At 57.4% G+C, this 229,244-nt stretch carries 207 protein-coding genes, 2 tRNA genes, 2 other RNA genes and 31 pseudogenes (2 of these 242 only partly in view); 162 read left to right on the top strand and 80 right to left on the bottom strand.

Going from position 1 to position 229,244, the window contains the following annotated elements; all coding sequences use genetic code 11:
- The 5 genes and pseudogenes from dnaG to PSQ19_RS08185 form a co-directional block, all read left to right on the top strand.
- Window positions 1-396: the final stretch of a DNA primase gene (dnaG, locus tag PSQ19_RS08215; protein WP_282220376.1), read on the top strand. Its footprint begins 1,563 nt before the window's first position; only the last 396 of its 1,959 coding nucleotides appear in the window; its start codon lies off the left edge, out of view; the stop codon is at window positions 394-396.
- Between the two features lie 181 nt (window positions 397-577).
- Window positions 578-1,090: an RNA polymerase sigma factor region1.1 domain-containing protein gene (locus PSQ19_RS19795; RefSeq protein ID WP_407649117.1), complete on the top strand. Its 513-nt coding sequence runs from the start codon at window positions 578-580 to the stop codon at window positions 1,088-1,090.
- A complete protein-coding gene (gene rpoD, locus PSQ19_RS08210; protein WP_407649115.1) occupies window positions 1,014-2,987 on the top strand; it encodes an RNA polymerase sigma factor RpoD in 1,974 nt (657 codons plus the stop codon). Before PSQ19_RS19795 ends, rpoD begins: the two co-directional genes overlap by 77 nt.
- A gap of 11 nt (window positions 2,988-2,998) precedes the next feature.
- Window positions 2,999-3,294: pseudogene (locus PSQ19_RS19355) on the top strand (HlyU family transcriptional regulator).
- A gap of 86 nt (window positions 3,295-3,380) precedes the next feature.
- Window positions 3,381-3,602: a hypothetical protein gene (locus PSQ19_RS08185; RefSeq protein WP_282220372.1), complete on the top strand. Its 222-nt coding sequence runs from the start codon at window positions 3,381-3,383 to the stop codon at window positions 3,600-3,602.
- Between the two features lie 209 nt (window positions 3,603-3,811).
- Here PSQ19_RS08185 and PSQ19_RS08180 read toward each other — a convergent pair whose 3' ends face one another.
- The 3 genes from PSQ19_RS08180 to PSQ19_RS08170 form a co-directional block, all read right to left on the bottom strand.
- Complete coding sequence (locus PSQ19_RS08180; RefSeq protein ID WP_282220371.1) at window positions 3,812-4,189, bottom strand: hypothetical protein; 378 nt, start codon at window positions 4,187-4,189, stop codon at window positions 3,812-3,814.
- A 251-nt stretch (window positions 4,190-4,440) separates the two neighbouring features.
- Window positions 4,441-5,964, bottom strand: a complete 1,524-nt coding sequence (locus tag PSQ19_RS08175) for an OmpA family protein (protein ID WP_282220370.1) — start codon at window positions 5,962-5,964, stop codon at window positions 4,441-4,443.
- Between the two features lie 178 nt (window positions 5,965-6,142).
- Entirely contained in the window at window positions 6,143-6,655 is a 513-nt protein-coding gene (locus tag PSQ19_RS08170) for a hypothetical protein (RefSeq protein ID WP_282220369.1), read from the bottom strand.
- Between the two features lie 261 nt (window positions 6,656-6,916).
- On the opposite strand from PSQ19_RS08170, the gene PSQ19_RS08165 reads away from it, so the two are divergent.
- On the top strand, window positions 6,917-7,747 hold the full coding sequence (locus tag PSQ19_RS08165; RefSeq protein WP_282220368.1) for a sulfite exporter TauE/SafE family protein: 831 nt from the start codon (window positions 6,917-6,919) through the stop codon (window positions 7,745-7,747).
- Between the two features lie 71 nt (window positions 7,748-7,818).
- Here PSQ19_RS08165 and PSQ19_RS08160 read toward each other — a convergent pair whose 3' ends face one another.
- Window positions 7,819-8,538 carry an SIMPL domain-containing protein gene (locus PSQ19_RS08160; RefSeq protein WP_282220367.1) on the bottom strand — a complete coding sequence of 240 codons (720 nt, stop codon included), beginning with the start codon at window positions 8,536-8,538 and terminating at the stop codon, window positions 7,819-7,821.
- 193 nt (window positions 8,539-8,731) lie between these two features.
- Here PSQ19_RS08160 and PSQ19_RS08155 point away from each other — a divergent pair.
- Window positions 8,732-9,887: pseudogene (locus PSQ19_RS08155) on the top strand (fumarylacetoacetate hydrolase family protein).
- Window positions 9,888-9,917: 30 nt separating this feature from the next.
- Window positions 9,918-11,358: pseudogene (locus PSQ19_RS08150) on the top strand (aldehyde dehydrogenase family protein).
- 63 nt (window positions 11,359-11,421) lie between these two features.
- Here the strand turns inward: PSQ19_RS08150 and PSQ19_RS08145 are convergent.
- Window positions 11,422-11,820 (bottom strand): VOC family protein, encoded by a 399-nt coding sequence (locus PSQ19_RS08145; RefSeq protein WP_282220366.1) that lies wholly within the window; start codon window positions 11,818-11,820, stop codon window positions 11,422-11,424.
- Between the two features lie 217 nt (window positions 11,821-12,037).
- On the opposite strand from PSQ19_RS08145, the gene PSQ19_RS08140 reads away from it, so the two are divergent.
- Window positions 12,038-12,790: a sulfatase-like hydrolase/transferase gene (locus tag PSQ19_RS08140; protein WP_282220365.1), complete on the top strand. Its 753-nt coding sequence runs from the start codon at window positions 12,038-12,040 to the stop codon at window positions 12,788-12,790.
- Window positions 12,741-13,577 carry a sulfatase/phosphatase domain-containing protein gene (locus tag PSQ19_RS08135; protein ID WP_282220364.1) on the top strand — a complete coding sequence of 279 codons (837 nt, stop codon included), beginning with the start codon at window positions 12,741-12,743 and terminating at the stop codon, window positions 13,575-13,577. Before PSQ19_RS08140 ends, PSQ19_RS08135 begins: the two co-directional genes overlap by 50 nt.
- Before the next feature lie 3 nt (window positions 13,578-13,580).
- On the opposite strand, the gene PSQ19_RS08130 is transcribed toward PSQ19_RS08135, so the two are convergent.
- The 5 genes from PSQ19_RS08130 to PSQ19_RS08110 all read right to left on the bottom strand — a co-directional run bounded on the left by PSQ19_RS08130 (window position 13,581) and on the right by PSQ19_RS08110 (window position 16,741).
- Window positions 13,581-14,420, bottom strand: a complete 840-nt coding sequence (locus PSQ19_RS08130; RefSeq protein WP_282220363.1) for a sulfatase family protein — start codon at window positions 14,418-14,420, stop codon at window positions 13,581-13,583.
- On the bottom strand, window positions 14,392-15,021 hold the full coding sequence (locus tag PSQ19_RS08125; RefSeq protein WP_282220362.1) for a sulfatase-like hydrolase/transferase: 630 nt from the start codon (window positions 15,019-15,021) through the stop codon (window positions 14,392-14,394). The genes PSQ19_RS08130 and PSQ19_RS08125 overlap by 29 nt, the downstream gene beginning before the upstream one ends.
- Entirely contained in the window at window positions 15,021-15,740 is a 720-nt protein-coding gene (locus PSQ19_RS08120; RefSeq protein WP_282220361.1) for a FadR/GntR family transcriptional regulator, read from the bottom strand. Before PSQ19_RS08120 ends, PSQ19_RS08125 begins: the two co-directional genes overlap by 1 nt.
- A 103-nt stretch (window positions 15,741-15,843) precedes the next feature.
- Window positions 15,844-16,236, bottom strand: a complete 393-nt coding sequence (locus PSQ19_RS08115; RefSeq protein ID WP_282220360.1) for a LysR substrate-binding domain-containing protein — start codon at window positions 16,234-16,236, stop codon at window positions 15,844-15,846.
- A 7-nt stretch (window positions 16,237-16,243) separates the two neighbouring features.
- Complete coding sequence (locus PSQ19_RS08110; RefSeq protein ID WP_282220359.1) at window positions 16,244-16,741, bottom strand: LysR family transcriptional regulator; 498 nt, start codon at window positions 16,739-16,741, stop codon at window positions 16,244-16,246.
- Between the two features lie 143 nt (window positions 16,742-16,884).
- On the opposite strand from PSQ19_RS08110, the gene PSQ19_RS08105 reads away from it, so the two are divergent.
- The 9 genes from PSQ19_RS08105 (at window position 16,885) to PSQ19_RS08065 (ending at window position 27,590) form a co-directional block, all read left to right on the top strand.
- Window positions 16,885-18,411, top strand: a complete 1,527-nt coding sequence (locus PSQ19_RS08105; protein WP_282220358.1) for an ABC transporter substrate-binding protein — start codon at window positions 16,885-16,887, stop codon at window positions 18,409-18,411.
- A gap of 61 nt (window positions 18,412-18,472) precedes the next feature.
- Window positions 18,473-19,429: a carbohydrate ABC transporter permease gene (locus PSQ19_RS08100; protein ID WP_282210702.1), complete on the top strand. Its 957-nt coding sequence runs from the start codon at window positions 18,473-18,475 to the stop codon at window positions 19,427-19,429.
- Complete coding sequence (locus PSQ19_RS08095; RefSeq protein ID WP_282220357.1) at window positions 19,419-20,300, top strand: carbohydrate ABC transporter permease; 882 nt, start codon at window positions 19,419-19,421, stop codon at window positions 20,298-20,300. The genes PSQ19_RS08100 and PSQ19_RS08095 overlap by 11 nt, the downstream gene beginning before the upstream one ends.
- Before the next feature lie 41 nt (window positions 20,301-20,341).
- Window positions 20,342-21,418 (top strand): ABC transporter ATP-binding protein, encoded by a 1,077-nt coding sequence (locus PSQ19_RS08090; protein ID WP_282220356.1) that lies wholly within the window; start codon window positions 20,342-20,344, stop codon window positions 21,416-21,418.
- Between the two features lie 49 nt (window positions 21,419-21,467).
- Window positions 21,468-22,205: a sulfatase-like hydrolase/transferase gene (locus PSQ19_RS08085; protein ID WP_282220355.1), complete on the top strand. Its 738-nt coding sequence runs from the start codon at window positions 21,468-21,470 to the stop codon at window positions 22,203-22,205.
- Complete coding sequence (locus PSQ19_RS08080; RefSeq protein ID WP_282220354.1) at window positions 22,174-23,001, top strand: sulfatase/phosphatase domain-containing protein; 828 nt, start codon at window positions 22,174-22,176, stop codon at window positions 22,999-23,001. The genes PSQ19_RS08085 and PSQ19_RS08080 overlap by 32 nt, the downstream gene beginning before the upstream one ends.
- A gap of 46 nt (window positions 23,002-23,047) precedes the next feature.
- Window positions 23,048-23,980, top strand: coding sequence for a formylglycine-generating enzyme family protein (locus PSQ19_RS08075; protein ID WP_282220353.1), 933 nt, complete (start codon window positions 23,048-23,050; stop codon window positions 23,978-23,980).
- A 131-nt stretch (window positions 23,981-24,111) separates the two neighbouring features.
- The gene (locus PSQ19_RS08070) at window positions 24,112-25,959 is read left to right on the top strand and encodes a chloride channel protein (RefSeq protein WP_282220352.1); all 1,848 of its coding nucleotides are present in this window, start codon (window positions 24,112-24,114) and stop codon (window positions 25,957-25,959) included.
- 122 nt (window positions 25,960-26,081) lie between these two features.
- Window positions 26,082-27,590 (top strand): sulfatase, encoded by a 1,509-nt coding sequence (locus PSQ19_RS08065; RefSeq protein WP_282220351.1) that lies wholly within the window; start codon window positions 26,082-26,084, stop codon window positions 27,588-27,590.
- Window positions 27,591-27,735: 145 nt separating this feature from the next.
- Here PSQ19_RS08065 and PSQ19_RS08060 read toward each other — a convergent pair whose 3' ends face one another.
- From PSQ19_RS08060 to PSQ19_RS19790, 3 genes are read right to left on the bottom strand one after another with little or no spacing between them, the layout of a single operon-like run.
- A complete protein-coding gene (locus PSQ19_RS08060; protein WP_282220350.1) occupies window positions 27,736-28,791 on the bottom strand; it encodes an ABC transporter ATP-binding protein in 1,056 nt (351 codons plus the stop codon).
- Between the two features lie 4 nt (window positions 28,792-28,795).
- On the bottom strand, window positions 28,796-29,266 hold the full coding sequence (locus tag PSQ19_RS08055; protein WP_282220645.1) for a GntR family transcriptional regulator: 471 nt from the start codon (window positions 29,264-29,266) through the stop codon (window positions 28,796-28,798).
- A complete protein-coding gene (locus tag PSQ19_RS19790) occupies window positions 29,211-29,432 on the bottom strand; it encodes a GntR family transcriptional regulator (RefSeq protein ID WP_407649109.1) in 222 nt (73 codons plus the stop codon). Before PSQ19_RS19790 ends, PSQ19_RS08055 begins: the two co-directional genes overlap by 56 nt.
- Before the next feature lie 152 nt (window positions 29,433-29,584).
- On the opposite strand from PSQ19_RS19790, the gene PSQ19_RS08050 reads away from it, so the two are divergent.
- The 8 genes and pseudogenes from PSQ19_RS08050 to PSQ19_RS08020 all read left to right on the top strand — a co-directional run bounded on the left by PSQ19_RS08050 (window position 29,585) and on the right by PSQ19_RS08020 (window position 36,172).
- A complete protein-coding gene (locus tag PSQ19_RS08050) occupies window positions 29,585-30,118 on the top strand; it encodes an enolase-like domain-containing protein (RefSeq protein ID WP_282220349.1) in 534 nt (177 codons plus the stop codon).
- Window positions 30,051-30,347, top strand: a pseudogene (locus PSQ19_RS19785) (enolase C-terminal domain-like protein); the annotation flags it as partial. The gene PSQ19_RS08050 and the pseudogene PSQ19_RS19785, both read left to right, overlap by 68 nt.
- Before the next feature lie 22 nt (window positions 30,348-30,369).
- The gene (locus tag PSQ19_RS08045) at window positions 30,370-30,765 is read left to right on the top strand and encodes an enolase C-terminal domain-like protein (protein WP_282220644.1); all 396 of its coding nucleotides are present in this window, start codon (window positions 30,370-30,372) and stop codon (window positions 30,763-30,765) included.
- 21 nt (window positions 30,766-30,786) lie between these two features.
- Window positions 30,787-31,926 (top strand): ABC transporter substrate-binding protein, encoded by a 1,140-nt coding sequence (locus PSQ19_RS08040; RefSeq protein ID WP_282220348.1) that lies wholly within the window; start codon window positions 30,787-30,789, stop codon window positions 31,924-31,926.
- 192 nt (window positions 31,927-32,118) lie between these two features.
- Window positions 32,119-33,039: a carbohydrate ABC transporter permease gene (locus PSQ19_RS08035; RefSeq protein WP_282220347.1), complete on the top strand. Its 921-nt coding sequence runs from the start codon at window positions 32,119-32,121 to the stop codon at window positions 33,037-33,039.
- Window position 33,040: 1 nt separating this feature from the next.
- On the top strand, window positions 33,041-33,877 hold the full coding sequence (locus tag PSQ19_RS08030; protein WP_282220346.1) for a carbohydrate ABC transporter permease: 837 nt from the start codon (window positions 33,041-33,043) through the stop codon (window positions 33,875-33,877).
- A gap of 308 nt (window positions 33,878-34,185) precedes the next feature.
- Window positions 34,186-35,196 (top strand): zinc-binding alcohol dehydrogenase family protein, encoded by a 1,011-nt coding sequence (locus tag PSQ19_RS08025; RefSeq protein ID WP_282220643.1) that lies wholly within the window; start codon window positions 34,186-34,188, stop codon window positions 35,194-35,196.
- A gap of 80 nt (window positions 35,197-35,276) precedes the next feature.
- Window positions 35,277-36,172: pseudogene (locus PSQ19_RS08020) on the top strand (SMP-30/gluconolactonase/LRE family protein).
- Window positions 36,173-36,187: 15 nt separating this feature from the next.
- On the opposite strand, the gene PSQ19_RS08015 reads toward PSQ19_RS08020, so the two are convergent.
- Genes PSQ19_RS08015 through PSQ19_RS08005 form a run of 3 tightly spaced genes read right to left on the bottom strand, consistent with a single transcriptional unit; the run spans window position 36,188 to window position 38,530 of the window.
- Complete coding sequence (locus tag PSQ19_RS08015) at window positions 36,188-36,715, bottom strand: GMC oxidoreductase (protein WP_282220345.1); 528 nt, start codon at window positions 36,713-36,715, stop codon at window positions 36,188-36,190.
- Window positions 36,716-36,758: 43 nt separating this feature from the next.
- On the bottom strand, window positions 36,759-37,811 hold the full coding sequence (locus PSQ19_RS08010; protein ID WP_282220344.1) for a GMC family oxidoreductase: 1,053 nt from the start codon (window positions 37,809-37,811) through the stop codon (window positions 36,759-36,761).
- Entirely contained in the window at window positions 37,808-38,530 is a 723-nt protein-coding gene (locus tag PSQ19_RS08005) for an FCD domain-containing protein (protein ID WP_282220343.1), read from the bottom strand. Before PSQ19_RS08005 ends, PSQ19_RS08010 begins: the two co-directional genes overlap by 4 nt.
- A 224-nt stretch (window positions 38,531-38,754) precedes the next feature.
- Between PSQ19_RS08005 and PSQ19_RS08000 the strand changes: the two genes are divergently transcribed.
- The 7 genes from PSQ19_RS08000 to PSQ19_RS07970 all read left to right on the top strand — a co-directional run bounded on the left by PSQ19_RS08000 (window position 38,755) and on the right by PSQ19_RS07970 (window position 45,967).
- Window positions 38,755-40,224 carry an aldehyde dehydrogenase family protein gene (locus tag PSQ19_RS08000; RefSeq protein WP_282220342.1) on the top strand — a complete coding sequence of 490 codons (1,470 nt, stop codon included), beginning with the start codon at window positions 38,755-38,757 and terminating at the stop codon, window positions 40,222-40,224.
- A 92-nt stretch (window positions 40,225-40,316) separates the two neighbouring features.
- Complete coding sequence (locus PSQ19_RS07995) at window positions 40,317-41,420, top strand: mandelate racemase/muconate lactonizing enzyme family protein (protein WP_282220341.1); 1,104 nt, start codon at window positions 40,317-40,319, stop codon at window positions 41,418-41,420.
- Window positions 41,421-41,519: 99 nt separating this feature from the next.
- Window positions 41,520-42,290 carry an SDR family NAD(P)-dependent oxidoreductase gene (locus PSQ19_RS07990; RefSeq protein WP_282220340.1) on the top strand — a complete coding sequence of 257 codons (771 nt, stop codon included), beginning with the start codon at window positions 41,520-41,522 and terminating at the stop codon, window positions 42,288-42,290.
- A 125-nt stretch (window positions 42,291-42,415) separates the two neighbouring features.
- On the top strand, window positions 42,416-43,150 hold the full coding sequence (locus PSQ19_RS07985) for a FadR/GntR family transcriptional regulator (protein ID WP_282220339.1): 735 nt from the start codon (window positions 42,416-42,418) through the stop codon (window positions 43,148-43,150).
- 204 nt (window positions 43,151-43,354) lie between these two features.
- Window positions 43,355-44,536, top strand: coding sequence for an aldehyde dehydrogenase family protein (locus tag PSQ19_RS07980; protein ID WP_282220338.1), 1,182 nt, complete (start codon window positions 43,355-43,357; stop codon window positions 44,534-44,536).
- Window positions 44,511-44,789: an aldehyde dehydrogenase family protein gene (locus PSQ19_RS07975; RefSeq protein WP_282220337.1), complete on the top strand. Its 279-nt coding sequence runs from the start codon at window positions 44,511-44,513 to the stop codon at window positions 44,787-44,789. The genes PSQ19_RS07980 and PSQ19_RS07975 overlap by 26 nt, the downstream gene beginning before the upstream one ends.
- A gap of 8 nt (window positions 44,790-44,797) precedes the next feature.
- Window positions 44,798-45,967, top strand: a complete 1,170-nt coding sequence (locus PSQ19_RS07970) for a mandelate racemase/muconate lactonizing enzyme family protein (protein ID WP_282220336.1) — start codon at window positions 44,798-44,800, stop codon at window positions 45,965-45,967.
- Between the two features lie 62 nt (window positions 45,968-46,029).
- On the opposite strand, the gene PSQ19_RS07965 is transcribed toward PSQ19_RS07970, so the two are convergent.
- From PSQ19_RS07965 to PSQ19_RS07955, 3 genes are read right to left on the bottom strand one after another with little or no spacing between them, the layout of a single operon-like run.
- Complete coding sequence (locus tag PSQ19_RS07965; protein ID WP_282220335.1) at window positions 46,030-46,872, bottom strand: aldose epimerase family protein; 843 nt, start codon at window positions 46,870-46,872, stop codon at window positions 46,030-46,032.
- Between the two features lie 59 nt (window positions 46,873-46,931).
- Window positions 46,932-47,642, bottom strand: coding sequence for a substrate-binding domain-containing protein (locus PSQ19_RS07960; protein ID WP_282220334.1), 711 nt, complete (start codon window positions 47,640-47,642; stop codon window positions 46,932-46,934).
- Window positions 47,623-48,021 carry a LacI family DNA-binding transcriptional regulator gene (locus PSQ19_RS07955; RefSeq protein WP_282220333.1) on the bottom strand — a complete coding sequence of 133 codons (399 nt, stop codon included), beginning with the start codon at window positions 48,019-48,021 and terminating at the stop codon, window positions 47,623-47,625. Before PSQ19_RS07955 ends, PSQ19_RS07960 begins: the two co-directional genes overlap by 20 nt.
- A 345-nt stretch (window positions 48,022-48,366) precedes the next feature.
- Here PSQ19_RS07955 and PSQ19_RS07950 point away from each other — a divergent pair, with 345 nt between their 5' ends.
- From PSQ19_RS07950 to PSQ19_RS07935, 4 genes are read left to right on the top strand one after another with little or no spacing between them, the layout of a single operon-like run.
- Window positions 48,367-49,200, top strand: a complete 834-nt coding sequence (locus tag PSQ19_RS07950; protein WP_282220332.1) for a mandelate racemase/muconate lactonizing enzyme family protein — start codon at window positions 48,367-48,369, stop codon at window positions 49,198-49,200.
- Between the two features lie 22 nt (window positions 49,201-49,222).
- A complete protein-coding gene (locus PSQ19_RS07945) occupies window positions 49,223-49,531 on the top strand; it encodes an enolase C-terminal domain-like protein (RefSeq protein ID WP_282220331.1) in 309 nt (102 codons plus the stop codon).
- Window positions 49,532-49,575: 44 nt separating this feature from the next.
- Window positions 49,576-50,232, top strand: coding sequence for an RraA family protein (locus tag PSQ19_RS07940; RefSeq protein WP_282220330.1), 657 nt, complete (start codon window positions 49,576-49,578; stop codon window positions 50,230-50,232).
- A gap of 29 nt (window positions 50,233-50,261) precedes the next feature.
- Window positions 50,262-51,677 (top strand): hypothetical protein, encoded by a 1,416-nt coding sequence (locus PSQ19_RS07935; protein WP_282220329.1) that lies wholly within the window; start codon window positions 50,262-50,264, stop codon window positions 51,675-51,677.
- On the opposite strand, the gene PSQ19_RS07930 is transcribed toward PSQ19_RS07935, so the two are convergent.
- Window positions 51,620-52,549, bottom strand: coding sequence for a LysR family transcriptional regulator (locus tag PSQ19_RS07930; RefSeq protein ID WP_282220328.1), 930 nt, complete (start codon window positions 52,547-52,549; stop codon window positions 51,620-51,622). The two genes, PSQ19_RS07935 and PSQ19_RS07930, sit on opposite strands and share 58 nt — an antisense overlap.
- 137 nt (window positions 52,550-52,686) lie before the next feature.
- Between PSQ19_RS07930 and PSQ19_RS07925 the strand changes: the two genes are divergently transcribed.
- The 5 genes from PSQ19_RS07925 (at window position 52,687) to PSQ19_RS07905 (ending at window position 57,535) form a co-directional block, all read left to right on the top strand.
- Window positions 52,687-54,120, top strand: coding sequence for a sulfatase-like hydrolase/transferase (locus PSQ19_RS07925; protein ID WP_282220327.1), 1,434 nt, complete (start codon window positions 52,687-52,689; stop codon window positions 54,118-54,120).
- 33 nt (window positions 54,121-54,153) lie between these two features.
- Entirely contained in the window at window positions 54,154-55,098 is a 945-nt protein-coding gene (locus PSQ19_RS07920) for an amidohydrolase family protein (RefSeq protein WP_282220326.1), read from the top strand.
- Between the two features lie 2 nt (window positions 55,099-55,100).
- A complete protein-coding gene (locus PSQ19_RS07915) occupies window positions 55,101-56,138 on the top strand; it encodes an aldo/keto reductase (protein WP_282220325.1) in 1,038 nt (345 codons plus the stop codon).
- Window positions 56,139-56,295: 157 nt separating this feature from the next.
- The gene (locus PSQ19_RS07910) at window positions 56,296-56,988 is read left to right on the top strand and encodes a sulfatase-like hydrolase/transferase (protein WP_282220324.1); all 693 of its coding nucleotides are present in this window, start codon (window positions 56,296-56,298) and stop codon (window positions 56,986-56,988) included.
- Window positions 56,989-56,992: 4 nt separating this feature from the next.
- Window positions 56,993-57,535 carry a sulfatase-like hydrolase/transferase gene (locus tag PSQ19_RS07905; RefSeq protein WP_282220323.1) on the top strand — a complete coding sequence of 181 codons (543 nt, stop codon included), beginning with the start codon at window positions 56,993-56,995 and terminating at the stop codon, window positions 57,533-57,535.
- Window positions 57,536-57,598: 63 nt separating this feature from the next.
- Here PSQ19_RS07905 and PSQ19_RS07900 read toward each other — a convergent pair whose 3' ends face one another.
- Window positions 57,599-58,558, bottom strand: a complete 960-nt coding sequence (locus PSQ19_RS07900) for an HpcH/HpaI aldolase family protein (protein WP_282220322.1) — start codon at window positions 58,556-58,558, stop codon at window positions 57,599-57,601.
- Between the two features lie 404 nt (window positions 58,559-58,962).
- Between PSQ19_RS07900 and PSQ19_RS07895 the strand changes: the two genes are divergently transcribed.
- From PSQ19_RS07895 to PSQ19_RS07850, 9 genes and pseudogenes are all read left to right on the top strand, one after another.
- Entirely contained in the window at window positions 58,963-59,637 is a 675-nt protein-coding gene (locus PSQ19_RS07895) for a GntR family transcriptional regulator (RefSeq protein WP_282220321.1), read from the top strand.
- Window positions 59,638-59,727: 90 nt separating this feature from the next.
- A complete protein-coding gene (locus PSQ19_RS07890; protein WP_282220320.1) occupies window positions 59,728-61,251 on the top strand; it encodes a sulfatase family protein in 1,524 nt (507 codons plus the stop codon).
- 14 nt (window positions 61,252-61,265) lie between these two features.
- A pseudogene (locus PSQ19_RS07885) lies at window positions 61,266-62,421 on the top strand (mandelate racemase/muconate lactonizing enzyme family protein).
- A gap of 34 nt (window positions 62,422-62,455) precedes the next feature.
- Window positions 62,456-63,160, top strand: coding sequence for an ABC transporter substrate-binding protein (locus PSQ19_RS07880; protein WP_282220319.1), 705 nt, complete (start codon window positions 62,456-62,458; stop codon window positions 63,158-63,160).
- Complete coding sequence (locus PSQ19_RS07875; protein WP_282220318.1) at window positions 63,120-64,295, top strand: ABC transporter substrate-binding protein; 1,176 nt, start codon at window positions 63,120-63,122, stop codon at window positions 64,293-64,295. Before PSQ19_RS07880 ends, PSQ19_RS07875 begins: the two co-directional genes overlap by 41 nt.
- Before the next feature lie 278 nt (window positions 64,296-64,573).
- Window positions 64,574-65,557: an ABC transporter permease gene (locus tag PSQ19_RS07870; RefSeq protein ID WP_282220317.1), complete on the top strand. Its 984-nt coding sequence runs from the start codon at window positions 64,574-64,576 to the stop codon at window positions 65,555-65,557.
- Window positions 65,554-66,696, top strand: a complete 1,143-nt coding sequence (locus tag PSQ19_RS07865) for an ABC transporter permease (RefSeq protein WP_282220316.1) — start codon at window positions 65,554-65,556, stop codon at window positions 66,694-66,696. Before PSQ19_RS07870 ends, PSQ19_RS07865 begins: the two co-directional genes overlap by 4 nt.
- Window positions 66,671-67,710 (top strand): annotated as a pseudogene (locus PSQ19_RS19780) (ABC transporter ATP-binding protein). Before PSQ19_RS07865 ends, PSQ19_RS19780 begins: the two are co-directional and overlap by 26 nt.
- Window positions 67,700-68,692, top strand: coding sequence for an ABC transporter ATP-binding protein (locus PSQ19_RS07850; protein WP_282220313.1), 993 nt, complete (start codon window positions 67,700-67,702; stop codon window positions 68,690-68,692). Before PSQ19_RS19780 ends, PSQ19_RS07850 begins: the two are co-directional and overlap by 11 nt.
- Before the next feature lie 28 nt (window positions 68,693-68,720).
- On the opposite strand, the gene PSQ19_RS07845 is transcribed toward PSQ19_RS07850, so the two are convergent.
- The 8 genes and pseudogenes from PSQ19_RS07845 to PSQ19_RS19345 form a co-directional block, all read right to left on the bottom strand.
- On the bottom strand, window positions 68,721-69,170 hold the full coding sequence (locus PSQ19_RS07845; RefSeq protein ID WP_282220312.1) for a MaoC/PaaZ C-terminal domain-containing protein: 450 nt from the start codon (window positions 69,168-69,170) through the stop codon (window positions 68,721-68,723).
- Window positions 69,170-70,298, bottom strand: a pseudogene (locus tag PSQ19_RS07840) (extracellular solute-binding protein). The gene PSQ19_RS07845 and the pseudogene PSQ19_RS07840 overlap by 1 nt, the downstream one beginning before the upstream one ends.
- Window positions 70,295-71,452: a CaiB/BaiF CoA transferase family protein gene (locus PSQ19_RS07835; protein ID WP_282220311.1), complete on the bottom strand. Its 1,158-nt coding sequence runs from the start codon at window positions 71,450-71,452 to the stop codon at window positions 70,295-70,297. The pseudogene PSQ19_RS07840 and the gene PSQ19_RS07835 overlap by 4 nt, the downstream one beginning before the upstream one ends.
- Window positions 71,449-72,000 carry a MaoC family dehydratase gene (locus PSQ19_RS07830; RefSeq protein ID WP_282220310.1) on the bottom strand — a complete coding sequence of 184 codons (552 nt, stop codon included), beginning with the start codon at window positions 71,998-72,000 and terminating at the stop codon, window positions 71,449-71,451. Before PSQ19_RS07830 ends, PSQ19_RS07835 begins: the two co-directional genes overlap by 4 nt.
- A pseudogene (locus PSQ19_RS07825) lies at window positions 71,997-73,057 on the bottom strand (Gfo/Idh/MocA family protein). Before PSQ19_RS07825 ends, PSQ19_RS07830 begins: the two are co-directional and overlap by 4 nt.
- An 85-nt stretch (window positions 73,058-73,142) precedes the next feature.
- Window positions 73,143-73,472: an L-rhamnose mutarotase gene (locus tag PSQ19_RS07820; protein ID WP_282220309.1), complete on the bottom strand. Its 330-nt coding sequence runs from the start codon at window positions 73,470-73,472 to the stop codon at window positions 73,143-73,145.
- 14 nt (window positions 73,473-73,486) lie between these two features.
- A complete protein-coding gene (locus PSQ19_RS19350) occupies window positions 73,487-73,963 on the bottom strand; it encodes an IclR family transcriptional regulator domain-containing protein (protein ID WP_328517747.1) in 477 nt (158 codons plus the stop codon).
- Complete coding sequence (locus PSQ19_RS19345) at window positions 73,926-74,264, bottom strand: helix-turn-helix domain-containing protein (RefSeq protein WP_328517746.1); 339 nt, start codon at window positions 74,262-74,264, stop codon at window positions 73,926-73,928. Before PSQ19_RS19345 ends, PSQ19_RS19350 begins: the two co-directional genes overlap by 38 nt.
- A 228-nt stretch (window positions 74,265-74,492) precedes the next feature.
- Here PSQ19_RS19345 and PSQ19_RS07810 point away from each other — a divergent pair.
- The 6 genes and pseudogenes from PSQ19_RS07810 (at window position 74,493) to PSQ19_RS07785 (ending at window position 81,248) form a co-directional block, all read left to right on the top strand.
- Window positions 74,493-75,822: pseudogene (locus tag PSQ19_RS07810) on the top strand (ABC transporter substrate-binding protein).
- A gap of 184 nt (window positions 75,823-76,006) precedes the next feature.
- Entirely contained in the window at window positions 76,007-76,900 is an 894-nt protein-coding gene (locus tag PSQ19_RS07805) for a carbohydrate ABC transporter permease (protein WP_282220307.1), read from the top strand.
- Complete coding sequence (locus PSQ19_RS07800) at window positions 76,897-77,754, top strand: carbohydrate ABC transporter permease (protein WP_282220306.1); 858 nt, start codon at window positions 76,897-76,899, stop codon at window positions 77,752-77,754. Before PSQ19_RS07805 ends, PSQ19_RS07800 begins: the two co-directional genes overlap by 4 nt.
- Window positions 77,755-77,763: 9 nt before the next feature.
- Window positions 77,764-78,850, top strand: a pseudogene (locus tag PSQ19_RS07795) (ABC transporter ATP-binding protein).
- Window positions 78,850-79,966, top strand: a pseudogene (locus PSQ19_RS07790) (mandelate racemase/muconate lactonizing enzyme family protein). The pseudogenes PSQ19_RS07795 and PSQ19_RS07790 overlap by 1 nt, the downstream one beginning before the upstream one ends.
- A 7-nt stretch (window positions 79,967-79,973) precedes the next feature.
- Window positions 79,974-81,248, top strand: coding sequence for an L-fuconate dehydratase (locus tag PSQ19_RS07785; protein ID WP_282220305.1), 1,275 nt, complete (start codon window positions 79,974-79,976; stop codon window positions 81,246-81,248).
- Window positions 81,249-81,250: 2 nt separating this feature from the next.
- Here the strand turns inward: PSQ19_RS07785 and PSQ19_RS07780 are convergent, their stop codons facing one another.
- Window positions 81,251-81,922, bottom strand: a complete 672-nt coding sequence (locus PSQ19_RS07780) for a GntR family transcriptional regulator (protein WP_282220304.1) — start codon at window positions 81,920-81,922, stop codon at window positions 81,251-81,253.
- Between the two features lie 238 nt (window positions 81,923-82,160).
- On the opposite strand from PSQ19_RS07780, the pseudogene PSQ19_RS19340 reads away from it, so the two are divergent.
- The 12 genes and pseudogenes from PSQ19_RS19340 to PSQ19_RS07720 all read left to right on the top strand — a co-directional run.
- Window positions 82,161-82,901 (top strand): annotated as a pseudogene (locus PSQ19_RS19340) (enolase C-terminal domain-like protein); the annotation flags it as partial.
- Window positions 82,902-82,956: 55 nt separating this feature from the next.
- Complete coding sequence (locus PSQ19_RS07770) at window positions 82,957-83,286, top strand: enolase C-terminal domain-like protein (protein WP_282220303.1); 330 nt, start codon at window positions 82,957-82,959, stop codon at window positions 83,284-83,286.
- A 9-nt stretch (window positions 83,287-83,295) separates the two neighbouring features.
- A complete protein-coding gene (locus PSQ19_RS07765; RefSeq protein WP_282220302.1) occupies window positions 83,296-84,411 on the top strand; it encodes an ABC transporter ATP-binding protein in 1,116 nt (371 codons plus the stop codon).
- A gap of 36 nt (window positions 84,412-84,447) precedes the next feature.
- Entirely contained in the window at window positions 84,448-86,715 is a 2,268-nt protein-coding gene (locus tag PSQ19_RS07760; RefSeq protein WP_282220301.1) for an extracellular solute-binding protein, read from the top strand.
- A 12-nt stretch (window positions 86,716-86,727) separates the two neighbouring features.
- On the top strand, window positions 86,728-87,474 hold the full coding sequence (locus PSQ19_RS07755; RefSeq protein ID WP_282220300.1) for a carbohydrate ABC transporter permease: 747 nt from the start codon (window positions 86,728-86,730) through the stop codon (window positions 87,472-87,474).
- Window positions 87,449-87,616: a hypothetical protein gene (locus PSQ19_RS07750; protein ID WP_282220299.1), complete on the top strand. Its 168-nt coding sequence runs from the start codon at window positions 87,449-87,451 to the stop codon at window positions 87,614-87,616. Before PSQ19_RS07755 ends, PSQ19_RS07750 begins: the two co-directional genes overlap by 26 nt.
- A gap of 33 nt (window positions 87,617-87,649) precedes the next feature.
- Window positions 87,650-88,960, top strand: a complete 1,311-nt coding sequence (locus PSQ19_RS07745; RefSeq protein WP_282220298.1) for an ABC transporter substrate-binding protein — start codon at window positions 87,650-87,652, stop codon at window positions 88,958-88,960.
- 58 nt (window positions 88,961-89,018) lie between these two features.
- Window positions 89,019-89,981 carry a carbohydrate ABC transporter permease gene (locus PSQ19_RS07740; RefSeq protein WP_282220297.1) on the top strand — a complete coding sequence of 321 codons (963 nt, stop codon included), beginning with the start codon at window positions 89,019-89,021 and terminating at the stop codon, window positions 89,979-89,981.
- 3 nt (window positions 89,982-89,984) lie between these two features.
- A complete protein-coding gene (locus PSQ19_RS07735) occupies window positions 89,985-90,830 on the top strand; it encodes a carbohydrate ABC transporter permease (RefSeq protein WP_282220296.1) in 846 nt (281 codons plus the stop codon).
- A 9-nt stretch (window positions 90,831-90,839) separates the two neighbouring features.
- Window positions 90,840-91,916, top strand: a complete 1,077-nt coding sequence (locus PSQ19_RS07730; RefSeq protein WP_282220295.1) for an ABC transporter ATP-binding protein — start codon at window positions 90,840-90,842, stop codon at window positions 91,914-91,916.
- A gap of 19 nt (window positions 91,917-91,935) precedes the next feature.
- On the top strand, window positions 91,936-93,105 hold the full coding sequence (locus PSQ19_RS07725) for an enolase C-terminal domain-like protein (protein WP_282220294.1): 1,170 nt from the start codon (window positions 91,936-91,938) through the stop codon (window positions 93,103-93,105).
- 4 nt (window positions 93,106-93,109) lie between these two features.
- Complete coding sequence (locus PSQ19_RS07720; RefSeq protein WP_282220293.1) at window positions 93,110-95,029, top strand: hypothetical protein; 1,920 nt, start codon at window positions 93,110-93,112, stop codon at window positions 95,027-95,029.
- Window positions 95,030-95,040: 11 nt separating this feature from the next.
- Here the strand turns inward: PSQ19_RS07720 and PSQ19_RS07715 are convergent, their stop codons facing one another.
- The 5 genes and pseudogenes from PSQ19_RS07715 to PSQ19_RS07695 all read right to left on the bottom strand — a co-directional run bounded on the left by PSQ19_RS07715 (window position 95,041) and on the right by PSQ19_RS07695 (window position 98,232).
- A complete protein-coding gene (locus PSQ19_RS07715) occupies window positions 95,041-95,427 on the bottom strand; it encodes a DUF302 domain-containing protein (RefSeq protein WP_282220292.1) in 387 nt (128 codons plus the stop codon).
- Window positions 95,428-95,444: 17 nt separating this feature from the next.
- Window positions 95,445-96,230: a sulfite exporter TauE/SafE family protein gene (locus PSQ19_RS07710; protein ID WP_282220642.1), complete on the bottom strand. Its 786-nt coding sequence runs from the start codon at window positions 96,228-96,230 to the stop codon at window positions 95,445-95,447.
- 139 nt (window positions 96,231-96,369) lie between these two features.
- Window positions 96,370-97,272 (bottom strand): MBL fold metallo-hydrolase, encoded by a 903-nt coding sequence (locus PSQ19_RS07705; RefSeq protein WP_282220291.1) that lies wholly within the window; start codon window positions 97,270-97,272, stop codon window positions 96,370-96,372.
- A gap of 11 nt (window positions 97,273-97,283) precedes the next feature.
- A pseudogene (locus tag PSQ19_RS07700) lies at window positions 97,284-97,738 on the bottom strand (DUF6691 family protein).
- Complete coding sequence (locus PSQ19_RS07695) at window positions 97,738-98,232, bottom strand: YeeE/YedE family protein (RefSeq protein WP_328517745.1); 495 nt, start codon at window positions 98,230-98,232, stop codon at window positions 97,738-97,740. The pseudogene PSQ19_RS07700 and the gene PSQ19_RS07695 overlap by 1 nt, the downstream one beginning before the upstream one ends.
- Before the next feature lie 22 nt (window positions 98,233-98,254).
- Between PSQ19_RS07695 and PSQ19_RS07690 the strand changes: the two genes are divergently transcribed.
- From PSQ19_RS07690 to PSQ19_RS07665, 6 genes are all read left to right on the top strand, one after another.
- On the top strand, window positions 98,255-98,560 hold the full coding sequence (locus PSQ19_RS07690; protein ID WP_282220290.1) for an ArsR/SmtB family transcription factor: 306 nt from the start codon (window positions 98,255-98,257) through the stop codon (window positions 98,558-98,560).
- A 61-nt stretch (window positions 98,561-98,621) separates the two neighbouring features.
- Window positions 98,622-98,825, top strand: a complete 204-nt coding sequence (locus tag PSQ19_RS07685; protein WP_282220289.1) for a nuclear transport factor 2 family protein — start codon at window positions 98,622-98,624, stop codon at window positions 98,823-98,825.
- Between the two features lie 306 nt (window positions 98,826-99,131).
- Entirely contained in the window at window positions 99,132-99,479 is a 348-nt protein-coding gene (locus PSQ19_RS07680) for a GntR family transcriptional regulator (RefSeq protein WP_282220288.1), read from the top strand.
- A gap of 13 nt (window positions 99,480-99,492) precedes the next feature.
- On the top strand, window positions 99,493-99,882 hold the full coding sequence (locus PSQ19_RS07675) for a UTRA domain-containing protein (RefSeq protein ID WP_282220287.1): 390 nt from the start codon (window positions 99,493-99,495) through the stop codon (window positions 99,880-99,882).
- On the top strand, window positions 99,875-101,011 hold the full coding sequence (locus PSQ19_RS07670) for a mandelate racemase/muconate lactonizing enzyme family protein (RefSeq protein WP_282220286.1): 1,137 nt from the start codon (window positions 99,875-99,877) through the stop codon (window positions 101,009-101,011). The genes PSQ19_RS07675 and PSQ19_RS07670 overlap by 8 nt, the downstream gene beginning before the upstream one ends.
- Window positions 101,012-101,278: 267 nt before the next feature.
- The gene (locus PSQ19_RS07665) at window positions 101,279-102,478 is read left to right on the top strand and encodes a mandelate racemase/muconate lactonizing enzyme family protein (RefSeq protein WP_282220285.1); all 1,200 of its coding nucleotides are present in this window, start codon (window positions 101,279-101,281) and stop codon (window positions 102,476-102,478) included.
- Between the two features lie 78 nt (window positions 102,479-102,556).
- Here the strand turns inward: PSQ19_RS07665 and PSQ19_RS07660 are convergent, their stop codons facing one another.
- Window positions 102,557-103,063 (bottom strand): hypothetical protein, encoded by a 507-nt coding sequence (locus PSQ19_RS07660; protein WP_282220284.1) that lies wholly within the window; start codon window positions 103,061-103,063, stop codon window positions 102,557-102,559.
- Between the two features lie 290 nt (window positions 103,064-103,353).
- Between PSQ19_RS07660 and PSQ19_RS07655 the strand changes: the two genes are divergently transcribed.
- The 6 genes and pseudogenes from PSQ19_RS07655 (at window position 103,354) to PSQ19_RS07630 (ending at window position 111,003) form a co-directional block, all read left to right on the top strand.
- Window positions 103,354-104,580, top strand: coding sequence for an efflux RND transporter periplasmic adaptor subunit (locus tag PSQ19_RS07655; RefSeq protein ID WP_282220283.1), 1,227 nt, complete (start codon window positions 103,354-103,356; stop codon window positions 104,578-104,580).
- Complete coding sequence (locus PSQ19_RS07650; RefSeq protein ID WP_282220282.1) at window positions 104,535-107,618, top strand: efflux RND transporter permease subunit; 3,084 nt, start codon at window positions 104,535-104,537, stop codon at window positions 107,616-107,618. Before PSQ19_RS07655 ends, PSQ19_RS07650 begins: the two co-directional genes overlap by 46 nt.
- Before the next feature lie 151 nt (window positions 107,619-107,769).
- Window positions 107,770-108,919: pseudogene (gene dgoD / locus PSQ19_RS07645) on the top strand (galactonate dehydratase).
- Between the two features lie 103 nt (window positions 108,920-109,022).
- Window positions 109,023-109,637 (top strand): TetR/AcrR family transcriptional regulator, encoded by a 615-nt coding sequence (locus tag PSQ19_RS07640; protein WP_282220281.1) that lies wholly within the window; start codon window positions 109,023-109,025, stop codon window positions 109,635-109,637.
- Between the two features lie 28 nt (window positions 109,638-109,665).
- Window positions 109,666-110,142 (top strand): VOC family protein, encoded by a 477-nt coding sequence (locus tag PSQ19_RS07635; RefSeq protein ID WP_282220280.1) that lies wholly within the window; start codon window positions 109,666-109,668, stop codon window positions 110,140-110,142.
- A gap of 78 nt (window positions 110,143-110,220) precedes the next feature.
- The gene (locus tag PSQ19_RS07630) at window positions 110,221-111,003 is read left to right on the top strand and encodes a VOC family protein (RefSeq protein ID WP_282220279.1); all 783 of its coding nucleotides are present in this window, start codon (window positions 110,221-110,223) and stop codon (window positions 111,001-111,003) included.
- A 19-nt stretch (window positions 111,004-111,022) separates the two neighbouring features.
- Here the strand turns inward: PSQ19_RS07630 and PSQ19_RS07625 are convergent, their stop codons facing one another.
- The 4 genes from PSQ19_RS07625 to PSQ19_RS07610 form a co-directional block, all read right to left on the bottom strand.
- Entirely contained in the window at window positions 111,023-111,721 is a 699-nt protein-coding gene (locus tag PSQ19_RS07625) for an alpha/beta fold hydrolase (RefSeq protein ID WP_282220278.1), read from the bottom strand.
- A 31-nt stretch (window positions 111,722-111,752) separates the two neighbouring features.
- A complete protein-coding gene (locus PSQ19_RS07620) occupies window positions 111,753-112,523 on the bottom strand; it encodes an SDR family NAD(P)-dependent oxidoreductase (protein WP_282220277.1) in 771 nt (256 codons plus the stop codon).
- A 33-nt stretch (window positions 112,524-112,556) separates the two neighbouring features.
- Window positions 112,557-113,867 carry a histidinol dehydrogenase gene (gene hisD, locus PSQ19_RS07615; RefSeq protein ID WP_282220276.1) on the bottom strand — a complete coding sequence of 437 codons (1,311 nt, stop codon included), beginning with the start codon at window positions 113,865-113,867 and terminating at the stop codon, window positions 112,557-112,559.
- 73 nt (window positions 113,868-113,940) lie between these two features.
- On the bottom strand, window positions 113,941-114,744 hold the full coding sequence (locus PSQ19_RS07610; protein WP_282220275.1) for an HpcH/HpaI aldolase family protein: 804 nt from the start codon (window positions 114,742-114,744) through the stop codon (window positions 113,941-113,943).
- A gap of 164 nt (window positions 114,745-114,908) precedes the next feature.
- On the opposite strand from PSQ19_RS07610, the gene PSQ19_RS07605 reads away from it, so the two are divergent.
- Complete coding sequence (locus PSQ19_RS07605; RefSeq protein WP_282220274.1) at window positions 114,909-115,604, top strand: GntR family transcriptional regulator; 696 nt, start codon at window positions 114,909-114,911, stop codon at window positions 115,602-115,604.
- A 35-nt stretch (window positions 115,605-115,639) separates the two neighbouring features.
- On the opposite strand, the gene PSQ19_RS07600 is transcribed toward PSQ19_RS07605, so the two are convergent.
- The 8 genes and pseudogenes from PSQ19_RS07600 to PSQ19_RS07575 form a co-directional block, all read right to left on the bottom strand.
- Entirely contained in the window at window positions 115,640-115,936 is a 297-nt protein-coding gene (locus PSQ19_RS07600; RefSeq protein WP_282220273.1) for a GYD domain-containing protein, read from the bottom strand.
- Window positions 115,937-116,924, bottom strand: a pseudogene (locus PSQ19_RS07595) (ABC transporter permease).
- Window positions 116,921-117,421, bottom strand: a complete 501-nt coding sequence (locus PSQ19_RS07590; RefSeq protein ID WP_282220272.1) for an ABC transporter permease — start codon at window positions 117,419-117,421, stop codon at window positions 116,921-116,923. The pseudogene PSQ19_RS07595 and the gene PSQ19_RS07590 overlap by 4 nt, the downstream one beginning before the upstream one ends.
- Before the next feature lie 157 nt (window positions 117,422-117,578).
- A pseudogene (locus PSQ19_RS19775) lies at window positions 117,579-117,881 on the bottom strand (ABC transporter permease); the annotation flags it as partial.
- A 95-nt stretch (window positions 117,882-117,976) separates the two neighbouring features.
- Entirely contained in the window at window positions 117,977-119,494 is a 1,518-nt protein-coding gene (locus PSQ19_RS07585) for a sugar ABC transporter ATP-binding protein (protein ID WP_282220271.1), read from the bottom strand.
- A gap of 109 nt (window positions 119,495-119,603) precedes the next feature.
- Window positions 119,604-119,954 (bottom strand): annotated as a pseudogene (locus PSQ19_RS07580) (substrate-binding domain-containing protein); the annotation flags it as partial.
- Window positions 119,955-120,027: 73 nt separating this feature from the next.
- Window positions 120,028-120,453: pseudogene (locus PSQ19_RS19770) on the bottom strand (substrate-binding domain-containing protein); the annotation flags it as partial.
- On the bottom strand, window positions 120,341-120,649 hold the full coding sequence (locus tag PSQ19_RS07575) for a hypothetical protein (protein WP_282220269.1): 309 nt from the start codon (window positions 120,647-120,649) through the stop codon (window positions 120,341-120,343). The pseudogene PSQ19_RS19770 and the gene PSQ19_RS07575, both read right to left, overlap by 113 nt.
- A gap of 252 nt (window positions 120,650-120,901) precedes the next feature.
- On the opposite strand from PSQ19_RS07575, the gene PSQ19_RS07570 reads away from it, so the two are divergent.
- On the top strand, window positions 120,902-121,357 hold the full coding sequence (locus PSQ19_RS07570; RefSeq protein ID WP_282220268.1) for a cupin domain-containing protein: 456 nt from the start codon (window positions 120,902-120,904) through the stop codon (window positions 121,355-121,357).
- Between the two features lie 4 nt (window positions 121,358-121,361).
- On the top strand, window positions 121,362-122,447 hold the full coding sequence (locus PSQ19_RS07565) for an Ldh family oxidoreductase (protein WP_282220267.1): 1,086 nt from the start codon (window positions 121,362-121,364) through the stop codon (window positions 122,445-122,447).
- A gap of 86 nt (window positions 122,448-122,533) precedes the next feature.
- On the opposite strand, the gene PSQ19_RS07560 is transcribed toward PSQ19_RS07565, so the two are convergent.
- The 3 genes from PSQ19_RS07560 to PSQ19_RS07550 all read right to left on the bottom strand — a co-directional run bounded on the left by PSQ19_RS07560 (window position 122,534) and on the right by PSQ19_RS07550 (window position 124,310).
- Window positions 122,534-122,610: transfer RNA gene (locus PSQ19_RS07560), tRNA-Ile, on the bottom strand.
- 78 nt (window positions 122,611-122,688) lie between these two features.
- Window positions 122,689-123,300 carry a LysE family translocator gene (locus PSQ19_RS07555; protein WP_282220266.1) on the bottom strand — a complete coding sequence of 204 codons (612 nt, stop codon included), beginning with the start codon at window positions 123,298-123,300 and terminating at the stop codon, window positions 122,689-122,691.
- Between the two features lie 71 nt (window positions 123,301-123,371).
- On the bottom strand, window positions 123,372-124,310 hold the full coding sequence (locus tag PSQ19_RS07550; protein ID WP_282220265.1) for a nucleoside hydrolase: 939 nt from the start codon (window positions 124,308-124,310) through the stop codon (window positions 123,372-123,374).
- Window positions 124,311-124,438: 128 nt separating this feature from the next.
- Here PSQ19_RS07550 and PSQ19_RS07545 point away from each other — a divergent pair, with 128 nt between their 5' ends.
- The 10 genes and pseudogenes from PSQ19_RS07545 (at window position 124,439) to PSQ19_RS07500 (ending at window position 139,024) form a co-directional block, all read left to right on the top strand.
- Window positions 124,439-125,755 carry an AI-2E family transporter gene (locus tag PSQ19_RS07545; RefSeq protein ID WP_282220264.1) on the top strand — a complete coding sequence of 439 codons (1,317 nt, stop codon included), beginning with the start codon at window positions 124,439-124,441 and terminating at the stop codon, window positions 125,753-125,755.
- Window positions 125,756-125,852: 97 nt separating this feature from the next.
- Window positions 125,853-127,724, top strand: a complete 1,872-nt coding sequence (locus tag PSQ19_RS07540; protein WP_282220263.1) for a monovalent cation:proton antiporter-2 (CPA2) family protein — start codon at window positions 125,853-125,855, stop codon at window positions 127,722-127,724.
- A gap of 94 nt (window positions 127,725-127,818) precedes the next feature.
- Window positions 127,819-130,295: pseudogene (locus PSQ19_RS07535) on the top strand (glycogen/starch/alpha-glucan phosphorylase).
- 102 nt (window positions 130,296-130,397) lie between these two features.
- Window positions 130,398-132,593 carry a 1,4-alpha-glucan branching protein GlgB gene (glgB, locus tag PSQ19_RS07530; protein ID WP_282220262.1) on the top strand — a complete coding sequence of 732 codons (2,196 nt, stop codon included), beginning with the start codon at window positions 130,398-130,400 and terminating at the stop codon, window positions 132,591-132,593.
- Window positions 132,594-132,647: 54 nt separating this feature from the next.
- Window positions 132,648-133,920: pseudogene (glgC, locus tag PSQ19_RS07525) on the top strand (glucose-1-phosphate adenylyltransferase).
- Window positions 133,920-135,378 (top strand): annotated as a pseudogene (gene glgA, locus PSQ19_RS07520) (glycogen synthase GlgA). The pseudogenes glgC and glgA overlap by 1 nt, the downstream one beginning before the upstream one ends.
- Window positions 135,362-136,993 carry an alpha-D-glucose phosphate-specific phosphoglucomutase gene (locus PSQ19_RS07515; protein WP_282220261.1) on the top strand — a complete coding sequence of 544 codons (1,632 nt, stop codon included), beginning with the start codon at window positions 135,362-135,364 and terminating at the stop codon, window positions 136,991-136,993. Before glgA ends, PSQ19_RS07515 begins: the two are co-directional and overlap by 17 nt.
- Before the next feature lie 13 nt (window positions 136,994-137,006).
- The gene (locus tag PSQ19_RS07510; protein WP_282220260.1) at window positions 137,007-137,750 is read left to right on the top strand and encodes a GlgX family protein; all 744 of its coding nucleotides are present in this window, start codon (window positions 137,007-137,009) and stop codon (window positions 137,748-137,750) included.
- Window positions 137,731-138,666 carry an alpha-amylase family protein gene (locus PSQ19_RS07505; RefSeq protein ID WP_282220259.1) on the top strand — a complete coding sequence of 312 codons (936 nt, stop codon included), beginning with the start codon at window positions 137,731-137,733 and terminating at the stop codon, window positions 138,664-138,666. Before PSQ19_RS07510 ends, PSQ19_RS07505 begins: the two co-directional genes overlap by 20 nt.
- Window positions 138,635-139,024 carry a hypothetical protein gene (locus tag PSQ19_RS07500; protein WP_282220258.1) on the top strand — a complete coding sequence of 130 codons (390 nt, stop codon included), beginning with the start codon at window positions 138,635-138,637 and terminating at the stop codon, window positions 139,022-139,024. The genes PSQ19_RS07505 and PSQ19_RS07500 overlap by 32 nt, the downstream gene beginning before the upstream one ends.
- A 7-nt stretch (window positions 139,025-139,031) precedes the next feature.
- Here PSQ19_RS07500 and ureG read toward each other — a convergent pair whose 3' ends face one another.
- The 12 genes from ureG to PSQ19_RS07440 form a co-directional block, all read right to left on the bottom strand.
- On the bottom strand, window positions 139,032-139,664 hold the full coding sequence (gene ureG, locus PSQ19_RS07495; protein ID WP_282220257.1) for an urease accessory protein UreG: 633 nt from the start codon (window positions 139,662-139,664) through the stop codon (window positions 139,032-139,034).
- Entirely contained in the window at window positions 139,661-140,092 is a 432-nt protein-coding gene (locus tag PSQ19_RS07490) for a DUF3995 domain-containing protein (RefSeq protein ID WP_282220256.1), read from the bottom strand. The genes ureG and PSQ19_RS07490 overlap by 4 nt, the downstream gene beginning before the upstream one ends.
- Window positions 140,089-140,514 (bottom strand): urease accessory protein UreF, encoded by a 426-nt coding sequence (locus PSQ19_RS07485; RefSeq protein WP_282220255.1) that lies wholly within the window; start codon window positions 140,512-140,514, stop codon window positions 140,089-140,091. The genes PSQ19_RS07490 and PSQ19_RS07485 overlap by 4 nt, the downstream gene beginning before the upstream one ends.
- Window positions 140,507-140,752, bottom strand: a complete 246-nt coding sequence (locus PSQ19_RS07480; protein WP_282220254.1) for an urease accessory protein UreF — start codon at window positions 140,750-140,752, stop codon at window positions 140,507-140,509. Before PSQ19_RS07480 ends, PSQ19_RS07485 begins: the two co-directional genes overlap by 8 nt.
- Window positions 140,749-141,210, bottom strand: a complete 462-nt coding sequence (locus PSQ19_RS07475) for an urease accessory protein UreE (RefSeq protein ID WP_282220253.1) — start codon at window positions 141,208-141,210, stop codon at window positions 140,749-140,751. Before PSQ19_RS07475 ends, PSQ19_RS07480 begins: the two co-directional genes overlap by 4 nt.
- Window positions 141,211-141,304: 94 nt before the next feature.
- Entirely contained in the window at window positions 141,305-141,688 is a 384-nt protein-coding gene (locus PSQ19_RS07470) for an MliC family protein (RefSeq protein WP_282220252.1), read from the bottom strand.
- A gap of 31 nt (window positions 141,689-141,719) precedes the next feature.
- Window positions 141,720-142,016 (bottom strand): putative quinol monooxygenase, encoded by a 297-nt coding sequence (locus tag PSQ19_RS07465; protein WP_282220251.1) that lies wholly within the window; start codon window positions 142,014-142,016, stop codon window positions 141,720-141,722.
- Window positions 142,017-142,090: 74 nt separating this feature from the next.
- Window positions 142,091-143,800, bottom strand: a complete 1,710-nt coding sequence (ureC, locus tag PSQ19_RS07460) for an urease subunit alpha (RefSeq protein ID WP_282220250.1) — start codon at window positions 143,798-143,800, stop codon at window positions 142,091-142,093.
- Between the two features lie 36 nt (window positions 143,801-143,836).
- A complete protein-coding gene (locus PSQ19_RS07455) occupies window positions 143,837-144,232 on the bottom strand; it encodes a hypothetical protein (RefSeq protein WP_282220249.1) in 396 nt (131 codons plus the stop codon).
- 106 nt (window positions 144,233-144,338) lie between these two features.
- Window positions 144,339-144,653, bottom strand: coding sequence for an urease subunit beta (locus PSQ19_RS07450; RefSeq protein WP_282220248.1), 315 nt, complete (start codon window positions 144,651-144,653; stop codon window positions 144,339-144,341).
- A gap of 9 nt (window positions 144,654-144,662) precedes the next feature.
- Window positions 144,663-144,965, bottom strand: a complete 303-nt coding sequence (locus PSQ19_RS07445) for an urease subunit gamma (RefSeq protein ID WP_282220247.1) — start codon at window positions 144,963-144,965, stop codon at window positions 144,663-144,665.
- A gap of 9 nt (window positions 144,966-144,974) precedes the next feature.
- Window positions 144,975-145,817 carry an urease accessory protein UreD gene (locus tag PSQ19_RS07440; protein ID WP_282220246.1) on the bottom strand — a complete coding sequence of 281 codons (843 nt, stop codon included), beginning with the start codon at window positions 145,815-145,817 and terminating at the stop codon, window positions 144,975-144,977.
- 86 nt (window positions 145,818-145,903) lie between these two features.
- Between PSQ19_RS07440 and PSQ19_RS07435 the strand changes: the two genes are divergently transcribed.
- Window positions 145,904-146,233 carry a hypothetical protein gene (locus tag PSQ19_RS07435; RefSeq protein WP_282220245.1) on the top strand — a complete coding sequence of 110 codons (330 nt, stop codon included), beginning with the start codon at window positions 145,904-145,906 and terminating at the stop codon, window positions 146,231-146,233.
- 21 nt (window positions 146,234-146,254) lie between these two features.
- Here PSQ19_RS07435 and PSQ19_RS07430 read toward each other — a convergent pair.
- Together PSQ19_RS07430 and ald are read right to left on the bottom strand one after the other, a co-directional pair.
- Window positions 146,255-146,461: pseudogene (locus PSQ19_RS07430) on the bottom strand (hypothetical protein); the annotation flags it as partial.
- A gap of 279 nt (window positions 146,462-146,740) precedes the next feature.
- Entirely contained in the window at window positions 146,741-147,859 is a 1,119-nt protein-coding gene (gene ald / locus PSQ19_RS07425) for an alanine dehydrogenase (RefSeq protein ID WP_282220244.1), read from the bottom strand.
- A 123-nt stretch (window positions 147,860-147,982) separates the two neighbouring features.
- On the opposite strand from ald, the gene PSQ19_RS07420 reads away from it, so the two are divergent.
- The 7 genes from PSQ19_RS07420 to PSQ19_RS07390 all read left to right on the top strand — a co-directional run bounded on the left by PSQ19_RS07420 (window position 147,983) and on the right by PSQ19_RS07390 (window position 153,334).
- A complete protein-coding gene (locus PSQ19_RS07420; RefSeq protein ID WP_282220243.1) occupies window positions 147,983-148,447 on the top strand; it encodes an Lrp/AsnC family transcriptional regulator in 465 nt (154 codons plus the stop codon).
- 83 nt (window positions 148,448-148,530) lie between these two features.
- Window positions 148,531-148,704 carry a hypothetical protein gene (locus PSQ19_RS07415; RefSeq protein WP_282220242.1) on the top strand — a complete coding sequence of 58 codons (174 nt, stop codon included), beginning with the start codon at window positions 148,531-148,533 and terminating at the stop codon, window positions 148,702-148,704.
- Entirely contained in the window at window positions 148,691-149,128 is a 438-nt protein-coding gene (locus tag PSQ19_RS07410; protein ID WP_282220241.1) for a molybdopterin-dependent oxidoreductase, read from the top strand. Before PSQ19_RS07415 ends, PSQ19_RS07410 begins: the two co-directional genes overlap by 14 nt.
- Window positions 149,034-150,575, top strand: a complete 1,542-nt coding sequence (locus tag PSQ19_RS07405) for a molybdopterin-dependent oxidoreductase (protein ID WP_282220240.1) — start codon at window positions 149,034-149,036, stop codon at window positions 150,573-150,575. Before PSQ19_RS07410 ends, PSQ19_RS07405 begins: the two co-directional genes overlap by 95 nt.
- Window positions 150,550-150,696 carry a hypothetical protein gene (locus tag PSQ19_RS07400; RefSeq protein WP_282220239.1) on the top strand — a complete coding sequence of 49 codons (147 nt, stop codon included), beginning with the start codon at window positions 150,550-150,552 and terminating at the stop codon, window positions 150,694-150,696. Before PSQ19_RS07405 ends, PSQ19_RS07400 begins: the two co-directional genes overlap by 26 nt.
- A 123-nt stretch (window positions 150,697-150,819) precedes the next feature.
- Complete coding sequence (gene ettA / locus PSQ19_RS07395) at window positions 150,820-152,475, top strand: energy-dependent translational throttle protein EttA (protein WP_282220238.1); 1,656 nt, start codon at window positions 150,820-150,822, stop codon at window positions 152,473-152,475.
- 10 nt (window positions 152,476-152,485) lie between these two features.
- Window positions 152,486-153,334 (top strand): alpha/beta fold hydrolase, encoded by an 849-nt coding sequence (locus tag PSQ19_RS07390; protein ID WP_282220237.1) that lies wholly within the window; start codon window positions 152,486-152,488, stop codon window positions 153,332-153,334.
- Between the two features lie 80 nt (window positions 153,335-153,414).
- Here the strand turns inward: PSQ19_RS07390 and PSQ19_RS07385 are convergent, their stop codons facing one another.
- Entirely contained in the window at window positions 153,415-153,864 is a 450-nt protein-coding gene (locus PSQ19_RS07385; protein WP_282220236.1) for a host attachment protein, read from the bottom strand.
- A gap of 148 nt (window positions 153,865-154,012) precedes the next feature.
- Window positions 154,013-154,912, bottom strand: coding sequence for a hydrogen peroxide-inducible genes activator (locus PSQ19_RS07380; RefSeq protein WP_282220235.1), 900 nt, complete (start codon window positions 154,910-154,912; stop codon window positions 154,013-154,015).
- 99 nt (window positions 154,913-155,011) lie between these two features.
- Here PSQ19_RS07380 and PSQ19_RS07375 point away from each other — a divergent pair, with 99 nt between their 5' ends.
- The 27 genes and pseudogenes from PSQ19_RS07375 to PSQ19_RS07245 all read left to right on the top strand — a co-directional run bounded on the left by PSQ19_RS07375 (window position 155,012) and on the right by PSQ19_RS07245 (window position 185,442).
- Window positions 155,012-156,508, top strand: a complete 1,497-nt coding sequence (locus PSQ19_RS07375; protein ID WP_282220234.1) for a catalase — start codon at window positions 155,012-155,014, stop codon at window positions 156,506-156,508.
- Between the two features lie 165 nt (window positions 156,509-156,673).
- Window positions 156,674-157,804 (top strand): DUF2336 domain-containing protein, encoded by a 1,131-nt coding sequence (locus tag PSQ19_RS07370; protein WP_282220233.1) that lies wholly within the window; start codon window positions 156,674-156,676, stop codon window positions 157,802-157,804.
- Window positions 157,805-157,947: 143 nt separating this feature from the next.
- On the top strand, window positions 157,948-158,916 hold the full coding sequence (locus tag PSQ19_RS07365; RefSeq protein WP_282220232.1) for an ArsR/SmtB family transcription factor: 969 nt from the start codon (window positions 157,948-157,950) through the stop codon (window positions 158,914-158,916).
- A 2-nt stretch (window positions 158,917-158,918) separates the two neighbouring features.
- Window positions 158,919-159,816: pseudogene (metF, locus tag PSQ19_RS07360) on the top strand (methylenetetrahydrofolate reductase [NAD(P)H]).
- A gap of 130 nt (window positions 159,817-159,946) precedes the next feature.
- Complete coding sequence (locus PSQ19_RS07355) at window positions 159,947-160,777, top strand: hypothetical protein (protein ID WP_282220231.1); 831 nt, start codon at window positions 159,947-159,949, stop codon at window positions 160,775-160,777.
- 254 nt (window positions 160,778-161,031) lie between these two features.
- Window positions 161,032-161,382 (top strand): TerB family tellurite resistance protein, encoded by a 351-nt coding sequence (locus tag PSQ19_RS07350; protein WP_282220230.1) that lies wholly within the window; start codon window positions 161,032-161,034, stop codon window positions 161,380-161,382.
- Window positions 161,366-161,650, top strand: a complete 285-nt coding sequence (locus PSQ19_RS07345; RefSeq protein WP_282220229.1) for a J domain-containing protein — start codon at window positions 161,366-161,368, stop codon at window positions 161,648-161,650. The genes PSQ19_RS07350 and PSQ19_RS07345 overlap by 17 nt, the downstream gene beginning before the upstream one ends.
- 39 nt (window positions 161,651-161,689) lie before the next feature.
- Window positions 161,690-162,079: RNase P RNA component class A (rnpB, locus tag PSQ19_RS07340), an RNA gene on the top strand.
- Between the two features lie 150 nt (window positions 162,080-162,229).
- Window positions 162,230-163,228 (top strand): 16S rRNA (cytosine(1402)-N(4))-methyltransferase RsmH, encoded by a 999-nt coding sequence (rsmH, locus tag PSQ19_RS07335; RefSeq protein WP_282220228.1) that lies wholly within the window; start codon window positions 162,230-162,232, stop codon window positions 163,226-163,228.
- Window positions 163,225-163,605 carry a cell division protein FtsL gene (gene ftsL / locus PSQ19_RS07330; protein ID WP_282220227.1) on the top strand — a complete coding sequence of 127 codons (381 nt, stop codon included), beginning with the start codon at window positions 163,225-163,227 and terminating at the stop codon, window positions 163,603-163,605. The genes rsmH and ftsL overlap by 4 nt, the downstream gene beginning before the upstream one ends.
- Window positions 163,605-165,332, top strand: a complete 1,728-nt coding sequence (locus PSQ19_RS07325; RefSeq protein ID WP_282220226.1) for a peptidoglycan D,D-transpeptidase FtsI family protein — start codon at window positions 163,605-163,607, stop codon at window positions 165,330-165,332. Before ftsL ends, PSQ19_RS07325 begins: the two co-directional genes overlap by 1 nt.
- Before the next feature lie 6 nt (window positions 165,333-165,338).
- A complete protein-coding gene (locus PSQ19_RS07320) occupies window positions 165,339-166,784 on the top strand; it encodes a UDP-N-acetylmuramoyl-L-alanyl-D-glutamate--2,6-diaminopimelate ligase (protein ID WP_282220225.1) in 1,446 nt (481 codons plus the stop codon).
- Complete coding sequence (locus PSQ19_RS07315; RefSeq protein WP_282220224.1) at window positions 166,784-168,172, top strand: UDP-N-acetylmuramoyl-tripeptide--D-alanyl-D-alanine ligase; 1,389 nt, start codon at window positions 166,784-166,786, stop codon at window positions 168,170-168,172. Before PSQ19_RS07320 ends, PSQ19_RS07315 begins: the two co-directional genes overlap by 1 nt.
- A 32-nt stretch (window positions 168,173-168,204) precedes the next feature.
- Window positions 168,205-169,290, top strand: coding sequence for a phospho-N-acetylmuramoyl-pentapeptide-transferase (gene mraY / locus PSQ19_RS07310; protein ID WP_282220223.1), 1,086 nt, complete (start codon window positions 168,205-168,207; stop codon window positions 169,288-169,290).
- A 107-nt stretch (window positions 169,291-169,397) separates the two neighbouring features.
- Window positions 169,398-170,556 (top strand): annotated as a pseudogene (locus tag PSQ19_RS07305) (FtsW/RodA/SpoVE family cell cycle protein).
- Window positions 170,553-171,668, top strand: coding sequence for an undecaprenyldiphospho-muramoylpentapeptide beta-N-acetylglucosaminyltransferase (gene murG, locus PSQ19_RS07300; RefSeq protein ID WP_282220222.1), 1,116 nt, complete (start codon window positions 170,553-170,555; stop codon window positions 171,666-171,668). The pseudogene PSQ19_RS07305 and the gene murG overlap by 4 nt, the downstream one beginning before the upstream one ends.
- Complete coding sequence (gene murC, locus PSQ19_RS07295; RefSeq protein ID WP_282220221.1) at window positions 171,665-173,083, top strand: UDP-N-acetylmuramate--L-alanine ligase; 1,419 nt, start codon at window positions 171,665-171,667, stop codon at window positions 173,081-173,083. Before murG ends, murC begins: the two co-directional genes overlap by 4 nt.
- Window positions 173,080-174,057: a UDP-N-acetylmuramate dehydrogenase gene (gene murB / locus PSQ19_RS07290; RefSeq protein WP_282220220.1), complete on the top strand. Its 978-nt coding sequence runs from the start codon at window positions 173,080-173,082 to the stop codon at window positions 174,055-174,057. Before murC ends, murB begins: the two co-directional genes overlap by 4 nt.
- A 2-nt stretch (window positions 174,058-174,059) precedes the next feature.
- Complete coding sequence (locus PSQ19_RS07285; RefSeq protein ID WP_282220219.1) at window positions 174,060-174,980, top strand: D-alanine--D-alanine ligase; 921 nt, start codon at window positions 174,060-174,062, stop codon at window positions 174,978-174,980.
- Between the two features lie 11 nt (window positions 174,981-174,991).
- A complete protein-coding gene (locus PSQ19_RS07280; RefSeq protein ID WP_282220218.1) occupies window positions 174,992-175,849 on the top strand; it encodes a cell division protein FtsQ/DivIB in 858 nt (285 codons plus the stop codon).
- Entirely contained in the window at window positions 175,846-177,159 is a 1,314-nt protein-coding gene (gene ftsA, locus PSQ19_RS07275; RefSeq protein WP_282220217.1) for a cell division protein FtsA, read from the top strand. Before PSQ19_RS07280 ends, ftsA begins: the two co-directional genes overlap by 4 nt.
- A gap of 174 nt (window positions 177,160-177,333) precedes the next feature.
- A pseudogene (gene ftsZ / locus PSQ19_RS07270) lies at window positions 177,334-178,999 on the top strand (cell division protein FtsZ).
- A 110-nt stretch (window positions 179,000-179,109) separates the two neighbouring features.
- Window positions 179,110-180,069: a UDP-3-O-acyl-N-acetylglucosamine deacetylase gene (lpxC, locus tag PSQ19_RS07265; protein ID WP_282220216.1), complete on the top strand. Its 960-nt coding sequence runs from the start codon at window positions 179,110-179,112 to the stop codon at window positions 180,067-180,069.
- Window positions 180,070-180,124: 55 nt separating this feature from the next.
- Complete coding sequence (locus PSQ19_RS07260; protein ID WP_282220215.1) at window positions 180,125-180,994, top strand: outer membrane protein assembly factor BamD; 870 nt, start codon at window positions 180,125-180,127, stop codon at window positions 180,992-180,994.
- 139 nt (window positions 180,995-181,133) lie between these two features.
- A pseudogene (gene recN / locus PSQ19_RS07255) lies at window positions 181,134-182,803 on the top strand (DNA repair protein RecN).
- A 35-nt stretch (window positions 182,804-182,838) separates the two neighbouring features.
- Window positions 182,839-184,977, top strand: a complete 2,139-nt coding sequence (gene ligA, locus PSQ19_RS07250) for an NAD-dependent DNA ligase LigA (RefSeq protein ID WP_282220640.1) — start codon at window positions 182,839-182,841, stop codon at window positions 184,975-184,977.
- Between the two features lie 18 nt (window positions 184,978-184,995).
- Window positions 184,996-185,442, top strand: coding sequence for a hypothetical protein (locus PSQ19_RS07245; protein ID WP_282220214.1), 447 nt, complete (start codon window positions 184,996-184,998; stop codon window positions 185,440-185,442).
- Window positions 185,443-185,481: 39 nt separating this feature from the next.
- Here the strand turns inward: PSQ19_RS07245 and PSQ19_RS07240 are convergent, their stop codons facing one another.
- Window positions 185,482-187,305 (bottom strand): aminopeptidase P family protein, encoded by a 1,824-nt coding sequence (locus PSQ19_RS07240; RefSeq protein ID WP_282220213.1) that lies wholly within the window; start codon window positions 187,303-187,305, stop codon window positions 185,482-185,484.
- A 112-nt stretch (window positions 187,306-187,417) separates the two neighbouring features.
- On the opposite strand from PSQ19_RS07240, the gene PSQ19_RS07235 reads away from it, so the two are divergent.
- Window positions 187,418-187,552, top strand: a complete 135-nt coding sequence (locus PSQ19_RS07235) for a hypothetical protein (protein WP_282220212.1) — start codon at window positions 187,418-187,420, stop codon at window positions 187,550-187,552.
- A 322-nt stretch (window positions 187,553-187,874) separates the two neighbouring features.
- Here PSQ19_RS07235 and PSQ19_RS07230 read toward each other — a convergent pair whose 3' ends face one another.
- From PSQ19_RS07230 to PSQ19_RS07220, 3 genes and pseudogenes are all read right to left on the bottom strand, one after another.
- Window positions 187,875-188,744, bottom strand: coding sequence for a 50S ribosomal protein L11 methyltransferase (locus PSQ19_RS07230; protein ID WP_282220211.1), 870 nt, complete (start codon window positions 188,742-188,744; stop codon window positions 187,875-187,877).
- A 755-nt stretch (window positions 188,745-189,499) separates the two neighbouring features.
- Complete coding sequence (locus PSQ19_RS07225; protein ID WP_282220210.1) at window positions 189,500-189,817, bottom strand: heavy metal-binding domain-containing protein; 318 nt, start codon at window positions 189,815-189,817, stop codon at window positions 189,500-189,502.
- 127 nt (window positions 189,818-189,944) lie between these two features.
- A pseudogene (locus tag PSQ19_RS07220) lies at window positions 189,945-192,285 on the bottom strand (UvrD-helicase domain-containing protein).
- Between the two features lie 189 nt (window positions 192,286-192,474).
- Here PSQ19_RS07220 and PSQ19_RS07215 point away from each other — a divergent pair.
- A complete protein-coding gene (locus tag PSQ19_RS07215; protein ID WP_282220209.1) occupies window positions 192,475-194,487 on the top strand; it encodes an AsmA family protein in 2,013 nt (670 codons plus the stop codon).
- Window positions 194,396-196,099, top strand: a complete 1,704-nt coding sequence (locus tag PSQ19_RS07210) for an AsmA family protein (protein WP_282220208.1) — start codon at window positions 194,396-194,398, stop codon at window positions 196,097-196,099. The genes PSQ19_RS07215 and PSQ19_RS07210 overlap by 92 nt, the downstream gene beginning before the upstream one ends.
- Here PSQ19_RS07210 and PSQ19_RS07205 read toward each other — a convergent pair.
- The 3 genes from PSQ19_RS07205 to ssrA form a co-directional block, all read right to left on the bottom strand.
- Window positions 196,096-196,338: a ribbon-helix-helix domain-containing protein gene (locus PSQ19_RS07205; protein WP_282220207.1), complete on the bottom strand. Its 243-nt coding sequence runs from the start codon at window positions 196,336-196,338 to the stop codon at window positions 196,096-196,098. The two genes, PSQ19_RS07210 and PSQ19_RS07205, sit on opposite strands and share 4 nt — an antisense overlap.
- Before the next feature lie 12 nt (window positions 196,339-196,350).
- Window positions 196,351-196,857 carry an SspB family protein gene (locus PSQ19_RS07200; RefSeq protein WP_282220206.1) on the bottom strand — a complete coding sequence of 169 codons (507 nt, stop codon included), beginning with the start codon at window positions 196,855-196,857 and terminating at the stop codon, window positions 196,351-196,353.
- A 195-nt stretch (window positions 196,858-197,052) separates the two neighbouring features.
- Window positions 197,053-197,408: a transfer-messenger RNA gene (gene ssrA, locus PSQ19_RS07195) on the bottom strand.
- A 165-nt stretch (window positions 197,409-197,573) separates the two neighbouring features.
- Here ssrA and PSQ19_RS07190 point away from each other — a divergent pair.
- From PSQ19_RS07190 to PSQ19_RS07160, 7 genes and pseudogenes are all read left to right on the top strand, one after another.
- The gene (locus PSQ19_RS07190; protein WP_282220205.1) at window positions 197,574-198,062 is read left to right on the top strand and encodes a thermonuclease family protein; all 489 of its coding nucleotides are present in this window, start codon (window positions 197,574-197,576) and stop codon (window positions 198,060-198,062) included.
- A 72-nt stretch (window positions 198,063-198,134) separates the two neighbouring features.
- Window positions 198,135-198,930 (top strand): annotated as a pseudogene (locus PSQ19_RS07185) (thymidylate synthase).
- Window positions 198,927-199,406: a GNAT family N-acetyltransferase gene (locus PSQ19_RS07180; RefSeq protein WP_407649100.1), complete on the top strand. Its 480-nt coding sequence runs from the start codon at window positions 198,927-198,929 to the stop codon at window positions 199,404-199,406. The pseudogene PSQ19_RS07185 and the gene PSQ19_RS07180 overlap by 4 nt, the downstream one beginning before the upstream one ends.
- A complete protein-coding gene (locus tag PSQ19_RS07175; protein ID WP_282220203.1) occupies window positions 199,403-199,921 on the top strand; it encodes a dihydrofolate reductase in 519 nt (172 codons plus the stop codon). The genes PSQ19_RS07180 and PSQ19_RS07175 overlap by 4 nt, the downstream gene beginning before the upstream one ends.
- Before the next feature lie 61 nt (window positions 199,922-199,982).
- Window positions 199,983-201,119, top strand: a complete 1,137-nt coding sequence (gene hflK / locus PSQ19_RS07170) for an FtsH protease activity modulator HflK (RefSeq protein WP_282220202.1) — start codon at window positions 199,983-199,985, stop codon at window positions 201,117-201,119.
- Window positions 201,116-202,013 (top strand): annotated as a pseudogene (gene hflC, locus PSQ19_RS07165) (protease modulator HflC); the annotation flags it as partial. The gene hflK and the pseudogene hflC, both read left to right, overlap by 4 nt.
- Window positions 202,014-202,168: 155 nt before the next feature.
- The gene (locus tag PSQ19_RS07160) at window positions 202,169-202,360 is read left to right on the top strand and encodes a DUF2065 domain-containing protein (protein WP_282220201.1); all 192 of its coding nucleotides are present in this window, start codon (window positions 202,169-202,171) and stop codon (window positions 202,358-202,360) included.
- Here PSQ19_RS07160 and PSQ19_RS07155 read toward each other — a convergent pair.
- Both PSQ19_RS07155 and serB read right to left on the bottom strand, forming a co-directional pair.
- The gene (locus tag PSQ19_RS07155) at window positions 202,357-202,899 is read right to left on the bottom strand and encodes a GNAT family N-acetyltransferase (RefSeq protein ID WP_282220200.1); all 543 of its coding nucleotides are present in this window, start codon (window positions 202,897-202,899) and stop codon (window positions 202,357-202,359) included. The genes PSQ19_RS07160 and PSQ19_RS07155 overlap by 4 nt on opposite strands.
- Entirely contained in the window at window positions 202,896-203,768 is an 873-nt protein-coding gene (gene serB, locus PSQ19_RS07150; protein WP_282220199.1) for a phosphoserine phosphatase SerB, read from the bottom strand. Before serB ends, PSQ19_RS07155 begins: the two co-directional genes overlap by 4 nt.
- A gap of 27 nt (window positions 203,769-203,795) precedes the next feature.
- Between serB and miaA the strand changes: the two genes are divergently transcribed.
- A complete protein-coding gene (gene miaA, locus PSQ19_RS07145; RefSeq protein WP_282220198.1) occupies window positions 203,796-204,686 on the top strand; it encodes a tRNA (adenosine(37)-N6)-dimethylallyltransferase MiaA in 891 nt (296 codons plus the stop codon).
- Here the strand turns inward: miaA and PSQ19_RS07140 are convergent.
- Complete coding sequence (locus PSQ19_RS07140) at window positions 204,595-206,097, bottom strand: MATE family efflux transporter (RefSeq protein WP_282220197.1); 1,503 nt, start codon at window positions 206,095-206,097, stop codon at window positions 204,595-204,597. The two genes, miaA and PSQ19_RS07140, sit on opposite strands and share 92 nt — an antisense overlap.
- Before the next feature lie 105 nt (window positions 206,098-206,202).
- On the opposite strand from PSQ19_RS07140, the gene PSQ19_RS07135 reads away from it, so the two are divergent.
- From PSQ19_RS07135 to PSQ19_RS07100, 8 genes and pseudogenes are all read left to right on the top strand, one after another.
- Complete coding sequence (locus PSQ19_RS07135) at window positions 206,203-206,571, top strand: DUF423 domain-containing protein (RefSeq protein ID WP_282220196.1); 369 nt, start codon at window positions 206,203-206,205, stop codon at window positions 206,569-206,571.
- 89 nt (window positions 206,572-206,660) lie between these two features.
- Window positions 206,661-206,933, top strand: coding sequence for a glycine zipper domain-containing protein (locus PSQ19_RS07130; RefSeq protein ID WP_282220195.1), 273 nt, complete (start codon window positions 206,661-206,663; stop codon window positions 206,931-206,933).
- A 294-nt stretch (window positions 206,934-207,227) separates the two neighbouring features.
- Window positions 207,228-207,443 carry a cold-shock protein gene (locus PSQ19_RS07125; protein WP_282210886.1) on the top strand — a complete coding sequence of 72 codons (216 nt, stop codon included), beginning with the start codon at window positions 207,228-207,230 and terminating at the stop codon, window positions 207,441-207,443.
- Between the two features lie 365 nt (window positions 207,444-207,808).
- Window positions 207,809-209,590, top strand: a complete 1,782-nt coding sequence (locus tag PSQ19_RS07120) for an acetolactate synthase 3 large subunit (RefSeq protein ID WP_282220194.1) — start codon at window positions 207,809-207,811, stop codon at window positions 209,588-209,590.
- Between the two features lie 21 nt (window positions 209,591-209,611).
- Window positions 209,612-210,167: pseudogene (gene ilvN, locus PSQ19_RS07115) on the top strand (acetolactate synthase small subunit).
- A gap of 94 nt (window positions 210,168-210,261) precedes the next feature.
- Window positions 210,262-211,026 (top strand): pyridoxine 5'-phosphate synthase, encoded by a 765-nt coding sequence (locus PSQ19_RS07110; protein WP_282220193.1) that lies wholly within the window; start codon window positions 210,262-210,264, stop codon window positions 211,024-211,026.
- A 281-nt stretch (window positions 211,027-211,307) separates the two neighbouring features.
- Window positions 211,308-211,916: an NADPH-dependent FMN reductase gene (locus tag PSQ19_RS07105; protein ID WP_282220192.1), complete on the top strand. Its 609-nt coding sequence runs from the start codon at window positions 211,308-211,310 to the stop codon at window positions 211,914-211,916.
- Between the two features lie 169 nt (window positions 211,917-212,085).
- Complete coding sequence (locus PSQ19_RS07100) at window positions 212,086-214,017, top strand: potassium transporter Kup (RefSeq protein ID WP_282220191.1); 1,932 nt, start codon at window positions 212,086-212,088, stop codon at window positions 214,015-214,017.
- 6 nt (window positions 214,018-214,023) lie between these two features.
- Here PSQ19_RS07100 and PSQ19_RS07095 read toward each other — a convergent pair whose 3' ends face one another.
- Together PSQ19_RS07095 and PSQ19_RS07090 are read right to left on the bottom strand one after the other, a co-directional pair.
- On the bottom strand, window positions 214,024-214,458 hold the full coding sequence (locus PSQ19_RS07095; RefSeq protein WP_282220190.1) for a hypothetical protein: 435 nt from the start codon (window positions 214,456-214,458) through the stop codon (window positions 214,024-214,026).
- A gap of 115 nt (window positions 214,459-214,573) precedes the next feature.
- On the bottom strand, window positions 214,574-215,701 hold the full coding sequence (locus PSQ19_RS07090) for an NADH:flavin oxidoreductase/NADH oxidase (RefSeq protein ID WP_282220189.1): 1,128 nt from the start codon (window positions 215,699-215,701) through the stop codon (window positions 214,574-214,576).
- A gap of 233 nt (window positions 215,702-215,934) precedes the next feature.
- Here PSQ19_RS07090 and PSQ19_RS07085 point away from each other — a divergent pair, with 233 nt between their 5' ends.
- From PSQ19_RS07085 to PSQ19_RS07040, 10 genes are all read left to right on the top strand, one after another.
- A complete protein-coding gene (locus PSQ19_RS07085; protein WP_282220188.1) occupies window positions 215,935-216,594 on the top strand; it encodes a TetR/AcrR family transcriptional regulator in 660 nt (219 codons plus the stop codon).
- Window positions 216,595-216,608: 14 nt separating this feature from the next.
- Window positions 216,609-217,628 (top strand): ketol-acid reductoisomerase, encoded by a 1,020-nt coding sequence (ilvC, locus tag PSQ19_RS07080; protein WP_282220187.1) that lies wholly within the window; start codon window positions 216,609-216,611, stop codon window positions 217,626-217,628.
- A 93-nt stretch (window positions 217,629-217,721) separates the two neighbouring features.
- Window positions 217,722-218,216 carry a heme-degrading domain-containing protein gene (locus PSQ19_RS07075; RefSeq protein WP_282220186.1) on the top strand — a complete coding sequence of 165 codons (495 nt, stop codon included), beginning with the start codon at window positions 217,722-217,724 and terminating at the stop codon, window positions 218,214-218,216.
- 20 nt (window positions 218,217-218,236) lie between these two features.
- Window positions 218,237-219,127: a PhzF family phenazine biosynthesis protein gene (locus PSQ19_RS07070; RefSeq protein WP_282220185.1), complete on the top strand. Its 891-nt coding sequence runs from the start codon at window positions 218,237-218,239 to the stop codon at window positions 219,125-219,127.
- Window positions 219,128-219,241: 114 nt separating this feature from the next.
- Complete coding sequence (locus PSQ19_RS07065) at window positions 219,242-219,364, top strand: hypothetical protein (RefSeq protein WP_282220184.1); 123 nt, start codon at window positions 219,242-219,244, stop codon at window positions 219,362-219,364.
- A gap of 110 nt (window positions 219,365-219,474) precedes the next feature.
- Window positions 219,475-221,031, top strand: a complete 1,557-nt coding sequence (locus PSQ19_RS07060; protein WP_282220183.1) for a 2-isopropylmalate synthase — start codon at window positions 219,475-219,477, stop codon at window positions 221,029-221,031.
- Window positions 221,032-221,189: 158 nt separating this feature from the next.
- Window positions 221,190-221,265 (top strand) — tRNA-Lys (locus tag PSQ19_RS07055).
- A 209-nt stretch (window positions 221,266-221,474) separates the two neighbouring features.
- Window positions 221,475-222,167, top strand: a complete 693-nt coding sequence (locus tag PSQ19_RS07050) for a TerC family protein (protein ID WP_282220182.1) — start codon at window positions 221,475-221,477, stop codon at window positions 222,165-222,167.
- Window positions 222,168-222,276: 109 nt separating this feature from the next.
- Window positions 222,277-223,449: a lipid II:glycine glycyltransferase FemX gene (locus PSQ19_RS07045; RefSeq protein ID WP_282220181.1), complete on the top strand. Its 1,173-nt coding sequence runs from the start codon at window positions 222,277-222,279 to the stop codon at window positions 223,447-223,449.
- Between the two features lies 1 nt (window position 223,450).
- Window positions 223,451-224,776 (top strand): lipopolysaccharide biosynthesis protein, encoded by a 1,326-nt coding sequence (locus tag PSQ19_RS07040; RefSeq protein ID WP_282220180.1) that lies wholly within the window; start codon window positions 223,451-223,453, stop codon window positions 224,774-224,776.
- Window positions 224,777-224,829: 53 nt separating this feature from the next.
- Here the strand turns inward: PSQ19_RS07040 and PSQ19_RS07035 are convergent, their stop codons facing one another.
- Window positions 224,830-225,447, bottom strand: coding sequence for a GNAT family N-acetyltransferase (locus PSQ19_RS07035; protein ID WP_282220179.1), 618 nt, complete (start codon window positions 225,445-225,447; stop codon window positions 224,830-224,832).
- A gap of 189 nt (window positions 225,448-225,636) precedes the next feature.
- Here PSQ19_RS07035 and acs point away from each other — a divergent pair, with 189 nt between their 5' ends.
- The 3 genes from acs to PSQ19_RS07020 form a co-directional block, all read left to right on the top strand.
- The gene (gene acs / locus PSQ19_RS07030) at window positions 225,637-227,586 is read left to right on the top strand and encodes an acetate--CoA ligase (RefSeq protein WP_282220178.1); all 1,950 of its coding nucleotides are present in this window, start codon (window positions 225,637-225,639) and stop codon (window positions 227,584-227,586) included.
- A gap of 79 nt (window positions 227,587-227,665) precedes the next feature.
- Window positions 227,666-228,760, top strand: coding sequence for a glycoside hydrolase family 3 N-terminal domain-containing protein (locus PSQ19_RS07025; protein WP_282220177.1), 1,095 nt, complete (start codon window positions 227,666-227,668; stop codon window positions 228,758-228,760).
- A gap of 213 nt (window positions 228,761-228,973) precedes the next feature.
- Window positions 228,974-229,244: the 5' portion of a UDP-2,3-diacylglucosamine diphosphatase gene (locus PSQ19_RS07020; RefSeq protein WP_282220176.1), read on the top strand. Its footprint extends 539 nt past the window's final position; 271 of the gene's 810 nt are visible here — the first part of the coding sequence; the start codon lies at window positions 228,974-228,976; its stop codon lies off the right edge, out of view.

Raw genomic sequence — 229,244 nt, 5'->3', positions numbered from 1 at the left:
GCGCGCAAAATTATCGGGGCGATTCTTGATCTTGTGATGCGGGACCATGACATTTCGGCGGCGAATGTGGGCGACGCACTGAGCGCGCGCGGATTTGATGAAACTATCGGCCGAATGCGGCAGTTATTAAGCAGGCAGGGGGTGTGGCAAATATCTTCTGAGATTGCACAAACTGATGCTGAGACGGGATTGAGTCACGCGCTGGCCTTGCATAACAAGAAAGTTCAGCTAAATAAGGAACTCAAAGCAGCCGAAGCGGCGCTGGGCGAAGCCCCGAGCGAAGAAACTTTTGAAAGGCTGCGAGACATTAAGAACCAGATTACCACTGTCGATGGCACAGAGGCATTGATCGAAGGATTTGGTTCGTTATCGGGGCGCGCAACACGCAGTTTCTAGAAAAATTTCTGGAACCGGCGCGTGTGCGCGATTTTGCGTATGGCGATATATGCAAAAGGCCGGGCGAACCACAGGAGGCCATGTTAACACTTGGTTTACCAAACCTTTACCTCGTCTTGAGCCTATCCCCATTTATGACCTTACCGGCACCCGGCCGCTGACGGGTCCCGAGGAGCACCAGATGGCCACTAAGGCAGCTACCAAAACCACCAAGGATGCCGAAAAGCCCGAATCGGGCACGCCGGCTACGGGCGCTGAGACCACCAACGACAGCCCGTTACTTGATCTTTCCGATGCCGCGGTCAAGAAACTTATCAAGGTCGCCAAGAAACGCGGCTATGTGACCTATGAAGAACTCAACGCGGTCATGCCCGCCGAAGAAGTGTCTTCCGAGCAGATCGAAGACATTATGTCCATGTTCTCGGACATGGGCATCAATGTGGTGGACGAGGACGAGGTCGAAGAGACCGAGGTGGAAAAGGACGAAGAGGAAAGCCAGGAACTGGCACCTTCGACCGGGACCGCCGTCGCTTCGAAATCCAACACCCGTGAAGGCAGTGACCGCACTGATGATCCAGTGCGCATGTATCTGCGCGAAATGGGTTCGGTCGAGCCTGTTGTCGCGCGAGGGCGAAATCGCCATTGCCAAGCGCATCGAGGCGGGTCGCGAAACCATGATTGCCGGGTTGTGTGAAAGCCCGCTGACCTTTCAAGCCATCATCATCTGGCGCGACCAGCTGGGTGAAGGCGAAATCCTTTTGCGCGACATTATCGATCTGGAGGCCACTTACGCGGGGCCGGACGCCAAGCAGGCGGCCCCGGCGCCGGTGCAGGGGCCCATCAGCCTGACGGTTGCGGCCAAGCTTGAAAGCGTCAATGCTGAAAAAGCCAAGGCTGCCGCTGCAGAGGCGCGGCGGGCGAAAAGTGCCAACGGCGAATACGTGCCCGAGGAACCCGAGACCCCGCAGGATCCGCCGCCAGACGACGATGATGACGAATATGAGAACGCCCTATCGCTCTCGGCCATGGAAGCTGAGTTGAAGCCGCAGGTGGTTGAGACTTTTGATCGTATCGCCGACGCCTATGGCAAGATGCGGGTCATACAAGATCTGCACGCCGAGGATCGGGCGGTTGATGTCAGCGATGCCGATACCAAAAAACTTGATGTGTTGCGCGCCGACGTGATTTCCGACGTCAAGTCGCTGGCACTCAACAATAGCCGTATCGAAAGTCTGGTTGAGCAACTCTACGACATCAACAAGCGTCTGGTGCGACTCGAAGGGCGCCTGCTTAGACTGGCTGAAAGCTACGGCGTGACGCGCGAGTCTTTCCTCGAAAGCTATTATGGCTCGGAGTTGAACCCGGCTTGGGAAGAAAACCTTGCTACCAATTCGGGCAAGGGCTGGGGTGAGTTCGCCAAGCGCGAAGCCGATACGATTGCCGAACTGCGCGGCGATATCGCCACGCTTGCAACCGAAACCGGCCTCGATATCGCTGAATACCGCCGGATTGTGCACAAGGTGCAGAAGGGTGAGCGCGAGGCGGCCATTGCCAAAAAAGAAATGGTTGAAGCCAATCTGCGCCTGGTGATTTCGATTGCCAAAAAGTACACCAATCGCGGCTTGCAGTTCCTGGATCTGATCCAGGAAGGCAATATTGGCCTGATGAAGGCGGTCGACAAGTTCGAATATCGGCGCGGCTACAAGTTCTCCACCTATGCCACATGGTGGATCCGGCAGGCGATTACCCGTTCGATTGCCGATCAGGCGCGGACCATCCGTATTCCGGTGCATATGATCGAAACGATCAACAAGATCGTGCGGACAAGCCGGCAGATGTTGCATGAAATCGGGCGTGAGCCGACGCCAGAGGAATTGAGCGAAAAGCTGCAGATGCCTTTGGACAAGGTGCGCAAGGTTCTCAAGATTGCGAAGGAGCCGATTTCGCTCGAAACCCCAATCGGGGACGAGGAAGACAGCAATCTGGGCGATTTCATTCAGGATGTGAACGCCACCCAGCCGATTGACGCGGCTATTCAGTCCAATCTGCGCGAAACAACGACGCGGGTTCTGGCGTCCCTGACGCCGCGTGAAGAGCGTGTCCTGCGCATGCGGTTCGGGATTGGCATGAATACCGATCATACGCTGGAAGAGGTTGGTCAGCAGTTTTCGGTGACCCGCGAACGTATTCGGCAGATCGAGGCCAAGGCGCTGCGCAAGCTCAAGCATCCAAGCCGCTCGCGCAAGTTGCGGAGCCTTCCTGGACAATTAGGGGCAGGGCAGATGGCGGCGGTGCGCCTGAAAATAACGGCGATCCGCGCCATTGTGCCATTCAAGCTGGTGGTGACGTTTTCGGACGGATCAAACGGTACGTTCGATGCCGCTCCGATGATTGGCGAACGCGGCGAGGGCACTGAGGCCTTGCGGGATCGGCGCTATTTCGGGCAGGTTGAACTGGCCAATGGCGTGCCGACCTGGCCGAATTATTTTCACCTGTCGCCGGACTGGCTGCGCGAGGAAATGCAAAAACAGGGTGAACTGGTGTTGCCAGCGCCGGTACGCCGTCCACGATATCAGCGCCGAATTGATTGAAGGAGTAGGTCATGTCATTTCTCAAAAAGCTCTTTGGGGGCGGGGAAGCCAAGTCTGAGGGGCCAAAGGGCGATGCCGTGCTCGGCGAGGAGAGCCTACAAGGACTTCACCATCAAGGCGATCGAGATGCGGGCTGGTAGTGAATATCAGTTGGCCGGCACCATCGAAAAAGAAGTGGGCGGTGAGATCAAGAGCCTACCGGTTCGTGCGGGCTGACCGGATGGGCAGCAAGGATGATCTGATCGCGCTGGCGATCAGCAAGGGTCGGCAGATCATCGACGAACAGGGCACCGGCATCTTCAACTAACCGGTTCAATAGAGCAAAAGCTGGAACTGCGTGGGCGCCCGCCAAGCGGCGAGCGGCTCGCGACCGGCTGAATTGGAGTGAGTATCATGGCAAGAAAACCAACAGCACGCAGCGAATTCGTGATGTTCGATGTGGTTTATGAAGATGGCAGCCAGCGGTCCAACCGCAAGGTGGATGCCAGCCTGTTGGGGGGGCTGGACGGCGACGAGCCGGCACGGACCGCCATTGTTGAGCAGGATCTTGTAATCTCGGAAAAATCCGGCGTCCCGCCATTGGCGATCAAGTCAATCAAACGCTCCGGCAAGTAGCGGCGACTGCGACGGTCGGGGGTCGTGACGATTTTTGGTGCTAATTGAGGCCGGACTAGTGCCTGATTGAAGGTTTCGATCAGGACCATTCAAACGACTGGCGTCTTCAAGAACCTTGTTCAGAACCAGGAAAACAAAAAGCCCCGGCGGAAAACCGGGGCCTAGTGGCGTTGCTACAATTGTTGTGTAATCCCGCCGAATAAATTTTCTTACTGTGCAGCTGGGGCGGTTGCGTCCCCAGCAGGGGCCGTAGCGGGCGCTGTTGCGTCAGCAGCGGGTGCTGTGTCAGTTGCTGCTCCGGCTGCGGGTGCTGCATCAGTTGCAGGGGCAGCTGGTGCCTCAGTCATTGGGGCTGGCGCTGTGTCAGCAGGGGCAGCAGGCGTAGCAGGTGCTTCAACTGCGGGGGCGCCATTCACATCGACTGACGTGCTCGTCCCGGAATTGGCCGAGAAAATCAGATAGCCAATGGCCAAGAGGGCTAGAACGACGACGATACCGACAAACCATGCGGTACCATTGCTTTCACGCGTGTAGACTGCGCGGTTGGTGTCATTGGAGTAAAGGTTGTCACGATCGGGGGTTGCCATGGATAGGCTCCTTTGTTTCACCGTACGGCAAGAGCAACGCCGGTGTTAATGAATCGTTCCCGAAAACGTGTTCGGTTAATTTTTGGTGTTTAATCTATATATTTCAATTGGTTGAGAACGTATTCCGAGGATTCCGAAACTTTTTCGAAATAAATTATGCGGCCAATCGACGTCTCAATTCGTTGATGCTGCATTTTTGCAACGAAAAGACCGGGCGCGACGCCCGGCCTTTTCAGTTTGGTCAACCAGTTCTAGCGGGCCGAGGCGACCGGGGTGACCAGCGGTGTGATCCGTCGGATGGTGACGCGACGGTTGGCGCGTTCAGCCATTTCGGTACGGATTTTCAGATAGCGTTCGCCATAACCCTGGGTGGCCAGGTTTTCGGGCGGTATCTGATAGAAGTCGGTCAGAACGCGGGCCACGGTGGCGGCGCGCAAGTCCGACAGCTGCAAGTTGGAAATCTCCGAGCCCACCGCGTCGGTATGGCCTTCGATGAGGAAGGTCTCGGCCGGGTTGGCGCGCAGCAACTGGGTCATCGCAGCGGCCACCTTGCTCAAGGCACCGACCTGGTCGCGACTGATCGAGGCAGCGCCCGTATCGAAGGTGAGACCCCCGACTTCGAGCTTGCGCACGCTGTCGCGAACGCGGGCGGAGCGTTTGACCTCATCGATTGAATATAGACGCGCGACCTGCTCGACAGGGGGCTGGCGGAAGAAGGTTGCAACCTGCTCCTCATCGACATTGCGGGCATCAATAACATATTGATCGACCGGAATATTGAGGCGCAGCGGGGGCAGGTCCTGACCGGGGTCACGCCATTCGAGCAAGTCTTCATCATAGCGGTCATCAAAATAGGCCAAGACATATTCGCGCCCGTCCGGATCAATCTTGGAGCGGCGCAGGACGTCGCCATTCCGATTGCGCACGGTTACGATCTGCCAGCCGTCGGCCCGCACAATGGTTTCGCGCACGCGTCCGTTGCCCAGGCGATCATAGTAGATTTCGTCCTGACCGTCGGCATCGAGGAAGCGATCGGTATCCTGTCCTCGATTTTCAACGATCAGTTGGCTACCCACCTGCAAGATGACCTGGGTGAGCGTGTTGCCGAAGCTGGCTTCGACATTGTTTTGCTGAACAGCCGTCGTGTTGGTCGAATTGTCGATGGTGTTGTTGGTGACGTTGTTGGTCGTATTGTTGGTCGTGGTGACATTGGTCTGGTTGATCACCGTAACGTTTTGCGGCATCTCCTGAGGGGCCAGTTGCTGGACCTCTATGCGCTCGCCCTGTTCCTCGTTTACTGGCTGAATTTCAGCGGCGTCAGGCGCGAAGTTTGCCTGGGAAGCCTTGTCATCGGCCGGTGGTGGCTCGGCAGGCGCTTCGGGCGCTGCATCAGCTGCGGGCCGGTTGGCATCCGCAGGGGCGGCCTGTTCATCCTTGGCACTGTCGAGGACCGGGGCGACCTGATCCTGAGTTACGCCTTCAGGCAGGGCTTCGATGGTTTCTGTGGGTTCTGCAGGGGCCTCAACAGGTGCTGCTGCTGGCGTTTCAGCGGGTGCTGCCGGTTGCTCAACTGCGCCTGCGGCTGCTGGCGGCGGGGCGGGCAGTTCCATACCATAATTGGCCAGACATGCTGCCGTGTCAGGGAAGTTTGCCTGCTGACAAAGTGCATCGATCTGTTGTTGGGCAGCTGCCATTTTGGCGTCGGCCCCGGCGCGGTCGCCACCAGCCAGAATATCGGCAATGGCGTCATTATAGATATCGATCTGGGCCTGCAAATCGGCTGAGATATCTACCGTGGCTTCAGCCGGTGCTGGTTGCTCAGCGGCAGGGGCTTGCTGTTCGGCAGGCGCGGCCTCGGCTGGTTGATCGGCGGGCGCGGCTTGTACTGCTGGGGTTTCTGTTTCAGCAGGTGCAGCTTGCTCCGCAGGGGCTGGTTGTTCCGCCGGGGCTGGTTCAGCGGCGGGAGCCTGGTTCGGTTGGAGCTGCCTGTTCTGCGGCGGGTGCCGCCTCAGCGGGTGCCGATGGTTCGGGAACAGCTTCAGGCGCGGCTTCAGGCTCTGGCGTCACTTCTGGCTGCGGCTCAGGTTCTGGCGCGACCTCAGGTTGCGGTTCGGGCTCTGGAGCGACCTCGGGTTGCGGCTCAGGCTCTGGCGCCACTTCTGGCTGCTGCTCGGGTTCTGGTGCGGCTTCAGGCGCTGGCGCTGGTTCAGCGGCGGGAGCCGGTTCGGCGGCGGGAGCGGTCAGGGCGGCAATACATTCGTCAACGCTGGCGTATCCAGCCACAATGCATTGCTCGTTAAAAGCGTTCTGGGCAGTCTCCAGGGCGGCTGCGTCGCCGCTGTTCTGGGCGGTTACAAAAGCCTGATAGGCGGCAACAAGGCCGCTGTCCTGCGCGCTGGCGGTGAGCGGGGATAAGGTCAGTAACCCAAGACTGGTGCCGGTAAGCAGCCAATTTCGTAAGCGCATGTTGGTTTTCCTTTGGTCAAGCGTCGAGTTGAGCCAGCATCGCGATGGCAAGGTGAACGGGATATGAATGGAAGCGCACATTCCAAATTCGAGGCGACTTCCTGATAAGGTTAGCAACTCCAAGGCCCTGGGAAAGTTCCGAACTGGGCCAAGCGCCGGACCCCGTTGCTGATCGTGGCATCATTGCGGCACAATGGCTGGCGCGCGCAAAAGGGAAGTGGCAGGGTGGCGCGGTTTTGCAGTGGTAAGGGATTCTGCGTAATGGACTGGGGGACGATCATTGGCCTGTGGCCATTTGTTCTGGGGTTGATGGTCACCGGCGTGGTTTCGGGGGTTGCCGCAGGATTGCTGGGCGTCGGCGGCGGGGCGGTCATTGTGCCGGCCCTGGCAACGGCGCTCGCCTGGCTGGGCTATGACACCGATGTGGTCATGCATGTTGCTGTTGGTACATCGCTCGCCATTATCATTCCCACCGGATTGATGAGTGCGCGCTCCCATTATCGTCGTGGCGCACTGGATCTGGAAACACTCAAACTCTGGGTGCCCTTCATTGTGGCGGGCACCTTGCTGGGCGGACTGATGGCCGGGTTGTTTTCGGGCAATGTGTTGCGCATTGTCTTTGCTGTGATGGCATTTGTGATCGCCATCAACATCGTTTTTTCCTTTCAGACCAAGCTGATGGGTCATTTGCACGGCTCAAAGACGACGCACCGGATCTCGGCGTTTGTGGTTGGCTATATTTCAGCACTGATGGGGATTGGAGGCGGGTCGCTAAGTGTGCCGACGCAGGTAGCGTTCGGGGCACCAATTCATCGTGCGGTTGGTACGTCGGCAGCGCTGGGCGTGGCCATTGCGGTTTCCGGCACGATTGGTTTTATCATTTCGGGATGGGCTGTTGCGGATACGCCACCCTTCAGCATCGGCTACGTCAATCTGATCGCACTGGTGCTGGTGGGCGTTCTGGCCGCCACTTTTGCGCCGGTGGGGGCGACGCTGGCGCACCGGCTGGAGCAAAAAACGCTCAAATATGTGTTTGCAGGGTTTTTGGTGCTGGTGGGGCTAAACATGCTGTGGAAGGTCATGGCAGGTTAGGGGTCGGTGGAGACGGTTGACTACGACGGCCGTCCCCACCTTCCCAGCCCCTCGGCGAAGAGGGGAACAGTCTATTTTGTTTGGGACAGATCCCACTTAACTGAAACATCGGCGGAGAAAGTTAGTTCCCCGGCCTGAACGGGAACGTCGGCGCGCGGTGCCGCCTCGGCCATGGCCTTGACCATATAGGGCTGGGGCTGCGCGTAATTTTGCGCTTCCTCGATGGTGACGATGTCTCCCAATGTGCCGTTGGCGGCTTCGGCATAAAGTTCGGCGTTGCCCAGGGCGTCGGCAAACGCCTGCTTGCGGGCTTGCTTGTAGAGATCGGCCGGATCGGCAACGGCAAAATTTACGCCATTGATGGTATTGGCGCCGACAGTGACCGCACGGTCGAGCACGCCGCCCAGTGTATCAAGTGCCCGCACGCGAACGGTAACCGAGTTGGAGACCTGATAGCCGCTGATCTTGGGCGGCTGGGTATAACCCGAAGGGGTGCGCTGGTCGGAATAGACATAATTGGGGCTGACCGAAAAGCCTGACGTCTGAATGTCGCGGGCTTCGATACCGGCGTCCTTGAGGGTGGCGATAAGCTCGGCCATGGCGGCAGTGTTTTCGTCCAGTGCTTCGCGCGCGGTCGTGCCCTGGGTGGTGACCCCCGAGGTCACATAGGCCGTATCAGGCGCGGCGCTAACTTCACCATGGCCATTGATCGCAATGGTGCCGGCAAAGGCAGGGGCAGCCAGACCCGCCATGATCGCAAGCGGGGCGAGCGAGAGAAATGTTCGCATCATTTGGACTCCAGAATATATTGGTGGCACGTCTCGCCACTGAATACGTCAGTAATTGGGCGCAGATGAACCGGCGTTGAACGACATGTGGAAAATGAAGTTAGCCAAAGGTCGTGGTCCAATTCGCATTTGCAAGGCTTGCATGGCGATATGGTGACGGGTTAGCAAGGCGCTAACATTTTACAGGGGACGGGATATGAACATAGCGGCCTTGCCTGACAATGGCGTGTTGATCGGGCGCGCGCGCGCGCCGGGTTTTGCCTATCCGCGGGTCGTGAGCGTGCGTTCGGGGCAGTTGGTGGACATTACCGCTGCGGGCGCTGCGACGGTGCGCGATATCGCCGAGGGTGAAACGCCAACCGAATATGTGCGCAAGGCTGCGGGGACCGTCTTGGGCGATATCAACGAGATCATGGCCAACAGCTGGGCAGAACAACGTGACGAGAACCAGCCCAGCCTGTTGTCACCGATCGATTTGCAGGCGATCAAGGCGTCCGGCGTGACCTTTGTCGTGTCGCTGCTTGAGCGGGTGATCGAGGAGCAGGCGCGGGGCGACAAGGCGCGCGCCGATGCGTTGCGAACAGAAATTCTCGGTCTGATCGGCACCGATCTGTCGGAACTGGTGCCGGGTTCTGAAACGGCGATGCAGGTCAAGGCCGCGCTGATCGAGCGCGGTGTGTGGAGCCAATATCTCGAAGTGGGCATCGGGCCGGACGCCGAGATTTTTACCAAGGGCCAGCCAATGAGTTCGGTCGGGTTTGGCGCCGATGTCGGCCTGCACCCGGTTTCGAGCCTGGAATAATCCAGAACCCGAGGTTGCCCTGCTGATCACCAGCGCTGGCAATATCATCGGCGCGACGCTGGGCAATGACGTGAACCTGCGCGATGTCGAAGGACGCTCGGCGCTGCTGCTGGGCAAGGCCAAGGACAACAATGCTTCGGGCTCGTTGGGACCGTTCATTCGCCTATTCGATGATGCATTTACGCTTGAAACAGTTTCAGCGGCAGAGATCGCACTAAATGTGTCGGGGGAAGATGGATTTGAGCTGGTTGGGAATTCCTCAATGAGCCAGATTTCGCGTACCCCGGCGTCGCTGGTGGCGGCGACCATCGGGCGGCATCATCAATATCCTGATGGATTGGTGCTTTATCTGGGCACGATGTTTGCACCGGTTCAGGACCGTGGCGGGGCAGGCAAGGGCTTCACCCATAAAATAAATGATGTGGTGTCGATCTCGACACCAACGCTGGGCACCCTATCTAACAGGGTGAGGCTATCCACTGAATGCCCGCCCTGGACCTATGGCGCCAGCCATTTGATGCGCGATCTGTCGCGTGCCGAACTACTTTGAAATTTCTGAATTGACCCAAAGGCTTTGATCATGACCGAACTGCACAAGAACCTCATCAATGGCGAATGGGTGGGATCTCGATGGTGCCGAAAATATCAATCCATCCAACATAGCCGACATTGTCGGTGTTTATGCTCGCGGCACGGCCGAGGACACCAAGCAGGCGATTGCCGCCGCCAAGGCCGCGTTTCCGGCATGGTCGCGTTCGGGCATTCTGGAGCGCCATGCCATCCTTCGCAAAACGGCGGACGAAATTCTGGCGCGCAAGCAGGAACTGGGTGAATTGCTCAGCCGTGAGGAAGGCAAGACCCTGCCTGAAGGCATTGGCGAGGTAACGCGCGCCGGTCAGATTTTTGATTTTTATGCTGGTGAAACCCTGCGGCTCGCCGGTGAATTGATGCCAAGTGTGCGTCCCGGCATTGGCATTGAAATTACCCGCGAAGCTGTTGGCGTTGTCGGGATCATCACGCCGTGGAACTTCCCCATCGCCATTCCGGTCTGGAAAATCGCGCCGGCGCTGGCCTATGGCAATACTGTTGTGGTCAAGCCAGCTGATCTGGTGCCGGGCTGTACCTGGGCGATTGTTGATATTTTGAAGCGCGCCGGGCTGCCGAACGGTGTTTTGAACCTAGTCATGGGCCGTGGTTCGGTCGTTGGACAGGCAATGCTGGACAGCAAGGACGTCAATGCCATCTCGTTCACCGGATCGGTGGGCACCGGCAAGCGCGTTGCAGCCGCCTCAATTGAGCATAATCGCAAGTTCCAGTTGGAAATGGGCGGCAAAAATCCGGTTGTTGTGCTGGACGATGCCGATCTCAAAATTGCGGTCGAAACCGTGGCGCAATCGGCGTTCTTTTCAACCGGCCAACGGTGCACCGCCTCTTCGCGGGTGATCGTCACCGAAGGCATTCACGACAAGTTTGTGTCGGCGCTGACCGACCGCGCCAAGGGCCTCAAGGTTGGCGATGCCTTGGCCAAGGGCACCGATATCGGGCCGGTGGTCGATGCGAGCCAGCTCAAGCAGGACACCGACTATATCGAAATTGGCAAGAGCGAAGGCGCCAAACTGGTTGTCGGTGGCGAGCGCGTCAAATGTGACACCGAGGGCTTTTATTTGCAGCCAACGCTGTTTACCGAAGCCAACAATCAGATGCGCATTTCGCGCGAAGAAATTTTCGGTCCGGTGGCGTCGGTTATCCGGGTCAAGGACTATGACGAAGCGCTGGCGGTTTCCAACGACACCGATTTCGGTCTGTCGGCTGGTATTGTGACCACCTCGCTGAAATATGCGACCGATTTCAAGCGCAATGCTGAAGCGGGCATGGTAATGGTCAATCTGCCAACGGCGGGGGTTGATTTCCACGTGCCCTTCGGTGGGCGCAAGAACTCGTCCTATGGCTCGCGCGAGCAGGGCAAATATGCCGCCGAGTTCTTCACTGTGGTCAAAACCGCCTATACGTCGGCAGGCTAGGCCCGCCTTTCGGTTTGCAAGGTTTGGGTGCCCCGGATTGCCGGGGCACCTTTTGTTTGGCGATTATTTTGAATCGGCCTGATCGATGGCCCAGCTGACGCCGAACGGGTCTTTGACCTGGCCATAAATATCGCCCCAAAACTGCTTTTCCAGCTTCATCGAGACGGTACATCCGGCGGCCACGGCGCGATCCCACCATTTTTGGGCGTCATCGACCTGAATATGCAGATTAAAGGCCTGCGGTTGGGTAACGACACTGCCAAATTCGGGGAAGAAATCGCAGAGGAAAATCGGTGCGCCATTGATCTCGATTGTGGCGTGCATGATGCGCGTCTTGTCATCGGCGAGCATGACATCGCGTTCGACGGCATCAAATGCCTTTTTGTAAAAGTCGATGGCGTCGCGGGCGCCATTGATGCTGAGGTAGGGCGTAATGCCCGAAATTGCTGCGGGGTCGGCCATATTGAGATCCCTCCAACTGTCGTGTCCGCGCGCCGGGGATCGGCGGTGGGACGACTGCGCAAAAATATGCGCCATGTGGGTGGGAGCCTACAAGTGCGCGCTGATTGACACGGAGCGATCAAAAAAACCTATCGGGGACCGAACAAAACGCACTGTCCTATTTTTCAGGGATGGTTAGGTTGCGCCAACGAGATGCGCGACTGGAAGGATATGGCCGATGCCCAAACCCAATATTTTGCTGATTACCACTGATCAACAACATTTTGAAGCGCTGGGCGTGCACGATCCCAAACTCAAGACGCCGAATCTGGACCGCTTGTGTCGCGAGGGATCGCGGTTTGACCGGGCCTATTGCCCGTCCCCTGTGTGCACGCCTTCGCGCGCCAGCATCATTACCGGGCAATATCCTTCCCATCATGGTGCCTGGACCATCGGGGTCAAATTGCCCGAGGATGTGCCCACAGTCGGTGCAGCACTGATTGAAGCGGGCTATTCAACGGCCCTGATCGGCAAGGCGCATTTCCAGCCGCTGGCCTCGACCGCGGAATCCCCTTCCATTGAAGCGCAGCCGACATTGCGGGATCTCGATTTCTGGCGCGGGTTCAACCAGACCTGGTACGGGTTCGAGCATGTGGAGTTGGCGCGCAATCATGCCGATGAAAGCCATGTCGGCCAACATTATGCCATTTGGCTTGAAGAGCATGGCTTGACCGACTGGAAGGAATATTTCCAGCCCTTGCCGGGCGACAGTGCTTCCAAGGCCCCGAAAAGAGCGGACAGATACGGCTATTGCCGCGACGAGCGATCCTGGCAGTTGCCGCAGGAATTGCATTATACCTACTGGACCGGCGAGCGGTCGCTGGCCTATCTCGATCAGCAGGCCGATAGCGGCAAACCCTTCTTTCTGTGGTCGAGTTTTCATGATCCGCACCCCCTATACGGTCAGCGAACCGTGGGCTTCGATGTATGATCCAGGCGATATGAGCGTTGGGGCCGTGGTACCGGGCGAGCATGAGCGCAATCCGCCCCATTTCGGCAAGACACAGGAAGAAGATCCCGATTTTGGTGATTGGCACAAACCCCATGCAGCCCACGGGTGCTCCAGCCATCTCTATCCCGAAGCGGAACTGAAGAAGGACAAGACCACCTATTACGGCATGATCAGCTTTATTGATCAGGAGGTGGGCAAACTGCTCGACAAGCTCGATGCCCTTGGTATCACCGAAAATACGCTGGTGATCTTTACCACCGACCATGGTCATTTTCTCGGCCAGCACGGGCTGATTGCCAAGGGTCCGTTCCATTATGAGGATATGTTGCGCATTCCCTTCCTCGTGCGGCAACCCGGAACGGTGCCTGCCGGACGGGTATCGGACGCGCTGGTGTCGCTGGTGGACCTCGCGCCGACGATGCTGGATGCGGCGGGCCTCAAGGTGCCGGGCGAAATGCAGGGCGTGTCACAAATGGCTTATTGGGCGGGCGGGACGGAACCGGTGCGCGATTTTGTCATTTGTGAAAACCGCCACAATCCTGAAATGCCGCATGTGCAGACCTATGTCGATCAGCGCTACAAGATCAGCGTCTATCGGCATGGTGAATTTGGCGAACTGTTTGATCTTGAAACTGATCCGCGCGAGATCAGAAATCTTTGGGATGATCCCGCCAGTGCCGCGCTCAAGCAGGACATGCTGCTTGCCATGGTTCAGGGGGTGATGCGATCCGAGCCAACCAGAATGCCCCGGATCGCAGGTGCGTAACGCCTAACGATGGGCGGTGGTTCGGTCCATGGTGTGGACTGAACTGTCGAGCCGCCATTCGAGCAATCGCTGACGCAGCGCCGCAATCTGGGGCGCGGCGGCGGGATCGTTCCAGCGGTTGTTTTCTTCGAGCGGGTCGGTTTCGAGGTCGAAATACTGGCCCTGATCGGAGCCGAGGTAGAGGACCGCTTTTTCGGTTTCGGTGCGCACCATGGTGATCAGGCGAGTATCTTCCATGGTGACGTCGCCTGCCTGTTCGCAGAATACCGCGTCGCGGCCAGACCAGTCGTTTCCCTTAAGTGCGGGGACCAGACTTTGGGCCTCGAAATCGGCGGGCGGGGTGACGCCAGCCAGTTCAAGAATGGTGGGGCCGAAATCGAATAACTGGCACATTTGTTTGAGGCGCCGACCGCCGACAAACTTGCCGGGGGCCCAGACGATGGCAGGCACGCGGGTGACCATGTCGTACATCGACCATTTTTGCGACAGGCCGTGTTCGCCAAGATTGTCGCCATGGTCGGACATGAAAATGACGATGGAATTGTCGATGTAGCCTTTGGATTCAATGGTTTCGAGCAGACGTCCGAGTTGCTTGTCGATCAGGGTGACATTGCCGTCATAATGGGCGCGGAGGCGCCGCAATTGCTCGGTTGTGGGATTGAGCGACCATGAGATGGCGTCGTGATCGACCGCCACGTCATGGGTGCGTTTGTCCTTGAGCATCGGCGGCAAGCCATCGAGATCGGCCGGACTGACGAGGGGGACCGGCAGATCGTCCCTGGCGAGATAAGCGTCGGCATATGCCTTTGGTGGGTCATAGGGGGTGCGGGCCGGGAAAGCCAATTTGCATGAACAGGGCTTCGGGCATGGGGCGGGTTTCAAGCCACCATGCGGCGGTTTCGGCAACAAACACATCGGCATGCTGGTGTTCGGCCAGCGGCCATTCAAAGGCGCCAAGGCGTTCGCTGTAATCGGGCAGGGTGCGGTACATGGCGCGCGAGGGTTTGGTTACGCCCTGATGCTGGAGCGATTTGTCCCATTCGTCGGCAAACCAGCGGCCTTCAAAGAAGCGATCCTTGTTTTCAACCACGAACCTTTCGCTAAAACCTGCTTTGGCGTCATAGGGGATGGTGTGCATCTTGCCGACATTGACGCAATGATAGCCGGCATTGGCGAGCAGTTCGACCCAGGTTTTTTCCCAGTTCTGACCGTTGCGCAGCACGCCGGTGGTATGAGGGAAATAGCCCGAGAACAGACTGGCGCGGCTGGGCACGCAGGAGGGCGCGTTGATAAAGCAATTGTGGAACGAAACCCCTTCATTGACGAGGCGATCCAGATTTGGCGTGTCCATGTGGGACGCCCCAAGCGCGTTGATGGTGTCAAAGCGCTGCTGGTCGGTAATGACCAGAAAAATATGAGGGCGCTTGGCTGGTTCGTCGGTCATTATGCGTGATCCTGACTGATGTTGGATTTTGTGCGAGACAGGAGTGTTTCCATGGCCGTGCGGGCCGCTTCCGGGTCTGCCGCCTCTATAGCTTTGAGAATATTGTGGTGGAGCGGCACGGAGGGGGCAGGCGCGCCGGAGTGGCGCAAAGATATGGTGATGAAGGCGGCAAGGCCTGCTTCGATCATCGCCCCGAATGCCATCATGAACTCATTGCCCGAGGCTGCCAATATCGCCTTGTGAAAGCGCAGGTCGGGGTCGACAAAGCGGGTGCGATCATGGGTGGCGGCTTCCATTTCGGCAAAGGCAGCCGCGATCACGGCAATGGCTGCCTTGTCCTGATGTTGGGCGGCGGCGGCGGCGGCGGCGGGCTCGATGGCCTGACGCAGGGCCAATAGGTCGGTGGCGAAACTGTGTTCGGGGCCAATTTCAAGGCGCAAGGCCAGTAGGTCTCGATCCAGCATTTGCCAATCGGCCCGCGGGCGAACGCTGGTACCCGCCTTTTTGCGTGACTGAATAAGACCCTTGGCCGAAAGCGACTTTAGCGCTTCGCGCACTGATGTGCGGCTGGCCGAGAACTTGGTGGCCAGTTCGATTTCGCCCGGCAATATTGATTCTGGCGGATATTCGCCGCGCAGAATGGCGGAAGCTAGTTGACGCGCTATGACGGCAGCGCCGGTTTCAGCAGGGGCGACGTCGCGGTTCATGGCGCGAAACATCAAACAATGTCCTTTCGATATTATGTTGGACATAATGCTTTATGTCTGACATAAAAGCAAATCGAGTTTGTCTTTTGATTGGGTGCGGCATATGTCGCGAGCGCTAAGCGGCGGGATGAAAATGAGCAGCGCACAGGCGCAACAGTTCCTGCATGGGCGCATAGTCGGCAATGGCCCGGCGGAAGGTTGCGCCCGAGGGGCCGCTGCGCCGCCCCATGTCGAGCGGGGTAGGAATGATCGATTCACCTTGCATGCCGGTAACCGCCGCGTCCGGCAACATGCACAGATAGTCTCCCTCCTGAAGCAACCGCAACGCGGCCAGAAGCGAACTGGAGCGGGCGCGGATCTGCGGCGGCACGCCGGTGCGTTCGACAAGAGTGTGCAGGGTTTCAGCCTCATAGACCGGGTCAATAGCATAAATGACCCAAGGGTACCGGTGCAGTGCTGCATAGTCGGTGGGGTTGCATTGATGAATGGGGTGGCCGGTGCGGGCCATGACACGGTCATGAACGCGGGTAAATTCTCGGGTTTCGAGTCTGGCTGGACAGCATGTCTGCCGCGTGCATGCCGCCAAAGGACACATCGATCCTGCCCTCCATCAGGTCGGCATTGACGGCGGCACCGGACCGATTGCCAATTTCAACAACCAGATTTGGAAACATCTGGTGCAGCTTTACCAGAATTGCGGGAAGTGCGACTGCGGACCAGAGCGGGCCGGCATTGATGCGCAGCAGACCTTCGGCCAGGCGACCACCACTGGCCAATTCAATTTCAGCCAGCTCCCAGTCGCGCGCCAGACGCGAAATGGTGGAGAGCAGCCGCTGGCCAAATCCGGTTGGTCTGACACCACGCGCGTGTCGTTCCAACAGCGGTTGAGCATAGTGTTTTTCAAGTTGCGCCAGCGAGCGGGACAGCGCTGGCTGGGTGATGTTGAGCCGTTCGGCGGCCCGACGAACGCTGCCCGCTTCAGCAATCGCCTGAAAGCGGAACAAGAGATTCATGCGGTCTAGCATAGTGATCAAATTCCTTAATCGCTGTTGGCGAGAATGGCATTTGTTTTCTATAGCTGCAATGGATAGGACGAAGGAATTATTTCGGAACGACTGGCCAATGGTTGTTTCCGAATATTGGAGGAGAAGACACAATGAAGCGTATTACCAGTGCTGGCATGAGCCGGCGCAGCTTTTTGGTAGGCTCGACTGCGTTGGGCGCGGTGGCGCTAAGCGGCATCGTGCCAAGCCTGGCGCAAGAATTCAGCATTGCCGAGCCAATCGCGCCGCTTGAAGCCGATGGTCCGTTCCGCTGGATCGATAGCGGCGACCAAAAGGCCGTGTTCTACAAGGCGTTCTTCAAGAAGTATGGCGAAGATCGCGGTATCGAGGTGGTCTATGACGGGCTGCCCTGGAACGAAATCAACACTGTGCTGCCGCTGGGTGTGCGTAATAATACCGCCCAGGATGCGTTCTGCCTGCCACTGAACCTGCCACCGGCCTTCGCGGTCAAGGAAGGTTGGGTGCAGCCGCTTGACGATTATATTCCGGATCTGGCGGCCTGGAAGGAAGGCTTTCCTGCTGGCGCGTTCCTTGAAGGCATCAATGAGTTTGACGGCAAGACATATGGCTTGCCCTATACTTCAGCCCGCGTGACCAGCGCCCACGTGCTGTTCAATCGCCAATATATGCAGGATGCCGGGTTCGATCCGGAAACGACACCACTTGATTGGGACACGTTCCGGGAATCTGCCCGCAAGATCACTGAAAACAGCAAGGGCCGCGCCTATGGCCTTATCATGGGCGGTGCGCAGGTCAATCGTTGGGCAGATATCACCCGGACGCTGGCCCAGATGGCTGGGCGGGCGTGTGGCGATACCTCGATTGGCACCGGCATTGACTTCCGGACCGGCGAGTTGGTGTTTGACAGCGACGAGTTTGTCGGCGCCGTTGAACTGCTGCTGGCACTGAATGCCGATGGGAGCATTTTCCCCGGCATCATGGGGTTGAATGCACCACAGGCACGCGCACTGGTGCCTCAGGGTGCCGCCGGGATGATTTTGCAGGGGCCGTGGAATATTCCGCAGTGGGAACGCGAGAATCCGGATTTCGACTTCGGTATTGCGCCACCACCGGCACCAGCAGGGACGACCGGAACATATGTGATCGCTGGCAGTCTGGCATCATCGGCGAATACAATGTTCATCAATGCCAAGGCCAAAAATCCGCAAATTGCGGCTGATGTGTTCCATTATCTCGGTACTGAGCAGGGCCAGACCGATTGGGGCAATGTGGTTGGACCGTCTGATCCCCCGATATTCCCGGCCGCGCAGGCCAACTCAACCATGTCAGAACGCTCCAAGGCGGCACTCGCCATGTTCCAGGATGTCATCCGCATCGGCCCCAATCCGTTCGCGCGCAATCCAGCGCTTTCGGAAGTTGCAAAGGCCTATGTCGAACCGACGCCGAGTCTCGCACAGACCGTGCAGGGACTGTTTACCGGCCAGGCCAGCGGCATCAAGGAGCAGTTGACGACGCTCAAATCGGCGACCAACACCGCGCTGGACGCAGCCTTCAAGGCGGCCAAGGACGGGGGCGCAGACGTCAGCCGCGACGAACTGGTTTTTGCCAACTGGCAGCCAGAACGTGACTATGTCGGCGCTGACTACAAAGCGCTCTGATCTCCCCGACCGGGCCCGTCCGTACCACTCACGGGCGGGCCCTCGATTAGAGAGTTCCTTCATGGCAAGTTCAATTTCGACAGTTCCGCACCGCGCCGGGCTGGGGCATCGCCTCTGGCAGAGCCGGATCGACTATCTGTTCCTCGTTCCGGGAATGGTGATTTTCGGGCTGTTCATACTCTATCCCCTGTTTGCATCGCAGTGGTTTTCGCTGCTCAACTGGTCGGGATTTGACGCCAATCAGGCTTTTGTGGGCTTTGCCAATTACGCAGAACTTTTGCAGGACAAATATTTCTGGGACGCGTTCGCGCGCTCGTTCATATTCACGCTGAGCACCGTTCCGGCGCAGATGGCGGTGTCGCTCGTCTTTGCCATCATTCTCAACAACAAGCTGTTGCGGATGTCGGCGCTGTTTCGCACCCTGATCTTTTTGCCGGTTGTTACCCCCGTCGCCATTATCGGCATTGTGATGACCATCATGCTCAGCCCCTTCAACGGGCCGGTCAATATCGGGTTGCTCGATGCGGGCCTGATCAATCGGGCCATTGATTTCCTTGGTGATCCCAATCTCGTCCTTTGGACGCTGGCGGGGATTTTCGTCTGGAAGTGGGTCGGGGTGACCATGGTCTATTGGCTGGCGGCGCTACAAACCGTGCCGGCCGAGCTTTATGAGGCCGCCAAGTTGGATGGGGTCAAGGGCTGGCAGGTGACCTTCTTTATCGTTTTACCAATGATCACCCCGTTTGCCATCGTCATTGCACTGATCTCGGCAATTGGCGCGCTCAATGTGTTTCCACTGATCCAATCAATGACGCAGGGCGGGCCCTATTTCGCCTCCGAAGTGATGGAAGTCTACATTTTCCGCAATGCCTTTGCGACGCTCAACGGGGCAGTGCCAAGGCTCGGCTATGCCAGTGCCGCCGGCGTGTTCTTCGGGCTGGCGATCATGGTGCTGACCATTCTTCAAATATTTGCCGTTCGCTATCTGCGCAGCCGGGAGAAGCCAAATGGCGCTTGAAGCCGCCAGCAGTGCGGCCAGCGAATATGTCATTCGCCAGCCATTGATCACGCCACGTGTGCGACGCTGGATCGTCAGCGCCCTGCTGGCTGCGGTGTGCTGTATCTGGATCTATCCGCTGGTGTGGATGGTATCGGCGTCGTTCAAGACCAATGCGGCCATTTTCGCTAGCGAAGGATTGATCCCCAGCCAGCCGGTATTCGACAATTATCTGCGGGCCTGGAACGAGGCCAATATTGGTGCCTATTTCTTCAACACGCTGTTTGTCACGGTTGGCTCGGTGCTGCTGGTGACCATTGCCACAGCCATGATGGGCTATGTTCTGGGGCGGCGGAAGTTCTTGGGCCGCGGTTTCATCTTTGGCCTCCTGGTTTTCACCATGTTCGTGCCGCAGGGCTATACCATCATTCCAGTGTTCGAACTGTTGAGCATGCTGGGGCTGGGGCAATCGCTCTGGGGCGTGATGCTGGCGACAACCGGTGGGTCGTTCGTGATCTTTGTTCTGCTGTTTGCTGGCTATTTCAGCCAGATGCCGGACGAGCTTGAAGAAGCTGCCAAGATGGACGGCGTCGGGTTTGTTCGCACCTTCTGGTACGTGATGCTGCCGCTGTCCAAGCCGATCATTGTGACGGTTATCGTCATGCAGACCCTATATGCCTGGAACGATTTTCTGCTGCCATTGGTGGTTACGCTGGCCAATCCCGCGATCCGCACGCTTTCGGTGGGGGTTTATGCCTTCAAGGGCGAAAACTTCGTCGATTGGGGCGGGATGACCGCCGCCTCGACCATCACCATCGTGCCGGTGGTCGTGCTGTTCCTGTTCCTGCAACGCTATTTCATTGATGGACTGGCTGGCGCGGTAAAGGGCTGAGCGAGCCATGTTCGACAATTTCAACTGGAGTGTCTCACCCCATGCCCGGACTTAGTCTCAAAGGTGTCACCAAAGCCTATGGCGCCACCAAGGTAATCCATGGCGTCGATATCGAGATCGACAAGGGAGAATTTTGCGTCTTTGTTGGCCCATCGGGGTGCGGCAAGTCCACGCTGTTGCGCATGATCGCGGGGCTGGAGGAAATATCGGGCGGCGATGTGTTCATCAATGACCATCGGGTCAACGAGGTCGATCCCTCGCATCGCGGGGTCGCGATGGTATTCCAGACCTATGCGCTTTATCCGCATATGAGCGTTGAGCAGAATATGGGTTTTGGCCTGCGTATGAATGGACGGCCCAAGGCCGAGGTTGCCAAGCGGGTCGAGGACGCGGCAAAGATTTTGCAGATCGAGGAATTGCTGGATCGCAAGCCACGGCAATTGTCCGGTGGACAACGCCAGCGCGTGGCAATCGGGCGCGCCATCGTGCGCGATCCGCAGGTCTTTCTGTTTGACGAACCGCTGTCTAATCTGGACGCTGAGTTGCGCGTTGCCACGCGGCTGGAAATTGCCAAGCTGCATCGCCAACTGGGCGGGGCCACCATGATCTATGTGACCCATGACCAGGTCGAAGCGATGACGCTGGCCACCAAGATCGTGGTGCTGCGCAAAGGCATTGTCGAGCAGGTCGGCGCGCCGATGGAGCCTTACAGCAACCCCGCCAATCTGTTTGTCGCCGGGTTTATCGGTTCGCCCAAGATGAATCTTATCGATGTTACGCCGGGGGCGGGCGGTGCGTTGCAGTTCAAGGATGGCCGCAGTCTCACGACTTCCGGTGATGCTCACAACGTTGCAACGGTGGGTGTCCGGGCCGACCAATTGCGCTCGGCGCCAGTGGAATCGGCGGCGCTGACCGGAGAGGTCAGTGTGGTCGAGCGTTTGGGCGATGCGGAATTTGTTTATGTGCGCACAGGTTGGGGCCAGGAAATCGTTGTGCGATTCGAAGGCGGCACCGACACACCGGTGGGCTCGACGGTCGGGTTCGACCTTTCTGGGCGGACGCACTTTTTCGATGCTGGCGGGGTCGCGATCAAGGGTCTTGCGGTCGCCAGTTCTTAATTTCATTTGCCGCGGATCGACCGGGCGCAATTACCAAACAGGATAAACGATGCAGCCGAACATATTGTTCATCATGTCCGACGACCATGCGGCGCGGGCCATTTCAGCCTATGGGCAGGGATTGAACCAGACGCCCAATATCGACCGTCTGGCCACCGAAGGCATGCGGCTCGACAATTGTTATGTTACCAATTCAATCTGCACCCCGAGCCGGGCGGCGATCCTGACCGGGACGTATAATCACGTCAATCGGGTGACGACGCTCGATACCCATATCGACAATCGTCTGCCCAATGTAGCCAAGCATTTGCGCGCCAATGGCTATCAGACCGGCATGTTCGGCAAATGGCATCTGGGTGAGGGCAAGGCGCATGAGCCGACCGGCTTTGATCAATGGTCGGTGCTGCCAGGTCAGGGCGACTATTTTGATCCGGTCATGATCGACAAGGACGGTGCGAGACTCGAGGTGGGATACGCCACCGATATCATTACGGACAAGAGCCTCGATTTCATCAAAAACCGGGATACCGACAAGCCATTTTTTCTGATGTGCCATCATAAGGCGCCGCATCGCAGTTTTTCGCCGCATCCGAAATATCGCTCGCTTTACGACGATGAGGACTTGCCGGTTCCAGACAGTTTTGACGATGACTACAGCAATCGCGGAGCAGCGGCGGCGGCGGCCAAGATGCGGGTTCGCGCCGATATGACCTACGAGGATCTGGGGCTTATCCAGCCGGAAGGCGGCGCGGAAATTGGCGAGCCTGATGTTTGTGGGCGGGCGTAATCGCAAGGTACCGGACGTCCCTGAGGGCGGCGAGTTGCGGCTGGTCGATGCGCTGAGCGGCAAGAATTTTGTGTTCACCGATAGTGCCGAACTGGCCCAGTTCAAATATCAGCGCTACATCAAGCGCTATCTGCGCACGGTCGCCTCGATCGACGAAAGCGTCGGGCGGCTGCTCGACTATCTCGACGAGAGTGGTTTGGCGCAGAATACCATTGTCATCTATACGTCGGACCAAGGCTTTTTCCTCGGCGAACATGGGTGGTTCGACAAGCGGTTCATGTATGAGGAATCGTTGAAAATGCCGTTCCTGATCCGCTATCCCGAGGCGATCAAGCCGGGCAGTACGTCACAAAAAATCGCCACCAATGTCGATTTCGCGCCGACATTTCTCGATTATGCCGGGGTGCGAGTGCCAACTTACATGCAGGGCAGAACCATGCGCCCAGTGCTCGAGAGCACGGCCCGAGATGAGTGGGAAAACCTCGCCTATCATCGATACTGGATGCACAAGGATATCATCCACAATGCCTTTGCCCATTATGGGGTGCGCAATGAGCGCTACAAGCTGATCTATTGGTATAATGACCCGCTGGAGCAGTTGGGCGCTACCGATGGCAGCGAACCACCCGAATGGGAATTGTTCGATTGCGAGGACGATCCATTTGAATTGAACAATCTGGCGCATGATCCGCAGCACCGGCAGATATTTGAAACCATGCTTGGATTGCTGGATAGCAAAATGGATGAGATCGGTGACCTTGCAGAGCATGACACTCGTGCGGTATTGGCTAGCTAGGCACATGCTGGTTTGCGTTGCCTACGCCACATAAAGGAAAAATCCAATGTCATGCTGCGCGCCCGCGCGCGGTCCGGGCGACAAGTCCGCCGTTGCTGTTTCGTCCCTCAAATTGGACGCCAATTCCGTTAAAGTGACGCCACGCGTCCGATTTGCGGCAACGCGCAGCATTGTTGGCACGAGCAAGCCCGAAATTGCCGGGGATGGCGAGGGGCCGATACGTACTGTAACGCTCAAGGCATTTTCCCTCGATGCGCATTCGGTGACCAATGCCCGGTTTGCCGCGTTCGTGGCGGCTACCGGTTATGTCACCGAAGCCGAACAATTTGGCTGGTCGCCAGTATTCCGGGGACTGCTGGACGGTCAGGGCGTGCCGCCGCCATCCAATACAGCGACGCCCTGGTGGGTAAAGGTCGATGGATCATACTGGGCGGCGCCTGAAGGACCGGACAGTTCGGTCGAGGCGCGCATGGACCATCCGGTAGTGCAGGTCTCCTGGGCCGATGCCAAGGCCTTCGCGGCATGGGCGGGTGGTCGGCTGCCAACGGAAGCCGAGTGGGAACATGCGGCGCGCGGCGGCTTGGAAAATCCGAAGTTTCCATGGGGCGACGAGGAGCCTGACGACCAGACAATATTCTGCAATATCTGGCAGGGCGCGTTTCCGCATACCAACACTCTGGCCGATGGATTTTTGGGGACTTGTCCGGTTGAAGCGTTTGAGCCCAATGGGATGGGCCTTTACGGTATGGCGGGCAATGTCTGGGAATGGACGGGCGACGCCTTCAAGGTGCGTTCGCTATCGCGCGAGGCCAAGGTGCGCAATGCCAACGCCAGCAAAACCCAGGAAAAAGTGCTCAAGGGCGGCTCGTTCCTTTGTCACATATCCTACTGCTATCGCTATCGGATTGCGGCACGGTCAGCGCTTACGGCGGATTCATCGGCCAGCAACACCGGCTTTCGACTTGCCTATGACGACTGAGCGCCACCTAGCGCTCGCCCCTGACAGATAGTCTTCGGTTTTTCGAGCATTTGTCATCTTTCCAGTTTTGACGGCTGTCCCCCTCGGCACGCCGTCGCGTGCTTTTATTGTTTGATCGGAACGCATCTTTTATGCCTGGCCCAGATATTCACGCTGACATTGTCGACGAAACCGGGGCGAAAGCGGAGGAAACAAGGGAAAAGGAAGGGCGCTTGACCCGGCTTGGGCGCCGGTGGGGTCATTGGCATCGACAGGTGGTCAGCAATAACCATATCGGGATTGGTGCGCGGCTGCGCATGCTGGTGCGCCAGCGTGAACTTTGGTTGGTGCTGCTGGCGGTAGGTGTGGGGTGCATAGCAGGTCTCGTCGTTGTGGCGCTGCACGAACTGGCCTATCTCGTCCAGACACTGCTTTACACATTGCCGCCCGAGCAACGACTGAGCGGGCTTGGTGGTATTGACCTTGGTCAAGCCTTTATCCCGGCGGCGGGTGGGATTATCCTGGGTGCCATCGCGCTGTTGTTGCGCAACCGCAAGTCGCGTTATGTCGATCTGGTCGAAGGCAATGCGCTGCACGGGGGGCGCCTGTCGATGGTCGACAGTTTGATCATTACCGGTCAGACGGTGGTTTCCAATGGATTTGGTGCGTCGGTCGGCCTTGAAGCGGCCTATACGCAGATGGGGGGCGGTATCGCTTCCAAACTGGGCGATCTGTTCCAACTGCGTCGGGTTGATCTGCGTCGATTGGTGGGGTGCGGGGCGGCAGGGGCGATCGCTGCAGCCTTCGGTGCCCCGTTGACCGGCGCGTTTTATGCGTTCGAATTAATCATCGGCACCTACACCATTGGCACGCTGGCGCCGGTCATGGCGGCCTCCATTGCGGCGGTGTTGGTTAGCGGTCTGTTTGGCCACGGTGCGCCCATTGTTTCTATTTCGCAGGCCGTGGCGATAAATTTTCCCCAGATTGCCGTGATCCTGTTGTTCGGGCTGATTTCGGGTGGCCTGGGGATCGTGTTGATGCGGCTGGTGACCTGGGTTGAGGCGGGGTTCAAACGGCTCAATATCCCAAACTATCTGCGGCCGGCGGCCGGGGGCTTGCTGCTGGGCGGGATGGCATTGATTTCGCCAAAAGTGCTGTCGTCGGGTCATGCGGCGCTGCAACAGGCGTTTGAATCTGATCCGCTGCCAATCTGGATTGCGGCATTCGTGGTTGTGCTCAAGATAACCGCTTCGGCAGTGTCGCTGGGGTCTGGATTTCGTGGTGGGCTATTTTTTGCGTCACTGTTTCTTGGGGCGATGGTGGGGCAAATCCTGTTTGCTGTCGTTCATTTCATTGACCCATCGATATTTGTCGATGACAGCGTGCCGATGCTGGTGGGTATGGCGGGGCTGGCCGCCGCCATTGTCGGTGGTCCACTGACAATGGCGTTTCTTACGCTGGAAACATCGGGCAGCCTGCCGCTGACGGTGGCGGTGCTGGCCTCGGCGGTCGCCTCCTCAATGCTGGTGCGCGAAACCTTTGGCTACTCGTTCACCACATGGCGATTCCATCTGCGCGGCGAGACTATCCGCAGCGCCCATGATGTGGGGCTGTTGCGCAATCTGACCGTTGGCAAGATGATGCGGCGGGATCTCAAGTCGATCCCGTTGGGTCGGCCAATCCGCGAATTTCGCAGGCTCTTTCCCCTGGGCTCGGCACAACGGGTGATTGTCATGAACGATCAGGAAAAATATGCGGGCATGATCTATGTCTCGGACGCCTATGGCGAGGGGGTGGACGATGAGGCAGCGCCGATCGATGAGTTGATGCGATTTACCAACAATGTGCTGCATCCGGCGATGGCGGCCAATGACGCGGCGCGGATATTTGACGAGGCCAAGGCCGAAGCGCTGGCGGTGGTAACCGATCTTGCCGACCGTACCGTCATCGGGACGTTGACCGAGGCCCATTTGTTGCGGCGCTATTCAGAGGAGCCTTGAAAAGGTCCGGGTAGATCTGTCTGGTCAGCGCTAGGATGTTTGGATGCCGATGCGATATTGGTGCTGGCAATTTATGCTGCTAGACCGGGGCAGTGGCGCCGCGATCCAAAGGAATTGATCCCGTGAAAGTTGTATTTCTGCTGTTTGATTCCCTCAATAAGGCGGCACTCAATTGTTATGGTGGCACGCGGATAGATACGCCGAATTTTGATCGGTTGGCGGCAAAATCGGTGCGATTTGACCGACACTATGTCGGCTCGATGCCCTGCATGCCGGCACGCCGGGACATGCATACGGGGCGGCTGAATTTTCTGCATCGCAGCTGGGGACCGCTTGAGCCGTTCGACAAATCCTTTGTCAAACAATTGCGTAATGCGGGCACCTATACCCATCTGGTAACCGACCATTTTCATTATTTCTATGAGGGCGGCGGCACCTATCATACCCAGTATTCAAGTTGGGATTTCGTGCGCGGGCAGGAGGGTGATCGCTGGAAGGCGATGGTTGAGCCCCCCATGGACCGTTTCGAACAACTGTACCACCCGCACCAGACCAGCCCTGAAGACGAGCGGTTTGTACCGCATATGGTCAATCGCGAAACCATCAAGACGGAAGCCGATTTTCCGCTGGCCCAGTGCATGGCGCGAGGCTTTGAGTTTCTCGAGGGCAATCGGGACAAGAACAATTGGTTCTTGCAGCTAGAGTGCTTTGACCCGCATGAGCCGTTCTTTGCGCCAGAGCGCTTCCGCAAGGATTTCCCCACTGACTATGACGGGCCGATCCTTGACTGGCCCCGCTACTCGCGGGTTGACGAAAGTGCCGCCGAGATCGACGAGTTGCGCGCCAATTATGCAGCACTGGTGGCAATGTGCGACGAGTATTTCGGCAAGGTGCTGGACTATTTTGACGAGCATGACATGTGGAAAGACACCACTTTGGTGGTGTCGACCGACCATGGCTATTTGTTGGGCGAGCATGATTGGTGGGCCAAGAATCGCATGCCGTTCTACAATGAAATCGCCAATATTCCATTGTTCATCGCTCATCCCGATCATGCCGATCAGGCCGGTTCGGTGCGCACCGGGCTTACCCAGACGATGGATCTGATGCCGACGTTTCTAGACCTGTTCAACCAGCCGGTTCCTGACACTGTCGAAGGGCGATCGCTGCTGCCGCTGTTGGCAGCGGATGGACCAAACCACGAGGCGGTGCTTTACGGGATTTTTGGCGGGGCGACGAATATCACCGATGGCCGCTATACCTATTTCCGTTATCCGGTCGATGTGCATGAGCAGGAGATTTATGAGTATACGCTGATGCCGACACACCAGCGCAGTCACTTTTCGGCCGAGACACTGGCGCAGAGCAAGCTGACTGAGGGCTTTGGCTTTACCAAGGGCATGCCCACGTTACAAATACCGGCACGCAAGGCGCCGGATGGGCGGGTGTTCGGTCAGGGGTTGATCGAGGACACGACGACCGTGCTGTACGATCTGGAGATGGATCCGGGTCAGACCAACCCGATCGAGGCGCCCGAAGTCGTGGCGCGGCTTGAACGACAGATGGTTGAATTGATGCAGCGAAACGAAGCACCAGTTGAGTCCTACCCCCGATTGGGCCTCGCGCCATAAGTGCGAGGGTTGGACATGAGGCTGCTACCGGTGTGAACACTAGGGAATGTTTGGCGATCCATTGAATCGTCAAACTGGCCTAACGTCTTGTCTATAAACCATAATTTCAGATCGAAACCCGGCGCCAGATCTCGCTTGCCATATCTTATATCACCAGCCCGGTTTTTTGATCAAAGAAGTGATATTTTCCGGGCTCGATGACAAAGGCGACGGGGGAGCCGGGGGGCAGGGTGACGCGTTCCTTGACGGTAGCCAACAGGTCGCTACCGGCGCATGTGCTACTGACCAGGGTCTCGGCGCCTGTGGGTTCAACCAGCGTCAATTGACCTTTGAGCCCGTTCTCGCCCTGTGCAAAGTCCAGGTTTTCCGGGCGGACACCCAGATCAATGGCCCGTCCGGCTTCCACCTTGTGATCCAATTGCAGGACTTGCCCATCAGCCAATTCCACCTTGCCATCAGCCATGGTGGTTGCCGGTAGAATATTCATCGATGGCGAGCCAATGAAGGTGGCGACAAAGCGATTAGCGGGATGATCATAAAGGTCCAGTGGCGTGCCGACCTGGGAAATGTTGCCGCCCTCGAGGACAATGATCTTGTCGGCCATGGTCATGGCCTCGATCTGGTCGTGGGTCACGTAAACGATGGTGGTCTTGAGCTTTTGGTGCAGGGTCTTGATCTCGGCCCGCATCTTGACGCGCAGCTTGGCATCGAGATTGGACAGGGGCTCATCGAACAGGAATACCGCGGGATCACGCACAATGGCGCGGCCCATGGCGACACGCTGGCGCTGACCGCCCGACAATTGTGCCGGTGTGCGCTCCAAAAGTTCACCAAGTCCAAGAATATCGGCGGCACGATTTACCGCCTTGGCAATCTCGGCCTTCGAAACCTTTTTGAGCCGCAACGAAAAGCCCATGTTCTCGGCCACGGTCATATGCGGATAGAGGGCATAGTTCTGGAACACCATGGCAATGTTGCGCTCTTTTGGGAGCAGATCATTGACGACGCGCCCGCCAATGGAAATTTCACCGCCAGTGATCTCCTCAAGCCCGGCAATCATGCGCAAGAGCGTAGACTTGCCGCAGCCGGACGGGCCAACCAGAACCGCAAACTCACCTTCGTCAATATGAGCATCGATGCCGTGAATAACTTCAAGGCCACCATAGTTCTTGACCAGTGCGTTGATATCAATATGAGACATGGGCCTATTTTCCTTGCAGTGCGCGGTTCATGGCGATGTCGATATGTTCGCCCAGAGCAGTGGCAGCGCTATTGCCGTCGCCGTTTCGACAGTGCTCTAATATAGACATATGTTCACCCAGTGCCGCAATAGCGCGCTGGTGTGACATGCGATTACTGACCTTGATCAGGCGTAGACGTGCGACGTTGACCTGATAGACCTCGGTCAACAGGCCATTATCGATATGGTCTATAATCTTGTCATGCATTTCCCAATCAATGTCGACGGCGGTTTCCAAGACTTCGTCGGGCACGTCTGTTCTTGCTGATTCAAGGACTTGCAGTGTTTTGTTCATTAATTGAGTCACTTGGTGCTCATTGTCCGGTTGGGCAAAGGAGCGAACGGCCTGCATTTCGAGCATTTTGCGCAGGCCGAAGGCTTCACGAATGAACCGTGTGGTGATGTCTGCGACCTGAATGCCGCGTTGCGGGTGCACTTTCAGCAACGATTCGTGTTCGAGCCTTTTGAATAGCCTCGCGCGCCGTCGCAATAGGCACGCCGGCCAAGTCCGCCAGTTCTTTTTGCGTGACGAACTGGCCCGGCGACAGTTCGCCGGACAGCAGGCGCTCTCGAAAGTTCTGATAGGCAGCGACACGGGACATAGAGGTCTCACGGTTGTTGATCTGAGGGTCGCCCAGCGCTTTTTGATGAATGACCCGCGGCGAAGCTACGCCGATTCAACCAGAAAAGACAGACTGAAGTCAACTCGATTTATGAATAGACAATCACTGATTGATCAGTTATCGATATCGACATGAAGACAGTTTTGATGGATCAACCCGGCGCCACGAGCGCTCACAGCATCGACCGAATCGAGGCCTATGCGCTGGCGTGCGCGGTCGAGGGCGGGCCGGTATCGACACTGGCGCTCATGCCGGTGCGCACGGGTCTATTGATCAAACTGACCAGTACGGATGGTGCTGCCGGGTGGGGTGAGGCGTGGTGCAATTATCCGCCCAAGGGCAATCTCAACAAGCTGGGCCTGCTCGAAGATCCGATCGCGCCGACCTTGTTCGATCTGCCGCGATCGGGATGGGACGCGGTGCGGCCAACGCTTGAAAATCGCCTCCATCGCATGGTCGTTCATACCGGCGAGTTTGGACCTTTCGCGCACTGTTTTGCAGCCATTGATATGGCGATGGCCGATCTTGCGGCGCGCCGGGACGGCATTTCACTGGCGACATTGCTGGGCGCGGGACAAGCGACCAAAGCGCGGGTCTATGCCAGGCTCGCCCGATATACGCGACGTCGACAGTTTGCCAATGCGCCTGCGCGAGGCCGGCCATAGCGGGGTCAAGATCAAGATCGGCTTCGATAGCGAGCGGGATCGCCAGGTGCTGGCCCGGTTTCGCAAGGCCGATGATGGCGGCTTGGCGCTTTATGTTGATGCCAACCAGAATTGGTCCATTGCGGAGGCGTTGCGCATTATTGCCGAAATTGCTCAGTTTGAGCCGGGCTTTGTTGAAGAAGCAATCTTGGCGGATACCCCAGTTGCGCAGTGGCAGGCGTTTGCCAAACAATCGGCATTGCCGCTTGCAGGTGGCGAAAATATCGCCGGACTGGCGAGCCTTCAAACGCCATGTCGACGCGCGGCTCCTGAGTGTAGTGCAACCCGACGTGGCGAAATGGGGTGGCGTAAGCGGCGCGTTGGCTGTGGGTCAGCATGCGCTGGCCAACGGGGCCGGTTGCACCTTGCACTATATGGGCACCGCCGTGGGGTTGGCGACGTCGCTTCATACATTGGCAGCAATAGGCGGGGAGGGGCGGGTGGAGTTGGACTTCAATCCCAATCCGCTGCGAACCGACCTGGGAGCGATAGATCTGGTGCCCGTTGCGGGGTTCCTGTCGCTGCCAGAGGGGACGGGGATCGGGTTTGAGCCCGACCCGATGGCGTTGGAACGCTTTGCCATCGCCACACTCGATATCAAGAAATAATCGTTCAATGGAGGAAAACACATGAGACATCATATTCTTACCAAGCTGCTGCTTGCCGGCACCGTGCTGGCGATGGGCGCTGGATCTGTTCTCGCCGACGCCAATCTGGTGTTCCGCTTCAATGATAGCGAGCGTGACGAGATGCGTGCAGCGCTGGATGAGTTCGAGGCTGCGAACCCAGGGATAAAGGTCGAGTTGCAAACCATTGCCTGGAATGACGCGCGCGACCAGTTCTTGCGCGAGTCCGCAGTCGGTCAGGGACCTGACGTTGTGCACATCGCCTTCGTCTGGACCCAGGAAATGGCAGAGGCGGAAGCCATCATGCCGCTGGATGAGTTGACCAAATATGGCGAACTGCCAAACGGGTTCGATGATTTTATCGCTACGGACCTGACCATGTATGAAGGCAAGGCATATGGCTTGCCGTGGACGGCAGATACCTGGGCAATGGTTTATCGCACCGACGTTCTGGCCGACGCCGGTATCGACGATTTGCCAACGACCTGGGCTGACCTGCGCAAGGACAGCGAAATCATCAAGGAAAAGACTGGCAAAACCGGCTTTTCGTTCCCCGCTGCCAATCAGGTCTGGTTCCCGGCCAATTATTATCTGTGGTCCAATGGCGGCAGTTTCATCGAAGCCGATGGCAATGGCGGGTACAAGGTTGGCGCCACGCGCGAGCAGATCGCCGATGACATGAATTATTTCAAGGGCTATATCGATGATGGTCTGGCGCCGCGCTCGATCCTGTCGATCGATGAACCTCAGGACCCGGCACTGATGCAGGGGCTTCTGGATGGCTCACAGGCCATGGCATTGATGCCGACCAATACATATCGGCAATTACTGGGCGCCTATGAACAGGCGCATCCGGATGAAAAAATACCATTCAACTCCGGTATCATGATGGCCGGATCGCAAGCGCCGCAGACCCATCTTGGCGGGCGAACACTGGCGGTCAATGCCAATACCGAGCATCCCGAAGAAGCCTGGAAGCTGGTGCAGTTCCTGTCGTCCGCCCCAATCTTTGAAAAATACTATACCAACCAGTTCCCGGCTCAAAAGTCGCTGCTGTCAAAGATTGAATATCGGCCTGAAGAACTCGGCTTCGCCAAGGAGCCTGGCCGATCACACCCGCACCTGGGGTGCCTATGCCGATAGTGGCGTTGGCGTTGGTCCATTGTGGAACCTGACCGCGCGGGCCTTTGGTACGGCGCTGTCTGGTCAGTCGAGCACCGAGCAGGCGGCCGATGACCTGATTGCCGAAATCAACCGCATGCTGGGTCAATAGCTTTCCCGCGGCAGGGGCAGCAGCCCCTGCCAACTTTCTCGTTTTATGAATAGGCCGTTAGGATGACCTTGTCTCCCAAGATGCGCACCAGAATGACGGTGTTCTGGATGTTGCTGCCGACATTTTTGATCCTGATCGGGTTTTACCTGTTTCCAACGCTTTATAATCTGGAACTGAGTTTTTCAGATATCACGCTGCTCAAACTCAAAAAGGGTGGCGATTTTGTTGGCACCACCAACTACACCGAGTTCCTGACCAGCTCGTCTTTTCGCGATATCGCCATCAATACGGTATTCTGGCTGACCGCGATTTCGGTGAGTGTGCGCATTGTGTTGGGCTTGCTGTTTGCGCTGTTGCTGAATTCGAAATTTCTAAAATCCATGCGGCTGACTACCATTGCGCGCCTGATGCTGCTGGTGCCATGGGCTACGCCGCCGGTGGTCGCTGTGATCGCGTGGCGCTGGTTATTCGATCCAACCTATGGGCCGATCAATTCCTGGTTGATCAGTTCGGGGCTTATCAGCGATCCAATCGCTTTTACGGCGAACCTTGCAACGGTCTGGCCCGCAATCATTACCATCATCGTGTGGAACACTACGCCGCTCATTGGCGTCAGTCTGCTGGCAGCGCTTCAAACCATTCCCGAGGATCTCAATGAAGCCGCAGCGATTGATGGTGCTAACCGCTGGCAACAATTCCGCTTTATCACGCTGCCTTATCTGATGCCCACGATATCGGTTTTGACGCTGATGAGCGTCATCTGGACTTTTAACAATTTTGTCTATGTCTGGCTGACGACGGGCGCCGGACCCGGAACCTTCACAAATGTGCTGGCGACCGAGGTCTACATGAAAGCCTTCATAGATCTGCGGATCGGCTATTCGGCGGCCATCGGGGTGTCCATGGCGGTGGTCATGGCGTTCTTCGGCGCCATGTATTTCCGCTATTTCGGCCTGACCGAAATGCAAGACAAGGTGGGTTGAGATGATGAAAACCAGATCAACCAATGCACTCGCCAACGGCATCGAGAACGGTGCCTTGCTGGTCGCGTTCGCGGTCTTCGCGGTTTTTCTACTGGGACCCGCATTCTACGTGTTCAAAGGTTCATTTGAAAACCTGTCGGTGTCGCTGATATCCAGCGATGGCGGCTGGACGTTGCAGAACTATGTTTCGCTGTTCCAGTCGGGTTATTTCATCTACGTCGTCAACTCGCTGGTGGTGTGCATTACAGCAACGGTGCTTGCCTGCACCATTTCGCTGTTTTGTGCCTATTGCCTGTCGCGCTTTCGGTTCAAAGGGCGGGGATTTGTGTTCGCGGCGATCATGGGCGGGCAGTTTTTCCCATGGATCATTCTGGTCAATCCAATCTTTATCGTTTTTGCCCGCACCGGGTTGATCAATAGCCAGATCGGGTTGATCCTGTGCTACACAGCGTTCATTACCCCGTTCACGATCTATTTGATGGTGGGATACCTGACCACCATTCCAAAGAGTCTTGATGAAGCAGCCATTGTTGATGGCGCCTCCCGGTTTACGGTTGTGACCAAGATCATCCTGCCGATCATGTGGCCGGGCATGGTGGCTGCGGGCACATTCGGGTTTTTGCAAAGCTGGTCAGAATATTTGTTGGCGCTGGCGCTGATCACCGACAATGCCAAAAAGACAATTCCGCTGGGGCTTTATCAGTATTTTGGCGACGTGCAGGTGGATTGGGGCGCAGTCATGGCCGGATCGGTTGTGGCCACGGTGCCAACGCTGCTGCTGTTCCTGCCGCTGCAACGCAAACTGGTCTCGGGCCTCACAGCAGGCGCGACCAAATAGCGGGTCGTTGGGCGCCGCCCGCAGTAACGGCGCATACTCACATAGATTGGCCGTATAAAGTGACGTCGCGTGGCAGGTTGCCTGAACGGCCTCTTCGGCCAAGTCTTGTTCGCCATTACACTGATGGAACGAATGTTTGTTTCGACGATCGACGCTAGCGATATGCGTCGCTAATGACTATGAATTGGGCGGTGTTGACGGGCAGGCAGAATGTTGTGCCCGTCATCGTTAGAGGATTCTCGCGCGGCCGACCTCTGTCGACGAACGTGTAGCTCATTTATCAGGATTGGAAATTCATCGTGCAGACCATGATAATCGAAAGCGTTGAAGTCAGTCGCGTCATTGAGACACCGACACCGACGCCGGGCAGGGGCGAGGTGCTGGTCAAGGTTGATTATGTGGGCTTGTGCGGTAGCGATCTCAATACATTCATGGGTGTCAATCCGCTGGCCAAACTGCCGCGCATTCCCGGCCATGAGATTGCCGGAACAGTAGTCGAACTCGGCGAGGGGGTTCAGATTGAGGGTGGGATCGGGGCACGGGTGGTTGTGGTGCCTTATACGACTTGCGGCACCTGTTCTTCATGCCGCAAGGGGCGGGTTAATGCGTGCCGCTACAATCAGACAATGGGTGTGCAAAAAGACGGCGGCATGAGCGAGATGCTTGTGGTTCCAGTTGAAAAAGTCATTGTGAACAATAATTTGCCGCCTCAACGACTGGCATTGGTCGAGCCGCTCTCGGTGGGATTTCATGCAGCCGCGCGCGGTAGCGTCGGCAAGGGTGATCGTGTCGTGGTGCTTGGCTGTGGCATGATCGGGGTCGGGGCCATCATGGGGGCAGCGGCGCGCGGCGCCGAGGTCATCGCGGTCGACCTTGGATCAGCGAAAAAGGACAAGGCCCTGGCATTTGGCGCCGCGCACTTCGTTGCTTCGGGCGAACAGGATCTGGACGCCATCGTCAATGAAGTGACAGGGGGCGATGGCGCGGATGTAGTGATCGAGGCGGTGGGTGTGCCTGATACCTTCGTCAAGGCTGTCGATCTGGCCTGTTTTGCCGGTCGTGTGGTTTACGTCGGCTATTCAAAGGCACCCGTGAGCTACAATACATCGCTGTTCAATCTCAAGGAATTGGACATTCACGGCTCGCGCAATGCCACTCGCGCCGACTTTGAGGCGGTTATTTCCCATCTTGAGGGCCTGGGCGATGTCGCCGACGACCTGATCTCCAAGATGTTCCCGCTATCGGACGCGGCTGAAGCCTTGCCCCACTGGTTGCGCGAACGGGCGGATACATTCAAGGTCATGGTCAAATGCTCGTAGCCATGGGTGTGGAATTGGGCAAATGTCGACGGGTCAAGCTAACAGGCCGATAATTTGATTTCGTGGATTGTGGGATAGTAATGCCAACCAGCGATATTGTGCGCGTTCATGATCGGGGTTTCGAGACTTGTCTCGATAAGGGCGCCGAAGTCGTCAAACTGTGGAGCGGTGGCAAATGGGTTGAGGGTCCGGCCTGGTTTGACGCGGGATATCTGATCTGGTCGGACATACCCAATGACCGGATGCTGAAATGGGACGCGACGATCGGTACAGCCAGCATATTTCGATCGCCGTCCGCGCTGTCAAACGGCAATTCGGTGACCCGTGACGGACGCTTGCTTACTTGTGAGCAGGCCAGTCGCGCTATTTCTCGTACCGAGCCAGATGGTCGTATCACGGTTTTGGCGTCTCATTATCAGGGCAAGCGGTTCAATGCGCCCAACGACATTGTTGAAAAGCTGGATGGTTCGATCTGGTTTACCGATCCCGATTATGGACCAGCAGGGCGGGAGGGATCACTCGAGATCGGCGGATGCCACGTCTATCGAATTGATCCGCAAAGCGGGGGGTTCGTCAAATGACCGACGATATGGTGATGCCAAACGGACTGGCGTTCTCACCTGACGAGCGATGGCTATATGTCGTGGACACCGGCAGCACGCACCAGCCCGACGGGCCGAACCATATTCGTCGGTTCGAGGTTGCCGCTGATGGATCACTTGGCGGTGGGCAGGTTATTGCTCGCAATGAGGCCAAGGGATTTGATGGCTTGCGTGTCGACGTTGAGGGCCGCCTATGGTGTGGCAGTTGGGATGGCGTAGATTGCCTCGACCCTGACGGCGCGATGCTGGGGCAAATTCTGGTGCCAGAACGGGTGGCAAATCTGGCATTCGGTGGACCCGACCGCAGTTTGCTTTATATGTGCGGCACGACTTCGCTCTATTCATATCAAACCAACGTCGTCGGAACGCCCTGAGCAGCAATAGTGGCGTTATAGTCGGCCCATGATGAGATCGGCGCAACGATCACCCAGCATCATGGCCGGAGCCGTTGTATTGCCGGCATTGATGTTGGGTACTGCTGACATGTCGCATACGCGTAATCCATCTACCCCCCGAACTCGCAAGCGTGCGTCGAGGACTGCCATCCGGTCGCCGTCCGCACCCATGCGCGCGGTGCTGGCAGGATGATAGTTGGTTTTGACGAAGCGTTTACAGTGGGTGCGCAATGCCTCGTCGGACAGATCGGCCGGGTCAGGGCTGACGATGCCACGCGTTCGCTCGGCTAGCGGTTTTTCGTCAAAGGCCCGCAGGAAAAAGCGTTGGCCGTCAATCATAGCCTGCATGTCGTCCGGATGCTTCAAAAGGTTCGGCGAGACTAGCGGCATGGCGGCAGGGTCGGCAGAGGCGAGGCGCACTTCGCCACGAGACTTGGGCTTGATCAAAACCGTGGTGATGGTCACCCCATAATCGTCCTTGAGCGCATCTAGGGCGTCACGGTCCAGATAAACAATAGGCACGCAAAAAGCCTGGATGGTAGGGGGTGCCTCGGGGGCGTTGGGGTTAACGAATGCGCCTGCTTCGATGCCGGCAGAGGTGATGGGACCGCTGCCGAAGAGCCTTGAACTGCAAGCCGTTGCGGAGCATGCGCCAACCGACGCCCTGCTTGTAATAACCATAGGGGCCATTGGCATAGGCGGTCATGGGCACTTCGGGGTGGTCAATCAGATTTTGGCCGACGCCGGGCAGATCAACCAGGCATTGCACGCCGTGCTCAGCCAGGTGGGTCGCGGGACCGAGGCCGGACAGCATCAGCAATTTAGGCGTGATCAGCGCACCGGCGGAGAGGATGACTTCGCCCTCGACGGTCACGCGATTCTCTTGGCCGGCGCGATCTTTATAGATAACGCCGATTGCCCGCCCATTTTCCACGACAATGCGTTGCACTTCGCTATGCAGGCGCACACTCAGATTGGGGTTGTTGGCTTGGGGTGTTACATAGGCGTAGGCGGCGGACGAGCGTTTGCCATTGCGATTCATGAACTGGTAAAAGCCGACGCCCCGCTGCGTGCCGTCATTGAAATCGGGATTGAAGGGTTCTCCGAGCCCCTGAACCGCCTGCACGAACCAGCGCGAGACCTCATTGATGTGGCCGGGGTCGGATACGAGAAGGGGGCCGGCGTGGCCGTGAAATTCGTTGTTCAGCCGATTGTTGTTTTCCATTCGTGTAAAATGGGGCAATACGTCCTTCCAGCTCCAGCCAATGGCGTCATTGTTGCCGCGCAGGGTTTCCTGCCATTCATCATAGTCAGCGGCGCGACCGCGCATATAGACCTGGGCATTGACTGAGGTGCCACCACCGAGCACGTGGCCCTGGGGAATGTCGTGGATGCGCCCGTCCAGATGAGCCTGGGGCGTTGTATGATGGTAGTGCATGAATTTCGAGCCATTGATCATCTTGAATATGCCGGGGGGCATATCGAGCAATGGATGGCGATTTGAATGACCTGCCTCAAGCAGCAGCACGCGCGCGCGCCCTTCACTGGCGAGACGCGCGGCAGCAACGCACCCTGCGGCGCCGCCGCCAATAACGATATGGTCGAATTTCTCGCTCATAGCTTATCAATGTTGAAAGTTACGCGTACGTGCTCCCATGCCGCGTTCAAGTGCTCGGTCAAGGCTGCCTCGGCCGCTGCTGGATCTCGCTCCAGTATGGCGTTCATGATGGCTTCATGGGCACGATAATTCATGGCGTTGCGTTCCGGGGAGCGAAGCATTTTGCTCCAATGGGGTGCCAACCAAGCAGTGTAGCCTTCGTGAATGGCTGGAAAAATCGGGTTGCGGATTACGCGATAGAGCGCACCATGAAATGCAGTATCGGTGCGATAGAATTCAAGCGAGTCTGAAATGGCGGCTTGATTGGCGGCCAGGGCTTGTTTGAGATCGGCAATGTCCTGCTTGTCGGCAGACACGGCGGCCTCACGCACCAGCGCACGCTCAATGAACAGGCGACTTTGATACAAATTCTTGACGCCCCCTTGGTCGGCAAGCAGGTGCCTGACCACGCCACTGACGGCGTGCAGCGCCGACTCGTAATCGGGTTTGCGTACGACAGGACGAAATCGGGGTTTGCTTTCAACCAGACCGCGATTGGCGAGTATTGAGATGGCCTCGCGAATTACGGTGCGGCTGGTACCAAACTGTTCCATCAGGTCGCGCTCGGCGGGTAGCGGGCTATTTGGCGCCAACGCGCCTGAGCTGATCTGCGCCTCCAGTGCCGCCGTGACGGCATCGGCGGCCCGCCCGCGTGACACTGTGCCGTCCGCTGCGGTCATCAGTGCATCTCCGGACTCTTGCCCCATCGGTTCGTGTACCTGATTGTTGTTGGTCGGCGATGCCGCATTTGGTAAACCAAATTATTCACAATCTAATGCCTAGTGTAAATGTAAATATTGAAATTGCTGGGTTTTGTCACAAGAATTTGGATACGGTTTGACCTTGCATCGCGTCTAAGATCTATATAGAAATTATATGGTAGGACCAAAATGAAAGCGGCGTAATGGATAATCGCAACGATTTCAGCACAGAAATTGCCCATGAGACCATGTATGTCGATGGGGCATGGCTGAGGGCTCGCGGCCGTGAGCGGATCGAGGTGCGAAACCCGGCAAACGAGCAAGTGCTGGCGACCATTGAAGAGGGCACCATCGAAGACGCGGTGCTGGCACTGGAAGCGGCGCGGCGGGCGCAACCGGCCTGGGCCGCCCTGCCGGCGCCGACGCGTGGGGCGCTGGTGGCCAGACTTGCCGATGCCGTGACATCCAATGCCGAGCACTTGGCGCGCGTGGTGACGCTTGAGCAAGGCAAGCCAATCTCTCAGGCGCGCGGAGAAATCGGGGCGGTGGTGACGTTCCTGCGCTATGCGGCGGAAAATGCGCGTCGCATCGAGGGCGATATCATTGCCTCGGACAATCGGGATGAAGAGATACAGATAAGGCGGCATCCGCATGGTGTGGTCGTCGGCCTGACGGCGTGGAACTATCCGGCTGCGCTGGCGGCGCGCAAACTGGGACCGGCGTTGGTAACGGGCAACACATTTGTCTTGCTGGCCCACGAAATTACACCCCTATCGGGCCTTGAGTTGGCGCGATTGGCTCACGGGGTTGGTTTTCCACCCGGCGTAATCAATGTTGTGACAGGGCGGGGTTTGGTGGTGGGCAAGGCGCTGGTCGAAAGCCCGCTGTCGGACCTGATCACCATGACCGGCAGTACCCGCGCCGGCAAACAAATTTATGGTTCGGGGGCGGCGGGGCTCAAGGTCTTGCGGCTGGAGTTGGGCGGCAAGGCGCCGTTCATCGTCATGGAAGACGCCGATGTTGACGCGGCGGTAAAAGCGGCGGTGGCGGCGCGTTACACCAATTGCGGGCAGATTTGCACCTGCAATGAACGGATGTATCTGCATCGTGATATTGCGGACCAATTCCTTGACAAGTTCGTTGCTGCATCCAAGGCATTGACGATTGGCGATCCAATGGACGATCCCGACATGGGGCCGAAGGTTAGCGCACTTGAGGTCGACAAGATCAAGGACATCGTTGATCGGGGCATGGGGGATGGGGCGGAGATGTTGCTCGAAGGTGGCCCGCTGACCGGCGGCATCTACGACAAAGGCCACTGGTACGCGCCCACGGTGCTAGAAGTGCGCGACAACGCATCGCCGCTGGTTCAGGAAGAGGTGTTTGGTCCGGTGGTTCCGGCAATGCGTGTCGACAGCTTCGAGCAGGCAATATCGCTGGCCAATGACACTGAGTATGGTCTTTCGGCCTACCTGTTTACCCAGAACATGAAGCGCTTGCTGGCACTTCCCAGCGCGCTCAAGTTTGGCGAAGTCTATTTCAATCGCAGCAATGGCGAGGCCATTCAGGGATTTCATACCGGCTGGGGGCATTCGGGACTGGGGGGCGAGGATGGCAAATACGGATTTGACGGCTATTTGCGCAAGCAAACGCTTTATGTGAACTGGGGCTAGATAAACCATGGCGCGGCAGGCCGGTATCGCCTTGCCCGCCTGGCGACTGAGGCTGGGCGAGTGATGTTACATAAAGAAGGACAAGTTTGAACATGACGTCAATTGCCTCGGTAAAGGTCCGCCGATTTGCGGTGCCGCTGGCGGAAGTACTGGTTGATGCCAAGCATGGCGATCACACGCATTTTGAGTTGATAACGGCAACGGTCACGCTTGATGATGGGCTTTCCGGTACCGGTTATACTTATACCGGGGGTAAGGGTGGTCGCGCTATTGTGGCGATGATTGAGCATGATCTGGCACCCATGCTGGTCGGCAGGGATGCGGAGCCCGTCGAAGCGCTCTATGAGGCGATGGGCTGGCACATTCACTATGTGGGGCGCGGCGGCATTGCCGCCTTTGCCATATCCGCGCTCGATATCGCCCTTTGGGACATTCGCGGCAAACAGCGTCAGCAGCCATTAATGCAAATGGCTGGCGGGGCCGCCAGCACCTGTGCCGCCTATTGCGGCGGCATCGATCTGGGGTTCGATCTGCCAAAGCTGCTCGGCAGCGTGCGCGGTTATCTGGATCGTGGCTTTAACGGGGTCAAGATCAAAGTAGGCCAGCCCACGCTGGCGGAGGACGTCGCAAGAGTTGCAGCGGTTCGCGACCTGATTGGGCCAGAAATCGCCTTTATGGTGGATGCCAACTATTCGATGAGCGTCGACCAGGCAATCGCGGCGGCCGAGGCGTTCCGGCCTTTCAATCTGACGTGGTTTGAAGAGCCGACGATTCCTGACGATTATAAGGGATATGCAAGAATTGCCGCAGCCACTGGCATGCCGCTGGCCATGGGCGAAAATCTGCATACCATCCACGAGTTTGAGTATGCCTTTGCCGATGCCGGACTGTCCTATATTCAGCCTGATGCGTCCAACTGCGGTGGGATAACCGGCTTCTTGCAGGTCGCGGCGCTGTCGCGGCAAAAAGGCATGCCAATTTGCAGTCATGGCATGCAGGAGTTGCATGTCAGCCTGGTTTCTGCCCAATCAAATGCGGGGTGGATCGAGGTGCACTCATTTCCGATTGATCACTATACCAAGCGGCCGCTGGTTGTTCGCGACGGACGCGCCGTTGCGCCCGATATGCCGGGCATTGGGGTCGAATTTGACTGGGATAGCTTGGAAGCGGCCTCACGCAAAGGCGATGATTACTGATAGGGGTTCGCTGGACAGCATTGGCATGGCGTTTTAGGCATTGATCCAAAGCACAGCATCGATGAAAACCCTGATCATGAACCAGGTCGGATCGTCATTATGAGTATTTTGGACAAGTTCGACCTGAGTGGCAAAACGGCATTAGTAACAGGCGCCAAGCGCGGCATTGGTCGCGCCATGGCGGAAGCGCTGGCCGAAGCGGGTGCCGATATCATTGGTGTCAGCGCAACGCTCGACCCGGCGAACAGCGCCGTCGGCGATGCTGTTCGGGCGCTGGGCCGGGACTTTAGCGGGTACGCCTGTGATTTTTCCGATCGCAACGCAACGCTGGCTTTTGCGCGCACGGTAACGGCCAAACATCGCGTGATCGATATATTGATCAACAATGCCGGAACGATCAAACGCGCGCCAGCGGCGGAACATGGCGATGACATCTGGGACGAGGTGGTCGAGGTCAATTTGTCAGCCCCGTTTATCCTGACACGGGAGATCGGGCGCGGCATGTTGGCGCGCGGTGCCGGCAAAGTCATTTTTACCGCATCGATATTGACGTTTCAGGGCGGCATCACCGTGCCGGGCTATGCAGCGACCAAAGGCGGTGTAGGGCAGTTGGTGAAGGCCTTTGCCAACGAATGGGCGGGCCAGGGCATCAATGTCAACGCCATCGCGCCGGGCTATGTCGATACAGACAATACAGCAGCGTTGCGCAACGACCCGGACCGGTCAAAATCCATTCTGGATCGCATTGCGGCCGGACGCTGGGGCACTTCGGGCGATTTTGCCGGACCGGCAGTGTTTTTGGCATCTGAAGCCTCGAGCTACATGCATGGTTCAATCATTACCGTCGATGGCGGGTGGATGGGACGCTAGCCGGCGTGACCAGCGCGGTCGCGCGTCGGATTTCGCAATCTGTTACGATAATGTTCCGTTGGGTGCCGGCGATCCCACAAATTGTGCGAGTTGACAGCCAAACATATTACTTTGATAAAACTCGTATGAGTGAAACCCTATTTTACGATCTCATCGGGTCAAGCAGCATGGTCCCCAGCCTGTCTGGGCAGGTGGTGCGCGAACTTGGCCGCCGAATTGTTGCTGGCGAATATCTTCCCGGTGATCTGATCGACGATGAAGATGCGCTCGCGGCGCGGTTCAGAGTTAGCCGAACGGTTGTGCGGGAGGCCGTCAAGGTCTTGGGCGCCAAGGGCCTTGTGGAAGCGCGCCGGGGTATTGGCACAAAGGTGCTGCCGCGCCATCGATGGCGGCATTTTGACGACGATGTTCTGGCTTGGCACCAAACCGCACCGGCCGACGCGGTCAATCTATGGCAATTGATGGATTTGCGGCAGGCGATCGAGCCCAAGGCGGCGCGGTGGGCCGCCGAACGCGCCACGGAGCAGGATCGGGAAACCATCCTCCAAGCTGTTGGTCGCATGGAGCGCGACCTGACAAATATTCAAGACTATATCGAAGCGGATGCGAGCTTTCATCGGGCCGTTCTTCGCTCGGCGCACAATCCCTATGTTGAGGGTCTGGAAGGGGTGATTTATGCCGCGCTTCTGTCGAGCATTCGTCTGACCAATAATGACCCGAACAAGAACCGCAAATCGCTTCGGTTTCACCAAGACGTCGCGACGGCGATAGATTCTGGTGATGGTGATGCGGCGGAATCGGCAATGGAGGTGCATTTGGCGGATTCCATTTCGCGGCTCAAACAGGCGCTGGCGACCTAATAGCGGGATATCCGGCACTCCCGCCCAACATCTCATGTTCGCTATGCGTGAGCGGCACTTCGTCCAGAACAAAATTCGGATTGGACAATTAAACGTATGATGTTTAATTAGGTGTGAGTAATGCGGGTGCTTTTGGGGCGCAGCAGCAATGGTCGATCACGACGCGGTCCGAAAAAGTCGACGGCATGGGATGGGAGCTTGGCGATGGCGCTGGAAATGAAAATGTATGTCGGTGGCGAACTTTTGCAGGGTGGCTCGCGCTTTGATGTCATCAGTCCAGCCACGGACCAGGTGGTTGGAACAATCGCGTGGGCGGGGGCGGGGGATGCTGAAGCTGCCCTTACGGCGGCAGACGCCGCGTTTGAATCGTGGTCCGGACTGTCCGTTTCGGCGCGCGCGGTCTGGATGGGGAAGTTACGCGACGCGGTCATAGCCAATGAAGAACATTTACGCGAATGCATTCATCTGGAAATGGGCAAGCCGTGGGCGAGCACGCAGGAGGATTTCGACAGCCTGGTCAATTCGCTGCAATTTTATGCTGAAGAGATTTCGCGATTTCGTCCCGAAGCACTGGTTGATCGGGAAGGTACGCACACCCACACCTTGGTTCACGAGCCGGTAGGTGTGGTTGTGGCCTATATTGCGTGGAATTTTCCGTTACTCAATCTGGCATTCAAGATCGGCCCGGCGATGGCGGCGGGCTGTCCAATAATCATAAAACCCTCTTTCAAGACGCCGTTGTCCGCCTACGCGCTGGGGGCGCTGTGCCACCAGATCGGGCTGCCGGCAGGCGTGGTCAACATAATTTGCGGCGATGATATTGAGGTTGGCGATACGCTGTCGTCATCCAAAATCCCGGCGCTCCTGACGCTTATTGGTTCGACCAACACCGGCAAGCACATCATGAAAATGGGCGCGAGTTCGATCAAGCGCTATTCGATGGAGTTAGGGGGCAATGCGCCCGCCCTGGTATTTGCCGATGCCGACCTCGATCAGGCCGCTGACACCATTTGTGCTGTGAAGTTCGGCAATGCCGGCCAGGTCTGCGTGACGCCGAACCGGGTGTTTGTCGACGCATCGGTGCTGGATCAGTTCACCGAAAAGGTCATGGATCGGGTCAGGAAAATCAGGGTTGGTTATGACCGTTCGGGTGATATCGACATGGGCCCGGTGATCGATAAGGCGGCCTGGAGCCGGATCGATGGATTGGTTAGGGACGCCAAAGCCAAGGGGGCGACGGTTTTGGCGGGCGGTGGACGTTCGGACGGGATGGGTGCGGGCCAATTCTATGCGCCCACAGTGCTGGTTGGGGTGACGCCCGAAATGGCGAGCCTATCAGCAGGAAATTTTCGGGCCCGTGTTGAACATCTTGTCGTTCACCAATGACAATGAGGTTCTAAAACTGGCCAACGATACCGACGCCGGTCTGACGGCCTATGTCTTTACCCGCGACCTAGCGCGTGCAGAGCATTTTTCAGCCAAGCTGCGCTTTGGAGAAATCCAGATCAATGGAGTGAAGTACGGCATTGATCTGCCGCATGGCGGGATAAGGCAATCGGGTCTGGGCTGCGACTGTTCCTATCTGGCATTGCACGACTATCTGGCGACCAAACGCGTGTCGCGCGCGCTGGCGAACTGAGGTAAATCATGAAGATCACACGCGTCACCAGCCATGTCCTGCAATATGACCTGCCTGAAGAGTTGGGCTATTCCCAACAATATTATGCCAAGCGTTCCGCCCATCTGGTTGAGGTGGAAACCGACGAAGGCGTGACTGGATGGGGCGAATGTTTTGGCCCCGGCAATATCGCCGTGGCCAATAAGGGGATCGTCGAAAAGGTCATTCAGCCGATGATCATCGGTGATGATCCGCTGGATCGTGATGTGATCTGGCACAAGGTTTACAATCTAATGCGCGATCACGGGCAGAAGGGGATGCCGCTGCAATCCTTGTCGGGCGTTGATATTGCGCTGTGGGACATTGCCGGCAAGGTTGCGGGATTGCCGGTTCACAAACTGATCGGTGGCGCGCATCGCACCAAAGTGCCGGTTTACGGCTATGGCATGATGCTTAGGCGCGAGGACGCCAAATCGTTGGCGGCGCGCTTTGTTGATGAAGCGGCGGCCATCAAGGAGATGGGGTTTGTCGCCGCCAAGATGAAGGTGGGTTTTGGTCCTGGACCTGACGTCGAACTGGCAGCGGCGGTGCGCAAGGGCGTGGGTGTGGGGTTTCGCTTCATGGTCGACGCCAACCATTGCTACAATACTCATGACGCCTTCTATGTGGGGCGGGCGCTTGAGGAACTGGATGCCTATTGGTTTGAAGAACCTATTGCTCCCGAAGATCATGATGGCTATCGCGAACTACGCGCGGGGCTCAAGGTCAACATTTCGGGCGGCGAAGCGGAATTCAACCGCTGGGGCTGGCGGGCAATTCTTGAAAATCGCGGCCTTGATATTGCTCAACCCGAGGTCTGTGCGCTGGGTGGCATTTCCGAATATTTACGCGTGCTGGCGCTTTGCCACGCCCATTTCACGCCGGTCATCAACCATGTTTGGGGGTCGGCGATTGCGGTGGCGACCAACCTGCAATTGCTGGCGGCCATGCCGCCGATGCCTGGAGGCATGCACCAATGCGAGCCGATGCTTGAGTTTGATACGACTGACAACAAGTTTCGGGATGAACTGCTCAAGGAGCCGCTGAACATTCAAGGGCAGATCAAGGCCAATGATGGGTGCGTGACAATTCCATCGCAACCCGGGATCGGCGTAGAGCCGGACATGGATTTCATCAAGCGGTTCGAAATCGACGTCTGACCACAAACTTCGGTCCAGATATCTACTGCGCGAGGCCAGTATTGCCCCAGCGGGCTTGCCGGTCAGGCCGAAACATCCAACTGGATCTGCCATTCGACGCTGCTATCTGGCTGCAGTACTTTATGGGTGTTTTGGGCGATGGCCTGATCCAGTTGACCAACGGGGGCCGTCGTCGGCTCGATGGCGATCTGGTGGGTAGGATTATCGGTTGGCCAACCCCCATAGGAGAGCCATAGGCCAAGATAGGGGGCATCCTCTTCGGCCCAGGTGAAATGAATGCTGCCCTGAGGCCCAACGACGCCTATTCGAGCCTGTCCACGAACCTTGCCATATGATTTTTGCGCAAATCCATCCTCCATACCGCGAATGGGCGTCAAATCGGCCAACTCACCACTGTCGGTGCGGATGTCGCCCAGACCCTCAATTTCGAAGCGTTCGCCGGGTTGGCAGGCCAACAGACAATGCTGGCTCCAAATCCAGGGCAATGGTGTGCGGCTGGTTGCTGAAAGCTTGTAGTCGACTTGCAGCCTGGCGCCGTCCAGAGTCAGGCTACGCGTGAAGGTATAGTCCGGCGCAGAATAGGTGCAGGCAATTTGGCCCTGGGCGCTGGTATGGGACCAGCGGCGCGCCCAAAGATCACCATGGTCGCGCAGGTTCCGACCCCAAGTCGGGTCGAGACAGCGACTGACGGTAGGAAAACACTCGTCCCAGCCCCGGGATGGGTCGCCGGTAAAATCTGCGTCGTTATCTTGCGCGCCGACCATCGGGCCCTGGGTCAACCAGTTTCGGCCGCTACGACAATCGACAAGCGAGATCACTCTGGCACCAAAATCGGGGGCAACTTGAATCTCGAGTTCGTCGGACCCCAGCTTTTTGATTTGGGTAGTATTGGACGCAATTGCCATAAATGTTCCCCGGCGTACGAGCGTATCAATCTGGTGCCAAATTTCCGATCATTGGACAATCAGCCGCCCGCTGCGACGAAAGGCTCGGCACGGCTCTTGGATGCGGCAGGTTGGGTAGCAGGCTGCACCTTGGCGATTGATTTACGCAGCACCAACTGACTGGATTGAATGATCGTTCTGGGGGGCAGGGCGTTTCCGGTGAACCGGTCCAGCAACAATTTGGCGGCCATGCGACCAACTTCGCGCATATCGCGTTCAATGGCGGTAATTGGCGGGCCGGCAATTTCACCCAGTTCAGTATCGTCAGCGCCGACAAAGGACAAATCGTCCGGAATGGAAAGGTCCAGGGCCCGCACGGCCTTCAACGCGCCAAAGAAAAAGTCGCTGCCTGCTGCAATAAGGGCCGTGGGCGCTGCGCCATTTGTCAAAAGGTCATAGGTTTCCGACGTGCCGTAGGCGGCGCCGCGCCCGGCACCATCAATACGCATCAGGTCCGGGTCAATAGTGATGCCTGCCTGCTGCAGCGCTCGACGATAGGCCGCCACTCGATGGCGACCGGGTCGGTTGAGTGCCGCAGTTACAAGGCCAATACGCTGGTGCCCCATGGCAATGAGGTGCGCCATGAGCGAATCCATCGCCTGGGTGTGTTCGACAAAGACACGGTCGGCATCAAGTTGGATTTCGCGATCCACCACAATGATGGGCACGCCCATCATCTGAAGTTCATGGGCGGTTTCGGCCGATGTTTCGTCAACGACCGAAACGATCAAACCGTCGAGCCTGGCGCTGACGGGCGGCCTGGAGGAAACTGATTTCCTGGGCCGTTTCGGATTCTGATGAGAAAGTGAAAAGCATGTAGCCGTGCTGCGCCAGCACTTCCTTGACCCCGGCAATCATGCGCACAAAAACGGGACAGCCAAGATCGGGTACCAACATGCCCACGGTCTTGGACACATTGGTGCGCATGGCCCGGGCGGCGGCATTGGGCTGGTAGGCCAGATCCTTCATGGCGGCCACGACGCGAGCGCGGGTCGCCTCCGAGATGCGTGTGCTTCCGCTCGCCACACGCGATACCGTGCCCATGGATACGCCCGCAGCGGCGGCAACTTCGCGAATCGTGGCGCGGGGCCGGGATGGGGTGCTGGTCATGTCTGGTCTCTGGTTGCGCCTATATCAGTGGCGTTCCTTAGCATGAAAACTGTGTGATGACCATCAGCTTTTGTGGTGACGTTTGCATAGAATTGTGGGTGTTTGCAGCGAGCGTTAGTGCCCATGTATGCGGTGTCTAGTCTAATCATTTCGCGTATTGAGTTTACCGCGCGGTGGAAATTTGCTTGACATTAGCTTGGGTAATGATGACGTTTGCACGACGTTCCAAGGCGCTTGCCGTTGGTCTTGATGCTCATGGATCGGTGGGCCGCGCTCAAAATGCCTTGTCAGCACTGTTTGCAGACGGGTGCGGCACGTAGCTTCGTATATTAGGGCTCGATAAGAATGAAGATTTCCAAAGTTGAGGCTTTCCCGATCAAGTTGAAGCGGGAGGACGAGTATACGGAGAACCTGCGCGAAGAGGACATGAACGATTTTGGCGATTATGTCATCGCACGCAACCAATGGACCTCGATCTATCCCAAGCACATCGAAACCACATTGGTCCGGATTGAAACCGATTCCGGTATTGTGGGGTGGGGTGAAGCCTTTGCGCCGGTGGGGCGACGGACGCCAGCGACGGTCGTTGAGGATATCTGCCGGACTGTCATAATGGGGCATGACCCTCACGACGTGGAATATTTATGGTACCGCAGCTATAGCGCCATGCGCGAGCGCGGTCACGGTACTGGGTTTTTCGTTGACGCATTGTCGGGTGTCGACCAGGCGCTTTGGGACATTGTCGGCAAATCGCTCAACAAGCCGGTCTACAAGCTTTTGGGCGGGCGATATCGCGACAAGGTCAGGGTCTATTCCGGGTTTGGCGGCACCGATCCGCAAATCATGGCGAACCAGTCCGCCGAAATGGTGCGACTAGGCTATACGGCCCTGAAGCTGCATCTTCGGGTCAGCAATGCTCGCATTCTCGATATTGTCAGCGCGGTGCGCGAACGGGTTGGTGCCGATATTGAGTTGATGGTTGATGTGCACACGACGCGCTCGGTTTCCGAAGCTATCCAGCTGGGCAGGGGCCTTGAAAAGCTGAGCGTTAGTTGGCTTGAAGCGCCGGTTGCGCCCGAAGATATTTCAGGTCATGCCGAGGTGGCGCGGGCGCTCGACATGGATGTAGCGAGCGGGGAATGGCTGCGCACTTCCTATGAGTGGAAGAGCCTGGTTTGAAAACCGGGCGCTGGACGTGCCGATGCCCGATATAGGCCGCACCGGGATCAGCGAAGGCAAGCGCATTGCCATGCTGTGCGACTATTACAACATGCCGATGGCACCGCACATCGGGGCAGGTTGCATATTGGCAATTGCGGCGGGGCTGCATGTGTCGCTGGCGTCACCACGCCTGCAAATCATGGAGCATGGCCACCATGCCATGCCGATAAAATCATCATTCGCCGACGTCTATCCTGATGTGGTGGACGGTCATTTTGTTGCCGATGATCGCCCGGGACTGGGGGTCGACGTCAATGAAGACAAAGTACGCGCCATCACCAGCTACTGATATGTTTTTGCCTGAAAGGTCGAATTGAATGCTGCAAGTTTATAATGATTTTGAGCGCCGCCCTGATCTGTTGGCCAAGTTTGACGCGGTGGTCAAAAGCTATTCGGCGAGCCTGCATTTTTGCCGATGCGCTCTACCGTACCGGGGTGATGGATTCCGGCATCAAGCCGCCCTTTCGTGCCAAGACGGTGGGGCAGGCGCTGACCGTGCAACTGTCGAAGGGCGATCTTGTCGATCCGCTCAAGGCGCTGGAAATGGGTACTGATGGTGACATCATAGTGGTGGATGCCGGTGGCGACATGCAAACCTCGGTTTGCGGTGGGCTGATGGGCGGGTTGGCGAAAAATCGCGGCATCCGTGGTATGATCGTTGACGGTGCCGGACGCGATATTGACGAGTTGGAAGACATCGGCTGGCCGATCTGGACACGCGCCATTACCGCGCGCGGTACCCACACGATGTTCTCCCAGCGCAAGGAGGAATTGTCGATCAATGTGCCGATCAGTTGCGGCGGGGTGGTGGTGCAGCCAGGCGATTTTGTTGTTGCAGACACTATCGGCGTTGTGGTCGTGCCGCTGGCGGAAGCGGAGCGGATCGTGGGTCTGGCCCAGGAACAGGCCGATCGCGAGCAGGCAACACGCGAATGGGTGGCCAAAGGCAAGACAATTGACGATCTTCTGGCTGAATTTGGCCGGATTTAGGCGCGGTTGATCGTGGGCGAGATCGGGGAATGGCTGTGGTAGGCAAGTACACGCTGGGCGTAACCGTGATGCCCGAATATGTACAAAGCGAGGGCGCCGAGGCGGTTCTTGACCGATTGGTTGGCGGGCTTGGTGCCAATCAGCTTACCACCTCGCCCTATGTTGCCGCTCAAACGCAGCCGGGGGAAGGTTTGCGAGAACCACCGGCGGATGCTGGCGCTGGTGCTGTTCGTATACTGGATCGCCCGTTGTGGGGCGCCAATGCGGTTTTCATGCGTGCGTCACCCAGTTTTGTGCCCGATGATCGGCTCTATGCCAACATCGGTTACGCGCCGCAACCGGCCGATGATCTCACGCGCCGGGAGGGGCACCTTGTCGGCGACTTTGTGTCGTTAGCGAAAAAACGCGGGGTGGAAGTGTATTTGCAGATCATGGCGGCGATCCCGCCCTGCCTGCGGGTTCAGTTTGGTGGTCCCAGCGCGACCGATGAACCGATGCTGCCTGATGGCCGAATATTGCCGCAACGAGTGGACAAGAACGCCAGTCTGGCGGCGCGCGGCGTGCGCGACTATATGCGTGCGCTTATTGTCGATTTGAGCCGCCACTATCCTGACGTGGATGCCTTCAAATTTGATTGGCCCGAGTATCCGCCCTATCACTTTTTGGCATTGTTTGCCGACTATAACCCACAAGTTCGCCCGTATGCAGTGGCGCTCGGCTTGGATTTTGATCCATTGGCCGAGGCAATGTCGGGGTTGCTGGAAAAAATATTGGGTGGCAATTTGCCAGACTTGGGGCTTGGCGGCGCGACAGATTTTGATGAGGCGTTGGCGAAACTTACCCACTATTGTCCCGCGGTTGCGGACCATCTGGCGTTGCGAACTCATCTGGTTGAGCGCTATGCAGCGTTTTTGCGGCAATGTGTCGACGAGGCGAGTGGAGGCACCAAGAAAGTCATCCTGCAGGGGTTTCCGACGCCCTGGGATCAATTATCGGGATTTGCCGTCAAGCCGCTATCCCGACATGCGCACGGATTGGCGGTTAAATTCTACACAATGCATTGGCCAATGATGCTGGCCAATTATGCGAGCCATCTGGTGCCGGCCACGCCGGATCAGGATATGGCGATCGCGGCGAAGTTGTCGCAACTGTTTTTGGCGCGAAGTCGAGGATATGAAAAGACGGGTGATTTTATCTATCCAGAGCCCGGTCAGGGACACGGTATCACCGCCGCTAGCATAGCGACGAAACTCGCGCCGATGCAGGCGGCTGCGACGGTGCCGATTGCGGGTATTTCCCATGCCTATGGGCCCATTTCGGATGTGGTCGATCGGTTCAAGGCGGTCTGGGATGCCTCGGGGCGGCATGCGGAAATCAATCGCTACTGCTATATGAGCGATGCCAAGATCGATGCTTTGGCGGCGGTCGTGTCGGGTAGCATCTGAGGGGTTCGCGCGAAGTCGACCAGCGCCTTGGCAGCGCGGCTCGGATTGTCGGGGCGGTAGGCCAGACAAAGTTCGGACTGGAAACTGGTGTCGGCTAGATCAATGTAACGGACCGTGGGTGCTGCGATCATCGATATGCTTTGCGGCAGCAGGGCGATACCGACGCCGGTGCCGACCAAGCCGATAGCGGTATACATGGTATTGGCTTCCACCGCGATTTGGGGTGAAAAACCGGCGCTGGCGCACAGGCTTATCAGCTGATTGTAAAAGGCGGGCGACCGGTGCCGGGGATAGAAGACAAAATTCTCGTCGCGCAGGTCGGACATTGTGACCGAAGTTTTGCCGCAGAGCCGGTGCGCTATGGGCACGGCTACGCAAAAGCCTTCGCGCTGAACGGAAAAACTGACAATCGTAGGGTCCAGAACCGGCGGTCGCACTATGCCCACGTCGATGGCGCCAATGGCCAGTGCGTCGATCTGCTCGCTGACGCTCATCTCGTGAAATTCGATCCCTGTTTGAGGAAATTTCTGGCGAAATGGGCCGATAAGCTTTGGCAAATAGCTAATTGAGGCGGAATGGACAAACCCAATGCTTGTCCGTCCGGTTTCGCCGCGATGGGCCCGCTCGGCGGCGAGGCGCCCGACCTTGGCGCTTTCAAGGATGGCTCTCGCGGCAGGCAGGAATGCGGCGCCGGCCTCACTCAGTTTGACGTGCCGCTTGGTGCGCTCAAACAGGACGACACCCAACTCATCTTCCAGTTTCTTGATTTGCAAACTGAGCGGGGGTTGCGAGACATGCTCGCGCTGTGCCGCCCGGCTGAAATGTAACTCCTCGGCAACGGCGATAAAGTACCGGATCTGGTGCATTTCCATGGTCGGAAGCTCACGCTCGATTGATATCGATACGGTATAATAGCATCATGAAATGAATATTGGCGGTATTTATTGGGTGAGATGTACTATGCACCGGTGCAAAGCGCGTTGTGTCGGCCGGTGTGGAGGGCAATTTATTGAAACCGCAAAATCTTATCGTCATCATGGCGGACGAGCATCGACGTGACTATTTGGGCGCAAGCGGCCACCGGTTGGTGCAAACTCCCAATATTGATGCTTTGGCGGCGCGAGGAACGCGATTTACCGCGGCCTATACACCCAGTCCGCTCTGCGTTCCGGCGCGGTCGGCTTTCGCGACCGGCAGGCCAATCCGCGATGTTGGGGCGTGGTGCAATGCCTGCGCCTATGATGGTGAGCAAGAAAGCTGGCACCACCGGCTCCGGAATGCGGGGCATCATGTGCACTCCATTGGCAAACTGCATTTTCGCGGGGCGGAGGGCGATGACAACGGGTTTTCGCACTCAGAAATGCCGATGAACATCGTTGATGGCCAAGGTGATGTGTTGGGGCTGATCCGGGATCGTAACATTGAGCGCGGCGCGGCTAACAAGATGGCCGACATGGCAGGCCCCGGCGAGTCGGTTTACACAAATTATGATCGAGACATTTCGGCGAGGGCGCAGATTTGGCTGCGCGAAACAGCGCCACAAATAACCGACAAGCCATGGGTTCTATTCGTGTCGCTGGTGGCGCCGCACTTCCCGTTGACGGCTCCGCCGGAGTTTTATTATCGCTACGATCAGACGCAGATCGACATGCCGAAGCAATATCCTAACGATCAGCGTCCGCAGCACCCGTATCTGAACGACTACCAGTCGGTATTTGCCTATGATCGCTTTTTCAAGACCGACGCTGACGTCAAACGGGCAATTGCTGGCTATATGGGGCTTTGCAGCTTTGTGGATCATCAGGTCGGTGAGGTCATCAAATCGCTTGCTGCGTCGGGGCTCAGCGAGCAGACGCGCATTGTTTATACCAGTGATCATGGTGACAATCTGGGCGCGCGCGGGTTGTGGGGCAAGAGCACACTTTATGAAGAGTCAGTGGGCATTCCGCTCATCGTGTGTGGGCCTGATATAGAAGCGGGTGCTGTACGCGAACAGCCGCGCTCGCTGATCGATGTGTCGCGGTTTATTCTCGACGCGACGGGGTGCAGTTCCCAGGGTTTTGGCGAGGTCGATCTGTTCAGCGATGATGATGTTTCGGTGATTTCGGAATATCACGGCACGGGTTCGCGTAGCGGCGCCTATATGCTGCGCTGGGGTAAATGGAAATATGTCCATTATGCGCTTTATGATGCCCAATTGTTCGATCTTGAGTCTGACCCTGAGGAGTTGCAGAATTTGGCCGATGATCCGGCACATGCCGATCAGGTCAAACAATGTCTGGCCATGCTGCAGTCGCGACTCGACCCCGACGCCGTGCATCTCGATGCTTTGGCCGAACAGCGGCGACGCATTGATGCGCTGGGCGGCGAGGCCGCGATATTGGCGCGAGAGGATTATGGATTTTCGCCGCCGCCCGGCGTTCGAGTGCGAGCCGGCAGGTAGCTGCGCTCATGGTCAAGGTAGTGGGGCACATGCATGGTTGACGCGCAGGCCGACATCATTGCGCGTATCGGCCCCCTGGTGGATAGCCATCACCATTTGTGGGATTTGGATGCCAACCGCTATCCGTGGTTGCAGGACCGGCTGGTCGATGCGCATTTTGGCGACTATGAGGCGATCAGACGTAGCTATTGTGGTCCGGACTATCTGGCCGATCTGGGACCCATCCGGTTGCTGGCCTCGGTTCACATCGAAGCTCATTGGGACGGGTTCAACGACAGTGCGGGCGAAACTGCTTGGCTGGACCAGCACGCCGATCGCCATGGTGTGCCATCAGCCATCGTTGGTTATGCCGATCTGACTGATAAGGGCGTTGAAACAACCCTTGATACTCATATGCGCTCGCCACGTTTTCGCGGGGTGCGGGTGATGACCGGGCGGGCTACCGCGCCGTCGGGGGCGGCGCTGTTGGCCGACGATGGATTCCGGCGTGGGATGAGCGCGGTAATGGAGCGCGGTCTGAGCTTTGACTTGCAGGCGCCACAGCCAATAATGGCCGCGGCAGCGGACATGGCCGATGCGTTTCCGGATTTGTCGATCATATTGACCCATGCCGGATTGCCGCTGGATCGAAGTGCTTCGGGCGTGGACGCGTGGCGGCGCGGTATTCGCGCTTTGGCCAAACGCCACAATGTTACGGCGAAATTGTCGGGACTGCCAATGACCGATTGGCGCTGGAGTATTGCCAGTCTGCGGCCGTTCGTCGAGTTCCTGTTGATGTGCTTCGGGGCTGATCGGGTGATGTTTGGCAGCAATTTTCCGGTCGACGGTCTGTTCTCTAGCTATCCTAAACTGTTGGCGGGATACGGACAAATCGTCGGTGAACAGGGCGATGCTGCACTCGATGCGGTTTTTCGAAAGACGGCTGCGCGGGTCTATCGACTAGATATTTCCGACCCGATTACAACACCAAGGACCTAATTATGGCATTAGGCATTCAGGATTCAGCGGCTTCTATCGGTAAGGCCGGCCTGCGGGTTTCCCGTCTCGCCTATGGCGGCGTGCCATTGGGGAATTATCCGACCAAGCTAAGCGATTCCGAAGCTGCCGCAGCAATTACCTGCGCATATGATCTGGGTATCAGATATTTTGACGTCGCGCCCCTATATGGCCATGGGCTGGCCGAGCATCGGTTGGGCGCTGTATTGCGTGAGGTGGCACGAAATAGTTTTGTGCTGTCAACCAAGGTCGGCAGACGCCTGGTGCCGGCGCCCGACAAGGCGCTAAAGGCAGATCCCATGGCGGGGATATTTGAAGACCCGTTACCGTTTTCGCTGACCAACGATTATAGCTATGATGGCGTCATGCGCTCAGTCGAAGACAGTATGCAGCGACTGGGGCTGGCGTCGATCGACATATTGCATATCCATAACATTGATCCCAACAATCACGAGCCTGAAGCGCTTGAGGCATTGTTCAGCCAATGCATGGCCGAAGGCTATCGGGCACTGGAGCAATTGCGCCGTGAGGGTACGATCAAGGCAATTGGCGTCGGCAACAACTCGTTGGCAATGTGCGAGCGGTTTGCGCGTGCCGGCGATTTCGATTGCTTCATGATGGCTGGGCACTTCAACCTGTTGGATCAAGGCGCTACCGCAAGCTTCCTGCCCTATTGCCAGAACCGAAATATAAGGATTCTGCTTGGCAGTCCCTTCGCCTCCGGTCTGCTGGTCGCCAAGGAGCCGGCAAAGGCCTTTTACATGTATAAAAAGCCCGATCAGGAGGTACTGGACAGAGTTCGTGCCATCAGGCGCGTTTGTGCGGATCATGGGGTAAGCATGGCGGCGGCGGCATTGCAGTTTCCGCTGTTGCACCCGGCGGTTGCCACTATTGTGCCCGGCATGCGCACGGCGGAAGAAGTTGGTGAGTGTGTTGCCGCCTTCACGCAGAACGTACCGGACGCGCTCTTTGCCGACTTGCAGTCGGTTGGCCTTATCGACGCGGGTCTGACGCTTCAGTGAGAGTATCGGCGGTGCCATCTAATAAATTAGTTGAAACTCACTGATCAATCAGTCATAAATTTTGGAATATTGCTGAAAATTTCATAGGTTCTGTCGCGCGATGCCCGGCATTAGGGGCAATCCGGCGTTTTCCTATTGATGCAACCTGAGAGAGCGCATGTCACGCCGCCCAAACTTCATTTTCATCATTGCTGATGACCATCGATTTGAATCGATTGGTATTAACTGCCCCGAGGTTCAATCACCCAATCTGGATCGATTGGCAAAATCGGGTGCCGTATTTGACAATGCGCATTGTCAGGGCAGCCTGCACCCGGCGGTTTGTGTGCCCAGCCGTGCATCCCTGATGTCGGGGCGTAACATATTTGCGCTTGGCGGCGGCAGCGCCGATGAGCCCGCGATCGGGATCCCGGAGACGTTTGATACCTTCCCGCAACGGCTTCGGGAGACGGGTTACAGAACACATGCGATCGGCAAATGGCACAACGACTTTGGCGCATTCGAGCGGTCATTTTCCTCCGGTGAGAGGCTGTTTTTTGGCGGCATGAGCGACCATGACAAGGTGCCGCTGCACGATTTTGATCCTGATGGTGCCTATGCGACAACCAAACCGCGGCTGGAGACAGGACTGTCTACTGATCTGTTCGAACAATCGGCGAAAACGTTCCTTGAAAGCGTTGGTAGCGAGGAACCGTTCTGTCTTTATGTCGCATTTACCGCGCCACATGATCCGCGCACGCCGCCAGACCGGTTCAAAGTCGATCCGGCAATCGTTTCACTACCTGATAATTTCCTGCCCATTCATCCCTTCGACAATGGCGAGTCCGTGGTGCGCGACGAGCCTGCTTGAGACAATGCCAAGGACGCCGGAAGCGATACGCCAGCATCTGGCGGATTATTACGGGATGATCGCGCATCTCGACGATGCCATCGGCAATATTCTGGTGACGGCAGACCGCGCCGGTCTGCTTGATGATTGCGTGGTTGTTTACACGGCGGACCATGGGTTGGCACTGGGCCAACACGGGCTTATGGGCAAGCAAAACCTATATGAGCACAGCCTCAATATTCCGCTGATAATTGCTGGTCGGGGGATCAAGGGTGGACAGAGATTGTCGCCTCTGGTGTGGCACGCGGATACGCGCGCGACCGTTCTTGACTTGGCAGGGGTGCCGGTTGAGGAAAATTCTGAAGGGGTCAGCTTGTTACCAATAATCAATGGTGATGGCGCGGCGCCAAGGCAGCGTTTTGGCGCCGCCTATCGCATGGGGCAGCGTATGGTTCGCGATGAGCGTTACAAGCTGATCCGCTATTATGAACAGGGCGACCATAGCGATGACGAGCCTGCCCGAGTTACCGACGCCAAGCGCAGGGGCGGCCCTAGACCAACTTTTTGACCTTAAATCTGATCCCGGCGAAACCACAAATCTGGCGTTCGTGCCAGCAATGAACGAGGTCCATCAGCGCCTGAGTGCTGCGCTGATCGAATGGCAAACCGATGTTGGCGACCCGCTGGCGCGATGACACAATCTCGGTCGGTAGTCACATGCCCGGTATGGCAATTGCCGCGACAATGTCGACGCGAACGATCTGCGGCGTTGCAATAGTGACAGGTCGCCAGATGTTAGCGCTGACGGTAGCCTCGCCGCCGTTTGGCGGGCGTTGCCGAACAGCAGGGCGCAGTCGCTGATAACCGAAACAAAGTCGAAGCCGGCCTCCAGAAAGCTGTTGGCTTGAGCCGGGGACAGCGCCAGCGTGCCCGCAAATTTATCGGTCTTGCGTACCCGCTCCAGCGCTGCACTGACAATTTTGGTAAATTTTTCGGTGCCGCCCTGTCCCGGGAAGCCAAGACTGGCGGACAAGTCGGTCGGGCCGAAAAACACCGCGTCGACACCATCGACAGCCAGAATTTCTTCAAGCCTATCCAGGGCTTCACCGGTTTCGATCTGTACGATCAGAAACAGGCTCTCGGAAGCCTTGGCGAAATAGTCGGGCACGGCGCCATATCGGTTGGCGCGGTGCATGCCCGCCATGCCGCGCTTGCCCCTGGGTGGATAATGCATGGCATCGACCGCTGACTTGGCTTCCTCGGCATTTTGGACAAACGGCAGCATAAAGCTTCGGACACCTGCATCGAGGTGGCGTTTGAGCAAAAGTTCGTTGTTGAGGGTCAGGCGTACAATCGGAATGGTAGGTGAGGCGTCGAGCACCCGAAGGTGGGAAATGACATCGTTCAACTCGATAGGGGCGTGCTCGCAATCGATCAGCAGCCAATCAAACCCCGCCCAGACCAGCCCCTCTATGGCGTTGGTCGAGTTCAGCTGCGACCAGATGCCAATTTTGGCGCGGTTTTCCTGCAGCGCTCGCCGCATGGGGTTGGTGATGTCGGGGTAGTGCGGGCGGACGGGTGTGTCGTTCATGACATTGGCCTGTGTTCGATATTGAGGAAGGTGAGGCGACTATTTGTTAGTGCGGGTGAAATCGATAAACGTTTGCACATATAATTGGGGTCGGTGATGGTTTCGTGTGGCCGGTTTTGAGGCGTTATTGACAGGTATGAGTGAAAAATTCAGCTTTTCCAAGAAATATTCAAACATATGATGTTGACGTTTGCACAAATTATCCCGATTGTAGGGTCGAGGAAAATATTGGGCGTTCCGGGCGGGTGACGGCTGAAATCGCTCTCAGGTGACGCCAAAAAATGCGCTGCTCGGTGCCGTTGCAAATAAACATCCTATTAGTGGTACTTTTGAGGTTGCAAAGGTTCTATAAGTAGGACTATACAATTTGAACGAGGGGCGCAATCGCAGAAATGGAACAGGCGTTGGCGAGTTTACAGCAGATCAAAGCATTTCAGAGCTCCCGCCGAAGCGGGCAGCCACTCTATATGCAGGTCGTCGATCACTTCAGGCGCCACCTGACCGAGGGGCTTTGGCAGCCCAACGATGTTCTGCCGTCGCTTGATGTACTGACCGAGGCACTGGGTGTTGCCCGCGTCACGGTTCGTGATGCCGTAAAAATCCTCGCTGATGAGGGGCTGCTGCGCCCGGAACGCGGTCGGGGCACGATTGTGACCGACAAGGCGCGCGGGCATCGGCCGCTTAAGCTCGAGACCAAATTTGACAATCTCAATTCGGCCCTGCGCCTGGATCGACCGGCGGTGACCAATATCGCAGAAGGCACCGGCATGCCCGTCATTGGTGATTTGCCGGGCACTCTGGCCAACACCTACTATTACATTCAGCGCGTCCATTTGCGCGACGAACTGCGCTATTGCGTAATTTCGTTATATCTGGATGAAGCGGTGTTTGCGCGGTCGCCGGATCGGTTTCGGGTCGAATTGGCCATCCCAGTGCTCAATGAGATTGCTGCCGACGACATCGCCCACGTCAATCAATATGTCCGATTTGGCAAGTGCGACGAGGACACTTCGGTTCAGCTCGAATATCCCGCCGGCGACCCGGTGGCCCATATCCGCCGGGTGATCTCGCAATGGTGATGACCGGATTATCTATTATGCCGAAGTGACCTATCGCGCCGATATTCTGGAAATGGAAACCGAGGCTCACCGCAGCAATGGGGGCGGCGAATGACAAAACGACCCAATGTCATCCTCATATCTTCCGACCAGCAACGTGGCGACTGCATCGGCGCGGAACCGCGACAGGTCAATACGCCTAATATCGACAGGATCGGCGCCAATGGGGTGCGGTTCTCTAAGTGCATTACGCCCCACCCGATGTGTCAGGCCGCGCGTGCGTCGATCCTGACCGGCAAACTGCCTTATACGCATGGCGTTCGCGACAATGGCCGTGATCTTGATGAAGCGTTGGCGGGGCAGGGGCTGGGTGCCGTTTTTGCGGCTGCCGGGTACGATAGCCATTTTATCGGGAAGGCGCATTTTTCGTCGCACCAGACTTTTCAGCCTACCGGGAAGCCAGAATGTCTGGCCAGCGCAAAGGATTATCCAGAGGACTGGCAGGGGCCGTTCTTCGGTTTTGATAAGGCGCAGTTAATGCTGCGCCCGCACCACCACACCAAATGGGCGGAGCCGCCCGAAGCTCTGCATCACGAATATTGGCTGGATCAGGATGGTCGTGGTGGCCAGCGATGGGCGCAGGCGGCGGAGCATTTGCCACCAAAGTCGCACCATTTTCAGGCCTGGCGTTCGGCGCTGGACAATGAATGGCACTCGTCGCCCTGGATTGGCGATCGGGCAGTCGAGATGATCAACGGTAATAATGAAAAGCCCTATTTTGCCTGGGTTTCATTTCCCGATCCGCATCCTCCATTTCTGGCGCCACGCCCGTGGTCCGATTTGTACGACCCGTCCGAGGTGGATCTGCCGACCCATTTTGAATTGGATCTGGACCGACGTCCCTGGTGGCATCGGGCGTTTCTTGAAAAAAAGAATACCCAGCAAGGCATTGAGCATAATCAGGGCGGTGTCGACTGGGGTCAGAAGGGCGCGCTCAACGAAGCGGCGCTCCGCGACATTACGGCGATCTATTATGGCATGATTTCAGCTGTGGACCATCAGGTCGGTCGGATGCTGGATGCGCTGGAGGCTGCTGGCGAACTGGACAATACAATCGTCATTTACATTAGCGACCACGGTGAGTGGCTGGGCGATCACGGCCTGCTGCTCAAAGGGCCGATGCTATATGATGGGTTGCTACGAGTGCCCTGCCTGATCCAGGGGCCGGGTGTGCCAGAAGACCGGGTCATCGGCGATCCGATCAGCACGCTCGATATCCGCAGTACGTTGGTGGATTTGTGCGGGTTGGACGCGGAACAGGACAATGGCACCTCATGGCGCGGCCTGATGTCGGGGCGCGATAGTCGCGACTTTGCCTTGTGCGAATGGGAAGTCGATGCCAGCCGCTCCGGCATTGATCTTGACCTGCGCACCGTGAGGACTGCGCGGCATCGCATGTCACTCGACCTGACGACGGGCACGGGTGAACTTTATGATTTGCACGACGATCCGCATGAAATGGAAAACCTGTTTGACGACGCCGGGCGCGCTAGCGTTCGCCGTGAACTGACAGATATGATCCGCAGCCGCCCGGCGGACGAAATACCCGCCGCGCCGCGCGTTGGCTGGCACTGAAAAGGACATGGTTTTTGAGTAAAATTGCCTCCATTGAACCGTTGCTTGCCCGCGTGGGTCGGCGCAATCAGCTGTTGGTTCGGGTTGAGACCGAGGACGGTATCGTTGGCTGGGGCGAATCCGGGCTCTCGGCGCGTCCAGAGGCTGTGGCTGCAACGCTGGAGTATTTTGCCAAGTTTCTGGTGGGGCAGGATTCTGCGCAAGATCGGGCGTATCTGGCAGGAAATGTATCGCAGCCAGTATTTTGAAGGCGGACGGGTGTTTACCGCTGCCATCTCAGCGATGGACCTTGCGTTATACGATATATTGGGCAAGGCGCTTGATGTGCCGGTCTATCAGCTGCTCGGTGGGCGCCAGCGCGACGTTGTTCCTTCCTTCGCCAGCGCCACCGGGCAAAGCTATGAAGAGGTGCGTGACCAGGTCAGCACGCTGGTCGAAGCTGGCTGGGATTGTGTGCGGGTTACGCCAAGCTACTACGATACCGGGACTATTTTTGAACCCAACAAATCCATCGCTCAGACAGCTCGCGATCTGATTGCGCTGCGCCAGCAATTTGGGCCTGAACTGGTCATCGGCATTGACTATCACCACCGCCTGTCACCAGCTGAGGCGGCGAACTTTTGCAATATGTTGCCCCCCGGCACATTGAACTTTCTTGAAGAGCCAATTCGCAACGAGACGCCCGAAGCCTACGCGATGCTGCGCGGTATGACCGACGTGCCCTTTGCCATCGGCGAAGAGTTCGCGTCGAAATGGGCTGCCGGACCCTATCTTGAGCGCGGTCTGACGCAATATATGCGGCTCGATATCTGCAATATTGGCGGGTTCACAGAGGCGACGAAGGTCGCTGGATGGTGTGAACGGCATTATATTGATCTGATGCCGCACAATCCGCTGGGGCCGATCTGCACGGCGGCGTCCGTACATCTTGGTGCAGCCGTACCCAATTGAGCCTGGCTGGAAACCCGGCAGAGCCCGGTGGAAGCCCTCGGCTTTCACGATCCCGAAATTTTCCCCAAGCAGGTGACAATGGAAGGGCCGGTTTACATCGTGCCCGACGCGCCAGGGCTTGGGGTAGAGGTCAATGAGGCGCTTATCCGCGCCTCCAAACCAACTCATGTGGAACCGCCACATCTGAGGCGACCGGATGGTTCTGTAACCAACTGGTAAGACGAAATTTTGTGTAACTGCAAGGGAGGACAACATGCAGCACATCAAGTCGAAACACGGACGGTGGATTTTCCGTCTGGCATCAGCAAGCGTTGTTGCCGCACTCTGTTTTCCAGCATTGGCTTTTGAAGAAGCGCCGATGCTCAAGGAAATGGTTGACGCGGGCACACTGCCCCCGGTCGAAGAACGTATGCCCAATGAACCAATGGTCATGGAAGTAATTGAACAGCCTGGTGAATATGGTGGCACGTTGCGCCGCGCCATTCTGGGCGGTGGTGACCAGCACAACCTCGTTCGCACCATCGGCAGTGAAAATCTGGTGCGGTGGGACGCGACCTGGACTGAGGTCAAACCCAATATTGCAGAAAGTTGGGAAGTATCGCCAGACGCCAAGTCGTTCACCTTCAAACTGCGTGAAGGCATGCGTTGGTCAGATGGTGAGCCGTTCAACGCCGACGATGTCATGTTCTGGTACGAGGACGTGTTTTCCAATCGTGACCTGACGCCGACATGGGACTCCAACTATGTTGGTCCCAATGGACCGGTGGTCGTGACCAAGATTGACGACTACACCGTCAAGTTCGCGTTTGATACGCCAAATGGCCTGTTCATCCAGAACATGGCATATGGTTTTGGCTATTATCCAACTGCCTATGCCAAGCACTATCTCAAGCAGTTCCACATCAAATATAATCCTGATGTGCAAGAGCCTGGTAGATGCCGAGCCGGCTGCCTCTGACTGGGTGCAATTGTTCGGTCTCAAGGCTGGTGCCATGGATACCCCGTTATTCTGGCAAAATCCGGATCGCCCGACGCTACATGCCTGGCATTTGACCAACGCCTACGGCTCGACCGATCGCGTGGTTGCGGAACGCAATCCATATTATTGGAAAGTCGATCCCGAAGGGCAGCAACTCCCCTATATCGACCGGATCACCTATGATCAGGTGGAAGATGTTGAAACCATTCTGCTCAAGGTCTTCAACGGCGAAATCGACTATATGAACCGCCATGTCGGACGACCCTCCTACCGAGCGGTGCTGACCGACAATATGGAGCGCGGCAAGTATCATTTCTTTGATACAAATGATTTGCCAGCCGGTACCGTCATTTTGATGATGAACCTCAACAACACCGATCCGGTCAAGCGTGAGGTCGTCAACAATCGGGATTTCCGTATCGGCATCAGCTACGCCATGAACCGGCAGGAAATCATTGACCTGCTGTATTTTGGGTCGGGACATGCGGCCCAGACATCGCCACAACCAGGCTCAGTGCTCTATGACGAGGAATTTTCCAAGGAATACACTGAGTATGACCCGGACAAGGCCAACGAATATCTCGACAAGGCAGGCCTGACCGAACGTGACAGCGAGGGCTTCCGGCTTGGGCCTGATGGCAAGCGCTTCACACTTACGTTCATGGTTGCGGATGTGTTCGGGGTTCAGTTCCCCGATGCGATGGAACTGGTTACAGCCTATGCCGCTGATGTGGGCATTGACTTTCAGGTGCGCGCTACCGACCGTTCGCGCTTGATCGACATGACCACCAACAATGAGCAGGACGCTTATATCTGGAACTGCGGTGGTGGTCAGGCCGATGTCTATACCCAGCCAATGTGCTATGTGCCGCAACCTAGCAATTCGGTGAATTGGGCGCGCCTGTGGGCTGAGTGGGGCGTTGACCACACCAAGGGCGAAGAGCCGCCAGAAGACGTCAAGGCAATCTTTGCTGCCTATGACGAGGTGAAGGCTGCTACGACGCCAGAAGAACAGAAAGCCAAGATGAAGCATGTTCTTGATCTGGCCAAGGCCGAGCCTGTTCACAGTGGGTCTGGTTCAGAACGAGCCAGCATTCGGGATCGCACGCAATAATATGCGCAACATTCCTGATCCGCTGCCCATCGCTGGACAGCTTTGGTATCCGGCTCCCTATACGGCGCAGTTCTACTTTGAAGGCGGCAAAGCGCTGCCCTGATGCCACAGTGCTGGTCCGGGCTGCGCCCGGACCAGTTCGACGCCTATACAAAACACCTTTCATGTCGGCGGTTTAGCTGCCGACATTCGACCCACAAAGGACTTTGGGTAATGCCTGCAATTGCAAAATGGCTGGTGGTTGTTGCCATCGGTCCAACAGCGGGAGCCACGATGCCATGCTCGGTTTTCTAGCCCGTCGCATACTTTATATGATTCCGACCCTGTTTCTGGTGTCGATCGTTACATTCGCGATCATCCAGCTGCCGCCGGGGGACTATCTCGACACGTTGGCAGCCGATATGGGCGAGGCCGGTTCGGACAATAACGCGGCTATCGAGGCACTGCGCGTGCAGTACGGTCTGGGTGAGCCGATGTATGTGCAGTACGGCAAATGGATGAGTGGCATATTGCTGCACGGCAATTTTGGCCTGTCCTTTGAGAAAAACCGTCCGGTTACCGATCTGATCTGGGATCGGTTGGGGTGGACGTTCCTGATTTCGTTGCTCACACTGGCCTTTATCTGGCTGACGGCGCTGCCCATCGGTATCTATTCGGCGGTCAAAAAATACTCGGCCGGGGACTATATCGCGACGTTCTTCGGCTTTATCGGCCTGGCGATACCCAATTTCCTGTTGGCGCTGGTCATGATGTATGTGGCCTTCCGCTATTTTGGGCAAAGCGTTGGGGGGCTTGTCAGCCCGGAATATCTTGACGCGCCCTGGACATGGGCAAAATTTGGCAATCTGCTGGAACATATCTGGATGCCGATTTTCGTGATTGGCACGTCGGGCGCGGCGGCGCTGATCCGCATCATGCGGGCCAATCTGCTCGATGAACTTTATCGGCCCTATGTGGTGACGGCGCGCGCCAAGGGCATGAGCGAATTTCAACTGCTGTTGCGCTATCCGGTGCGGGTGGCACTCAATCCGTTCATTTCCACGATTGGCTGGATTCTGCCAACGCTGGTTTCGGGGGAAATCATCGTTTCGGTGGTGATGAACCTGCCCACGACCGGCCCCATGCTGCTGCGGGCGCTTTTGGTGCAGGACATGTATCTGGCCGGTTCGCTCATTCTTATCGTGAGTGTTCTTACTGTTGTGGGCACGCTCATTTCCGATTTGCTTCTGGCATGGATCGACCCAAGGATCAGATATCAATGACCCAAGCCTCAACTCTTCCCTTAGCCGACGATCCCGCCGAGCACTCACCGGTCGTTCTGGGGCCGTGGGCACTGGTGTGGCGTAAATTCATGCGCCATCGGCTGGCTGTCATCAGTGGCGTGATCATTATTCTTATCTACCTGATCGCGGCGTTTGCTGAATTTGTGGCGCCAGCCGACATTAGCAAAACCAGCGTACGCCACACATTTGCCCCACCGCAAATGATGCATCTGTTCGCCCCAGGCGACGATGGTTCAACTGTTTTCCTGCCTCACGTCAAAGGTCTCAAAACCACGATTGATAAAGAGGCACGCCGTCGAACCTTCGAGATCGATGACACCAAGATCATCCCGCTGGGCTTTTTCGTCCACGGATTTGAATACAAGCTGTTTGGATTGATCGACACCGACCTGCATCTGTTCGGCGCGAAAAATCCACGCGACACATTCTATTTGTTCGGTGCCGACCGGCTGGGCCGGGATATATTCAGCCGTATCGTGGTCGGTACGCGCATATCCATGTCCATCGGACTTGTCGGCGTCGCCATGTCGCTGGTCATCGGGGTGCTGCTGGGCGGCATTTCGGGCTATTTTGGTGGCTGGCTAGACGGTTTGATCCAGCGGTTCATCGAATTTATCCGGTCGGTGCCGACCATCCCGCTGTGGATGGGGCTTGCCGCCGCCATACCGCTGGACTGGCCACCGTTGCGAACGTATTTCGTGGTGACCCTTATCGTGTCGATGATCGGTTGGACAAGTCTGGCGCGAGAAGTGCGTGGCAAATTCCTGTCGTTACGCAATGAGGACTTCATCATTGCGGCGCGGCTCGATGGGCTCAGCCATGGCGAAGTGATCCTGAAGCACATGGTGCCATCCTTCTCGAGCCATATCATCGCTTCGCTCACGCTGGCGGTGCCATTGATGATCCTGGCTGAAACCTCGCTGTCCTTCCTTGGCATTGGCCTTCAACCGCCAATCGTGTCATGGGGCACGCTGCTCAAGGAGGCGCAAAATATCCGCTCGATCGCCCAGGCACCATGGCTGCTGATTGCACCTGGTACGGTGATCGTCATTGCGGTTCTAGCATTCAATTTCCTAGGAGACGGCCTTCGTGATGCCGCTGACCCCAATGCACACTGATAGCCCCGAACCGCTGCTGCGTATTCGTGGTCTCAAGACGCACTTTTTTACCGCTGATGGCGTGGTCAAGGCGGTTGATGGCGTCGATCTGGACGTCCAGCAAAGCCGAACCACCTGTATTCTGGGTGAAAGCGGTTGTGGCAAATCGATCATGGCGCGCTCCATCCTGCGCATCGTCGATGCGCCGGGACGAATCGTTGAGGGCAGTATCACCTATCGCGCTGCCGACGGCCGCACCGTGGATCTCGCAGCGATGAGTCCCACCTCCAGAGCCTATCCGGGAAATTCGCGGCAGCGATATTTCGATGATATTTCAAGAACCTATGTCGTCGTTGGGGCCGATCCAGAAGATCGGCAAGCAAATCAGCGAAACCATTCTGCTGCACCGCAGGATGAGTAAGGCAGAAGCCAGGGAGGCCGCGATCGACATGCTCGACCGGGTCGGAATTCCCAACCCTGCCAGGCGCTATGAGTCCTATCCATTCGAGCCTGTCCGGCGGTATGCGCCAGCGGGCGATGATCGCCATGGCGCTTAGCTGTCAGCCGCGCATGCTGATTGCGGATGAGCCGACTACGGCGCTGGACGTCACAACGCAGGCCCAAATTCTCGATTTGATTGCCGATCTCAAGGAAGAGTTCGACATGTCGGTGATGCTCATTACCCATGATTTGGGGGTGGTGGCGGAAGTGGCTGAAGACGTCGCGGTAATGTATATGGGCAAAGTTGTTGAGCGCGGTGACGTCTATTCGGTTTTCGAGAATCCAAAGCATCCCTATACGCAGGCGTTGCTGGAATCGGTGCCGCGCATTGGTGGGGTGCGCAAGAAAAGATTGCCTGCGATCAAGGGCATGGTGCCGCATCCGTTGGCACGACCTTCTGGGTGTTCGTTCCGTACGCGTTGCGAGCGGTACATGCCCGGCGTCTGTGATCGGGCCGAACCCGAACTGACCAAACAGGGTGAGTCCGAAGTGGCGTGTTTCCTCTATTCGTCGGAGTTGGCCGATGTCCGATAACATTCTGGAAGTCAACGGGCTGAGCATGCATTTCCCGCTGAGCGGGGGCGCCTTTCGCAAGTCCACATCCGTGGTGCGTGCTGTCGAAGACGTCTCGTTTTCGGTCAAGCGCGGCGAAACATTTGGCGTGGTGGGTGAAAGCGGTAGCGGCAAGACGACGTTGGGCCGGTGCATCATGCGTATTCTAACCCCAACAGCGGGCACGATCCAATATACTGGCAAGGCGCAGGAGCCAGTTGAGCTGGTCACTAGCGACGATAGCCTGTTGCGTACAATTTGGCGCGATATCCGCATGGTGTTTCAGGATCCACAGTCCTCGCTCAATCCGCGGCTGCCGGTGATCGAAATTGTTGGTCAGTGCCTCAGGAAGTCGGAAAAGCTTTCGGGCAGTGCGTTGGCCGACCGGGTATCGACGCTATTGACCAACGTCGGTTTGCGCCCGGAAATTCTGCACCGTTATCCTGGTGCGTTTTCGGGGGGTCAACGCCAGCGATTAGGCATTGCGCGTGCACTGGCGACCAATCCGCAGTTGGTGGTCGCCGATGAGGCGGTTTCGGCGCTGGATGTGTCGATCCAGGCGCAAACGCTCAATCTGATGCAGGATCTGCAGGAGCAGTTCGAACTTACCTATATTTTTATCGCCCATGATCTGGCGGTGGTCGAGCATATCTGCGATCGAGTCGCGGTGATGTATCTGGGGCAGATCGTGGAACTGGCCGACAAGGACGAATTGTTCAACAATCCCAAGCATCCTTACACCCGTGCCCTGCTCAATGCGGTGCCGGTGCCTGATCCACGCAAACGGCCGGAAAAGCGGGCGCGGCGTGGTGCCGGTGAAATTCCGAGTGGCGGGGTCCGCCCCGACGCATGCCAGTTTGCGCCACGCTGCCCACATGCACAGGACATATGTCGAAATTCCTCTCCGCCTGAAAAACAGATCGACGGCGTCGCCGTGCTCTGCCATTTCGCCGGGGAGATTTAGCGGCCACGCATCAGGTGAGGTGTCGATACTAGGTCGGGTTTCTGCGCTTGGCCAAATAGATATGATCGCAGGCGAGCACGACGTCGTCACGCTGGTTGATGACGCGCACTTCTTCGGTTATCCGGCCATGATCGAGGCGTTTTGGATCGTCTTCCAGCCTGGCAATCCTGAGTTGGGTATGGATAGTGTCGCCAATGAAGACCGGTTTTGGAAACCGCAAACGGTCGTACCCATAGGAAAAAGCCAGCGGGTTAATCTCCGTGGCGGTCAAACCAATGCCTATGGCAAAGGTCAGGGTGCCGTGGGCAATCCGTTGGCCCCATTGGCTCGATTTCATGGCTTCGGCGTCCATGTGGTGAGGGAAAAAGTCCCCGGTATGGCCCGCATGTACGACGAAATCACTTTCTGTGATCGTACGCCCGAACGTCGTGCGGGTATGATCCAGAACATAGTCTTCAAAATAGCGCTCGTGTTCCATCAAAAGCTCTCTCGAAACAGTTGGTTGATGGCCTCAATGATGGCGGCGGGTTCTTCGCGCGATTGCAATCCGATATTGAGGCGTCGGGCGGCTGCGTCCTGAAAGGCCATGTAGCCGTTGTGACGCGGTCGCACCCAGGCTTTTTCCAGCGTTTTGCGTGTACACCGATAAAAGTCGTCGACGGCCAGATTGACCGCGTCGTCCTCCCAAGCAAGACCATGACCGGGTTGGCCACCGGCTTTAGCATAGAGGCCGCGCTGCACCGGTGCGCTTGCCACCCAATAGGCATAATCGATTGCCTCGGCCTTATGGTCGCAAAATGCGGATATGGCGATGCCTGTGCCGCCGAGCGCTGAGCCGGACGGACCAGCAGTGCCTGCTGCGGGAATATCGGCAAATTTTAGCCGCTTTGGGCGGAAGTCCGCTAGTCCATAGCTGAGATAGCCGTAGCCCAGGGGCATGATCGCGAAGGGGCTATCGGGCTTTGCCATAGCCTCCGAGGCGTCAATGGGGTCCATATCGAACTGGTCAGCACCGATATGGTCGGTGACCGCCCGCAGGAGGGCAATAATCTTGACGCCCGTTGGCAGATCCAGCAATTCGTTCTGGCCGCCGGTGGGGCAGGGATGGCCAAGGTTTGCGGCCAAGGTGTAAAGACACATAAGGGAATGGGGCGGGCGCATCGGCAATATCACCTGGCCATTTTTGGCCAATGCAATAACCTCATCCCAGCTCGTAGCCGGTTTTGGCAATAGATCGGGTCGATAGGCCTGGACCTGCGCTGCCGCATCGATGGGAAATGCCCATTGGCGGCCATCCCAATTATAGGCTCTGGAACGACTGACCTACCGTGTGGGCTCGCATATCGGCCAGTTCGGTCTCTCGTCCGGCAACGTCAAGCGGCACAAGACAGTGTTCAGCCGTGATCTGGCCAACATGGGGGTGATCAATCACGATCAAATCATATTGGCGTGCCAACTCCTCAACCGGGAAACTCTCAAAGTCCTGAAGGCTGCGCTTGTCCCAGCTTATTTCGACGCCTGTATCTTTGTGCCATTGCCGCGCCGTCGCCACCATCGGATCATAGCCGCGCGGGTGACTCCAGGTCATGCCTTTCAATTTTTTCATAGATTGAACTCGGCGCGAATGGCGGCGCTTTGTTCGCCGATGCGCGGCGCGGCCCGTCCGGTGCTGGCACGCTCGCCGTTGACGCGGAGCGGTGAGCGGGTGGTGACAATGCTCACATCGTCCGATCGGGTGACAGTCTGGAGCATGTCGAGAGTCTTGAAACCGGGGCTGTCCATGAGTTGGCGCCAATCAAGCACCGTGGCACACCAGATGTCAGCGGGCTCCAGTATTGATAACCAGTGCTCGCTGGTGGCGGTGACCAGCCGATCGGCAATGATCTTCTTGATCTGGTCGCGCGCCGTAAACCAGGTTTTTGGCTCTTCATAGGCAGTCAGGGCGTCAATATCGAGCAGGTCTCGCAATTTTCCAATTGGGGTCATGGCAATGGCGATATAGCCGTCGCTGGTGGGATAGACGCCATAAGGCGCAGACAAATAGGCATGAGCCGATCGGAAGGCGCTGCGTTTGGGAATGCGGCCGCCATCATTTAAATGGGTGGTCAGCACTTCGAACTGAAAATCTACCAGCGCTTCAAGAAGAGAGGTTTCTATGTGGGCGCCTTCGCCCGATATGCCGCGGCGTACCAAAGCGGCCAGAATGCCTTGCGCCACGGCAGCGCCTGCAAGCATGTCGGCGATCGCCAGTCCGAAGGGCACCGGGCCCTGATCGTCATCACCGTTGAGCCACATGACGCCAGATCGGGCCTGTGCGAGCAGGTCCTGCCCTGGACGATCAACCCATGGACCGTCCTCGCCATAACCGGTGATCGATGCGTAAACAATGTCGGGATTGAGTAGTTTTACCGCCTCATAATCGAGGCCGAGCCGAGCGATGACGCCGGGTCGAAAATTTTGTAATACGACATCCACCTTGCTGAGTAGCTTGCGCAGTGCCGCCAGATCGTCGGGATTTTTGAGATCGAGGGCGAGACTTTCCTTGGAGCGATTGATGGCGTGAAAGATGGTGGAGTCCCCGCCAATCTCGGTGTCGCTCAAATACAGGCTTCGGCTCAAATCGCCGCCGGCGGGCCGCTCGATCTTGATGACGCGGGCACCAAGATCCTGCAATCGCAGGCTTGCATAAGGACCAGACAGGAACTGACATAGATCAACGACGACCAGTCCATCGAGTAGGCCGGGCTTTAACGTACTCATGATGGTTTATCAATCTGGTTGGCGAAGGCTTCGGGGTTGCGGTATTTGACGGTCTGGAGATGTTCGCAATAAAGCACCAGCTCACCGTCGCCCTTGTACACTTCGTAGCTGGCGCGGCAGAGGCCAAGCTTTTGATATTTCGGGCGTTTGTCGAGATTGGTGCGGATAGTATAGATGGTGTCGCCGATAAAGGTTGGCTTGATGAACCGCAGGCGGTCATAGCCATAGGAAAAGGCGTTGACGCAATTGGTGGCGACCAACCCCAGTCCGGCGGAAAAGACCAGCGCACCGGCGATCAGGCGTTTGTTGAACTGACCTTCCGTCGTGGCAAATATTTCGTCGGCAACATACGGGTGCATGTCCGTCACCAGCGCGTTGAACTGCATGGATTCACCCTCCGACATGGTGCGGCGGAGCGAGCGGATTTTGTGTCCAACCGTCCAGTCTTCATAAAACCAGTTTTCTGCGTTCCAGACCGGTAGTTCAGCGTGGTGGGAGGGCATGGTTTTAGGGTGTGTCGAGGAGACGCCAACTGTTGCGCTGCTCATGGTTTTTCCTTGATGGGGGTAGCCGGGGATCGAGCGGAGGTAAAGGCGGCTTCAGCCAATGCCATGGTGTGCCAGGCATCTTCGACCGAGGTTATGAGCGTTGAATCCTCGCCTGCTGCGACGCGTTGCAAATTGCTCATGGTGCCCACGAATGCGTGGGGAAACCATCCGCCTGTCAGGGGTATCTGGTGCCAGTCCTTGCCACGCTGCACGATCCAAAGCTCATCGGGCTCGCCTTCGGGATAGTTGAGCAATAGGCCAAGCTTGATGATTGCAGCGCCTTGCGTGCCTTCGACGCGGAAGCTGGCGTCCTGAAACCGACGACCGAAATCATGATCATGATTGATCGACAAGGTGGTGCGAATGCCATCGGCAAAATCGAGGATCGCGCTGGTGCGGGTTTGCGCCAGATCGTGATTGGGATGGCCTAGAGTGCGAACGTGGACGCCCTCGGGATTACCCAGCAGCGAACGGATCATATCGAGGTAGTGAATGGAGTGAACCGCAATTTCGACCCGCTCCATGCGCTTGAGAAACGGGAAGAGATGCCAAGGGGTAACAAGGTTCAGATGAACCTCAATATCGACCAGATCCCCCAGCCAACCTCGCTCTACCGCATCGGAAACTGCCAGCATCATGGGCGAAAACCGCAACTGGAAGTTGACCGCTGCTGTCAGGGACTTGGCTCGGCACAATTCAAGAATTTTTGTTGCTTCAGCAAGGTCCCGACCCATGGGCTTTTGCAACAAAACCGTGGCGCCATCGGGGAGTTCTGACAACACCTCCAGATGGGCGGCAGGGGGAGTGCCAGGTCAAATACAGCGCCGGGTGTGGCCACGGCGTCGGCCAGGGTTTTGAATGTCGGGATATCCCACTTTGCGCCCATCGCCGTGGATTTTTCCGCGTCGATGTCAAATATCCCCGCCACCGGCAGGTCGGCTAATTTGTAGGCGGGCAGGTGGGCGTCATTGACGATGCCCCCAGCGCCGATGATGACAATCGGCAGAGGCGCGGTCGGCCGCGGCCAAGCCTGTCGCAGTGGTTTCTTATCCTCCATCCTCAACCGTCCTTCAGCAAGCAGTTCATTCTTATGTGAATAATCTTTTCACATACAAGCGAACTATGCAAGCTGGCTTCGGCGACTAGTCGAGGTGGAAAACTTCGTGGGCAGGGGCCCACCATTCGCCGTCTTTTCTGGTGTCGAGGGGGCGTTGCATGGGCATGCAGAGGTCCCACCATTTCTGGGTGACGGGATCGGCGGCCATGGCGGCCATGTCGGCGTCGTGGTCCTGGCCGGTATATTCATAATAGGCGAAAAGCAGGTTTTCTGGTTGGCGCAGAAAAATAGAGTAGTTGGTGATATTGCTGTTCTTGATCTGTTTTAGAACATCGGGCCAGACCTCGGCGTGAACTTTTGTATATTCGGCAATCTGGGCAGCGTCCAACCCAATGACGGCACCATATCGTTTCATTGACGTTCTCCTGTTTATTTCGATTTTTCGCTGGATCGTTGAGACAATTCGTGTCCTGCGGCCTGCAACATTGTCAATGCTTCGGTGATGTTGGGGGCATTGGCCTTGTCGATACGCTGGGTGTAAGGGCAGGTGAGGGCGGCGATGACGGAACCAAGAGGGCCGAAGATCGGGACGGAGAGGTTGAAGACGCCGGAAACCTGTGCACTGGGCATGTTTTCGTAACCGAGTTTGCGCACAGTGGTGAGCCGCTGATCGAGGCCTTTTGGCAAGGCGTTTGGATCGGTAAATCCTTGTTCTTCCAGCATTAATTTAGCTTCTTCGTCGCTATGATAGGCGAGAAAAATGTGTCCTGACCCCGTGTTAACAAGGCCGACACGACTGCCAATACGGATAGAGACGTTCCAATATCCGGGGCCATCCATCTGGGCAACGACGACAAGATGGCCACGGTCATGAATGACGAGATGACAGGCCTGTTCGGCCTCCATGGCGAACTGGCGAAGGACTGGTTTTGCCTGGTTTACAAGGCGATTCATCGGGGGTCGAGCGTGCCCGAGCCTCGAAGAGTTTCAGGGTGATTTCATAGCGATCCTCAACGGTGCGCCGGACGTAGTTGCGGCGAACGAGACGCTCAAGCATGCGGTAGATTTCATTGGGGGAGCGGCCAAGGGCCTTGGCAATTTCAGCCTGGCTCAAACCGTCGTCGGTTTCGGCCAAAAGCTCAATTATATCAAGACCTTTGTCCAGTGCCGGGGCGCGATAGCGATCATCGTCGTCCAGTGTGATCAAGGTTCAACTCCCGTTATACCGATCCGTACCCTGCTACTAACAGGTGGTAGCATTAGGGTAACGTTGGCCGTCACGCACGGGTCAGCAAATGCGCAGTGTCGTGTCGCGACGACTGTTGACGTCATTGCACGGATTGTGCTTACCTACAAATAGATCTTTCAAATATGGATTATCAAGCCCCCAAAATTGGCGGCGTTGACCGAAAGGTCCCCTGTGGAGGAGAAATCAATGGTTAGTAAATTCCTGGCGAAAGCCCTTTTGGCGTCCTGTGCCGTGGCTGCATTGTCCGGCACCGCGCTGGCGCAAGAGTTTGATTATGGGTCATTCCCCGACTATACGCTCAAGGTGAAGCTGATTGGCGGCACCCAGTACGAAAAACTCTATACGCGCATTCCCGAGTGGGAGGCCATGACGGGCGCTAAGGTCGAAATCGTGTCGTCCAAGAACCATTTTGATCTTGACCGCGAGATCAAACAGGACATCGCGACAGGCCAGATCAGCTGGTGCCTGGGGTCGAACCACACCAGTTTTGCGCCCCAATATGGCGATCTCTATATCGACTTGAGGGACATGATCCCGGCCGAAGAACTGGCCAAATATGTGCCCGGCACATTGGCCGCTTCCGAGGTCGACGGACGGTTGGTGCAGTTGCCACGCGTTACCGACGTGTCCAACATTTATTACCGCAAGGACATTTACGAAGATCCTGCCAATATGAAGGCGTACAAGGAAAAGTTTGGCACCGATCTGGCGCCGGCCAAGACCTTTGACGAACTCAAGCAGCAGATCATTTTTCTGGCCGATCCCCCGAACCTTTATGGCACTGCCTTTGCCGGCAAGGACGAGGGCATGTCGGGTCGTTTCATGGAAATCCTGCGCGCCAATGGCGGCGACCTGTTTGACGAAAACTGGAAGCCGATCTTCAATTCGCCTGAGGGCGTAGCCGCGCTTGAGTGGTTCAAGGATATCTATGATGCCGGTGCGGTACCCGCTGGCACGGTCAATTATACCTGGGACGATATCGGGCAGGCCATGGCCGCTGGGCAGTTGGCAATTGACCTTGACTGGCCCGGCTTTGCCGGATTCTACAGCGATCCCTCCGCCTCCAAGATCTCCGACGTTCTCGGCTTTGCCGTGTCGCCGGTTGGCAGTGCAGGGGTTCGCGGTGGCTGGTCCGGTTCGCACTCGTTCTCGGTGACCCAGGCGTGCGACAACAAGGAAGCTGCTGTTTCCCTTGCTGTGTTCCTGACCAATGACGAGAGCGAGATGATGGAAGCCGAGGCAGGCAATCTGCCCACGCGGACCAAGACGTTCGATGAAGTGATCAAATACTTCAAAGAGAACGACAAGCCCGCACTGGCTGAAATGTTCCCGATCTGGCAGGCCTCCCTGGCAGACGCACGTACGCCGCCATTGATTCCGCAATGGATCGAGGTTTCCAACATTCTGTGGCCTCAGTTGCAGGCCGCGATCGTGGGCGAAAAGACCCCGCAGGAAGGCTCTCGACAAGGCCGCGGCCGATGCGACCGTGATCATGGAAGACGCTGGATTGCTCTAGTTCCTCGTTGCTGCTCCGGCCCTGGCTGGAGCAGCGTATTTCGCGATATTCGTCCGGGCCTGCGTCCGGACGAATTTGGATTGGCAGGCACTGCCGACCACATGATTATTTCGGGGGTGCAGGTTTGAGCGCAAGTGTTGAGACTATGCCGCATCACAAGCCGCGTAATCGCATAGGCGCGTTCATGCGCTCACCTGCGGCAACGCCCTATCTCCTGCTGTTGCCAGCGGCGCTCGTCATTCTATCGGTGGTGCTGCTGCCTCTACTGGTTTCGTTCTGGACCAGCTTTACCAACTATAATCTGACCCGACCGGCAACCTTGTTCAATTTTATTGGCCTGCGCAATTATCAGCGGCTGATGGGCAATAGCGATTTCTGGTGGGCGTTCGGGCGTACGATCATTTTCATTACCATCGCGCTCAATCTTGAGATGCTGCTGGGCTTGGGGCTGGCATTGCTGGTCAACAAGATCACCTGGGGACAGCGTACCCTGCGCACAATCATGATGTTCCCGATGATGTTTTCGCCCATCCTGGTGGGCTTCCAGTTCAAATATTTGTTCAATGACTCGATTGGACTGGTCAACAATGCGCTATTTGACCTTGGCCTGATAAAACAGCCGATTGCCTGGCTAGTTGATGGCAATCTCGCCAATTTTTCGATTATTTTTGCAGAAATCTGGATGTCGACGTCGATCTTTGCCATCCTGTTGCTCGCGGGGTTGATGGCGCTGCCCAAAGAGCCGATCGAGGCGGCGCGGGTGGATGGTTGCAATCCGTGGCAGGTATTTCGGCATATCACCCTGCCGTTTCTCATGCCCTTTGTTTATATCGCGATGACCATTCGCTCGCTCGATGTAGCGCGCGCCTATGACATGGTGCGGATCATGACCAATGGTGGCCCGGCGGGACGCACCGAGTTGATCTGGACTCTGATGACGCGCACCGGATATCAGAACAGCCAGATGGGTATGGCCAACGCCATGGGCTATGTGTCGATCATCCTGTCGATCGTCTTTACCTTCTACTTTTACAGGAAGCTGGTGAGCGCCCGCACCTTTATGGGAGGCGCACAATGAGCCGTCTCACGATTGAAAAGCCCTGGCAGCGCTGGCTAATCCGCTTTGGCGTATTCGTCGCCATGGCCATTCTGACCATTCCGGGCCTTTGGGTGGTGGTCACGGCGTTCCGGCCCAATATCGAGGTGTTGGCGCGGCCAGCGGTATGGATACCGCAAAACCCGACGCTGGATAATTTTGCCCGACTGTTCGGCCTGTCGAGTGAGCAACAGGGCCTGCCAGTGGCGCAGTATTTTATCAATTCGCTGGTGATCTCGGTCACCTCGACGCTGGTCGCGGTCGCTATCGGCATGGCGGGTGGCTACGCATTTGCGCGGTTCCGGTTTCCGGGCAAGGGCGGGCTGTTCCTGGCGTTCATGCTGAGCCGCACGGTGCCGGGCGTGGCGCTGTCATTGCCGCTCTTTATCATCTGGGCCCGGATCGGGCTGATCGATACATCGATGGGGCTGATTCTGGTGTATCTGGCGGTCAATGTGCCGTTCACCATCTGGTTGACCGACGGGTTTTTCCGGCAGATCCCAGTTGATCTGTCCGAGGCGGCGCAAATCGATGGGTGCACGCGCTGGCAGGCGTTCTGGAAAGTGGAATTTCCACTGGCCCGGTCTGGCCTGGCGTCAGCAGCGATCTTTGCGTTTTTGACCTCGTGGAACGAATATGCGTTGGCCAGCCAGCTCACCCGTACCACGGCCTCCAAGACCATGCCCGTGGGCCTGATGGACTTTACCGCCCAGTTCACCGTGGACTGGACGGGCATGAGCGCCATGGCTGTTCTCATCATTATTCCCGCGTTGGTTTTGACCTTCGTTGTCCAGAAACATTTGATCGCCGGCCTGACTTTCGGCGGCGTCAAGTAAGGAAGCATCATGGCTGAAGTTCGCCTCGAAAAAGTCGTCAAACGCTATGGCAAGACCGAGGTGGTGCATGGCATCGACCTTGAGATCGCGCATAATGAATTTGTGGTGCTGGTGGGGCCGTCGGGCTGTGGCAAGTCCACGACGCTGAGAATGATAGCGGGCCTGGAGGATGCGAGCGATGGCGCCATCACCATCGGAGACCGGGTGGTCAACGAACTGCCGCCACGGGCGCGCAATATCTCGATGGTGTTTCAATCCTATGCGCTTTATCCCCACATGACGGTGCGCGACAATCTGGGGTTTGGCCTCAAGATTGCGGGGCAGGACGAGGCGCGGATCAAGAAAAGCGTCGACGCGGCGGCCGAGATTTTGGGGCTGGGGCCCTATATGGATCGCTTGCCGGCCAACCTGTCGGGTGGGCAGCGTCAGCGCGTGGCGATGGGACGGGCCATCGTGCGCGATCCGGATGTATTTCTGTTTGACGAGCCACTGTCCAATCTGGATGCCAAGCTGCGCGGGCAGATGCGGGTTGAAATCAAGAAGCTGCATCAGCGGGTCAAGACGACGGTGATTTATGTGACCCACGATCAGGTCGAAGCGATGACGCTGGCCGACCGGATCGTGATCATGCGTGACGGCTATATTGAGCAAATCGGCACGCCTACCGACGTGTTCGAACGGCCAGCCAATACGTTTGTTGCCGGGTTCATTGGCTCGCCGCCAATGAACCAGGCTCGATGCAGTGGTGCGTTCGGGCAAGGCAGTTTTGTCGGACGGGGTGGAAGTGCCATTGTCGGCAAACCACAAAGTGAGCGAAGGGCAGGCGATCATTTTGGGCTTCCGGCCTGAAAGCTTTGCGCCAAAAGGGCATTCGCTGCATGGAGATGCCAATGCACTGGCCATTGAGCGCACCGTCAATATTGCCGAGCCGCTTGGTACCGAAACGATCCTCTACAGCGATCTGGGCGGGCGGGAAGTTCAGGGCAAAATGCTCAATCCGCGCGTCGTGACCGAGGGCGAGGCGCTCAGCTTCACGCTCGACCTGAGCCGGTTGCACGTCTTTGACAAGGCAAGTGGGCGGAGCGTGATCGCGTAATGGCAAAGATCGTCCGCATCGAACTGTTCATGGTTGACCTGAAGCCAAAGGTCAGACGACAGGACGCCATTCAATCGTTTGTTTCTCAGGAAACCCCATTTGTTCGGATTACCGACAGCGATGGGGTGGTGGGGACGGGCTATAGCTATACGATTGGCACTGGCGGCCATTCGGTGATGGCGCTTTTGGAGCGCACGCTGTGCCCGGCGCTGATCGGGCGCGATGCGATGGAGATCGAGCGCATCTGGCGCGACATGCTGTTCAGGACCCATGCAACGACAGTAGGAGCGATTACCGCGATTGCCATGGCCGCCGTTGATACAGCACTGTGGGATTTGAAATGCTGCAAGCTCGGATTGCCGCTGCATTTAATGGCGGGCGGGGCACAGCCGGAAGTCGCGCTTTATACCACTGAAGGCGGGTGGCTGCATATTGAGCAGGCGGCGCTGGTTGAAGACGCGTTGCGCGCCAAGGCGGCAGGTTTTGGCGGGTGCAAGCTCAAGGTGGGGCGGCCCATTCATCAGGACGTGCAGCGGATCGGGGCGGTGCGCGAGGCGGTGGGCGCCGATTTCGAGATTTTTACCGACGCCAATCAGGCGTTTGCGGTGGACGAGGCCATTCGGCGGGCACGCGCCTATGAACCGCTGGATATCGGATGGCTCGAAGAGCCGTTGCCAGCCGACGATATTGCCGGCCATCAACGCCTGAATGCGCACACCAGCGTGCCGATCGGGGTGGGAGAGAGCATATATTCGGTGTTGCATTTCCGCGAATATCTGGAGCGGCACGCGGCATCGGTCATTCAGGTGGACGTGGGCCGAATTGGCGGGATTACGCCATGGCTCAAGGTGGCGCATATGGCTGAGTGCTTCAATATTGCGGTCAGTCCGCACTTTTTGATGGAGCCTGCATGTGTCGCTCTGCGCGGCGGTGCCCAATGCGCGATGGGTCGAATATATCCCGCAGCTCGATGATCTGACGAGCGAAAAGATGAACATTGCCGATGGCAAGGCGCGACCGTCCGATGCACCGGGGCTGGGCATTGCCTGGGATTTTGACGCAATCGACCGGCAGGTGGTCGAGGGCAGCCGCGCGACGATAAGTCAGGATAGTTGAGACGTTCATGAGCAAGATTACCAGCCTGAAAGTGCATGATTTGCGGTTCCCGACGTCGGCGGCGCTCGACGGGTCGGATGCGATGAACCCGGATCCCGATTATTCGGCGGCCTATGTGATTTTGGGCACGGACGGTGAGCATGAGGGGCATGGGCTAACCTTTACCATTGGTCGGGGCAATGAAGTCGTGTGCACTGCCATTGAAGCGTTGCGCGGGCGGGCAGTCGGGCTGGAACTGGACTGGATCCGCGCCGATACGGGGCGTTTCTGGCGACATGTGACCGGGGACAGCCAGTTGCGCTGGATCGGGCCGGACAAGGGGGCCATGCATCTGGCGACCGGGGCGGTGGTCAATGCGGTATGGGACCTGTTGGCCAAGGACGCGGGCAAGTCGGTGTGGCAATTGGTGGCCGACATGACGCCCGAGCAACTGGTTTCGATTGTCGATTTTCGCTATCTCAGCGATGCGATCACGCCGGACGAGGCCCTGGCGATATTCCGCAAGGCGGAGGCGGGCAAGGCGGAGCGGATGGCGACGCTGCGGGCGGAGGGTTATCCCTGCTATACCACCTCGGCGGGGTGGTTGGGCTATTCCAACGAAAAGCTGAGCCGCTTGGCGACCGAAGCGGTTGAGCAGGGGTTTGACCACATCAAGATGAAAGTCGGGCGCGATCTGGACGACGATATCAGACGGCTGGAAATCGTGCGTGAGATTATCGGGCCGGAGCGGCTGTTGATGATCGACGCCAACCAGGTGTGGGAGGTCGACGAGGCAATTGACTGGGTCGGGAAATTGGCGCGGTTCAATCCCTATTTCATTGAGGAGCCGACAAGTCCTGATGATGTTTCGGGGCATCGTGCCATTCGCAAGGCGATTGCGCCGATCAAGGTGGCGACCGGGGAAATGTGCCAGAACCGGATCCTGTTCAAGCAGTTCATCAAGGACGGGGCGATTGATATCGTGCAGATCGATGCCTGCCGGATCGGGGGGCTTAATGAAGTGCTGTCGGTGCTGTTGATGGCCGCCAAGTTCGAGTTGCCAGTGTGGCCCCATGCCGGTGGGGTGGGGCTATGCGAATATGTCCAGCATCTGTCGATGATCGATTATCTGGTGGTATCGGGCAGCAAGCAGGGGCGGGTGATTGAATATGTGGATCATCTGCATGAGCATTTCATTGACCCGTGCGTGATCCGCAACGCCGCTTACATGCCACCCGAGGCGGCAGGTTTTTCGATTGAGATGAAGCCGGCATCAATCGCCGAATATACGTTCCGAGCCTGAAATCAGGCGGCGAAGGTGCGGTGGGTCGAGGCGCGGAAATGGGCCTCGAGTGCGGCAATGGCGCCGGGTGTGTCGCGGCGGTCGAGAGCGTCAATTACCAGCAGATGTTCGTCAACCGTGTCGATGAGTTGACCGCGGAAAATTGAGCGCTGGTGAACCCGCCGGGCCATGGAAATGTTTTCCTGCACGCGCGCGTGATTTTGCAGGATCGCCCGGTTTTCCAGCGCCTCGACAATTTCGCGATGCATGCGGCGGTCAACGTAGGTAATCTGGGCCTGAGCCTCCTCGAATTCAACGGAACCCTGGAGCTGGATGCGGCATTCCTCATGGCGTTCGCGCATGTTGGATAGCCATGCATCAGTCACCTGATCGCCAAAGGCGCGCAGGGCATATGTCTCGATCATGATGCGGAACTGGTAGTTCTCGCGGATAAAGGCGACCTCAGGATAAATGATGCGGATGCCGGTGCGCGGCTTGATCTCGACCAGACCGAATTCTTCAAGCAGGACCAAGGTTTCGCGCAGGGGCGATAGCGAGATGCCCAGCAGCTCGCATAGATCATTCTGGGTTACGATCATGCCCGCCGTCAGGGTCCCCTGCTGAAGCGCTTCGCGGAAGCGGCGGTATCCTTCATTGCTTTGTTGTTCGGCGTCGGGGCGAGAAATCTTATCCATCTGGCTAGCCTTAATTGCGCCGAGGAGACTGGTCTACACCCCTGCTGTAACATATCAACAGGCGTGTTGAAAATATCTTGAACGAGAGAAGTATGCTGTTTCTGCTGGACTTTAGAGCCCTTGAGTCGTCGTATTAACTGAAAATCTTGGCATTATTAGCATAATGGGGCTTGTCGCTCGGTTCGTAATATCTCATCATCGCTGAATAATATCTCAATGGGGCTGTTGGAGGCTGTTGATGAAGATCACTGGGTTTACCGCATGGTTGGTTGAGGCTGATCCCGGCCCAAAGTTTATCTGGCGAAACGGCTTGCCCGGCTCACATGGCGATATCCCCCGCGGTAGTAAGCCGCGCAAGGCGGTGATCCGCATGGAAACCGACAGCGGGCTGACAGGCGCCATCGAGATTGGCCGCGGCGATGCGGTAGTTGATATGGTGCGCCGCCGCTATTCGGGATTTATCGGCGAGAATCCGCTGATGACTGAACGGATGTGGCACCTGATGTGGGAAATCGACCGGGTCGAGGAAGTGCACATGCGCTCGCTTGGCCTGTTGGACCAGCTTTGCTGGGACGTGAAATCCCAGGCGGCAAAAATGCCGATCTACCAGATGCTGGGCGGCAATGATCCAAAAGTGCCTGCCTATGCCTCGACGGTCACCTGGCCAACGCTTGGAGAATATGAGCGCTATATCAAGATGAGCCGTGATCTGGGGTTCAAGGCATTCAAGCTGCACGCCTGGGGCGATGTGAAGCGCGATATCGACCTATCGACAAAGTTGCGCGAGTGGGTGGGGCCGGATGCGGATCTGATGTTTGATGGATCGGCTGGCTGGGACTATGTTGATAGTCTTGAAGTTGGACTGGCGCTGCAGGATCTCGGATTTCTCTGGTACGAAGAGCCGATGCGCGAGTTCTATCTCGGCTCCTACACCAAGCTGTGTGAAAAACTGACGATCCCCGTTTTGGCCGCCGAAACCTCGGACGGCGTTCACTGGAACATGGCGAGCCTGGATCGAAAACCGGGCGTTGGACATGACGCGGGTATCCACTTTCTACAAGGGTGGCTTTACCGGATCGATGAAAATTGCCCATATGGCCGACAGTTTTGGCATGCGGGCGCAGGTGCATGGCATGGGGCGCGAAAATGCCCAATTGTGTGCCGCCATCGCCAATAATGACTATTATGAGCAGCTGGTCATGGACGAGGCGCAGATCAAGGGCCTCGACAAGCTTGGCCCGTTGGCCATTACTGATGGCTATCTCAATGTCACCGATGAGCCGGGGCTGGGTTATTCGTTCGATTTTGACGCGCTGGACCAGACCGCTTTGACCAAGGTCAGCGTTACCGAGAAAATCGAGTAGGGCGACGTCATGGCGAGTGTCGAACTCAAGGCGGTCACGAAATCCTTTGGATCGGTCAAGGTTATCGAGGGGATAGATCTCGCGATCGAAAAGGGCGAATTCGTCGCTTTTGTCGGGCCGTCGGGTTCGGGGAAATCGACATTACTGCGCATGATCGCAGGTCTTGAGACCGTCACTGAGGGTGACATTCTGATCGATGGCAAGGACGTCACCTTTGCAGAACCCTCTGATCGGGGGATTGCCATGGTGTTCCAGTCATATGCGCTTTATCCGCATATGAATGTCTATGACAACATTGCCTTTAATCTGAAACTGTCCAAGTTCGACCGCACTGAAATCGACACACGTGTCAAGGAAGCGGCACGCATCTTGCGGCTGGAGGAATTGCTGTCGCGGTCGCCTGCCCAGCTTTCGGGCGGGCAGCGCCAGCGTGTTGCCATTGGTCGCGCCATCGTCCGACATCCAAAAGTGTTTCTGTTCGACGAGCCTTTGTCCAATCTGGATGCGGCGCTGCGGGTGCAGATGCGGCTTGAGATCGAACGGTTGCACCGCGAACTCGGAGCGACAATGATCTATGTGACCCATGATCAGGTCGAGGCGATGACGCTGGCGGACCGGATCGTCGCGCTTGACGAGGGTGTCATTCAGCAGGTGGGCCCGCCGCTGGACTTATATGCGGGGCCCAGCAACAAATTTGTCGCCGGGTTCATCGGCTCGCCAAAAATGAACATGCTGCCTGGCACCGTGCTTACTGTCGCCAATGGGGTGGCCAGCATTGGGCTGGACGCCAATAAAGAGGCGCGATTGGACCTGCCACTCAAGGGCGCCAATAAGGGTGATGCGGTTACCATCGGCGTCCGGCCCGAGGGCCTCGAACTGATCGCGGCGGAGGAGGCGGTGCCAGACGGTATCACCGCCCTGCCGGCACGCGTCGAGTCCGTCGAGCGGTTGGGCAATATCACCTTTGTCTATCTCGATGCCGGGGCGCCCGACGTCGTCACAATTCAACTTATCGGACATTCACCCCTGACCAGTGGGAAACAGGTCAGGGTCGGGTTGCGGGCGGATCACGTCCACATCTTCAATGCCGGGGGTAGCGCAATCACCACGGCCAAGAACACCTAAGCCGGTGGGAAACCGGCACATAACAGGAGGAATAGCATGCATAAACTGAAGACAACGACGGCAGTTGCGGGCGGATTGGCGTTGGCAATGATGGCGGGTGGTGCCTTGGCACAGGATCAGGTGACGCTCAATATCTGGTCGGATACACCGCGCCTGTCGATGTTCGAGCTCTATGATCAGACCCATGACAATGTCACGCTGAACGTTACCACCGTGGCACCAGCCGATCTGATCGCCAAACTGCAACTGGCGATGCAGGCCAAGAGTGAAATTCCCGATGTCGTGTTCTTGTCCGATATTGGCTACACCGCCCAATTGTCGACGCGGCGCTCCAACTATCTGATGGATCTGACCGACAAGGTGCCGCAGGCGCTGCAGGACGAATTTTATCCCAATGGCAATTCGCCCTGCGAGGTCAATGGCAAACTGTACTGCCTGCGCAACGACCTGGCCCACATGATGGTGTGGTACGACAAGCCATTAATGGAAAAGCTGGGCAAGGCTGTGCCGACGACCTACGCTGAATTCGAAGCGCTGGGAGCCGAATTGGGACCTGAAGGCTATGTGCTGGGTTCGGCTGTAGAATCCTTCCCACTCTATAGTTTCCTGGTGTCGGATGGTTGCGATATGGCCATGCCGGTCGAGGGCAAGCCCGACACGCTCAAGATCGATCTGACGACCGACAAATGCACCAAGCCTGCTGCCATGGTCGATGCCATGGTTGCCAATGGCAGCCTTGCCAAGGTTGGGCCATTCGAGCCCGATTTTGTCAATCTGGCCAAGACCGGCAAGGTGCCGCTGATCATCGGGCCAACATGGTTCGGCGAATATGTGATCAAGCCAACCTATGAATGGCCCGAGGGCACCTTGGCAGCCGCAATGCCGCTGAAGTGGGACGACCAGGACCAACCATTGACCTGGAGCTGGGGCGGGGGCACCTATGGTGGCTGGAAAGACACAGCGCATCCCGATGAAGTGGTGGATGTTATCGAATGGATGGCTACCGATATTGCCAACCAGACCGACGCTGTGACCTTGCCGGCCCATGAGCCTTCAGCAATCGCCTGGGGCGCCAAGCTCAAGGCCGACTCTTACTATGCCGACGCCGATGTGTTCGATGTGGAAGTTGGGTCCGCCAAGTATAGTCATCCCGGCTATGTCAGCCTGCGTTTCAGCGTATCGGACGCCATTGCCAAGGTCGTGGCCCAGGGCATGAGCGGTGGGGGCACCGTCGTCGATGCCCTGCCTGCGTTGCAGACTGAGCCTGACCAATCTGGCCAAACTCAATGGCTATACGGTCGAATAGTTGAAAAACGGGGCGCCCTGCGTGCAGGGCGCCCAGCTTTCACACGGGGCGCAGATACCTTCATGAGCCTAGCAACCAGCCCAACATCCGCACCGCCAATGACCGCCAGCCGGGTCGCCCAGGAACGGCGCAAGGCGTTTCTCGACACGCGCATGTCGTATCTGCTGCTGTTGCCCTATCTGCTCTTGCTGCTGATGTTTGGCCTGGTGCCGATTGGCTATGCGTTCGGCCTGAGTTTTTTCGATACCATCGAAATGGTGTTTTGGGGTCCGACGAACTACCAGTTCGTCTTTGATGATTTTCGCGTGCCGGCCAGCGTCGTCAATGTGCTCACATTCGTTGCGATCTGGGTGAGCATGACGGTGATCTGCGTGGGGGCACTATCGCTCATGCTCGACAGCGTGGGGCGGCGAGCGGCTACGATGTTGCGCACGGTCTACTTTCTGCCGGGCGCGGTTACCTCATCGGCCATTGTAGTGTTGTGGCTGTTTGTGCTTGACCCTTCGGTCAGTCCTTTCCAGCCTATCCTGCAAATGGTGGGCTGGGTATCACGGGCTGATGTGATCTCGGGCATCGGTCTGGCCGGTGTTTTTGCGCTTATGGCGTACTTTTCGGCTTCAGGCGGCTGGATCGTGGTGTTCGGCGGCGCCTTGGCGAGCCTGCCAACCGAGGTAATGGAAGCGGCGCGCATCGATGGCGCCAGCCGATTGCAACTGGCGCTGCGCATCAAGCTGCCGATGATCTGGCGATCAATCGTATTGATGGGTATTTTGTCATTTGCCACGGGACTACAATTATTCGTGGAGCCGCAATTGATGGGCATGGCTGGCACCCAGTTTGCCCAGAATGACTGGTCGCTGAACCAAATGGCCTTTCAATATGCCTTCCGTATGGGCGATTTCGGGGCTTCGGCGGCGCTGAGCACCATGCTGGTGGGGTCGTCCATCGCGATTGCATTGGTGATCGTATTTGCTACCAATTTCTATAAACTCGATTGAGGGGGTAAGCGAATGGCCAGCCGCAGTTTGCAATCTCGCTTCAGTTTGGGTCGTTTTGTCGTCTTTGCGGCGCTGGCCTTTGCCGTGTGCTTTTACGGCATACCGCTGTTGTGGTTGTTCATGGCCGGTACGCGCTCGGAAGCGTCGCTGTTTTCCGATGCCCCGTTCACGATCGGCAGTTGGGCCGCGTTCAGCCAAACATGGACTAACCTGACCAGCTATAATAATTTCCAGATCGGCACCTGGGCCGCCAATTCTGCAATCTATTCGGTGGGTGGGGTGTTGCTGTCGCTGGTGGCGTCTATCCCGGGGGGATACGCGCTGGCACTTTCGGAATTTCCCGGACGCAAGCTGATCCTGATCATGACGATGATCGCGATGATCACGCCGAGCACGGCGGTGGTACTGCCGATATTTCTCGAAATGAATCTTTTGGGGCTCAATAATACCTATGCCGGGCTGATCCTGGCGTCGGGGTTTTTCCCGTTCGGGGTCTATCTCGCCTATGTATATTTTTCAACGTCCTTGCCCAAAGGGGTGATGGATTCAGCGCGGGTCGATGGCTGCAACCGGTTTGAGTTGTTCACGCGTATCGCGCTGCCGTTGGCGCGTCCGATCGTGGCGCTGGTGGCGTTTTTCAGTTTTCTGGCGATCTGGAGCAACTATTTTTTGGCCTTCGTGCTGCTCAGCGACGACAAGGCTCTACAATTTACCGGTGGGGCTGACGGCGCTGGTGAGCGGTTCGGGGGCGCTGAGTAATCTGCCGGCCAACGATGTGCCGATAAAAAAGCCGGAGGTCATTCTGGCGGCGATCATCGTGGTGCTGCCAGTATTGCTGATTTTCATGGTGGCGCAGCGGTTTGTGCGCTCGGGAACGTTGTCGGGAGCGGAAAAAGGCTAAGCAAGCCAATCGCTCCGGACGGGAGGTTCGGCCTTGGTCGAATTTGAAAAAGTTACCCGCATTGGGCGGGTAAAATACTGGGAGGACGAAGCAATGAACAAGAATTTCAATCGACGCTCCGTATTGAAAATTGGGGCCGGGTTAATGGCCGCCACCGCGCTGACGCCAAGCCTGGCGTTCGGACAGACAGCCAATATCAACTATTGGCACACCTTTACCAGCCAGTCCGAGTTTGCCGGGCTTGAAGAGGTGATGAAGCTGTTCAAGGCAGCGCATCCGGACATTGTGGTGACTCAGGAGAATATTCCGAACCCTGATTTCATGGCCAAGATCACGGCGGCCGTGCTGGCTGATAGTCGGCCAAACGTGACCATGGTGTCGTCCGAACGGTTTGCTGATCTGTTGGCCATGGGGGCGCTGACCGACATGACCGAGCGGCTCGCCAACTGGGACAAGCGCAGCGATTTCGATGATAGCCGGTTTGATTCAATCACCAAGGACGGCAAGATCTATGGGCTGCCCGCGTTCAGTTTTGTCGATTGGATGTATTACCGCAAGGACTGGTTCGAAGAAGCCGGCATTGCGCCGCCGACAACTTACGCAGAAATGCGTGACGCGGCGATTGCCATTACCGACCCATCCAAGGGCCGGTACGGGTTTGGGCTGCGCGGTGGTCCGGGCGGTCAGAACTATATCAACAATGTGATGGAAGCCTTTGGTTCACCTGTGCAGCAGGGCGACCAGATAGGGCTGGATCGGGACAAGGCGATTGAAGGCATCGCCTGGTTCTCCGGGCTTTTGACCCAAGACAAGGTTGTACCGCCGAGTGCACCCAATGACGGGTTCCGGCAGGTGATCGAAGGGTTCCAGACCGGCCAGACCGGCATGATCTGGCATCATACCGGTTCGTTCCAGGATATTGCTTCCAAGCTGGAGCCGGGGGTTGAGTTCGGCACCTTGGCGATGCCGGCGGGACCGGCGGCGCGGGTGGCGCGCCTGGCCTATGCTTACAATTCAATCACCAAGGACGAAAACGCGGATGCGTCCTGGGAGTGGATCAAGTTCTGGGGCGAGCCGGATGCGGCCATCGCGTTCCTCGACAAGACCGGCTATTTCCCCGCATCCAACTCGGCGTCGGCAGATCCGCGCATTGCTGATAATCCGCTCTACAAGCCAGCGGCTGAAACGCTGGTTTTTGGCAGGCCGCAGCCTAGCTTCCCAGGGCTTGCCGGGTGGTTGGAAAGCGTTGTGCTGCCTGCCTTCCAGCGGGCGTTAATTGGCGAGGCTACCCCCGAGCAGGCCGTCGATGAAATGATCGATGGGTTGAACCAGGCCATCGGCTGACCGTGTGGGGCGGCCAAACGTGGCCGCCCCATAATCTGATTGAATGGCAGGAGCCGACATGACTTCCAATCCGCAATCCATTATGGCGTCGTCCAGACCGCTCTCGACCTGGGATCGGATCAATCCGGCGCGCTATATCGGCGAATTGTCGGAAACGCGGTTCTGGATGTACCTGCTGCTGTTGCCCAGCGCGCTGCTGATCATGGGCGTGGTGATCTATCCAACGCTTTATGGTTTTCAGCTGAGTTTTCGGGAGATGCGGTTGAACCGGCCCGATCTGGGCACGGACTGGGTGCTGCTCAAGCATTATCAACGGATGCTGTCGGACCAGATATTCTGGATATCGCTGCGTAATACGGCGGTGTGGGTGACGGCGGCGGTGACGATCGAGTTCAGTGTCGGGCTGATCGCGGCGCTAGCACTTAATCGTAATCTGCCCGGCACCAAGGTTTTGGCTGTCTTTATCCTGTTACCGTTTTTCCTGCCCAACGTAGTGGCGGGGCATATGTGGGCGCTGATGCTCGACCCGCGGCTTGGGGTGATCAACGACCTTTTGGTCAAGGTGGGATTGCTGGGTGGATACAAGGCCTGGTTTGCCGATCCATCAACCGCGATGGCGGCGGCGATCATTGTTGAGGCCTGGCACAGTTTTCCGTTTTTCACACTGCTGCTGCTGGCGGGGCTCAAAGGTATTCCGACCGATCTCTACAAGGCGGCGGACATTGATGGGGCGGGATCGATCTCGCAGTTACGGCTGATCACGCTGCCGATGCTCAAGACAGTGATCGCGGCTGCGGTCATCTTGCGGGTGATCGGCCTGGTCAATTCGCCGGACCTGCTGCTGATTCTGACCAGCGGGGGGCCAGGGCGGAGTACACAAGTGCTGTCGCTCTATGCCTTCCAGACTGCCTACAAAGACTTCAACTTCGGCTATGCCGGGGCGCTCTCGGTCATCATGTTCATTCTGCTGATGATGTTTGCCTGGGTCTATGTCCGTCTCTCCAAAGTCAATCAGGATTGAACCATGGCTGTTGCACGCTCACGCTCAAAACTGGTCCTCGATATCGGCAGTTATGTTGTGCTGATCTTTCTGGCATTCATCTGTATTGCGCCGATTGTCTGGACCTTCCTGACCTCAATCAAGCTGGAAGAAGATATCGTGACCCGGAACATGATCTATATTCCGACGCGGATCACCTTTGAGCACTATGTCAATTTGTGGAACCAGTCGGGTTATCCGGTGCTGGTGGTCAACAGTCTGATCACGACGTCAGTAACGGTGTTGATCTGCATGTTGACCGGCACCATTGCTGCCTATTCGTTCTCCCGCTTTCACTTTCGCGGTCGCACGCAGCTGATGCTGGCCTATCTTATTGTGCGCATGTTCCCGGCGGTCCTGATGATCGTGCCGCTGTTTATCGTCATGCGGCAAGTGGGGCTGCTTGATAGCTCCATTGGGCTGGCAATTGCCTATACCAGCTTTCTGCTGCCGCTGTTCGTGTGGATGCTCAAGGGCTTTTTCGATGCGGCGCCCAAGGAACTGGAAAGTGCGGCGCGCATTGATGGGACGACGCGATTGGGGGCGATGTTCCGAATTGTCATTCCCATTGCGCGCAATGGTCTTCTGGCAACGGCGGTGTTTGTCGGCATCGCCGCGTGGAACGAATATTTGTTCGCGCTCATGCTGACCACCAGCCAGGGATCACGCACATGGCCGGTTGGGTTGCAACTCATGGTCGGCGAATTCCAGCTGCCATGGGGCATGCTGGCCGCTGGCGGCATTATTTCCATCCTCCCCGTCATCGTGCTGTTTGCCTTTGTGCAGCGGGCGATGGTTGCCGGCATTACCGCCGGCGCAGTCAAAGGCTAGGAGCCCACTATGGCAACACTTTCCATCAAGGGTGTACGCAAGAGCTTTGGCTCGGTCGAAGTGCTCCACAATATTGATCTGGAGCTGGAGGACGGCGGCTTTCTGGTGCTGCTGGGACCATCGGGATGTGGAAAGTCGACATTGCTGTCAATCATTGCCGGACTGGAGCCATCCTCGGGCGGCGATGTGGTGATCGGGGAGCGGACGGTCAACGATATTCATCCCAAGGATCGCAACATCGCCATGGTGTTCCAATCCTACGCGCTTTATCCAACCATGTCGGTGCGACGCAATATTGGCTTCGGACTGGAAATGCGCCGGGTCGACACCAGCAGTCGCGAGGATGCGATTGGCCGGGCGGCGGATCTGTTGCAGATATCGCATCTGCTCGACCGCAAGCCGGGGCAGCTTTCGGGTGGGCAGCGCCAGCGGGTCGCCATGGGGCGGGCTATCGTGCGCAACCCAGACCTGTTCCTGTTTGATGAACCACTCTCGAACCTTGATGCCAAATTGCGCGTGGAGATGCGCACCGAAATCAAGCGGCTGCATGACCGGTTGGGGACCAGCGTTGTTTATGTGACCCACGATCAGGTCGAAGCCATGACCTTGGGCACCAAGGTTGCGGTGATGAAGGGCGGGGTAATCCAGCAACTGGCCGATCCCCAGACCATTTATGAGCAACCCGCCAATATGTTCGTGGCGGGGTTTATTGGCTCGCCAACGATGAACTTTCTCAATGGCACGCTAGAAAATCAGGACGGCAAGCTGGTGCTGCATCATGGCGAGGAGACACTTGAACTGTCGGGCGTTGCAAAGGGAGCCAGCGCCTATGTTGGCAAAAAGGTGGTGGCGGGCATTCGCCCGGAAACCTTCAGCAAGGGCGCGGGGCCCAGTGCACTGACGGGTATTGTCGATGTGGTGGAGCCGACGGGACCGGATACGATGGTGGTGCTCGACGTTGGCGGGCAGATGATTTCGGCGCGACTGGGTTCGCGCGAGCGACCGCATCCGGGCGAGCCCATGACCCTGAGTGTCGACACAACCGCGCTTAATCTGTTCGATCCCGAAACCGGCGATCGCATATAAATCCTGAAAGGCAAAGCAAATGAAAGATCTGCGCATCAAGCGCCTGACGGTGCACGAATATAAATGGCAGCAACGCGACCTCGGGGTCGACTATAACGGCTTCAATAATGTCTACCTCAAGGGTGCTAAGACTGAGCACACCGACTATGTGTTCACCATCGAAACCGAGGCAGGCATAACGGGCGAATATGTCGGTGGGGTAGGTGTTTCCTATGCGCAAGTGGCGATGGCGGCACGCTATTTGATCGGCAAGAACGCGCTGCACCGCGAAGTCATATGGAATGACCTAAAACGCGCCCTGCGCAAGCATGACCGCTTTGGCATGGGGCCGATCGATTGCGCGCTATGGGACATTGCGGGCAAGGTCTATGGCGCCTCGATTTCGGAAATGCTCGGCGGTTGGCGCACAAAATTGCCCGCCTACGCCTCGACCTATCATGGCGATGACAATGGGGGGCTGGATAGTCCTGAAGCATTTGGCGATTTTGCGCTGCAATGCAAGGAAATGGGCTATCCGGCCTACAAGATTCATGGCTGGGGACATGGCCCGATCGAGCGCGAAGTGGCGGCTGTTCTGGCGACCCGCAAGGCGGTCGGCGATGGCATGGATCTGATGATCGATCCGGGCTGCGAATATGAAAACTGGAGCGATGCACTCAAGGTCGGTAAGGCCTGCGACGAAGCCAATTATTTCTGGTACGAGGACCCCTACAAGGATGGTGGCCACTCGGCCTATGCGCACAAGAAACTGCGCCAGATCATCAAGACACCAATTCTTTTGGGCGAGCATGTGCGCGGCATTGAGTTGCGGGTTGATCAGTTGATTGCCGAGGGCACAGACTATGTGCGCGCTGATGTCGATTATGACGGTGGCATAACCGGGGTCATGAAGCTGGCTCATGTGGCAGAAGGTTTTGGGGTGGATTGCGAAATCCATGCGCCGGGCCATGCGCCCCGCCACTGCATGTCGGCCATTCGCAATACCAATTATTATGAACTCGGGCTGGTCAATCCCAAGGTCGCCGGGCCCAAGGCGCAATGCCCGATCTTTGCCGACGATTATTCTGATGATCTGGACGCGGTGGATGCCAATGGCTGTGTACCGGTACCCGAGGGCCCGGGGTTGGGGATCAACATCAATTGGGATTGGCTGAAAAAGAACGAAACCGGCAAGGCAGTGTACGAGTAAAGTCATGACCAACCCCAGCGACGAGATGCCCCGGATCCACGCCCGGCAGCGGCACGATTTGCCGAAATGGGCGCTGCTGCAGCGCCAAATATTTGCTACGCTCGACGTTGCAGCGATAGAGTTTGCCGATCGCTATACCCGTAGCGACGGCACGCTGATCTGGCGGGAAGAATGGCCGGGCATGGATGGGTCGGACGATCCCTATGAGGGGTTCATGAACATGCCGCTCTATTATGCGCTGGGGGGCAGCAAGGAAGTTTATGAGCGGTCGCGGACCATTTGGGACGGGATCACCTGGCAATGGACCGAATATGGGCAAATACATCGCGAGTTCGATGCCTATTATGACTGGATGCATCACGGCGAGAGCAATCTGTTCTTCTATTTCTTTGGATTGGCTGATCCGGCCGTGCCCAAGGACCGGCAACGGGCCCGGCGGTTTGCCGGTTTTTACAATGGCGAGGACACGGAAGCGGCCAATTATGACGTTGAAAAGCGCCTGATCCAATCGCCGATCACCGGCAGTCGCGGGCCGCGTTGGGTCCAGACGGGCGAGGACTGGTCGACGCATCGGGAAATTCTCGACAATTACCTGCCGCCATTTGAAGATTTGCCGGGGATTGATCGTTATGCCGCCAAGACACCCTGGTCGGATGACGCAACTTATGCGGCGATATTGGAGCGGATAAATAGCCGCCAATCCCGTGGCGATGTACCGCTCAGCCTGACGGCAACCTCGCTGATGACCCATGCATTCTTGTATGGCGGGGAGGAAAAGTACCGCGAGTGGGTGCTGAATTATCTGGCGGCCTGGGAGGAGCGCACGGCGCGCAATGGCGGCATCATTCCCGACAATATCGGGCTGTCGGGCGAAATTGGCGAATATAATGGTGGGAAATGGTGGGGCGGCTATTATGGCTGGCGCTGGCCGCACGGTTCGTTTTCGATCCAGGAGCCACTGTGCGTGGCGTGCTGCAATGCGGCAGCGCTGACCGGCGATATGGGCAAGTTGGATCTGGCGCGTGGGCAGATCGACATGCTCTGGTCGCTGGGCAAGGACGACAACGGGCACTGGGTGGTGCCGAACCGGCACTATGATGAGGGGTGGCGCGACTATCGGCGGGTCCATCCAATGTATGCGGTATATCTTTGGAACCTGTCGATGGACGAGGCCGATGCCGAGCGGGCGGAGCGCGGCTGGTCGGGTGAATATTTCGATAATGTCAATCCGGCCTACAATGGCTACGGCGTGACCAATGGCGGCCATATGGGGTTCAACGGCAACACGGCGCAGTGGTTCAGGTTCATGCGGGGCCGGGACGAAAGCTATCCTGAAAAGCTGCTTGAGGCCAATCTGACGACGATCGCCAGCCAGATCGAGAATTTCAGAAAGCCGGAAAATGACCCGCTAACCATGGATCATTATCGGGAATCGATGACCATCCATATGTGGCAACAATTAACGCCGATGATTGTCGAGGGGTTGGCGCAACTGACGCTGGGCGGGCCGATGCATGTCTATCATGGCGGGTTGCAGCATGCGCGGTTCCGCTATTTTGACGCAGACACCCAGCAGCCGGGGCTGCCACCGGGTGTGGCAGCGCTGGTCGATAAGCTGGGGGCGAATAGTGCCGATATTGTGTTGTGCAATACCGATATGGTCAGCGCGCGCGAGGTGATCGTGCAGGCTGGCGTATTTGGTGAGCACCAGTTTACTACGGTCGAAGCCGTTGGCGAGGATGGCGCACCTGTGCCGGTAGATGGGCGCTGGGTGCGGGTTCGGCTGGAGCCGGGTGCCAGCGTGCGCCTGCGGTTTGGCATGACGCGGTTTGCGCAGGCGCCGTCATATGACACGCCATGGGTCACCGCAGCAGGGGCAATTGCGCCCCTGCGGGGGCGGGTGCTGGATGAGGCCAGCGCCTGAACAAGTGTGCGTCAGATGGCTTTAATAACCGAAGCGAGCATATCGCGGACCTGACCGGCGACATTTTGCAGTTCGGCATTTTTTATGGCGGACATGGATGCGACCGGGTCGATGGCGCTGACCTCGATCTTATTGCCGTCGAGTTGGCGCACGATAACATTGCAGGGCAGCATGGCGCCGACGCGCGGCTCGATCTTGATGGCTTCGAGCGCCATTTTGGGGTTGCAGGCACCCAATATCAGGTAAGCGGGCATGTCAGCCTCGAGTTTGGCCTTCATGGTTTTTTGAACGTCGATTTCGGTGAGCACGCCAAAGCCCTCGGCCGCCAGTGCGTCTCGTGTACGGGTGACCGCGGTGGCGAAATCGGTGTCGATGAGTGTTGTGTTGAAGGTATACATTTGAATTCCTTGGGCGACTACAGAAAGGCGATGAAGGTTTTGGCGGCCATGTAAATGGCGACGAGAATGACAAGGCCGGCAAAGGCCATGTTCAGCACGCCCTTCCTTGTAGAAAGCATGACGGCAGTACGCGTTCCCAAAATGCCCCCAATCAGGCCGCCACCAATGAAGACACCGGCGAGTGGCCAGTCGACAAGACCGGAAAAAGCGTAGCTAAGTGCCGTGGTGAGGCCGAAAGCGGTGACGGCGACCAGTGAGGAGCCAATGGCGTTGAGCATGGGCATGCCGGTGGAGGCGACGAGGCCGGGTACAATTAAGAAGCCGCCACCGATGCCGAAAAAGCCGGAAAAGGCGCCGGTCAGGCCACCAAGGCCGAGCACTTTGGGCGCTTTTTCGCGATTGCAGGAAACCCCGGGTGTGCCGACATCACGGCGGGAGCGGAACATCAGACCGCCAACCACGACCATGAGCAGGGCAAACAGGAATAATAGTTTTTGACCGTCAATGGCCTTGCCTAACAGTGAGCCGAATAAGGCACCAAAAACACCGGCAACGGTGAACATGGCGGCGCAACGCCAGATGACATTGCCACGGCGCGCATGGGAGACCAGATTCATCGCGGCATTGGCGGCTACAGCGAAAGCGCTGGTGCCGATGGCGATATGGGGAACGGGCACGCCGACGACATAGACCATTAGCGGGACGGCAAGGATCGAGCCGCCGCCACCAAACAGGCCGAGGGTGAAGCCGACGAGGCTGCCCGACAAGACACCCAATATGTACTGGAACGGCTCAAGGAGCATGACGAGGCCTTCGGTTTGGCTATCGAGCGGCCTGATTGAGGCTGCCGGGGCGAGAGCCTGATTATGACCTCGACGCGGGATCTGGGTCGGACGTCGCGGCATTGACTATTGGTAAAACTACTTATGATTCAGTGTTATATTATAGAGTATTAATAGGCACCTTGAGGTAGGTTTTGCCGTTGTCGGCCTTTGGCGGCAGGTTCCCGGCGCGCATGTTGACCTGAAGCGAGGGGATGATCAGCTTGGGCATGGAGAGGGTCTTGTCGCGGGCTTCGCGCATTTGAACGAAGGCGTCTTCGTTGGTGCCGTGACCAACGTGGATATTGTGTTCGCGCTCGGCCTCGACGGTGGTTTCCCACTGAATGTCGCGGCCGTTGGGGCCATAGTCATGGCACATGAACAAGCGCATTTTGTCGGGCAATTGCAGGAGCCGTTGAATGGAGCGGTAGAGTGTACGCGCATCGCCGCCGGGGAAATCGGCGCGGGCGGAACCGCCGTCAGGCATGAACAGGGTGTCGCCGACAAAGGCAGCGTCGCCGATGATGTGGACCATGTCGGCGGGTGTGTGTCCGGGCGTAAACAGGGTATGGGCGGTCAGATTGCCGATTTGATAGGTGTCGGCCTCTTTGAACAGGCGATCAAATTGGGATCCGTCGCGCTGAAAATCAGTGCCCTCGTTGAAAATCTTGCCAAAAGTATCCTGGACGACGCAAATCTGGTCGCCGATGCCGAGCTTGCCGCCGAGTTCTTGCTGAATATAAGGAGCGGCGGAGAGATGATCGGCGTGGACATGGGTTTCGATGAGCCATTCCAATTGCCATTTATGGTCGCGGATATGCGCGATGATCTGATCGGCGCCTTCGAATGCCATCTTGCCAGCGGCGTAGTCAAAATCCATGACGGAATCGATCACAGCGCAGGCGTTGGAGCCGGGATCCCTGACGATGTAGCTGATCGTATTGGTGTGAGCGTCGAAAAATGGCACGACAACCGGGCTCGTGGCCATGTCAGGGACAAAAGATATCGACTGTGGCGTGGTCATTTTGCTTCCTTTCAATTGTGCGAGGGTTGCGGAACGAGTTTGACGTTTGCGGATCGCAATCTGCGCACGCGATTGACAAGCAGCATAGTCACAAGCATTGCGTCGACAAACAAGAAGGCAACGGGCTCACCAAGACCAAGGGCCGGTATCGCCCCACCGGGGCAGAAGCCAGATAGTCCCCAACCGATGCCGAAAAGCGCCGCCCCCCGACAAGGGGCAGGTCCAGATCGCGGCGCGTGGGCAGGTGAAACCTGACATCGAACAGGGGCGCCGGACGTTTGAAAACCCAACTATAGCCGACGAGTGTCACGACAAGGGCGGAGGTCATGACCAGCAACAGGCTGGGGTCCCAAGTGCCGGCAAGGTCGAAAAAATTGAGTACCTTGGCCGGGTTGCTCATGCCGGAGATAATGATGCCGGCGCCAAAAACGAGGCCGATCGCGAGTGCTGAAACCAAGGAACGCATCAAAATCCCCCCAGTACATGACGGACAATGAAAACCGTGGCGAATGTAAACGCCATGAAGATTGCCGTCGCGACCATTGAGCGGGGCGATAGGCGCGCATTGCCGCAAACGCCATGTCCGCTGGTGCACCCGCCTGCTAATGATACGCCTATTCCAACGATGACACCGCTAAAAAGTACGGCCCCGACTGGCGCGTCGCTGGCGAAGGGTAGCGGTTGGCCCATGGTGAGGGTGGCGACAAGCGGGGCAGCAATGGCGCCGAGGAGGAAGGCGAAACGCCATCCCCTGTTGCGATCCGCTGTGTCCATGGCGCCAGACAGGATACCGGTCATGCCCGCGATCCGGCCGTGCAGGACCATAAGTGCTATAGCGGCGGTGCCAATGAGCGTGCCGCCCAGCAGGGCGGAGATGGGCGAAAAGTCTGTTATCATATTGGATATTGGTCGCTTATAGGTGAGGATGCCGAAATCGGCGGTACTGTAATTCTCTTGCATTAATATATTCGAATGTTCTAATATGTCAACCATGGACGTCAAAGAACTTGAACCCAGGGCCGAAGAGGCGGCGCTATTGCTGACGGCGATGGCCAACACCAAACGGCTGTTGATCCTGTGCAACCTGCTGGATGGTGAGCGCAGCGTCAGTGAATTGTCCGGACTGGTGGCGTTGGAACAGTCGCCACTGTCGCAGCATCTGGGGAAATTACGGGCGTTAGGACTGGTCCGAACCCGTCGTGACGGTCAATCGATCCGCTATAGTCTGGCCTCGGATAATGTCACCAAGGTGCTTGAGGCGCTGTACGATATTTATTGCACGCCCTGACGGAAATTGGGCGGGGCCAAATGCGCCACCAAATTCCAAGCACGACTGACAGGTGAATGGTTTGCCGGATCTGGAGCAGAACAAAGCGAGCGCGGTCGCATTTTGCCAGTTGATGTTTAACGACTGCATGCCACGCGAGGCCATCGAGCGCTACACGGGGGCCGACTACATCCAACACAATCCGCACGTGGCCACCGGCAAGGATGGCTTTATCACTATTTCGAACATATGCAGAAAGAATGGCCGGGTAAGCGCGTCGCGGTAAAGCGTGCCATCGCGGAGGGCGACAAGGTGGTTCTGCATTGTTACCAGCACTAGCCAAACGATCATGACTTTGCAGGCATCGATATTTTCCGGTTCGACGAAAATGGCAAGATCGTTGAGCACCGGGATGTTCTGCAGGGGGTGCCGGAAAACGCGGCAAATCCAAACGGCATGTTTTAGGCGGACCTCTGGCCCAACGCGCGCTCGGGCGTTCCACCATTGGCTTTGCAAAGCGCTTGCAAAAGACTTATTGTTAGGACTATAGAATTTATAGAGCAGAGCCAACGGCCATAAGGGCTATTGTCGGGTGAATATAGAGCAGATCAAGCCATTTCGTATTTTGCGGGGCAGTCGGCAGCTGCTTTACATGCAGGTGGTGGACCATTTTCGGCAGTATTTGCGAGCCGGCGTTTGGGCGCCCAATGAGTTATTGCCCTCGCTTGATCAACTGACCCACGAACTGGGCGTCGCCCGGGTAACCATCCGTGATGCCATCAAGATACTGGCTGACGAGGGGTTGCTGATTGCGGCACGGGGCCGGGGCACGATTGTGACCGAAAAGGCCAAAGGGCATCGTCCGCTGAAACTTGAGACTGATCTGAATCGGCTAAGCGCCAGTCTAAAACACGACAAGCCCGAGCCTGACCAATATTGACGAGGGCATCGCGATGCCGGTTGTGGCGCCCACACTCGGCCTGCTGGCGCCATCGTACAATTATATCAAGCGCGTGCATGTGCGCGATGCACTGCGTTACTGCGTTATTCGGCTGTTTCTTGATAGCGATATGTTCGGCCGAGCGCCGGAACGGTTCCGGAACGAGTTGGCAATTCCCGTGCTTAATGAGGTGGCGGTGACCGACATCGTCCAGGTCAACCAGCTGGTTCGGTTTGGCAAATGCGATGAAGAGACATCGCTGATGCTGAAATATCCGGCGGGCGATCCTGTGGCCCATATCAGACGGGCACTGCGCGATCACGCCGACCGAATCCTTTATTATGCGGATGTGATCTACCGCGCCGATATTCTGGAAATCGACACGGAGGAACATTTTGACTAGATTTGCCCGCGTCGAAACCTTCGTATTCCGCTACCCGATTGCTACGCCGGTTCGCACAGCGCTTGGTGTGATGCATGATCGGCCAATGACATTGGTGGCGGTAACCGACCATGACGGGGTTACCGGTTATGGCGAAATCTGGTGCAACTACTCGGCTGTCAGCCCGGAATATCGGGCCAAAATTGTTGATCAGATATTGGCGCCACTGGTGTTGGCAACGACATTGGAAACGCCCGCCGATATTAGCGAATGTTTGCGTTCCAAGACCCATTTGATGGCCCTGCAATCGGGGGAGACAGGGCCGTTCGCCGCTTCTATCGCCGGACTTGATATCGCGCTCCACGATCTGGCAGCGCGGCAGGCCGACATGCCGCTGTGCGCGATGCTGGGGCAATATAGGGAGCATGTGCCGGTCTATATCAGCGGGATCAACCCTGACAGACCCGAAGATGTGGTTACCGCCTTCCGGCGGCAGGGATATGACACATTCAAGGTCAAGGTCGGGTTTGGCGAAGGGCTCGACATACGCAATCTGGCGGCGGTTCGGGCGCTTGACGGCGATTTCGCCCTGGCAATCGATGCCAATCAGAACTGGGATCTGCGAACTGCCATTTCGATGATGAATCAGGCTGCAGAATTTGATCTTTCCTGGGTCGAGGAGCCATTGGCGGTGGACCGCCCGCAGGCGGAATGGGCGGCGCTCGAAAGCGCCACCAGTCAAAAACTGGCCGCGGGAGAAAATTTGACCAGTTGGGCGCTGCTGGAAGCGGCTATTGAAACGGGCACATTGTCGATCATTCAGCCCGATGCCGCCAAATGGGGTGGCGTCAGCGGGTGTCTGGCGGCGGCACGCAGCGCCGAGCAGCATGGTCGCCAATATTATCCGCACTATCTGGGTGGCGGCATCGGCTTGGTGGCCTCGGCTCACATTTTGGCGGCGGCTGGCGGCGATGGACTGCTGGAAGTGGACGCCAATCCCAACCCATTGCGCAGCGCCTTTGCTGACCAATTTCTGGACGATCCGCGATTGGGCATGCGGCTGACGGATCGACCGGGCCTGGGGATCGAGCCGGACCTCGATCAGTTTTCGGGCTATGCGAGCCACTATCAGGCGATTGGGCTGCCCTGATATCGGACATCATTGGGGCGATTGACAATGGGTCATATCGACTGGGGACGATGAGGCGCGACACCGCCACGAGCGTGCTCAAAATTGATCCACGCTTTGCCCCTGAGAACGACCTTATGCCGATTGGCGGTGCACGCATAATTTTCCGCGGCTCTGCACTCATCGTGATATTTACGCAGCCGGGGTAACGGATTAGCGTCGGCGTGGCTCGACAAACGGGCGTAAAGACGCAATTCTCTGACTCATAAAAGAGGAGGAGAGTTCCGGATGAAGATCACGGATATTAAATGCGCCATTATTGCCAACAGTCCCGTGATACGCATCATCACGGATGAAGGCATTACCGGGTGGAGCCAGATCGAGACGCCAAAACCCTATCTGCAACCGATCGTGTTGCAGGCTCAAGGACTGGCTGGTGGGGCAGGACCCGGTCAATGTCGAGCGGGTGGTAAAGCGTATTCGCGTGCGCGGTGGGTTCAAGCCCTGGGGGCTGCTGTCAGTGCCATCGAAACGGCGTTGTGGGACATTGCAGGCAAGGCGGCCAATCTGCCGGTTTATCGACTGCTCGGGGGCAAGGTGCGTGATCAGGTGCGCACCTATCGCACGCTTTATCAGGGCGAAGTGGGCGTGGGGCATACACCAGACGACTATGTTCGCTGGGCGGAGTATGGCAAGGCGCTGCCCGAAGGCTTCACCATGTTCAAGCTGCCAACTTCGTTCCATTCCTCGATGGTCGCCGATGTGCCCGGTTTTCACTATGGAGCGGTGCAGACCAATGCGCCGTTTCCCTATCCCCACAAGGGGCTAATGAGCCAGGAGGGGTTTGAGCATCTGGTTGCCTGTGTCACCGCCGCCAAGGACGCATTGGGCAAGGGAATCGGGATGGCGGTTGATGCCGGGCCGGGCTATCTTGCCCATGACGCCCTGCGGTTTGCCAAGGCGCTCGAACCGCTGCATCTTTTGTGGGTCGAAGACATGATAACGGGGGACTACTCGCCCTTTGTCAATCCCGATGTGTTCCGCGAGGTCACGCGAGCCACGACGACGCCGATCCACACCGGCGAGCAAATCTATTTGCGGCAGAACTTCAAGGCATTGATCGAGTCGCACGCGGTCAATGTGGTGGGGCCCGATCCGTGTGACTGTGGTGGTCTTGCCGAGCTCAAATGGATCGCTGAATATGCGGACCTGCACGGTATTGCCATGGCCCCGCATGGAACAGCCAATGGTATTTTGGGCCTTGCCGCGCTGATCCAGGTTTGTGCGACGCTTCCTGACAATCTGATAGCGTTTGAATATCCGGCGCGGTTTGAGCCCTTCTGGTACGATATCACCGAGGGATTTGATGGGGTGCCGGTCAAAAATGGTATGATCGACGTGCCGGATCGCCCCGGCCTCGGGGTCAATCTCATTCCTAAAGAGGCTAAAAAATATCTGTCCGAAGGGGACGCCGACTTTTTTGACTAGTTGCGAGCATGTGCATTGATCTTGTGTTTTTCTGGCGGCAGTGCTGCCAGAGAGACATTTACTGTGTGGCGTCTGTCGCTAGATATGGCGGCTGTCATAGGCCCAGTGCAAAAGGGCCTGGCGTTGGCGTGGGCGGCACATTGGATTGCCCGGCTCGCAGTTTTTCCTGACCTGGGATATGTGCCGTCGCATCGCCTTCCATCGTTTGATCTGGCGGGCATCCTCGTCGGGCAGGCGGCGGCCAATGAAATATCGACAGTACCATTGAAACCAGCCGCGCGGATCATCGGGGTGAATCCATCCTCGGTTTCGCCACGTCGCCAGGGGCTGACTGGCGTCAACGCCATAATAGTTTAGCGAGCAATCGCGACCAGCGGGCGACAAAAGGGCGTTGGTGAACCAGCTTTTGGGGAATTCATTGCGGCAATCGGTAATGTATTTGCCACAGAACACGCCGAGTTCAAGCATTTGTTTCGGGGTCAGTTCGGGCTGAAAGTCGACGTCAAAATCGTGCCCAACCGGCGCCACAAGGGTATATCGATAATCGGTCTGCATTTTGTCGTTGGCGATGACGATACGGGTCATGGCAAAATGATCTCACGATAAAGTTATGGGGTGAATGGCTGTGCTAAGGACGCCGCAATTATGGATATTCTGCGCGCTGACCTATGTTGCGGGGTGGCAGGCAATACTGTAGCTAGCCTCAATAATTACCGCGTTTTAATGTTAGGCGGCGGCGAACTGGTGCATAGTTTGGTGCCACCATAGGCCAACGTGGCACATGACACAAAGTTCCGGGATTCTCGCTCTTGCTTAGACAGCTGTTAATCTGCCTAGTCATTCTCATAATCGTGGGCGCCGGATGGGTACTATATATGCCGGGCGCCAACCAGACATTGGCAGATTTTGGCATTGTTTTGCCGGGCGCGGCCAGCGCGCAAGCCGCTACCGGCGAAGCGGCCAGCGCCGCTGCCGGGTCGGCACAAGCCAGAGCGCCGGGGCGGGGAGCCGGAGGACGGGGCGGTCGGACATCGTCGGTGGTTACCAGTGCTGTGGTGATGGCAACGATCAACGACACGCTTTCGGCGATTGGTCAGGGTAACGCCATACATTCGGTGACTGTTGGCTCGCCATCTGGCGGCAAACTTGAGGAATTGTTGGTGTCGCCAGGTGATGCGGTCAAGGCCGGACAGACCATCGGTCGACTGGATGCTACCAAGGAAAAGATTGACTTTGACCTGGCGCAGCTTGCGGCAACCGACGCCGATGCCACGCTTGAGCGTAATCAAGGACTGGCGCGCTCTGACCTTGTCGCGGGATCGGCGCTGGCCACGGTTCAACTGGCCGCGGACAAAGCGCATCTGCAATTGCGCACTGCCGAGGATGCGTTGGAACGGCGCACCATTGTCAGCCCGATCGACGGCACCGTTGGACTGATTCAGGTGCGACCGGGCAATTACTTGTCAGCACAAGCCGCGGTGACCACGGTTGAGGATGCATCGAGTATTCTCATCGATTTCTGGGTGCCCGAGCGCTATGCGACATCGATATCGAAGGGGATGCCAGTGGATGTGCGTGCCGTCGCGCTTCCCGGTCTTGCCATTGAGGGCGTAGTGAGCGCGGTGGACAACAAGATCGACCAGCAAAGCCGCACGCTTCAGGTCGAGGCGCGGGTTGCCAACATTGACAACGCCCTGCGGCCCGGCATGTCGTTTTCAGTGGGCCTGAAATTTGCCGGCGAAGAATTTCCGGCGGTGAACCCGTTGGCGATCCAGTGGTCGGCGGAAGGGTCGTATGTCTGGCGGTTCGACAATGGCAAGGCCAACAAGGTGATGGCCGAGATTGTCCAGCGCAACAGCGACGGCGTGTTGGTCAAAGGTGATCTCAAGCCGGGCGACGCGGTGATCACCGAGGGCATATTGCAACTGAGTGAGGGGGCAACGGTCACCCTGCTGGACGGGCCGGGAGCGGCGGCACAAACCAATGATGGTCCACCAACAAGACCAAGGAGCCTAGGCACCAGCGTGTCGATCCAACAGCAAAACGAACGGGGGGTATGTTGGCGGCACTGTTTGTGCGCCGACCGGTGCTGGCCGTCGTAATCAATGCCCTGATTCTGGTTGCCGGACTTGCGGCGCTGCTGGGTGTCGAAATTCGCGAATTGCCAAGTGTCGAGCAACCAGTGCTTTCGATCAGCACCAGTTTTACCGGCGCCGCGGCCGAAACAGTGGATCGGGAAATTACCGCCAAAATTGAGGGTGCTGTAGCGCGGGTTCAGGGGGTCGCCTCGATCTCCTCGCGCTCCTCAAACGGCAATAGCCGCGTGACGCTGGCCTTTAATGATGGCACCAATCTCGACACCGCCACTTCAGACGTTCGCGATGCATTGAGCCGGACCGGACGCAATCTGCCGGATGGCGCCGATGATCCGGTGATTTTCAAGGCGGATGCCGATGCACAAGCCGCCATAAGGCTGGCGGTTACCTCGGACACGCTCAGCATCGCCGAAATGAGCGACCTGGTGGATAATGTGGTGGCCGAACGGCTGGCGGCGGTCGAAGGGGTCGCTGATGTCCAGATCTACGGCACCAAGGAAACCGCCTTCGAAGTTGATATCGATCAGGCCAAGCTCGCCAGCCTCGGGTTGAGTGTGGTTGATGTGCGCAACGCGTTGTCCACAATGGCGTTTGACGCGCCAGCCGGATCGATCAACGCGGCTAATCAGAATATTTTGGTTCGTGCCGTTGCCGACGTCAACACGCCTGCCGAATTTGAAAATCTGGCTATCAAGGGCAATACGCGCCTCGGCGATGTGGCCAGCGTGGTGTTTGATGCGGCGGCCAGCAATATCAGCCTGCGCTCCGACGGTCGGCAGGGTATTGGTCTGGGGATCGTGCGGCAGGCGCAATCGAACATGATCGAGATATCGCGCGGGGTGGAAGCCGCTGTTGCCACGCTCAACGAGATTTTGCCCGAGGGTGTCAATGTAAAAATATCCAGTGACGAGTCGGTATTTATTGATGGCGCCCTGCATGAGGTCGAGGTTGCGTTGGGCGTTGCCCTTCTGGTTGTTGCGGGCATCATCTATTTGTTCCTGTTGGATTGGCGGGCCACGCTGATTCCGGCTCTTTCAATGCCGATCGCGCTGTTGGGGGCGGTGGCCGGGATCTATCTGGCAGGATTTTCGCTTAATATATTGACGCTGTTGGCGCTGGTGCTGGCCACGGGACTGGTGGTGGACGATGCCATCGTGGTGCTGGAAAATATTGTGCGACGGCGCAGCCTGGGGGCGGGTAATCGCGCCGCTGCGGTGTTGGGCACACAGGAAGTGTTTTTTGCCGTCATCGCCACCACGCTGACATTGGTGGCGGTGTTCGTCCCCTTGTCGTTTTTGTCCGGACAAACCGGTCGGTTGTTCCGTGAATTCGGCTTTACCCTGGCGATGGCGGTTCTGGTGTCGTCGGTGGTCGCCCTGACGCTTGGCCCGATGCTGGCATCGCGACTATTAAAACCAAGCGATGACACCAAACATCATGGTGGTCCACTGGGTCACATTGGGCGGGCGCTCGGCAAACTCTATCGTGCAACGCTGCACCAGGCGCTGAACAATCCGCTGGTGGTGCTGCTGGTCGCCTTATTGTTCGCAGGCGCGTCCTATCTGGTCTTTACCCAGTTGCGCCAGGAAATAACCCCGCGCGAAGACCGCGCGCAAATCAATGTGCGCGTGTCAGCGCCCAGTACGGTCAGCCTCGATTTCGTCCGCTCGCAAATGCAACGGCTTGAAGATTTACTGCAGCCGTTTGTCAAAAGTGGCGAGGTCGAAAGCATTTTTGTGATCTCCGGGTTCGGCAATGGCGGGTTTCTTGGCCTGCGTCTGGCGCCATGGGATGAACGTCGTCGCAGCCAGGCCGATATTGTCGCAGACGTGAACAAGTTACTGCCGTTGGTGCCTGGTGTGCGTGCGTCGCTGTTTCAGGGCAACAGCCTGGGCATTCGCGGCGGTGGTAGCGGGCTGCAATTTGCGGTAGTGGGGGATAATTATTCACGGCTTGCCGAAACGGCCCATGAAATAGCGGCCAAACTGGAGCAGAATCCCGCGTTCGGTAATCTGGACGTCAACTATGATACGACGCAGCCACAATTGACGCTTACCATTGACAGGGCTCGCGCAGCGGCGCTGGGCATTGATATCAATGGTCTGGCCACAACGATGCAGGCCATGATCGATGGCGCCGATATCGGCAATGTGTTCATCAACGACACCAGTTACACGGTTCGCATGGTCTCGACCAAGAACCCGGTCAATGATCCACACGATCTGGAAAGCCTGTTTATCAAGACGGGAGACGGGCGCTATGTGCCAATGTCGACCATCGCCAGCATTGTCGAGGCCCCTATTGCCCCAACATTGGGACGCGAAGAGCAGCGTCGAGCCGTTACCGTTACCGCCAGTCTTGACGGGTTGGCGCTGGGTGACGCCTACCAGCAGGCGCTGGAAATTGCCCGTCCACTATTGCCCGAGGGCATGGCGATCATTCCATTGGCCGAAGCCAAAACCATTGGCGAGGCCAATAATGGTTTGCTGATCACTTTCGGGTTTGCCATCATCATTATTCTGCTGGTGCTGGCAGCCCAGTTTGAAAGCCTGTGGAGCGCCATTATCGTCATGGTCACCGTGCCGTTTGGGGTTGCTGCCGCAATATATGCGCTGTTCCTAACCGGTGGTTCGCTCAACATATATAGTCAGATCGGTCTGGTGCTGGTGGTCGGCATCATGGCCAAGAATGGCATTCTGATCGTCGAATTTGCCAACCAATTGCGTGATCGCGGCATGGCGGTGCGCGAGGCCGTTGAAGAAGCAGCCAATATTCGATTGCGGCCGGTGATGATGACAATGATTGCCACGATCCTGGGCGGTGTACCATTGGTTCTGGCCAGCGGGGCGGGCGCGGAGGCGCGTCAGGCTTTGGGTTGGGTAATCGTTGGCGGATTGAGCATTGCCGCGATCTCAACACTCTATTTGACGCCGGTTGCCTATCTGCTCCTTGCCCGTTTCGCCAAGCCACGGATCGAGGAAGAAAATCGTCTGCGCACAGAATTGGATGCGGTTAATGAAGCCGCCGTTGGTGCGGCCGAGTAAGGTTGGGCACTATTCGAAGTGCCGGGCTCGCTTGATGCACAACAAATTGCAGCCGTTCGACTAGCCCAAATTGCGGAAGTGCTCCGGATTTTATAGCGTATGGTCGTGCAAGCGGCTGTGCCCGTCGCGTTGTCACCCGAAAGTCGATGAAATGAAAATTACTGCTCTCAAAACCTTTCTGGTCGCGCCGCGCTGGCTGTTCCTCAAGATCGAAACCGACGAAGGGTTGTCGGGGTGGGGTGAGCCGGTGCTTGAAGGCCACGCCGAGACCCTAGCAGCCAAGATTGCCGAGTTGACGGATTTTCTGGTCGGCGCCAATCCACTCAATATTGAAGATATCTGGCAGATGCTCTACCGCAATGGCTGCTATCGCGGCGGACCGGTTTTGATGAGTGCGCTGTCGGGGATCGACATGGCACTTTGGGATATCAAGGGGCGCTATCACGATGCCCCCGTTCACGCGCTATTGGGAGGACCGGTGCGAGACAAGGTTCGCAGCTATTGCTGGATTGGCGGCGACCGGCCCGACAATCTGATAGCGGGGGCGCAAGAGCTGCTGGCGCGCGGGTTTGATGCCTGCAAGATGAATATTTGTGAAGAGCCTGCAAATCGTCGACACCTACGCCACGGTCGATATGATCGTGGCGCGCCTGTCGGCCCTACGTGACGCTGTTGGCGCGAAAATGGACCTGGCGTTCGATTTTCATGGCCGCGTGCATGCGCCAATGGCCAAGATATTGCTCAAGGAGCTCGAGCCGCTGCGCCCGATCTTTGTCGAGGATGCGGTAGTGTCGGCGCAGGTTGACGCGATGGCCGATCTGGCGCGCACCACAAGCATTCCGTTGTGCATCGGCGAACGGCTGCATTCGCGCTATGATTTCAAACAGGTATTCGAAAAGCGCGCCGCAAGCGTTATCAACCCCGATACCGCCCATGTTGGTGGCATTTCGGAAATGGTTCGTATCGGGCACTGGGCTGAAGCCTACGATATTGCGCTGGCGCCGCATTGCCCACTCGGCCCGATCGCGTTGGCGGCAAGCCTGCAGGTTGATGCGGTGTGCCACAATGCGTTCATTCAGGAGCAAAGCCTGGGCATTCACTACAATCAGGGCGGCGACCTGACCGACTATGTGGCGGCGGATGCCGGGTTCGAACTCAAGGATGGGTTCCTGTCGATCCCCAAGGGTCCCGGGCTTGGGATCACGGTCAATGAGGAATTCGTTATCGAACAGGCCAAGACTGGCCATCGCTGGCGCGCGCCGGTGTGGCGCCATTCTGACGGCTCCATCGCTGAGTGGTAGAACTTAGTAGCGGGGACGACGGGTAGCCGTGATCCGTCTATTGGCAGAATTTGTTGTTGCAAACATACCAACCAGTTGGTATGTTATATCTCAGGAGGAGAAATTGCCCAAACTCGACACCAAACCGGACGCCAAGGCAAAACTGCTCGATGCCGCGCTGTCGGTCATTCGAACCAAAGGCTATTCATCCACCAGCGTTGATGATTTGTGCCGTGAAGCAGGCGTCACCAAAGGAGCATTTTTTCACCACTTCAAGAGCAAGAACGATCTTGGTGTTGCGGCAGCCGATTATTGGTCGCTGTTCACCGGTACCCTGTTCACCAATGCGCCTTATCATGATCACGCTGACCCGTTGGATCGGGTGCTGGGCTATCTTGAGTTTCGCAAAGCGCTGCTGCGGGGCGGGGTGCCTGATTTTACCTGCCTTGTCGGCACCATGGTTCAGGAAACCTACGAGACCGCACCCAATATTCGCGACGCTTGCGACCGCAGCATCAGCGAACATGCCGCCAAAATTGAAGCCGATATTGACGCGGCGATGCAGGCGCGAGCGATGGCGGTTGATTGGACCGCGGAGTCTCTCGCGCTCCACACTCAGGCGGTGCTTCAGGGCGCTTTCATTCTTGCCAAGGCGAAAGGTGGCGCCGCTATCGCCGCCGACAGCATTGATCATCTCATTCGCTACGTAAAACTGCTTTTTGACGTCCAAACAACATGACTAATTTATCACCGGAGAGGAGCTTAAGATGACAAAAATTACCCCGAGTTTGTGGTTCGATGGTAACGCGGAAGAGGCTGCGGAGTTCTATGTCAGCCTGTTTCCCAATAGCCGGATTGACAAGAAAGTCGGTTCAGCGAGTGATAACCCGTCGACCAAAAAAGGCGAGATACTGGTTGTCGAGTTCGTGCTGGATGGACAGAAATTTATCGGTATCAATGGCGGCCCGGCATTCAAGTTCACCGAAGCAATTTCGTTCTCGATTGATTGTGCCGATCAGGCAGAGGTTGATCGCTATTGGGACGCCCTGACGGCAAATGGCGGCGCGCCAAGCCAGTGCGGCTGGTGCAAAGACCGTTTCGGACTCTCCTGGCAGGTGGTTCCCAAGCGATTGTCGCAACTTCTGGCAAGCCAAGACCGCGCGGCGGCCGAACGCGCCATGCAAGCAATGCTCAAGATGACCAAGATTGAGGTTGCCGCGCTTGAGGCCGCGGTCGCAGGCTGACGATCTGCTGTATTTCGGAACAATAGATACACAAGCGGTAGCTAAACTTGCTGATAAACCCAAGGAAAGGACAGTGACATGACCACAAAAGCATCACCCTTTGTCTGGTACGACGTCATGACGACCGATGTGGCGGCGGCCGAGCGATTTTACTCAGCGGTTATCGGATGGACCGCTGCCGATTCAGGCATGGCGGACACAAAATATTCAATATTGCGAGATGGCGACACGATGGTTGGCGGTATTATGCCGATCCCCGACGAGATCGCGCGTCATGGGGTGCCTCCTGCATGGATGGGGTATGTCGGTGTGGCCGATGTTGACGCCAAGGCGGCGGAAGTGGTCGAGGCGGGCGGCAAGGTTCATCGGCCACCTACCGATATTCCTGGCGTCGGTCGGTTCGCGGTGATAGCCGATCCACACGGGGCTGGCCTTATCATTTTCAAGCCCAGTACAAACGACAACGCCGATCCTGTTCCGTTGATGGCGCCCAAGCATATCGGGTGGCACGAACTGCACGCCGGGGACCGCGAGGAAGCCTTTGCGTTTTATGAAAAACTGTTTGGCTGGACCAAGGTTGAGGCCAACGACATGGGCGGCTTCATTTACCAGACATTTGCCACCGGCGGTAAAGACGCGGTTGGGGGTGTCATGACCAAGATGGACAGTACGCCATACCCGAGCTGGGTCTATTATATTTCTGTCGCCGATTTTGACGCTGCGGTCGCGCGGGTCAAAGACCATGGCGGGGCCGTATTGATGGAGCCGATGCAAGTACCGGGTGGTGCCTGGATTGCGCCGGCCCAAGATCCGCAGGGCGCACATTTTTCGCTGATTGGCATGCGGGACGCGGCCAAATAGCTGTGGTTGATCATCCCGCTCACCGCGGGGTGATCCACTCACTTAGTGCAGAATTGGTTTCGAGGGGTTGGTCCAGTGTTGGCAAATGGCCAGCGTTGCTGATCTTGACCAAACTGGCGTTGGTCATCAGGCCATGCAGGTCTTCATGCATTTCCGGCGGGCACACGCGGTCGTACTCGCCGCATAAAATGAGTGTGGGCACTTTGGATTGGCCAAGCGTTTGGGACTGATCGGCACGGCCACGAACGGCAAGTGACTGGCGCACAAATACCGCAGGTCCCAGGCTCAGCGCCATGTCCAGCACCAAACTGGTCAGACGCGGCTCTGACTTGCCTGGAACGGTGAAATAGGACGGCGCCACCTGCTCGGCAATCATTTGTTCCAGCTCGCCGCTCTGTGCTCGTGCCATTTCGCCAGTGCGTCGTGCGGCGCGTTCCGGCAGTTCGGCGCGATAGTTGCAGTCAAGCAGGGCGAGGCGCTCCACGCGGTTGGGCGCCTGTCGCAGTACTTCCATTGCAACAATGGCGCCCATTGAAAGTCCGGCAAGGGCGAATGGTCCCGATCCACTTTGCTCCAGCACCGATCGTGCCAGCGCTTCTATGGAATCGGCGCCGGAAATATCGGCGACGATAATGTCCAAACTGTCTGCGAACGCTGCAATCTGTGGGGTGAACAGGCGATGGTCGCACATCATGCCGGGGACAAGGACAAGTTTCATTGGGGCGTTCCAAATGGCGATGCATTTTCAATCATGCTGCAGTCCATCCGCCATCGACGCGCAGGGCGCTGCCGGTAACCATGGCCGACAGGTCGGACGCCAGAAACAGTACTGCACCCATAATATCTTCAGTCTCGCCAATACGCCCCAGCGGGATATTGGCCTCGACCCATCGCCGCTTTTCCGCGTCGTCCAGGGTTTGTGCCGCCAGCGGGGTGCGCACAAAGGTGGGACAAATCGTATTGACCCGGATTCCCCTGGTAGCCCATTCGACTGCCATTGCCTTGGTGAAGCCTTCCATGGCGTGCTTGGAGGCACAATAAACCGCACGTTCGATACCTCCGACATGCCCCATTTGGCTGGACATATTGATGATCGAGCCGCGCTTGCCAGCGTTGATCAGCCCGGCTGCGACTGCGCGGCACAAGAAATATGCGCCGCGCAGATTGATGCTCATCACCGCGTCGAAATCTGCCGGCGTTGTCGTAAGGGCTGGGCCGTGGCGGGCCGAACCGGCACTGTTGACCAACACGTCAAACGGTCCCTCGGTCGCCACGGCGCGTTCTGTGGCTTCGACGTCGGCAATATCGAGCTGGAGGGGGGCTGCATCAAAACCTCTGCTGCGTATTGCATCGACGGCGTCTCCCAGTTCCGGGGGGCGGCGGGCGCATATCGTGACATGCGCACCGGCCTCAGCCAACGCCATGGCGCAACCGAGACCAATGCCCGACGACCCGCCCGCAACCAACGCTCGGCGGCCATCAAGACGGGCGGACGGTGTGCTGGGCAATTCATGCTGCATTGGGGCACCCATCCATTATTTTATCTACCGCGTTCATTCAGCCGGCTGACCATAGCCGATATTACGACCGCCATAGCGGCGCACCCGGACATTGGCCTGTTCGGCGTGCCCAACAAAGCCCTCGAGCAGGCTGAGCCGCGAACAGTAGGCGCCGATTTCCGCCGCCGCCGCATCGGTTGTGATCTTTTGGTAGCTGTGGGTTTTGAGGAATTTTCCGACCCAAAGACCGCCGGTGTAGCGACCAGCCATTTTGGTAGGCAGTGTGTGGTTGGTGCCGATTACCTTGTCGCCGTTTGCCACATTGGTGCGCGGACCGAGGAATAGAGCGCCATAGCTGTGCATGTTGGCCAGGTACCAATCGTCGCGATCCGTCATGATCTGGACGTGCTCGGATGCAAGGTCGTTGGCGACCTTGAGCATTTCCTCATGAGTGTCGCAAAGAATGACCTCGCCATAATCACGCCAGCTGGCGCTGGCGGTCTCAGCAGTCGGCAGGATTTTCAAGAGTTCATCGATGCCTGCCATTGTTGCCTCAGCCAAGGCGCGCGATGTCGTGACCAGAACGGCGGGCGAATTATAGCCATGTTCGGCCTGGCCGATCAGATCCGTGGCACATAATTCTGCGTCAACAGTATCGTCGGCGACCAGCATGGTTTCGGTGGGTCCGGCCAGCAGATCAATGCCAACCCGACCAAACAGTTGCCGTTTGGCTTCGGCAACGAAGGCATTGCCGGGGCCGACGATCATATGCACCGGATCAATAGTCTGGGTTCCAATCGCCATGGCGCCGACCGCCTGAATGCCGCCCAGCACATATATTTCGTGGGCGCCGCCCAAATGCATGGCCGCGATGACGGCGGGATTGCGTTGCCCCTTGAACGGCGGTGTGGCGGCCATAATGCGGGGCACACCAGCGACCGAGGCTGTGACAACCGACATATGGGCAGAGGCGACCATGGGAAATTTGCCCCCCGGCACATAGCAACCAACCGATTGCACCGGAATGTTGCGGTGACCGAGGATAACGCCGGGGCGAGTTTCCACTTCGATATCGTGCATGGAATCGCGCTGGGCCTGCGCAAAACCGCGTACCTGCTCCTGGGCGAATTTGATGTCATCCAGATCGCGCTTGGCTACCTTGGCCAACAAGGCCTCGATTTCCTGTTCGCTGAGGCGAAAGGACGCCGGGGTGTAGTTATCGAATTTGGCGCTGAGTTCGCGTACTGCGTCGTCTCCGCGTGCTGTGACGTCAGCCAGCGTCGCTTCAACGCTGAGCCGTACTTTGGCGTCATCGTCGCTGCGCTGAGTTTCGGGCTTTCCGCGCTTCAAATACTGAATGCTCATGTGATCTCACTGGTTGCTGCCAACGTGGGGCGTGGCGGTGTCAAATTTTGTTCAAACGGATTGGTCGGCGGCGCTAGTAGCCGCTGCCGCCCTTGGTGTTGCCCGCGTCTGCCGCAGGATTGGCGCGCGCGCCAGCAACCGCGTTGCGTCCGGCCTGGGTCAACATACCGGCGTCGTTGCCGGGAACGACAAAACCAAACCCTTGGGCAATCCGTTTTGCGGCTGCTGCCGGCGAGGAGCAGAATATGCCAGCTACTTTTGCCTGGTTTTGTGCGGCTTCCAAAATTTTGGCTATTGCCGCCACCACTTCGGGGTCTGTCGGCTCAGCCATCGGCGCTTTGCCGAGCGCCAGCGAGAGGTCATTTGGACCGATAAACAGGCCATCAAGCCCATCGACCGCCGCGATCGCGTCTACATTATCCAGCCCTTCGCGCGTTTCGATCATGCCGATGGTCAAGATTTCGTCGTTGGCGTGTTTGGCATAGTCGGCACCGCCATAGAGCAGGCCGCGCGCCGGGCCAAAGGAACGATTGCCATGTGGCGGGTAGCGGCAGGCTGACACAAAGGTTTGTGCGTCCTCAACGTTTGAGATCATCGGACAAATTACGCCATAGGCTCCGGCATCCAAAAGCTTCATCATTGCCGCTGGTTCGCTGTTGCCGACCCGGACGATGGGTATTGCATCGGTTGCCGAAATGGCTTGAAGCATGGGCACAGCGTGATCAAAGCCGATCATGCCATGTTGCAGGTCGACGTTGACGCAATCAAATCCCTGTCGGGCCAATATTTCGGCGGAATAGCCCGAAGGGATCGAGAGCCAGGCAGAAACAATCGGTTGATTGTCCCGAATGCGTTGTTTCAAAGTATTGGGACGCATCAGCGGGCCCTCCTGTTGGTCAGTGGTCGAGAGAATGCCGGGCACGTTGGCGCGACTAATATATTGTAATTGGGGTTGTCAGTCCGGTATTCTGGCACTGCTCTAGGGGTGCTTCGCCCAAACCGAACGCACGCGCCGATCCGAGCCGTCATTGGAGTGCCGAGTTGACCAGCGCGATTACCAGAATTGTCACGACCCTGTACGAGGATATCGTCCTCGGCATTTTTCCGGCCGGCAACAAATTGGCCGAAGAGCGCCTGGCAGAGCGGTTCAGCGTCAAGCGGCATACGATCCGCGAGGCGTTTCTGCATCTCGAAGAACTGGGATTTATTGACCGTGTGCCCAATCGTGGCGTGCTGGTGCGTGAAATGACACCGACCGAGGTGCGCGAAATCTACGATGTGCGCGCGGTGCTCGAAAGTCATGCGGCGTCGGTGACCAAGTTGCCGGTAGACCCCGACATTACTGACAGAATGGCGGCGATTCAGGAACGGCATTCCAAAGCGATCGAAGATGGGGATTACCGAGCCGTCCTGCATCTGAATACGGAGTTTCATCGCACCCAGTTTTCGGCCTGCGCCAACACAACGCTTGTGGCCGCCATTGAGGACTTTGCCATTCGCGTGCACGCGATTACGGCGATGAAATATGGTGATCGCAGCGTCATGGAGCGGGTCACGGAACATCATTGGGAAATCATAGAGGCCATGAAGGGCACGGATAATGCCAAACTGATCGATACGGTCCTCCGGCATTTTGATCTCCGTCGTGTTGAAGAATATGGCCAGCGTTACCGGATGAAATATGGCAATGCCGAACCCGCTGTTTCACAGCCGCGTCGCTTGCGGGTGGTTGTGTAGCCAAGGTCGCGTACGTCCTTGGCCGGGTCGAACGGTCAAGCCGGGAGACGTTCGACCAATCCGGCCCATTCGTCAGGCGTGTAGGCGCGTGTCATCTGCGCTGTCACATTGCCCGACTTATTCAATGCCATGACAAAAGCGGTAACCGACTCTTCGTCCGGCGCCTCGACTTTCATGACGAAATCGAAAAGGTTGTTGCAGTAGAAAAACTCGATGATGCGAACATCGAACGATGCTGCAAAGGTCACAACACCCTTGGCACGACCGGGAGCTTCCTTGACGGTCATCATGGCTTCGCGCGTGACTTTTTCGGTAATAAAATAGAGTTTCATTCAAGTTTCCTTACTTGTGGATTTGAGGATGGTGGCGCCAATCCGGATCAGATTGGGCAATGCAATAGCGCTGATCAGCAGGAGGCCCAGATATATATTCATGACGATGCCGGGCACGTTGACCAGCGACAGGCCAAAGGTCAAAAGCCCAATCAGGAATACCGAGAGGGTGACGCCCAGAATTGAACCGGTGCCGCCAGCGATGCCAACCCCGCCCAGCACGACCATGGTGATGACCTGCAGTTCCCAGCCTGTAGCGATGTTGAGGCGCACGCTGCCCAGTCGGCTGGTCAATAGTACAGCGGCCAGACCGGCCATCAGACCGGTTAGAGCAAACAATCCAACGCGATAGCGGGTTACGGCCACACCGGAATAGAGTGCGGCTTCGGGGTTACTGCCAATGGCGAAGATGCGTCGACCGATAATGCTGGCATGGAGCAGGACGGCAAAACCGATGGTCGCTACCAGATAGATGACAAATTCAACCGGCACAACATCCCAGAGATAACCCCGTCCGAGGAAGGCGAAGTCGGCGGGAAAATTGGTGTAGGCGCCATCACCGACGATGGCCACGGCGATACCGCGATAAAGTGACAATGTGCCGATGGTGACCACGATCGAATGCACACGCAACACGCTGACGATGGCGCCGTTGAGCAATCCTGCGGCCAGGCCCGTTGCGAGCCCCACGGCCACCAGGCCGGGTGCGCCGAGGCCCGCGTCGGCGGCAATGCCCATCATCACTGCGGCCAGCGCCGCGATCGAGGCGACTGACACGTCGATTTCGCGAGAGATAATCAGCAGCGCCATTGGCAGGGCGATGAGCGCTTTCTCCGAAAAGGCTCAACGTGCTGTCGATGAGATTATAATAGTCCAGAAAATAGGGTGAGAGCCATGAATTGAGAACTACCACGCCTCCCAACAATACGACCAATGCGGCTTCCCAACTGGTAGCGGCGCTTTTGAGACGATCCCGAATTGACGTCATGTGGCGCTCCCGTGGCTGTGACTATCCTGGCTGGCGCTAGCGTCGTCGCGGCGCAGAATTTGCCGTCCCGGCTTGCGTTCAGTCCATGCATTGGCGGCGACCGCGATCAGGATAACCGCACCCAAAATGGCAGTTTGCGCAAAGGGGCTGATCCGAAGGAACGGCAGGGCTGTGTCGATGATGGTGATAAAGCCCGCGCCAAGCACGGCGCCGATCACCGTGCCGCGCCCGCCCGCTATGCTGACGCCACCGATGACGCAGGCAGCGATAATGGCAAATTCGCGCCCCTCAGCCGCTTGGGTGTATGCGATTGCAAACCGGGCAGTCCAGAGGTAGCCGACCAGACCGGCCGCGGCGCCAGAAAGAACATAGACCAGAAATTCGGTGCGCTCGATGGAAATGCCCGCATAGCGCGCGGCAGACGGGTTGCCCCCGACCGCCAGAATATTGCGGCCAGTTCGCATGGCGGCCATCAGGTACCAAAACAGGGCTATCACCACCAAGGTGATCCAGAATACCAGGGGCAGGCCGAGGAATTGAAGCGAGGCGATCGATTTGAAATTGTCCGATAGGCTCGTTGGACGACACCCATGCGCCACCGCTTAGCAAATAGACGAAGCCTCGATAGATGGTCATCGTCCCCAGTGTCATGATGATCGGGGGCAGTTTCATCAGCGAGATCAGACCGCCATTGATAGCGCCCATGACAGCGCCGATGCCGATCGAGGCAACAAGAAAAACCACCGCCGGTACGCCGGGATATTGCTGGGAAATCAGCGCCAGCAACATGCCGGCAAATGCTAGCGTCGAGGCTTGTGAAAGGTCAATGCCGCGTGAGATCAGCACGGGCAACTGACCCAGAACCAGAATGGTCAGGAAGCCAAAGTTGTAGACCAAATTGTCGAAGTTCTTGAATGCAAGATATTCGGGCGCCCGCAGTGCGATGCCGATCAGCATCAGGCAAATCGTTATGAACAGGACGCCCTCGCGGGGTAAACTGCGGCGACGCGGTCTGGCGGCCGGGGCGGATGTGTTGACGGTCATTGTCTCGGTCATCGAGCAGCCTGCTTCACATTATCGCTGCCTGGCAAAACGCCAGCGGCCTTGGCCATAACCAGTTCTGGTGAAAAATCGGCACGTTCCAGCACCGCATCAATTCGCCCCTGACGCATGACCACCATGCGGTCGGCCAGTGCCAGAACCTCCTCGAGCTCGGACGAAACGAGAATGACTGAAAGGCCCTGTTGCACAAGTTTGCCGATATGGCGATGCACGGCAGCCTTGGTGCCAACATCAATGCCCTTGGTGGGTTCATCCAGAATGATGATCGAAGGGTTGGTAGCCAACCATTTGCCGAGCACCACTTTTTGTTGATTGCCACCGGAAAGTTCTGCCACAGGTTGGCTCCAGCTGGAGGCCTTGATTTCCATGTCCTGACCATAGCGGTCGACCAGTTCCTGCTCGCGCCCCGGCATGAGGAATCCCCAACGGGCCAATCGATTGATTATTGGCAGTGAAATGTTGTCGCGAATGGAGAAGGCCGTCAGCGCACCGTGGCGTTGGCGATCTTCAGGCACATAGGCGATACCCGCAGCCATGGCATCGTTCGGTCGGCGAATGTCTTGCTCCACCCCGCCAACGCTTAATGTGCCAGAGTGATCCTTCAGTCCGAAAATTGCTTCCATGACCTCGGTGCGTCCCGAGCCGACCAGCCCGTAGAACCCAAGTATTTCTCGTTCTCGTAGTTGGAAGCCGATGTTGGCAAATTCGGTGGGATGGCTGAAATTTTGTACCTCCAACACCGGGGCACCGACCTTAACTGCCGCCTTGGGATATATTTCTGTGAGCGAACGTCCCACCATTTGGGAAATCAGATGTTCCTGACCGATGTCAGCCAGTTCACCTTCATCGACTGTTTCGCCATCGCGAAGAACGACATAATCATCGCAGATCCGATATATTTCATCGAATTTGTGAGAGATGAAAATGATGGCCTTGCCCTGATCACGCAGCTGCTCGACAATGCCGTAAAGGTGACGAATTTCAGATTGCGACAGGGCGGACGTGGGCTCGTCAAAGATGATCAGCTTTGCATCTGTCGACAAGGCGCGCGCCAGCGACACCTGATGGCGCTCGGCAACGCTCAAATTGCGCATCAACATATTGGGGTCGAGGTTGACTCCGATGTCTGCCAGCAGTTGGCGGGAGCGCTGACGCATCGTGCGCCAGTCGATTCCGGCCACGCCCCGTTCGGGTTGAGCACCAACGAAAATGTTTTCGGCCACACTGAGATCGTCGAACAGCGACGGCTCCTGCTGGATGGCCGAGATACCAATAGAGGCCGCCTGTTGAGGGCCCGAGAATTGATGTTGCTCACCGTCAAAAATGATCTCGCCAGCATCGGGCGCAAAATTGCCGGTCAATATTTTGACCAGCGTGGATTTGCCAGCACCATTTTCGCCAATTACGGCGAGAACTCGTCCTGCCTGAGCCTGCAACGAAACGCTTTTCAGTGCGTGTACGCCGGCAAACCGCTTGGCCAGATTTGATATCGTGAGCAGTGGTGCCATGACACTATCGCCTTTGTTAACGCCAAGTTGCGGATCGCGACGCGATGCACCAGTCCCTGCTGATACCTGTTGGAGTGGATCAGCGGGACATGGCCCCGCTGGTCAGTTACTATTTCTGGAGTGACGCAATAAGGTCGGCGGCCTCTTGGACATTGGTTTTGTCGTAGACAAACAATTCGCCCATGACGGCGGTGCTATTGTCGCCGACGGTCAAATCGCCCATCCGACCGGCATGAATGACATCGCCGGTGGCACCGGTTACCTCACCATCAACGACAGCTTTTGCCGCGTAGACGGTGGTATAGCCGACGTCGACCATGTTCCAGATGGCAAAGGCGGGAACGGCGCCCGATTTGACATAGCCCACCATTTCGTTGGCAAAGCCAAGGCCGGTTACATAGACTTTGCCGATCAAATTCTGATCCGTCACCATTTGAGCAGCGGCGGCCAGACCTACGGAGCCTGTAGCAAACGATTACCTTTAGGTCAGGGTATTTGTTCACGAGAGCCAGCGCCTCATTGTAGGCTTTGTCAGACCGTTCGTCGCCATAGGCCACTTCAACGACATTGAGGCCCTTGAAGGCATCGTCTTCCTTGGTCAGACGGATCATTTCATTGACCCAATCATTCTGCGTGGTCGAGTTGGCGGGTCCTGATACAATGCCGACCTCGCCGGTGCCACCGGTCAGATCCAGCGCAATTTTGGCGGGTCCGAGCGCAATCAAGGCATTGGTTGAGGAGGCGATGGAAAGCGTGCGGGCGTTGGGATCGGTATCCTGGTCAAAGGTCACAACCTTGACCCCGCGCCGGGCGGCCTGCTGTAGCGATGGCGTCAGCGCCGTAGCGTCATTGGCGGACAGGATCAACGCATCGACGCGCTGGGCGACGAGCGAATTGATCAAGGCGATCTGACCCTCGGCGGTATTTTCCGTTGGGCCGGTGAAGATAAGGCTCGACACCTTCCTCGTCGGCGGCTTCCTGGGCTCCAACATGGGCCAACTCAAATGCGGTGTTGCCCAAGACGCGCACCAGCATGGCGTAACGTGGCTTGTCCTGGGCCCATGACGGCAGGATGCCGCTGGCAACCATTGCCGTGCCGGCAAGTCCGGCCACTGCGATACGGCCAAGGCCGCGACGTGTGATTTTTGTATTCATTCAATCCTCCTCAGATTGAGACGCTGGCCAGATTTCGGGCGAACAAACGTCATCTCCAAATGAACTATTGCAATTGTCAGCAAAATTGTCAACACTTGGAAAGTCGACATAATCGATGCCTGTGCAAACACTGAATGCCGGGCGATAGGGCAGGGAGAAATGACATGACCATTGCGGTTCGTCGGGTAGTAACGGCGACAAACTCGGCCGGAAAATCCTGTTTTATGCTGGATGGACCTGCGGGCGCTGTTCTTGACCAGCCCGGGCGCGGACTGGTGTTTCATGAGCCTTTGGGAAACCACTGGTCCATTGGCCCAACTTGGCGGCACCGAGGATGCCGGTGCAGGCCCAGTTAAACACCATCCCCCGGTTGGTGGTTCGCGCTTCAGAATTGTGGAGTTCATGCCTGATCAGGTTCAGCGTCCGGATCTATCTGCTGCCGACTTTGAGATCATTCAGGCGACCCAACATGTCATCGAGGATGCCGCCGACCCCGGCATGCACCGCAATGACACCGTCGATTACAACATCATCCTGTCAGGCGAAATTCACGCCGTGCTCGAAACAGGCGCCGTGCTGCTCAAAGCAGGCGATGTGCTGATTCAGCGCGGCACTACCCATACCTGGCACAACCGCAGCGACAAGCCCTGTGTATTTGCCTCCATCATGGTGAGCGCCGAGCCGCTACCAGCACCCAACAAAGGTTAGCCCTATGTCAAACGACATCACTGTCGCCGCGAGCGACCTCCAACTGTTTCTCTATCAGATGTTTGCAGGTCTGGGCATGACCACCGCCAATGCGCAACTGTGCAGCCAAAGTATGGTGACAACCAATTTGTGGGGTATAGATTCCCACGGTCTGCTGCGCATGCCCATCTATGCCAAACGCCTGATGGGGCATGTGATCAAGGCCAATCCCGAGGTCAGCACTATCGCGGCGCGTGGCGGCTTTGAAGTTATGGATGGCAATGAGGGCATGGGGTTTCTGGTCGGTCATGCGGCCATGGAGCGTGCCATTGCCCTGGCCAAGGAATATGGCATCGGCGCCGTCAGCGTGACCAATTCCAACCATTTTGGCGCCGCCGCACTTTATGCCCGTCAGGCCACTGACCAGGGCATGCTGGCGCTATCTATGACCAATGTAACCCCGAATCTGGTCGTGCCGGGTGGGTCAAAACCGATAACAGGCAATAACCCTATTGCTTTTGGCGCGCCGACGCGACTCGGATTTCCGTTTCTGCTGGATATTTCAATGTCCTCGGTAGCAGGGGGCAAGCTGCTTCTCGCCGAGGAAAAAGGCGAAAAAATACCGATGACATGGGCGACGGATCGATCCGGCAAACCGACCGACGATCCACGCATCGGCTTTGAAGGCTTCTTGCTGCCGTTGGGTGGGCACAAGGGTTTTGGCCTGTCACTTATGGTCGATATCCTGTGTGGCGTCATCAGCGGTGGCGCATTCCAGTTCGATATCAAGAGCATGTATGGGGCGCCGGACAAAACCAGCGACACTGGCCATATGGTGATCGCGATCGATCCAACGGTGTTGATGGGAGCATCCGAGTTTTTGGATCGGATGGACAGCTTTTATCAGACCGTGAAAAATTCGCCGATGTGGGATGACCGTCAACGCATGTACATTCCCGGGGAGATCGAGCACCAAACGATGGCGAGGCGGCAGGAAGAGGGCCTCCCTATGCCACGCTCGCTGGTTGATGAACTTGTTGGCATCGCCAGAACGATTGAGGGCGAGGCCATGCAAGCCTCAATTGACCAATTCATGGCCACCACGTCCTAGAAACGGCAGGACGATTGCCCTGATTGTTACGACACTGGCGAACGCGGTTTGAACGCCGCGTTTGGCGGCCACGTGCGTGAAAAGATTGGTGGGCCCACCAGGACTCGAACCTGGAACCAGACCGTTATGAGCGGTCGGCTCTAACCATTGAGCCTATGGGCCCTCGCGGGTTCAATAGCAGGCGGGGCAGGCAAGTCAAATAGGTTGGGCGTGATTTTTGTTGGTGGGCGACGATACGGGGCTAATGTTGCAAGACGACAAGGCCGGCAGCGGTGGCCATCATGGCGCCGGCGGTCTTGTTGAGCCGACCGAGCGCCTTGGCGCTGCGGAAGAAGTCGCGGGCAACCGAGGCGAGCAACGCATAGCCGCAGCCGATGGCGAGCAGCACGATGATAACGATGGCGGTCAGTTCGGCAAAGGCCAACGGGTTCATCTGATCAAGCGGGATCACCGTGGGCAGGATCGCAAGATAGAAAACGATGGTTTTCGGATTTCCCAGGGTGAGCGAAAACCCGGCTAGAAATGTTTTCGTGGCGCTTTCCTGCTTGGGACGCATTTGTTCGGTGCCTGGACGGGCGGTCCAGAACCGATAGGCAACATAAAGCAAGTAGGCGGCGCCGGCCCAACGGACAATAATGAAGATCGGGCCGAAATAGGTGGCAATGGCAGCCAGCCCGAAAACCGCAAAGACGAAGTAGAGCAGATCACCGGCCAAAATGCCGAGGACCATGGGAAATGCTCCTTTGAAACCACCGCCCAAGGCGCGCGCCACGACGGCGGCGACGCCCGGGCCGGGAACAAGAACGGCTATCGCATAGGCGAGAGTGAAAGCCAGCAGCGTGAACAGGGACATGTCGTCGATCCGGGATGAAAGTGCGCCACCCTATGCCGCCGCAAATGCGGCGACAAGATGGGTTTTAGAACTCAGGGCAGGCGGGCCAGACGCTCTGTCAGCAGCGAAAAATAGCCATCTGCATCGCCGTGCCGCAAATAGGTGGCGTTTCTTGGGCGGTCAGTAACGTGCCAATAGTCGACAACCGTCATGCCGACCGTCAGTTCGCTGGCCGTTTCGATAGTGACATTGCACTTGCGACCCTCGAATAATTCTGGCCGCAGCAGATAGGCAATAACCGTGGGATCGTGCAGGGGCGCACCGGCCCAGCCATATTTCTTGAGATCGAAAGTTTCGGAAAAACTCAGCATGGCGTGGACGGCGGCGCCGGTCTTGTTGCCGATCTGCTTGATGGCATCCAGACGCGGCGGCGTCGCCTGCATGCCGTGCGACACATCAAGGGGTTGAATGGTGATCGGGGCGCCGCAGCGCATGACGACATCGGCCGCCTCGGGATCGACATAGATGTTGAACTCGGCAGCAGGCGTGATGTTGCCGGCCTCGAAATAGCCGCCGCCCATCAGGACGATTTCGGCAATCCGTTCGGCGATTGCGGGTTGCTTGATCAGTGCCATGGCGATGTTGGTGAGCGGGCCAAGGGCGCACAAGGTTACGGTTTTGGCTGGCTCGTTCATCAGTGTTTCTATGATGTAATCGACGCCGTGCGTGGGTTGGATGGCAATTTCTGGATCGGGAAGGTCTGGTCCGTCCAGCCCGGTTTGCCCGTGCACATGTTCGGCGGTGACCAAGGGGCGACGCAACGGACGTTGGCAACCAGCGTAAACCGGAATGTCGCTTCGACCTGATAATTCAACGACTTTCAGCGCATTTTTGACATTCTGAGTCAGGCCGACATTGCCGGCAACGGCGACGATGCCCACGACATCCAACTCTTGGGGCGATGCGAGCGCCAAAAGAATGGCCACGGCATCGTCCTGCCCCGGATCGGTGTCGATGATAATTTTCTTCATGATTTGAACTCTCTGGCTACACGGCAGCAATCTATCGTGATGTGTGACTGGGGTCGACGCCCAACTTGGCGCTTATCCAAGGGAACATATGGCCTCACGCTTCGTTAGCGTGGGTGGAGAAACCAAAAATGATCAAGCCAACGCGATTGCCTCGTGCCTTGCCCGATTCTCAAGGCGTGACGGATAGTCAGTTCGAGCGCATATTGGGTAATGCGGCCAAAGTCGCAATTGTGTTGATCGGGCTAGTCGTGCTGCTGACCGCACTGAAACTGGGACAGGTTATTCTGGCCCCGGTTAGCTTGGCCGTGCTTGTCGGCCTGATGTTCGGGCCCGTGGCGGACCGCGTGGAGGGGATGGGCGTGCCGCCTGCATTGTCTGCGGCGGCGGTGGTCTTGATGCTGATCTTCATCCTGCTGGCCGGGGTTGCGCTGTTTGCGGTGCCGCTATCGGACTGGGTGGACCGTGCACCATTGATCTGGGAAAAATTGCGGAACGAGGTGGCAAACTGGCAGGAGCCACTCCAGACCGTGGCGGCATTCCAGGAGCAGCTGTCAGGTATTGTGCGCGGCTCTAATTCCATGGCGGTTACCGTCGAGGACGGTGGACCGGTGACCAGTATCGCATTTCTGGCCCCGGCGGTTGGGGCGCAGATCCTGGTGTTTCTGGCGAGCTTTTATTTCTTCGTAGCGACGCGGGACCATATTCGAATTTCGGTGCTTTCGCTGTGTGTAAGCCGGCGGATGCGCTGGCGGACGGCGCACATTTTTCAGGATGTCGAACACAAGGTTTCACGTTTTCTGCTGTCAATCACGTTTATCAATTTTTGCGTGGCGGTGGCGGTGTCATTGGCGATGTGGGCGATCGGCATGCCGTCGCCGATCCTTTGGGGCGCCATGGCCGGGGTCCTGAATTATATTCCCTATGTCGGGCAGGGAATCATGGTGATCGTGTTGCTCGCGGTCGGCCTTGGGACCCAGACCGGGTTGGGACCGATCCTGCTGCCGACGGCGTGCTATATCGGTATCAATTTTGTCGAAGGGCAAATTGTGACCCCGCATTTCATCGGGCGGACGATGACGCTCAACCCGTTCATGATCTTTTTGTCCATCAGCTTCTGGCTCTGGACATGGGGCCCGGTTGGAGGCTTGATCGCGGTGCCGAGTCTGCTGATCGTTACCTCGATATTGGATCATGCCATACCGCGTAAACCGGTTATGCCAAAGCGCCCGGTGCGACGAACCCGGAATATGTCGGATCGAGACGAGTTGCTGGCCAATGCCGCCGAGGTCATTCGCGAAACTAGTGACGCAGAGGCCAAGGCCAAGGCAAAGGCCGAGGCGGACAAGGCAAAGGGCAAGAACGCCGAGGCGGTTGCTGAAACCGAACCCGAAAAACATTTGCCGCCCGAGGGCACCGCACCATCGGGCGTGCAGGCGTCGTCCTGAGCCTTCCGCAAAAGTTGAGGCTTGCTTGACGCGGCTTGGCTATGGCTAAACATTGTCTGGGCCCGCTTGGGCAGCAGTCAATGATCAGGGGCGCAGAGTGTCAGTTGAAGCAGTTGCCGGCGGCGCGGAGGCGGTTGCCCACGGGGTCGATCTGGTGCCGGTTGTGGTATTGCTGGCGGCGGGCGCTTTCGCCGTGCCGCTGTTCAAACGGTTGGGGCTGGGGTCGGTTCTGGGCTATCTGGCCGCCGGTTTGTTGCTTGGTCCCTCGGGTATCGGGCTGATTGACGATCCGGGCTCGGTGCTGGCGGCGGCGGAACTGGGCGTTGTCATGTTCTTGTTCATCATTGGCCTTGAGATGGAGCCGAGCCGTTTGTGGGCGCTGCGCCGCCAGATATTCGGGCTGGGTGCGTTGCAGGTGGCGATTTGTGGCGCGCTATTGACTGGGTTTGGCGTTCTGTTGGGGTTCGCACCCGCGGTGGCCTTTGTGTTCGGCATGGGGTTCGTCCTGACCTCGACGGCAATTGTCATGCAGATACTTGGCGAGCGCGGTGAATTATCGAGCCAGGGTGGGCAGCGAATTGTCTCGATCCTCTTACTGGAAGATCTGGCGATCGTGCCGCTATTGGCGCTCATTGCCATCCTGGCACCATCCGGGGGCGACGAGAGCCTTGTAAGCCGTTTGACCGGCATCGCCATCGCTCTGGGTGCTGTTGGATTGCTGATCGTTCTGGGGCGGCGGATCATGAATCCGCTGTTTTCCCTGCTCGCTTCGGCAAAATTGCGCGAAGTCATGACGGCTGCGGCGCTGCTGGTGGTTCTTGGATCGGCGCTGTTGATGCAGGTCAGCGGGTTGTCGATGGCGATGGGGGCGTTTCTGGCCGGTGTACTGCTCTCCACATCGTCTTTCAAACACCAATTAGAGGCCGATGTGGAGCCGTTTCGCGGTATCCTGTTGGGCCTGTTCTTTCTGGCGGTCGGGATGTCGCTGGACCTTCAGGTCGTGGCTGGGCACTGGCAGATCATTGCGCTTGCCGTTGTTGGCTATATGGCAGTCAAGGCGCTGGCAATCTATGGGTTGGCGCGGCTACTGAAGTCTAATCATGTCGAGGCGCTGGAGCGCGCGGCAATGATGTCTCAGGGCGGTGAATTTGCTTTTGTGCTTTATACGACAGCGAGTGCAGCCGGGCTGATAGACGGCCCCACCAATGCGATTTTTACAGCTACCGTGATCATTTCGATGGTGATTACACCGTGCCTTTTGATCGTCTTGCGCTATGTGACCCCGAAATCCCAGCAATCCATGGATGGCGTCGAAATCGCCGAAAATCTTAATGAGCGCATTCTGATCATCGGCTTTGGACGCTTTGGCCAGATGGCCAGCCAGACCTTGTTGGGGCAGGGTCACCGCCTGTCCATCATTGATAATGATACGGAAATGATCCGGGTTGCCGCGCAGTTCGGTTTCAAGATCTATTATGGCGATGGGGGACGGCTTGATATTTTGCATGCGGCGGGCGCCGCCAATTCGGACCTGGTGCTGATCTGCATTGATGACAAGGCTACAGCCACTCGCATTGCCGAACTGTTTCGGGACGAATTTCCGCTGGTCAAGGTCATGGCACGCGCGTTTGACCGGGTGCATGCAATCGAGTTGATCAAGGCCGGCGTTGAATATCAGCTTCGCGAAACATTTGAGTCGGCAATCCGATTCGGTGCGCAAGCCATCGAGATATTGGGCGCGACCCCCGACGAGATCGAGGCGGTGGTCGAGGGGGTGCGCGAACGTGACCGTCGCCGCTTCGAAATGCAGATCACCGAGGATGTCAGCGCGCTTGATGCGGCCAACATGCTGTTGCTGCGAAATGCGGCCGAACAGGCGCGGGAAGGGGGTATCACGGCAGCGCCCGATCAGATCGCCAAGACAGTCTCCGATGCGGGTATAGACACCGGTAAAAAAGGGCATGACTAGTCGGAGACGAATTGGGGCTTTCACCGACTGAAATTAAGTGCAAGACTGATTCATCTAAGAGGGGAAAACATCGTTATGAAATCTGGATTGCGATATGCCGCAAAAGCCGATCGTCTACGACGCCCCCATACCCCTACCGCGGGCGACCACAGTTGAAGCCATTCAAGCGGAAATTCTTGAAAGACTAATCTACTCAATTGGCAAGGATCCCATTGTTGCTCGGCCACATGATTGGCTGGCCGCGACGATTCTGACTGTCCGGGACCGGGTCATGGATCGCTGGATGGAATCGTCGCGCGAAACGTGGCGGTTGTCGCAGAAACGCGTCTACTATTTGAGTCTTGAGTTTCTTATCGGTCGGCTGATGCGCGATGCGATGAGTAATGTCGGCCTGATCGAGCCAGTTCGAGATGCCCTCAAGAATCTCAATGTCGATCTGGGCGAACTGGTCAATCTGGAGCCCGACGCCGCACTGGGCAATGGTGGGCTTGGTCGGTTGGCGGCGTGTTTCCTTGAATCAATGTCATCGGTCAATATTCCCGCATACGGCTATGGAATTCGCTATGTGCATGGCCTGTTTCGGCAGGAGATGAGTGAAGGCTGGCAGGTTGAACTGCCCGAGGAATGGCTGACGCACGGCAATCCATGGGAGTTTGAGCGGCGTGAGAGTGCCTATGAAATAGGGTTTGGCGGCTCGGTGGAACCAGTCACTGATCCCGATGGGACAGAACGGCAGGAGTGGCGACCAAACGATCATGTGATGGCGGTCGCCTTTGATACGCCAATTGTTGGTTGGCGTGGGGCCAGGGTCAATACGCTGCGCCTGTGGAGCGCACAGCCGATCGATCCGATCCTGCTCGACAAGTTCAACTCGGGCGACCACATTGGCGCTTTGGAAGAAAGCGCGCGCGCAGAAGCGATTACACGGGTTCTTTATCCAGCCGATTCAACGGCGGCGGGACAGGAATTGCGCCTCCGGCAGGAATTTTTCTTCTCGTCTGCATCGCTTCAGGACATCATCCGGCGACATATCCAGCATTTTGGCGATCTCGATTCGCTGCCGGACAAGGTGGCCATTCAACTCAATGACACCCACCCGGCAATCTCTATTTGCGAAATGATGCGTATCCTACTCGATATTCACGGGCTGGAATGGGATCATGCGTGGAAATTGTCGCGGGGGTTTTCGGCTACACCAATCACACCTTGTTGCCCGAGGCACTGGAAAGCTGGCCGGTGGCTCTCCTGGAGCGGCTGTTGCCGCGACATATGCAGATCATCTACGCCATCAATGCGCAGGTGCTGACCGAGGCACGCCAGCGGGCGCAATTCAGTGATGCCCAGATCGCCAATGTTTCGCTGATCGATGAGAATGGTGGGCGTCGTGTGCGCATGGGGCAGTTGGCCTTTGTAGGGTCGCACTCTATCAACGGGGTGTCGGCGCTTCATACCGAACTGATGAAAAAGACGGTTTTTTCGGACCTGCACAAGCTGTATCCGGATCGGATCAACAACAAGACCAACGGCATAACGCCAAGACGTTGGCTGATGCAGTGCAACCCCGCGTTGACCAAGCTGATTGCCGAGCGGATCGGGCCCGAGTTCCTCGACAATATCGACCTGTTGCAGGGGCTGAATGCCCACGCCGAGGATCGGAACTTCCAGACCCAGTTTGCGGCGGTCAAGCGCGATAACAAGGTTCGACTGGCCAAGCTGATAAAGGACCGTATGGGCATTGTCGTATCGCCGGACGCGCTGTTCGACGTGCAGATCAAGCGTATCCATGAATATAAGCGCCAGTTGCTCAATATCATCCAGACGGTTGCCGCCTATGATGACATCCGTGCTCATCCCGAACGCGACTGGGTGCCGCGCGTCAAAATTTTCGCAGGCAAAGCGGCGCCAGGATATTGGAATGCCAAACTGATCATCAAGCTGATCAATGATGTAGCCAAGACGATCAATAATGATCCGTCGGTGCGCGGCCTGCTCAAGGTTGTGTTCCTGCCCAATTACAATGTCAGTCTGGCTGAAGTGATCGTGCCAGCGGCTGACCTGTCGGAGCAGATTTCGACGGCGGGCATGGAGGCTTCAGGCACTGGCAACATGAAGTTCATGGCCAACGGGGCGATTACCATCGGCACCATGGATGGCGCCAATGTCGAAATGCACAAGGAAGTGGGCGACGACAATATCGTCATATTTGGCCTGACGACCGACGAGGTAAACGAAAAGCGCGCCAAGAGCGAAGTACCACGTTCGGTAATCGACAGCTCACCAAGGCTGAAGGAGGCACTGGAAACAATCAGCTCCGGTGTATTTTCGCCCGATGATCCGAACCGCTATCGCGACCTGATCGGGGGGCTCTACGACCATGACTGGTTCATGGTGGCGCGCGATTTTGACGCCTATATTGCCGCACAAGCAGAGGTGGACCGGTTGTGGAGTGACCAGCGACGCTGGGGCGCCATGGCGATCAGGAATACGGCGCGAGTGGGGTACTTCTCGTCTGATCGGACCATACGCCAATATGCGGAGGATATCTGGGACGTTGCGGCACCCGAGACATAGTCTTGGGTGATCATCGGCACGGGGCGCATTATGCCCCGTGTCAGATTGAATGATGGCCTGGACACGACCAGGAAGCAGCCGCAATAGCGGGGGGATTTGTAGTTGAAAAAGGAAAGCTGGCAGGCAAAATCGGACGAGGTCGAGGCCGTTGTGAATGGACGGCACGCCAATCCGTTCGGATTTTTGGGCCTGCAGCAGGTCGGTGAGCAGTTTGTATTGCGCGCATTTGTCCCCCACGCCGAAATGCTTACCGCCTTTACGCTCGACGGTGAAAAACTGGGTGTGCTTGTGCCACGGCATGGCGGCGGATTTTTCGAGGGCAAGGTCGAGATCAGTCGGCGCCAACCGATCCGATATCGGGCCAAGAATGCGACCGGCGAGTGGGACGCATTTGATCCATACACCTTTGGGCCCGTATTGGGGCCGATGGATGATTATTACATCGGTGAAGGCAGCCATCTGCGCCTGTTCGACAAGCTCGGTGGCCATGAGATGGAATTTGATGGCGTCCATGGCACGCATTTTGCGGTATGGGCGCCAAATGCGCAGCGCGTGAGCGTTGTTGGTCCGTTCAATGATTGGGATGGGCGGCGCAACCCGATGCGCAAACGTTTCGATACGGGGATATGGGAAGTTTTCGTGCCGGTCCTGGGCACCGGTACGATCTACAAATTCGAGATTGTCGGGGCTGACGGTGTGTTATTGCCGCTCAAGGCAGATCCGTTTGCACGGCAGTCGGAAATGCGGCCCCGTACCGCGTCCGTGGTGCCTGACCCGACGCCATTCACCTGGACGGATGGGCAATATCTTGAAGAGCGGGCAAAGCGGGACTGGCGGCGGACGCCGATGGCGATCTACGAAGTTCATCTGGGATCGTGGCGTCGGCGGCCCGACGGCAGCTTCATGAGCTATGATCAGTTGGCTGAGCAATTGGTGCCCTATGTCGCCGACATGGGATACACGCATATCGAGTTGCTGCCGATCACCGAACATCCGTTTGACCCCTCCTGGGGATATCAACCTATCGGGCTTTATTCGCCGACCGCGCGGCATGGTGATCCGGCGGGGTTCGCGCGTTTTGTCGACGCGGCGCATCAGGCGGGGCTTGGGGTAATCCTTGATTGGGTGCCGGCACATTTCCCCACCGATGAGCATGGCTTGGCCAATTTTGACGGGACGTCTCTGTATGAGCATTCCGATCCGAGGCAGGGATTTCATCCGGATTGGAATACGGCGATCTATAATTTCGGGCGCAAGGAAGTCGTGTCGTTCCTTGTCAACAATGCGCTTTATTGGCTGGAAACCTTCCACCTTGACGGGTTGCGGGTCGATGCCGTGGCTTCCATGCTCTATCTCGACTATTCGCGGCAGTCGGGGGAATGGGTGCCCAACAAGTTCGGTGGTAACGAAAATATCGAGGCGGTCGAGTTTTTGAAACGCGTGAACAGCGAAGCCTATCGGCTGCATCCGGGCACGTTCATGATCGCCGAGGAATCGACAGCGTGGCCCGGCGTCAGTCAGCCGGTCCATGCCGGTGGTCTTGGGTTCGGGTTCAAATGGAACATGGGCTTTATGAACGACACGCTCAATTATATGAGCCGCGAAGCTGTTCACCGGCGCTATCACCACAATGACATGACTTTTGCCGCGGTTTACGGATTTTCCGAGAATTTCGTCTTACCGCTCAGCCACGATGAGGTGGTGCACGGCAAAAAATCGCTACTGGAAAAAATGCCGGGCGACGACTGGCAGAAGTTTGCCAATTTGCGTGCCTATTTCGCCTTCATGTGGGGATTTCCAGGTAAGAAGCTGCTGTTCATGGGGCAGGAATTTGCGCAGCGGGAAGAGTGGAGCGAGGCCAGGGCGCTGGACTGGTGGCTGCTCGACGCGGGCATGCATGAGGGGGTGCGCCGTCTGATCACCGATCTCAACACCGCCTATCGCCAGATGCCAGCGTTGCACGCGCGCGATTGCGAGCCCGAAGGCTTTGAATGGATCATCGGCAATGATCACGCCAATTCGGTATTTGCCTGGGTGCGGAAAGCGCCGGGTGAAGAGCCGGTCGTGGTGGTGGCCAACATGACGCCGGTGCCGCGGGACAATTATGTCATCCCGATGCCCAAGGTGGGCAAATGGGTGGAGCGCATCAATACGGACGCCGGTTGGTATTCCGGATCCAATTCGGGCAATCAGGGTGGGGTAAAGGCATTGGCGGGTAAGGGCGGTCACTGGCCGGCCTATGCCAGTCTGCATCTGCCGCCGCTGTCGACGCTATACCTGAAATTCGAGGCCGACTAGCCCGGCTTTGCAGGACAAGATCCGGATCAATCCGGACTAATTGAGGAGGGTATTATGGCAGACTATCGAGTTCCATCACCGCTCGCACGTGAGGCCATGGCCTACGTCCTCGCCGGTGGTCGCGGTACGCGACTGGTGGAGTTGACTGACCGGCGCGCGAAGCCGGCGGTGTATTTTGGCGGCAAGTCCCGCATTATCGACTTCGCGCTCTCCAATGCGATCAATTCGGGGATCAGGCGAATATCGGTGGCCACGCAATATCAGGCGCATAGCCTGATCCGCCACCTGTCGCGGGGCTGGAACTTCCTGCGCCCTGAACGAAATGAGAGCCTTTGACGTATTGCCCGCCAGTCAACGCGTCAAAGAGGACATGTGGTATGCGGGCACCGCCGACGCCGTCTATCAGAACATGGATATCATCGAAGACTATGGCGCCCGCTATATCGTCATTCTGGCGGGCGATCATATTTACAAAATGGACTATGAGATCATGCTGCGCCAGCATGTGGATACCGGTGCCGATGTGACCATCGGATGCCTGGAAGTGCCGCGCATGGAGGCGACCGGCTTTGGCGTCATGCATGTCGATGGGCGCGACCGGGTGATTAACTTCATCGAAAAGCCCAAGGATCCGCCGGCAATTCCGGACAAGCCCGACACGGCACTGGCATCGATGGGTATCTATGTTTTCGAGACCCGCTTCCTGATGGAGCAATTGCGACGCGATGCGGCGACCGAGGGGTCTAGTCGCGACTTTGGCAAGGACATCATCCCCTATATCGTCAAAAATGGCACGGCCTGGGCGCATCGGTTCACGCGATCCTGCGTGCGGTCGTCCAAGGAAGAAGTGGCCTATTGGCGCGATGTTGGCACTATCGACGCCTATTGGAAGGCGTCAATCGATCTGACCGATATCAATCCGCAGTTGGATCTTTATGATCGGGACTGGCCGATCTGGACCTATGCCGAAATCACGCCGCCGGCCAAATTCGTGCATGACTTTGACGGTCGACGCGGTACGGCGGTTAATTCGCTGGTTTCGGGCGATTGCATCATCTCGGGCGGCTATTTGCAAAAAACCCTGCTATCTACCGGATCGCGGGTGCATTCTTATTCCGAGTTGAACGAGGCGGTGGTGCTGCCATATTGCGATATCGGGCAGGGTGCCCGGCTCAAGAAGGTGGTGGTTGATCGCGGCGTCAATATACCGGATGGCCTTGTGGTCGGAGAAGACCCAGAGTTCGACGCACGCTGGTTCCGGCGTTCGGACGAAGGCGTGACGCTGATTACGCAAGCCATGATCGACAAATATCTGGCGGGGCGATGATAGAAGTTCTTTCTGTTGCATCAGAGGTCTATCCGCTGATCAAGACCGGGGGGCTTGCGGATGTCGCGGGTGCCCTGCCGCTTGCGATATCCGAATTTGGCGTCACCATGCGCACTCTGGTGCCCGGTTATCCAGCGATCCTGTCGGTGTTGAGCGACCGCAGGGTTGTGGGCGAGATCGAGGATTTGTTCGGCGCACCAGCGCGCCTGCTAGCTGGTCGGCATGCTGGATTGGACCTGATCGTCATTGAGGCAGAGCACCTCTATTCACGCCCGGGCAATCCATATGTGGGGCCCGATGGATGGGACTGGCCTGATAATTGGCGACGTTTTGCGGCGTTGTCGTGGGTGGCGGCTGAATTGGGCAATGGGCTGGTCGCGGGCTATCGGCCACAACTCATCCATTGTCATGACTGGCAGGCCGGACTGGCGCCAGCCTATGTCAAATTTGGGCCATCGGTAGGCGTCAAGACAGTGATGACTATCCACAACATTGCCTTCAAGGGCTTTTTCGGTCCCGAGGTCTTTAGTCAGTTACGATTGCCACCACACGCATTTTCAGTGTCTGGCGTCGAATTTCACGGTGGTGTTTCGTATTTGAAGTCGGGCATGGAGTGTGCCGATTTTGTTACGACGGTTAGTCCCAATTATGCTCGGGAGATCTGTACACCCGAATTTGGCATGGGGCTGGAAGGATTGCTGAACGGCCGATCGGACACTGTGGTCGGCATTCTCAATGGCATCGACACCGTGGCCTGGGATCCGGCCACCGACAAATCATTGGCGCAGCCATTTAGCGCCAACAACATACAGAAGCGGCGTCTGAACAAGTTGGCGGTTATTGATCAATTTGAGCCTCGATGGTGCCGACGGGCCGCTGTTTTGCGTGATCAGCCGTCTGACGGATCAAAAGGGCATGGACCTGTTGCTTCAGGCGATGGATGGGTTAGTGGCGCTTGGGGCGCGGCTGGCGGTTCTCGGGTCCGGCGAGGAAGCGCTCGAGCATGGGTTCCGCCAAGCCCGCACGCGCCATCCCGGTAAGGTTGGGTTGATTACCGGCTATAACGAAAAATTGTCGCACCTTATTCAGGCCGGGGCCGACGCCATTCTGATCCCGTCACGGTTTGAACCATGCGGGCTGACGCAACTTTATGGCCTGCGCTATGGCTGTGTACCGGTGGTCAGCCGCATTGGCGGTTTGGCCGACACCGTAATTGACGCCAATCCGGCAGCGCTTGAGGCGGGCGTGGCAACGGGTCTGTTGTTTGATGCCAATAGTGCCCACGCGCTTTACGAAGCCATTCGCAAGGCTGTGCGGCTCTATAGGGACGAAAAAGCATGGAAGAAGATGCAGCGGCGCGGCATGAAAAGCGAAGTTTCGTGGCACAATAGTGCGCGTCGCTATGCTGAACTTTACGCCTCACTTATCGGAATTGAACCAAATGTCGATACTGACTAAACAAACAAGCCCTTTTGATGATCAAAAGCCCGGCACTTCGGGGTTGCGCAAACGCGTTGCTGTCTTTCAGCAACCTAACTATGCGGAGAATTTCCTGCAGTCGATTTTCGACAGTATCGGCGATGCGTCGGGCAAGACGCTAGTCATTGGCGGGGATGGACGATTCTATAATGATGTGGTCATACAAAAGGCCATCCGCATGGCGGCCGCCAACGGGTTTGGCCGGGTCATCGTTGGGCAGAACGGGCTACTTTCGACGCCGTCAGCGTCGCATCTCATTCGCCACAACCAGGCCTTTGGCGGGCTGGTGCTGTCGGCAAGTCATAATCCAGGCGGGCCAGATGGCGACTTCGGGATAAAGTACAATGTCGGCAATGGCGGCCCCGCGCCTGAAAATATCACCAACGCGATATTTGCCCGCAGCAAAGTGATCGATCATTTCAGGACAATAGATGCGCCGGATGTGGCGCTGGGTGCAATAGGGCAGCAAAAGTCCGGCGACATGGTGGTCGAGATTGTTGATCCGGTTGCCGATTATGCGGCCCTGATGAAAACATTGTTTGATTTTGATGCTATTTCCAAGCTGTTCGCCTCCGGCTTCCGAATGACGTTTGACGCGATGCACGCGGTAACTGGACCTTATGCGCATGCCATTATCGAGGATATGCTGGGTGCGCCCAAGGGCACGGTGATCAATGGCGTGCCGCTACCCGACTTTGGCAAGGGGCATCCTGACCCGAACCTGGTCTATTGCAAGGACATGTTTGACCAGTTGATGTCGGCCGATGGTCCTGACTTTGGCGCTGCATCGGATGGCGATGGCGACCGCAATCTGATTATTGGCAAGAACCGGTTCGTGACGCCATCGGATTCGCTGGCCATACTTGCGGCCAATGCGGCGCTGGCGCCGGGCTATGCGGCAGGGATCAAAGGGATTGCTCGGTCGATGCCGACCAGCGCCGCAGCGGATCGCGTGGCGGACAAGCTCGGTATCGAGATGCATGAAACGCCAACCGGATGGAAATTTTTCGGCAATCTGCTGGACGCGGGTCGTGTCACCATTTGCGGCGAAGAAAGCGCAGGCACCGGGTCCGATCATGTGCGTGAAAAAGATGGTCTATGGGCGATATTGCTGTGGCTGAATGTGATTGCGGCGCGTGAGCAAAGCGTTGATCAAATTGTTCGTGACCATTGGGCGACTTATGGCCGTAACTATTACACGCGGCACGACTATGAAGAGGTGGACGCGGCGATTGCAAACACACTGGTCGATGATCTACGCGCCAAATTGCCAGGACTGGCCGGCCAGAATTTTGACGATCTTCAAATCGCCTTCGCCGATGATTTTGCCTACCATGACCCCATAGATGGTTCGACGAGCGCGAAGCAGGGTATTCGCATCGGGTTTACCGATGGATCGCGAATAGTGCTACGGCTAAGCGGAACCGGGACCGTTGGCGCAACGTTGAGGCTCTACCTTGAGCGCTATGAGGCTGCCGATGGACGACATGATCTCGAAACCCAAACCGCACTTGCCGAACTCATCGACCTTGCCGAGCGGCTCTGCGGCGTCCGCGAGCGCACCGGTCGACAAAAGCCGTCCGTCATCACCTAAATTCAGGAGCACAATGAGCAATTCGCTTATCCCCAATGGGGGAAGCACCGAAAATCTCGGCGCCACGATTACCGACGAGGGTGTTAATTTTGCTGTTTATTCGGAAAGCGCGTCGGCACTTTGGGTTTCGATTTACGACGAGCAGGACAGGCAGACCGCGCGAATAGAGTTCGACGTACATCAAGACAATATCCACGCGGTTCAAATTGCGGGGCTTGGGGCGGGCGCGCGGTACGGGTTTCGCGCCGACGGTCACTATGAGCCTGATCAGGGATATTTTTTCGATCCGGCCAAGTTGCTGGTTGATCCCTATGCCAAGCGGCTGGATCGAGTATTTGTGCGCTCGCCGAAGCTACGGTTACCACGGGAAGAGGCACTGGATACGTCGCCCCTGATCCCGAAGGCAATAGTGCAGGGCGGCGGCTACAAGCCGATCAAGCCGCGCAGCAAGACACCAAGCCTGATGTATGAATTGAATGTGCGCGGGTTTACCATGCGTCATCCCAGCGTACAGGGTCCATTGCGTGGCACGGTGGCGGGGCTTACCACCCAACGGGTGATCGATCATTTGCTTTATCTGGGTGTCGATACGGTCGAATTAATGCCGATTGCAGCCTGGATCGATGATGGGCATTTGCCCAGCCTGGGACTGACCAATGCCTGGGGCTACAATCCGGTGAGTCTATTTTGCGCCCGATCCCCGCCTGATGCCACGCGGACCGCAGGAACTGCGGCATATGACCGACCTTTACCGTAAACACGGCATTTCGGTGATTTTGGATGTGGTCTACAACCACACCGGCGAGGGCGACGCGAACGGCCCGCTGCTCAGCATGATGGGGCTGGATGCCAAAACCTACTATCGGTTTGTCGAAGCTGACGGAAAACAGCATTTGGTCAATGATTCCGGCACTGGCAATACGCTGCGCTGCGACCATCCGGCAACGCAGCGGCTGGTGATTGAAAGCCTCAAATATTGGATTGAGGAGATGGGCGTTTCCGGGTTCCGGTTCGATCTGGCGCCGGTGTTGGGGCGTGAACCGGGGTTCAATCCGGATGCGGTTCTGTTGCGAAAGATCAAGGCCGACCCGGTGCTATCGAAGGCACTGCTGGTTGCCGAACCCTGGGACCCAGGTCCTGGCGGGTATCAGTTGGGTCATTTCGGCGATGAGTTTCGCGAGTGGAATGACACCTATCGCGATGAAGTGCGCAGTTTCTGGCGCGGGGATGCACACAAGATCGGGGCACTTGCCGGGAAGGTGACTGGATCGGCGGACGTTTTCAATCATGGCGGGCGGAAGCCGAGTCATGGCGTCAACCTGTTGGCCGTGCATGACGGTTTCACGTTGCGGGATCTAGTCAGTTACAACGACAAGCATAATGAGGCCAACGGCGAAGACAATCGTGATGGGCACAGTCATAATTCATCTTGGAATTGTGGCGTGGAAGGCGAAACAGATGACGAAACCATCAACGCCAATCGGCGGCGCGACGTACGGGCGCTGCTGGCCACGCTGTTCATGTCGCGCGGCATCCCGCTGATCCAGCAGGGCGACGAGATGTATCGAACGCAGGGAGGAAATAACAACGCCTATGCGCAGGACAACGACATAAGCTGGGTCGATTGGGAAAACGCGGACGGTGAGCCTGGTGGATTTTGTTGCAGCGCTTGATCGCTTTCGCAAGCAACACAAGGCGCTTGTGCACGACCATTTCCTGACTGGAAAAATCAGAGCGGGCGTGCGCGATGTTGTTTGGCTGCACCCGGATGGCCGCGAAATGAGCGATCATGATTGGGGCGATGAGCACGCGTCAACCGTCGGCATGCAACTGCGCACCAAGGATGACGAGGTTCTGGTGTGGTTCAATCGACGGGCCGAGAACCGGTCGACGCAACTACCCGACGGCGATTGGGTAGTTGGCCTGCAATCTAACGTCGGTGACGCTGTTGCGGTTTCGGATGGCGCCATTGAGTTACCCGCACGATCCGTGCTGGCACTGGTTCGGCGGTCGGACGCCGACGAACAGTGATCCATGCCTATTCGGCGGCGCGGGTGGTGGTCAATCCACCGGTGGTTTCAATGAAGGCGATGATCTGATCGAGATTTTCGCGCTGCAGCATGTTGCCAAACACGTAGGGGCGACCCGCGCGGGCCCGTTCGGTATCGCTGCGCATGACATCAAGATCGGCGTGGACATAGGGCGCGAGGTCAGTGTGGCTGACGATGAGCAGGTCGGACCTAGTGATCGCGGGTCCGCCCTTGCGGGGGATTTTTTCGCCCTGTGCTACCGAGATCACGTAGATGGTAATGTCGGCAAGGTCGGGGGAAAAGGTCGCGGCCAGATTGTCACCGCCGGATTCGATCAACACCAGATCGAGATCGGGAAATTTCCTGTTCAAATCGGCAATGGCCGCCAAGTTCAACGATGCGTCTTCTCGGATCGCGGTATGGGGGCAGCCGCCTGTTTCAACGCCGACAATCCGGTCTTCGGCAATCGCCTGGGCACGCGCCAGGATGAGAGCATCCTCACGGGTATAAATATCGTTGGTGACGACGGCCATGGAGTAACGGTCACGCAGGCCCTTGAGCAGCATCTCGCAAAGGGTGGTCTTGCCCGAACCGACAGGGCCGCCGATGCCAACACGCAAGGGACCGTTCGGGGACTTCATAGCAACCTCAATATGGTCAAGGCGACAAAGCCGGCGCCCAAGAGCAGGCAAAGCGGAGAATAGACGCGCCGATCATTGTAGCGAAAGCTGAGGTGAGGTGTTTTGTCGGCCCAGCGTTTTGTATAGCCGATGGCGCCACGGGTAATGAACACAGCGGCCAGCGGCACGCCAAGCAAGGTCAGCCAGACGCCGCCACTATCGTGATCGGCCAAGGACAATGCAGCGATTCCGGACGCCATGGTGATAATGGCGACGGCAAGCGATGCCAGTTTGGGTGGCATGCGTTCAACATTTTCAAAGCCAGTGACAGTTTGAGCCAAGAGTTTTTCATCCCGAATGGGCCAGGTTCGCCCCATGGACCAGAGCAAGTGCGCGAGCGCTACTGCCAGCAGTGGAACAAACATCAGGGCGGCAATCATCATGCTCATGATCTGAAAATTCTCGTAGACAAGGTTTCGTGACGCATCTGGGCGATATCGGCGGCGTAGGCGATGCTACCAATATCCGCAAGGTCGGCGGTCAATATTTTGACGGTACGGTTGGCAATTGTCGGCTCGAGCGCGACGAGAATTGATAGGCCGTCTGACTGCCCGATGGGTATGAGCCGCACGGCCACAGAAATCTGGCCGTGCACCGCGGCGGTCAGAAAGGCTGAGATGGCTGGTTCGACGGCAATATTGTGAGCACCTGCGAAAGCGCCAACTGCAACCGGGTAGGGGCAGGGGCTCGGCAGGCGGGGTGGCGCGACTGTCGGCCATGTTCTGGCCGCAAGGACAAAGGCGTCGCCCAAGGCGACTGACTCCTCGTGGCGTTCCCTCGCGGGCACCAACGCCAGACATAGATCAGCCAATTGACGGAGCCTGGCTGGGGTCGTCGTAGGCCCCAATGGCGTAGCGCAATATGATGGCGTCAGTTTTTATGCCGCCATGACGCAAAATGCCCTCAATCCAGTTTTGTGTCGACGCTGTGTCATACACCTGATTGGTGGCGATAGCGGTTTCGAGGCCTGCAGACCATGCAAATGCACCGACAGGAAACGCAGGGGAAAGCCAGGTCATGAGCTTTTGCACGTCGGCGGTGCTGGTCATTGGGCATGCAGCGCGTGGCGCGCGCCAGCATGGGCATGATAGGCGCCGTGCACCGGAAAAAACGGCTCATTGATGCCGGTGATCTCGGCGCCAAGGCCTTCCAGCATGGCTTTGAGTACATGATCGCGCTTGATTAGGATTCGCGATTGTTCCAGCTGCGCGGCGGTATGGCGATTGCCGATGTGCCAAGCCAATTGCACGAGATGTGCTGGGTCGCGGGCCGTGACCTGATGGAGCAATTCAGGTGCCGCGACAATTTCAACGATTGTCGCGTTTTCAAGCAGCAGAGCGCCGTTATGTTCGAGCGTCAGGGTTTGCGCAAAGTCGACGAGCACCGCGTCGCCTGCTGACGTCCGCAACAGTTTGCGGCGAAGGCGGCGCTCGTCGGCGACAAGCGAAATCTGGTCGGTCGCCGACTTTCCGTGTCCGGGCGGCAGGTAATCAGTGGCGCGGTGCATTGACACTCCTGAAAATGAACCCTTTTGGGATCTGTGGCTATCTACCCCGAAGCCGGAGCGACCGATAGCACCGGGTTAGAAAAGCGACATTGGATCAGGGCGCGTCGGTGACGGTGTAGCAGGCATCAATGGGGGCGGCGTCGGGTCCGTCGCGCAAATCATAAAGCTGGGCCTCATCGCCCTTGGTCCACCAAACCCAAACGTCTGCGACATATTTGGCGCCGGACGCCGACAGCACTTCGCGCATCAGCACCTGATCACCGTTTACCGGCATCATGGCGAGATAATTGGGGGCGGCGTTGATATAGGTCACCTTGAATGGTTCACCCTTGTCGCATGCATATTGAACGACCCGCTGCTCGGCAGTGCCAGTGCCGTCGATGTCAAGCTCCAAGGTGATTTTGGCTTCCAGAGCCAGCGTTGCTGGCGCGGTCATGGCCAGCAAAATGGCAGCGGCGACAAGGGCATTGAGGTGCATGGCAATTCTCACGGTCAGGTGGGACAGGGCGTTAAATCTTTTCAACTTGCTCGGAATGGACGATCTCGATTTTGGATGCTCTGACAAACGGTTTGCTGGCGGCTTTGAATGCCAGCATATGCGGGCTGGCAAGGTGAGTGTTTAAGGCTTCGCGACTTTCCCAGCGTTCAATGAACACCACCCGTTCGGGGTCGGTAACGCTTGCGCACAAATCGTAGTGAACGCATCCGGGTTCGGCACGGGTTGCCTCGATGCAGGGGCAGGCGGCGTCGACGAAGGGTTCCAATGCGCCCAACTCAATCTGCAGCGTGGCGACCACGTAAATCACGGCTGTCTCCTGTTTGGACAAAGTTAGCGCAGTCGTCCTTGCGATGCCAGTACTGCCGGTGAAATGGGGCCGAACTAAAACAGGAAGTAGCGTTGCGCCATTGGCAGTTCGGTCGCTGGTTCGCACGTCAGCAGCTCGCCATCGGCACGCACCTCGTAGGTTTCGGGATCAACATCAATGTCGGGCGTGGCGGCATTGTGGATCATGGCGGCCTTGCCAATGTCGGCACGCGTATTGGTGACGGGTAGCAATTGTTTGTCGACGCCCAATCTGGCGCGCAGGCCATCATCATGGGCGGCCTGGGATATGAAGGTGACCGATGAATTGGTACGCAGCTTGCCAAAAGCGCCGAACATCGGGCGATAGTGCATGGGCTGTGGTGTTGGAATGGACGCGTTGGGGTCACCCATTGGTGCCGCCGCAATGGAGCCACCGAGCAGGACCATTTCGGGTTTGACGCCGAAAAACGCCGGGCTCCAGAGCACAAGGTCGGCACGCTTGCCCACCTCGACCGAACCGATGTGCTGACTCATGCCATGGGTAATGGCGGGATTGATGGTGTATTTGGCGATGTAGCGTTTGACGCGGAAATTGTCGTTGTTGCCCGTCTCTTCGGCGAGTGCGCCGCGCTGCTTTTTCATCTTGTCGGCGGTTTGCCAGGTGCGGATCAGCACTTCGCCAACCCGGCCCATGGCCTGACTGTCCGAGGATATGATCGAGAGCGTGCCCATGTCGTGAAGAATGTCCTCGGCGGCGATGGTCTCGCGCCGGATGCGGCTTTCGGCAAAAGCAACGTCCTCGGGAATGGACGAGGACAGATGATGGCAAACCATGAGCATGTCGAGATGCTCGGCAATTGTGTTGGCAGTGTAGGGGCGGGTAGGATTGGTCGAGGAGGGAATGACATTGGGCAGGCTTGCGACGCGCAGGATATCGGGGGCGTGACCGCCGCCGGCGCCTTCTGTGTGGTAGGCGTGAATGGTACGACCCTTGAAGTCGGCGATAGTATCTTCAACAAAGCCGCTTTCGTTGAGGGTGTCGGTATGGATCATCACCTGAACGTCATAGTCATCCGCCACCGACAGGCAGTTGTCGATGGCGGCGGGGGTGGTACCCCAATCCTCATGCAATTTGAGGCAAGAGGCGCCCGCCAGTACCATTTCAACCAACGGCGCGGGCAGGGACGCATTGCCCTTGCCTGCCAAGGCCAAATTCATCGGGAATGCATCAAAACTTTCGATCATGCGGCCTATGTGCCAGGCGCCAGTGCAGGTTGTCGCCAAAGTGCCATGAGCAGGGCCACTGCCGCCGCCCAGCATGGTGGTGACGCCGCTCATCAGGGCTTCTTCGATCTGTTGGGGACAAATGAAGTGGATATGGGCGTCCATGGCTCCGGCGGTGACGATCTTGCCTTCACCGGCTATGGCCTCGGTCGAGGGGCCGATGATGACGGTAACGCCAGGTTGGGTGTCTGGATTGCCCGCCTTGCCTATGGCCTCGATGCGACCATTCTTGAGGCCGATGTCGGCTTTGTAAATGCCGGTCGCGTCGACGATCAGCGCATTGGTGATGACAGTGTCGACCGCACCTTCGGCCCGCGTTCTTTGTGATTGCCCCATACCGTCGCGGATTACCTTGCCACCACCGAATTTGACCTCCTCGCCATAGATGGTGAAGTCCTGCTCCACCTCAATGAATAGATCGGTATCGGCCAATCTCACCCTGTCGCCAGTGGTCGGTCCGTACATGTCAGCATAGGCGGCGCGGGAAATCTGTGCGGGCATGAGCAAATTCCTCGTTATGCGGACAGATGGTCCGGACTAGTGTGTGGCGGCGCCATGCAGGCGCCGGTAGGCGGCTACCGCAGCGTCAATTATTGTATCGAGCAATATTTCGCCCTGACGGATGACCGGGTCGGCGCGCATGGTGCCTGCGATCAACGAAATGGCCAGCGCCTGAATAGCGTAGGCGTGCTTTTCGCGCCCGGCCTGGTGGTGCTCATTACCTTCCTGCTCGAATTTTTCGAGCAAGGTGGAATAGGTTGGCGTGGTGATCAATTTTTTGGCCTGGCTCCAGTTTACGGCGCGAAGGTTGCCCGACAGATCGAGTGCGAGACTGCCAAGCAATTCCATTGCGGCCTGATCCTTGACCCCACTTTCCTGCAAATCTTGAAGCACGGTCGCAAGGCGCTGTTTGAAATCCTGTTCTTTGGTCAATGTTTTTCTCCTGAACTGCGATTGCCGCGCTTAGAGCATTCTGGAAAAGAATTGACCATGCCTGCCAATGCTGAACGTGGCGAAATCGAGCCTGATTGACGCTGGCTCACGCCTTGTCCACCGTGCCCATGACCAGTTGCCTGAAACCATAAAGGGTGCGGCTGCCGCCAATGGCCACCAGCGTTACCTCGCGCGTTTGGCCGGGCTCGAAGCGGACGGCGGTACCGGCGGCGATATCGAGACGCATGCCGCGCGTTGCTTCACGATCAAAGCGCAGACCGGTGTTGGCTTCAAAGAAATGATAGTGCGAGCCGATCTGTATCGGACGATCACCGGCGTTGGCCACTTCTATGGTAAGGGTTGGTGCACCGGCATTAAGCTCGATGCTGCCGGATTTGGTCACGATTTCACCGGGGATCATGGTGTTTCCTTAGCGGATGGGTTCGTGGACGGTGACCAACTTGGTGCCGTCGGGGAACGTGGCTTCCACCTGAATATCGTGGATCATCTCCGCTATGCCATCCATAACGTGGGTACGACTAATGACATGGGCGCCCGCTTCCATCAGTTCGGCGACCGGGCGACCGTCGCGGGCCCCTTCGACGACAAAATCGGTGATCAGCGCGATGGCCTCAGGATGGTTCAGCTTGAGGCCGCGCTCGAGACGTTTGCGCGCTACCATCGCGGCCATTGAAATCAGCAGCTTGTCTTTTTCGCGAGGGGTAAGGTTCATGTCTGCTTCCTAGGTATGCCAAAGCCGGGGCAGGGTACCGCCGCCCGATAATTGAGCAATAAGTGGAACAATCAGGCGCCGCAAGGCCAACCCGTTGGGCGCCAGAGCCCGGATGATCAGGCGGTCGCCGATGGCACTGGCGGCAATTTTGGCATCGTCGGGCAGCAGACTACGGATAGTGTCGAGACGGGCAACAGCATCGGGCGCAATCCGCAGGATTGTTGCGAAGGCACGCGTGCCGGCGAGCAGGGACATTCCGTCACGCTCCGTTGAGGTGCCGCCGAGTTGAGTTGCCTCGGCATGGATCAGCCGTCCATTGCGCCGGACACGCCACTGATCGGTCAGTTGGGCGTTGCGAGCGTCCTCGCCCATGGCGTCGCGACCGAGCAGGACAGCCTCGACGGCGGTTAGCGTTGCACCTTGGGCGAGATCTATGTTGATGGCGCGCCTCAGCTTGCTGGCGTCAAAAAGGATGGTTTCCTGAGGGAGCCAATCGATATGGGCGTTTTCCTCAGCGATCAGTTGAGTGTCGACCCGGGCGACGTCACCGGTTGACTTATAGATCCGCTCACAAGCCTGCGTCGTCAGAACCAGCTGGCTGTTGGGGGCCGCGTGGGCGCTCCATTGCATATTATCACCGCCCGTCAGACCGCCTGCGGTGTTGATCAGAACCGCCTCCAAGGCCTGACTATGGGTATTGGGCAAACGAATTTTTGCACACCCGTCCTGATAAAGGGAAAGCAGGCGGGTGCCGCGCGAGCCGAACTGGGTGGCAACACGACCTTGTCCCCATGCCCGTTGCATCGCGACTGGGTTGGACTTGTTCACGATTTCTTTAGTCGAATTTTTCAAGGCAACGAATTCCGATTGGTGACGTTGTATATCCGAGCCGCAAATGTTGCGTCAGTAAAAATTTGAAATACAGAGAGGATTCTAAAATGAATATCAAAACCATTGCTTCCGCTATCGCTCTTTCTTCTGCAATGCTTCTTGGTGGTTCGGCTTATGCTGAAACAATGATTGGCAGCACAACTGTAATGGAGGCCGATCTTCCAGCAGTTCAGCAGCGTTGTGATCAGCTTGCATTAGCTTCTGACACATCGGCCACCGAAAGCGATGCCATGGGCACCGATAGCACGGCCGGCGGTTCTGCTGCGAATGTGGAAGACGCTGAAGAGGTCAACGAACTCGAGCAGGTTACCACCACAATTGACCTTGATACTGTGACTCTTGAGCAGTGTCAGGAAGCGGGCCTCATCGCCGAATAATTGGCTCGCATTCCCGTCTAATCAATGCCCAGCGCAAGCTGGGCATTTTTTTGTTTTCATATCCATCAAATGGTGGCGTACCTCCGGCAGATCGAGATCGCAGGCGGGGCCAGCGTGCCGAATTTCACCGCGATCCATGTCATATATATCGTCGGCGATCTTGCGGCAGAAATCCAGATAATGTTCGACCAGCAGAATTGTCATGCGTTTTTCGTCGCGTAGAAACTTCGGCGCGCTTGCTATTTGCCGAAGTTTGGCGTCGCGGCTTACCTTAGGCGATTTGCGGCCGTCGGGGTATCGGCACCGGGTTGCGTAAACAATCAGAACCGGTTCGATCACATCATAGCGCGTCGCGGAACCGGTCCATTGCAAACCCGTTAAGTCCTCTGCAAGACACTCGAATTGGCGACCCAGGTTGCCCATGGTTCGGTTGACTGCCGCAAAGGCCGACGCTCCTTTGTGGTGTCGCCGTAGGGCGCGGAACTCTTGAGTTCCGCGCTTTCTTTGTTATGCCGCCAATACGTCTTCTGGCGTTAGCAGCGTATAGTTCTGGACCTCGGCTACCGGTGCGCAGGTCACGTGTCCTTTCCAGACATTGAGGCCGGCACGCAGGTGCTTATCAGTTCGAATTGCGTCTTTCCAACCTAGATTGGCTAGTCGCAGGACGTGGGGCAAAGTGGCGTTGTTAAGCGCGTAGGTCGATGTGCGGGCAACGCCGCCGGGCATGTTGGCGACGCAATAGTGCACAATGCCATCAACAACATAGGTGGGGTCGGCGTGCGTCGTCGCGTGCGATGTCTCAAAGCACCCGCCCTGATCGATGGCTACGTCGACCAGCACTGCGCCGGGTTGCATGGTCGCAAGCATGTCACGCGTCACCAATTTTGGTGCCGACGCGCCAGGAACCAGTACGGCACCGACGACAAGATCAGCGGCGGCAACATGTTCGGCAATTGCGGCCTTATTGGAAAACAGGACACGTGCCTTGGCACCGAAATGACCTGAGAGACGTTCGAGCGCGGCAGGGCTTCGGTCGAGAATAGTGACGTCGGCCTGAAGGCCCACGGCGTTTTCGGCGGCATGAAAGCCCACAACGCCCCCGCCCAGAACCACAACTTTGGCGGGTTTCACGCCCGGCACCCCACCGAGCAGGACACCACGGCCGCCATGCGCCTTTTCCAACGCCGTGGCGCCAGCCTGGATCGACATGCGACCGGCAACCTGGCTCATCGGCTTGAGCAGGGGCAGGGCGCCATTGGCGTCGGTCACGGTTTCGTAGGCGATGGCGATAGCGCCGGAATTTACCAGATCGCGAGTCTGTTCAGGATCGGGGGCGAGATGAAGGTAGGTGAACAATAGCTGATCGGGGCGGAGCATGGCACGCTCGACAGCCTGGGGCTCCTTGACCTTGACGATCATGTCGGCGGCGTCGAACACCACTCGGGCATCATTGGCAATTTCGGCGCCAGCGGCGCGATATTCGTCGTCGCTGTCGTCAATGCCAGCGCCGGCCTGCGTTTCCACCATTACCCGGTGGCCTGCATGGGTCAGTTCTGTCACGCTTTCCGGCGTGAGGCCGACCCGATATTCATGGTTTTTGATTTCTCTTGGTACACCAACCAGCATTGCCATCTCCCTCGACAAGAACAGGCAACCAACAAAACAAGTTTTTACTGAAAAGTCCTTGCAATGTTTACGCTAAACCGGCAGTTTTTCGAATGTTGTTCGAACAAATGCTGGAATTACGCAATGACGTTGCAACTTGATGCGGTAGACCAAAAGCTGTTGCGAGCACTCCAGCAGGATAGCCGGAAAAGTGTCCAGCAGCTGGGAGACCTGGTGGGCCTCTCCGCCTCTGCCTGTCATCGACGTCTCAAGGCGCTGGAGGAACATGATATTGTGGTTGGCTATCAGGCCATTCTCAATGCGTCGGCTCTCGGCCTCTCGATGCAATTCTTTATCGAGGTTGGGCTGACCAGCCAGAGCGAAGCGGTACTGGAGGCGTTTGAGGCTGCGGTGCTGGATATTCCCGAAGTGCTCGAGTGTCATTTGATGGCGGGACAGTCGGATTATATCCTGCGGGTGATCTGTCGAGATCACGAGGATTTTGAGCGTTTGCACCGCCGCTTGAGTGCGAGGCTGCCGGGCGTGGCGCGGGTGCACTCCAACATGAGTATTCGCACGGTCAAGGCGCGTTCTGGCCTGCCGCTCTAACTGTGGCGCTGGTGATGGCGTCAATTTGACTTGCCGAACGCGACGAGCCTGGCGACAATGACCTCAAAGGACGGTTGGTGACTATGGAAAAGCAAATCGTAGGTGGTGGACCAAAGAAGGTTCTCTATACGCTCCAGACAGTGGGCAAAATGGGTTTGGGCAAGGCGGCCAAGGCGCTGACCTCGAAAAACACCTGCAAGGCCTGCGCCTATGGCATGGGTGGCCAACGCGGTGGGATGACCAATGAGACTCGATGAGTTTCCATCGGTTTGCAACAAGTCCGTGCAGGCGCAATCGAGCGATGTTCAGGGGGCAATTCCAACCGAGATATTTGATCACGATATTGGTGATTTGCAGGAACTAAGCGGGCGCGAAATCGAATATCTCGGACGTCTGGGTACCCCGATTTATAAAGCGGCCGGTGAAAACCGGTTTCGCCCGGTCGATTGGAACTGGGCGCTGGAACGTGCCGCTGAAAAGCTAGTGGCCACCGATCCGGCGCGGAGCCTTTTTTATTCATCGGGACGGTCATCAAACGAGGCCGGGTTCATTTTTCAGCTGTTGGCGCGGGCCTATGGGACCAACAATGTCAACAATTGCTCCTATTATTGCCATCAGGCTACCAGCGAAGGGTTGGCAACCACCATCGGCAGGGGAACGTCCAGCGTCGAGCCTGGATGATTTAACCGGCGCCGACCTGATCTTTGTGATCGGGGCTAATCCTTCGTCCAATCATCCGCGTTTCATCCATATGCTCAAGAACTGCCGCGAGCGGGGCGGGCAGGTCATCATCATCAATCCCGCAAAAGAGCCGGGTCTGGTCAAGTTTGCGGTGCCGAAATCGCCGCGTTCAATGCTCCAGGGCGGCAGCGAAATTGCCTCGGAATATTTGCAGCCGCGTATCGGGTCGGACATTGCGCTGATGAAGGGACTTGCCAAGGCCGTCATTAAATTGGGCTTGGAGGCAGAGCCGTTTATTGCGAGCCATAGCAACGGCTTTGCTGATTTTCGCGCGGATATCGAAGCGCTGGGCTGGGACGAGATCGAGGCCAGTAGTGGCATCTCACGGGCTGAGATCGACCATATTGCGCGTATTTATGGTGCCGCAGAAAACGCCGTATTTGCCTGGGGCATGGGGATGACGCACCATCTGCATGGCGTTGCCAATGTCGAGGCCATTGCTAATCTGGCGTTGTTGCGCGGCATGGTGGGAAAACGGTTTGCCGGCCTGTTGCCGCTTCGCGGCCATTCCAATGTGCAAGGGATCGGTACGATTGGCGTCAAGCCGGTCCTGGCTAGGGAGGTGCTGGCGAAAATGGAGGCGGCGTTTGGCGTCACGTTTCCAGCAGCCAAAGGCATGGATACCATGGCGTGCCTTGAGGAAGCGGCGCGTGGTCGCATCGATTGCGCCATTATCATGGGCGGCAATCTTTGGGGTGCAACGCCCGATCAGGCTTTTGCTACCCAGGCGATGGCGGCAGTGGGTTTCAAACTGTTCCTGACCACCACGCTCAACCTTGGTCATGTCAATGGATTGGGCGAGGGCGAGGCACTAATCCTGCCGGTGACGGCACGTGACGAGGAATGGCAACCTACCAGTCAGGAATCAATGTTCAACTATGTGCGACTGAGCGACGGCGGTATCAAGCGGGTCGGCAACGTACGCCCCGAAAGCCAGATATTGTGCGATATCGGGGCGCGGATATTGCCCAATGGCCCGATTGATTTTGCGGCGTTCAGCCAGCATCGCAAGGTGCGTGAGGCGATAGCCGCCATTGTGCCGGGCATGGAGCAGCTTGGCGATATTGACGTTGCCAAGAAAGAATTTCATATCCGTCACAGGGTGTTGCATACGCCGGCGTTCGGAACGCCGAACGGTCGCGCCAATTTTGTTATTACACCATTGCCTGCCCGCACCACGGGGAGCCTGACGCTTGCCACCATTCGGAGCGAGGGGCAATTCAACACGATTATCTATGAGGATGCCGACAGCTATCGTGGCGGTGCGCGGCGGGATGCCGTGTTCCTGAACCGGGACGATATGGCGGCCTTTGGCGTTTCGGACGGTCAGCCGATTACCATTAGGCTCGGGCAGCGGGCGCATGCGGGGCACCGCCACCATGTTTGACCTGCCGCGCGGCAGCGCCATGGCCTATTACCCAGAGGCCAATGTGCTCGCGGGACGGGACGTTGACCCGCGTAGCCGGACCCCGGCGTTCAAGTCGATCGCGGTAACCCTTGTAGCCTGAGATCAAACATCGCCGCCGATGGCGGGGAATTTGGTGGTTGGTTAGAATGGTGCATTGCCCCCCGACCGGGGATGGCCTAGATACGGGGCAAATTTGAAACCGCTCCAAAGAGGTTTGCAGCCTATGGCTCGCCAGTTTATTTATCACATGAACGGAATGTCCAAAGCCTATGCCGGTGGCAAGAAGGTTCTGGACAATATCAACTTGTCTTTCTACCCGGACGCCAAGATCGGTGTTTTGGGCCCCAACGGCTCGGGCAAGTCGACGCTGCTCAAGATCATGGCGGGGATCGATACCGAGTTTGGTGGCGAGGCGTGGTTGGCGCAGGGCGCCAAGCTTGGTTATCTGGCGCAGGAACCCGATTTGGACCCGGCGCTCAATGTGCTCGGCAATGTAATGACCGGGGTCAAGGAAAAGCAGGCAATCGTCGACCGCTACAACGAGTTGATGATGAACTATTCCGATGAGACGGCGGACGAAGCCACCGAGTTGCAAGACCGGATCGACGCAGAAAATCTATGGGATCTGGAGAGTCAAGTTGAAGTGGCGATGGAAGCACTCGGGTGCCCGCCCGGAGATGCTGACGTAACAAAGCTATCGGGTGGTGAACGGCGGCGCGTGGCGCTGTGTGCCTTGCTATTGGCCAAGCCCGACCTGCTGTTGCTTGACGAACCAACCAACCATCTGGACGCTGAAACCACCGCTTGGCTGGAACGGCATTTGCGCGAATTTGATGGTGCCGTCCTGATCATTACCCATGACCGCTACTTCCTTGACAATGTGACCGGCTGGATTTTGGAGCTGGATCGTGGCCGGGGTGTTCCTTACGAAGGCAATTATTCGGCTTATCTAACCGCCAAGGCCAAGCGTTTCGCGCAGGAGAAATCCGAAGATGCGGCGCGCGCAAAGGTGTTGGAACGCGAACGCGAATGGATGGGGCAAAGCCCGCAGGCTCGCCAGTCAAAATCCAAGGCCCGCCTCAAGGCCTATGATGAACTGGTCAAACTCAACGATGCCCGCACGCAATCGACGACGGCACAGATCATTATTCCACCCGGCGAACGTCTGGGACAGAATGTCATTGATATTGAAGGGTTGTCGAAATCCTACGGGGACCGTTTGTTGATTGACAATCTGAGCTTCAAGCTGCCGCCCGGTGGTATTGTGGGGGTCATTGGACCCAATGGCGCGGGCAAGACGACACTGTTCCGGATGCTGACCGGCCAGGAGGTACCCGACGCTGGCACTATCACCATCGCCGACACGGTCACGCTGGGCTATGTTGACCAAAGCCGGGATACGCTCAACCCCAACAAGACCGTGTGGGAAGAGATTTCCCAAGGCGATGAAATATTGATGCTGGGCAAGCGCGAAATGAATTCGCGGGCTTACACATCGACGTTCAATTTCAAGGGTGGCGACCAACAGCAAAAGGTCGGCAATTTGTCAGGCGGACAGCGCAACCGCGTGCATCTGGCCAAAATGTTGAAGTCAGGCTCCAATGTGTTGCTGCTTGACGAGCCAACCAATGATCTGGACACCGAGACATTGGCGGCGCTTGAAGAGGCGTTGGAAGAGTTTGCCGGTTGCGCCGTTATCATCAGCCATGATCGCATGTTCCTCGACCGCCTTGCCACCCATATGCTGGCGTTTGAGGGTGACAGCCATGTGGAATGGTTCGAAGGTAATTTTGCAGACTATGAAGAAGACAAGATCCGTCGGCTGGGGGCCGATGCGGTCAATCCCAAGCGTGCGACCTACAAGCCGCTGACGCGGTAACGAGGCGGAAATGAGCGAAGCGTTTGGCGTCACCTACAGTGGCGCGAAGCTGGCGTGTCGGAGTGAAGGCGAGGGGCTGCCGATTGTTTTTCTGCATGCGGGGGTTTGCGACAGCCGCATGTGGGAAAGCCAGATTGCAGCGGCTGCCGCCGAGGGGTTTCGCGCGATCGCCTATGATCGCCGGGGATACGGGCAAACAACTTCGAGCGATGTGTCGTTCAATCATCTCGACGATCTGGAGGCGGTTCTCAGGGCGCTGGATATTCACGCCGTCATTCTGGTTGGCTGTTCGCTGGGCGGGGGACTGGCGCTTGATTTCGCGCTCAAATATCCCGGCAGGGTAATCGGTCTCGTGCTGATGGGCACATCGGTGGCAGGTGCACCCTATGATATGCTGGAAAGCGAGCAGGGACTGGAAATGGCCGAGGCGGATGCACTTGAGCGCGGCGACCTCGACATGCTCAATCTGGTTCATGCCCATGAATGGCTGGACGGGCCGCGGGCGCGCAATGGTCGAGTGGGTGGGGACATTCGCCAGTTGTTTCTGGATATGAACGCCAAGGCGCTTCACGCAGCCCCACTGACGCAGGAGCAACAGCGACCTGCAGCCTATGATTTGGTCGGGACGATCAATGCACCGACATTGTTGATTGTGGGGGATCAGGATTTCAACAGCCAGATCCAGTTGCATGAATATTTGTCGGAAGAAATGCCCAATGCTTTTGCCGTGGTACTGGAAGATGTCGCGCATATTGCGAGTATCGAACGCCCCGATCTGGTCAATCCGTTGCTGGTCGAATTTCTTGACGCGGTGGTCGGGGTCGATGACGAGGAAGATGACGGCGAGGAACTCGACTAGGACCGTCAGGTAACAATCTGATTCAACGCCCTACCCAACTGAATCTAGACAGGGCGTCAAGATATTGAAATAAAACGGTTTTATACCGCAAGAATGCCGTCGAAATGCTTGGCCAGCTGGGCGGTTGGAGTGTTGGTCAAATCCTTATCCAACTCGCCAACGATGGCGTTCTTGACTGCCGGTGTCATTGCCTTGCGTATGACGCCCAAGGCGATTGGCGACGCAGAAATGACCAAGCGGTCGTAGGCGCTGTCGCGGAGTTTTTCGTCGAGCATTGCGGCCATGGATTTGACGAATTCTGCCTCGCGGTGCTGAACCGGATCAGTGCGGGGCTGCATGCCGCTCTTGCTGTCGCCGCCTGGAATGGCTCCGCGGCCAGGGCGATCCGCCATGATATCCTGAGCCTGAAGCGTTGGAATGGCAAAATCCAGACCATCAACCTGTTTTAACCCTTTGCCTGGACCGGTATGCTCAAGCACGCGTGCCTGTGCGCCGTCGGCAAGCAGAATCCAAGTGATGGTCTTTTTCATTGCAAATCTCCTTTGGTGGGGAATTGTATTGCCCCTGAATGGCAACGCGGCACAGTGAAAAAAGTTGATAGCGATGGTGCAGCAAATTCGGTCAGAATTAAAGGCGAATTGACGCACTACTTGGATGTAGCGATCAGTTTGATGATTATCACGTCGGTGGCGGTCTGGTTTCCCGAATAGTTTCGGCGATCTGGTGAAAGACTGTGGCAAACGGCGTTGCCTGGCGCCAAACAAGCAATAATTGGCGCCCGGCGCCCGGCGCCTCAAGTTCGTGAATGGCGATCCGGGCGCTGGCGGTTTCCTTTCGCAGCGATATCCGTGGCAGGAGTGTTACACCCTGTCCGTGGGCGACAAATTCGACGATGGTTGATAGTGAGGTTGCCGCAAAGGTCCGACCCCCGCCAGTGCCATCCAAATGACAGGCGGCGATGGCCTGGTCTCGCAAACAATGTCCCTCATCCAACAGCAAGATTGTTTCAGGGGCGACGTCCGCGAGCGCTATCGGCGATGAGCTAGTTTGATTTGCGGCAGTTGCCAGCACGAACGGATCAAGAAATAGGGGTGCACTTGTCAACGCCGGACCGTTTTCGGGCGGTTCAGTGGCAATGAGGGCGAGGTCGACATTACCTTCGTAAAGACCGGTAAGAAGGGCATCAGTTCGACTCTCGCTGACCATGAATTTTACGCCAGGGAGCCTGTCGGCCAGCGCGGGAAATATGTCGGGCAGCAAATATGGTGCGACTGTTGGAATCAGCCCGAACCTTATCGGGTGATGTGGGGAGCCGTCTTGCCCGGCAACAAACGCCTCAACAGCGTCAGCGGCCTCGATGACCTGCTGGGCCCGGTCAATAAATTCGCGCCCAAACGGCGTCAGTTGAACAGCCCGGTTGGACCGGTCGAACAGCAGCGTGCCACACTGGGCCTCGATGAGCTGGATTTGCTGGGACATCGCTGGCTGGCTGATGTGACATTGCACGGCGGCGCGCCCGAAATGGCCGGTTTCAGCAATGGCAATGGCATATCGAAATTGCTTTAGCGACAGCGTCATAGTGTCAGCTTATACTAATTAGTAGATCAATCAATTTGCCTAATGGATATGCATGGGCCACAACAATGGTCAGCAAAATCATTCAATGGGAGACGAACGATGGTCGACAAACCGACAATGACGACGAGCGCCGGAGCGCCGATTTCGGACAATCAGAACTCGCAGACGGCGGGTCCGCGCGGACCGGTGCTGCTCCAGGACTTCCATTTGCTGGAAAAACTGGCGCATCAAAATCGCGAGCGTATTCCCGAGCGGGTGGTTCATGCCAAGGGTTGGGGCGCGTTCGGCACGCTGACCATAACTCATGACATTTCGAAATACACACGCGCCAAGGTGTTTTCCGAGGTCGGCAAGAAGACCGACATTCTGTTGCGATTCTCGACGGTAGCGGGCGAAATGGGGGCGGCAGACGCAGAACGCGACGTGCGCGGTTTTGCGCTCAAATTTTATACAGAAGAGGGCAATTGGGATCTTGTCGGCAACAATACGCCGGTATTTTTTGTGCGTGATCCGCTAAAATTCCCCGATTTCATTCATACACAGAAACGTCACCCCAAGACCAATCTGCGCTCCAAGACCGCAATGTGGGATTTTTGGAGCCAAAGCCCGGAATCGCTGCATCAGATCACAACGCTGTTTTCGGATCGCGGTCTGCCGGTGGCGCCGATGTATATGAATGGCTATGGCAGCCATACCTATTCGTTCTGGAACGATGCGGGCGAGCGCTATTGGGTCAAATTTCACTTCAAGACACTCCAGGGTCATCGCACTCATACAAATGCCGAGGCGGAAAAAGTTATTGGCGCCAGTCGCGAAAGCTACCAGGAAGCGCTTTATGGTGGCATCGACCGCGGCGAATTTCCAAAATGGCGGGTCGAAGTCCAGATCATGCCGGAGATGGATGCGGACAAGACGCCTTACAACCCGTTCGATTTGACGAAGGTCTGGCCGCACGCCGATTATCCGCAGATCGAGGTTGGCGTGCTCGAGCTTAACCGGAACGCCGACAATTATTTTGCCGAGATTGAACAAGCGGCCTTTTCTCCCTCCAACGTTGTGCCGGGTATCGGGCATTCACCCGACAAGATGTTGCAGGCGCGCATATTTTCGTATGCGGATGCGCACCGTTATCGACTGGGCACACATTATGAGGCGCTGCCAGTGAACCAGCCAAAAGTGCCGGTCCATCATTACCACAAGGATGGGGCGATGCGTTTCATGCCCAATAATCCAAATTCTGACGCCTATTATGAGCCCAACTCGTTCGGTGGCGCGGTAGAGGATAGTTCGGTAAAGGAGCCGCCGTTGCGCCTGACCGGCGATGCGGATCGTTTCAATCATCGTGAGGGCAATGACGACTACAGCCAACCACGGGCGCTGTGGAACCTGTTCGATGACGACCACAAGCGGCGGCTCTATGCCAATTATGCCGCGGCAATGGATGGTGTGCCTGATGAGATCATTGCGCGACAACTGGCTCATTTTGAGAAAATTCACCCCGATTATGCCGCTGGCGTCAAAGCAGCACGGGCGGAACTTGCCGGCAATGCGCACAAGGCCGACGCAATTTCGGACAATGAGAGCGCCGGGGTCTAGGCCTAGTCGCGGGCATCGAGCGGTGCCCGCAGTTGGCCGCTGATGGGGGCCCGCCCCCATCAATTAGATAAAGTTTGAATCAAATATCCTCGCAATTTTTCAATTGATGCAATTCTTGCCCTGTCATGGTGCCGGCACATAAGCGCCGCAGCATGGAGGGCGACGATGAGTGAAATTATTGAAGGTGAGAAAGCGTTTTCAAGCTTTCGGGTTCTCAATGGGGACGCTGAAACCGGGGAGCGGGACCAATTATTTCGGAACATGGCGCAATTGTTTGCCTATGTTTCGGATCGTTGCGACGATGACCAGGTGGCCCAGTATGACGAGGTGCTGTGTCATCTGGCCGAGCTGGTCGAAGTTGAAGCGCGCGTGCATGTCGCCAAACTGTTGGCGCCGCTTGAACGGGCGCCGGGTACGGTTGTGGTGCGCCTGGCCAACGATTCGTTTGAGGTGGCGCGGCCGCTTCTTGAGTTTTCCAACGTCCTCTCCGACGATGATCTGATCGACATCATCAGCATGCGCAGCGAGGCCCATCGCACCATTATTGCCGGACGCGAGACAGTGCCGCCGCGTGTAGGCGATGCGATTGTTGATCACGGCGGCACAGCTTCGGTGGCGCGTCTGGTTAGAAATGCGGCAGCAGAACTTGGCCATGTAACGCTCGAAAAGCTTTTGGTTCGGGCCAGCAAGGACGCTGAAATCGCGACCGACCTTCGTGGCCGCCCCGAAATTGACTGGAGTGGACTTCACGGCAAGATCCGGGTGGTGGCGGACAAAGTCATCGACGATCTTGGCAACACCGACGGCACGATTGATCCGGCGGCAGCCAGCAAGGTCAATGCGGTAGTCTATAACCGGCTGCGCAATAGGGCCGGGTTCTCGGCCACTGAGTGGAAAGTTGCCTACAATCAGATCAAGGCACTCAGCGATCGGCGGCAACTTGACCAAAAGGCGTTGGCGCGGTTTGTGCGCTTCGGCTACGGTCACCACGCAGCGGCGGCGCTGACCGCAATGCTTAAGGTCGGTCCGGAAGTCTTGATCAAGTGGCTGGCCATGCAGGATTATGTTGCCATTACTGTTGCGCTAAAAGCGCTCGGCCTGCCATCGGATATGTTTGAGGGGCTGGTGTCTGTTCTGCCTTGGCGGGATCTGCCCGATGACAGCGATTTGCAGATGATCAATGCGCGGTATGAAGCGCTTAGCGTTGACGAGGCTAGTGGCATATTCGAATTGTGGCGTGCCCACGCGTTCCGCAAGCGGCAGGTGACCGAGGAACGCGCCTCCAGCGTTGCTTGACCGTAGATTTCCACGAGCGCCCGAACTGACTATGTTCAGACCGGGCGCTCTTGTTTTGGCTTTCCCAACGTTGTGCATTGCACTGGACCTTTTCCTGGATCAAATATAAAGACATCTTTATATCTGATTTGAGGTCTAGCCGCATGGCGGAGCTGACGGCACTGGTGAACATCTTGAAGGCGGCGGGTGAAGACACGCGTCTTCGCCTATTGGCGTTGCTGGCCGAGGGTGATCACACGGTCAAGGACCTGACCGAAATATTACGCCAAAGCCAGCCGCGTGTCTCGCGTCACCTGAAATTGTTGGCGGATGCGGGTCTGGTTCAGCGCCACGCCGAGGGGGCGTGGGCCTATTACAGTCTGACCCAGCACGGGGCAGGTGCCGCATTGGGTCGGTGGCTGGTTGAGCGGCTGGATGATGGGCCCGAGCGACGGCTTGATCGTGAGCGCCAAGACTCTGTGCGAGCGGCACAACAGGAGCAGGCCGCCGCATTCTTTGCCAAAGTTGCGGGACACTGGGACCAATTGCGGCGATTGCACGCACCAGAGTCGGCAGTTGAAGAAGCAGTGGTGAACGCCCTTGCGGGACAAGACGTCGAGTTGCTGATCGATCTTGGCACCGGCACGGGTCGCATGCTCGAAGTGCTGGCTGACACCTATCGGCGTGGCATTGGCATCGATTCCAGCCGCGAGATGTTGGGGGTTGCGCGCGCCAAACTAGTTACCGGTGCTATTGGCAATGCCCAGGTTCGGCTCGGTGATATTACAGCGATGGATGCCTCAGTCGGGCCGGCCGATGTGTTGGTGTTGCACCAAGTGTTGCACTATTTCGATGATCCCGGTCGTGTCCTGGCACAGACAGCGCAATTGCTCAGCGCCGACGGGCAGATTTTGATCGTCGATTTTGCGCCCCATGAGCATGAGTTTTTGCGTATCGAACAGGCGCACCGGCGTTTGGGCCTTTCAAATGAGCAACTTGACGATTGGGCTGGCGCATTGGGTTTTACAGCGGATCTGGTGCGCGAATTTCCCAGCGAGAACGGCGCGCGGGGACTGACTGTGTGTTTATGGCGACTGACCCGGCCCGCCGAGACGATCAATATAGGTAACTGAGAATGTCACATATTTTAGAGCGGCCCAGCCGACTATCGGCGCAAGACCGCCCCGAATTGCAGATTTCCTTCGAGTTCTTTCCGCCCAAAACGGATATGATGGAGGAAAAGTTCTGGAGACTCGATTAACAAGCTGGCACCGCTTAAGCCACGGTTTGTTTCGGTGACCTATGGTGCAGGCGGTTCCACCCGGGAGCGTACCCTGCGGATGGTATCGCGCATTACCAGTGATACTGGCGTTGCGGCAGCGGCGCACCTGACGTGCGTCGGGGCAACGCGGACGGAAGTTGACGATGTTGTACGCGGCTACAAAAGCGCTGGTGTCGACCGTATCGTGGCACTGCGTGGTGATCCGCCTGAAGGGGTAGGCCAGCCCTTTGTCGCGCATCCCGAGGGTTATGCCAATGCGGCAGAGTTGGTGGCGGGCATACGCAGGCTTGGCGATTTTGATATTTCAGTCGCCGCTTATGTCGAACGCCATCCTCAAAGCGCCAACTGGGATGTCGAAATTGACAATCTCAAACGTAAATTTGATGCGGGCGCTGATCGTGCAATTACCCAGATGTTCTTCGACAATGAGGACTATTTCCGCTTCATCGACCGGGTGCGTGGCGCAGGGATTGCAGCGGAGATCGTGCCGGGCATTCAGCCCATCCATAATTTCAAGCAAATCGCCAATTTTGCTTCACGGTGCGGGGCAGGAATGCCCGCGTGGCTTGCCGAGCGATTCGAGGGGCTGGAGGACGATCCTGAGACGCAAATGTTGGTCGCGGCGGCTGTCGCTTCGGAACAAGTGCTCGAGTTGGTTGACGCCGGTGTTACCCGATTTCACTTCTATACGCTGAATAGATCAAACCTGGTGCTGGCGCTGGCACGTCTGTTGGGACGACGACCGGAATAGCGGTTTGCTGGGTCGTTCAGTTTGGGTTCAGGCGGCAGCAGATAGATTGACAACGGGTGTGGGTTCACAAAAAGGCCACTAAATTCGGCTTGTCATGGGCGGGTCAAATCAATGGTCGGAATGACAAAATATGCAGATTAGCGGTAACATCAGCAATGGCATGGCCTGGGCTGGCGTCGTTTTCGTCGTCGGTGTGGTTACTTTTGACTTGGCCACGGGCACTTTAACACCAAGCGCGGACCAGTTTGCCGAAGCCAGCGTGGTGGCGAGCAAGCCGAACCCGGCAGTGGTGAAGCGCACAAGCAATATTGCCGAAGTCGCGCCGGTCAAGGTGGCGCCGCAACCTGCCGGGATGCGCCCGACGGTGCCGGTAAACGCGGCGATTGTCGAAGCAGCCAAGCCGGTGTCGATCGATGCGTCCGAAGGTACGCAACTGGCGCTGAGCGGCGATGTCGATGTCGTGGACAAATATCTGGCCAGCGGCAGATCCTTGCCTGCCTATATCAGTGGCAACGCGGCGCCTTCCACGGCCGCAAACGAGACAATCACACCGGTGATGGCTGAATCCGAGCCAGAAGCCGCTCCCCTGGCCACGTCGACACCCCAACAGGCGGCTGCAGCAGACACGATCACCGTTGGCTCGATTTCCGCGCCTGAAAAGGTCGCGCCAATTCCCATGCCGCTTTCAATGCGGCCAAAATCAGTTGCGCCGCTGATAGTCGATGAGGCACGACGTGACGAGTCCAACCATCCGGTTCCAGTAGCCGAAGTGGGCCCACAAGTGCTGGGTCCGGACGATTTGTCGGGGTGGACCTCGGGTCCGTTGTCCGATTTTTTGGCGCGTAAACGGGCAGGGCGCGTGTCCGACAACTATGACGCGGATGGGTTTTTTCTTGATCAGGGACCGCAGCGTGGTGGCGGGGCGCGGGTTGTTCGACGATTGTATGATGGCGGCTTCTGAAGGTTCCATGACCAAATTGTAACGCTGCTGTGCAGTGATGTAGGTGGACCCGTCCGCCAAACACCTATAGCCTTGAATTAGCGACATTGCGGTTAGGGACCGCCAAACGGACGGGAGGCTGCCATGACATTTTGTTGCGTGCGCAAGCCCGAAGAAAATTATGATATCTGGCAAAAGCTATCCTGCTTCCTGGGCTCGGTATCGCGGCGAACAGGGCTGTTCGGTTCCATGATCAATATTCTGGATCCCGATACGTGGTTGCCCGGGGGCGAGATGCGGCGTTTACGCTGTCGCTTATCGCACTGGCTGCAAAAATGGCGGTGGCCGACGGGGCTGTAACGGCGTCAGAAGTCCGGGCCTTTAATGCAACGGTCGAAATTGCGGCGGGACAGGAACCCCAAGTAGAGCGCCTATTCAATCTGGCCAAACAGGATGTCGCAGGTTACGAGCACTATGCGCGCAAGATTGGCCGGTTTTTTTCGGATAGTCCCGAAACGCTCGAGCATGTTCTAGACAGCCTGTTTTTTATTGCCACTGCCGATGGGATGGTGCACGAGGCTGAGACCCGATTATCTCAAGTCGGTGAGTATGATATTCGGGTTTGATGAAGCCCGGTTTGAGCAGATGGCTGCCCAGCATGTCATGCTGGAGGCGGGAGTTGACCCTTATATGGTGCTCGGATTGTCGCCAGACGCAGATCCCGCCGAAGTGCGTCGCGTCTATCGCCTGCTGGTTGCGGAACACCATCCGGACAGGTTGATTGCTCGTGGTGTGCCGGGCGATCTCATTGATGTCGCAACGGCGCGAATGGCGTCGATCAATCGCGCCTACAATGCAATTATGAAGCCACCAACCCCAAAACTGATTGGTTGAGCTTGCGGTTAGCGCGCTGGCCCTCTAATGCTCCACCCGCCAGTTGACCGGGTGGCCGCGCTCCAGTGGGTAACCGCTGGAGGGAGGAAAGTCCGGGCTCCATTGAAACACGGTGCCGGGTAACGCCCGGCGGGGGCGACCCCAGGGAAAGTGCCACAGAAAGCAAACCGCTCCGGTTCGCCGGAGTAAGGGTGAAAGGGTGCGGTAAGAGCGCACCGCGGGACGGGCAACCGGACCGGCACGGTAAACCCCACCGGGAGCAAGACCAAATAGGGATGACGCGGGGCTTGCCCCAGCCGGTTTCAAGGCCAGATCATCCGGGTTGGTTGCACAAGGCGTCTGGCAACAGGCGTCACAGATGAATGGTCGCCACGTATTGCGCTCCGGTGCGATGCCCTACAGAACCCGGCTTACAGGTCAACTGGCACTTATTGACCCACGCGCAGGCCAGCGATTTTTACAAATCGTCTATGGGAAACAGAATCTTAAAAGTCATCGGGCAAAGTGCAGCCAGAACCGCCTGAGGGCGAGATTGTGTGAGTGCCGGTCGGCGACCGGAATTTGGAGTGGCGCCAGATCATGGGCAAGCGTTCAATGCCCGAAGTTTCCAAGGCCTCTGGGCCCCATGTTCCCGTTCTGTTGAATGAGGTTGTTGCGGCGCTTTCACCGCTTGCGGGCAAGCGAATTGTCGATGGCACGTTCGGGGCGGGTGGATATTCGCGCGCGCTGCTGGCAGGCGGCGCCGATGTTATCGCAATAGACCGTGACCCTAGCGTCTTGCCCTTCGCGCAGACGCTGGACGAGGCGTTTCCGACCCAGTTTTCGTTCGTGCCCGGCACCTTTTCGGGGTTGGACCACTTGGCAGGCGGGCGCGGCGTCATTGACGGCGTTGTTCTCGATATCGGCGTGTCGTCCATGCAATTGGATGAGGCCGATCGTGGGTTTTCGTTCATGCGCGACGGACCGCTGGACATGCGGATGAGCGCCGACGGACAAAGCGCTGCAGATCTGGTGAACACGCTGGAAACCGAGGCACTGGCCAATCTGCTTTATGCATTTGGTGAGGAACGAAAATCTCGCCGGATTGCCCAATTCATCGTGGCAGCACGCGAGACAGCACCCATCGTGACCACGCTTGATCTGGCGCGCGTGATCGAAAAGGCAATCGGGCGCAAACCCGGTGACGCCCATCCAGCAACCCGCAGCTTTCAGGCGTTACGCATTGCCGTCAACGCCGAATTTGAACAATTGGTCGAAGGATTGTTTGCCGCAGAACGCCTGTTGGACGAGGGCGGAACACTGGCGGTAATCAGTTTTCATTCACTCGAGGACCGGATTGTCAAAAGATTTTTTGATCCCGAGAAGGGCGGGCCGATGCAGTCGCGCCATCTGCCTCAGGTCGAGATGGCTACGCGACGCTGGGCGAAGGTCGCCAAGGCCATCAAGCCGGGTAGCGAGGAACTGTCACGTAATCCGCGCGCCCGTTCATCGATATTGCGCACTGCCAGGCGCACGGGCGCGAAAGCGCGCCCGACAAGCTCTGAGGGACTAGGCATGCCGGTGGTGCGAGGCACATGATGATGCGCAATCTCAACATAGTCCTGATGCTGACCAGCGCCATCGCGCTGGCTGGGGTCTATGGATTGAAATTCTCAATCGAGGATACCGCCAACCAGCGTTCGGCGCTGGTTGCCAAGATAAAGAGCCAGGAAGGCGATCTGTCGCTGCTCAAGGCCGACTGGGCGGCGTTGAACCAACCCGGTCATATTGAACCCATCGTGCGGCGGCACGAAGAAGCGCTAGGTATTGGCCCGGTCCAGCAGAAGCAGTTCGGATCCTTCGCCGATCTACCGATGCGTCCCGCCGCGCCTGACAGCAAGGCGCTCAATGCATTGTTTGAATCGCTGGATGCAGGTGTGGATCCAATCGACGCTATACTTGAGGGACTGCAATAATGGCTGCGATCAGTGAAAATTATGCACCCACAATTGCGCTCGATGGGTCACGCAAGACTCGGGGCAATCTGACCCAGGCACGTATCCGTTGGATGATTTTGGCAATATTGCTGGGATTTGTAGTGGTCGGTGGGCGGCTCATTCAGTTGGGTATGGTGGTCACCGATTCAACCATCGAGGGGCAGGCACGCGATGTGATCACCGCGACAAGACCGCCAATTCTGGATCGTAACGGACTGGAAATGGCAGTCGATATACGAGTGCCGTCGCTTTATGCCGAACCGCGCCGCATTATCGATGTCGATGAAGCGGTACGCAAACTGGTGACGGTGCTGCCTGAACTCGACCCGGAATGGCTTCGCAAACGTCTTAGCGGCGATCAAGGATTTGTCTGGGTTGAGCGCGAATTGTCTCCCGCCCTCGAAGAACGCGTGATGCGTCTTGGGATACCGGGTATTGATTTTATTACCGAGAGCAAGCGGTTCTATCCGGGCCTTCGAGAGGCCTCCCACGTCCTGGGATCAGTCAATGTCGACAATCAGGGCATATCCGGGATCGAAAAGCATATTGACAATGAAGACGTTGCGCTGTTGCAGGATATTGGCTTGGCGCGCGGCAACGATCTGGCGCCGGTCACCTTGTCGATGGACATGCGCGTTCAGCACGTCATGTATGACGAACTCCAGGATGCCCTGGTGCGCTACAAGGCCATCGCCTCGGCGGGTGTGATGATGGATATTTACACCGGCGAGGTGGTTGGTCTGGTTTCCTTGCCTGACTTTGATCCCAACGATCCGAAGTCGGCATTGGTCAAAGGCAGCTTTAACCGCATCACCGCCGGTATTTACGAGCTTGGTTCGACCTTCAAGACCATCACGATGGCCGCGGCGCTTGATAGTGGCAAAGTCAAGCTGACCGATCAGTTTGATGCGCGCTATGGGATCAGGTTCGGGCGCTATACTATCGATGATTTCCATGGCAAGCACCGAATTTTGAGTGTACCGGAAATCTTCAAATATTCTTCGAATATCGGCACGATCCGTGTCATGCAGGCGCTGGGAAAAGAGAATTTCCGAGCGTTTCTGACCAAGCTGGGGTTCGACAAGCGGGTGCCGTTTGAGTTGCCGGAAATGCGGACGCCTACAATTGCGAAGGAATTTTCAGATGTTGGCGCGGCGACAGCATCATTTGGCCACGGTTTGAGCATCAGTCCTTTGCATATGGCTGTCGCTGTCTCCGCCTTGACCAATGGCGGTAACTACATCGCGCCCACCCTTTACAAGCGGACGCGGGCGGAAGCGGAACAGTCCTACGTACGGGTGGTGCAACCCCAGACCAGCGACTGGATCCGCTACTTGCTCCGGTTGAACGCTCTTGAGGGATCGGGACGACAAATGGACAAGGAAGCCGATGGTTATCGCGTTGGCGGCAAGACCGGTACAGCAGAAAAAGTTGTCAATGGACGCTATTCGAACAGCAAGGACTTCAACGTCTTTGCGTCGGCCTTCCCGATGGACAATCCTCGCTATGCCATGGTCATTCTTGTTGACGAGCCGGAGGCCGAAAACGCGCAAAGTGGTGTTACTGCAGGCTGGAACGCGGGCATGGTTACCGGTCGGATCGTCCAGAGGGTAGCGCCAATGCTGGGGATCGCGCCCGATTTCAGCCCGGCGCTGGATGTGGCGACCACGCCATCATTCCTGCGTTCGAGCGGTTCGGGAGAATAGTCGACCGTGTCTTTCAGCGTCACTCAACTCCTTGAAGGTTCGGGCGCCCTACCCAGTTCTGGCGTCGGTGCCATTTTCGGCGTCAATTCCGATAGTCGTAGAATAGAGCCGGGCGACGTCTTCTTCGCGTTGCCGGGTGCGCATGCCCACGGCAATGAGTTTGCCGCCGAAGCCATCGCCCGGGGGGCGCTGGTGATTGTGACCGATCACAAACCCAAGGCCGATCCGGGTGTGCCGGTGATCGTCGTTGAGGATGTCAGGGCCGCCTATGCGCGGGCCGCCTCGCGCATATTCGCGCCGCAACCCCAAATTGCTGTGGCGGTAACTGGCACCAATGGCAAAACGTCGGTCGCATCCTTTGTGCGTCAGATATGGCAGGCGTCCGGACTGGCGGCGAGTAGCGTGGGCACATTGGGCGTGGAAACATCCTGGGGCCTGCGCAGCGGCAGTTTGACGACACCCGACTCGCGCACACTGCATCAGAATCTTCGGGCGCTGAAGGCGCAGGGTATCGACCATGTCGCCATCGAGGCGTCCAGCCATGGGCTTGAACAGCGTCGTTTGGATGGTATCCACTTCGAAGCCGCCGCTTTTACCAACCTCAGTCGCGATCACCTTGATTATCACGTCGACATGGAAGGCTATCGGCAGGCAAAGCTGCGCTTGTTTACGGATCTGCTGGTTGAGGGCGGGCCAGCGATCGTCAATGTCGATGATCCTGAACATGAAGCATTCATGTTCGCAGCGCTTAGTCACAACGCAACGCTTCTCACCGTGGGCAAAGAGGGCGCCTATATCGAGATCGCCTCCATCGAAAGGGAGGGGTATGGCCAGCGTGTTGAGGTGAAGCACGTGGGCGAAACAATCAGTTTTCATTTGCCGTTGACGGGCGCATTCCAAGTTAGCAATGCGTTGATCGCGGCTGCATTGGCCATGTCCACCGGCGTTGAACGGGCCGCCGCGTTTGCCGCCCTGTCCGAACTCAAGGGTGCAAAAGGCCGGTTGGAGCTGGTTGCCGAGCATCGTGGGAGCGCGATTTTTGTCGATTATGCCCACACCCCTGACGCATTGGAGACGGCACTTGCCGCGTTGCGGCCCTATGTTACTGGCCGTCTGATTGTTGTGTTTGGTTGTGGTGGCGACCGCGACAAGGGGAAGCGCCCGTTAATGGGGGCGGTCGCGGCCATGAGTGCTGATCTGGTTATTGTCACCGACGATAATCCTCGGACCGAAGACGCTGCGGTGATCCGGGCCGAGGTAATTGAAGCAGCGCCCGGCGCGCGCGAAAACGGGGATCGTCGCGCGGCCATCGCGGAAGGGATCGGATCGCTTGGTGCGGGCGATGTGTTGTTGATCGCTGGCAAGGGCCATGAGGACTATCAGATCATTGGTACGTCCAAGACGCCGTTTTCGGACCATGAGGTGATCCATTCCGTGCTTGGGCAGACCTGATGGCGCCATTGTTCACGAGCGATGAGATATATACCGCGACCGGCGCGCGTCCCGTTCACCACGCGGTGGGCTCGGTCAACTCTATTTCAATAGATTCCCGCGAGTTAGGCCCAGAAGCGCTGTTTGTGGCGATCAAGGGCGACCGATTTGATGGACACGACTTTGTAGCGACGGCGCTTGAAAATGGCGCGGTGGCCGCCATGGTCAGTGAGGGTAGGGCTTTTCGTGACCGTTGCATTGTAGTGCCTGACGCGCTGGCCGGTCTACGCGATCTTGCCAGGCTGGCGCGCGAGCGCTGCAATGGGTGCATTGTTGGTGTGACTGGCAGCGTCGGCAAGACCACGACCAAGGAAGCAATCCGGATCGTGTTTGAAGCGGCGGGGGCAACCCATGCATCGATCAAGAGCTTCAATAACCATTGGGGCGTGCCATTGATGCTGGCGCGCATGCCCGCCGCGACCGAATTCGGTGTTTTTGAACTCGGCATGAGCGCCGCTGGTGAGATCGAGCCGCTTAGCCGGTTGGTCAGGCCGAATATTGCGCTTGTCACCACGATTGCGCCAGCGCATCTCGAGGCCTTTGACGGTATCGAAGGTATTGCGGCTGCCAAGGCCGAGATATTTAAGGGGTTGGAGCCGGATGGCACCGCGCTGCTGAATGCCGACCATGATCAGATTGGACTGTTGGTTGATGCGGCACACGCCGCCGGGGTCCGTAATATCGTGCGCTATGGATTTGCTGCCGCAAGCGATTGGCATATTGAGAGTTGTGTAGCTGAGGGCAATCGGTCGCGGGCATCGGTGCGTCACGGCAATGACAGGTTTGAGTTGGTTATCAACGCACCGGGTCGTCACATGGTGGCAAACGGTGTCGCGGCGTTGGCTGTGGCCTCGCTCGCCGGGATTGACCCCGAACTCGCCATTGCCGCCCTTGCGCGATTTGGAGCGCCAACCGGTCGGGGCCAACAGCTATTGCTTGGCGACCCAGGGAAGCCGCTGCTGCTGATCGATGAAAGTTATAACGCCAACACCGCGTCTATGACTGCGGCACTGGATGTATTGGCGCAAACCGCCGCGCCGGGTGGTCGAAAAGTTGCCATTCTTGGCGACATGCTTGAGCTTGGCCCCAATAGTGCAGTCCTGCACGCTGGCCTCAAAAACGCGGTGCTCGCCAGCGGCGCGGAGCGGATCTATCTGGTGGGAGACGAAATGGGGGCACTGGCCGATGCGTTGGGCGCGGATCGGGTGCAAATGCACGTAAGAACCACTGCAGAACTGGTCGATGTGATCGTTGATGAACTTGCACACGGCGATGCAGTTATGGTCAAAGGGTCCAATGGCGTCAGGCTTGCGGGCATTGTTGATGCGATCCGCGCGAGGTTCCAGTAAAGCCAATGCCTACTCAGAGGACCGTCTAACTCATGTTGTATTTTCTCGGCCAGCTGGGTGACAGCCTTACCGCCTTCAATGTCTTTCGCTATATCACCTTCCGCACGGCGGGTGCGGTGGTAACGGCGCTATTCTTCGTATTCCTGTTCGGTCCGGGGATGATCAAGGCCTTGCGCCTCAAGCAGGGCAAGGGCCAGCCGATCCGCGAGGATGGCCCGGCGGGGCACCTTTTGACCAAAAAAGGCACACCCACCATGGGTGGTCTGATGATCCTTTCGGGTGCGGTGTTTTCTACCCTTTTATGGTCCAACCTCGCCAATGGCTATGTCTGGGTGGTGTTGTTTGTGACTGTCGGTTTTGGCGCAATTGGCTTTTACGACGATTATCTCAAGGTCAAGCGCATGAGCCATCAGGGCTTTGGCAGCAAGCAACGGCTGGTGCTGGAAGCGCTAATCGGTGTCATTGCCTGCTACGCGCTCTCGCAACTGAGCGGGGAGCCCTATTCCAATTCGCTATTGTTCCCGTTTGTCAAAGGATTGGCGCTGAATCTTGGCTATTTCTTTGTGCTGTTTGGCGGCTTCGTCATCATGGCAGCCGGCAATTCGGTCAATCTGACGGACGGGCTGGACGGGCTGGCGATCGTGCCGGTGATGGTGGCGGCGGCGTGTTTTGCGTTAATTGCCTATCTGGTCGGCAGCGTTACATTTTCCGAATATCTGTTACTGAACTACGTACCGGGGACGGCGGAGCTATCGGTGGTTTGCGGTGCCCTCATCGGCGCAGGGCTGGGGTTTTTGTGGTTCAATGCACCACCGGCACAGATTTTCATGGGCGATACAGGCTCGCTGGCACTCGGCGGCGCGCTGGGCTCTATTGCGGTAGCGACCAAGCACGAAATCGTGCTGGCGATTATTGGCGGGCTGTTTGTTCTCGAAACGGTGTCGGTCATCGTGCAGGTCGCATCGTTCCGCCTCACGGGAAAGCGAGTTTTTCGAATGGCGCCGATCCATCACCATTTTGAACATCTGGGTTGGACCGAGAGCCAGGTGGTTATTCGGTTCTGGATTATATCGTTTGTGCTGGCACTGATCGGCCTGAGTTCGCTCAAACTTCGTTAGGGATGGAATTTCGCAAAACGCGATTCCGGTGTGAAATCAGTAACCATCACGGCGTTAGAGTGCGTTCCTGAGTTCCCCCAGGAGGCCGGTCGTCGGCTGTCGCGCACATGTTTTCACGGGCACAAAAAACCCCTATTGCCGAATGGTGGTGGTCTATCGACCGCGAACTGTTGGGCGCACTGATCCTGTTGATGATTTGTGGGGTTGTGCTCAGCTTCGCGGCCAGCCCGCCGGTGGCAGAACGATTGGGGTTGGAGCCATGGCATTTTGTCATTCGCCAGGCTGGCTTTTGCGTTCCCGCGCTGGTGGTACTGGTCGGTGCATCATTCCTGTCACCGCGGCAGGCGCGGGTGGTGGCGCTGGTTACGCTGATTGGTTCCCTGGCCATGCTTTGGGCAACGCTCAAATTTGGCACCGAGGTCAAGGGCGCGCGACGCTGGATTTCAATTATGGGACAAACCGTTCAACCTTCAGAATTTGTCAAACCGGCATTTGCCGTATTGGGCGCGTGGTTGTTCTCCGAGAGCATGGTTCGAAAAAATGTGCCGGGAAAAACGCTGGCGACCCTAGTTGGCGCGGCGATTGTCGGGGGCCTGCTGTTGCAGCCTGATATTGGCCAAACCGCGCTTATCCTGGCTACCTGGGGCGCATTGCTGTTTCTCGCCGGAATTTCCTGGTGGTTGATTTTCGGGTTAGCGGGGGCCGGCGTTGGATTGATCTTTGGGGCTTATTTGTTGTTTCCACATGTGAGCAAACGCATTGATGCTTTCATGAACCCCGAAGGGGGTGGCAACACCTACCAGATTGATCGGGCACTGCAGTCGTTGCTTGAGGGGGTGGTTCGGACGGGGGCCGGGTGAATCGGTTGCAAAGAAGCTTATTCCCGACGCCCACGCCGACTATGTGTTTTCTGCGGCAGCAGGGGAGTTCGGCATCTTGTTCTGCCTGGTGCTTGTGGGTTTGATTGCCTTCATTGCGGTGCGTGGACTGGCTGGCGCGCAGCGTCAGACCAATCTTTTTCCGCGACTTGCGGCATCGACATTGGCGATTCAGTTTGGCCTGCAGTCCGGTATCAATCTGGCGGTTAATCTCAATCTCATTCCTCCCAAGGGCATGACGTTACCATTTGTGAGCTATGGCGGTACGTCGATGATCGCGATTGCGCTGGGGATGGGGTTGATGCTGGCGTTGACACGCTCCAAACCCGAGGAGCGACTGGTTACGGGCATTCCTGCCTATCGCAGCGCGGTGGCGCCTGCCGAATGAGCACATTTGTTTTAATGGCGGGGGGCACCGGCGGCCACTTATTCCCGGCGATGGCTCTGGCGCAGGAACTGCGTCGTCGCGGACACGTGGTCGATCTGATGACGGATCATCGGGTGGAAAGCTATGGTGCCGACTTTCCGGCGCGGCGCATTCACGTGGTGCCGGCGGCAACGCCATCGCTCAATAATCCGGTCAAATTTATTGGGGGGGGCTTCAAGATATTGGGCGGGATCGGCGTGGCGCTGCGAAAACTGCGTGAGATCAAGCCCGACGCCGTGGTGGGGTTTGGAGGCTATCCGACGTTTCCGCCATTCGTGGCCGCGAGCCTGCTTGGCATACCCGGTGTCCTGCATGAACAGAATGCGGTTCTGGGGCGCGCCAATCGCGCGCTTTGCCGGTTTGCGAACCGACTGGCACTCAGTTTTGAGAAGACAACCCACGCTCAGGCAATGCGCCTTCAGAAGGTGATTACCGGCAATCCTGTTCGGGATCGGGTGCGCGATATTGCGGACACACCATATCCGGCTATTTCCAATAATGGCCCTATCAGGCTGGTGATATTCGGGGGTAGCCAGGGCGCGCGAATATTCTCCGATATCGTGCCCGCAGCCGTTGCGCGGATGCCGGAAGATTTATGCCATAGACTGCATATCGTACAGCAATGCCGGGCCGAGGATCTCGACCGGGTGGCCGAGGTCTATCGGCAGGCAAAGGTCAATGTCGAGCTGGCGGCGTTTTTTGATAATCTGCCGGAGCGCATTGCCGGTGCTCATCTGGTGGTGGCGCGCTCGGGGGCATCAACCATTACGGAGCTTGGTGTGTTGGGTCGTCCCGCAATCATGGTGCCGTTGCCCAGTGCCATCGATGGTGACCAGAAACAAAACGCATTGGTATTGGAGGCGGCCGGTGGAGGCTGGATTGTTGAACAAGCCTCGCTTTCGCCGCTTTCATTGGGCACGCGCCTGGCTAATCTGCTTGCCGACCCGAATATTCTGGCCGCGGCTGCCGTAGCGGCCAAATCGCTTGGCCAACCGCTTGCGGTTGAAAAACTGGCAGATGTGGCCGAGGAAATGGCCAACTTGAAGAACGCAAAACTGGGTAACGCACAATGAAAATGCCGCGCAATATCGGACCTGTCCACTTTGTCGGCATAGGCGGCATCGGCATGAGTGGCATTGCCGAAATCCTGCACAACCAGGGTTATGTGGTGCAGGGGTCAGACGCTGCCGCCAATCCCAATGTGCAACGCCTGCGCAACATGGGCATCCGCGTCGAGATTGGTCAACATGCCGACAATCTGGGCGAGGCCACCGTCGTAGTGGTGTCGTCGGCGATCCAGAAGGACAATCCCGAACTGGTCGCGGCGCGCCAGCGCGCCCTGCCGGTGGTGCGTCGGGCCGAAATGCTGGCCGAGATCATGCGCTTCAAAAACGCCATTGCCATAGGCGGCACGCATGGCAAAACCACAACCACAACGCTGGTTGCGACGCTACTGGATGCCGGTGACCTTGACCCCACAGTCATTAATGGCGGCATCATCAATGCCTATGGCACCAATGCACGCTTGGGTGACGGGGAATGGATGGTGGTGGAAGCGGATGAAAGCGATGGCACATTTGTGAAATTGCCCGCTGACGTTGTGGTCGTCACCAACATGGACCCTGAGCATCTCGACCACTACAAGGATTTTGAGGGGGTCAAGAAGGCATTTGTCAATTTCGTTGAGAACGTGCCGTTTTACGGCTTTGCCGTGATGTGCCTTGACCATCCCGAAGTGCAGGCGCTGGTCGGACAAATTCGCGACCGCCGGGTGATTACCTATGGGCGCAACCCGCAAGCGGATGTGCGGCTGGTTGAACTCGAAAACATCAATGGCATCAGCACTTTTTCGGTCGAAATTCGCGATCAGATCCGGCAAACTCAGCTTCGTATCGAAGGTCTGGAACTGCCGATGCCGGGCGAGCATAATGCACTCAACGCGGTTGCAGCCATCGCGGTGGCAGATCAGTTGCATGTGCCGGCCGAGGCGATCCGAAAAGGGCTAAAGGGCTTTTCTGGTGTCAAGCGCCGCTTCACCAAGACCGGTGAGGTCAACGGTATTACGATCATAGATGATTATGGGCACCACCCGGTCGAGATATCGTCGGTTTTGCACGCGGCGCGGCAGTCGGCACGGCGCGATGTAATTGCGGTCGTCCAACCGCATCGCTATTCGCGCCTGCAGGATCTGTTTGACGATTTTTCTGCCTGCTTCAACGATGCGGATACGGTCATCGTAGCACCGATCTATGCGGCGGGTGAAAGCCCGATCCCGGGGGTTACCCATGAAGAACTGGTCAATCGCATTCGGGCACGAGGCCACCGCGACGCGCGGGTGATAGATCGCCCCGAGGCGCTGGCGCCACTCATTGCCAGCCGCGCCGAGGACGGCGACTATGTCGTCTGCCTCGGCGCGGGCAATATCACGCAATGGGCCAACGCGCTGCCGGACGAACTAGCCGCAATTTTGGGGCAGGAGGCATCATGAGCTTTCCCGATCTCATCCCGACGTTTGAGCCGTGGATTTCCGAGGTGCGTGGCCGGTTGATCGCCAACCAAATGCTGTCTGAAATCACCTGGTTTCGTGTCGGCGGTCCTGCGCAGCTATTGTTTACGCCGGCCGATGAGAACGATCTGGCGTTATTTTTGCGTCACTTGCCGCAAGATATTCGCGTGACGGTTATCGGCCTAGGTTCCAATTTGCTGATCCGCGATGGCGGGTTGGACGGGGTGGTTATTCGCCTCAATGCAAAAGGCTTTGGTGGGACTGAAGTGCTCGATGGGCAGCGTATTCGGGTTGGAACGGCGATGCCCGACGTAAAAGTGGCGACGGCGGCGGCGGAGGCGGGCATAGATGGGTTGAGCTTTTATCGCGGTATTCCCGGCGGAATCGGTGGTGCGCTCTATATGAATGCGGGATGCTATGGCACCGAAACCCGTGACCGGATGGTGGAACTGCGGGCGGTAACGCGGCAGGGTGAGATCGTAACGCTGACCAATGCTGACATGGCCTATCGCTATCGAAAGTCCAATGGCCCGCGTGGTGCGGTATTCGTTTCAGCGGTCTATCAGGGCTTTGCCGGAGATTCGGCCGATATTCTCGCGCGCATGCGCGAAATCACCGAAAAGCGGGAAAGCAGCCAGCCGACCAAGTCTCGGACGGGTGGGTCGACTTTCAAAAACCCCGAAGGGAAATCGAGTTGGAAACTCATTGATGCCGCTGGATGTCGCGGACTGAAAGTGGGTGGCGCGCAAATGAGTGAGCTGCACGCAAACTTTTTGCTCAATATCGACAATGCGACCGCCCACGACATTGAGACGCTGGGCGAAACGGTGCGCAATCGCGTTCGTGCGACCCATGGCATCGATTTGCAATGGGAAATCCGTCGAATGGGTCACTTTGCGCCCGGTGCGGAAGTACAAGAGTTTCTCGACGGCGACGTGTTCACGGGGGCGGTGTGACCATGGCCAAACATGTTGCAGTGCTCATGGGTGGTTGGTCCAACGAGCGCCCGGTGTCGCTTATGTCGGGTCGCGAGTGCGCGGCGGCGCTGCGCCGGGCTGATTATCAGGTCACCGAGGTCGATGTGGACCGCGACATTGCCAATACATTGACCGAATTAAAGCCCGACGTCGCATTTAATGCGCTGCATGGTCCGTTCGGCGAGAGCGGCATGGTGCAGGGACTGCTGGAACTCTTGCAATTGCCCTATACTCATTCGGGTGTTTTGGCGTCCGCCCTGGCCATGGACAAGCACCAGTCCAAAATCATGTTTCGCGCCGCTGGTATTCCGGTCACCGATCATTTGATTGTGACCCGAGGCGACGCGGCAAAGTCGCATGTGATGGCGCCTCCCTATGTCATCAAGCCGGTAGCCGATGGGTCCAGTTTTGGCGTTTTCATCGTCAAGGGAGATTCCAGCCATCCACCCCAGGAGATCTTGCGCGAAGACTGGAATTCTGGCGATGAGTTGATGGTTGAACGGTTCATTCCCGGGCGCGAGTTGACGTGCTCGGTCATGGGGGATGTAGCACTGGGCGTGACAGAGATCGTTACGGACCTCAGCTTCTACAACTATGAGGCGAAATACGCCAAGGGCGGTTCGGCACATATTATTCCTGCGCAAATTTCATCGAAAATTTACGACAAAGTGCAGAAGATGAGTCTTGCCGCACATGCGGCGCTTGGCTGTCGCGGGGTGACGCGAAGTGACTTTCGATACAATGACCTAGCGGGGCCAGACGGCGAACTGGTCTGCCTGGAAATCAATACCCAGCCGGGCATGACCCAAACCTCGTTGGTGCCCGAGCAAGCCGCCCACGCCGGGCATTCGTTTGAAGAACTGGTCGCCTGGATGGTGGAGGACGCAAGTTGCAACAGGTAGGAAGCAGGGTGATGCTGGCCTCGGCGCAGGTAATTGATCCACGCGCCTTGCCGGTACTCCAGCGTGCCCCACATCGCCGCCACATCCTCGGTCTTGGACGCATCTGGGTGTTGCATCGGTTGGTGCTGACACGGGCTATCGCTGCGTTTGTCGTGTGCCTGGCGGTTGTGGGACTCTATCAAGTACGCGCCCATGTTGTTGGTGGCTTGGCCGTGCTGGGCGAAATTGCCCAAGGCGAATTCGCCGACGCAGGATTTGGCATTTCGGCAATCTCGATTACCGGGCAGGCCCTGACCAGCGAGCAGTCGGTATTCGACGCGCTCGGTATCGAGCCGCGAACCTCGACGCTGGATTTTGATGCGGAGGCGGCACGCCAGCGCATTGCGCAGTTACCCTCGGTGGCCGGTGTCGATGTACGCAAACACTATCCTGGCAATGTTGCTGTCACCATCACGGAAAAAACGCCGGTTGCGCGCTGGCGCGTTGACGGCGTCACCTTTGTTGTTGACGCGAGCGGCGAGCAAATCGGCGAAGACAAGGGAGCCTATGGCGACCTGCCGTTGGTTGTGGGAGACGGGGCGGCGGACAACGCGATGGTGATGATCCGCGCACTAAATCAGTATCCGACCTTGTCGGAGGGCATTATTGCGCTTTCGCGCATTGCGGATCGGCGCTGGGACATAATTTATGACACGGGCCTGCGTGTTCAACTGCCTGAAAAAGGTGTCGCACAGACGCTCCGCTTCCTCGAGGATTATCAGCGCGACTATCGTTTGCTCGACCGCGACGTGACGATAATCGACCTGCGCGTGCCGGACTCGGTGGCGGTGCGTCCAGCCACCCATGACGAAGAAAACAAAAAATCATGATGACCAATTCGATGACGTCCCGGCTTCGTCCCGTTCAGTCTGGCCGCACCACGCTGGTGGCGGTGCTCGACATCGGATCAACCAAGATTTGCTGTGTCATTGCGCGCCTGACGCCGCGTCCGGAGGGCAAGGCGCTCAAGGGACGAAGCCACCAGGCCGAGGTCATCGGCTTTGGCTATGGCCAATCCACCGGGGTCAAGAGCGGCGTTGTCACCGATATTGAAAAAGCCGAACAGGCGATTCGCTCTGTCGTTGGCATGGCCGAACGTGCCGCCGGGCTGACGCTGGAATCGGTGATTGTCAATGTTACGGCGGGCCGATTGGGGTCGGAGACATTTTCTGCAGCGGTATCGCTGGGTGGACAGGAAGTTGAGAAATCGGACCTTTACAAGGTATTGCGGGCGGTTAATGAGCGTAGTGTGCGGCCCGAACGGTCCATTATACACGCCTTGCCGATCGGTTATTCGCTCGACGGCCAGAAGGGTATCCGTGACCCCAAGGGCATGGTTGGCGACAAATTGGGTATCGACGTCGCGGTGGTAACTTCGGAAACGCTTGCGATGCGCAATCTGGAACTGGTGTTGCACCGGTGTCATTTGCAGGTTGAGGCGCTGATCGCCACGCCCTATGCAAGCGGTTTGGCAACGCTGGTGGACGATGAGGCCCAATTGGGTGTCGCCTGTATCGACTTTGGTGGCGCGACGACTACCGTGTCGGTCTTTAACGATGGCCATTTGTGCTACGCCGACGCCATCGCCATTGGCGGTCATCACCTGACGCTGGACATTGCACGCCAGCTTTCGGTCAGCGTGGCAGATGCAGAACGGATCAAGACTTTTTATGGCAGCGTGTTGCCCGGGCAGGCAGATGAGCGAGACATGATCGCCATCCAACCTGTTGGTTCGAGCCACGACGAGGCGCCGGGGCAGGTTGCGCGCGCCGTATTGACCCGCATCATGCGGCCCCGCATCGAAGAAGTGCTGACCGCCGTGCGTGACCGAATGCAGGCCACAGGCATGATGGATGTGTGTGGTCGTCGTTTTGTGTTAACCGGTGGCGCGAGCGAAATGACAGGACTGCCCGAGGTGGCACGCCGCATCCTGGCCCGCAATGTACGCAATGGGCGTCCGATGGGTATCGCGGGACTGCCCGAGATGGCCAAGGGTGCCGCGTTCGCCTCGGTTGCGGGCATGTTGATCTATCCGCAGGTGTGCGCGCAGGAATATAACGAGCCGCGTAGTGTCAACAAGCTAACCGGGACTGACGGCTATTTCGCCCGGGTGGGGAATTGGCTCAAGACCAGCTTCTGATAACCGTTTTGGCGTGTCGAGTGCGGGCGGGTGCATGGTTAATTGCGCCTCAACTTTGACCAACCATTCGTCGCAAATTGCGTTCACGTTAATAAAATTGGTGCAATTGTTAGGGGCCGGTTAACGAATTTCCGCGTAAATCGTTAGCTAACCAAGCCACATATGGGGCCTTTCATGACCATCAACCTTACTATCCCTGACATTCAGGAACTTAAGCCCCGTATCACCGTTTTCGGTGCCGGTGGCGCTGGCGGCAATGCCGTTAACAATATGATCGAATCCGGTCTCGATGGCGTGGATTTCGTGGTTGCCAACACCGATGCCCAGGCATTGGCCTTGAGCAAGGCACCCCGGATCATCCAACTTGGCGTGGGTGTCACCGAGGGTTTGGGCGCTGGCTCGCACCCCGAAGTTGGGCGCGCGGCGGCTGAAGAAAGCTGGGACGAGATCAATGACCATCTCAGTGGCTCGCACATGGTTTTCATCACCGCTGGTATGGGCGGTGGAACGGGTACGGGGGCGGCGCCTGTGGTGGCGCGTGCAGGCTCGTGAGCAAGGCATCCTGACTGTTGGTGTTGTTACCAAGCCATTTTCATTCGAGGGTAGTCGCCGACAGCGCCTGGCCGACGAGGGAATTGATGAGCTGCATCGGCACGTTGACACGCTTATTGTCATTCCCAACCAGAACCTTTTCCGTGTCGCCAACGAAAAAACCACTTTTGCCGACGCTTTCGCGATGGCCGACCAGGTGCTGTTCTCAGGTGTTGCCTGTATTACCGATTTGATGGTCAAAGAAGGCCTGATCAATCTCGACTTTGCAGACGTTCGCTCGGTCATGCGCGGTATGGGCAAGGCGATGATGGGCACAGGCGAGGCGTCGGGTGATGATCGTGCACGGCACGCTGCCGAAGCCGCCATTGCCAACCCGCTGCTTGACGATGTGTCGATGCAGGGCGCGCGCGGCCTGTTGATATCGATCACCGGTGGTCCTGACCTGACACTCTATGAGGTTGACGAGGCCGCCAGCCGTATTCGTGAAGAGGTTGATGCCGACGCCAACATTATTCTGGGTGCAACTTATGACCCGAGCCTGACCGGCACGATCCGCGTTTCCGTTGTCGCGACGGGCACAGATGCCACTATGGTTCAGGCGCTTGAGCCCGCCAAGCCACATGCCTCGCGCACCCCACTTTCGGTCAAGCGCCATGTGCCTGTAGATGCCGATCATCGCGGCCCGCATCTGGCCCCGGATGGGCAATCGACGCAGGCCGAAATCGAGCATCAGGTTGAAACGGCGGTGGCCGAGGCCATGACGCACGAGGACTTTGCGACTGGCGGTGACGAGATTGGTGACGACGGTATCTATGTAGAGCCATATACCCCATCGGGATCTGTCCACGAAGATGTTGACGAACCCGCGCCAGCAGTCGAAGAGCCCGTACCCAGCCTCTATGTTCCGTCTAATGCGGCGCGTCCGGAAGGTCAGCGGCGGATGCCCCGGACCGAGGAGTTGCCAGTTGTTGCACGACGGTCACACGAGCCACAGGATCGTCATGAAGGCGAGCCACGCAATGCTCGTGCATTGTTCAAGCGGCTCGCGTCAAATGTTGGTATCAATCTTGGCCAGCAGGAAGCTGAGCAAGCTGTTGAGCCACCCCAAATCGAGGCCGATGACAATGCTGCCCGAAGTGCCATAGAAGCCGGTGGCACAAGGCCTTCGCGTGCTCCGCAGCCGAGCGGGGGTGCTCATGGCAGCCTCGACGCGCAGGGGCGTCAGCCCGCGCCAGCACCACAAAAAGAACACCTCGAAATTCCAGCGTTCCTGCGTAAACACGGTTAAGTGGGCGCTGCCAAGTCTGTGAAACATTGCTCGGTGCGGCTTCCGCGCCGAGTTTTTTTGAGTAAGCAATGAGTCAAGCGATTTTGGGCTGGGCTGGAGTTCCATATAGTATGCATAAACTTTCGACGCGCCAGCGGACGCTAGGTGCCACGCTCACTTTCAGTGGGTACGGTGTCCACAGCGGACAACCGGTCAACCTGACCATGGGACCCGCGCCAGTCGACAGTGGCTTTCTGATCTGCCGGGAACTTGGCGACGGGCGCACGACCACGCCTGTGGCAGTCCACTTTTCTCGTATTACGCGCACTACGCTATGTACGACGCTCGATCTCGGCGACAGTGTCAGTGTGGCGACAATTGAACATGTCACCTCGGCCCTGAGTGGGATGGGCGTTGATAATGCGCTGATCACGCTTGATGGCGCCGAATGCCCGATTCTGGATGGCAGTTCGCAGCCGTTCGCTGAAGGCATTTTGGAAGTCGGTTTGGAAATCCAGCCCGCCCAACGCAAGTTCCTCAAGGTCATGCGCGCTGTTACGGTCCGTAACAATGATGCCTTTGCAGCGCTTGAACCTTATAATGGCCGTGCGCTCGATCTCGAAATCGATTTTGACAGCAAGGTTATTGGCCGCCAGCGGATGATCTTTGACTGGTCGCCACGGCGCTATTACGAAGATGTGGCGATGGCGCGTACCTTTGGTTTTGTGCGCGACGCCAAGATTTTGCGCCAGGCTGGCTACGCGCTGGGGTCCAGTCTCGACAATTCGATCACTGTTCACGAAGATCGGATCCTCAATCCCGGTGGCTTGCGATTCGAGGATGAGTTCGTGCGTCACAAGTTGCTTGATGCCATTGGTGATCTGTCGCTGGGCGGCATGCCCATCTACGGTCGGTTCCGCTCGTACAAGGGCGGGCATGCGCTCAACGCACATGTGTTGGCAGGTCTCTTTTCGAGCGATGCCAATTATGAAATAGTCTCCGCCGAGGATCTGCCGCTCGAATTTGACGCGCTCAACGATCTGCCAGAGGGATTGAACGTCAATCCGTATCTGCGTTCCGTCGGAGCCTAGTCTTGTCGCGGTCACAGTTTTGATCCAATTAATATCTAGTCCGCATGGCGTATGCGTGACCGAAGAGGACGGGCAGTTCGTGACACTTGATGGATTTGGTAGATTGACCGGCCGACTCTCCCGGTTTTTGGCGATGGGCATGGTCGCGCTGGCGCTCGCGGGTTGCTCAGGTTTCAACCTGTTTGGACCGCCCAAGGTCAAGGACGAGGTAATTATCCCGGCTGAAGCGCTATATCAGCAGGCGCTGAACGATATGGATTCGCAGCGTTACCTCACGGCCATCAAGCTGCTCGAGAAGCTGGATCGACAGCATCCGAGGTCGCCGACGACCGAGAAGTCGAAGCTAATGCAGGTTTATGCCAATTATCGAATTGGCAAATTCGACGATGCGATCCTGGCAGCTGACCGTTACCTGGCGATATATCCGTCTGGCAAGGACGTACCCTATGTGCTCTATCTCAAGGGCACGTCCTACTTTGGCCAGATCAAGGACATCACCCGGGATCAGCAATTGTCGCGCGATAGCATCGACACCTACAATCTGTTGATCAGCAACTATCCTAAGTCCGATTATGCCAAGGACGCCAAGGAAAAACTGGTTATTGCCTATGACCAGCTGGCGGGTAAGGAAATGTCTGTTGGGCGCTATTATCTGGGACAGGGGCAGTACGCAGCCGCAATCAATCGTTTCCGGACCGTGGTCGAAAACTATCAGACATCAACGCATATCGAGGAAGCTTTATTCCGTCTGACCGAAGCCAATCTTTCGCTAGGTCTGGTTAATGAGGCGCGATCGGCGGCGGCGGTGCTTGGACACAACTATCCTTCAAGCAACTGGTACAAGGAATCCTTCGATTTGCTGGCCAAGCAAGGATTAACGCCGCAGGTAGCCGAGGGCAGCTGGTTGGCGGCACAGCGGAACTGACATAGAATTTTGTTGCTTGTTTGTTCCGGGGTGCGCTAGCTTGTTGGCGCACCCCGTTTGTTTGGGGAAGGTTGGTTACACATTGTTGGGTTGGCGCCAATCTTCGACTGATGCTGTACTGGCTTAGGGACTGTCCGGAATGCTAAACGCGCTTTCGGTTAGAAATATTGTATTGATTGACCAACTGGATCTGGTGCTCGATGGCGGTATGACCGTGCTGACGGGTGAAACCGGCGCCGGTAAGTCAATATTGCTCGATGCCCTGACGTTGGCTCTGGGTGGGCGTGGCGATGCCTCATTGGTGCGCAATGGCAATGAGAGCGGCCAGGTGGTCGCGGTATTGCAACTCGCCGAAGGCCATCCGGCGCGAGCCGTGTTGCGCGACAATGCCATTCCCGATGACGAGGACATTATTCTCCGCCGGGTTCAATATGCAGACGGTCGAACCCGCGCCTTCATCAATGACCAGCCGGTTTCGGCAACCATGCTGCAACGGGTTGGTGCACAAGTGGTCGAAATTCACGGCCAGCATGACGACCGGGCGCTTGTGGATGCGGCGACCCATCGCGCGGCACTGGACGTGTTTGGAGGGCTGGAAAGCCAAGCGCGGACCGTACAGGCGGCATGGGAGACGCTGGTTGAGACCATGGATGCCGTGGCAGCCCAGAAAAGGCTTGTGGCTGAGGCGCTGGCCAAGGAAGACTATGCCCGTCACACCGTCGAGGAATTGTCGGCCCTGGCGCCAATTGCAAGTGAAGAGGACGAACTGTCGGCGCGGCGCCAGGCGTTGATGCAAATTGAAAAATCGGCCGCCGATGTTGGCGAAACCGACGAGTTGCTCAATGGACCATCGGCACCGGGGCCGGCACTGCTCAGCCTGATGCGACGGCTGGCACGCAAGATCGACGGTGGCGCAACATTGTTCCAGCCAATCGTCGAGGGACTGGATGCAACGCTGGTGGCGCTCGATACCACCTCGGAGGCGCTAGAAGCGCTCAAGCGCGAAATGGCATTTGATCCGATGGAACTGGAGCAGGTGGAGGAGCGGTTGTTTGCCCTGCGGGCTGCAGCGCGAAAGCATCAAACCAGTTGTGATGAACTCAGTGTGGTTCTGGCGCGATATGAGGCCGAACTGGAAACGTTGCAAAATGGCGAGGCGCATCTGGTGGCCTTGGAGTCCGCCGCCGCACGAGCGACCGAGATCTACAAGAGCGCCGCACAATTGCTGAGTACCGCGCGTGCCAAGGCCGCGATCCGACTTGGCACGGCGGTGGAGTCCGAATTGCCGGATCTAAAGCTGGGTGCGGCGCGATTTATCGTGGACCATCAAATCGATCTTGATCAGGTATCGGCCACCGGTTTTGACAAAATTTCCTTCCACGTACAAACCAATCCCGGCACCACCGCCGGGCCATTGCTGAAGGTCGCCTCGGGGGAGAACTGTCGCGCTTCCTATTAGCGCTAAAGGTTGTGTTGGCCGATCAAGGTTCGGCGCCGGTCCTGATTTTTGACGAGATCGACACCGGCGTTGGCGGGGCCGTTGCCGATGCAATCGGTCGCAGATTGTCGCGTTTGGCGGACAAGGTGCAGGTTTTGGCGGTGACGCACGCGCCCCAGGTAGCCGCTCGTGCCCAGCGCCACCTTCTTATCGAAAAGCAGGCGGTGGCGGAGGGGGCATTCGTTCGCACGCATGTAAAGCGGCTGGACGACGCGGCGCGGCGCGAGGAAGTGGCGCGTATGCTGGCTGGGGCATCGGTTACAGAGGAAGCTCGCGCAGCGGCGTCAAAATTGATGAGTGAAGTTGGTTGATCCAGCCCAATTAAGTGAGATTTGCGTTGAACGATTTGTCTGGAACAGCAATCGAAGAGCTTAGCGAAGATGAGGCTCGCGCCGAGTTGGAGCGGCTTGCGACCGCTATCGCCGAGGCAGACCTAGCCTATCATCAAAATGATGCGCCTGAGATCACCGACGCCGAATATGATGCGCTTCGCCGCCGTAATGTGGCGATAGAAGAGCGCTTCCCGGCGTTGGTGCGAATGGATAGTCCATCGACAGCGGTCGGGGCGGCGCCGTCAGACGGGTTTGACAAGGTTCGACACGGCATTCCAATGCTCAGTCTGGCCAATGCGTTCGACGATGCGGACGTTGAAGACTTTGTGGCACGCGGTCAGAAATATTTCGAGCGTGACAAGGATCTGGAACTGGTCTTTACCGCTGAACCCAAAATTGACGGGCTTTCGGCATCGTTGCGGTATGAGAAGGGCGTTTTCGTGCGTGGCGCGACGCGCGGCGACGGCACGGTTGGCGAGGACATTACCGCCAATCTCAAGACCATTGCTGATATTCCTCAACGGTTGGCCGGTTCGGACTGGCCGGATGTGATCGAGATTCGCGGCGAGGTTTATATGACACACGCCGAGTTCAAGGCGCTCAATGAGAAATCGGCGGCAAGCGGTGGGCAGGTCTACGTTAATCCGCGCAACACAGCGGCCGGATCGCTGCGGCAACTCGACGTTTCGATAACGGCCAGCCGCAACCTCAAGTTTTTCGCCTACGCATGGGGCGAGACCTCGAGATCACCCGCCGCAACCCAGTATGAGGCAGTCCAAAAATTTAGGGATTGGGGGTTCAAGGTCAATCCGCTGATGATCCGCACGTCGGAAATATCGGTCTTGCTGGAGCACTACCGGTTGATTGAGGCCCAGCGTGCGACTCTCGGTTACGATATCGATGGGGTCGTCTACAAGCTTAACCGACTGGATTTGCAGGAGCGCTGGGGCTTTGTCGCGCGAGCGCCGCGATGGGCGCTTGCCCACAAGTTTGCAGCGGAGCAGGCAACAACTATTCTGACAGGCATCGACATTCAGGTCGGTCGGACGGGGGCACTGACCCCGGTGGCGCGCTTGGCGCCGGTGACGGTGGGTGGGGTGGTAGTGGAAAATGCCACGCTGCATAATGAGGATTATATCAAGGGGCTGGGCAATAGCGGTGAGACTATCCGCAACGGCGTGGATTTGCGCGTCGGCGACACGGTTATCGTGCAGCGGGCAGGAGATGTCATTCCGCAGATCGTCGATGTTGTTCTCGACAAACGCCCGGCAAATGCGGTCCCCTTTGACTTTCCCCATATTTGCCCTGAATGCGGGTCGGAGGCCGTTCGTGAGGTTAATGAAAAGACCGGCAAGCGCGATGCCGTCAGGCGCTGCACTGGCGAATTGATCTGTCCGGCGCAGGCTGTTGAAAATCTCAAGCATTTCGTGTCGCGCAATGCCTTGGATATTGATGGTCTTGGCGATCGGCAGATTGCCCAGTTTTACGCGGAAGGACGCATTGCCCGGCCGGCCGACATCTTTACGCTTCGGGCACGGGATGATCGCGCCCTCAAGAAACTCAAGGACGTCGAGGGGTTTGGTCCGGTGTCGGTCAGCAAGCTGTTTGATGCAATCGATGACCGGCGCGAACCCGAACTTGACCGGTTTATTTTCGCCCTCGGTATCCGCCACGTGGGCGAGACGACGGCGGCCTTGATGGCGCGAACCTTTGGTACCATGGAAGCGTTCCGGGACGCTGCGGTTGCCGCCGCGAATGTGGATGGCGATACGCACGAGCAATTTCCGTCCATTAATGGCGTCGGCGAAGTTGTGCGCCAATCGGTCCTCGCGTTTTTTGCCAATGAGCGCAACGGCCAGGCACTCGAGGAATTGCTCGCTGAGGTTCATCCGAAGCCATATGTGGTGACGATCTCGACCGATAGCGAAGTTGTCGGCAAGACGGTGGTATTTACCGGATCGCTCGAAAAAATGACACGATCCGAGGCCAAGGCTATGGCCGAACGCCACGGCGCAAAGGTTGCCGGTTCGGTGTCGGCGGCGACCGACATTCTGGTGGCGGGGCCGGGCGCTGGTTCCAAACTCAAAAAGGCAGAGGAAGCCGGGGTCCGGGTGGTCAGTGAAGAGGAGTGGTTTACGCTGATCGGCAAGTAGGTCAACGAGGAGGGCAAGATGCGATTTGTGATCGGGATAGTGGCCAGCTTGATGTTGTGTCCTGCTATTTCGCTGGGTCAAGGATTTGGCAGCCCCGATGCTTTGGTTCAGTTTGCCTATGAAAAAATCAGTCCACAGGATGGGTTGGCAACGCGCTCCTATTTTACCGACAGTTTGAATGGATTGATCATTGCCGAATTGGCACGCGATGATGGCGAGGGAATAGGTCCTGATTTCAACCCATTGTTGCACGGCCCCGGTAGCGGGGGATTAGATTTTACCGTTGCCGCGCCCATCGTTAGCGGCGACACCGCAAGCGTTGAAATGTCGATCAGCAAGCCGACCGTAGAGACAATCCATTTGTTGCTGATTTCGCAGAGCGATGGTTGGAAAGTTGATGACATTGTTTATGCGGATGGCATGCGTTTGAGCGAGATTCTGGCTGCCGATCCGCTGTTGAACTAGAAAAGCCGACGCTTGGTCCGTCGGCTTTCCTCTACCGTCCTAGACTGGGGAAGTAGCCGATTTCAACCAGTCTTTGACCTCGCCGGTCAAGCGAGGCCCGATTTCGCTCCAGACACGTTGGTGGTAGGCGTTCAGCCACTCGCGTTCGGCGGGATCGAGCAGGGTCGGCTCGATCAGGCGTGTGTCGATGGGCACAAGCGTCAAGGTTTCAAACTCGAGGTAGTTGTCGCCAACGGTGCTCGGCTGCACGATCAGCAGATTTTCAATCCGGATGCCGTACTCGCCGGCTTTGTAAAAACCGGGCTCATTGGACAATATCATCCCTGCTTCAAGTGGCAGCGGATAGCGCGGCGAAATGCCGATTGGTCCTTCGTGCACGGCCAGAAATGCGCCGACGCCGTGGCCAGTGCCGTGGCTATAGGTTTGGCCGGCCTGCCAAAGATGTTGGCGCGCCAGCACATCAAGCTGGGCACCGGATGTGTTTTGGGGGAAACGCGCCCGGGATATGGACATCATCCCTTTGAGGACGCGGGTAAAGCGGTCGCGCTGTTCGGCGGTTGATGAGCCAGTCGACATGGTACGGGTGATATCGGTAGTGCCGGACAGATATTGGGCGCCGCTGTCGAGCAGCATGATTTCGCCCGGTTGCAACGTGCGGTTGGATTTGGTGGTGACACGGTAGTGAATGACGGCGCCATTCGGACCGGCGCCGGAGATGGTGTCGAAACTGGCATCGACGCAGGTGTCGTCTTCGCGTCGAAAAGCCTCAAGAGCGGTGACAATGTCGATTTCGGTGGTCTGTCCTGCAGGGGCGGTCTGATCAAACCAATGCAGGAATTTGGCTAACGCGACCGCATCACGCTTGTGCGCTTCGATCATGCCAGCGACTTCGACCTGGTTCTTGCGCGATTTTGGCAGCAGCACAGGGTCGCGGCGTTCCAAAATCTTGGCTCCAGCGTCGCTCAGGGCGGTGACGATCGCCTGCGGCGCGGTTGCGGGGTCGATCATGACAGTTTTGGCGTCGGACCCCAGTTGCTTCAAATCGGCAGCAAGGCCAGTGCTTTCGACAAGTTGGGCGGTGCCTTGCAATGCGGCTTTGATCTCAGGGGTTATTTTCGCCGGGTCCAAATAAAGCGTTGGCTGACCGGTAGCGGGTACAATGGCGAAGCCGAGGACAAACGGGGTGTTTGGCACGTCGCGGCCTCGCATATTGAGAAGCCAGCAAATGGACTCGGGCAGGGTGAGCACCACCGCATCGGCGTGGTCGTCGGCAAGTGTTGCCTGCAGGTCACCGATCTTGTCATTGGCAATTTTTCCGGCGCGGTTATGGCCTAAGAACTCCACGCTGGAGACAGGCGCTTCGGGGCGATCCGGCCAGATGGCATCTACGAGATTTGTGGACGCCACCAAAGTAATTTTATCGCCCAGTTTTGCGTCCAGGTCCTTGATTTCGCCGGGCGTGTGCAGCCATGGGTCATAACCGAGCCGACCGCCGACGCTCACATAGTCGCCGATCTGGGCGGAAAGCCCGCCCTGGCCGGTTTCAATAACGTCGACAAGCGTTGTGTCGGTTTGGGCGGGGCCCTGGAGCGTATAGCGACTGTCGACAAACAGGGCGGCGCGGTCCGTGCCGACCACGGCGATACCGGCTGACCCGGTGAAGCCGGTAACATAGGCGAGGCGAGCATCGCCCGGTGGTACGGATTCACCGCGATGGGCATCGGCGCGGGGGATCAGAAAGCCATCAAGCCCAGCTTTGACCATTTCCGCGCGCAGTGCTGCCAGCCGCGGCGCTACATTTTTAGGGTCGGCGGTTTCGGAAAATGACTGGAATACGGCGGGTGGGAACGATTGGGCGGTCATGAAATTCCTCAAAGTGAAGGTGCATTGGCGGCATGGCTGGCTTGTTCAATCTGAACTACCGCCGGGGGCAGGAAAGACTATCTTAGCGACATAGTCACAAGGAGCGAAGATCATGAGCAACAAGAATTTTGTGCGTCGCGCTGTTGACGCCCTTATTGAAAGCCGGACGCGTCAGGCCAAGCGCTATGTTGAGCGTTTCGAAGCCGATCACCGCCTGTCCAGGCGGACCGACTCTACCAAATATTAAGCTGCCCTGCGAAAGTGACATGGCTGTCCTGCTAAAATGAGCCTACCGAACTAATGCAGGTGCACTACATAGGGTGTGTCGATGGATATAAATCGACATCAAGTGCATGGAGATGGAAATGACAACGAACAGGAACGATTTTCGCAAAGCCCTCGGGTCAGTTATTGACGCCAGCGGCCGTTCAACAAGTCGTCAGGTCAGCTATCGCATGCAGCATCAACTGATTGGCGCATTCACCAAGCGCCCATAAGGCGATTGCTGGACATTGCTGACAATCGATGTGATCCCCGGAGTCCGCTTCGGGGATTTTGCTTTTTCACCTCTACATTTTTTCCAATATCAGGGTCGCCCACTCCTTTTTGATGATCTTGTGGCGTAGCACCACGCCCTGGCGCGCATAAGCGGAAATGACCCGGGCGGCCTGGTGCTGAAGGATGCCCGACAGGATGATCGTGGCACCGTGATCGGCAACCTGACCCATGGCGGGGGCGAGTTGAACGAGGGGCCCGGCCAGAATATTGGCAACGATCATATCGTAGGGGCGGTTCTGAGTAATGGTCTGGTGATCAAGGCCAGTGGCTTCGAGCGGAATGATGAGCCGTCCGACGCCATTATATTCGGCGTTTTCAGCAGTTGTTATTACCGAAACAGGATCGATGTCGGTGGCGAGCACAGGGGTTTTCAATTTTTTGGCCAATGCGATGGCCAGAACACCGGTGCCGGTGCCAACATCAAGCATGTTGCGCGGTTTGCGGCGCTTGAGGGTGCGTTCGATGGCTTCAAGACAACCAGTGGTGGTTTCATGGTGGCCGGTGCCAAAGGCCATGGCCGCATCAATACGCATGGCCGTGTAGCCGGCGGGAACGGGGGCGGTTTCGTGACTGCCATAGACGTAAAAGCCGCCAGCGATGACCGGGGCGAGCCCTTCAAGCGAGCGGGCGACCCAGTTGATCTCGGGATCAATCGGTTCGACGGAAAAATCGACGGTTCCACCAAGGGTTAGCCGGGCCAATTCAGAAAATGATTCCATGTCCGGCGGGCTGTCGCAGGTGGCTTCAAAGAACCACTCGCCGGTTTCTTCATTTTCATGAGCCGAGGCGGTCAGGGCCAGATCATCACGTTCCATGACAGCATCGACCAGCGCATAGGCCTGATCCTTGGTGAGGGGAGCGGAAAGTTGGTCAACAGCCATGGTACGCGGTTCCGATTTTCTAATGAGTTCTGTTTGGGCATGGCGACAGAGACTGTCAATAAAGACATTGGAAATGGCGTACGGAAACCCCGCCCGGTGAAAAACCTGCGGTTGATAAAAGATTGCGACATGCGGCGAGAACCGGCCTCATGTGATTTATTTTGTGCGAGACTGGTCTCGCCGCATGCGATGGGCTTTCAGGACTATGGAGCCTGCGTTCCGGCCTGGCCGGAACTACGTGTCACACGGACCCAGGAGCGCGCGACCGCCTCCCACCCATCTGCTCTCCCACGGACCGTTCGTCGCGACCCCGCAATCGCGTGGGGAGTGAGGCCATTGTGCCAGAGGTTTTGGGCGTGGGGATAAGTTTATCGGGTGGTGCGTCGGCGTGGCGCTAACCTTCCACCCGAACCGGGTCATTCCGGGGAGGCCGGAATCCATCGTAACAGTCGTACTGGTCGTGCGGGCGGACAAATCTCATGATGGACCCCGGCCTTCGCCGGGGTGACACCGAGAGGGGGGCGATCGCGGTGTGAGAGGGGAGCAAATGTGAATGGGAAGGCGTCGCGCTGACCTTCCACCCTCACAAGGTCATTCCGGCGGAGGCCGGAATCCATCGTGACGGCCGGACCGGTCGTGTGGGCGGAGAGATCTCACGATGGGCCCCGGGTCAGGCCCGGGGTGACACCGAGAGGGGGGCAGTGCGGTTGGGATGACACTTTGAGTGTGGGGTACAGTGCGAGTGGGGAGACAGGTTAGATTTTGACAGCGGTGCCGGAGGCGGAGACCATCAGCATGGAGCCGCCCTGACCGACAACTTCATAATCGATATCAATGCCGATGACGGCATCGGCGCCGCGTTGGCTGGCCTGGGCTTCAAGCTCGGCAAAAGCCTGTTCGCGGGCTTGGCCCAATGTGCGCTCGTAAGCACCGGCGCGGCCGCCGACAATGTCGCGAATATTGGCAAACAAATCCTTGAAAATATTGGCGCCGACAATGACTTCGCCAGTGACAATGCCGAGATATTCGCGCACGGGGTGATTTTCGATGGTGGGGGTGGTGGTGATGAGCATTTTGGGTCCGGACCTGTTGGGGTAAGGTCCGACGACGCTATCAAGATATTGTATGGACAAGCTTAATAAGCGTCAGCCGAAGGCCCGGCCGGTCATTGTGCCCCCGAAACGCCGGGTACGAAGTGGCTCAACCCCTTTTGATGAAACTATCGAGGACGCGTTTGCGGCCGGCTTTTTCGAAGTCGATGGTGAGTTTATTGCCTTCAACGCCAGAGACGGTGCCGTAGCCGAATTTGAGGTGCAGGACCCGGTCGCCGAAAGTGTAGGCGGAGGAGGAACCGCCCAGATCGACCGAGCGGGCGACCAGATCGCCTTCGATGGTCATCGGACCGCCGCCCTTGCGGCTGGCCTGTTGGGCCTGGGCGCGTTTCCAGCCGGGGGTTTCGTAAACACTGTCGAACGGGTCGGCCTTGTTGAACCGCGAGGCGGCGCCGCCGCCATAGCCATAGCCGCCATAAGAGGAGCCGGTGTCCTTGACCTCGACGGCGTCGGCAGGCAATTCATCCAAGAAACGCGAGGGAATGGCGGATTGCCAAAGACCGTGGATGCGGCGGTTTTGCGCCACTGAGATCAGGGCGCGTTTGCGGGCGCGGGTGATGCCGACATAGGCGAGGCGGCGTTCTTCCTCGAGCCCGGCACGCCCCGATTCATCAAGCGAGCGTTGATGGGGAAACAGACCTTCCTCCCAGCCGGGCAGAAAGACGGTGTTGAATTCCAGACCTTTGGCCGAGTGCAGCGTCATAATGGAGACGGCCTCGCCATCGTCGCCGGTGGCGCGGTCCATGACCAGGGCAATATGTTCGAGGAACCCACCCAGGGTCTCGAACTCTTCCATCGAGCGCACCAGTTCCTTGAGGTTCTCAAGACGTCCGGGGCTGTCGGGGGATTTGTCGTTTTGCCACATGGCGGTGTAGCCGCTCTCGTCGAGAATCTGTTCGGCGAGTTCAAAATGAGGGATGGTGCGCAGGCGCTCGGCCCAATCATCGAACTGGGCGACGAGATTGCGCAAGGTGGTGCGTTGCTTGGGTTTGAGCTTCTTCGGTTTCGAGCAACATGCGCACGGTGGCCAAAAGCGGCTGGCGTTGGTGACGAGCGGCATCAAACAGGATTTTGACCGTGGAATCACCCAGCCCGCGCTTCGGGGTGTTGATGATGCGCTCAAAGGCCAGATCATCGGCGGGCTGGGCGACCAGCCGCAGATAGGCCAAGGCATCGCGGATTTCCTTGCGCTCGTAAAAGCGTGGACCGCCAATGACGCGGTAGTTGAGGCCAAGGGTGATGAAGCGTTCTTCAAATTCACGCATCTGGAAGGAGGCGCGCACCAGAATGGCAGCGTCGTTGAGATTTTCGCCCTGGCGCTGGATCTGCTCGAGTTCCTCGCCGATGGAGCGGGCCTCCTCTTCGCTATCCCAGACGGAGGTAACGGCGACCAGTTCGCCTGCCTCGGCAACATCTGTCTGGAGCGTTTTGCCCAACCGGCCTTCGTTAAAGGTGATCAGGTGGGAGGCGGCCTTGAGAATATTGGCGGTGGAGCGGTAATTGCGCTCGAGCTTGATGACCTTGGCGCCGGGAAAGTCTTTTTCAAAGCGCAGGATATTGTCGACTTCGGCACCGCGCCAGCCATAGATCGACTGATCATCGTCGCCGACCACGCAGATGTTGGCCTCAGCGGCGGGTTTGCCCTGGGCGAGCAGGCGCAGCCATAAATATTGGGCGACGTTGCTGTCCTGATATTCGTCGACCAGCATATAGCGAAAGCGGTGATGATATTCGGCTAGAACTTCGGGGTTTTCGCGGAACAGGCGAATGCATTCGAGAAGTAGATCACCAAAATCGGCGGCGTTGAGGGTTTTCAGGCGAGCCTGATAATCTGCATAAAGATTTTGGCCTTTGCCATTGGCATAGAATCCAGAATCGGCGGGCGAGACATCCTTGGGCAGCAGGCCACGGTTTTTCCAATTGTCCATCATCCCGGCAAACTGCCGGGCGGGCCAACGCTTTTCGTCGATGTTTTCGATCTGTAGCAATTGCTTGATCAGGCGGATCTGATCGTCCGTATCCAAAATGGTGAAATCGGATTTGAGGTCGACCAGTTCGGCGTGACGGCGCAGGATGCGCGCGCCGATGGAATGGAAGGTGCCCAGCCATGGCATGCCCTCGACCGAGGCACCGACCAGTTTGGCGATGCGCTCCTTCATTTCGCGAGCCGCCTTGTTGGTGAAGGTGACCGACAGAATTTCCGAACCACGGGCCTTTCGGGTGGTCAGTATATGGGCGATGCGGGTCGTTAGAACCCGCGTCTTGCCGGTACCAGCACCGGCCAGCACCAATAGCGGGCCCTCGAGCGACAAGACGGCGTCACGCTGCTCTTCGTTGAGCCCGGCCAGATAGTCGGCATCGCGTCGGCCAAACTGACTGGTGATGGGCCCAGCAGCCGGGCGTTGCATATTGTCTTGATCAGCGGCCATACGGGATTGACGAATCTCTTTTTGTTCTGGTTGTTCAATATAGGCAGGTGAAAGCTTGATGTATATGGCGGCAGGCAATCAACAGCGCGGCATTTGGCGGTTTTTGGCCGCTATTGTCGTGGTTGCGGGGTTGCACGCCGCCTGATCTTGCCTACACTGGCGACGGCTTAATTGAGCGGACATAACTCCTTGCTGAATCGCATCTATATCGTCATCGGCTTGCTCGCGATCATGGCGCTGGCGGCAGCCTTCATCGCGCCGCGCTTCATCCAGTGGAGCGACTATCGCGATCGCATGGAAATTCTGGCATCGGGGGTGCTGGGCACCGAGGTGTCGATCCGTGGTGACATAGAATTCTCGCTGCTGCCACAGCCGAGGCTGCATTTTGCCGATGTGATTGTGGGCGATCTCGAGGAGCCCGCAGCAACAGTTGCGCAGGTTGACGCCGAATTTTCGCTGATGGATTTTCTGCGCGACAATTACCGGGTCACCAAGCTGGTGCTGGACGGGCCGGTTGTCGATCTCAAGGTCGATGAAAGCGGACTGTTTGGTAGCGGGTTTGATATCAATGGTGGCACGGGGGGCAACAATGTCGACGTAGCCCAGGCGCGCATCGTTGATGGTTCGCTGCGGCTGCGCGATGAACGATCGGGCGAAATTTACGCGGCGGAGGCGATCGATGGCGAACTCAAGCTCGGCTCGATCCATGGGCCGTTCCAGTTTCAGGGCACTTTGGACTATCGGGATCAGCACTATAGTGCGCGGTTCAATTCATCGGTTGCTGATGGCGATGGCAACAATCGGGTATCGGCATTTGTCCAGGCTGATGCCGGCTATTCGCTGGCCGCCGATGGGCTGCTGAAGCCGGGCATAGCGCCACGATTTGAAGGCGCCATCACCTACCGGCAAAAGCCGCCATCAACAGATGTCGCCGATGAAATTCGCGGTGATCTGGTGCTGGAGAGCAAGGTCAATATCTCGACCGACCGTGTGGTTTTGACCGGCTATACGCTGCAACCCGATGAAAATCGCGCCGGGACGCGGCTGACGGGGGCGGCGAGTATCCAATTAGGCGCGCGGCGTTCGTTTGATGCGGTGATTTCGGGTGGCGTGTTTGCCTTGCCGCCGCGCGACGCCTCAGAAGATCTGGCAAGCCAACCCTATGATTTTGTGCGCACGCTAAGTGAATTGCCGCCGCCGATAATCCCGCCCATGCCGGGGCGGATCGGCGTGGATCTGGCTGAAATCGGCTTGCGCAGTTTCGCCTTGCGAGCGGTGCGGCTGGATGCCCACACCGATGGACGGGCCTGGGCAATCGACCAGTTTATCGCCAAGCTGCCCGGTGACACTGATGTGCGGGCGAGTGGTACCCTGAACGCTGCTGACGGAAAACCCGGATTTTCAGGACAGGTGTCGCTGAGTACCGAGCGGCTCGACGCGGTAGGGCAGATGTGGCGTAAGGGCGGTGAGGTCAATCCGCTGTTTGGCATGCATGCGGCTTTGTCCGGTCGGCTGATGCTGGCAGGCGATGCGCTGGGGTTGAGCGACGCGATATTTACGCTGGGCGAGGTCAATCATTCAATTGGCATTCGGGTTGGATTCGGGCGTGAGCGGCGGTTGGATGTGACCGGCAAATTCGGCGTGTTGTCGCCAGGCGACAGCGCTGCACTGGCGGCACTCCTGCCCGATGCGGCCAACAGTCCGAATTTTTCGATCAGCTTTCCCGAGGGCAGTTTTGGACTGTCGAGCGCAAGCGCCAATATTTTCGGTCTGAGCGGGACCAAACTGGTGGCCGAGGGCCAGTGGTCGAAAGACCGGATCAGCTTTAACCGGATAGTGGCCGAGGATTTGGGAGGCGTCAGTCTTGATGCTGCGGTTTTTGCACGCGGTACACTGGCGGCGCCGCAAGTTTGGGGCACCGGCAAAATCGGGGCGCAATCAGGATCGGCGCCGGGATTGATGGCGCTCTATGATCGGTTGGGAGTGGGTACAGGCATACGCAATAAATTGGCACTTTCCGCGCCGGCGGCGCTGAATTTTGAGGTGGACCAGCCTGATGGCAACCAGTCGCAGACGCTGGCACTCAATGGTCAGGCTCGATGGTGCGAGGTTGAGTCTGCGCGGTCAGTTGGCGGGTGGTCTGCTGGCTGCGAGCAAGGACCAGATCGCGCTCAATGGCACATTGGAGTCGAGCGATCCTGACGCCCTGACACGACAATTGGGATTTGGCGACGCCGCACTGTTTTCTCCTGACATACCGCTATTTGTTTCGGGGCGACTGGATGGGCGATTGGATGACGGGTTTTCAGTCCGGGTCAATGCCAGTGCGGGCGAGGATCATCTGGGCTTTGAAGGCGATATCTCCGTTCAGCCTGATGGCATGATTGACGGTGCGGGGGCCCTTAATGGCTATTTGTCCGACGCGAGCGGGCTGGCGCGAATAATTGAGGCGGGCGGCTTGACGCTGCCGGGTGGCAATGCCACGGCCAAGGTGCAGTTTGAAGGCGACCGCACGCTACGGCTGACCGAAATCGATGGGCAATCGGGCAGTGACAAGTTTGCTGGAGATATTTCGCTAACGCGAACCGGCGGCATCGGTGCGGTCAGTGGTAATCTGGCGCTGGACCAGGTGGATTTCGGTATTGTGGCCAAGGCGCTGAGCGGCCCCGCTGCCATGCTCAAGGGCGACGGCGCGATCTGGCCGGACGGGCCGCTCGATATCGGCGACCAAAGCCGAAATAGTCGTGGCGCGATTGCCATCTCTGTGCCCAAGCTCAACGTTGCCGGACGCACGGCGCTGACCGACGCGCGGTTCGATCTTCAATGGGATGATAGCAGACTGCGCATATCACGCCTGACGGCGGGGCTGGGCGGCGGGCAGATCAGCGGCGACGTGGCCATTTGCTGTAGTGACAAATTGACCAACAAGACGCTGAGCGGTCGGGTTAGTCTGACAGACGTGCCATTGGCGGACATCTTGCCGACGGGGGTGACGGCGAGTTTGAGTGGCATAGTGGATGGTGGCGTGCAGTTTTCCGGCACCGGCGCATCGGTGGCCGATCTGGCGCGCAATATGACGGGCGAGGGCAGTTTTGCCACACGCGAACTCAAGGTCCGTCACTTTGATCCGCAGGTCTTTCCCACGGTTGCCGGTCTCGACAATCTGCTCGAAATCAGCGGGACCGTGCTGGGGAACCAGATCTCAGAGGCGTTGAACCGAGGCACCTTCGAGGCTGCAAGTGCCGAAGGTGCATTTACCATTGCGGGCGGAGTGGTGCGGCTGGCAAATCTCAGCATCGATGGCAATTCGGGGCTGGTTGCAGGGGAAGCCAATGTCGCGCTGGAAACGCTTGATTTGAGTGGCGGCTTTACGCTGACGCCACGCAATTTCGTCGACATCAACAATCTGCTCAATGAAAATACGGCGAGGATCGTGGCGCAACTGGGTGGCACATTGCTGGCGCCGGAACGCACGCTGGATATTGATGGATTGATTGCGACCGTTCAGATGCGTGCCAATGAAAATGAGTTGGCCCGGCTCGAAGCCCTGCGGGCCGAGGACGCGGCGCGGCAAAAAGCGGCGGCGGAAGCGCGCAATGCGCTGATTGCGGCGCAGCGCAAGCGACAGGCGGAGGCAGCAGCCGCCAAGGCGGCAGCAGAGGCTGAGAAGCAGCGGCAAGAACAAGAAGCGCTTCAGCAGCAACAGGACCAACAGGCAGCGCCACCGCAGGAACCGCTGGATTTGGGTTTGCCGCCTGCTCAGCTCACGCCCCGCAATGGCGTCAACCAGCCATTTTTTGCGCCGCTGAACTAGGCGCTGCCAGGGTCGGTTTCGGGCGCGGAACGGGGTGATTGTGTGGCGGTCCAGCGCAGCGCGGCCAGCCGGAGCGCGGAGGCGAGATTGGTCACTGTTCGCGTCTCATCTATGGTCTTGACCATACCGGGCAAGGCTAGCCCGTCCTGGGCGGCCATTGCTTCAAGCACGGCCCAGAATTCAGGCTCCAGGGCAATGCTGGTGCGATGACCGGCAATGGTGAGCGAACGCTTTTCCATCGCACCCCAGCATCAAGGCTTTTTGCGGAAGGCGTCGAGGCTGACGACTTTTTCGCCGCTGGCCTCAGCGTCCTCGCCGTCGGCAGTTTCTGCCTTTGGCGCCGCCTCGGCGTTGTTCTCGCCTTCAGGTTCAGCGACATCCTCGTCGGACGCCGATTCGCCACCGGACACGTCGAACTGCAGACCGAACTGCACTGATGGATCAAAGAACCCTTTTACCGCAGAGAAGGGGATGACCAGATGCTCGGGAATGCCGTCAAACGACAGACCGACCTCAAAACTGGCATCGCTAACCTTTAGGTCCCAATATTGGTTCTGCAGGACAATGGTCATTTCCTTTTCATACTGGGTCAGCAGTTTTTCGGAAATGCGCACACCGGGGGCGTGGGTGACAAAGGAGATGAAAAAGTGATGTTCGCCGGGCAAACCGGTCTTGACCACTTCGCCAAGGACTTTGCGGACGACGCCGCGCAGTGCCTCCTGGGCCAAAATGTCGTAGCGGAGATGATCTTCTGCCATGGTCGCCCTTCCGGCGTCGTTCGATTCTGTTGGGCTCTTTTCGGCCCGATTGACCCAGAACGAAAGACCCCAATCCCAATTTTATCGTGCTTTGCCCATCTGAACGGCAAGTAGGGCGCACTGCAAGTCATCTTTGTTCACTTCAGTCTGAAGTCGACTGAAATTCAAGGCAAATTGGATGAAGGTGCGAAGGGAAATGCAGGCTTCTGTTGCCAGGTGCCTGCGGACCCCGCCTAACGCCCTGCAACAGGCCCTAGGACTTCAAGTTCGAGGTGTCGAACCGCTTACGCAGCCAGACGAACCTCTGCAGTGTTGTCATTTGCAACTACTGTTATAGCCCGATAACGGTGGTACAATGCCGAGCAAAAACACACCCTTTACGCCCTCGTCGATCCTATTTCGCCCCCATTGGCTCCTCTCGCATAAAGAGGAAATGGTGGAGGCGCCGGGTACCGCCCCCGGGTCCGAAAGGTTTATTACGATGGCAGTTTATCGCCATAGCTCTTGCGAGCCCCTTCAATATAGGGCGGTTAGGGGCGGGATGCAAATGATGGTGTGCAGAAGGGGTAAAAATTCTCCGGGCTGATTTCAGGCTGTTTTAACCGGCGCCGGGCATGGTGATGGCTTTGCGGGGGTGAAATTGGCCAGGCTCATCGGGTGCCGGACGGATTATCGGATTAGCGCACTGGCAGCGGCGGCGACGCAGCACCTCCTGGATGGCAATTGGTGCGGCGTTGTTGATCGGGTTTGGCGGGGCGTGGACCCTTTCTGACACCGGGCTGGGCAGTTGGCTGACCAACGATGCCGCGGCTAGTGTTACGCCGGATATGAGTGTGGCACCCGAAATCGTGGTCAATCGGCGGTTTTCTGTCTGTGCGAGTCGGCATCGCGTAAGCTGTGTGGTTGATGGCGATACCATATGGTTGCAGGGCAAGAAGATCCGCATTGCCGATATGGATACGCCCGAAGTGTTCAGCCCCTCCTGCGCCGGTGAGGCGGCCCTGGGGGCGAAAGCTACGCAGCGATTGACCGAACTACTTAGCGCCGGCCCCTTTGAAGTGCGCACGGCGGGTAGCCGAAACAGCGACCACTATGGGCGCGATTTGCGGGTGTTGGTGCGCGATGGGGTATCGCTAGGCGACATTTTGGTGTCCGAGGGCCTGGCCCACCCCTGGCGAGGGCGGCGCGAGAGTTGGTGCGGTTAGGCGGCGCGCAAATTTGTTAGCATCGTGATCGGAGCGCGCGCGCCGGCCGCAGAATCGTTCTAGATTGTCGCCATGCAGCAATATCTCACGCTATTGAGCGACATTATTGAACGCGGCACGGACAAGGCCGATCGGACCGGAACAGGGACGCGGTCGTTGTTTGGTTATCAGATGCGGTTTGATCTGGGAGCCGGGTTTCCGCTGGTGACCACCAAGAAACTGCATCTCAAATCCATCATCTATGAGCCTGCTGTGGTTTTTGCGCGGCGACACCAATGTGCGCTGGTTACAGGAGCATGGGGTCAAAATCTGGGACGAGTGGGCCGATGACAATGGCGATCTCGGTCCCGTTTACGGCTCGCAATGGCGGAGTTGGCCAACGCCAGACGGCAGGGGAATCGATCAGATCGCCAATTTGATCCAGTCTCTTACGAGCAAGCCGGAGTCACGTCGGCATATCGTGTCGGCATGGAACCCTGCTGAAGTGGACGAGATGGCGTTGCCACCGTGCCACTGCCTGTTCCAGTTTCATGTTGCCGACGGCAAATTGAGCTGCCAGCTCTATCAGCGGTCTGCCGATGTGTTTTTGGGCGTACCGTTCAATATTGCCTCTTATGCGCTATTGACCCATATGGTGGCGCAGGTCACGGGCTATCGGGTGGGCGATTTTGTTCATACCTTTGGTGATGTTCATCTTTATTCCAACCATTTTGAGCAGGCGCAATTGCAACTGACCCGTACGCCCAAATCCTTGCCGACACTGTCGCTCGATCCAGCAATCAGGCGGCTCGAGGATTTCACCTATGAGAGTATTTCCATTGAGGGCTATGAGCCGGACGCGCATATCAAGGCGCCGGTGGCGGTTTGATGCTGAATATTCGTGACAGCAGCAACGCCGATGCCGGCCTGATCGTACGATTTGTGCGTGAACTGGCGGCGTACGAAAAACTCGGCCATGAGGTTGAGATTTCCGAGGCCGATGTGACGCGGGACCTGTTTGGCGACACGCCAAAAGTGTTTTGCCGGATCGCGGAATGGGATGGCGCGCCGGTGGGTTTTTCGCTTTGGTATTATACCTATTCCACATTCCAGGGGCGGTGCGGCATCTGGCTGGAAGATCTTTATGTCGATCCGGGTCAGCGCGGGCGCGGGATTGGCAAGGCGCTTCTGACTGATCTGGCGCAGCGGTGCGCGGCCGAAAATCTGGGGCGTCTTGAATGGTCGGTACTGGAATGGAACCAACCCTCGATTGACTTTTACCTAGCCCAGGGTGCGCGGTTGCGCGCCGGGTGGCATCAATGTCGACTGGATGGAGCGGCGCTGACCGCGTTGGGGAATTTGTGAAAATCTCGCTAATCGCGGCGGTAGCGGCAAATGGCGTGATCGGGGCTGACCAGGCCATGCCTTGGCATGTTCCGTCCGATTTTGCCTATTTCAAGCGGACGACGCTGGGCAAGCCGATCATCATGGGTCGCAAGCAGTTTGAAACGGTCGGCAAGCCACTGCCCGGCCGGGTCAATATTGTCGTGACACGACAGGCGGGCTATCAGCCCGATGGCGTCATTGTGATTAATAATCTGACTGCGGCGATTGAGCACGCCAAAACAATTGCGGCGGCGGATGGTGCTGACGAAGTCATGATTATCGGCGGCGGCGAAATCTATGCGCAGGCCATGGAACAGGCGGATAGACTGTATATCAGCCATGTTGACTTGCATCCGGTAGGCGATGTGCTGTTTCCACACATTGATGCAACCGACTGGGCGGTGGTGGATGTGCCCGAAATTGTGCCGTCGGACAAGGATGACGCGGTCTATCGCGTCAAAGTCTATGAGCGACGAAAGCCTGCTACGCATTGATAGCGGCCACTTGCTTGCCTATATAGGGCAACAATGTTTTTGAAAGACTGAAAGGGACGCGATGCCGTGGGAGAATAATGGAGGCGGGGGTGGCCGCAACAATGGCGGCCCCTGGGGACAGCCACCTGGTGGTGGTGGTCCGCGCAAACCGGGCGGTGGCAACACCCCGAGTTTGGAAGATATTCTCAATCGCGGTCGCGACAGGTTCCAAGGTGGCGTTCCAGGCGGGCTTCCCGGTGGTCGCTGGGCTATCGTCGGCGGTATTTTAGCGCTAGTCGCATTCTGGGGACTGAATTCGGTTTACACCATCAATCCGCAAGAAGTTGGCGTCGAACTTCGGTTCGGCAAGCCCAAGGAAGAACTGTCCAATCCGGGCCTGCATTTCCTGCTCTGGCCCATAGAGACGGTTGAACGAGTCAATATTACGGAAAACCAGACGACAATCGGCAGCACCTCAACCGGTGGACGTCAGTCCAATGATGAGGGATTGATGCTCTCTGGTGACCAGAACATCGTTGATCTGAGCTTTTCGGTACTCTGGGCGGTATCCAACCCGACCGAATATTTGTTCAATGTGCGCGACCCTGAAGACATGGTGACCAACGCCGCCGAAAGCGCCATGCGCGAAGTGGTTGGTCGGCGTCCGGCGCAGGACATTTTCCGGGACGACCGTGCCGGTATCGCCATAGAAGTGCAGCAAATTACCCAGACAATTCTCGACAGTTACGGCATGGGCGTTCGTATAAGCCAGATTGCCATCGAGAATGTGGCGCCGCCTACCGAGGTGGCGGACGCGTTTGACGAAGTCCAGCGTGCCGAACAGGACGAAGATCGTTTCCAGGAAGAAGCGCGATCCTACGCAAATACCCTGTTGGGTGGGGCACGCGGTAAAGCCGCGCAGATGCGTGAAGACGCCGCTGCCTACAAGAACCGGGTGGTGCAGGAAGCAACGGGTCAGGCGGATCGCTTTGACTCGATCTATGAGGAATATGTCAATGCGCCTGACGTGACGCGCAAGCGCTTGTTCCTTGAAACCATGGAGCAGGTATTGGCCGGTTCGGAAAAGACCATCATCGAGAATGGTCAGGGTGGGCCCGGCGTCGTGCCGTATCTGCCGCTACCCGAACTGAGGAACAATAGTGTGAGGAACAATAGCGCCAACACTACTGGCGATACTCCAGCAAGTGGGGGGAATTGAGCATGAACCGTCTCGTTATTGCCGGTGTCGTCGTTCTGGCCGCCATTTATGTGTTCTTTTCCTCGATCTTTATCGTCAGTGCGCGTCAACAGGCCATTATCATGCGCTTTGGCCAAATTACCGATGTGAAGTCCGAGCCGGGAATTTACTTCAAAATCCCGACTTCGATTATCGATACGGTGCAAATGGTCGACAAGCGATTGTTGCGTTATGACATCGCCAACATGACGTTGCAGGTGTCGGGTGGTAAGTTCTACGAGGTAGATGCTTTCCTGACCTACAGAATCACCGATGCGCGCCTATTCCGCGAAAAGGCACTAGGCGAATTGCGGATTGCTGAACAGCGTATTGGCACGCGTTTCGATGCTGCCCTGCGTCAGGTCTATGGTCTTCGCGAATTCAATGCGGCGCTTTCTGAACAGCGTCCGCAGATGATGATCGAGGCGCGAAACCTGATCCGTCCGGACATGGCGGAGACTCGGCATCGACATTGTTGATGTGCGAGTGCTGCGCACCGATTTGACCCAGCAGGTGTCGGCACAGACCTTTGATCGAATGAAGGCAGAACGTCTGGCGGAGGCGGCACTCTTGCGTGCTCGTGGTCAGGAACAGGCGCAAAGCCTTCGCGCGATTGCAGATCGTCAGTCGGTCGAGATTGTGGCGGCAGCAACGCGCGACAGCGAAGTACTTCGCGGTGAGGGCGATGCCGAAACCAACAAGATCTTTGCTGCGGCCTATGGCAAGGACGAGGAATTCTTCGAATTCTATCGTTCTATGGAAGCTTATCGCACCGCCTTGACCGGCACGGGCACCAGCATGGTTCTGTCACCTGATAGCGAATTTTTCCGCTATTTCGGTTCTGACGGTTCGTTGCCGATTTCGACCCCGGCTCAAGCCGCCAATGACGATGCCGCTAGTGCAGTTGCGTCTGACGAAGCTGCCGACAGTGCACCTGCTGCACCTGCCGAGAGTGCACCCGCCGTAACCGCGCCGGAGGCGACTCCGACACCGGTCGCGCCGGCTGCTGAGCCGGCTGCCGTTCCGGCGCAATGAATGATCTGTTCGCCGCGCTTGCGCTGGCGATCACATTGGAAGGGCTGCTTTATGCAGCCTTTCCCGAACAAATGAAGCGGGCATTGGCAGGCCTTTTGGCCTTGCCAGTGCCCCAATTGCGTCTGGTGGCGCTGTCGGCGGCCGCTCTTGGCCTGGTGTTGCTCTGGGTAGTTCGGGCGCTGCCTTAACGCCGATGTGGATTGGCGAGCCGATATAAGACATGGGCGCGCAGGCGATGACCGACCGGAATTCGCGGGTGTTCGAAATCCGCTGCGGGGTCTTGCGTCATGCCGATCTTGCTCATCACGCGCTGGCTGGGCAGATTGATGCGGGCGGTGAAGGCGACAATTTCGGGCAGGCGGCGCCGTTCGAAAGCATCAGCCAGTACAGCGGCGGCGCCTTCGGGCGCATAGCCGTGACCCCAGTAATTTTTACCCAGTACCCAACCAATTTCGACGCGCGGCGCGGTGGGTAAATCAAACTCGATATTGGCGGTGCCCAATAAGCCGAGTAATGCAGCATCGCTTTTTCGTTCGGCGGCGAGGAATTGACCGGTCTTGTTGGCAAGTGAAGTGATCATCTTGTCCATCCAGGCGTCAGCCTGGGCGCGCGTGCGGGTATTGGGATAAAACCGCATGACATGGGGATCACCGACAATGGCGGCGAAGGCGTCGCGATCTTCATGTCGCCACGGTCGCAATATCAGCCGTTCGGTTTCGATAATCATCGCACCAGGTCCTCGTCGGCATAACCCTGCAAATAGAGCAGGGCTGTCAGATCGCCATGGTCGATGCGGTAGGGTGCCTGTTCGGCAACCTTTGGCTTGGCATGAAGCGCCACGCCCATGCCAGCTGTTTGCAACATTGGCAAATCATTGGCGCCGTCACCGACTGCCAGGGTCTGCTCGATCGAGAGCCGATGCTCCTCGGCCAGCGTGTGCAGGCGGGCACGTTTGGTTTCCTTGTCGACAATTGGCTTGGAGACCGTGCCGGTCAGGCGGGTGCCATCAAACTCAAGGACGTTGGCAATAGCTTCGTCAAAGCCAATGCGTTTGGCAAAATAGTCGGCGAATAAGGTGAAGCCCCCCGAAACCAGCGAGGTATAGGCGCCATAGGCCTTCATGGTCTGGACCAGCACGCGCCCCCCGGGCGCCAGGGTGATATTTTCACGACGCACCTCTTCGATGACCTGGCGCTCCAATCCCTTGAGCAGGGCAACACGGGTGTCGAGCGCCGCGCCAAAGTCCAATTCGCCCCGCATGGCGCGGTCGGTAATATCGGCGACCTGTTGCTTCAGGCCGAGGGCATCGGCGAGTTCATCAATGCATTCCTGATTGATCATGGTGGAATCCATGTCAGCAATAAGCAGCGATTTTCGTCGGTCCTGGGTTGGTACGAGTGCGACATCGACCGCGGCATCTGCAATAATGTCGCGGGCCTCGGCCAGCGCCTCGGTTGACTTCGGCGCGATGATCTCGCAGGCAATGGCATGATTGAGCCAGTTCAACTCCCCACCGACGGCTTTATGGACCCTGGCCGCCAGGGCGACGCTGAGTTCGGAATTGATCGGGTTGGCAATAAGGCAAAGAACCGGCATGGAAGGGCCTTGTGGGGAGATGTTCAAATGACGGACGATGGCGCCGGGCGCGTGGTTCTGATAGCGGGTCCGACTGCCAGCGGCAAGTCGGCTCTGGCATTGTCGATGGCTCAACGACGCGATGGCGTCATCGTCAATACCGATGCCATGCAAATTTATGACACCCTCAGCATCGTTACGGCGCGGCCAACGGCGCTGGACATGCGGGTCGTGCCGCACCGGCTTTATGGCACTGTGCCCGCAACAACGCGCTATTCTACCGGCCGGTGGCTTGACGATGTTCGCGGCGTTATGGAGGGCGACAAGGGACGAACGCTAATTTTCGTAGGTGGAACAGGGCTTTATTTCGATGCGCTGATAAATGGATTCGCGGCTATTCCCGAAATACCGGCGGCCGTGGCGCTTGAAGTTCAACAAGAGATTCAAGCGCTGGATGCTGATGGGCGGCGAGCGGCACTCATGGCGGTGGATCCGGTTTCGGCATCGCGGCTGAGGGTGGTCGATCCACAAAGACTGATCCGAGCGCTGGCGGTGCAGCGGGTGACCGGACGGACGCTGTCGAGTTTTCAGGATGCGCCGCAGGTCGGTCTGCTTGACGGGGTTGATGTTGAACGCATTGTGCTGGAGGTGGAACGGGACGTGTTGCGGGACCGCATCGCTCGACGGTTCGAAAAAATGTTCGAGAGCGGGGCAGTTGAGGAAGTCGAAGCGTTGCTGGCGCAATCGCCCGACCCCCACCTACCCGCGATGAAGGCCATCGGCGTGCCTGAAATTTCGGCCTGGCTTAACCGATCATTGTCCTCGGAAGACGCGATCAGTCAGGCGATCACGGCAACCCACCAGTATGCCAAGCGGCAGCGGACATGGTTCCGCAACCGAATGGGGGACTGGCCCCGGTTCGATCCGCTGTCGTCATAGAGTCCGTCGAAGCAAGCCCAGTCGCTCGCGCATGGCGAATCTGATGACCAGAACAATTGCCGCAAACGCCAGACCTGCGGCCAGTCCCAACCAGCATCCCGACGCCCTGCAAATTGAAAGTAAATCCCATGACATAGGCAATGGGCAGGCCAATGAACCAATAACTGACGATGGCAACAAGCATCGGCACCTTGGTGTCGCTCAGGCCGCGCAGTGCGTGGGCCGCGACAACTTGGGCCCCGTCGACCAGCTGGAACAACCCGGCCACGACCAGATAACTTGCACCCAGGCGCAAGGCGTCAGTGTTGGCAGCGCGATCGGGATCAAGGAATATGGTGACGATCAATGGGGCGCCCAGAATGAAGGTGATGCAGCTCACCGTCATGAAGGCGGTGCTCAAGCCCAGCGCGGTCCAGCCGGCTTTGCGAACCCCTTCATCGTCGCCACGCCCATAGGCGTATCCGACACGAACGGTGCAGGCAACGCCAAGGCCAAGGGGCACCATGAATGCCATCGAGGCCGATTGCATAGCGATGGCGTGGGCAGCAATTTCGTTGGTGCCGATCAACCCCATCAGCAGGGCCGCGGCGGTAAACAAGCCAACTTCGGCCAGAACTGTCATGCCGATTGGGGTGCCAATGCGGAAAATCTGGGCCAGATGGTGCCAGTCCGGCTTCCAAAAATTCCACAGAATATGGAAGCGTCGGAAGCGCTTGTGATTGAGCACGTAGGTCAAGAATACCGCGAACATGAACAGATTGGTGATAACGGTGGCGATCGCGGCGCCGCGTAGTCCCAGTCGCGGCAGGCCAAAAACGCCGAACATCAGCAAATAGTCGCCAATGGCGTTGACCACGACGGCGGCCAGCGTGAGCACCAGAATGATGCGCGTGGTGTTGAACGCCGATAGCATCGAGCGCAAGACGATGACCGCCAGTCCCGGCACAAACATGGCGACGCCGATCTGAATATATTGCTCAGCCAGCATTGTGGTTTCGGGATTTTGTCCCAAAAACAGGAAAATTGGTTTTACCTGAAGGATGAGCGGAATCAGCACCGCACTCAAAATGATCACGGCCCAAAATCCCTGACGAACGATGCGTCGGACGGCCCGAATATTACGAGCGCCGCGCGCCTGGGCAACCAGGGGCGCGATGGCACTGATTACGCCGACGGCGCCAACCAGAAACGGCATGATGAAGGTCGAGGCCAGCGTGCCGGCGGCCAATTGCTTGGGCCCCAGCCAGCCCATCATGATCACGTCGGTAGTAATCAGGGCGTTCTGGGCAACCTGGGCAATCACCAACGGCCATGCCAGGGTAAAGGTCTCACGCAACTCCTTTAGCCAGCTGGCACGCTTGCCAGCGGCTATTGCGGCTGCGCCGGGCGCCGCCGTTATCTTTTTATCCATGTCAGTTTCCTACTCGCCACACACCCCTATCAAAAGCGTCAGAGGCCGGGAAGCCTTTCCGTATGTGGCGTGGTGTCGTAGGCAGGCAGGGCAGGGAGAGTAATAATGAGTCGATCAAAATTTGCCCGTCTGGTGGTGGTCAGTGGGGGCGTGTTTGGTGCTATCGGCGTGATGAGCGCGGCGGGCGCGTCCCATAGTGGCGATGCGCGCAATCTTGGCGCTATTGCCTCTATCTGCCTGGCACACGGACCAGCATTGCTGGCATTGGGGCTGCATGGCGTTCGCGGTCGATTATATGCAGGCGCTGCCTTGTTACTGGGCTTCGGAACGTTGATTTTTGTTGGCGATCTGGCATTGCGACAATGGCTTGGGGCCTCGCCACTGCCAGTGGCCGCCCCGGTCGGTGGAATCGGAATGATTGCGGGCTGGTTGATGGTGATTTTGGGCGGAATCACGGCGCAAGCTACGGAATGAATATACAAAAATTAAAATTTGGTTAGAATTGCACTGGAACCTAGGGCAAGTTCCTGCATTTACTAGACATTGGCCTTTTGGAGGGAAAGATGCATAAATTTTTGATTATCGCTGCTGCCGTTTTGTCGCTGGCGGCTTGTACCGCAACTGAAAAAGGCGCCGCTGTTGGCGCTGGAGCGGGCGCTGTCATTGGCGCTGCTACCACTGGTTCAGTGCTTGGCACGGTCGTTGGTGCTGGCGTTGGTGGCGTGGTCGGCGCTGCTGCGGGCAATATGATTGGCCGCGTTGAAGGGTCCAACAATCGTTGCGTTTACGAGCGCCGCAATGGCACGCGCTACGTTGATGCCTGCCCACGCGGCTAAACTAAACGGTCGTGAGAACTCATGACCAGTCGCCGAAAGGCGTTTTGACATCCGGTTCCGGGCGCGCCCCGGGATCGGATGTTTTTTCAAGTGCGGTAATTTGTCTTGAAATTTGAGTCGGAAACGGCCATATAATCGGCTACACGTTTACACTTGTCTTGCGCTATCTGATCGACCGGCTCGCCGGAAAGCTTGGCTACCTCCTGATCTGTGAATCGTTAGGCCCGGATTACCGTCCGGTTTTCAACCCTTAGCCGCACAATGCGGCGACCACTCGTTAAGAGGACTACTTTAATGGCCAGCATCAATGGTACCGTGAAATTCTTTAATACCACCAAGGGCTTCGGCTTCATTTCGCCAGAAAATGGCGAAAAGGACGCATTCGTGCACATCTCCGCTGTTCAGCGTTCGGGCCTGCAGGGCCTGTATGAAGGCGACAAGGTGTCGTACGAACTCGAAACCGGCCGTGACGGCAAGGTTTCGGCAACGAACCTGACCCTGCTCAGCTAAGAATTTCGCGCTTGCGCGATGACGAGAGAGGCCCCGGAAGGGGCCTTTTTTGTTATTTGGGACTAGCGGCACCGGCGTAGCGTCAGATTGTCGCTTGACTTCGCGACGTCGATCCTACTATTTTTGCGCCACTAGTTCTCAGGAGACGTCCCGTGCGGACAGCTATTCTCGTAGTAAGATTGCGCATTGGCACCGTGGGGTAAGTCCCCGCGAGCATGCTGATGCGCCGAACACAGGTCCCGAAAGGGGCCTTTTTTATTGCCTTTTTTCCACTTTTGCGGACAAAAGGGCGCCATGGACCAGAAACGCCGACTTGGCGGCCCCCGAAGCCAGATGCGCAGGGGTGAAGAAGAAGGACCGAGACGATGACGGAGCAGACCAGCCAGGATAACCAGATGACGGGGGCCGAAATGGTGGTGCGGGCGCTCATCGATCAGGGCGTCGAGCATATTTTCGGCTATCCCGGTGGGGCGGCTCTACCGATTTATGACGCGATTTTCCAGCAGGACGCGATCCAGCATATTCTGGTTCGCCACGAGCAGGGTGCAACGCACATGGCCGAGGGATATGCGCGCTCGACCGGTAAGGCCGGGGTCGTTCTTGTCACCTCGGGCCCGGGCGCGACGAATGCCGTGACCGGGCTGACCGATGCGTTGATGGATTCGATCCCGCTGGTCTGCATTACCGCGCAGGTCCCGACGACGCTGATCGGTTCGGATGCATTTCAGGAATGCGACACGGTTGGCATTACCCGCAGCTGCACCAAGCACAATTATCTGGTCAAGAATGTCACAGACCTGCCACGGATCATGCACGAGGCATTCCTGATCGCGACGACTGGCCGGCCGGGTCCGGTGGTCATCGACATTCCCAAGGATGTGCAGTTTGCGCTCGGCGAATATACCAAGCCCGATCTCGATAATCTGCGCCATGCCAGCTATCGACCGCGCATGGATGGTGATCATGCCGCGATCGAAGCGGCGGTTGATTTGATGCTGCGCGCCGAGCGCCCGGTGTTTTATACCGGCGGCGGCGTGATCAATTCGGGTCCCGAAGCGTCTGAACATCTTCGGGAACTGGCCGAATTGACTGGTTTTCCGGTGACCTCGACGCTGATGGGGCTAGGGGCATTTCCTGCGTCAAATCAGCAGTGGCTGGGCATGTTGGGCATGCACGGCACTTATGAAGCCAATCTGGCGATGCACGACTGCGATCTGATGATCAATATCGGTGCGCGGTTTGATGATCGGATTACCGGTCGCGTCGATGCGTTTTCGCCCAATTCACGCAAGGTGCATGTCGATATCGATCCCTCTTCAATCAGCAAGGTGGTGCATGCCGATGTGCCAATCGTCGGCGATTGCGGGCGGGTGTTGGAAGAAATGATCCGCATCTATCGCAGCAAGACTAACGAGCCGCGCAGCGAGGCCATCGCGCCATGGTGGAAGCAGATTGCAAAATGGCGTGCGGTCAATTCCCTGGGGTTCAAGAATTCCGACACGGTCATCAAGCCACAGCATGCCATTGCACGGCTCTATCAAGCCACCAAGGATCGGGACGTCTATATCACCACCGAGGTTGGGCAGCATCAGATGTGGGCGGCGCAGCATTTTCATTTTGAAAAACCCAATCGCTGGATGACGTCTGGCGGGCTGGGCACGATGGGTTACGGCCTGCCAGCCTCGGTTGGCGTGCAGGTGGCCCATCCTGATGCGCTGGTCATCGATATTGCAGGTGAAGCCAGTGTGCAGATGACGATGCAGGAATTGTCGACGGCGGTGCAGTATCGGCTGCCGGTCAAGATTTTCATTTTGAACAATGAACGCATGGGGATGGTGCGACAGTGGCAGGATCTGTTGCATGGCTCGCGATATGCTCATTCCTATTCGGAATCGCTGCCTGACTTCGTCAAGCTGGCTGAAGCCTATGGGGGCAAGGGTATTCGCTGTTCGGATCCCGCCAAACTCGATGCGGCGATTGCCGAAATGCTCGATTATGATGGTCCGGTGCTGTTCGATTGCCTCGTGGAAAAGGACGAAAACTGTTTGCCGATGATCCCGTCGGGCAAGCCGCACAATGAAATCATACTGCCCGACACCGCCAATATCGGCTCGATCATCGACGAGAAGGGGCGGGCGCTGGTTTAGGCCGGGTTCGAGGACAAGATCATGAACGCAAATTTGTTGCCGACTGGATCGGCTTATTTTCTGACCAAGGAAACCCAGGAAACCGAAAAGCATACGCTGTCGGTGCTGGTGGATAATGAGCCAGGTATTCTCGCTCGCGTGGTGGGGCTGTTTTCGGCGCGCGGTTATAATATCGACAGCCTGACCGTCAGCGAGACCGAACATAACCGGCGACTTAGTCGCATCACTGTGGTGGTGGTGGCGACACCGAAAACGCTGGTGCAGATCAAATTGCAGCTGGAGCGGCTGGTGCCGGTGCACAGGGTGCACGACTTGACCGCCGAAGGGATAGCGCTGGAGCGTGAGCTGGCGCTGATAAAGGTCGCCGGTACGGGTGAGCATCGGGCGGAAACTTTGCGGCTGGCGGATGCATTCCGGGCGCAGATTGTTGATGCGACGGTCGAGAGCCTTCGTATTCGAAGTGACAGGCAAGCCGTCCAAGATCGATTCCTTCATTTCCCTGATGGCGCCGTTGGGGCTGGTGGAAGTTGTGCGGACCGGGCTTGCAGCTATTTCGCGTGGCCAAGAGGGCATGTAGGTCGACTTGACGCTTTCTGGACGGGCGGGATAGCACGCGCTAGCCGTCCGTTACCTTGTTCAAGAGCGGCTTTGCTGCCGCTGGAGCTTTTGCCATGACCCTATTATCCGTCAATCTCAATGCGGTGGCCCAATTGCGCAATCGTCGCGATTTGCCCTGGCCCAGCGTTGTGGGCATGGCGCGGATCGTGCTGGATGCGGGTGCGTCGGGGGTAACCATTCATCCGCGTCCCGATGAACGCCATATCCGACGCCACGACGTGCACGATTTGGCAGCACTTTTGGCCCAGGAATATCCAACGGCAGAATATAATATCGAAGGTTACCCGAGCGACGATTTTCTGGCGCTGATAGAACAGGTCAATCCGCATCAAGTGACGCTTGTGCCTGATGATCCAAGCCAGGCCACTTCAGACCACGGTTGGGATTTTCGCGGCAAGGGCAATTTTTTGACCTCGGTCGTGCAAAAACTGAAGCAGCCAGGGCGGCGGATTTCGCTGTTTTGCGATCCGGACGCCGGTGAGACCGGCATCCAACTTGCCAAGGCGACCGGTGCGGATCGGGTGGAACTCTATACCGGTCCTTATGGTGGCTGTTTTGACGATACCGAGCGAGCAGAGCAGGAATTGGCGGCGTTGGCCACGACCACACGGGCGGCCAAGGCCGCGGGAATGGGGGTCAATGCCGGTCACGACCTGACCCTGGCCAATCTTGTGGCATTCCAACAGGCGGTTGTCGGGGTCGACGAGGTCTCGATCGGGCACGGCATAACCGCCGATGCGCTGATCATGGGATTTGCCGAAGCGGTACACCAATATCGGGCAGTGCTGGCACCCGCGCCAATTAGGCGCGTTGACTGATCGGTGTTGTCGAACAGTTTGTATTCGGTTTCGCACTAACTGCAGTTGTTCGGCGTATATGAGTGCCAAATCGACAAAAATCGTTGGATCTATAAATACTTACATTTATGTGCCCTAGGTTGGTCGCTGTGGCCGGGCGACGGCGATGTGCCTCCTTGTAGGTATGTCAAACAGGCACATATATAGCCCCAGTTACGATTTGTTCCTGCATTGCGCACGGAAGATCGTGCAGGAACATCTCATGGGTCTTTGCTCGTGAGATAGCCAATCTGGAGAGCGAAATGTCCAAGCCAAAAATAGCCATTATTATCTCATCGACCCGCGACACTCGGTTTGCCGATAAGCCAGCACAGTGGATTTTGGAGATCGCCAGGCAACGTCCGGAACTGGACGTGGAACTGGTCGATCTCAAGGCGTTTGATCTGCCGTTCTTCAACGAGGCCGCGTCCAATCTGTGGATGCCATCGTCGGACCCGCGGGCCGTGGCCTGGCAGAGCAAGATCGGCGAGTTTGACGGCTATATCTTTGTAATTGCGGAATATAATCGATCGATCACCGGTGCGCTAAAGAACGCGCTGGACCAGGCCTATACGGAATGGAATCGCAAGCCGGCGGCGATTGTCGGCTATGGAGCACTGGGCGCTGCGCGTGCTGCGGAACATTTGCGTACGATCGCGATCGAATTGCAGATGGTGCCGGTGCGCTCGGCGGTTCACATTGGCGGCAGCGATTTCATGACCGTCCATCCCATGGGCAAAAATGAACCAATTGCCACGATTGCGGACCATCTTGTCGGTAGCGCGCGTGACATGCTTGACCAGTTGACCTGGTGGGTCAATGCAACCAAAACGGCGCGAGAAGAAGACCAGATCGCTGAAGCCGCCGAATAGGGTGTGTTCACGCTACTAGCCTAATTTAATTCCATGCCATCTGGCGTGGCCGCTCCCCCGGGGCGGCCACTTTACGTCAGGTATGAACCAATCTGGTGCTAGGGAGTTGTATGGAAGCCGTGTCGGGTGTAGAACCCGCGCGCCTTTGACCAAAAAGAGCGCAAGGTTTATGACGCAGACCAGTGCGACCGACGAACCAGTCGGCATCGACGCAAGCGAATCATCCAGCCACAAAACCGATAATTTTCCCGTGTTGCTCCTTGGCGCACTCGGCGTGGTTTTCGGCGATATCGGCACCAGCCCGCTTTATGCGTTTCGTGAGGCACTGCACGCGACCACCGGTGGCGTCGAACACAGATTGCCGCTGGCTTCGGACGTATTGGGCTTGCTGTCGCTGATTTTCTGGGCGCTGGCCATTGTTGTGTCGACCAAATATGTCGGCTTTGTCCTCCGGGCTGACAATAATGGGGAGGGCGGTACGCTCTCGCTGATGAGTTTGGCGCGGCGCGCGCTGACCGGCAGCCCCTCATGGGTACTTTATGTTGGTGTGGTGGGCGCGGCGCTATTTTTTGGTGATGCCATTATTACGCCGGCCATTTCCGTGCTCTCGGCAGTCGAGGGGCTAGAAGTTGTCGAGCCGCGCCTGACGCTGTGGGTCGTTCCGCTGACAGTCCTGATATTGATTGTGCTTTTCATGGTGCAACGGTTTGGCACCGGCAAGGTGGCGGCGGTGTTCGGGCCGATTACCGCGCTCTGGTTTCTGGTGCTGGGCGTGTCGGGCGTCGTGCATATTATCGACGCGCCTGAAGTTTTATGGGCACTTAATCCCTGGCATGGGCTGCGATTCATTTTCACCCACATCAGTATTTCGCTGTTGGTACTGGGTGCGGTGTTTCTGGCGGTAACGGGTGCCGAGGCGCTTTATGTCGATCTGGGGCATTTCGGGCGGCGGCCGATCATATTTGCCTGGCTGGTATTCGTGTTTCCCTGCCTGCTGCTGAATTATTTCGGGCAGGGTGCTTTCGTGCTGCGTAATTTTCGGGCGGCAGAAAATCCGTTCTTTCTGATGCAGCCGGAATGGGCCCAGCTACCGGTGGTGATACTGGCTACAATGGCGACGGTGATCGCCAGCCAGGCGGTAATTTCGGGCGCCTATTCGCTGGCGCGGCAGGGGATCAACCTCAACCTGTTGCCCCGTTTGCATGTGCTGCACACATCCGAAACCCAGAGCGGGCAGATCTATATGCCGCAGGTCAATTCGATGTTGCTGATTTCGGTGCTGCTGCTGGTGCTGGGCTTTCGCAGTTCGAGCGCATTATCGGCGGCCTATGGTATCGCGGTGACCGGCGAAATGGTGGTGACCAGCGTGTTGTTGTTTATCGTCATGTGGAAAATCTGGGGCTGGCGCGTTGGTGCGGCATTAGCGGTGGTGACGCCGCTATTATTAATCGATATTGGCTTTTTCGTCGCTAATTCGGCCAAATTTGCCCAGGGCGGCTGGGTGCCCGCGCTGGTTGCGTGCATGCTGATCACTGTCATGGTGACCTGGATGGGCGGACGGCGTCGATTGGCGGAGAAGACGCGCCGGGACGAAGTGCCGCTGCAGTTTCTGGTGGACAATCTCTCACGCAAGCAGCCGACCATTGTGCCGGGTACGGCAGTGTTCCTGACGAGCGATATTGAAGGGGCGCCAACCGCGCTATTGCACAGTCTCAAGCACTACAAGGTCTTGCACGAACAGAATGTCATTTTGACGGTGCGCACGTCGGCCTCGCCGATTGTTGCCGATGATGAAAAGGTGACGATCGAGACCTACAACGAGTTATTCAGCCGCGTGATCGTGACCTTTGGTTTTGTGGAAAGCCCCAATATTCCCAAGGCGCTGGCGCTCGGCCGAAAGCTGGGTTGGAAGTTTGACATCATGTCGACATCGTTCTTCCTGTCGCGCCGCTCGCTCAAATCCGGCAACAAGAATGGGATCATCCGCTACTGGCAGGACAAGCTGTTTACAGCCCTTGCCAGGAATGCCAGCGACGCGACTGAATATTTCCATATTCCTACCGGACGCGTGGTGGAAATCGGCACGCAGCTGGTACTGTAAGGTCAGCTATTTGGGGATGTCCGGGCAGAGGTAGGGGGTGCTGGCGGCGGTGAAATGCTGTTCCTGTATGTCACTGCCCAAAGTGAGTTTCAGCACCAGTTCTCTATCGCTGAGTTCGGCTATATCGGCGTTGATGGTAACGCCGTCTTCGTCCCAGCTGATGGCGGTTTTGGAGAGCTGCTGCCATGTCGAAAGTCGATAGGTTTCCCAACAACTGTCGCTGACCAGCGTACCGTCAGCCAGAAATATCTGCATGACACCGGGCAGGCCATCGCCTGTATCGGTGCGCACCCAAACGCGATTCAGTAGCTGATTGTCGGCGGCAGCGGCGTCTTCGACGCTCATCTGGTCGCTGGAGTCACCGGCTATGGCAGGTGCGGGGGCGCAGATGCCGACACCCCAGACACTCATCAGTGCAATTATTGCTGCCTTGGTATCCATATGCCGTCGCCTCCTACACTTCGATTTGGCTATGCCGGTGTGCACTTGCAAGAGTGCGCTGGATATTGCGGTGAATTTAGGAAAAAGCCGTGGCGGTTTCACGGCTTTATTCCTGCTATTTGACCGGAAGTGTGGCGAAGCCGCGCTGATGCAGGGCCTTGTCACGGTCACGAATGCGCCCGGCGGCCTGGATGGGCCAAAGGGAATAATCCTTGTCGTCAGGTTGCAGCGCCAACTGGGCGTGCACCGCCCAGTTGGGATTTTCGAGAGCGCCACGCGCCAAGGCAACCAGATCAGCTTCTCCCGCAGCAATAACCGCTTCGGCATCCTGCGGATCGCGGATCAGGCCAACGGCGGTCGTGGCGATATTGGCGCCCTCGCGAACAGCTTTGGCAAAGGCCACCTGATAGTGTGGCTCCGGCTTGATTTTGCCTTCGGCAAAGCCGCCACTCGAGCAATCAATCATGTCAACGCCACGCGCTTTGAGTTCCCTGGCTAAGGCAATACTGTCCGCAACCTGCCAGCCGCCCGCAGCGTCGGCGTTATCGCTTACCGATATGCGAACGAACAAAGGCTTTTGGGCGGGCCAGACGGCGCGCACTGCCTCCACCACTTCAAGCGGCAGGCGCATCCGATTTTCGCGGCTGCCACCATAGTTGTCGGTGCGTTTGTTGGCGAGCGGGGAGAGAAACTGGTTTAGCAAATAGCCGTGGGCGGCATGAACTTCGACGAGGTCAAAGCCAGCCTCGTCAGCGCGTTTGGCGGCATCGGCAAAACTTGTGACGATATTTTTGATCCCTGCTTCGTCGAGAGCGCTGGGGAGCGTGTAGTTGGCGTTGTCCGCGTGGATAAGGGCACTGGGCGCAACCGGGGTCCAGCTCTCAAAACCATGGTGAGATTTTTCGACCTCGGTTTCATCAAAGCCGTGCCGCCACGCAATCGGGGTCGATGCCTTGCGACCGGCATGCGCCAACTGGATTCCCGCGGCTGTGTGCTGGGTGTGCAGGAAATCGACAATGCGCTTGAGCGGCGCGATATGATCATCTTTCCAGATACCGAGATCACCGTACGAAATACGCCCTTCAGGCGAGACACCACTGGCTTCGGCGATCACCAGACCGAAACCGCCCATGCCAAATCGCGCGAGATTGGCAAAATGCCAGTCATTAGCGAAACCATCGACCGCCGAATATTGGCACATGGGCGCGACGACGGTGCGATTGCGCAGGGTAAGATCGCGCAAGGCGAGGGGGAGAATAACTTGGACATGATTGGTCTCTGGTTGGCTTGAAACATTCACCGACAATCTGGGGAACTTCTACTTCATCGGCAAGTACCGATATAAGGAAAATTTTCTGTGTTGCGGCCAAATATACGCATGAGCGCACGGTTAATCGCGTTGACTCGGCATAATTGGGTAAAAGTTTCCGCAACTCAAGTTCACTCTTGCCCAGAACCGTACGGTACGGTACGCCTATGCCGACAACGAGGAGATTGCCTGTGGTGGTTGCCATCAAGATCAACGAGGACAGCTTTACGCCCCGGCAACAAGTCGTGTTGACGGCTGCGCTTGATCTGTTGGTGGAAAATGGCGACGGCCTGACCATGACCGGGGTGGCGCGTCGGGCTTCGTGCTCCAAGGAAACGCTCTACAAATGGTTCGGCGACCGTGACGGGCTGTTAACGGCGACGGTACAGTGGCAGGCTGCCAAGGTGCGGATGCCGCAGGTTAACCGGACCGGGCTCAATGTCAGTTCGCTACGGGCCAGCGTGGAGCAGTTTGCCCGCGATCTGTTGGCGGTTCTGACCGGTGAAATATCCGTAACGCTGAACAGGACGGCTGTTACGCACGCCGCCCAGGAAAAAGACAGTCTTGGCACCATCGTTCTGGAAAACGGGCCGCTCGCCATTCGGCGTCGCCTGAAGCCGATCCTGGAGGCGGGCCGCGACGCCCGCTTGCTGCGGTTCGAGAACAGCGAGGAAGCGTTTCGAACCTTTTTCGGCCTCGTGGTGCGGGATGTGCAAATTCGCTTGCTGCTCGGCGACAAGACGCTGAAGCAAACCGATATCGAGGCCGACGCCAAACAGGCGACCGACCATTTTTTTGCCCTATACGGGTACTCAGCAACGCAATAACAGGGAAAATTCCAATGCGCGTTTATTATGATCGTGACGCTGATCTGAACATCATCAAGTCGAAAAAAGTGGCCATCGTCGGCTATGGTTCGCAGGGTCATGCCCATGTGCTGAACCTGCGTGACTCGGGTGTTACCGATGTTGTGGTGGCGCTGCGTCCCGGTTCACCATCGGCCAAGAAGGCCGAAGGCGAGGGGCTCAAGGTGATGAGCGTTGCCGATGCTGCGAAGTGGGCGGACGTCATCATGATGCTGACCCCCGACGAATTGCAGGCCGACATCTACAAGGACCATATCGAGCCCAATATTCGTGACGGTGCCGCGCTTGCCTTCGCGCATGGCCTGAATGTGCATTTCAACCTGATCGAGCCCAAGGCGTCGGTTGACGTGATCATGATCGCGCCAAAAGGTCCGGGCCACACCGTGCGTGGTGAGTATCAAAAGGGCGGTGGCGTGCCGTGCCTGATCGCTGTGCATCAGGACCCGTCGGGTAATGCCCATGATATCGCCTTGGCCTATGCATCGGGCGTCGGCGGCGGTCGGTCCGGGGTTATTGAAACCAATTTCCGCGAAGAATGTGAAACCGATCTGTTCGGCGAGCAGGCCGTATTGTGCGGCGGACTGGTCGAATTGATCCGCGCCGGTTTTGAAACGCTGGTTGAAGCCGGTTATGCGCCGGAAATGGCCTATTTCGAGTGCCTGCACGAAGTGAAACTGATTGTTGACCTGATCTATCAGGGGGGCATTGCCAACATGAATTACTCGATCTCCAACACCGCTGAATGGGGTGAGTATGTCACCGGTCCCCGCATCATCAATTCCGACACAAAGGCGGAAATGAAGCGCGTGTTGCAGGATATCCAATCTGGCAAGTTCACCTCCGAGTGGATGCAGGAAATCAAGTCGGGCGGTGCCCGGTTCAAGGCAACCCGACGCCTGGCGGATGAGCACGGCATTGAAGAGGTTGGCACCAAGCTGCGTGACATGATGCCCTGGATCAAGGCCGGTGCATTGGTGGATAAGGAAAAGAACTAGACTTTTCTCGCATTAATTCGATTGGAAGGGGCCTCGGCCCCTTTCTTTTTGTCTGTCGCCGATATCACAATGGCCAATACAGGGATGGGCTTGATGAGCAGGGCAGATGACATCGCCAAAATAGTGGCGCAGGAACACGCGCTGGTGTTTTCCGACTTTGACGAGCATGTAGCGTTCGAGCTTGGCTCGATATTGTATCGCCGCGCCGTGGCGGAAGAATTGCGCTTCGTCATGGATGTGCGCACCTGGGACCGGCAATTGTTCTTCGCGGCAATGCCGGGCACCAGCGTCGACAATTCGGAATGGGTTCGGCGCAAGTTCAATTCAGTGCGGCGTTACCACAAGGCCAGCTATCGACTGTTTCTTGAGCGCGATGAGGTCGGGCTTCTGCCACCAATTTCGGGCGCGGATTCAGCCGATTTCGTTGCGGCCGGAGGCGGTTTTCCAATCCGGGTAACGGGCGCAGGCATTATTGGCTCGGTGACAATTTCAGGCCTGCCAAGCCGCGAGGACCACAATGTGGTGGTTGCTGCATTGTGCCAATATCTGGACAAGGACGTTGCCGTGCATTGTCTGGCACCGGAATAAGCCAAATGAGGGAGACCGCGATGGCACTGGACTATTTGTTGCTCGATGTTTTTACGCGGGAGCGGTTGCAGGGCAATCCATTGGCGGTGGTGCTGAATGCCGACGGCATGCGCGATGCGCATATGCAGGCAATTGCCAAAGAATTCAACCTGAGTGAAACAGTGTTCCTGACAAAGCCCGCCGCGGAACGCAACAGCGCCGCGGTTCGGATTTTTACACCCAACCAGGAATTGCCGTTTGCCGGCCACCCCACAATTGGGGCTGCCATTGTGCTGGGTTTGGCCAACAAAGCCAACGCCGTGCGGATCGAGGAAAAAATAGGACTGATCACGGCCTTGTTCGAACGCGTCGACAAAAATAGCGGCGAGGCGCGGTTCACGCTGCCGCAGCTGCCACAGCAGGTTGCGCCTTCGGCGGATCGCTTTGCCATCGCCCTGGCGCTGGGGATCGATCCGGACGAGGTTGGATGCGGACCATACAAACCGGCGGTCTATTCGGCGGGCAATGTGTTCCATCTCGTGCCGGTACGTGACGCGGGCGTTCTGGCGCGGATCGAGCGCAATTATGGGGTATGGAGCCATGCGTTTCCGCATGGCCGCCAGGCGGTTTATGTTTTCACCCAGACGCCAGAGGAAGCCGATACCGATCTTGGCGCGCGCATGTTCGCACCCGGCATGGGCATGTCCGAGGATCCCGGCACGGGTTCGGCGGCGGCGGCGCTAATCGGTCTATTGGCCGACCATGAAACTGTGGCCGACGGGCAGGTCAATCTGAGGCTGCGCCAGGGGCTGGAAATGGGACGGTTGTGCCGGATAGAAATCCAGTTGCGCAAGAAGAATGATGTTCTTGACCATGGCGCCATTGGTGGGCATGCCATCATCGTTGGTGAGGGCCGGTTGATGCTGGATTGATAAAATCTGGTCGCCATATGGGCGTTCGACTATATCAATGGACGGATTCAAGCAGCTTTGACTTGCGCTTGGTCGAAAAGCCGCGCATTATTAGCGGGTAACTGGAATTTCGTCATGCAGCGCAAACGCGCCATCGCCATTGCCGTTGAACAGCGCCGGGTCGCCCAGACCCGTTGGATCGCTGCGGCAATGTTGGTGCTCCCAGCTCTATTTCTACTTCTTATCAGCCCCTGGTAACCGACGGCTCGGCACGCGAGCGGGTGGTCAGGGGATAGCGTTACAAGCCGACACAGCAATGTCCGGCCTGCAGAGCTTGTGTCTCGCGGCCGTTTGATAGGAAAAATGCCATGACCGCCGCCAATACAAATAAAGACCGCGTTTTCATTTTTGACACCACATTGCGTGATGGCGAGCAATCGCCGGGTGCGACAATGACGCTGGAAGAAAAACTGCAGGTTGCTGAAACACTTGATGATATGGGCGTCGATATTATCGAGGCCGGATTTCCAATTGCCTCAAACGGCGATTTCGAAGCCGTGGTCGCTGTCGCCAAGCAGGTAAAGAAAGCGACTGTGGCGGGTCTCGCGCGCGCGATATCGGCTGATATTGACCGGGCAGGCGAGGCGGTGCGGCACGCCCGGAAAGGGCGTATTCATACCTTCGTTTCAACCTCTCCCATTCATCTGGCCCACCAAATGAAAAAAACCGAGGATGAGGTCATTGAAATCATCGCCCGGACAGTGGCGCAGGCGCGCAATCTGATCGACGATGTCGAGTGGTCCGCCATGGACGCCACGCGCACGCCCATCGAGTTTTTGATGCGGTGCGTGGAGACAGCAATCAAGGCGGGGGCGACAACGATCAATCTCCCCGACACCGTGGGCTATGCCATCCCCGAAGAACATTTCGCCATGTTCAAGACAATAATCGGCAAGGTGCCGGACGCCGACAAGGCGATTTTCTCAGTGCATTGCCACAATGATCTGGGGTTGGCGGTAGCCAACTCGTTGGCCGGGGTGGCGGGCGGGGCCCGCCAGATCGAGTGCACGATCAATGGTTTGGGTGAGCGGGCGGGCAATGCGGCGCTCGAAGAAGTTGTGATGGCGCTGCGTACGCGGGCGGATGCGATCCCTTATCACACCCATATCGAAACGACGCACCTTGCGCGCGCCAGTCGCACAGTGTCGGCAGCGGCGAATTTTCCGGTGCAGTACAACAAGGCAATTGTCGGCAAGAACGCCTTTGCGCACGAAAGCGGCATCCATCAGGACGGCATGCTCAAGAATGCCGAGACCTATGAGATCATGACGCCGGAAAGCGTAGGCATCAAGGCTACGACCCTGGTCATGGGCAAGCATTCGGGGCGGGCCGCCTTCAAGGACAAGCTCAAGGAATTGGGCTACGAGCTGGGCGACAATGCCTTTCAGGAGGCGTTTGTGCGCTTCAAGGATCTGGCCGACCGCAAGAAGCACGTCTATGACGCCGACATCGTCGCCCTGGTCGATGATGAAGTGGGATCGGTTGGTGACCGCATTCGTCTGATTGCGATGGAAGTGGTGTCGAAGACCGGTGGCGTGCATCGGTGCGACATGACGCTTTCAATCGATGGCGAAGAAAAGTCGGTAACCTATGAGGGGACCGGCTCGGTGGATGCGATTTTCAACGCCATCAAGGAGGCTGTCGGGCAGTCGCCGCATCTGGTGCTTTATGCTGTCGACGGGGTCACCGGTGGTACCGACGCGCAGGCCGGGGCGCATGTCCGCCTGGAACTCAATGGTCGGATTGCCTCGGGTAACGCCGCTGAGCCCGATACATTGGTGGCGTCGGCGCGTGCTTATCTCAATGCCTACAATCGCTTGCTGATCGAGCGCGGCGCGGCGGCGCAAGGCGCCATGGCCGGTTGATTTCTGGCGCTCTGCTCGCGTGATGTCGCCTGATGCGTGCGGGCGGAGATCTGGTTGGTGCACATCGCAGGTGCGCGGCGGCAGGAAAATGGTAGGTGGGTGCTAGACACGGCAGAAACCCTTTGCTAGAGAGCAGCCACTTTGGAAGGCTCCGGCAGGGGCGAGTAGCTCAGCTGGTAGAGCAGACGACTCTTAATCGTCCGGTCCACGGTTCGAATCCGTGCTCGCCCACCAAAGTTTTCCCCCAAGTAGCCGATTGTGTTCATAAAATCCGGTCTTATGGACATTTTTTTGGGTACTTCAAGAAATCCCTCTTGAAGATCGGACCTGTCGTCCACAAATGCATTAATCAGCAGTGATATTGTCTGCCTGAGCCTGCCGTCATGGTGTTTGGGGCGATATATCGCCTTGAGCCAGCGTGCTGGCAATTCAGGAGACACAGAATGCCGTTCGGCCTTGAGTGGAGCTTTATTACTGCATTCTTTCAAGTGATCATGATCGATCTGGTGCTGGCCGGGGACAATGCGGTGGTCATCGGGTTGGCCGCTGCTGGCCTTCCCAAGGACATGCGCGCCAGGGCGATCCTGATCGGCATTGCCGCCGCCACGATCATGCGCATCGGTTTTGCGCTGATCGCCACGCAGCTGTTGGCGATCACCGGTCTATTGTTGGCAGGCGGGCTGTTGCTGCTCTGGGTCTGTTGGAAGATGTATCAGGAGCTTCAGGTTGATCATGCCGGTGAGCAGGCGGCGCTCGAGGCAATGGCGGAGCAGGATCCGAATGCCGATGGCACCATTGCAGGTGGTGCCGGCCGGAAAACCCTGCGTCAAGCGGTGACACAGATCATTATTGCCGACGTGTCGATGTCACTCGACAATGTCCTGGCGGTGGCCGGGGCGGCGCAGAAGCATCCAGAGGTGCTCGTGTTTGGTTTGCTGCTGTCGGTGGCTCTGATGGGTGCGGCATCAGCCTTCATCGCCGGGCTCCTGAACAGGTTCCGCTGGATTGCGTGGTTGGGTCTGGCGATCATCCTCTATGTGGCGCTAAAGATGATGTATGAGGGCGCAGATCAGCTGTTGGGATATACCCTTCCGCACATCCCCTTGGTCTATGGGGGACCCCACGTAGCCGCATAGGCTTTGGTAACCAAGCGCCCAATTTTGTTGAAATTTGCGTGACGAAATAGGGATTTGCTCATTTTGGGGCAGTAGTGTTCAGCGGCAACAAGGCAAGCTGGAACTAACAATGTCTATCACCGCTGACCTCATGAATGGCGACACGACCGTAGCACCTGGCATAACACAGGCGCAAACCGGCGTGCGGCTTGATGTTTCGACGGTCTCCGGACAGGAATGGGACCGCACTATTGCCGAGTTCGACGAGGTCTGCCAGGAGCAACTTCACGCGTTTGCGGTTACCCGGTGGCCCGATGTTGTCCAGGAACCGGTGGTGTTTCGGCTTGATGGCGAGGTCGTTGGGGGCAGTTTGACCATGATCCAGCGCTTGCCGCTGGGGATTGGGCGTATTGCGGTTTCGAAATGGGGGCCGATGCTCAAGCGGGCCGATGATCCGCGAGCAGACGAGATCTATCGCGCCATGATTGGCGCATTGACGCGCGATTATGCGCATGAGCGCGGCATGATGCTGTCGATCCTGCCCCGTGCATCGCTGACGCCGGTAAATGCCAATTATGAGTATCTGATCAGCCAGGGGTTCAAACGCGGGTCGTCGCTGCTGTTTCCGGATCGCTATATTGTCAATCTGCGGCAGGATGATGCGGCATTGCGCAAGAGTTTTGCGCAGAAGTGGCGTTATCATCTCAACAAATCGCAAAAAGCCGGGCTGAGTTTCGAGCATGGCGATGCCGGGCGCTTTGGCGACTTTCATACGCTTTATCAGGCCATGAGCGACAGGAAGCAGTTTCCGGACCATTCCGCCTATGAAACGGTTGAGTCTTTGATGAGCCTGGATGCGGCGCTGCGACCCGAACTGTTCTTTGTTCGGCATGATGGCGAAGTGATCGCGGGGGCGCTGATATTCAAGAGTGGCGACCGGGCTGTTTACCTTTATGGCGCGACCAATGATCGGGCGTTGCCATTGCGCGCCGGCTATTTTTTGCAATGGGAGATCACACGCTGGCTGCGTGATAATACGCCGGCGAATTGGTATGATCTGGGTGGTACCGATGGTTTCCAAGGTCTTCACCAGTTCAAGAAGGGCATGGTCGGAGACGCTGGCGTCATCGAACCGGTACCACCGGTTGCGAATTTTGCCGCCAACAGGTGGAGCTATCTGCTCGGGACGGGCGCGTTTGCTGCCCGCGACGCCGTGCATAGTGCCCGCCGCAAGTTTGACGCCATGCGCTCCAGCAAGGCACGACCGACACAGACGCGCGTACCCGATAATGAAGGCAACTGAAATGAGTGTGCATCGACGACTGGCGTCGCAATCCACGGTCATTTTCGCGGTCAGGCTGGTGGGGGCAGGGCTGGTGTTTCTGGTTCAGGCCCTGTTGGCGCGTTATTGGGGCGCTGAGGTCCTGGGTGAGTATTTGCTGATCGTTGCGACGGTCAATCTGGTGGCTGTGGTCATGCCGCTCGGCTTTCATACCGTGGGTACCTATTTTGCAGCCGAGTACCGCGCCAGGGGCGATCGGCGTCGATTGAAGAAGTTTCTGATCAGCGCTTATGGCCATGTGCTCGGCGCGATGGTGGCGTTGCTGGTGTTTGGCCACGTCGTCCTGGATGTTTTCGGCGCGGGCAATACAACGCTGGCTTCGCATTTCGTTCCGGCAAGCCTATTGGCGTTCGGGACGGCAACGATCTTTGTCAATGGCGCCGCCCTTGTGGGGCTGAAACGCCCCTATGCAGGCTTTTTTGCCGACACGATGTTTCGCCCGCTCACCCTGATCGCGGCGTTTCTGATCGGGGCAACCTATGCGACAGCCGACGAGGGCTTTTCGGCCATGTTGTGGGTCGTGGGCATCGGCTATTGCTGTGTGGCGCTGGTCCATTTCGGCTTTGTCATGTTCACGCTGCCACGCGTGGCCGACACGGCGGACACCGGGCCAAGTCACCGCCCTCGCTGGTGGCGATTTGCCATGCCATGGGTGCTGGTGTCTCTGGCGACGGACTTCTTTTTCGACATTGACCTGTTGCTGCTTTCAAGTCATCTCAGCCGCGAGGAACTGGCGGTGTTCGGCGTGTGTACGCGCATTTTCTCGCTGGTCTCGTTCGGCGTGGCTGCCGTCTATGCGGTTACGCTGCCTGACATATTCGAAAGCGAAGCCAATGCTGATCGGTCCGGGTTCAACCGCAAACTGGGCGATGCCAATCTGGTTGCCACCGGGTTGGCGGTATTGTTGTTGATCGGCACCGCGATTGGCGGCCCGCTGGCGCTGATGATATTCGGACCCAGTTTTGTCGCGGGAGCCTTGCCGCTGGTCGTGTTATGCGTGGCGCTGGTTGTGCGTTCTGCAATGGGACCGGCGTCGCTGGTACTTTCCATTCATGATCGACCCTATGCCAGTCTTCCGGCAATCTTTTTGGCATTAGGGTCGCTGTTGTTGGGCAATTATTTGCTGGTGCCACCTTTTGGCCTGATGGGGGCGGCGGTGGCAGCACTTATTTCCATATCGCTATGGTCGGGGGCCCTATGGCTCGTGGCACTCAAGACAGCGCACATCGATGTTTCGATATTGCAATGGTTTCGTCGGGGTGCCGTGGTGGCCAAGCCCGCCGAGTAACCCCAGTTCAGAAACTGAATCGGGGTTAGGCCGCAAAGTGTTGGCGCATGAGACTATTTTTTCGCGAGCCAACGCCTTGCCATGCGTCCCAAACTGCGGCGCGGGCCACCAGACAGGCCATGATCATAGCCCGGCACGGTCTTGGTCAACTTGTGCTCATAGAGCAGGTAGTCTTCACCGAAAATGTGCTGTTCCAGCGTGGCGGTCAGGGTAAAGCCCTGTCGCTCCATAATCGCTCTGGCGGGCGCATTGCCCGCCATTGTGTAGGTTGAAACCTTGTGGAAACGTCCATTGTCCCAGTGCTTGAGAAAATTGCGGACGCTGCGAATAGCAATGGAGCTCTTGCGAAATTCGGGGTAAACGCAGCTCCAATAAAGCCACAGGGTGCCCAGATCAGGCCCACTGATCATGAAGCCGGCGACATCATTGCCGCTAAGCAAAAGCATGACGTGAAACGGGTCGGCGTCGATCAAGGCGGCCAGATGGTTCTTTGACATGCGCGCGGTTTCGAACGCTTTGAATTCGTCGCTATAATAGGGCATGTCGGCGATGATTTCGCCAAGGCGCCGGTGGACCAGATCAATATCGGCGAAGCGGGCGCCGCGATAGGCTGGAGCCTCGGCCTTGTGTCCGACCTCGCTAGCGGTCTGCGGCATCGCTATGTCGTTCATGACTGTCTCCAGCGTCGGTGAATAATCATTTTACCATCATGGCGGCCTTAGCCGAAGCAGTGTCCCGACACGGGGTTAATTCGTGCTGCACAGCGATGTCAGCATCTCCGCGTGGATATGGTGGTTTTCCTTGCCCCGGCCTTCGGGTCTGACTAATCTCGCGCCAAACCGATACTTTGGAGGGGACTAATGAGCGACCAACTAGTTTTCAGGCCCAGCGAGGCAGCCGTCGCAAACACTTATGCGACCAAATCGCAATATGAGGAGATGTATGCGCGCTCAATAAGGGAACCCGAAGCATTCTGGGCTGAGCAGGCCAAGCGGATTGATTGGATCAAGCCCTTCACAAAGGTCAAGAATACAAGCTTTGCCTATCCTGACGTCTCGATAAAATGGTTCGAGGATGGTGTGCTCAATATTGCCGCCAATTGTATCGACCGGCATTTGGCGACGCGTGGCGACCAGGCCGCAATCATCTGGGAAGGCGATGATCCGGGCACCCAGGAGGTAATTACCTATAATCAGCTTCACAAAGAAGTCTGCCGCTTTGCCAATGTGCTCAAGGCCAATGGTGTCAAGAAGGGCGATCGCGTAACCATCTATATGCCCATGATCCCGGCCGCCAGCTATGCGATGCTGGCCTGCGCAAGGATCGGGGCGGTGCATTCGGTGGTGTTTGGCGGCTTTTCGCCAGATGCCTTGGCCGGTCGCATTACCGATTGCCAGTCGCGGGTGGTCATTACCGCTGATGAAGGACGCCGTGGCGGCAAAACCGTGCCGCTCAAAGCCAATGTCGATCAGGCGCTGAAGAATGGCGCTGAGGCCGATACTGTTCTGGTAATCAGAAACACGGGCAATGATATTGCCATGCAGGCGGGACGAGATCTCTGGTTCCACGAGGCAGCCGAGGGTGTCGACAGCGATTGCCCGGCAGAACCAATGAATGCTGAAGATCCGCTGTTCGTGCTGTACACCTCTGGTTCCACCGGCAGGCCCAAGGGCGTTTTGCACACCACGGGCGGCTATCTGGTGTGGGCGGCGCTGACCCACCAATATGCCTTCGACTATCAGGATGGTGAAGTTTACTGGTGCACTGCCGATGTCGGCTGGGTCACTGGGCACACCTATATCGTCTATGGGCCACTGGCCAATGGTGCCACGACGCTCATGTTCGAGGGCATTCCCAGCTATCCGGATGCTGGGCGGTTCTGGGAAGTGATCGACAAGCACAAGGTCAATATTTTCTACACGGCTCCAACTGCTATTCGCGCCCTGATGGGGGCGGGATCTCAATGGGTGGACAAGGCCGATTTGTCGTCGCTGCGACTGATCGGATCGGTGGGCGAGCCGATCAATCCTGAGGCATGGCTTTGGTACAACAAGCATGTGGGCCATGAGCGCTGCACGGTGATCGACACATGGTGGCAGACCGAAACGGGGGGGATATTGATATCGCCCCTGCCGGGTGCGGTTGCCGCCAAGCCCGGTTCGGCAACGCTGCCATTTTTTGGGGTGCAGCCTGTCGTATTGTCGCCCGAAGGGGTGGTGCAGAGCGAAACCAAGGCCGAAGGTGTGTTAGCGATCAAGGATAGTTGGCCGGGGCAGGCACGCACCATCTGGGGTGATCATGACCGCTTTGTTTCGACCTATTTTGAAACCTACAAGGGGCTGTATTTTACCGGTGATGGCTGTCGGCGTGACGAGGATGGCTATTACTGGATTACCGGACGCGTCGATGATGTGCTCAATATATCTGGCCATCGGCTGGGGACCGCGGAAATCGAGAGCGCACTGGTCGGCCACCCAAAGGTTTCCGAGGCGGCGGTCGTGGGATATCCGCACGACATCAAGGGGCAGGGCATTTATTGCTATGTCACGCTGATGGCAGGCGAATCCTACGATGACGAACTCAAGACCGAGTTACGCAACTGGGTGCGCAAGGAAATCGGCCCTATAGCAACGCCGGATCTGATCCAGTGGGCACCGGGCCTGCCCAAGACCCGTTCGGGCAAGATCATGCGTCGGATATTGCGCAAGGTTGCGGAAAACGAGTTTGGCAGCCTTGGGGATACCTCGACATTGGCGGACCCCGCTGTGGTCGAGAATCTGGTAGAAAACCGACAAAATCGGCCTGACTGATACCCAAGCGCGGCGGAGACTTGTTTTCCGCCGCAATTGGCCAGCAGTTTCAGGGCGTTGAAATCAACAGGATATTGCCGTGTTTTTTGCCCTGAAGCCCGCCCTGGCTGCCATTGCCGCCAGCATGTTGATGATTGCCCCTGGTTTTGCCGCCTCGCTTGAAGCGATGGCGGGGCAAATGATTATCGTGGGATTTCAAGGCGACAGCGCCAGCGATAAATCCATCAAGACGCTGACTGCAGAACTGGCTGCCGGTGACATTGGCGGCGTTATGTACCTCAAGACCAATGTTTCGAGCCTCGCGGCGGTCAAGGCCATGAATGCGGCATTTCGCGCCGCCAGTCCTGATTTGCCACCGTTCATCACGCTTGATCAGGAAGGCGGGGCGGTCGAGCGGCTGACCAAGGATGTTGGCTTTACCGAAATTGCCAATGCGCGCACCATCGCGCGGCAAATGTCGCCGGAACAGGCCGAAGCTGTTTATGCCAAGATGGCCAAGGCAATCGCCGGTCTTGGCTTTACCGTCAATTTCGGGCCGGTGGCCGACCTCGATATCAATCCCAACAATCAGATTATTGCCAAGTTCGGACGCGCATTCAGCGCCGATCCGGCGGTTGTGGCCAAATATGATGCAGCCTTTGTCGCGGCGCACGAACAGGCGGGTATACTGACAGCGCTCAAGCACTTTCCGGGGCATGGATCTTCTACCGCCGACAGTCACGAAGGCTTTGTCGACATCACCAAGACCTGGTCAAAGACCGAGTTGGAGCCGTACCGCGCTCTATTTGCCCAGGGTTATTCCGGCATGGTGATGGTTGGCCATCTTTACCACGCCGACTATACAGATGCGGGCGCCAAGACACCGTCATCGCTATCAAGACAATGGATTACCGGCGTGTTGCGCGGCGATCTTGGATTTGATGGCGTGGCGATAAGCGACGATCTGGAAATGGGCGCCATTCGCAAGCATTTCAATCTCAAACAGACCGTCACCGGGGCGGTGCGCGCGGGACTTGATGTGCTGCTGTTTTCCAACACCGCCAATTACCATGCCGGGTTGGGCGATGAGGTCCGCGCGATATTGGTTTCCGAGGCGGAATCGGACCCAAGTTTTGCCGCACTGATTGAGCGAAGTTATAATCGAATCACGGCGCTCAAGGCCCATATCCGGTGAGATGTGAGGCGAATTAGGGCGCTGATTGATCGCCACGACCTGATAATTTGATTCGCTTATTCACGATAAGATATTGGTATTAAATGTCATTGTGACTTAGTCGTGAGCATGTGAACGCGGATTGTTTCCACTTTGGCGTTGCGCGGTTAAAGTGGCCACCCTTTGCGCATGACGAGACTGCGCAGGCATGGATGAAATGAGGCGCCGCGCTCAATGAATGAAACCCGTGAGACCAGACACGTTCGAGCCCTGTTTATCTCGGATGTGCATTTGGGGATGAAGCCCATCCGGGTAGGGCAGTTGATTGACTTTTTGCGGGCCCATGACGCTGACACGATCTATCTGGTTGGCGATATTCTCGATGGTTGGCGATTGGCGAAATCCTGGCACTGGCCCGCTGAGTACAATGTGCTGGGCCAGATCCTGCTCGACAAGGCAAATGCCGGCACGCGGGTTGTCTATCTGCCTGGCAATCACGATGAAT

This window comes from Devosia algicola, assembly GCF_028816455.1.
Taxonomy (GTDB): Bacteria; Pseudomonadota; Alphaproteobacteria; order Rhizobiales; family Devosiaceae; genus Devosia; species Devosia algicola.
The sequence above is the reverse complement of the archived record's forward strand: the minus strand, read 5'-3'. Positions and strand labels throughout refer to the sequence as shown.

Coding starts and splice junctions, on each gene's coding strand:
- PSQ19_RS07510 (WP_282220260.1), top strand. CDS start 137,007: ATGAGCAATTCGCTTATCCCCAATGGGGGAAGCACCGAAAATCTCGGC.
- PSQ19_RS08075 (WP_282220353.1), top strand. CDS start 23,048: ATGTCATGCTGCGCGCCCGCGCGCGGTCCGGGCGACAAGTCCGCCGTT.
- PSQ19_RS07635 (WP_282220280.1), top strand. CDS start 109,666: ATGACAAAAATTACCCCGAGTTTGTGGTTCGATGGTAACGCGGAAGAG.
- PSQ19_RS08010 (WP_282220344.1), bottom strand. CDS start 37,811: ATGAGCGAGAAATTCGACCATATCGTTATTGGCGGCGGCGCCGCAGGG.
- PSQ19_RS07385 (WP_282220236.1), bottom strand. CDS start 153,864: ATGAAAAAGACCATCACTTGGATTCTGCTTGCCGACGGCGCACAGGCA.
- PSQ19_RS07940 (WP_282220330.1), top strand. CDS start 49,576: ATGATTTTGAGCGCCGCCCTGATCTGTTGGCCAAGTTTGACGCGGTGG.
- PSQ19_RS07995 (WP_282220341.1), top strand. CDS start 40,317: ATGACGTCAATTGCCTCGGTAAAGGTCCGCCGATTTGCGGTGCCGCTG.
- murC (WP_282220221.1), top strand. CDS start 171,665: ATGAAAATGCCGCGCAATATCGGACCTGTCCACTTTGTCGGCATAGGC.
- PSQ19_RS08180 (WP_282220371.1), bottom strand. CDS start 4,189: ATGGCAACCCCCGATCGTGACAACCTTTACTCCAATGACACCAACCGC.
- miaA (WP_282220198.1), top strand. CDS start 203,796: ATGACGGACGATGGCGCCGGGCGCGTGGTTCTGATAGCGGGTCCGACT.
- PSQ19_RS07450 (WP_282220248.1), bottom strand. CDS start 144,653: ATGATCCCCGGTGAAATCGTGACCAAATCCGGCAGCATCGAGCTTAAT.
- ureG (WP_282220257.1), bottom strand. CDS start 139,664: ATGAAGTCCCCGAACGGTCCCTTGCGTGTTGGCATCGGCGGCCCTGTC.
- PSQ19_RS07135 (WP_282220196.1), top strand. CDS start 206,203: ATGAGTCGATCAAAATTTGCCCGTCTGGTGGTGGTCAGTGGGGGCGTG.
- ald (WP_282220244.1), bottom strand. CDS start 147,859: ATGCTGGTTGGTGTACCAAGAGAAATCAAAAACCATGAATATCGGGTC.
- PSQ19_RS07865 (WP_282220316.1), top strand. CDS start 65,554: ATGACCCAAGCCTCAACTCTTCCCTTAGCCGACGATCCCGCCGAGCAC.
- PSQ19_RS07405 (WP_282220240.1), top strand. CDS start 149,034: ATGTCAACAATTGCTCCTATTATTGCCATCAGGCTACCAGCGAAGGGT.
- PSQ19_RS07475 (WP_282220253.1), bottom strand. CDS start 141,210: ATGCACCGCGCCACTGATTACCTGCCGCCCGGACACGGAAAGTCGGCG.
- PSQ19_RS07770 (WP_282220303.1), top strand. CDS start 82,957: ATGACGCGGGTATCCACTTTCTACAAGGGTGGCTTTACCGGATCGATG.
- PSQ19_RS07575 (WP_282220269.1), bottom strand. CDS start 120,649: ATGAATACAAAAATCACACGTCGCGGCCTTGGCCGTATCGCAGTGGCC.
- PSQ19_RS07830 (WP_282220310.1), bottom strand. CDS start 72,000: ATGAGCAGCGCAACAGTTGGCGTCTCCTCGACACACCCTAAAACCATG.
- PSQ19_RS07190 (WP_282220205.1), top strand. CDS start 197,574: ATGGCAATTGGTGCGGCGTTGTTGATCGGGTTTGGCGGGGCGTGGACC.
- ureC (WP_282220250.1), bottom strand. CDS start 143,800: ATGCCCGCACAGATTTCCCGCGCCGCCTATGCTGACATGTACGGACCG.
- PSQ19_RS07710 (WP_282220642.1), bottom strand. CDS start 96,230: ATGCTCCTTGAGCCGTTCCAGTACATATTGGGTGTCTTGTCGGGCAGC.
- PSQ19_RS07040 (WP_282220180.1), top strand. CDS start 223,451: ATGAGTGTGCATCGACGACTGGCGTCGCAATCCACGGTCATTTTCGCG.
- mraY (WP_282220223.1), top strand. CDS start 168,205: ATGTTGTATTTTCTCGGCCAGCTGGGTGACAGCCTTACCGCCTTCAAT.
- PSQ19_RS07890 (WP_282220320.1), top strand. CDS start 59,728: ATGACAAAACGACCCAATGTCATCCTCATATCTTCCGACCAGCAACGT.
- PSQ19_RS07225 (WP_282220210.1), bottom strand. CDS start 189,817: ATGCTCATCACCACCACCCCCACCATCGAAAATCACCCCGTGCGCGAA.
- PSQ19_RS19790 (WP_407649109.1), bottom strand. CDS start 29,432: ATGTCCCGTGTCGCTGCCTATCAGAACTTTCGAGAGCGCCTGCTGTCC.
- PSQ19_RS07155 (WP_282220200.1), bottom strand. CDS start 202,899: ATGATTATCGAAACCGAACGGCTGATATTGCGACCGTGGCGACATGAA.
- PSQ19_RS07870 (WP_282220317.1), top strand. CDS start 64,574: ATGCTCGGTTTTCTAGCCCGTCGCATACTTTATATGATTCCGACCCTG.
- PSQ19_RS08170 (WP_282220369.1), bottom strand. CDS start 6,655: ATGCGCTTACGAAATTGGCTGCTTACCGGCACCAGTCTTGGGTTACTG.
- PSQ19_RS07410 (WP_282220241.1), top strand. CDS start 148,691: ATGAGACTCGATGAGTTTCCATCGGTTTGCAACAAGTCCGTGCAGGCG.
- PSQ19_RS08160 (WP_282220367.1), bottom strand. CDS start 8,538: ATGATGCGAACATTTCTCTCGCTCGCCCCGCTTGCGATCATGGCGGGT.
- PSQ19_RS07740 (WP_282220297.1), top strand. CDS start 89,019: ATGACTTCCAATCCGCAATCCATTATGGCGTCGTCCAGACCGCTCTCG.
- acs (WP_282220178.1), top strand. CDS start 225,637: ATGAGCGACCAACTAGTTTTCAGGCCCAGCGAGGCAGCCGTCGCAAAC.
- PSQ19_RS07780 (WP_282220304.1), bottom strand. CDS start 81,922: ATGGATAAGATTTCTCGCCCCGACGCCGAACAACAAAGCAATGAAGGA.
- PSQ19_RS07555 (WP_282220266.1), bottom strand. CDS start 123,300: ATGTCCCTGTTCACGCTGCTGGCTTTCACTCTCGCCTATGCGATAGCC.
- PSQ19_RS19350 (WP_328517747.1), bottom strand. CDS start 73,963: ATGGAGGCCGAACAGGCCTGTCATCTCGTCATTCATGACCGTGGCCAT.
- PSQ19_RS08070 (WP_282220352.1), top strand. CDS start 24,112: ATGCCTGGCCCAGATATTCACGCTGACATTGTCGACGAAACCGGGGCG.
- PSQ19_RS07390 (WP_282220237.1), top strand. CDS start 152,486: ATGAGCGAAGCGTTTGGCGTCACCTACAGTGGCGCGAAGCTGGCGTGT.
- PSQ19_RS07725 (WP_282220294.1), top strand. CDS start 91,936: ATGAAAGATCTGCGCATCAAGCGCCTGACGGTGCACGAATATAAATGG.
- hflK (WP_282220202.1), top strand. CDS start 199,983: ATGCCGTGGGAGAATAATGGAGGCGGGGGTGGCCGCAACAATGGCGGC.
- PSQ19_RS07515 (WP_282220261.1), top strand. CDS start 135,362: ATGTCGATACTGACTAAACAAACAAGCCCTTTTGATGATCAAAAGCCC.
- PSQ19_RS07620 (WP_282220277.1), bottom strand. CDS start 112,523: ATGCAGCATGAATTGCCCAGCACACCGTCCGCCCGTCTTGATGGCCGC.
- PSQ19_RS07370 (WP_282220233.1), top strand. CDS start 156,674: ATGAGTGAAATTATTGAAGGTGAGAAAGCGTTTTCAAGCTTTCGGGTT.
- PSQ19_RS07050 (WP_282220182.1), top strand. CDS start 221,475: ATGCCGTTCGGCCTTGAGTGGAGCTTTATTACTGCATTCTTTCAAGTG.
- PSQ19_RS07715 (WP_282220292.1), bottom strand. CDS start 95,427: ATGTATACCTTCAACACAACACTCATCGACACCGATTTCGCCACCGCG.
- PSQ19_RS08050 (WP_282220349.1), top strand. CDS start 29,585: ATGAAGACAGTTTTGATGGATCAACCCGGCGCCACGAGCGCTCACAGC.
- PSQ19_RS07970 (WP_282220336.1), top strand. CDS start 44,798: ATGAAGATCACACGCGTCACCAGCCATGTCCTGCAATATGACCTGCCT.
- PSQ19_RS08145 (WP_282220366.1), bottom strand. CDS start 11,820: ATGGCCGACCCCGCAGCAATTTCGGGCATTACGCCCTACCTCAGCATC.
- PSQ19_RS07070 (WP_282220185.1), top strand. CDS start 218,237: ATGGCACTGGACTATTTGTTGCTCGATGTTTTTACGCGGGAGCGGTTG.
- PSQ19_RS07690 (WP_282220290.1), top strand. CDS start 98,255: ATGTCAACCATGGACGTCAAAGAACTTGAACCCAGGGCCGAAGAGGCG.
- PSQ19_RS07565 (WP_282220267.1), top strand. CDS start 121,362: ATGTCAAACGACATCACTGTCGCCGCGAGCGACCTCCAACTGTTTCTC.
- PSQ19_RS07140 (WP_282220197.1), bottom strand. CDS start 206,097: ATGGATAAAAAGATAACGGCGGCGCCCGGCGCAGCCGCAATAGCCGCT.
- PSQ19_RS07160 (WP_282220201.1), top strand. CDS start 202,169: ATGAATGATCTGTTCGCCGCGCTTGCGCTGGCGATCACATTGGAAGGG.
- PSQ19_RS07365 (WP_282220232.1), top strand. CDS start 157,948: ATGGCGGAGCTGACGGCACTGGTGAACATCTTGAAGGCGGCGGGTGAA.
- PSQ19_RS07470 (WP_282220252.1), bottom strand. CDS start 141,688: ATGCACCTCAATGCCCTTGTCGCCGCTGCCATTTTGCTGGCCATGACC.
- PSQ19_RS07705 (WP_282220291.1), bottom strand. CDS start 97,272: ATGACCACGCCACAGTCGATATCTTTTGTCCCTGACATGGCCACGAGC.
- PSQ19_RS08105 (WP_282220358.1), top strand. CDS start 16,885: ATGAAGCGTATTACCAGTGCTGGCATGAGCCGGCGCAGCTTTTTGGTA.
- PSQ19_RS07730 (WP_282220295.1), top strand. CDS start 90,840: ATGGCAACACTTTCCATCAAGGGTGTACGCAAGAGCTTTGGCTCGGTC.
- PSQ19_RS07720 (WP_282220293.1), top strand. CDS start 93,110: ATGACCAACCCCAGCGACGAGATGCCCCGGATCCACGCCCGGCAGCGG.
- PSQ19_RS07375 (WP_282220234.1), top strand. CDS start 155,012: ATGGTCGACAAACCGACAATGACGACGAGCGCCGGAGCGCCGATTTCG.
- PSQ19_RS07435 (WP_282220245.1), top strand. CDS start 145,904: ATGAATATCAAAACCATTGCTTCCGCTATCGCTCTTTCTTCTGCAATG.
- PSQ19_RS07075 (WP_282220186.1), top strand. CDS start 217,722: ATGAGCAGGGCAGATGACATCGCCAAAATAGTGGCGCAGGAACACGCG.
- ilvC (WP_282220187.1), top strand. CDS start 216,609: ATGCGCGTTTATTATGATCGTGACGCTGATCTGAACATCATCAAGTCG.
- PSQ19_RS08110 (WP_282220359.1), bottom strand. CDS start 16,741: ATGAATCTCTTGTTCCGCTTTCAGGCGATTGCTGAAGCGGGCAGCGTT.
- PSQ19_RS07945 (WP_282220331.1), top strand. CDS start 49,223: ATGCCCGATATAGGCCGCACCGGGATCAGCGAAGGCAAGCGCATTGCC.
- PSQ19_RS07735 (WP_282220296.1), top strand. CDS start 89,985: ATGGCTGTTGCACGCTCACGCTCAAAACTGGTCCTCGATATCGGCAGT.
- PSQ19_RS07120 (WP_282220194.1), top strand. CDS start 207,809: ATGACGGAGCAGACCAGCCAGGATAACCAGATGACGGGGGCCGAAATG.
- PSQ19_RS07045 (WP_282220181.1), top strand. CDS start 222,277: ATGTCTATCACCGCTGACCTCATGAATGGCGACACGACCGTAGCACCT.
- PSQ19_RS07835 (WP_282220311.1), bottom strand. CDS start 71,452: ATGAGTACGTTAAAGCCCGGCCTACTCGATGGACTGGTCGTCGTTGAT.
- rsmH (WP_282220228.1), top strand. CDS start 162,230: ATGGGCAAGCGTTCAATGCCCGAAGTTTCCAAGGCCTCTGGGCCCCAT.
- PSQ19_RS08000 (WP_282220342.1), top strand. CDS start 38,755: ATGGATAATCGCAACGATTTCAGCACAGAAATTGCCCATGAGACCATG.
- PSQ19_RS07625 (WP_282220278.1), bottom strand. CDS start 111,721: ATGAAACTTGTCCTTGTCCCCGGCATGATGTGCGACCATCGCCTGTTC.
- PSQ19_RS07230 (WP_282220211.1), bottom strand. CDS start 188,744: ATGGCTGTTGACCAACTTTCCGCTCCCCTCACCAAGGATCAGGCCTAT.
- PSQ19_RS07600 (WP_282220273.1), bottom strand. CDS start 115,936: ATGAAACTCTATTTTATTACCGAAAAAGTCACGCGCGAAGCCATGATG.
- PSQ19_RS07550 (WP_282220265.1), bottom strand. CDS start 124,310: ATGAAGAAAATTATCATCGACACCGATCCGGGGCAGGACGATGCCGTG.
- murB (WP_282220220.1), top strand. CDS start 173,080: ATGAGCTTTCCCGATCTCATCCCGACGTTTGAGCCGTGGATTTCCGAG.
- PSQ19_RS07665 (WP_282220285.1), top strand. CDS start 101,279: ATGAAGATCACGGATATTAAATGCGCCATTATTGCCAACAGTCCCGTG.
- PSQ19_RS07110 (WP_282220193.1), top strand. CDS start 210,262: ATGACCCTATTATCCGTCAATCTCAATGCGGTGGCCCAATTGCGCAAT.
- PSQ19_RS08100 (WP_282210702.1), top strand. CDS start 18,473: ATGGCAAGTTCAATTTCGACAGTTCCGCACCGCGCCGGGCTGGGGCAT.
- PSQ19_RS07355 (WP_282220231.1), top strand. CDS start 159,947: ATGCAGATTAGCGGTAACATCAGCAATGGCATGGCCTGGGCTGGCGTC.
- PSQ19_RS07965 (WP_282220335.1), bottom strand. CDS start 46,872: ATGGCAATTGCGTCCAATACTACCCAAATCAAAAAGCTGGGGTCCGAC.
- PSQ19_RS07060 (WP_282220183.1), top strand. CDS start 219,475: ATGACCGCCGCCAATACAAATAAAGACCGCGTTTTCATTTTTGACACC.
- PSQ19_RS07850 (WP_282220313.1), top strand. CDS start 67,700: ATGTCCGATAACATTCTGGAAGTCAACGGGCTGAGCATGCATTTCCCG.
- PSQ19_RS07915 (WP_282220325.1), top strand. CDS start 55,101: ATGGCATTAGGCATTCAGGATTCAGCGGCTTCTATCGGTAAGGCCGGC.
- PSQ19_RS07630 (WP_282220279.1), top strand. CDS start 110,221: ATGACCACAAAAGCATCACCCTTTGTCTGGTACGACGTCATGACGACC.
- serB (WP_282220199.1), bottom strand. CDS start 203,768: ATGCCGGTTCTTTGCCTTATTGCCAACCCGATCAATTCCGAACTCAGC.
- PSQ19_RS07490 (WP_282220256.1), bottom strand. CDS start 140,092: ATGAGCATGATGATTGCCGCCCTGATGTTTGTTCCACTGCTGGCAGTA.
- PSQ19_RS07760 (WP_282220301.1), top strand. CDS start 84,448: ATGCATAAACTGAAGACAACGACGGCAGTTGCGGGCGGATTGGCGTTG.
- ftsL (WP_282220227.1), top strand. CDS start 163,225: ATGATGATGCGCAATCTCAACATAGTCCTGATGCTGACCAGCGCCATC.
- PSQ19_RS07085 (WP_282220188.1), top strand. CDS start 215,935: ATGCCGACAACGAGGAGATTGCCTGTGGTGGTTGCCATCAAGATCAAC.
- PSQ19_RS07930 (WP_282220328.1), bottom strand. CDS start 52,549: ATGGAAATGCACCAGATCCGGTACTTTATCGCCGTTGCCGAGGAGTTA.
- PSQ19_RS07660 (WP_282220284.1), bottom strand. CDS start 103,063: ATGACCCGTATCGTCATCGCCAACGACAAAATGCAGACCGATTATCGA.
- PSQ19_RS07200 (WP_282220206.1), bottom strand. CDS start 196,857: ATGGCAGAAGATCATCTCCGCTACGACATTTTGGCCCAGGAGGCACTG.
- PSQ19_RS08005 (WP_282220343.1), bottom strand. CDS start 38,530: ATGACCGCAGCGGACGGCACAGTGTCACGCGGGCGGGCCGCCGATGCC.
- PSQ19_RS07445 (WP_282220247.1), bottom strand. CDS start 144,965: ATGAACCTTACCCCTCGCGAAAAAGACAAGCTGCTGATTTCAATGGCC.
- PSQ19_RS07285 (WP_282220219.1), top strand. CDS start 174,060: ATGGCCAAACATGTTGCAGTGCTCATGGGTGGTTGGTCCAACGAGCGC.
- PSQ19_RS07765 (WP_282220302.1), top strand. CDS start 83,296: ATGGCGAGTGTCGAACTCAAGGCGGTCACGAAATCCTTTGGATCGGTC.
- murG (WP_282220222.1), top strand. CDS start 170,553: ATGAGCACATTTGTTTTAATGGCGGGGGGCACCGGCGGCCACTTATTC.
- PSQ19_RS08185 (WP_282220372.1), top strand. CDS start 3,381: ATGGCAAGAAAACCAACAGCACGCAGCGAATTCGTGATGTTCGATGTG.
- PSQ19_RS07910 (WP_282220324.1), top strand. CDS start 56,296: ATGTCACGCCGCCCAAACTTCATTTTCATCATTGCTGATGACCATCGA.
- PSQ19_RS07480 (WP_282220254.1), bottom strand. CDS start 140,752: ATGACCAGCACCGCCGACGTGCAAAAGCTCATGACCTGGCTTTCCCCT.
- ftsA (WP_282220217.1), top strand. CDS start 175,846: ATGATGACCAATTCGATGACGTCCCGGCTTCGTCCCGTTCAGTCTGGC.
- PSQ19_RS07820 (WP_282220309.1), bottom strand. CDS start 73,472: ATGAAACGATATGGTGCCGTCATTGGGTTGGACGCTGCCCAGATTGCC.
- PSQ19_RS07920 (WP_282220326.1), top strand. CDS start 54,154: ATGGTTGACGCGCAGGCCGACATCATTGCGCGTATCGGCCCCCTGGTG.
- PSQ19_RS08135 (WP_282220364.1), top strand. CDS start 12,741: ATGATCCGCACCCCCTATACGGTCAGCGAACCGTGGGCTTCGATGTAT.
- PSQ19_RS08140 (WP_282220365.1), top strand. CDS start 12,038: ATGCCCAAACCCAATATTTTGCTGATTACCACTGATCAACAACATTTT.
- lpxC (WP_282220216.1), top strand. CDS start 179,110: ATGCATAAACTTTCGACGCGCCAGCGGACGCTAGGTGCCACGCTCACT.
- PSQ19_RS07035 (WP_282220179.1), bottom strand. CDS start 225,447: ATGAACGACATAGCGATGCCGCAGACCGCTAGCGAGGTCGGACACAAG.
- PSQ19_RS07100 (WP_282220191.1), top strand. CDS start 212,086: ATGACGCAGACCAGTGCGACCGACGAACCAGTCGGCATCGACGCAAGC.
- PSQ19_RS07245 (WP_282220214.1), top strand. CDS start 184,996: ATGCGATTTGTGATCGGGATAGTGGCCAGCTTGATGTTGTGTCCTGCT.
- PSQ19_RS07800 (WP_282220306.1), top strand. CDS start 76,897: ATGAGCCGTCTCACGATTGAAAAGCCCTGGCAGCGCTGGCTAATCCGC.
- PSQ19_RS08120 (WP_282220361.1), bottom strand. CDS start 15,740: ATGTTTCGCGCCATGAACCGCGACGTCGCCCCTGCTGAAACCGGCGCT.
- PSQ19_RS07420 (WP_282220243.1), top strand. CDS start 147,983: ATGACGTTGCAACTTGATGCGGTAGACCAAAAGCTGTTGCGAGCACTC.
- PSQ19_RS07675 (WP_282220287.1), top strand. CDS start 99,493: ATGCCGGTTGTGGCGCCCACACTCGGCCTGCTGGCGCCATCGTACAAT.
- hisD (WP_282220276.1), bottom strand. CDS start 113,867: ATGAGCATTCAGTATTTGAAGCGCGGAAAGCCCGAAACTCAGCGCAGC.
- PSQ19_RS07125 (WP_282210886.1), top strand. CDS start 207,228: ATGGCCAGCATCAATGGTACCGTGAAATTCTTTAATACCACCAAGGGC.
- PSQ19_RS08040 (WP_282220348.1), top strand. CDS start 30,787: ATGAGACATCATATTCTTACCAAGCTGCTGCTTGCCGGCACCGTGCTG.
- PSQ19_RS07095 (WP_282220190.1), bottom strand. CDS start 214,458: ATGGATACCAAGGCAGCAATAATTGCACTGATGAGTGTCTGGGGTGTC.
- PSQ19_RS07875 (WP_282220318.1), top strand. CDS start 63,120: ATGTGCAAGAGCCTGGTAGATGCCGAGCCGGCTGCCTCTGACTGGGTG.
- PSQ19_RS07845 (WP_282220312.1), bottom strand. CDS start 69,170: ATGGAACACGAGCGCTATTTTGAAGACTATGTTCTGGATCATACCCGC.
- PSQ19_RS07935 (WP_282220329.1), top strand. CDS start 50,262: ATGGCTGTGGTAGGCAAGTACACGCTGGGCGTAACCGTGATGCCCGAA.
- PSQ19_RS07985 (WP_282220339.1), top strand. CDS start 42,416: ATGAGTGAAACCCTATTTTACGATCTCATCGGGTCAAGCAGCATGGTC.
- PSQ19_RS07065 (WP_282220184.1), top strand. CDS start 219,242: ATGCAGCGCAAACGCGCCATCGCCATTGCCGTTGAACAGCGCCGGGTC.
- PSQ19_RS07345 (WP_282220229.1), top strand. CDS start 161,366: ATGATATTCGGGTTTGATGAAGCCCGGTTTGAGCAGATGGCTGCCCAG.
- PSQ19_RS07585 (WP_282220271.1), bottom strand. CDS start 119,494: ATGGCACCACTGCTCACGATATCAAATCTGGCCAAGCGGTTTGCCGGC.
- PSQ19_RS08125 (WP_282220362.1), bottom strand. CDS start 15,021: ATGACCGACGAACCAGCCAAGCGCCCTCATATTTTTCTGGTCATTACC.
- PSQ19_RS07130 (WP_282220195.1), top strand. CDS start 206,661: ATGCATAAATTTTTGATTATCGCTGCTGCCGTTTTGTCGCTGGCGGCT.
- PSQ19_RS07205 (WP_282220207.1), bottom strand. CDS start 196,338: ATGGAAAAGCGTTCGCTCACCATTGCCGGTCATCGCACCAGCATTGCC.
- PSQ19_RS07380 (WP_282220235.1), bottom strand. CDS start 154,912: ATGACGCTGTCGCTAAAGCAATTTCGATATGCCATTGCCATTGCTGAA.
- PSQ19_RS08030 (WP_282220346.1), top strand. CDS start 33,041: ATGATGAAAACCAGATCAACCAATGCACTCGCCAACGGCATCGAGAAC.
- PSQ19_RS07415 (WP_282220242.1), top strand. CDS start 148,531: ATGGAAAAGCAAATCGTAGGTGGTGGACCAAAGAAGGTTCTCTATACG.
- PSQ19_RS07880 (WP_282220319.1), top strand. CDS start 62,456: ATGCAGCACATCAAGTCGAAACACGGACGGTGGATTTTCCGTCTGGCA.
- PSQ19_RS07240 (WP_282220213.1), bottom strand. CDS start 187,305: ATGACCGCCCAATCGTTCCCACCCGCCGTATTCCAGTCATTTTCCGAA.
- PSQ19_RS08025 (WP_282220643.1), top strand. CDS start 34,186: ATGATAATCGAAAGCGTTGAAGTCAGTCGCGTCATTGAGACACCGACA.
- PSQ19_RS08085 (WP_282220355.1), top strand. CDS start 21,468: ATGCAGCCGAACATATTGTTCATCATGTCCGACGACCATGCGGCGCGG.
- PSQ19_RS07650 (WP_282220282.1), top strand. CDS start 104,535: ATGTTGGCGGCACTGTTTGTGCGCCGACCGGTGCTGGCCGTCGTAATC.
- PSQ19_RS07400 (WP_282220239.1), top strand. CDS start 150,550: ATGCGGGGCACCGCCACCATGTTTGACCTGCCGCGCGGCAGCGCCATG.
- PSQ19_RS19795 (WP_407649117.1), top strand. CDS start 578: ATGGCCACTAAGGCAGCTACCAAAACCACCAAGGATGCCGAAAAGCCC.
- PSQ19_RS07980 (WP_282220338.1), top strand. CDS start 43,355: ATGGCGCTGGAAATGAAAATGTATGTCGGTGGCGAACTTTTGCAGGGT.
- PSQ19_RS07105 (WP_282220192.1), top strand. CDS start 211,308: ATGTCCAAGCCAAAAATAGCCATTATTATCTCATCGACCCGCGACACT.
- PSQ19_RS07695 (WP_328517745.1), bottom strand. CDS start 98,232: ATGCAAGAGAATTACAGTACCGCCGATTTCGGCATCCTCACCTATAAG.
- PSQ19_RS07785 (WP_282220305.1), top strand. CDS start 79,974: ATGAGCAAGATTACCAGCCTGAAAGTGCATGATTTGCGGTTCCCGACG.
- PSQ19_RS07990 (WP_282220340.1), top strand. CDS start 41,520: ATGAGTATTTTGGACAAGTTCGACCTGAGTGGCAAAACGGCATTAGTA.
- PSQ19_RS07505 (WP_282220259.1), top strand. CDS start 137,731: ATGACCGACCTTTACCGTAAACACGGCATTTCGGTGATTTTGGATGTG.
- PSQ19_RS07900 (WP_282220322.1), bottom strand. CDS start 58,558: ATGAACGACACACCCGTCCGCCCGCACTACCCCGACATCACCAACCCC.
- PSQ19_RS07955 (WP_282220333.1), bottom strand. CDS start 48,021: ATGACCAGCACCCCATCCCGGCCCCGCGCCACGATTCGCGAAGTTGCC.
- PSQ19_RS07325 (WP_282220226.1), top strand. CDS start 163,605: ATGGCTGCGATCAGTGAAAATTATGCACCCACAATTGCGCTCGATGGG.
- PSQ19_RS07755 (WP_282220300.1), top strand. CDS start 86,728: ATGGCCAGCCGCAGTTTGCAATCTCGCTTCAGTTTGGGTCGTTTTGTC.
- PSQ19_RS07610 (WP_282220275.1), bottom strand. CDS start 114,744: ATGCGTCCCAATACTTTGAAACAACGCATTCGGGACAATCAACCGATT.
- PSQ19_RS07805 (WP_282220307.1), top strand. CDS start 76,007: ATGCGCTCACCTGCGGCAACGCCCTATCTCCTGCTGTTGCCAGCGGCG.
- PSQ19_RS07950 (WP_282220332.1), top strand. CDS start 48,367: ATGAAGATTTCCAAAGTTGAGGCTTTCCCGATCAAGTTGAAGCGGGAG.
- PSQ19_RS08165 (WP_282220368.1), top strand. CDS start 6,917: ATGGACTGGGGGACGATCATTGGCCTGTGGCCATTTGTTCTGGGGTTG.
- PSQ19_RS08090 (WP_282220356.1), top strand. CDS start 20,342: ATGCCCGGACTTAGTCTCAAAGGTGTCACCAAAGCCTATGGCGCCACC.
- PSQ19_RS07545 (WP_282220264.1), top strand. CDS start 124,439: ATGATCAAGCCAACGCGATTGCCTCGTGCCTTGCCCGATTCTCAAGGC.
- PSQ19_RS07280 (WP_282220218.1), top strand. CDS start 174,992: ATGCTGGCCTCGGCGCAGGTAATTGATCCACGCGCCTTGCCGGTACTC.
- PSQ19_RS07905 (WP_282220323.1), top strand. CDS start 56,993: ATGCCAAGGACGCCGGAAGCGATACGCCAGCATCTGGCGGATTATTAC.
- PSQ19_RS08115 (WP_282220360.1), bottom strand. CDS start 16,236: ATGGCCCGCACCGGCCACCCCATTCATCAATGCAACCCCACCGACTAT.
- PSQ19_RS07655 (WP_282220283.1), top strand. CDS start 103,354: ATGCCGGGCGCCAACCAGACATTGGCAGATTTTGGCATTGTTTTGCCG.
- PSQ19_RS07315 (WP_282220224.1), top strand. CDS start 166,784: ATGGCGCCATTGTTCACGAGCGATGAGATATATACCGCGACCGGCGCG.
- PSQ19_RS08035 (WP_282220347.1), top strand. CDS start 32,119: ATGACCTTGTCTCCCAAGATGCGCACCAGAATGACGGTGTTCTGGATG.
- PSQ19_RS08095 (WP_282220357.1), top strand. CDS start 19,419: ATGGCGCTTGAAGCCGCCAGCAGTGCGGCCAGCGAATATGTCATTCGC.
- ettA (WP_282220238.1), top strand. CDS start 150,820: ATGGCTCGCCAGTTTATTTATCACATGAACGGAATGTCCAAAGCCTAT.
- PSQ19_RS08060 (WP_282220350.1), bottom strand. CDS start 28,791: ATGTCTCATATTGATATCAACGCACTGGTCAAGAACTATGGTGGCCTT.
- PSQ19_RS07235 (WP_282220212.1), top strand. CDS start 187,418: ATGAGCAACAAGAATTTTGTGCGTCGCGCTGTTGACGCCCTTATTGAA.